This window comes from Pseudomonas sp., assembly GCF_035512415.1.
In the GTDB taxonomy this organism is placed as follows: domain Bacteria; phylum Pseudomonadota; class Gammaproteobacteria; order Pseudomonadales; family Pseudomonadaceae; genus Aquipseudomonas.
Genome location: NZ_DATKDZ010000029.1, coordinates 1 through 164121 on the forward strand (window position 1 = coordinate 1; position 164121 = coordinate 164121).

General features: G+C 62.7%; 132 protein-coding genes, 1 rRNA gene and 4 pseudogenes. 64 read left to right on the plus strand and 73 right to left on the minus strand.

The window, feature by feature from the left end; genetic code table 11:
- Nucleotides 1-564 (minus strand): annotated as a pseudogene (locus VMP31_RS15070) (IS1182-like element ISCfr1 family transposase); the annotation flags it as partial.
- Between the two features lie 283 nt (nucleotides 565-847).
- Between VMP31_RS15070 and VMP31_RS15075 the strand changes: the two are divergent.
- Together VMP31_RS15075 and VMP31_RS15080 are read left to right on the plus strand one after the other, a co-directional pair.
- Entirely contained in the window at nucleotides 848-1543 is a 696-nt protein-coding gene (locus VMP31_RS15075) for a tRNA (adenine(22)-N(1))-methyltransferase (protein ID WP_325508466.1), read from the plus strand.
- A 153-nt stretch (nucleotides 1544-1696) separates the two neighbouring features.
- Nucleotides 1697-2779 (plus strand): annotated as a pseudogene (locus VMP31_RS15080) (hypothetical protein); the annotation flags it as partial.
- A gap of 55 nt (nucleotides 2780-2834) precedes the next feature.
- On the opposite strand, the gene VMP31_RS15085 reads toward VMP31_RS15080, so the two are convergent.
- The 4 genes from VMP31_RS15085 to VMP31_RS15100 form a co-directional block, all read right to left on the minus strand.
- The gene (locus VMP31_RS15085; protein ID WP_325508467.1) at nucleotides 2835-4355 is read right to left on the minus strand and encodes a tripartite tricarboxylate transporter permease; all 1521 of its coding nucleotides are present in this window, start codon (nucleotides 4353-4355) and stop codon (nucleotides 2835-2837) included.
- Nucleotides 4356-4367: 12 nt separating this feature from the next.
- A complete protein-coding gene (locus VMP31_RS15090) occupies nucleotides 4368-4862 on the minus strand; it encodes a tripartite tricarboxylate transporter TctB family protein (protein ID WP_325508469.1) in 495 nt (164 codons plus the stop codon).
- A 64-nt stretch (nucleotides 4863-4926) separates the two neighbouring features.
- The gene (locus VMP31_RS15095; protein ID WP_325508471.1) at nucleotides 4927-5907 is read right to left on the minus strand and encodes a tripartite tricarboxylate transporter substrate binding protein; all 981 of its coding nucleotides are present in this window, start codon (nucleotides 5905-5907) and stop codon (nucleotides 4927-4929) included.
- Nucleotides 5908-5947: 40 nt separating this feature from the next.
- Nucleotides 5948-7351 carry an enolase C-terminal domain-like protein gene (locus VMP31_RS15100; RefSeq protein ID WP_325508473.1) on the minus strand — a complete coding sequence of 468 codons (1404 nt, stop codon included), beginning with the start codon at nucleotides 7349-7351 and terminating at the stop codon, nucleotides 5948-5950.
- 634 nt (nucleotides 7352-7985) lie between these two features.
- Between VMP31_RS15100 and kdgD the strand changes: the two genes are divergently transcribed.
- From kdgD to VMP31_RS15135, 7 genes are all read left to right on the plus strand, one after another.
- On the plus strand, nucleotides 7986-8897 hold the full coding sequence (kdgD, locus tag VMP31_RS15105; RefSeq protein ID WP_325508475.1) for a 5-dehydro-4-deoxyglucarate dehydratase: 912 nt from the start codon (nucleotides 7986-7988) through the stop codon (nucleotides 8895-8897).
- Nucleotides 8898-8991: 94 nt separating this feature from the next.
- A complete protein-coding gene (locus VMP31_RS15110) occupies nucleotides 8992-10428 on the plus strand; it encodes an aldehyde dehydrogenase family protein (protein ID WP_325508476.1) in 1437 nt (478 codons plus the stop codon).
- Nucleotides 10429-10577: 149 nt separating this feature from the next.
- Nucleotides 10578-11933 carry a glucarate dehydratase gene (gudD, locus tag VMP31_RS15115; protein WP_325508478.1) on the plus strand — a complete coding sequence of 452 codons (1356 nt, stop codon included), beginning with the start codon at nucleotides 10578-10580 and terminating at the stop codon, nucleotides 11931-11933.
- Between the two features lie 73 nt (nucleotides 11934-12006).
- Nucleotides 12007-13344 (plus strand): MFS transporter, encoded by a 1338-nt coding sequence (locus VMP31_RS15120; RefSeq protein WP_325508480.1) that lies wholly within the window; start codon nucleotides 12007-12009, stop codon nucleotides 13342-13344.
- A 24-nt stretch (nucleotides 13345-13368) separates the two neighbouring features.
- A complete protein-coding gene (garD, locus tag VMP31_RS15125) occupies nucleotides 13369-14925 on the plus strand; it encodes a galactarate dehydratase (RefSeq protein ID WP_325508482.1) in 1557 nt (518 codons plus the stop codon).
- Between the two features lies 1 nt (nucleotide 14926).
- A complete protein-coding gene (locus VMP31_RS15130) occupies nucleotides 14927-16345 on the plus strand; it encodes an FAD-binding oxidoreductase (protein WP_325508484.1) in 1419 nt (472 codons plus the stop codon).
- A gap of 26 nt (nucleotides 16346-16371) precedes the next feature.
- Nucleotides 16372-17310 carry a 2-hydroxyacid dehydrogenase gene (locus VMP31_RS15135; protein ID WP_325508486.1) on the plus strand — a complete coding sequence of 313 codons (939 nt, stop codon included), beginning with the start codon at nucleotides 16372-16374 and terminating at the stop codon, nucleotides 17308-17310.
- Nucleotides 17311-17743: 433 nt separating this feature from the next.
- On the opposite strand, the gene VMP31_RS15140 is transcribed toward VMP31_RS15135, so the two are convergent.
- Nucleotides 17744-18289: a tetratricopeptide repeat protein gene (locus VMP31_RS15140; RefSeq protein ID WP_325508488.1), complete on the minus strand. Its 546-nt coding sequence runs from the start codon at nucleotides 18287-18289 to the stop codon at nucleotides 17744-17746.
- 261 nt (nucleotides 18290-18550) lie between these two features.
- Here VMP31_RS15140 and VMP31_RS15145 point away from each other — a divergent pair, with 261 nt between their 5' ends.
- Nucleotides 18551-19681, plus strand: coding sequence for a M14 family metallopeptidase (locus tag VMP31_RS15145; protein ID WP_325508490.1), 1131 nt, complete (start codon nucleotides 18551-18553; stop codon nucleotides 19679-19681).
- A gap of 261 nt (nucleotides 19682-19942) precedes the next feature.
- Here VMP31_RS15145 and VMP31_RS15150 read toward each other — a convergent pair whose 3' ends face one another.
- Nucleotides 19943-21187 (minus strand): OprD family porin, encoded by a 1245-nt coding sequence (locus VMP31_RS15150; protein ID WP_325508492.1) that lies wholly within the window; start codon nucleotides 21185-21187, stop codon nucleotides 19943-19945.
- Between the two features lie 609 nt (nucleotides 21188-21796).
- Here VMP31_RS15150 and VMP31_RS15155 point away from each other — a divergent pair.
- Nucleotides 21797-22153 carry a 5-carboxymethyl-2-hydroxymuconate Delta-isomerase gene (locus VMP31_RS15155; protein WP_325508493.1) on the plus strand — a complete coding sequence of 119 codons (357 nt, stop codon included), beginning with the start codon at nucleotides 21797-21799 and terminating at the stop codon, nucleotides 22151-22153.
- A gap of 26 nt (nucleotides 22154-22179) precedes the next feature.
- Nucleotides 22180-22581, plus strand: a complete 402-nt coding sequence (locus tag VMP31_RS15160; RefSeq protein ID WP_325508646.1) for a glyoxalase superfamily protein — start codon at nucleotides 22180-22182, stop codon at nucleotides 22579-22581.
- A 51-nt stretch (nucleotides 22582-22632) separates the two neighbouring features.
- On the opposite strand, the gene gcvT is transcribed toward VMP31_RS15160, so the two are convergent.
- The 5 genes from gcvT to gcvH all read right to left on the minus strand — a co-directional run bounded on the left by gcvT (nucleotide 22633) and on the right by gcvH (nucleotide 29841).
- Nucleotides 22633-23754 carry a glycine cleavage system aminomethyltransferase GcvT gene (gene gcvT / locus VMP31_RS15165; protein WP_325508495.1) on the minus strand — a complete coding sequence of 374 codons (1122 nt, stop codon included), beginning with the start codon at nucleotides 23752-23754 and terminating at the stop codon, nucleotides 22633-22635.
- Nucleotides 23755-23886: 132 nt separating this feature from the next.
- Nucleotides 23887-25263, minus strand: coding sequence for an L-serine ammonia-lyase (locus VMP31_RS15170; RefSeq protein ID WP_325508497.1), 1377 nt, complete (start codon nucleotides 25261-25263; stop codon nucleotides 23887-23889).
- Between the two features lie 69 nt (nucleotides 25264-25332).
- Nucleotides 25333-26358 (minus strand): serine hydroxymethyltransferase, encoded by a 1026-nt coding sequence (gene glyA, locus VMP31_RS15175; protein WP_325508499.1) that lies wholly within the window; start codon nucleotides 26356-26358, stop codon nucleotides 25333-25335.
- Between the two features lie 237 nt (nucleotides 26359-26595).
- On the minus strand, nucleotides 26596-29448 hold the full coding sequence (gcvP, locus tag VMP31_RS15180) for an aminomethyl-transferring glycine dehydrogenase (protein ID WP_325508501.1): 2853 nt from the start codon (nucleotides 29446-29448) through the stop codon (nucleotides 26596-26598).
- Nucleotides 29449-29457: 9 nt separating this feature from the next.
- Nucleotides 29458-29841 (minus strand): glycine cleavage system protein GcvH, encoded by a 384-nt coding sequence (gcvH, locus tag VMP31_RS15185; RefSeq protein WP_090248917.1) that lies wholly within the window; start codon nucleotides 29839-29841, stop codon nucleotides 29458-29460.
- Nucleotides 29842-30412: 571 nt separating this feature from the next.
- Here gcvH and VMP31_RS15190 point away from each other — a divergent pair.
- The 4 genes and pseudogenes from VMP31_RS15190 to VMP31_RS23420 form a co-directional block, all read left to right on the plus strand.
- Nucleotides 30413-32167 (plus strand): DUF1302 domain-containing protein, encoded by a 1755-nt coding sequence (locus tag VMP31_RS15190; protein WP_325508503.1) that lies wholly within the window; start codon nucleotides 30413-30415, stop codon nucleotides 32165-32167.
- A gap of 28 nt (nucleotides 32168-32195) precedes the next feature.
- The gene (locus VMP31_RS15195) at nucleotides 32196-33566 is read left to right on the plus strand and encodes a DUF1329 domain-containing protein (RefSeq protein WP_325508505.1); all 1371 of its coding nucleotides are present in this window, start codon (nucleotides 32196-32198) and stop codon (nucleotides 33564-33566) included.
- Nucleotides 33567-34581: 1015 nt separating this feature from the next.
- Nucleotides 34582-35898, plus strand: a pseudogene (locus tag VMP31_RS23415) (helix-turn-helix transcriptional regulator); the annotation flags it as partial.
- Between the two features lie 168 nt (nucleotides 35899-36066).
- Nucleotides 36067-36270, plus strand: a pseudogene (locus tag VMP31_RS23420) (response regulator transcription factor); the annotation flags it as partial.
- 158 nt (nucleotides 36271-36428) lie between these two features.
- Here the strand turns inward: VMP31_RS23420 and VMP31_RS15205 are convergent.
- Entirely contained in the window at nucleotides 36429-37232 is an 804-nt protein-coding gene (locus VMP31_RS15205; RefSeq protein ID WP_325508509.1) for a transglutaminase family protein, read from the minus strand.
- A gap of 174 nt (nucleotides 37233-37406) precedes the next feature.
- Between VMP31_RS15205 and VMP31_RS15210 the strand changes: the two genes are divergently transcribed.
- The 4 genes from VMP31_RS15210 (at nucleotide 37407) to VMP31_RS15225 (ending at nucleotide 41847) form a co-directional block, all read left to right on the plus strand.
- Nucleotides 37407-38429 carry a Leu/Phe/Val dehydrogenase gene (locus tag VMP31_RS15210; protein ID WP_325508511.1) on the plus strand — a complete coding sequence of 341 codons (1023 nt, stop codon included), beginning with the start codon at nucleotides 37407-37409 and terminating at the stop codon, nucleotides 38427-38429.
- A 78-nt stretch (nucleotides 38430-38507) separates the two neighbouring features.
- Nucleotides 38508-39620 carry a pyruvate dehydrogenase (acetyl-transferring) E1 component subunit alpha gene (gene pdhA / locus VMP31_RS15215; RefSeq protein WP_325508513.1) on the plus strand — a complete coding sequence of 371 codons (1113 nt, stop codon included), beginning with the start codon at nucleotides 38508-38510 and terminating at the stop codon, nucleotides 39618-39620.
- On the plus strand, nucleotides 39610-40596 hold the full coding sequence (locus VMP31_RS15220) for an alpha-ketoacid dehydrogenase subunit beta (RefSeq protein ID WP_325508515.1): 987 nt from the start codon (nucleotides 39610-39612) through the stop codon (nucleotides 40594-40596). The genes pdhA and VMP31_RS15220 overlap by 11 nt, the downstream gene beginning before the upstream one ends.
- A gap of 141 nt (nucleotides 40597-40737) precedes the next feature.
- Nucleotides 40738-41847, plus strand: coding sequence for a dihydrolipoamide acetyltransferase family protein (locus VMP31_RS15225; protein WP_325508517.1), 1110 nt, complete (start codon nucleotides 40738-40740; stop codon nucleotides 41845-41847).
- 250 nt (nucleotides 41848-42097) lie between these two features.
- On the opposite strand, the gene VMP31_RS15230 is transcribed toward VMP31_RS15225, so the two are convergent.
- Complete coding sequence (locus VMP31_RS15230; protein WP_325508519.1) at nucleotides 42098-42358, minus strand: YebG family protein; 261 nt, start codon at nucleotides 42356-42358, stop codon at nucleotides 42098-42100.
- Between the two features lie 272 nt (nucleotides 42359-42630).
- Between VMP31_RS15230 and VMP31_RS15235 the strand changes: the two genes are divergently transcribed.
- Nucleotides 42631-43137, plus strand: coding sequence for a phosphate-starvation-inducible protein PsiE (locus VMP31_RS15235; protein WP_325508521.1), 507 nt, complete (start codon nucleotides 42631-42633; stop codon nucleotides 43135-43137).
- Between the two features lie 7 nt (nucleotides 43138-43144).
- Here the strand turns inward: VMP31_RS15235 and VMP31_RS15240 are convergent, their stop codons facing one another.
- The 3 genes from VMP31_RS15240 to arsB form a co-directional block, all read right to left on the minus strand.
- Nucleotides 43145-45781: a DEAD/DEAH box helicase gene (locus tag VMP31_RS15240; protein ID WP_325508523.1), complete on the minus strand. Its 2637-nt coding sequence runs from the start codon at nucleotides 45779-45781 to the stop codon at nucleotides 43145-43147.
- Nucleotides 45782-45957: 176 nt separating this feature from the next.
- Entirely contained in the window at nucleotides 45958-46836 is an 879-nt protein-coding gene (locus tag VMP31_RS15245) for an AraC family transcriptional regulator (protein WP_325508525.1), read from the minus strand.
- Between the two features lie 97 nt (nucleotides 46837-46933).
- On the minus strand, nucleotides 46934-48001 hold the full coding sequence (gene arsB / locus VMP31_RS15250) for an ACR3 family arsenite efflux transporter (protein ID WP_325508527.1): 1068 nt from the start codon (nucleotides 47999-48001) through the stop codon (nucleotides 46934-46936).
- A gap of 150 nt (nucleotides 48002-48151) precedes the next feature.
- On the opposite strand from arsB, the gene VMP31_RS15255 reads away from it, so the two are divergent.
- The 6 genes from VMP31_RS15255 to arsJ all read left to right on the plus strand — a co-directional run bounded on the left by VMP31_RS15255 (nucleotide 48152) and on the right by arsJ (nucleotide 53008).
- The gene (locus tag VMP31_RS15255) at nucleotides 48152-48925 is read left to right on the plus strand and encodes a metalloregulator ArsR/SmtB family transcription factor (protein ID WP_325508529.1); all 774 of its coding nucleotides are present in this window, start codon (nucleotides 48152-48154) and stop codon (nucleotides 48923-48925) included.
- A 16-nt stretch (nucleotides 48926-48941) separates the two neighbouring features.
- Nucleotides 48942-49652: an arsenical resistance protein ArsH gene (gene arsH / locus VMP31_RS15260; RefSeq protein WP_325508531.1), complete on the plus strand. Its 711-nt coding sequence runs from the start codon at nucleotides 48942-48944 to the stop codon at nucleotides 49650-49652.
- 18 nt (nucleotides 49653-49670) lie between these two features.
- The gene (locus VMP31_RS15265) at nucleotides 49671-50165 is read left to right on the plus strand and encodes a tyrosine-protein phosphatase (RefSeq protein ID WP_325508533.1); all 495 of its coding nucleotides are present in this window, start codon (nucleotides 49671-49673) and stop codon (nucleotides 50163-50165) included.
- A 1-nt stretch (nucleotide 50166) separates the two neighbouring features.
- On the plus strand, nucleotides 50167-50499 hold the full coding sequence (locus VMP31_RS15270) for a YnfA family protein (RefSeq protein WP_325508535.1): 333 nt from the start codon (nucleotides 50167-50169) through the stop codon (nucleotides 50497-50499).
- Between the two features lie 24 nt (nucleotides 50500-50523).
- Nucleotides 50524-51528 carry an ArsJ-associated glyceraldehyde-3-phosphate dehydrogenase gene (locus VMP31_RS15275; protein WP_325508537.1) on the plus strand — a complete coding sequence of 335 codons (1005 nt, stop codon included), beginning with the start codon at nucleotides 50524-50526 and terminating at the stop codon, nucleotides 51526-51528.
- A 250-nt stretch (nucleotides 51529-51778) separates the two neighbouring features.
- On the plus strand, nucleotides 51779-53008 hold the full coding sequence (arsJ, locus tag VMP31_RS15280) for an organoarsenical effux MFS transporter ArsJ (protein WP_325508539.1): 1230 nt from the start codon (nucleotides 51779-51781) through the stop codon (nucleotides 53006-53008).
- On the opposite strand, the gene VMP31_RS15285 is transcribed toward arsJ, so the two are convergent.
- A complete protein-coding gene (locus VMP31_RS15285) occupies nucleotides 53009-54367 on the minus strand; it encodes a hypothetical protein (protein ID WP_325508541.1) in 1359 nt (452 codons plus the stop codon). It abuts the gene before it with no gap.
- Between the two features lie 181 nt (nucleotides 54368-54548).
- Between VMP31_RS15285 and VMP31_RS15290 the strand changes: the two genes are divergently transcribed.
- Complete coding sequence (locus VMP31_RS15290; protein WP_325508543.1) at nucleotides 54549-55454, plus strand: DMT family transporter; 906 nt, start codon at nucleotides 54549-54551, stop codon at nucleotides 55452-55454.
- Here the strand turns inward: VMP31_RS15290 and VMP31_RS15295 are convergent.
- Together VMP31_RS15295 and VMP31_RS15300 are read right to left on the minus strand one after the other, a co-directional pair.
- On the minus strand, nucleotides 55451-56632 hold the full coding sequence (locus tag VMP31_RS15295; protein ID WP_325508545.1) for an AAA family ATPase: 1182 nt from the start codon (nucleotides 56630-56632) through the stop codon (nucleotides 55451-55453). The genes VMP31_RS15290 and VMP31_RS15295 overlap by 4 nt on opposite strands.
- 39 nt (nucleotides 56633-56671) lie before the next feature.
- Complete coding sequence (locus VMP31_RS15300) at nucleotides 56672-59041, minus strand: DNA polymerase II (protein ID WP_325508547.1); 2370 nt, start codon at nucleotides 59039-59041, stop codon at nucleotides 56672-56674.
- A gap of 224 nt (nucleotides 59042-59265) precedes the next feature.
- On the opposite strand from VMP31_RS15300, the gene VMP31_RS15305 reads away from it, so the two are divergent.
- From VMP31_RS15305 to VMP31_RS15315, 3 genes are all read left to right on the plus strand, one after another.
- Nucleotides 59266-61263 (plus strand): U32 family peptidase, encoded by a 1998-nt coding sequence (locus VMP31_RS15305; protein ID WP_325508549.1) that lies wholly within the window; start codon nucleotides 59266-59268, stop codon nucleotides 61261-61263.
- A gap of 269 nt (nucleotides 61264-61532) precedes the next feature.
- On the plus strand, nucleotides 61533-61784 hold the full coding sequence (locus tag VMP31_RS15310) for a type II toxin-antitoxin system prevent-host-death family antitoxin (protein WP_325508551.1): 252 nt from the start codon (nucleotides 61533-61535) through the stop codon (nucleotides 61782-61784).
- On the plus strand, nucleotides 61781-62035 hold the full coding sequence (locus VMP31_RS15315) for a Txe/YoeB family addiction module toxin (protein ID WP_325508553.1): 255 nt from the start codon (nucleotides 61781-61783) through the stop codon (nucleotides 62033-62035). The genes VMP31_RS15310 and VMP31_RS15315 overlap by 4 nt, the downstream gene beginning before the upstream one ends.
- Before the next feature lie 381 nt (nucleotides 62036-62416).
- Here the strand turns inward: VMP31_RS15315 and VMP31_RS15320 are convergent, their stop codons facing one another.
- Both VMP31_RS15320 and VMP31_RS15325 read right to left on the minus strand, forming a co-directional pair.
- Complete coding sequence (locus tag VMP31_RS15320) at nucleotides 62417-63277, minus strand: DMT family transporter (protein WP_325508555.1); 861 nt, start codon at nucleotides 63275-63277, stop codon at nucleotides 62417-62419.
- A 117-nt stretch (nucleotides 63278-63394) separates the two neighbouring features.
- On the minus strand, nucleotides 63395-64312 hold the full coding sequence (locus VMP31_RS15325) for a LysR family transcriptional regulator (RefSeq protein ID WP_325508557.1): 918 nt from the start codon (nucleotides 64310-64312) through the stop codon (nucleotides 63395-63397).
- A gap of 223 nt (nucleotides 64313-64535) precedes the next feature.
- Between VMP31_RS15325 and VMP31_RS15330 the strand changes: the two genes are divergently transcribed.
- The 6 genes from VMP31_RS15330 to VMP31_RS15355 are packed head-to-tail and all read left to right on the plus strand — an operon-like array spanning nucleotide 64536 to nucleotide 70952.
- Nucleotides 64536-65618 (plus strand): 4-oxalomesaconate tautomerase, encoded by a 1083-nt coding sequence (locus VMP31_RS15330; protein ID WP_325508559.1) that lies wholly within the window; start codon nucleotides 64536-64538, stop codon nucleotides 65616-65618.
- 33 nt (nucleotides 65619-65651) lie between these two features.
- Nucleotides 65652-66911 (plus strand): OprD family porin, encoded by a 1260-nt coding sequence (locus VMP31_RS15335; protein WP_414705464.1) that lies wholly within the window; start codon nucleotides 65652-65654, stop codon nucleotides 66909-66911.
- Nucleotides 66912-66956: 45 nt separating this feature from the next.
- Entirely contained in the window at nucleotides 66957-67937 is a 981-nt protein-coding gene (locus VMP31_RS15340; RefSeq protein WP_325508561.1) for a Bug family tripartite tricarboxylate transporter substrate binding protein, read from the plus strand.
- A 50-nt stretch (nucleotides 67938-67987) separates the two neighbouring features.
- Nucleotides 67988-68443, plus strand: coding sequence for a tripartite tricarboxylate transporter TctB family protein (locus VMP31_RS15345; RefSeq protein ID WP_325508563.1), 456 nt, complete (start codon nucleotides 67988-67990; stop codon nucleotides 68441-68443).
- Between the two features lie 3 nt (nucleotides 68444-68446).
- Nucleotides 68447-69958, plus strand: coding sequence for a tripartite tricarboxylate transporter permease (locus VMP31_RS15350; protein WP_325508565.1), 1512 nt, complete (start codon nucleotides 68447-68449; stop codon nucleotides 69956-69958).
- Nucleotides 69959-69989: 31 nt separating this feature from the next.
- The gene (locus tag VMP31_RS15355) at nucleotides 69990-70952 is read left to right on the plus strand and encodes a D-2-hydroxyacid dehydrogenase family protein (RefSeq protein ID WP_325508567.1); all 963 of its coding nucleotides are present in this window, start codon (nucleotides 69990-69992) and stop codon (nucleotides 70950-70952) included.
- Nucleotides 70953-71176: 224 nt separating this feature from the next.
- On the opposite strand, the gene VMP31_RS15360 is transcribed toward VMP31_RS15355, so the two are convergent.
- The gene (locus VMP31_RS15360; RefSeq protein ID WP_325508569.1) at nucleotides 71177-72199 is read right to left on the minus strand and encodes an alpha/beta hydrolase; all 1023 of its coding nucleotides are present in this window, start codon (nucleotides 72197-72199) and stop codon (nucleotides 71177-71179) included.
- A 65-nt stretch (nucleotides 72200-72264) separates the two neighbouring features.
- Between VMP31_RS15360 and VMP31_RS15365 the strand changes: the two genes are divergently transcribed.
- A complete protein-coding gene (locus tag VMP31_RS15365; RefSeq protein ID WP_325508571.1) occupies nucleotides 72265-72801 on the plus strand; it encodes a helix-turn-helix domain-containing protein in 537 nt (178 codons plus the stop codon).
- A gap of 280 nt (nucleotides 72802-73081) precedes the next feature.
- Here VMP31_RS15365 and VMP31_RS15370 read toward each other — a convergent pair whose 3' ends face one another.
- From VMP31_RS15370 to yaaA, 16 genes are all read right to left on the minus strand, one after another.
- Nucleotides 73082-73459, minus strand: a complete 378-nt coding sequence (locus tag VMP31_RS15370) for a hypothetical protein (protein WP_325508573.1) — start codon at nucleotides 73457-73459, stop codon at nucleotides 73082-73084.
- A gap of 11 nt (nucleotides 73460-73470) precedes the next feature.
- Nucleotides 73471-74301, minus strand: a complete 831-nt coding sequence (locus VMP31_RS15375; RefSeq protein WP_325508575.1) for an SDR family oxidoreductase — start codon at nucleotides 74299-74301, stop codon at nucleotides 73471-73473.
- A gap of 34 nt (nucleotides 74302-74335) precedes the next feature.
- Complete coding sequence (locus VMP31_RS15380; RefSeq protein ID WP_325508577.1) at nucleotides 74336-74800, minus strand: multidrug transporter; 465 nt, start codon at nucleotides 74798-74800, stop codon at nucleotides 74336-74338.
- Between the two features lie 137 nt (nucleotides 74801-74937).
- Nucleotides 74938-76380 carry a mannose-1-phosphate guanylyltransferase/mannose-6-phosphate isomerase gene (locus VMP31_RS15385; RefSeq protein ID WP_325508578.1) on the minus strand — a complete coding sequence of 481 codons (1443 nt, stop codon included), beginning with the start codon at nucleotides 76378-76380 and terminating at the stop codon, nucleotides 74938-74940.
- Nucleotides 76381-76556: 176 nt separating this feature from the next.
- On the minus strand, nucleotides 76557-77204 hold the full coding sequence (locus VMP31_RS15390) for an alginate O-acetyltransferase AlgF (RefSeq protein ID WP_325508579.1): 648 nt from the start codon (nucleotides 77202-77204) through the stop codon (nucleotides 76557-76559).
- Between the two features lie 77 nt (nucleotides 77205-77281).
- Complete coding sequence (locus VMP31_RS15395) at nucleotides 77282-78421, minus strand: alginate O-acetyltransferase (protein WP_325508580.1); 1140 nt, start codon at nucleotides 78419-78421, stop codon at nucleotides 77282-77284.
- Nucleotides 78422-78433: 12 nt separating this feature from the next.
- A complete protein-coding gene (locus VMP31_RS15400) occupies nucleotides 78434-79978 on the minus strand; it encodes an MBOAT family protein (protein WP_325508581.1) in 1545 nt (514 codons plus the stop codon).
- A 96-nt stretch (nucleotides 79979-80074) separates the two neighbouring features.
- On the minus strand, nucleotides 80075-81184 hold the full coding sequence (locus VMP31_RS15405) for a mannuronate-specific alginate lyase (RefSeq protein WP_325508582.1): 1110 nt from the start codon (nucleotides 81182-81184) through the stop codon (nucleotides 80075-80077).
- 13 nt (nucleotides 81185-81197) lie between these two features.
- Nucleotides 81198-82622, minus strand: a complete 1425-nt coding sequence (locus tag VMP31_RS15410; RefSeq protein ID WP_325508583.1) for an alginate O-acetyltransferase — start codon at nucleotides 82620-82622, stop codon at nucleotides 81198-81200.
- Nucleotides 82619-84238 carry a mannuronan 5-epimerase AlgG gene (algG, locus tag VMP31_RS15415; RefSeq protein WP_325508584.1) on the minus strand — a complete coding sequence of 540 codons (1620 nt, stop codon included), beginning with the start codon at nucleotides 84236-84238 and terminating at the stop codon, nucleotides 82619-82621. The genes VMP31_RS15410 and algG overlap by 4 nt, the downstream gene beginning before the upstream one ends.
- 23 nt (nucleotides 84239-84261) lie before the next feature.
- On the minus strand, nucleotides 84262-85746 hold the full coding sequence (locus VMP31_RS15420) for an alginate export family protein (protein WP_325508585.1): 1485 nt from the start codon (nucleotides 85744-85746) through the stop codon (nucleotides 84262-84264).
- Entirely contained in the window at nucleotides 85743-87152 is a 1410-nt protein-coding gene (gene algK, locus VMP31_RS15425; RefSeq protein ID WP_325508586.1) for an alginate biosynthesis TPR repeat lipoprotein AlgK, read from the minus strand. Before algK ends, VMP31_RS15420 begins: the two co-directional genes overlap by 4 nt.
- A gap of 6 nt (nucleotides 87153-87158) precedes the next feature.
- Nucleotides 87159-88325, minus strand: a complete 1167-nt coding sequence (locus VMP31_RS15430) for an alginate biosynthesis protein Alg44 (protein WP_325508587.1) — start codon at nucleotides 88323-88325, stop codon at nucleotides 87159-87161.
- A gap of 43 nt (nucleotides 88326-88368) precedes the next feature.
- Nucleotides 88369-89850, minus strand: coding sequence for a mannuronan synthase (gene alg8 / locus VMP31_RS15435; RefSeq protein ID WP_325508588.1), 1482 nt, complete (start codon nucleotides 89848-89850; stop codon nucleotides 88369-88371).
- An 88-nt stretch (nucleotides 89851-89938) separates the two neighbouring features.
- Entirely contained in the window at nucleotides 89939-91249 is a 1311-nt protein-coding gene (gene algD / locus VMP31_RS15440; protein WP_325508589.1) for a GDP-mannose 6-dehydrogenase, read from the minus strand.
- A 631-nt stretch (nucleotides 91250-91880) separates the two neighbouring features.
- Entirely contained in the window at nucleotides 91881-92660 is a 780-nt protein-coding gene (gene yaaA / locus VMP31_RS15445; protein WP_325508590.1) for a peroxide stress protein YaaA, read from the minus strand.
- Nucleotides 92661-92800: 140 nt separating this feature from the next.
- Between yaaA and dmeF the strand changes: the two genes are divergently transcribed.
- The 5 genes from dmeF (at nucleotide 92801) to moaE (ending at nucleotide 96804) form a co-directional block, all read left to right on the plus strand.
- On the plus strand, nucleotides 92801-93787 hold the full coding sequence (dmeF, locus tag VMP31_RS15450) for a CDF family Co(II)/Ni(II) efflux transporter DmeF (RefSeq protein ID WP_325508591.1): 987 nt from the start codon (nucleotides 92801-92803) through the stop codon (nucleotides 93785-93787).
- Nucleotides 93788-94088: 301 nt separating this feature from the next.
- On the plus strand, nucleotides 94089-95480 hold the full coding sequence (locus VMP31_RS15455) for a PhoH family protein (RefSeq protein WP_325508592.1): 1392 nt from the start codon (nucleotides 94089-94091) through the stop codon (nucleotides 95478-95480).
- A 147-nt stretch (nucleotides 95481-95627) separates the two neighbouring features.
- A complete protein-coding gene (gene moaC / locus VMP31_RS15460) occupies nucleotides 95628-96104 on the plus strand; it encodes a cyclic pyranopterin monophosphate synthase MoaC (protein ID WP_325508593.1) in 477 nt (158 codons plus the stop codon).
- Entirely contained in the window at nucleotides 96101-96343 is a 243-nt protein-coding gene (locus VMP31_RS15465; protein WP_325508594.1) for a MoaD/ThiS family protein, read from the plus strand. Before moaC ends, VMP31_RS15465 begins: the two co-directional genes overlap by 4 nt.
- A 2-nt stretch (nucleotides 96344-96345) precedes the next feature.
- Nucleotides 96346-96804 (plus strand): molybdopterin synthase catalytic subunit MoaE, encoded by a 459-nt coding sequence (moaE, locus tag VMP31_RS15470; protein ID WP_325508595.1) that lies wholly within the window; start codon nucleotides 96346-96348, stop codon nucleotides 96802-96804.
- Here moaE and VMP31_RS15475 read toward each other — a convergent pair.
- The 6 genes from VMP31_RS15475 to VMP31_RS15500 form a co-directional block, all read right to left on the minus strand.
- Entirely contained in the window at nucleotides 96796-100035 is a 3240-nt protein-coding gene (locus VMP31_RS15475) for an EAL domain-containing protein (protein WP_325508596.1), read from the minus strand. The genes moaE and VMP31_RS15475 overlap by 9 nt on opposite strands.
- The gene (locus VMP31_RS15480; protein WP_325508597.1) at nucleotides 100028-100489 is read right to left on the minus strand and encodes a response regulator; all 462 of its coding nucleotides are present in this window, start codon (nucleotides 100487-100489) and stop codon (nucleotides 100028-100030) included. The genes VMP31_RS15475 and VMP31_RS15480 overlap by 8 nt, the downstream gene beginning before the upstream one ends.
- Nucleotides 100486-104256 carry a PAS domain S-box protein gene (locus VMP31_RS15485; RefSeq protein WP_325508598.1) on the minus strand — a complete coding sequence of 1257 codons (3771 nt, stop codon included), beginning with the start codon at nucleotides 104254-104256 and terminating at the stop codon, nucleotides 100486-100488. Before VMP31_RS15485 ends, VMP31_RS15480 begins: the two co-directional genes overlap by 4 nt.
- 81 nt (nucleotides 104257-104337) lie before the next feature.
- Entirely contained in the window at nucleotides 104338-104895 is a 558-nt protein-coding gene (locus tag VMP31_RS15490) for a response regulator (RefSeq protein ID WP_325508599.1), read from the minus strand.
- Nucleotides 104892-106241: an HD domain-containing phosphohydrolase gene (locus VMP31_RS15495; RefSeq protein WP_325508600.1), complete on the minus strand. Its 1350-nt coding sequence runs from the start codon at nucleotides 106239-106241 to the stop codon at nucleotides 104892-104894. Before VMP31_RS15495 ends, VMP31_RS15490 begins: the two co-directional genes overlap by 4 nt.
- Nucleotides 106238-107521 (minus strand): ATP-binding protein, encoded by a 1284-nt coding sequence (locus VMP31_RS15500; protein ID WP_325508601.1) that lies wholly within the window; start codon nucleotides 107519-107521, stop codon nucleotides 106238-106240. The genes VMP31_RS15495 and VMP31_RS15500 overlap by 4 nt, the downstream gene beginning before the upstream one ends.
- Before the next feature lie 149 nt (nucleotides 107522-107670).
- On the opposite strand from VMP31_RS15500, the gene VMP31_RS15505 reads away from it, so the two are divergent.
- Complete coding sequence (locus tag VMP31_RS15505; protein ID WP_325508602.1) at nucleotides 107671-108375, plus strand: DUF6901 family protein; 705 nt, start codon at nucleotides 107671-107673, stop codon at nucleotides 108373-108375.
- Nucleotides 108376-108475: 100 nt separating this feature from the next.
- On the opposite strand, the gene VMP31_RS15510 is transcribed toward VMP31_RS15505, so the two are convergent.
- The 12 genes from VMP31_RS15510 to VMP31_RS15565 form a co-directional block, all read right to left on the minus strand.
- On the minus strand, nucleotides 108476-109645 hold the full coding sequence (locus VMP31_RS15510; RefSeq protein ID WP_325508603.1) for a GGDEF domain-containing protein: 1170 nt from the start codon (nucleotides 109643-109645) through the stop codon (nucleotides 108476-108478).
- Between the two features lie 357 nt (nucleotides 109646-110002).
- Nucleotides 110003-111181 (minus strand): acetyl-CoA C-acetyltransferase, encoded by a 1179-nt coding sequence (locus tag VMP31_RS15515; RefSeq protein WP_325508604.1) that lies wholly within the window; start codon nucleotides 111179-111181, stop codon nucleotides 110003-110005.
- A gap of 104 nt (nucleotides 111182-111285) precedes the next feature.
- Nucleotides 111286-112164 (minus strand): oxygenase MpaB family protein, encoded by an 879-nt coding sequence (locus VMP31_RS15520; RefSeq protein ID WP_325508605.1) that lies wholly within the window; start codon nucleotides 112162-112164, stop codon nucleotides 111286-111288.
- Between the two features lie 135 nt (nucleotides 112165-112299).
- On the minus strand, nucleotides 112300-114237 hold the full coding sequence (gene acs, locus VMP31_RS15525; protein WP_325508606.1) for an acetate--CoA ligase: 1938 nt from the start codon (nucleotides 114235-114237) through the stop codon (nucleotides 112300-112302).
- 112 nt (nucleotides 114238-114349) lie between these two features.
- Nucleotides 114350-116014, minus strand: coding sequence for a glucose-6-phosphate isomerase (pgi, locus tag VMP31_RS15530; RefSeq protein ID WP_325508607.1), 1665 nt, complete (start codon nucleotides 116012-116014; stop codon nucleotides 114350-114352).
- 127 nt (nucleotides 116015-116141) lie between these two features.
- Nucleotides 116142-117002 carry a pantoate--beta-alanine ligase gene (gene panC, locus VMP31_RS15535; RefSeq protein ID WP_325508608.1) on the minus strand — a complete coding sequence of 287 codons (861 nt, stop codon included), beginning with the start codon at nucleotides 117000-117002 and terminating at the stop codon, nucleotides 116142-116144.
- Nucleotides 116999-117799 (minus strand): 3-methyl-2-oxobutanoate hydroxymethyltransferase, encoded by an 801-nt coding sequence (gene panB / locus VMP31_RS15540; protein WP_325508609.1) that lies wholly within the window; start codon nucleotides 117797-117799, stop codon nucleotides 116999-117001. Before panB ends, panC begins: the two co-directional genes overlap by 4 nt.
- A 367-nt stretch (nucleotides 117800-118166) precedes the next feature.
- On the minus strand, nucleotides 118167-118652 hold the full coding sequence (folK, locus tag VMP31_RS15545; protein ID WP_325508610.1) for a 2-amino-4-hydroxy-6-hydroxymethyldihydropteridine diphosphokinase: 486 nt from the start codon (nucleotides 118650-118652) through the stop codon (nucleotides 118167-118169).
- Nucleotides 118649-120055, minus strand: coding sequence for a polynucleotide adenylyltransferase PcnB (locus tag VMP31_RS15550; protein WP_325508611.1), 1407 nt, complete (start codon nucleotides 120053-120055; stop codon nucleotides 118649-118651). Before VMP31_RS15550 ends, folK begins: the two co-directional genes overlap by 4 nt.
- Nucleotides 120056-120768: 713 nt before the next feature.
- Nucleotides 120769-122196: a sigma-54 dependent transcriptional regulator gene (locus VMP31_RS15555; RefSeq protein WP_325508612.1), complete on the minus strand. Its 1428-nt coding sequence runs from the start codon at nucleotides 122194-122196 to the stop codon at nucleotides 120769-120771.
- A gap of 76 nt (nucleotides 122197-122272) precedes the next feature.
- The gene (locus VMP31_RS15560) at nucleotides 122273-125227 is read right to left on the minus strand and encodes a sensor histidine kinase (protein WP_325508613.1); all 2955 of its coding nucleotides are present in this window, start codon (nucleotides 125225-125227) and stop codon (nucleotides 122273-122275) included.
- Nucleotides 125228-125359: 132 nt separating this feature from the next.
- The gene (locus tag VMP31_RS15565; RefSeq protein ID WP_003244646.1) at nucleotides 125360-125536 is read right to left on the minus strand and encodes a hypothetical protein; all 177 of its coding nucleotides are present in this window, start codon (nucleotides 125534-125536) and stop codon (nucleotides 125360-125362) included.
- Between the two features lie 149 nt (nucleotides 125537-125685).
- Between VMP31_RS15565 and VMP31_RS15570 the strand changes: the two genes are divergently transcribed.
- The 5 genes from VMP31_RS15570 to VMP31_RS15590 all read left to right on the plus strand — a co-directional run bounded on the left by VMP31_RS15570 (nucleotide 125686) and on the right by VMP31_RS15590 (nucleotide 134958).
- Complete coding sequence (locus tag VMP31_RS15570; RefSeq protein WP_325508614.1) at nucleotides 125686-126924, plus strand: parallel beta-helix domain-containing protein; 1239 nt, start codon at nucleotides 125686-125688, stop codon at nucleotides 126922-126924.
- Complete coding sequence (locus tag VMP31_RS15575) at nucleotides 126924-128036, plus strand: SO2930 family diheme c-type cytochrome (protein ID WP_325508615.1); 1113 nt, start codon at nucleotides 126924-126926, stop codon at nucleotides 128034-128036. Before VMP31_RS15570 ends, VMP31_RS15575 begins: the two co-directional genes overlap by 1 nt.
- A 168-nt stretch (nucleotides 128037-128204) precedes the next feature.
- Nucleotides 128205-131495, plus strand: coding sequence for a transglutaminase family protein (locus VMP31_RS15580; protein ID WP_325508616.1), 3291 nt, complete (start codon nucleotides 128205-128207; stop codon nucleotides 131493-131495).
- Between the two features lie 74 nt (nucleotides 131496-131569).
- A complete protein-coding gene (locus tag VMP31_RS15585; protein WP_325508617.1) occupies nucleotides 131570-134065 on the plus strand; it encodes a circularly permuted type 2 ATP-grasp protein in 2496 nt (831 codons plus the stop codon).
- Nucleotides 134062-134958 carry a transglutaminase family protein gene (locus VMP31_RS15590; RefSeq protein WP_325508618.1) on the plus strand — a complete coding sequence of 299 codons (897 nt, stop codon included), beginning with the start codon at nucleotides 134062-134064 and terminating at the stop codon, nucleotides 134956-134958. The genes VMP31_RS15585 and VMP31_RS15590 overlap by 4 nt, the downstream gene beginning before the upstream one ends.
- 103 nt (nucleotides 134959-135061) lie before the next feature.
- On the opposite strand, the gene VMP31_RS15595 is transcribed toward VMP31_RS15590, so the two are convergent.
- From VMP31_RS15595 to VMP31_RS15625, 7 genes are all read right to left on the minus strand, one after another.
- Nucleotides 135062-136003 (minus strand): DUF808 domain-containing protein, encoded by a 942-nt coding sequence (locus VMP31_RS15595; protein WP_325508619.1) that lies wholly within the window; start codon nucleotides 136001-136003, stop codon nucleotides 135062-135064.
- A gap of 840 nt (nucleotides 136004-136843) precedes the next feature.
- Nucleotides 136844-137755 carry a glycerophosphodiester phosphodiesterase gene (locus VMP31_RS15600; RefSeq protein ID WP_325508620.1) on the minus strand — a complete coding sequence of 304 codons (912 nt, stop codon included), beginning with the start codon at nucleotides 137753-137755 and terminating at the stop codon, nucleotides 136844-136846.
- Nucleotides 137756-138005: 250 nt separating this feature from the next.
- Complete coding sequence (locus VMP31_RS15605; protein WP_325508621.1) at nucleotides 138006-138578, minus strand: HupE/UreJ family protein; 573 nt, start codon at nucleotides 138576-138578, stop codon at nucleotides 138006-138008.
- Nucleotides 138579-138662: 84 nt separating this feature from the next.
- Complete coding sequence (gene ureG / locus VMP31_RS15610) at nucleotides 138663-139277, minus strand: urease accessory protein UreG (RefSeq protein ID WP_296222197.1); 615 nt, start codon at nucleotides 139275-139277, stop codon at nucleotides 138663-138665.
- A 19-nt stretch (nucleotides 139278-139296) separates the two neighbouring features.
- The gene (locus VMP31_RS15615) at nucleotides 139297-139971 is read right to left on the minus strand and encodes an urease accessory protein UreF (protein WP_325508622.1); all 675 of its coding nucleotides are present in this window, start codon (nucleotides 139969-139971) and stop codon (nucleotides 139297-139299) included.
- A gap of 108 nt (nucleotides 139972-140079) precedes the next feature.
- Entirely contained in the window at nucleotides 140080-140580 is a 501-nt protein-coding gene (gene ureE / locus VMP31_RS15620; protein WP_325508623.1) for an urease accessory protein UreE, read from the minus strand.
- A gap of 177 nt (nucleotides 140581-140757) precedes the next feature.
- Nucleotides 140758-141348, minus strand: a complete 591-nt coding sequence (locus VMP31_RS15625; RefSeq protein WP_325508648.1) for a TetR family transcriptional regulator — start codon at nucleotides 141346-141348, stop codon at nucleotides 140758-140760.
- 212 nt (nucleotides 141349-141560) lie between these two features.
- Here VMP31_RS15625 and VMP31_RS15630 point away from each other — a divergent pair, with 212 nt between their 5' ends.
- Together VMP31_RS15630 and VMP31_RS15635 are read left to right on the plus strand one after the other, a co-directional pair.
- A complete protein-coding gene (locus VMP31_RS15630; protein ID WP_325508624.1) occupies nucleotides 141561-142676 on the plus strand; it encodes an iron-sulfur cluster-binding domain-containing protein in 1116 nt (371 codons plus the stop codon).
- A 17-nt stretch (nucleotides 142677-142693) separates the two neighbouring features.
- A complete protein-coding gene (locus VMP31_RS15635; protein WP_325508625.1) occupies nucleotides 142694-143782 on the plus strand; it encodes a fatty acid desaturase in 1089 nt (362 codons plus the stop codon).
- A gap of 64 nt (nucleotides 143783-143846) precedes the next feature.
- Here VMP31_RS15635 and VMP31_RS15640 read toward each other — a convergent pair whose 3' ends face one another.
- Nucleotides 143847-144575, minus strand: a complete 729-nt coding sequence (locus VMP31_RS15640) for a class I SAM-dependent methyltransferase (protein ID WP_325508626.1) — start codon at nucleotides 144573-144575, stop codon at nucleotides 143847-143849.
- Nucleotides 144576-144717: 142 nt separating this feature from the next.
- On the opposite strand from VMP31_RS15640, the gene VMP31_RS15645 reads away from it, so the two are divergent.
- Entirely contained in the window at nucleotides 144718-145608 is an 891-nt protein-coding gene (locus VMP31_RS15645) for a triacylglycerol lipase (RefSeq protein ID WP_325508627.1), read from the plus strand.
- Here VMP31_RS15645 and VMP31_RS15650 read toward each other — a convergent pair.
- Entirely contained in the window at nucleotides 145605-145931 is a 327-nt protein-coding gene (locus VMP31_RS15650; RefSeq protein ID WP_325508628.1) for a Rieske (2Fe-2S) protein, read from the minus strand. The genes VMP31_RS15645 and VMP31_RS15650 overlap by 4 nt on opposite strands.
- Before the next feature lie 196 nt (nucleotides 145932-146127).
- Here VMP31_RS15650 and VMP31_RS15655 point away from each other — a divergent pair, with 196 nt between their 5' ends.
- The 4 genes from VMP31_RS15655 to VMP31_RS15670 are packed head-to-tail and all read left to right on the plus strand — an operon-like array spanning nucleotide 146128 to nucleotide 149286.
- On the plus strand, nucleotides 146128-147165 hold the full coding sequence (locus VMP31_RS15655) for an iron ABC transporter permease (protein ID WP_325508629.1): 1038 nt from the start codon (nucleotides 146128-146130) through the stop codon (nucleotides 147163-147165).
- A complete protein-coding gene (locus tag VMP31_RS15660; RefSeq protein ID WP_325508630.1) occupies nucleotides 147165-147932 on the plus strand; it encodes a heme ABC transporter ATP-binding protein in 768 nt (255 codons plus the stop codon). The genes VMP31_RS15655 and VMP31_RS15660 overlap by 1 nt, the downstream gene beginning before the upstream one ends.
- Nucleotides 147933-147942: 10 nt before the next feature.
- Complete coding sequence (locus tag VMP31_RS15665; protein ID WP_325508631.1) at nucleotides 147943-148824, plus strand: ChaN family lipoprotein; 882 nt, start codon at nucleotides 147943-147945, stop codon at nucleotides 148822-148824.
- A gap of 54 nt (nucleotides 148825-148878) precedes the next feature.
- Nucleotides 148879-149286, plus strand: a complete 408-nt coding sequence (locus tag VMP31_RS15670) for a nuclear transport factor 2 family protein (protein WP_325508632.1) — start codon at nucleotides 148879-148881, stop codon at nucleotides 149284-149286.
- A gap of 362 nt (nucleotides 149287-149648) precedes the next feature.
- On the opposite strand, the gene VMP31_RS15675 is transcribed toward VMP31_RS15670, so the two are convergent.
- The 5 genes from VMP31_RS15675 to VMP31_RS15695 all read right to left on the minus strand — a co-directional run bounded on the left by VMP31_RS15675 (nucleotide 149649) and on the right by VMP31_RS15695 (nucleotide 153614).
- Nucleotides 149649-150449, minus strand: coding sequence for a cyclic nucleotide-binding domain-containing protein (locus tag VMP31_RS15675; RefSeq protein WP_325508633.1), 801 nt, complete (start codon nucleotides 150447-150449; stop codon nucleotides 149649-149651).
- 106 nt (nucleotides 150450-150555) lie between these two features.
- Nucleotides 150556-150828, minus strand: a complete 273-nt coding sequence (locus VMP31_RS15680; protein WP_325508634.1) for a TfoX/Sxy family protein — start codon at nucleotides 150826-150828, stop codon at nucleotides 150556-150558.
- A gap of 37 nt (nucleotides 150829-150865) precedes the next feature.
- Nucleotides 150866-151615 carry a class I SAM-dependent methyltransferase gene (locus VMP31_RS15685; protein WP_325508635.1) on the minus strand — a complete coding sequence of 250 codons (750 nt, stop codon included), beginning with the start codon at nucleotides 151613-151615 and terminating at the stop codon, nucleotides 150866-150868.
- Complete coding sequence (locus VMP31_RS15690) at nucleotides 151612-151962, minus strand: pentapeptide repeat-containing protein (RefSeq protein ID WP_325508636.1); 351 nt, start codon at nucleotides 151960-151962, stop codon at nucleotides 151612-151614. Before VMP31_RS15690 ends, VMP31_RS15685 begins: the two co-directional genes overlap by 4 nt.
- A gap of 89 nt (nucleotides 151963-152051) precedes the next feature.
- Complete coding sequence (locus tag VMP31_RS15695; protein WP_325508637.1) at nucleotides 152052-153614, minus strand: AAA family ATPase; 1563 nt, start codon at nucleotides 153612-153614, stop codon at nucleotides 152052-152054.
- 117 nt (nucleotides 153615-153731) lie between these two features.
- Here VMP31_RS15695 and mrcB point away from each other — a divergent pair, with 117 nt between their 5' ends.
- Genes mrcB through VMP31_RS15710 form a run of 3 tightly spaced genes read left to right on the plus strand, consistent with a single transcriptional unit; the run spans nucleotide 153732 to nucleotide 157090 of the window.
- Nucleotides 153732-156050 (plus strand): penicillin-binding protein 1B, encoded by a 2319-nt coding sequence (gene mrcB / locus VMP31_RS15700; protein ID WP_325508638.1) that lies wholly within the window; start codon nucleotides 153732-153734, stop codon nucleotides 156048-156050.
- A gap of 15 nt (nucleotides 156051-156065) precedes the next feature.
- The gene (locus VMP31_RS15705) at nucleotides 156066-156758 is read left to right on the plus strand and encodes a tetratricopeptide repeat protein (RefSeq protein ID WP_325508639.1); all 693 of its coding nucleotides are present in this window, start codon (nucleotides 156066-156068) and stop codon (nucleotides 156756-156758) included.
- Complete coding sequence (locus tag VMP31_RS15710) at nucleotides 156758-157090, plus strand: YqcC family protein (RefSeq protein WP_325508640.1); 333 nt, start codon at nucleotides 156758-156760, stop codon at nucleotides 157088-157090. The genes VMP31_RS15705 and VMP31_RS15710 overlap by 1 nt, the downstream gene beginning before the upstream one ends.
- 21 nt (nucleotides 157091-157111) lie before the next feature.
- Here the strand turns inward: VMP31_RS15710 and VMP31_RS15715 are convergent, their stop codons facing one another.
- Complete coding sequence (locus tag VMP31_RS15715) at nucleotides 157112-157558, minus strand: DUF4124 domain-containing protein (protein WP_325508641.1); 447 nt, start codon at nucleotides 157556-157558, stop codon at nucleotides 157112-157114.
- A 422-nt stretch (nucleotides 157559-157980) separates the two neighbouring features.
- Here VMP31_RS15715 and VMP31_RS15720 point away from each other — a divergent pair, with 422 nt between their 5' ends.
- Nucleotides 157981-159705 (plus strand): acetolactate synthase 3 large subunit, encoded by a 1725-nt coding sequence (locus tag VMP31_RS15720; RefSeq protein ID WP_325508642.1) that lies wholly within the window; start codon nucleotides 157981-157983, stop codon nucleotides 159703-159705.
- A 2-nt stretch (nucleotides 159706-159707) separates the two neighbouring features.
- A complete protein-coding gene (gene ilvN, locus VMP31_RS15725) occupies nucleotides 159708-160199 on the plus strand; it encodes an acetolactate synthase small subunit (protein WP_298116935.1) in 492 nt (163 codons plus the stop codon).
- A 107-nt stretch (nucleotides 160200-160306) separates the two neighbouring features.
- Here the strand turns inward: ilvN and ilvY are convergent, their stop codons facing one another.
- Entirely contained in the window at nucleotides 160307-161188 is an 882-nt protein-coding gene (gene ilvY, locus VMP31_RS15730; protein ID WP_325508643.1) for an HTH-type transcriptional activator IlvY, read from the minus strand.
- A gap of 125 nt (nucleotides 161189-161313) precedes the next feature.
- On the opposite strand from ilvY, the gene ilvC reads away from it, so the two are divergent.
- The 3 genes from ilvC to VMP31_RS15745 form a co-directional block, all read left to right on the plus strand.
- Entirely contained in the window at nucleotides 161314-162330 is a 1017-nt protein-coding gene (gene ilvC / locus VMP31_RS15735; protein ID WP_325508644.1) for a ketol-acid reductoisomerase, read from the plus strand.
- A 154-nt stretch (nucleotides 162331-162484) separates the two neighbouring features.
- Nucleotides 162485-163300 carry a CDP-diacylglycerol--serine O-phosphatidyltransferase gene (gene pssA, locus VMP31_RS15740; RefSeq protein ID WP_325508645.1) on the plus strand — a complete coding sequence of 272 codons (816 nt, stop codon included), beginning with the start codon at nucleotides 162485-162487 and terminating at the stop codon, nucleotides 163298-163300.
- Nucleotides 163301-163977: 677 nt separating this feature from the next.
- Nucleotides 163978-164121: ribosomal RNA gene (locus tag VMP31_RS15745) — 16S ribosomal RNA — on the plus strand; the annotation flags it as partial.

Genomic DNA, 164121 nt, shown 5'->3' on the forward strand with positions numbered 1-164121 from the left:
CGCCTCTTCATCAAGGGCTTCGAGGTACTCGCGCACTGCGCGGCTGCTGAGCTTTGGATCGTTCCAATCGACCGCATCTCCCGCTACCCCACGTTGCCGGCTGGCATCCGCCTTGATGATGCTGGCGTCGACGGCGAAACCTTCACCCTTGACTAGGCCGGCTGCCATGCAGCGCCGCAGCACCTCATTGAATAACCAGCGGAATAGATCGCTGTCACGAAAACGCCCATGGCGATTCTTCGAGAAGGTCGAGTGATTGGGGACTTCGTCTTCCAGGCCCAGCCGGCAGAACCAGCGATAGGCCAGGTTCAGGTGCACCTCTTCGCACAATCGCCGCTCGGAACGAATGCCATAGCAGTAGCCGACGACCAGCATGCGCACCATCAACTCCGGGTCAATCGAGGGACGCCCGATGGGGCTATAGAAATCCGCCAGGTAGGCACGCAGATCACTGAGATCCAGGCACCGGTCGATGCTGCGCAGGAGATGTTGGGCCGGGACGTGGTCTTCCAGATTGAACGAGTAGAACAGGCGCTGCTGTCCTCCCGGTAACTGTCCCATCATGCTGTTCGCCCCCACGCTCGCTGACAGAGCAATTTTGCCAACAGCATGGGGAAGCAGCTACTTTTTCAACAGAATCGGCCGATTGCTGCCTGTCACGCCCACGGCTTTTCGGTGCGCAAGCAACCCATCACCAAAGTCTGTCTGTAGCGCGCCTACCCCGGAGCCAGACATCGGTCGAGTCGCAGCGCGGTACGCAACCATTTGCCATCCCCCACACTGCCCGGCAGAATCGCCCGCCGATCTGGCCTTCCGTGCCGGACGCCGGTGATAACAGAGGCTGAAGTTGAACGAACGGGCATTGTCCATGCGCCTGGAGCGCGTAGCCGCGCATGTACCGGCAGGTGCGCGGTTGGCCGATATCGGCTCCGATCACTGCTACCTACCGGTGGCGTTGATGTGCCGCGGCGTGATCACTGCGGCGGTGGCCGGTGAGGTGGCGTTGACGCCGTTTCACGCGGCTGAGCGTACCGTGCGCGAGAACGAGCTGAGCCAGCGCATCACTGTGCGCCTCGCTAATGGCCTGGCGGCAATCGAGCCGAGCGACGGGATCACCGCGGTCAGCCTCTGTGGCATGGGCGGCGAGCGAATCCGCGACATCCTCGACAGCGGCAAGGCCCGCCTGAGCGGTGATGAGCGCCTGATCCTCCAACCCAATGGCGGCGAGCAGCCACTGCGCCAATGGCTGATGGACAATGGCTACAGCATCCTCTGTGAGGAAGTGCTGCGGGAAAACCGCTTCTACTACGAAATCATCGTTGCCGAGCGCATGGGGCCGGTGATGTACAGCGCTGAGGAGCTGTACTTCGGCCCGCTGCAACTTCAGCAACGCAGCCCGGCGTTCCTCGCCAAGTGGCAGCGAATCTTGCGCTTGAAGCAGCGCACCCTGGCCGACTTCGCCCAGGCGCGGCAGGCCGTGCCCGAGGCGAAGGTGCAGGAGCTGGCGCAACAGGTGCACTGGATTACCGCGATGCTGGCTTAAGCGTGGCCAAGGGGCGGAGCCAATTAGGACGGAGTGGTCTACTTTAATCACGCCGACCCTTCTAGTTCTGCACCTCAGTCTTAGGTCTGGAGCTGGACGAGGAGTAGGCCCCCCTCAATCAAGGAGTCACTTATGCTGAGCCGCAAAGGATTTATGCTCGTCGCAGTCGCCTGGCTTTCGGCCGGTCACGCTCAAGCCGCGGATGTCACGGTCAAGCTGGGCAGCACGGAGCGCGTCACCCGTTTGTTTGCGTACCCCAATAACTGCAATGTGATCTGCTATCGCGATTGGACACTGGAGCAGACCGCCGAGCACTACCTGAGCCAGAGCTTGCAGCGAGATGGTTACGACACCGCCAAGGTTACCGTGCACCGCGAGCAGCAAGACCTCTACGCCAAATTCACCGAGGTGCCCGAAGGCTACGGTAAACCCCTCGAGCAATTACTGAAGACCGGCGAGCTGGCCTACGCGGGTGCCAAATTGCTTAACAAGGATGGCAAGTGGCAATACAACTGGTCGTTGTTTCTGCCGCTGGGCATGGCACTCGATAACCGCAAGAGCGTTGAACTGCTGCATTTCCCACCGGATTACTCCCTGACCCAGGCGCAGGACTATCTAGAGTCGAGCACCACAAACCGCTGGGCTGACCTGCTTACTCAGAACGGCATCAGTGCCACGCAGACGCCTGCCTTCCAGACCATCATCGACATAGCCCCCATTGCCGCACCCGCCAACGCGGGTAGCGCGCTTGAGGGTGTTTACAGCTATTTCAACGCCTACCAGACGCAGATGGTTATGCAGTTGACCGCCGGCGAAGGCGGCCAAACGCTGCCAATGGTGGCCTTTGGAAGCCCGGTGCGCAGCTGGGTTAATCAGCAGTATGGGGTTTCTGTCGATGTACTGGGTCTTGCGCAGATCAGCCCGGCTGCTGGGCAGCAAGTTGCCGTGCTTGGAGCCAACCACCCCAGCTACATCTGGTATGCCGCTGACCCGGAAAACTACAATGGCGATCAGCAGAAAGCCGATGCGGCCGGCCTCAAAGTCATGGGGCAGGATCTTAGCGCCGCCTGCTGGCAGGCACGTATGGGCGAGCAACCCAATCAGGACGCGAGCCCGGTGCTGAGCGCCTGCAGCGAGAAATGGCAGGTCACTGAAAAACTACAAACCTGCGAACTGTTCTACACCTCGGTGCGCAACCTGACTCCCGAAGCGGCGCAGGCCAAGTGCACCTCCAGCTAAAGAAGCTGAACGGGTGTCAGCCCCTCTCCGGCTGGAGAGGGGCGACTCAGCCTTAGGTACGCAGTATCTCGTTCACCAGGCTTTTCTTGGTGCGCAGTGAGCTGACGACTTGCCAGAGGATAAAGACCAGGGCCAGGGCGAGGAATGCCGCGGCGATGGGGTTGCTGAGAAATGCGCCGAAGTTGCCGTCGGAGAGCATCAGGCCGCGGCGCAGGTTGGTTTCCGCCATGGGCCCGAGGATAAAGCCGATGATAAAGGGGGCCGCGGGCATCCCGGCTTTGACGAAGAGGTAACCGAGCATGCCGAACAGCAGGATCGACCAGACGTCGAACAACCGGCTGCTCAGGCCGAAGGCACCGACCACGCAGAGCACCAGGATAATCGGCAGCAGGATGTGTTTGGGCACGTCGAGCAGCTTGATAAACAGGCGCAGGCCGTAGAACTCCATAAACAGCATCAGCACGGTGGCGACGATCAGCGCGGCGAAGATGGTGTACACCAGCGGGCCCTGGCTGATAAACAGCAGCGGGCCGGGCTGGATGCCGTGGATCAGAAAGCCGCCGAGCAGGATCGCGGTGACGGTGTCGCCCGGAATACCCAGGGTCATCAGTGGCAGCATGGCCCCGCCGATGCCGGCGTTGTTGGCCGTTTCGCTGGCGACGATGCCACCGATATTGCCCTTGCCGTAGGTCTCGGGATTCTTCGCGCGCTTCTTCGAGATGATGTAGGCGACCAGGTTGGAAGTGCCGGCACCGATGCCCGGGAGGATGCCGATACCCAGGCCGATCAGGCCGGAGCGCCCGGCGTTGGGCAGCTGCTCACGAAACTCCTTGAGCGAGAAGCCGAAGCCCTTGATGTGCTTGAGGCTGACCGACTTGGCCTTGTCCTGATGGGCGCGGCGGCCCGTTTCGGCCAGCTTGATGATCTCGGCCACGGCGAACATGCCGACCATCACCGTGAGCATGGCGAAGCCGCCATTGAGCTCGGCGACGCCGAAGGTGAAGCGGCGGATCGCCTCCACCGGGGCGATGCCCACGGTGGACACGGCAAAGCCCAGGGCCCCGGCGAACAGGCCCTTGATCATGGAGCCAGCGGACAGGGTGGCGATCAGGGTCAGGGAGAACACCGCGATGGCGAAGTACTCATGGGGACCGAAACGCAGGGCGACCTTGGCCAGCTGTGGGGCGATAAACATCAGCGCCGCGATGCTGAAAATGGTGCCGAGAAAGGAGAACACGATGCCGACGCCGAGGGCCTTGACCCCATGGCCCTGTTCCATCAGCGGGCCGCCGTCGAACACCGTGGCGATGGAGGAGGGCGTACCGGGGATCTTCAGCAGGATGGCCGAGATCAGCCCGCCCGAGGTGGCCCCGATAAACAGCGCGACCAGCAGCGACAGACCGGCTTGCGGGCCCATGGTAAAGGTCAGCGGCAGGCACAGGGCCACCGCCATGGTCGCCGACAGGCCGGGCACCGCGCCGAAGACGATGCCGACGGCAACGCCGATCACCATCAGCAGCATGATATGGAGCGAGAAGACGGCACCGAAGCCTTGCTGCAGTAATTCGAGCATGGTCGATCCTCCTTAGAACGGCAGCAGCCCGGAAGGCAGCATCAGATCGAAGGCCTCGCGGAACAGTAGATAGGTGATGGCCGACGTGACCAAGGCGATCAGGGCATAGACGAGGTGGTTGACCCGATGATCGAGCGGGGTCAACACGATGAACTGCAGGTACAGGTAGATCGCGGCCATGATCGGAAAGCCGACCGGGTTGAGCAGGGCGATATAGCCGACGATCAACGCCAGGGTCTTGACCACCGTTTTGATATCGCTGCTAGCCGGGGCTTGGCCCTCGACCTCGCCTTCGACCTCACCCTCAGCCACGGCCTTGGAGAGGCCGCGCACACTCAGCAATTGCAGAAAGCCGAGCAGGCAGAGCATCGCCGACAGCAGGCTGGGTACAAAGGCCGCATCAATACCGTCGTGGCGCGGCAGCTGGGTGGTCATTAACAGGTAGCCGAGACCGGTGCCGAGCATGGCAACGCCGATCAGCAGCTCCTTTTTCTTGCTGGTAGCCATCGGGACACCTCAGGAGATGGGGCCGGGACCGGCCAGCAATCATGCCGGCCGGTATCACAGAACCTTACTTGTTGCGCAGAACATCCTTGTACTGCATGAAGTCTTCGCGAGTCTTGCTCAGTACGGCGATGGCTTCTTCGGTGCCATGGTAGGCCACCGGCTGCTTGAAGGACTTCTTCAGCTCATCGGCGTACTCGGGCAGCTCGGTGATCTGCTTCATGATGCCGGCCATCTTGGCCACGATGGCTGGGTCGGTGCCTTTCGGGAATGCGACCACATAGGGCTTGTCGATGGTGAAGTCGACACCTTGCTCCTTGAAGGTCGGCACGTCGCCGAGCAGTGCGTTGCGCTCGCTGTTGGGCTGGCCGAGGGCGAACATCTGGCCGCCGGTGACGTAGTCCTGCACCGAACCGTAGCTGATTGCGCCCAGATCGATACGACCGCCCAGCAGGGCGACGACCTTCTCCGACACGGTACCGGCGTCGACCATCTTCAGTTTCACCCCGGCCAGTTGTTCGAACATCAGCCCCTGGATATGCGAGAAGCTGCCCATCTCGGTGCCGTAGCTGACGCTGTTGGGGTTGGCCTTGGCCTTGTCGATCAGTTCCTTCAGGGTTTTGACCCCGGCGCTCTCGCTGGAAACGAAGATCGCGCCCTTGTCCACGCCGGCGATGCAGGCAATATCGAAGGCCTCGAAGCTGTCATCCGACAGGCCGGCCACTTCGTTGACGATCAGCTGGCCGGTGTGGGTAAAGAGGATGGTGTTGCCGTCTGCCGCAGCGCCTTTGACCTGCTCGGCGGCCAGGGTGCCACCACCGCCGGCGACGTTGGTAACCACCATGTTCTTGCCGGTGATCTTGTTGAAGTACTTGGCCATCATGCGCGCGTTGAAGTCGGTATCACCGCCGGGGTTGGCAATGACCACCACCTGCACCGGGCGGGTCGGCCAGTTGACGTCGTCGGCGGCGAAGGCGGTCGACTGGGCGGCGATGGCACCCATGCCGACCAGGGCAGAGAGGAGGGAGGCGCGGATTGTTTTTTTCATTGGAGTTCTCCGGTGGGTGGGCTTGCGGCAAAGCGATTAGTTAGGCCGGCGTGCGGCCGAGGCTCGGTTGCTTGGGGTGGTACTGCCAACCGGGCACCAGGTACTGCATGGCCATGGCGTCGTCGCGGGCAGCACCGGCGACCTGTTTGTAGAGTTCGTGGGCGAGCATGATGCGGTCCATGTCCGGCTCGATGCCCAGCCCCGATTTCTGCGGCACTTGCACCTGACCGCCGATGATCTGCAGGGGTTCACGGGTCAGGCGTTCCTGGCCTTCCTGCCAGATCCAGTGGGTGTCGATGGCGGTGATGCGCCCCGGTGCGGCAGCGGTCGCGTGGGTGAACATGGCCAGGGAGATATCGAAATGGTTGTTGGAGTGCGAGCCCCAGGTCAGGCCGAACTCCTCGCACATCTGCGCCAGGCGTACCGAGCCCTGCATGGTCCAGAAGTGCGGGTCGGCTAGGGGGATATCGACCGCTTCCAGGCGCAGCGAGTGACCCATCTGCCGCCAGTCGGTGGCGACCATGTTGGTGGCGGTGGGGATGCCGGTGGCGCGTTTGAACTCGGCCATGATCTCCCGGCCGGAGTAACCGTTTTCCGGGCCGCAGGGATCTTCGGCATAAGCCAGCAGATGGCCCTTGCCCTTGCACAGCTCGATGGCCTCATTCAGTGACCAGGCCCCGTTGGGGTCGAGGGTCACGCGGGCTTCGGGGAAGCAGGCCTTGATCGCTGCCACTGCCTGCATTTCCTCGGCACCGCGCATTACGCCGCCCTTGAGCTTGAAGTCGCTAAAGCCGTAACGGGCGTTGGCCGCCTGGGCCAGGCGCGCGATGGCCTCTGGGGTGACGGCTGGTTGATGGCGCAGGTGGTACCAGTCCTCGCCCGAGCCCTGGCCGGCCAGATAGGGCAGGTCGCTACGCTGACGGTCACCTATATAGAAGAGGTAGGCGAGCATCGGCACGCTGTCACGTTGCTGGCCGTTGCCGAGCAGCTCGGCCACCGGCACGTCAAGGTGCTGGCCGAGCAGGTCGAGCAGCGCGGCCTCGACTGCGGTGATCACGTTATCCAGACGCAGGTTGATCTCGTGGGGCTGCTTGAGTACGGCGGCCTCGGCTGCGGACGTTACCTGATGCACAGTGGCCTGGGGCCCGCCGCCGTCGCGCCCGGCGATGGCCTGGCGCAGGCTATTGAGCACACGGTTATAGCGGCCGACCGGCTGACCGATAACCAGCCCCTTGCTGCGCTCCAGGGCCTGGCGAATGCCTTCACCGCCGGGTACTTCGCCGACGCCGCTGCGCCCGGCGCTGTCTTTCAGCAGCACCAGGTTGCGGGTGAAGTAGGGCGCATGGGCACCGCACAGGTTGAGCAGCATGCTGTCGTGACCGGCTACCGGAATCACCTGCATCTCCACCACTCGCGGGGTGTGCGTATGGGCCTGTTCAAGCATGGGCAGGGTTCTCCAGGGGCAGATCGGCATAGCGGCGAAGCCGCTCGTGGGTAGAGCGAAGGCTCGGCGTTGCAGGCATAGCGCGATGCAGGGGGCGCAAGCAGGAATGAGGGAGGCGCTTCGGTGCGGCGCGGTGCCGCAGATGCAGAGCGTGCCCAAGTGCGCGTTGCACAAGGCGGCTGGGCCGTCGGGGGTGACAGCTGTCGGGCAGGTGAAGGGCACTTGGGCCTGGGTTTTCATAATCATGGCTGGGCCTGATTTTTTGTTGTTAGAAGTGTCATACGTTGTCGTATGACTTGGCCGGATTATCAACAGCGTCTGACGAACTTGTCAACGCGCTGTTGCGCGAAAAGTGCCGGCGGCGACCATCGGTTATGGGCGCGGCGTGGGTTTGCCAGACTAACCGCCGCAGTCTCTACTGGCTCTGTAATGGCGTCGCGCAGGCTTCTAGCGCCGAGTTTGGCGCGCAGCTGCCCGGCCACTGGAGTGGCAGCAGGTGAGGGAGAGGGGTGACGGCGCGGGCGATAGCCGGTCGAGAAAAGTGATGGTATTGACCATTGTTGTACGATAACGTATCTCTACAGTCTCGACTGATGCTCCTCTCCACCATTTCGCTCTACAGGGTGTTCGCACAATGAATCCACAAGAACTGAAGTCCATCCTCTCTTCCGGTCTGCTGTCTTTTCCCGTGACCGACTTTGATGCTGCCGGCGATTTCCGCCCCGATACCTATGCGCGCCGCCTGGAATGGCTGGCCCCCTATGGTGCTTCGGCGCTGTTCGCCGCCGGTGGTACGGGGGAGTTTTTCTCCCTGACCGGCAAAGAGTATTCGGCGGTGATCAAGACCGCGGTCGACACCTGCGCGGGCAGCGTGCCGATCCTCGCCGGCGTCGGTGGCCCAACCCGTCAGGCCATCGAAATGGCTCAGGAAGCCGAGCGTCTGGGCGCCAAGGGCCTGCTGTTGTTGCCGCACTACCTGACCGAAGCCAGCCAGGAAGGCGTGGCGCTGCACGTTGAAGCCGTGTGCAAGTCGGTGAAGATCGGCGTGGTGGTCTATAACCGCAGCGTCTGCCGCCTGACCGCGCCTCTGCTGGAGCAGGTGGCCGAGCGCTGCCCGAACCTGATCGGCTACAAGGACGGCATCGGCGATATCGAGCTGATGGTGTCCATCCGCCGTCGCATGGGGGATCGCCTGAGCTACCTCGGCGGCCTGCAGACCGCCGAAGTCTACGCCGCTGCTTATAAAGCCCTGGGCGTGCCGGTGTACTCCTCGGCGGTGTTCAACTTTATCCCCAAGACCGCGATGAATTTCTACCACGCCATGGCCCGTGACGATCACGCCACCGTCGGCAAGATCATCGATGACTTCTTCCTGCCGTACCTGGCCATCCGCAATCGCTGCGCCGGTTATGGCGTCAGCATCATCAAGGCCGGTGCCAAGATTGTCGGCCATGACGCCGGCCCCGTGCGCACCCCGCTGACTGATCTGCTGCCGGAAGAGTACGAGATGCTCGCCGCACTGATCGACACCCAAGGCGCGCAATAAAGCGTTGCCGTAGGGTGCGCCGCGCGCACCAGCCGTTCGTCGTTGCCATTGGTGTGCGCGACGGGCGATAGCCATAGATAGCTAGGAGGGTCATATGACTCAGCGTTACGACAACTATATTGGCGGCCAATGGGTCGCCGGCAGCGACTACTCGCGCAATATCAACCCGTCCGACCTGGCCGATGTGGTCGGCGAATACGCCCAGGCCGATGCCGCTCAGGTTGACCAGGCCATCGCCGCCGCCCGCGCCGCTTTTCCGGCCTGGTCGACTTCCGGGATCCAGGCGCGCAGCGATGCGCTGGATAAGGTCGGCAGCGAGATCCTCGCGCGCCGCGAAGAGCTTGGTGCGCTGTTGGCCCGGGAAGAGGGCAAGACCCTGCCCGAGGCTATTGGCGAAGTGACTCGCGCCGGCAATATCTTCAAGTTCTACGCCGGCGAATGCCTGCGTCAGGCCGGTGAAGTGCTGGCTTCGGTGCGCCCTGGCGTATCGGTGGAAGTCACCCGCGAGCCGCTGGGCGTGATCGGTCTGATCACTCCGTGGAACTTCCCCATTGCCATTCCCGCCTGGAAAGTCGCCCCGGCCCTGGCCTACGGCAACTGCGTGGTGTTGAAACCAGCCGATCTGGTACCGGGCTGCGCCTGGGCGATTGCCGAAATTATCTCCCGCGCCGGTTTCCCTGCCGGGGTGTTCAACCTGGTGATGGGCAGCGGCCGGGTGGTCGGTGAAACCATCGTCCAGCACCCGCAGGTCGATGGCATCAGCTTTACCGGCTCGGTCGGCGTCGGCCGCAACATCGCTGCCAGTTGTGTGGCGCGTGGTGCCAAGGTGCAGCTGGAGATGGGCGGCAAAAACCCGCAAGTGATCCTCGATGACGCGGACCTGAAAACCGCCGTCGAGCTGTCGGTGCAAAGCGCCTTCTACTCCACCGGCCAGCGTTGCACCGCCTCCAGCCGTTTGATCGTTACCGCCGGTATCTACGACCAGTTTGTTGCGGCCATGGCCGAGCGGATGAAGTCGATCAAGGTTGGCAATGCCCTGGAGAAGGGCACCGATATCGGTCCCGTGGTATCCCAGGCTCAGCTGGATCAGGACCTGCGTTATATCGAGATCGGCAAGCAGGAAGGCGCACGCCTGGTCTGCGGCGGCGAGCGGGTTTCCTGCGAGCAGGACGGCTACTACCTGGGCCCGACCCTGTTTGCCGATTGCACGGCGGACATGCGTATCAGCCGCGAAGAGATCTTCGGCCCGGTGGCCAATATCATCCGCGTGGCCGATTACGATGAAGCGCTGGCCATGGCCAACGACACCGAGTTCGGTCTGTCCGCCGGTATCTGCACCACCTCGCTGAAATACGCCAACCACTTCAAGCGCCACGCCCAGGCCGGCATGGTCATGGTCAACCTACCCACTGCCGGGGTGGATTACCACGTGCCGTTCGGCGGCCGTAAAGGTTCGTCCTACGGCAGCCGCGAGCAGGGCAAATACGCCCAGGAGTTTTATACGACGGTGAAGACCACTTACGTCGGTTGACACTGTAATCAATGCCCTGTGGGAGGGGCTTTAGCCGCGACAGCTGTTCAGCTGTCGCGGCCTTTCGCGGCTAAAGCGGATCGCCGCCCGGCCCTCCCACATGATCTCCGCAATGCCTAAGCCCGTTTAACAACAATAAGGGAACGGTCATGAGTACAGCTAACACTGCCGGCACCTTCTCCGGTGCCCCGATTATCACCGAGCTGCAGGTTGTGCCGGTTGCCGGCCACGACAGCATGCTGCTCAATCTGAGTGGTGCCCACGGCCCATTCTTTACCCGCAATATCCTGATTCTCAAGGACAACGCCGGGCGCATTGGCGTCGGCGAGGTTCCCGGTGGCGAAGCCATCCGCCAGACCCTGGAAGATGCCCGCAGCTTGCTGGTGGGCCAGCCCATCGGCAACTACAACGGCCTGCTTAATCAGGTGCGCAAGGCCTTTGCCGACCGCGACTCCGGCGGCCGCGGCCTGCAGACCTTCGACCTGCGTATCACCATCCACGCGGTTACTGCCCTGGAAGCGGCGCTGCTCGACCTACTCGGTCAGCACCTCGGCGTACCGGTCGCGGCCCTGCTTGGCGAAGGCCAGCAGCGCGACGCGGTGGAGATGCTCGGTTACCTGTTCTTTATCGGCGACCGCGAGAAAACCGACCTGGGCTACCGCAACGAAGCGGATGCGGACGACGCCTGGTTCCGCGTGCGCAACCAGGAGGCGCTAAGCCCCGAGACTATCGTTCGCCAGGCCGAGGCGGCCCATGCGCGCTATGGCTTCAATGACTTCAAGCTCAAGGGTGGCGTGCTGCGCGGCGGCGCAGAGGTCGAGGCGATTCGTGCCCTGGCCGAGCGCTTCCCGGATGCGCGGGTGACCCTCGACCCCAATGGCGGCTGGTCCCTGGCTGAAGCCATCGAGCTGTGCCGCGATCTGCATGGCGTGCTGGCCTATGCCGAAGACCCTTGCGGTGCGGAAAACGGCTATTCCGGCCGCGAAGTGATGGCCGAGTTTCGCCGCGCCACCGGCCTGCCGACCGCGACCAATATGATCGCCACCGACTGGCGGCAGATGGGCCACTGCATCCAGTTGCAGTCGGTGGATATTCCGCTGGCCGACCCGCACTTCTGGACCATGCAGGGTTCGGTGCGGGTGGCGCAGATGTGCAACGAGTGGGGCCTGACCTGGGGCTCGCATTCCAACAACCACTTCGATATTTCCCTGGCGATGTTCACCCATGTGGCCGCCGCCGCGCCGGGCAAGGTCACCGCCATCGACACCCACTGGATCTGGCAGGACGGCCAGCACCTGACTCACAACCCGCTGCAGATCGAAGGTGGCCTGGTGCAGGTGCCCAAGACTCCGGGGCTGGGCGTGGAGCTGGATTGGGATGCATTGGCCAAAGCCCACGAGCTGTACAAGGGCATGGGCCTGGGCGCGCGCAACGATGCCGTGGCCATGCAGTACCTGATCCCCAACTGGCAGTTCGATAACAAGCGCCCCTGCCTGGTGCGTTGAACCTGCGGTCTGGCGGCCCGGTGTCCAACAACACCGGGCCCGTTCCACGCGAATTTCTCGATGAGTTGGCCAGATGCAAGCAGTCAAACCAGGCCGGGTGCGTTACTCCATCCTGCTGATGCTGTTCCTCGTCACCACGGTCACCTTTGCCGACCGCTCCAGCCTGTCGATTGCCGGTGCCGCGCTGCAGGCGGACCTGGGCATCGATGCGGTGATGCTCGGCTATATTTTTTCGGCGTTCGGCTGGGCCTATGTGATCGGGCAGATTCCCGGTGGTTGGCTGTTTGATCGCTTCGGGGCCAAGCGCGTCTATTTCATCACCCTGTTGTGCTGGTCGCTGTTCACCCTGTTGCAGGGCTTTGTCGACATGCTGCCGCTGGCCTGGTCAATCGTCAGCCTGTTTCTTCTGCGCCTGGCGGTAGGCTTTGCCGGGGCACCGTGCTTTCCCGGCAATGCACGGATCATCGCCGCCTGGTTTCCCACCCGCGAGCGGGCCACCGCCACCGCCATGTCGACGTCGGCGCAATATGCCGCCACTGCGGTATTCGCCCCGCTGATGGGCTGGGTGGTTCAGGACATGGGCTGGCAGTATGTGTTTTTTGTGTTGGGCGGCCTGGGCCTGCTGCTCTGTGGCGTGTGGCTCAAGCTGATGCATGGCCCGCGTGAGCATCCACAGCTGGGTGAGGCCGAGTTCGCCTATATCGAAGCCGGTGGTGCGCTGATCGACCTGGCCCCACGGCCTGCCGGCGCGGGTGGTTCACAGTGGCGCTACCTCAAGTTGCTGCTGACCCAGCGCACGCTGGTCGGCCTGTACCTGGGCCAGTACTGCAACAACGCCATTACCTATTTCTTCCTCACCTGGTTTCCCGTGTATCTGGTGCAGGCGCGCGGTATGACCATTCTCGCCGCCGGCTTTGCCGCCTCGCTGCCGGCGATCAGTGGTTTTGTCGGCGGCGTGCTCGGTGGGCTGGTCTCGGACGGTCTGCTGCGCCGCGGCTATTCCCTGACCCTGGCGCGCAAGTTGCCCATCGTCGTCGGCATGCTGCTGGCCAGCTGCATCGTGCTGAGCATTCATGTTGAAAGTGATAGTGCAGTGATCGCCCTGATGGCCCTGGCGTTCTTTGGCAAAGGCTTCGGTTCCCTCGGCTGGACCCTGGTGGCCGACACCTCGCCGCGGCAGATCGTCGGCCTGTCCGGCGGGCTGTTCAATACCTTCGGCAACCTGGCCGCGATCACCACGCCTATTGTGGTTGGTTACCTGGTCAGCCTCACCGGTTCGTTTGACGCGGCGCTTGTCTATGTGGGTGCCAACGCTTTGCTGGCGGTAATCAGTTATCTGTTTATCGTCGGTCGTATTCACAGGATCGAGCTGGACGAGCCGCCAGGCCCTGCGTCCAGTTCGCACGCCTGATCCGTACTAGAGGAGTAGATGTCCATGCAGTTGATTCCCCATCAGGATTCGCCGCGCTATATCCGCCTGCACCCAGCCGACAACGTCGGTGTGGTGGTCAATGAGCAGGGCGTGGCCAAGGGCGGCCGCTTTGCCGATGGCCTGGAGGCCGTCGAGGGTATTCCGCAGAGCCATAAGGTGGCCTTGCAGGACATCGCCGTGGGCGGCGACGTGGTGCGTTACGGCGAGGTGATCGGGTACGCCCTGGAACCCATCGCCGCCGGGCGCTGGGTGACCGAAGCGCAACTGCGCATGCCGGAGCCGCCGGCCCTGGATAACCTGCCCAAGGCGACCTTGCCGGCTGCACCGGTCGAACCTCTTACGGGTTACACCTTCGAGGGTTTCCGCAACCTGGACGGCAGCGTCGGCACGCGCAATATCCTTGGCGTGACCACCACGGTGCAGTGCGTGGTCGGGGTACTTGGCCACTGTGTCGAGCGGGTGCGCAAGGAGCTGCTGCCCAAGTACCCGTATGTCGATGACGTGGTCGCGCTGTCGCACAGCTATGGCTGCGGCGTGGCGATCAATGCGCCTGATGCGGTGGTGCCGATTCGCACGCTGTACAACATCAGCCGCAATCCCAACCTCGGCGGCCAGGCGCTGGTGATCAGCCTCGGCTGCGAGAAGCTGCAGGCCAGCCAGTTGATGGATGGCGACCAGTTAACCAATGGCATGGACGAGGAGGAGTGGCTGTTCCGCCTGCAGGATTCCAGCAACGGCTTTGCCGGCATGGTCGAGCAGATCATGGCGATGATCGAGGCTCGCCTGCAGGTGCTTAACCAGCGCCGCCGCGAGACAGTGCCGGCGTCTGAATTGTCTGTGGGGATGCAGTGTGGCGGCAGCGATGCGTTTTCCGGCATCACCGCCAACCCGGCCCTCGGTGTGGCCGCCGATCTGCTGGTGCGCGCCGGTGCCACGGTGATGTTCTCCGAGAACACCGAGGTGCGTGACGGCATCCACCTGCTTACTCCGCGCGCGGCTTCTGTGGAAATCGCCGATGCACTGATCCGCGAGATGGACTGGTACGACCGCTACCTGCAGCGCGGCATGGCCGATCGCAGCGCCAACACCACGCCGGGCAACAAGAAGGGCGGGCTGAACAATATCGTGGAAAAGGCCATGGGCTCGATTGCCAAGTCCGGCTCCAGCCCCATCGCCGGGGTGGTCTCGCCGGGCGAGCGCGTACGCGGCAAAGGCCTGTGGTTCTGCGCCACGCCGGCCAGCGACTTTATCTGCGGCACCCTGCAAATCGCCGCAGGGATGAATCTGCATATCTTCACCACCGGTCGCGGCACGCCCTACGGCCTGGCCATGGTGCCGGTGATCAAGGTCGCCACCCGCACCCAGCTGGCCGAGCGCTGGCCGGACCTGATCGATGTGGATTCCGGGCAGATCACCTCGGGGCGCATGACTCTGGACGAGATGGGTTGGCATATCTTCCAGCTGTACCTGGATGTCGCCAGCGGCAAGCAACAAACCTGGGCCGAAAAGCACAGGCTGCACAACGATCTGACCCTGTTCAATCCGGCTCCGGTGACTTGAGATGAGCGGATTATCCGCAGCGCTGTTGCAGGCCCTGCACGCGGTGGTGGGCGATGCTGGCCTGATCACCGATGCCGAGCGCATGCGCAGCTACCTCAGCGACTGGCGCAACGCTTACCAGGGGCGGGCCGCGATGGTGCTGCGCCCGGCGAGCAGCGAGGAGGTTGCCGCGGTGGTGCGCCTGTGCCACGAGGCCGGCGTCGCGATCGTGCCGCAGGGTGGCAATACCGGCCTGTGTGGCGGCTCGATTCCCGATGCTTCGGGCACCCAGGTGGTGCTGTCGCTAACCCGCATGGCACGTATCCGCGCCGTCGATATTGGCAACGAAACCATTACCGTCGAGGCTGGGGTAATCCTCCAGCGTCTGCAGGAGGCGGCCGCCGAGGTCGGCAGGTTGTTCCCCCTGTCGCTCGGTGCCGAAGGCAGTTGCACCGTGGGCGGCAATCTGGCGACCAACGCCGGCGGTACCGCCGTGCTGCGTTACGGCAATATGCGCGACCTGGTGCTGGGCCTCGAAGTGGTATTGCCCGACGGGCGCATCTGGAACGGCCTGCGTGGCCTGCGCAAGGACAACACCGGCTACGACCTCAAGCAGCTGTTTATTGGTGCCGAGGGCACCCTGGGGATCATCACCGCCGCCGTGCTCAAGCTGTTTCCCGCCGTGCGTAGCCTGACCACTGCCTGGGTGGCGCTGCCTAGCCCGCAGGCGGCGGTTGAACTGATCGGGCAGATGCGCGGTTTGTGTGGCGACCGCCTCAGCGGCTTCGAGCTGATGTCGCGGCAGAGCCTGGAGTTTGTCCTACGGCATGTGGTCGGTTGCAGTGACCCTTGCGCCGAGGAACATCCCTGGTATGTGCTGATCGAACTTAGCGATACCCAGGTCGACGCGCCCTTGAGCGCGTTGCTGGAGCAGGGGCTTGGCGAGGCCCTCGAACATGGGCTGATCCTTGATGCCGTGATTGCCAGCAGCGAGGCGCAAGTCGCCGCGCTATGGGCGCTGCGTGAAGGCATCTCGGAGGCGCAGAACCATGAAGGGCCGAGCCTCAAACACGATATCAGTGTGCCGGTCAGCAGCATTCCGGCCTTTATCGACGCCACCGACCGGCGTCTGCTGGAAGACTTTCCCGGTGTACGCATCGTGGCCTATGGGCATGTCGGTGACGGCAACCTGCATTACAACATCAGCAAACCGCTGGGGACTGAGGACGCCGTGTTCAAGGCGCAGAGCGAGGCGATCATGCGGCTTATCTACGACTCGACCGCCGCCTTCGACGGCAGTATCAGCGCCGAACATGGCCTGGGCCAGGCCAAGCGTGAGGCGGCCAGACGCTACAAGGACCCGCTGGAACTGGAGCTGATGCGCAGCATAAAGCAAACCCTGGACCCGGCCGGGCTGATGAACCCCGGCAAGCTGCTGTGAACCCCGCAATCGAGGCAAGAGCCCCCATGGTTAAACCCCAAGTGTTACAGATCGGCCCGCTAAGCGAACGCTTCAACCGTGCGTTGGCCGATCATTACGAGGTGACTGCGCTATGGCGGCAGGCCGAGCCCCTGGCCTTTCTGCGCGAGCAGGGCGAACAGTTCGAGTTGCTGGTCTCTTCGGCCCGCTTCGGCTGCAGCGCCGAGCAGCTGCAGTGCCTGCCGAACCTGCGGGCCATCTGCAGCTTTGGCGTGGGTTACGACCCCTATCCGCTGGAGCTGTTGCGTGATCGCGGCATCGTCATCAGCACCACCCCGGATGTGCTCAACGATTGCGTGGCTGACCTGGCCATGGGCCTGATTATCGACACGGCGCGGCGTATGTCGGAAAGCGACCGCTTTGTCCGCGCCGGTAACTGGGTCGATGGTGCTTTTCCGCTGGCGCGCAAAGTCAGCGGCAAGCGTTTGGGTATCGTCGGCCTTGGCCGGATTGGTGAGGCCGTGGTGCAGCGCGCCAGTGGCTTTGCCATGGCGGTGCGTTACCACAACCGCAAGCCGCTTGCCGATTGCCCCCATGCTTATGAGGCCAATCTGATCGAATTGGCGCGCTGGGCAGATTTTCTTGTGCTGACATGCCCAGGTGGTGCGTCTACCCAGCACCTGATCGGCCGCGAGGTGCTCGAGGCTCTGGGGCCGGACGGCATTTTGATCAATGTCGCGCGCGGTTCGGTGGTCGATGAGCCGGCGCTAATCGCCGCCCTGCGCAGCGGGGCCCTCGGCGCTGTCGGGCTGGATGTGTACGCGGCCGAACCGCAGGTACCGCTGGCGCTGCGCGAGCTGGATAACGTGGTGCTGCTGCCGCATATCGGTAGCGGCAGCGAAGAAACCCGGTTGCAGATGGAAGAGCTGGTGCTGGCCAATCTGCAGGCCTTTCTCGAACACGGCGAGCTGCTCACGCCCCTGTGAGCAGCTGCTGTAGCCCATATGCGTTTCGGCTGTCGCCGCCTCGCCTATAACCCGGTTGGGCCACAAGCCTGCGCCGGGTCTCTCCAAAAGTCGTTCTCGACACCCCCGCAACGGCGCGCCACAAGCGCGCCGTTTTTTGGTTATGCGCCCGTTAACTGTTGCACGATTTTCTGGCTTACGCCGATTAGTCCCCTCGCCCCTTCGGGGAGAGGGTTAGGGTGAGGGGCCGTGCTATCCGAGCCTGCACAACTGGCGGTTTTACCCCCTAGTTTCTTAGTTCGGAGGGTGCTAGTACATTTCGGCAAAACTGCCTGAATTAGGCCGGTTTGCTCCTCTACAAGCCCTCATCCGAACGCGGCCCACCCCAGACCCTCTCCCGGAGGGCGAGGGGAGCAAGTCGCGCCTTGGGTACATAGCCTTTTGAGCGGGTTGCTTAGGGCAGCTTCTCCAGGGCCGTGCAGCTGGCCGGGTAGTTCTGCTGGCAGGCGCTCTGGAACAGGCGGCGGGCCTGGGCGGGGTCGTGTGCAACGCCTTGTTCGCCACGCAGGTAGAGGTTGCCGAGGATATGCTGGGCCATCGGGTTGCCACCGGCGGCAGACTGGTTGAGGTACTTGAGCATCTGCGTCGGGTTGTTGAAATCCGGGTTGTCGCGGCCGGTATAGAGGTAGGCCAGGCTGACCGCCGCCATGGCGTGGCCCTTGTCGGCGGCGAGCTTCCACCAGTACTCGGCTTGCTTGAGGTCCTTTTGCGGTTTGCCGACAAAATACAGGCTGCCGAGCTGGAACTGGCTGTCGAGATCGCCGCGATTGGCCTGTGCCAGCAGCCGCGCCTGGTCGCTGGTATCAACACTGGCGGGTTGTTGTGTCTGGCCTGTCTCGGGGGCTTGCGGGGCGGTGGTCTGGCTGGCGCAGCCGGCCACTAGCAGGGCGGCGCAGAGCAGGGCGAAGGGCAGCGGGCGGACCCAGAGGGCGCGTGTCATGGGCATTCCTTGTGCAGGTTGGCGGGTGTAGGGTTGTGCACCTGTCGTCTGGCGGCGCTGTGGGCAGTATCGGGCAAAAGACCTCGGCTGCGGGCGCAAGTTGCGTCGTCGGCCGTTGGCTGCTGCTGGAGCGGGTTCGCCAGCGCCATGGGCGGTAGGCAGAATTCATCTCAGTTTGTCGCCTCAGGCGTTTCCCTGGCTGCGCGGAGCTGCGATTCTTGGCGGACAGGTGCGGTGCGCCAACAGCTTTCCGAGGTATTTATGCAGATCAGTTCCGACTTCGACAGCGGCAATATCGAGGTTATCGACGCCAGCAACCCGCAGCAGGTGCGGTTGGCCATTCGTCCCGATCTCAACAGCGGGCATTTCCAGTGGTTCCACTTCAAGGTCGAGGGCCTGCAGCCCGGTCAGCGTTACGGCTTCAGCCTGGGCAATGCCGGGCAGTCGTCCTATCCCCGCGCCTGGGACGGCTATCACGCCGTGGCTTCCTACGATCAGCTCAACTGGTTTCGCGTGCCCAGCCGCTTTGAAGACGGTGCGCTGAATTTCGACATCGAGCCGCAGCACGGGCAGATCTGGTTCGCCTACTTCGAACCCTACAGCCGCGAGCGCCATGGCCGGCTGATCGAGCAGGCGTTGAGCCAGGCCGGTGCCGAGCTGTTCGCCACCGGTAAAAGCATTGAGGGGCGCGATATCCAGGTGCTGCGCATCAGCCGCAACCCCGCGGCCCAGCGGCGGATCTGGGTCATCGCCCAGCAGCACCCCGGCGAGCATATGGCCGAGTGGTTTATCCAGGGGCTGATCGAGCGTCTACAGCGGCGCGACGATGCCGAGCTGAATAGCTTGCTGGCGCAGGCCGATCTGTATCTGGTGCCGAATATGAATCCCGACGGTGCCTTTCGCGGCCATCTGCGCACCAATGCCGCCGGTTGCGACCTCAATCGCGCCTGGCAGTCAGCCTGCACAGCGCAAAGCCCCGAGGTGTTCTTCGTTCAGCAACTGATGCGCCAGGTCGGCGTCGACCTGTTTCTGGATATCCACGGCGACGAGGAAATCCCCCATGTGTTTGTCGCCGGCTGCGCAGGCAACCCCGGCTTTAGCCCGCGCCTGGCACTGCTCGAGGATGATTTCCGCCACCGCCTGCTGGCGCAGGGAGCCGAATTCCAGACCACCTTCGGCTACACCCCCAACCAGTTTGGCCAGGCCAATACCAGCCTGGCCTGCAATGCGGTGGGGATGGAGTTCGATTGCCTGGCCTTCACCATCGAAATGCCGTTCAAGGATCACGACGACAACCCCAACCCGCAGACCGGCTGGAACGGTGAACGCTCCATGCGTTTGGGCCAGGATGTACTCAGTGTGGCGGCGGCGATGGTGGGTGGGTTGCGCTGAGACAACAGACAAAACGCTATGCCCCGCACTGTGCGGTGTTCAGGCCCCTCACGTCGTAGGGTGACGCGGGGCCGCCCAGGCCGTGCGCACCGAGGCTGGCTGCAGATTCCTGGTGCGCACAGCACACCCTACTTATGCGTGCTCTCCAGCAGTGTCACTCTTCCCCAGGCGTTCCATGTGACGCGTATAAAAAAGCCCGTCGCAAGGACGGGCTGAAGGTTACACACACAAGGAGTAATCAGACGCGGGTACAGCGGTGAATCAGAGGATCGACAGCGGGTAGTTGAAGATCAGACGGTTCTCGTCGAACTCGGTGGTGCTGTAGTCGCGACGGATGCTGGCGTTGCGCCATTTCATGTTGAGGTTCTTCAAAGTACCGCTCGGCACGGTGTAGGCCAGCTCGGTTTCGCGGCCCCATTCCTTGCCGTCGTTGGTGCTCGCGGTGTGCACGTTGTCGCCGCTGATATAGCGGTTCATCAGGGTCAGGCCGGGGATGCCGGCTGCGCTGAAGTTGTAGTCGTGGCGCACCTGCCAGGAGCGTTCCTTGGCGTTGTCGTAGCTGGAGTTGAAGCTGTCGTTGGCCAGGGTGCCGCCGCTGGTGCCATTGACGCGCATCCAGCCGGTGTCGCCGCTGACTTTCTGCAGGCCGACATAGAAGGTGTTGCTGCCGATCTTGGCCGAGAACAGCCCGGAGTAGGTCTTGTTGTCCAGCTCGCCGGCGCGCTCGCTGCCGTCTTCAGTGCCCTGGAAGTAGCCGAGGTTGGCCCCGAAGGTCCAGTCGCCGACCGGTTGGCTGTGCATCAGTTGCAGGTACTGCTGGTTGTAAACGTCCTTCAGCTCGGCATTCCACAGGCCGATCAGGGTGCGGTCCTGGTTGAACTTGTATTCGCCGCCGGCGAAGTTAAAGCGATCCGACAATCCGCCGCCGTAGCTCATGTCTTCCATGCTGGCGTTGTTGCGTTCGCTGTTCTGGCGGAACTGGCCACCGTAGAGGGTCAGGCCGGCGATCTCGTTGGAGGTCAGCTGGGCACCCTGGAAGGTTTGTGGCAGCGAGCGGCCGTCGTCTGAACGCAGAATTGGCAGCACCGCCATCCATTCGCCGACCTTCAGCTCGGTCTTCGACAGCTTGGCTTTGCCGGCCAGGGCCAGGCGGCCGTAGCTGTCTGCCGGGCGACCTTCGTCATGCACCGGCAGCAGGCCGGTGTTGCGCGTGCCGCGGCCGCCATCAAGCTTGATGGCGCCCATGGCCAGTGCATCCAGGCCGAAACCCACGGTGCCCTGGGTAAAGCCGGAGCGCGCGTCGAGGATCATGCTCTGGGTCCACTCTTCGGCTTTGCTCTGTGAGTGGGCCGGGTCGACGAAGTTGCGGTTGATATAGAAGTTGCGCAGGCCGAGGGTGACTTTGGCATCGTCGGTGAAGCCGGCAGCCTGGCTGCTGAGTGGCAGGGCGAGGGCCATGCTGCCTGCGCTGAGCAGGGCGAGCGAGAGGGCATTGCGTGCAATCATTGTTATTGTGCTCCCATTTTTGAACAAGCCGTCCCCTGCCTGCCTTGAATAGCCAGCGGCGAGCGAAAGGAACGAGTGAGTTGCCCCATGCCAGGGCGACAGGCGTGTCCGCGGTCGGAACACACCTCTGCTTCGGGCTTAGCCGTCGGCGAATGCGGGGTATCTGTGCGGGTGTCGCTGGGGCGTTTTGCGGGCGCGCCGCAAAGCGGGGCCGGCCGGGAGGGGCGAGAAGCGAGCCGATGCAGCGAGGGCAACAGTCGTCATGGTAGGGCCTTGTTTTTGTTTTTATGATTAGTCATATGTTGTCGTACAACTTTGGCTGGATTATCGACAGCCTTACCAGGCTTTGTCAACGCGTCCCTAGACGAAAGTTTAATAAGAAAAATCTCTGGCAGTTCACCTTGTTCGCTGCGTTGTATGCGTATTTAGCGGGTTATAGCGATGATTTATACGACCTTCGCGGTTACTGCAGGCGTTGCAGAAGGCCGCCGGCAGTGTTGACGGCAGGTGCTCTTTTGCGCGGAACAGGCTGTTATTGCTGGATTTGTTGTGCGATAACGTACGACAAAATTGAGCAGTTTATGTTCGACAGACCTATGGGAGACGCCTATGCCGCACTGCCTTATCGAGGGCTCGCAAAGCCTGACGCAACTGATCACACCGGCCGAACTGCTCGGTGTTGTCGAGGACGCGGCGGCCGCCACCCAGTTGTTCCAGCCGGGGGAGGTCAAGCTGCGTCTGAGCCTGTATGAGCATTTCAGTGTGGGCGGCACTCAGGAGGATTTTGTTCACCTGATTTTCTACATCCTTGCCGGGCGCACGGATGAGCAGAAGCGCCTGCTGTCACGGCAGATCGTGCGGGCGCTGGTCGAGCGCTTGCCGAGCGTCAATGCGGTGTCGCTGGATGTGCGTGATATCGATCGCGAGGTGTTCAGCAATCGGCGCAGTTGTCTGCTGCCGGACTGAGCCGGTGACATTCGCCTGGGGCTGAAATAGAGTGCCGGGCACATACTCAGGCAGAGGTCTTTATGCAGCTGGCGGCCCCGATTCCCATTCTGCGCAGCTTCGATGAAGCCAAGGCGCGGGCGTTTTACTGCGAGTTTCTGGGCTTTAGCGAGGATTGGGCGCATCGCTTCGAGGCGGGCTTGCCGCTTTATCTGCAAGTGTCCAGGGCGGGGTGCGTGCTGCATCTGTCCGAACACCACGGCGATTGCTGCCCAGGTGCGGCGCTGCGGATCAGCGTCGATGATCTGGATGCCCTGCACGCCGAGCTGGCGGCGCGGGTGTATGGCAATGCGCGGCCCGGTATCACCAACCAGCCCTGGGGGCGTGATATGACGGTGACCGATCCGTTTGGTAATCGGCTGATTTTTACTGATATTCGCGCGGCTTAACCGCGCGAATCAGGCTGCGCCAACCGGCTGGTCGGCGCTGCACTGGCTACTTCAGCCGCGGTAGTAGCGCTGCGGCACAAACGGGGTTTTGGCCACTTTCATCGCCACGCGCTTGCCGCGCACCATGGCCCATACCTCGGTATCCACGGCGATATGGCTGCTCTGCAGATAACCCATGGCCACCGGGGCAGCCAGGGTTGGGCCGAAGCCACCGCTGCAGACGGTACCGATCACCGTGCCGTCGGCATTAACAATTTCCGCGCCTTCACGTACCGGTACACGTTCCTGCGGCAGCAGGCCGACGCGCTTGCTGGCAACGCCTTGCTGTTGCTGGGCGAAGATCCTCTCGGCACCGGGGAAGCCGCCAGCACGTGCGCCATCGGCGCGGCGTGGCTTGGACATGGCCCACAGCAGGCTGGCCTCGATCGGTGTGGTGCTGCTGCTCATATCGTGGCCATACAGGCACAGACCGGCTTCCAGGCGCAGCGAGTCGCGGGCACCAAGGCCGATGGCGGCCACTTCCGGTTCGGCCAGCAGGCTGCGCGCCAGGGTTTCGGCGTGGGCGGCCGGCAGCGAGATTTCAAAGCCGTCTTCGCCGGTGTAGCCGGAGCGGCTGACGTAGCAGTCGACACCCAGCAGACGCACTGGGGCGAATTGCATAAAGGTCATCTTGGCTACTTCTGGGGCCAGGCGTGCGAGTACGTCGACGGCTTTTGGGCCTTGCAGGGCGAGCAGGGCGCGGTCGAAACAGGCTTCGATCTGGCACTGGCTGGAGATCTGCAGTTGCAGGTGCATCAAGTCCTTGTGCTTGCAGGCCGCGTTGACCACCAGAAACAGGGTGTCGTTACCCAGGTTGGCGACCATCAGGTCGTCGAGGATGCCGCCCTGGTCATCGGTGAACATGGCGTAACGCTGCATGCCCACGGGCAGGTCGATGATGTCCACTGGCACCAGGCGCTCCAGGGCCTGCGCCGCCTGCGGGCCGCGCAGAATGATCTGACCCATATGCGAGACGTCGAACAGGCCGGCGGCTTCGCGGGTGTGCAGGTGTTCCTTCATCACCCCGAGCGGGTACTGCACCGGCATGTCGTAGCCGGCGAACGGCACCATGCGCGCGCCCAGTTCGAGATGCAGGGCATGTAGCGGGGTTTTCGCCAGGGTTTCAGTGGTCATGCGGTTCTCCATAAATGTTGTGGGTGGGGTCTATATCGACCCCTCTCCCTAGCCCTCTCCCCAGAGGGGCGAGGGGATGGTTTCAGGGGTGTGGCGTAGGGCGGCGGCAATCTGCGAGCCCGCAATTGCGAATCAGCACTCGACAATATTTACGGCCAGGCCGCCGCGGGCGGTTTCCTTGTACTTGTTGTTCATGTCGGCACCGGTCTGGCGCATGGTGCGGATCACTTTATCCAGCGAAACGAAGTGTTGACCGTCACCGCGCAGGGCCATGCGTGCGGCGTTGATCGCCTTCACCGAGCCCATGGCGTTGCGCTCGATACACGGCACCTGAACCAGGCCGCCAATGGGGTCGCAGGTCAGTCCGAGGTTGTGCTCCATGCCGATCTCGGCGGCGTTTTCCACCTGATTGACGCTGCCGCCGAGCACTTCGCACAAGGCACCGGCAGCCATCGAACAGGCCACGCCGACCTCGCCCTGGCAGCCCACTTCGGCACCGGAGATCGAAGCGTTTTCTTTGTAGAGGATGCCGATGGCGGCGGCGGTGAGCAGAAAGCGCACCACGCCGTCGTCGTTGGAACTGGGGATAAAGCGGCTGTAGTAATGCAGCACCGCCGGCACGATACCGGCCGCGCCATTGGTGGGTGCAGTGACCACGCGACCGCCGCTGGCGTTTTCCTCATTCACCGCGAGGGCGTAGAGGTTGACCCAGTCGAGCACGCTCAGGGCATCGCGTAGGCTGGCTTCCGGGTGTTTGCACAGTTGGCGGTGCAGGTCGGCGGCGCGGCGTTTGACCTTGAGGCCGCCGGGCATGATGCCTTCGTTGCGACAACCGGCCTCGACGCAATCCTGCATCACCTGCCAGATATGCAGCAGGCGCGCGCGGGTTTCGGCTTCCGGACGCCAGGCGGCTTCGTTGGCCAGCATCACCTGGCTGATCGACAGCTTGTGCTCGGCGCAGTGGGCCAGCAGCTGTTTGCCGGTGGTAAAGGGGTATTGCAGCACGGTGCTGTCTTCGACGATGCGGTCGGCACCGGCGGCTTGTTCATCGACGACAAAACCGCCGCCGACTGAGTAGTACTCGCGCGAGCGGATCTGCAAGCCGGCGGCGTCAAAGGCGCGGAAGATCATGCCATTGGGGTGAAAGGGCAGCGGCTTGCGGATCATCGCCAGGTGCTGTTTTTCGACAAAACGGATGGGCTTTTCGCCGAGCAGATTGAGTTCACCGCTGCTGCGAATCGCCGCCAGGCGGGCGTCGACGGTATTGGTGTCGACGCTGTCCGGCTGTTCGCCTTCCAGGCCGAGCAGCACGGCTTTATCGCTGCCATGGCCCTTGCCGGTAGCGCCGAGGGAGCCGTACAGCTCGACTTTTACCGAGTCGGTGGCGGCCAGTAAGTCATCGCGGCGCAGGCCTTCGGCAAAGCGCAGGGCGGCCAGCATCGGGCCGACCGTGTGCGAGCTGGAAGGGCCGATGCCGATCTTGAATAGGTCAAAAACGCTTAGTGCCATGGTTAACTCCAGGGTGCGTCAGGCTTTCCCCGAGGGGAGAGGGGGCAAGAGCGGTGGCGCAGGCGTTATCTAGTTAGCGTAGACCGGGAAGCTGGCGCATAAGTCCGCAACCTGACCACGAACGCGTTCGATCACGGCCGGGTTTTCCAAGTCGTCGAGGATGTCGCAGATCCAGCCGGCCAGGGTGCGGCACTCGCTCTGCTTGAAACCGCGGGTGGTGACTGCCGGGGTGCCGATGCGGATGCCGGAGGTGACAAACGGCGACTGCGGGTCGTTCGGCACGGCGTTTTTGTTTACCGTGATATGCGCTGCGCCCAGGGCTGCGTCGGCGGCCTTGCCAGTGAGGCCCTGCTTGATCAGGCTGACCAGCATCAGGTGGTTGTCGGTGCCGCCGGAGACCACGTCATAGTCGCGCGCAACGAAGACCTCGGCCATTGTCCGGGCGTTGTTGATCACCTGCTGCTGGTAGGCCTTGAAGCCTGGCTCCAGCGCTTCCTTGAAGCACACGGCCTTGGCCGCAATCACATGCATCAGCGGGCCGCCCTGGCTGCCGGGGAAGACGGCGGAGTTGAGCTTCTTCTCGATCTCTTCATTGGCCTTGGCCAGGATCAAGCCGCCACGCGGGCCGCGCAGGGTTTTGTGGGTGGTGGTGGTCACCACATCGGCAAACGGCAGCGGATTCGGATACAGGCCGGCTGCCACCAGGCCAGCAACGTGGGCCATATCGACAAACAGCAGGGCCCCTACCTGGTCGGCGATGGCGCGGAAACGGGCGAAGTCCAGGGTGCGCGAATAGGCGCTGAAACCGGCGACGATCATCTTCGGTTTGTGCTCGACGGCCAGGCGCTCGACCTCGGCGTAATCGATCAGACCCTGTTCGTCGATGCCGTACTGCACGGCGTTGTACAGCTTGCCGGAGGACGACACCTTGGCACCGTGGGTCAGGCCGCTGCCCTGGGCCTGCATGACGCGCTGGCTGCAATAGTTTTCCGAGGCAATCAGCTCGATATGGTCTTCCTGGCGCTGCTCTTCGGCGTTGATCGCGGCGAGCAGGGCGTCATCGTAGCCTTGCAGTTGGTCGTGCTTGCTAAACATGGTGAGGCCCTCTGGTTTTTATATGAGGTGCAGCTAACCCGCCTCGGGTAGAGGTGAGTCGAAATTCTTGGGTAAACAAAACCGTAGGATGGGTCGGGCCGCGCAGGTTGAGCGCAGCGATACCCATCATTGCATCGCGTATGCCATTGATGGGTTACGCGGTGCGCGTAGATGGGTGTTAGCAATGCGAGAGGTGTCCCGCACCGCTAACCCATCCTACGGGTGTAGGTTGCAGCCTTAGGCTTCCTGATACGCCTCGATGGACGGGCAGGCGCAGATCAGGTTGCGGTCGCCGAACACGTTGTCCACGCGGCCGACCGGCGGCCAGTACTTGGCTTCGATCAGGCTGGCCACCGGGTACACGGCCTGCTCGCGGCTGTAAGCGTGGGTCCACTCGCCGACCAGTTCCAGGGCGGTGTGCGGGGCGTTTTTCAGCGGGTTGTCGTTGGCATCCAGCTGGCCAGCTTCCACCGCACGAATCTCGTTGCGGATGGCGATCATGGCGTCGCAGAAGCGGTCCAGTTCTTCTTTGGATTCGCTTTCAGTCGGCTCGATCATCAAGGTGCCAGCCACCGGGAAGGACATGGTCGGGGCGTGGAAGCCGAAGTCGATCAGGCGCTTGGCCACGTCATCAACGCTGATGCCGCTGCTGTCCTTGATCGGACGGATATCCAGAATGCACTCATGCGCTACCAGGCCGTTGCTGCCCGAATACAGCACGGGATAGTGCTCTTCCAGGCGGCGGGCGATGTAGTTGGCGTTGAGAATGGCCATCTGCGAAGCGCGCTTGAGGCCTTCACCGCCCATCATGCTGATATACATCCAGGTGATCGGCAGGATGCTGGCGCTGCCGAACGGCGCGGCGCTGACGGCACCTTCCTTACGGGCCATATGGCCATGGCCGGGCAGGAACGGAATCAGGTGCTCTTTCACGCCAATCGGGCCAACACCTGGGCCGCCACCGCCGTGGGGGATGCAGAAGGTCTTGTGCAGGTTCAGGTGCGACACGTCGCCGCCGAACTTGCCCGGGGCGCAGAGGCCGACCATGGCGTTCATGTTGGCGCCGTCGATATACACCTGACCGCCGTTGTCGTGGACGATCTGGGCGATCTCGCGGATGCCTTCCTCGAACACGCCGTGGGTCGACGGGTAGGTGATCATGATCGCGGCCAGACGCTCTTTATGCTCTTCGGCCTTGGCCTTGAGGTCGGCGATGTCGACGTTGCCGCTGCTGTCGCAGGCGGTCACCACCACGCGCATACCGGCCATGCTGGCGGTCGCCGGGTTGGTGCCGTGGGCCGATTGCGGGATCAGGCAGATATCGCGCTGATCATCGCCGCGACTCAGGTGATAAGCACGAATGGCCAAGAGACCGGCGTACTCGCCCTGGGAGCCGGCGTTCGGCTGCAGGGAGATGCCGTCGTAACCGGTGGCCGCGCAGAGCATGGCTTCCAGTTCGGTGGTCAGCTGGGTGTAACCCAGGCTCTGTTCGGCCGGAGCGAAGGGGTGCAGGTTGCCGAACTCGGCCCAGGTCACCGGGATCATTTCGCTGGCGGCGTTGAGCTTCATGGTGCAAGAGCCCAGCGGAATCATGCTGCGGTCCAGCGCCAGGTCCTTGTCGGCCAGTTTGCGCAGATAGCGCATCAGCTCGGTTTCCGAGTGGTAGCGATTGAACACTGGGTGAGTGAGGATTTCGCTTTCGCGCAGCAGGCCTTTTGGCAGCTGGGCGATTACGCCGGCCGCCAGCTCGGCGAATGCCGGAACGGCCTTGCCTTCGGCAAATACCGCGAGCAGCGCTTCGACTGCGGCCTGGTCGCTGGTTTCGTCCAGGGACAGACCCAGACGCTCGCCGTCGACTTCACGCAGGTTGATCCCGGCCTTGCGCGCAGCAGCGTGCAGGGCAGCGGTTTTGCCGCCGGTGGCCAGGGTCAGGGTGTCGAAGAAGAATTCCTGCTCAACGCTGTAACCCAGGGCGCGCAGGCCCTTGGCCAGAATGGCGGTGAACTGGTGCACGCGCTGGGCGATCTGCGTCAGGCCTTTCGGGCCGTGGTACACGGCGTACATGCTGGCGATGTTGGCCAGCAGCACCTGAGCGGTACAGATGTTACTGGTGGCCTTCTCGCGGCGGATATGTTGCTCGCGGGTCTGCATGGCCAGGCGCAGGGCCGGCTTGCCGAAACGGTCGATCGACATGCCGACCAGACGGCCTGGCATATCGCGCTTGAACGCATCGCGGGTGGCGAAGTAGGCGGCGTGCGGGCCACCGAAACCCAGCGGCACACCAAAACGCTGGGCGCTGCCCAGGGCCACGTCGGCACCGAACTCGCCCGGCGGAGTGAGCAGGGTCAGGGCCAGCAGGTCAGCGGCGACGGCGACCAGGGCATTGGCGGCGTGGAAGCGCTCGACCAGTTCGCGGTAGTCGAAAATGTCGCCATTGCTCGCCGGGTACTGCAGCAGCGCGCCGAAGTAGGCGCTGGCATCGGTAATCGCGGTTTCGTCGCCGATCACCACTTCAATGCCCAGCGGCTCGGCGCGGGTGCGCAGCACGTCGAGGGTCTGCGGGTGGCAATGCTGGGAGGCGAAGAAGGCGTTGCTGGCCTTGTTCTTCGACAGACGCTTGCAGAAGGTCATGGCCTCAGCAGCGGCGGTGGCTTCATCGAGCAGGGAGGCGTTGGCGATCTGCATACCGGTAAGGTCGCTGATCAGGGTCTGGAAGTTCAGCAAGGATTCCAGGCGGCCTTGGGAAATCTCTGGCTGGTACGGGGTGTAGGCGGTGTACCAGGCCGGGTTTTCCAGCAGGTTGCGCAGGATCGGGCTTGGCGTGTGGGTGCCGTAGTAGCCCTGGCCGATAAAGGTCTTGAGCTGCTGGTTCTTGCCGGCGATGGTCTTGATCTTGGCCAGCGCGTCGGCTTCCGACAGGCCCGGCTGGGCACCCAGCACGCTGGTGCCCTTGATGCTCTCGGGGATGACGTTATCGGTCAGCGCGTCGATGCTGGCGTAGCCGAGCAGTTCGAGCATGGCAGCGGTATCGGCGTCACGTGGGCCGATATGGCGGGCGATAAATTCGTTCTGGGTGGTCAGCTTGGTCATCACAATCTCTCAGGCGTCAGCATTGGCGTTGAGCAGGCGCTCGTAGGCGGCCTGGTCGAGCAGGTCGGCTACCGCGCTGGCATTGGCCGGACGGAAACGGAAGAACCAACCCTTGCCCAGGGGATCTTCGTTGACCAGCTCAGGGCTGGATTCTAGCTCGCCATTGACCTCGACCACCTCACCGTCCAGCGGCATGGCGATATTGCTTGCAGCTTTTACCGATTCCAGCACGGCCACTTCGTCACCCTCGGCGTAGCTCTGGGCTTCCGGCAGCTGAACGAATACCACGTCACCCAGGGCTTCCTGGGCATAGGCGGTGATGCCCACGGTAACCAGACCATCGGCATCCTGACGCAGCCATTCGTGCTCAACGGTAAAACGCAATTCGCTCATGTGAACTCCTCAAGGGTGGTGACTCGCCCTTTCTGCTGGGGGCGATGTGCTGGACGCGCGTGCTGGGCACGAGCGGAAGGTGCAAAGACCATAGCAAGGTAGGTGCCATTATGTTTTTTATCAATAAAAACAACAGCTTAAGATATTTTAAGATAATCGCTTTGATAGCCTGTGTAGTGATTTCGATACATGTGTGGCCGGTTTATCCATAAATAGCCCGGCAAAGGCACTGGCGTCGCGGCCTGAACGCTTTGTGTCGCTTTCATTACGATGTATTTAAATCGATACAGTCGCTGGCCAGGCCCCGCAATTGGCCTCACCGCTGGTGCTGCCACTCGACCTACGCTGCTGCGCCGGTAGCCGCTAATACCGCCAGGGAGCTATTCGCACCATTCACCCACCCTATAAAGCGCCATTGAAATGGTCCATGGGGCACTCGGATAGTGGCTTTTTAGGGGTGTTTTCACTCTTTCGGCTGACAGGGCAAATACCTCTTTCGGGCGCTTATCCACCGGCGGGGGGCTGGGTAGCTTGTGGGCCTCAACACGAAAACGCTTTCCAGGAGAGCCGCATGAGAACAAAAACAAGACATGCAATCTTCCAGCCCTGCGCCTTGGCCTCCGCCATTGCTCTGGGCTGCGTCGCGCCTGTCCAGGCTGTCACTTTCAATATCGGTGAGATCGAAGCGCAGTTCGATTCTCAGCTGTCCGTGGGGGCCAGTTGGTCGGTGCGCGGGGCTGATCCGGCCTTTGTCGGCACCCGCAATGGTGGCGATGCATCATCGCAAACCAACGACGATGGTCGTTTGAATTTCAAGAGGGGTGAAACCTTCTCGAAGATCTTCAAGGGTATTCATGATCTGGAATTGAAGTACCGCGACACCGGCGTCTTTGTGCGCGGCAAGTACTGGTACGACTTCGAAACCAAGGACGAGAGCCGCCTGCTCTATGACATCGATGACCACAAACGCCAGGACGCCGCGCAGGCCTCCGGCGCGCAGATTCTCGATGCCTTCGTCTACCACAACTACACCCTTGGCGATAAGCCGGGCAGTGTGCGGGCCGGTAAGCAGGTGGTCAGCTGGGGCGAAAGCACCTTTATCGGCAACTCGATCAACTCGATCAACCCGGTCGACGCCGCCGCCTTCCGCCGCCCTGGTGCCGAAGTCAAGGAAGGCCTGATTCCGGTCAATATGCTCTATGTTTCCCAGAGTCTCACCGACAACGTCAGCATGGAGGCCTTCTATCAGCTGGAGTGGGATCAGACAGTAATCGACAACTGCGGCACCTTCTTCGCCCCCAGTGACACCGCCGCCGATGGCTGCAATGACCGCCTGGTAGTGGCCGGTGCTGATGTGGCCCCGGGGCTGTCGAACAATACCGGCGCGCCGGGCAACCCCATCTACATCCCCCGGGCCAGTGACCGCGATGCCCGCAACAGTGGTCAGTTCGGGGTGGCGCTGCGCTGGTTTGCCGAGGAGCTGAATAACACCGAGTTCGGCCTTTACGCCATGAACTACCACAGCCGCTCGCCCAGTGGCAGTTTTCAGATCACCCAGAACGGTAGCCCGACCACGGCCCGTTACTTCCTTGAATACCCCGAGGACATTCGTCTCTACGGCCTGAGCATGCAGACCACCCTGGGGGCGACTTCGGTGGCGGGCGAAGTCAGCTACCGGCCCAATATGCCGATGGGCATCAACTCCACCGATCTGACCCTGGGCGCTCTGGGGGTGGGTCTGTCGCCGGTGTTTACCAGTGGTCACGCGGATCCGGTTCTGGGCGGTGATATCCAGGGCTATGTGCGCAAGCCGTTTACCCAGGCTCAGGTCACGGCCACCCACTTCTTCGACCGGGTGCTCGGTGCGAGCCGCCTGACCCTGGTGGGGGAGGTGGGTTACAACCATATCAGCGGCATCAGCAATGACGTCGACGAGTTGCGCTTCGGTCGCGATCCGGTCTTTGGCCTCGGTGAGATCGCCAATAACGCGGTATGCCAGGCCGCTTTCAACGCCGCCAACCCCGACCAGTGCAATAACGATGGCTTCTTTACCAGCAGCTCCTGGGGTTATCGCGTGCGTGCCATCGCCGACTACAGCAACGTGTTCGCCGGCATCAACCTGTCGCCGAATATTGCCTGGTCCCACGATGTGGATGGCTACGGGCCGAACTTCAACGAAGGCAGCAAGGCCATCAGCGTTGGTCTGAATGCCGATTACCAGAACACCTACACCGCCAGTTTGAGCTATACAGATTTCTTCGGTGGCGATTACAACACCAACACCGACCGTGATTTCGTCGCCCTGAGTTTTGGCGTGAACTTCTGATCAACCCTGCGCAAAGGATCCGTAAAGAATGAAAAGTACAAGAATCCTGCAAACCGGAGCGCTGGCACTGAGCCTGTTGGCCTGCAGCGTGATGGCCGCCGTTACTCCGGAGGAGGCGGCGAAACTGGGTACCAGCCTGACCCCGCTGGGTGCGGAAATGGCCGGTAACGCCGACGGCAGCATCCCGGCCTGGACTGGCGGTCTGCCGACCAATGCCGGCGCGGTGGATGGCAAGGGCTTCCTCGCCGATCCGTTTGCCAGCGAGCAGCCGCTGTTCACCATCACCGCAGCCAATGCCGCGCAGTACCAGGACAAACTGTCCGCCGGCCAGATGGCGATGCTCAAGCGTTACCCCGACAGCTACAAGATCCCGGTCTATCCGACCCACCGCAGTGCTGCGGCACCCGATGCCATCTATGCCGCGGCCAAGCAGAGCGCGCTGAATACCAGCGCCATCGATGGCGGCAACGGCCTGCAGAACTTCAGTGACAGCCGCTACTACGCCTTCCCGATTCCCAAGAGCGGCGTTGAGGTGGCGTGGAACCACATCACCCGCTATCGCGGTGGCAACGTGCGGCGCTGGATCACCCAGGCGACGCCGCAGACCAATGGCTCCTACAGCCTGGTCAAGTTCGAGGACGAAATCGCCTTTCCTTCGGATATGCCTGATGTCGACCCGGCCAAGGCGGCCAACGTGCTGCTCTACTTCAAACAGCGGGTTACCGCGCCGTCGCGTCTGGCCGGTAACGTGCTGCTGGTCCACGAGACCATCGACCAGGTCAAGGAGCCGCGTTTGGCGTGGATCTACAACGCCGGTCAGCGCCGTGTGCGCCGTGCCCCGCAGGTGGCCTACGACGGGCCGGGTACCGCCGCCGATGGCATGCGTACCGCCGACAACTTCGACCTGTTCTCCGGTGCGCCAGATCGTTACGACTGGAAACTGGTAGGCAAGAAGGAGATGTATATCCCTTACAACAGCTACAAGCTGGACTCGCCTGCGCTCAAGTACGACGACGTGGTCAAGGCTGGGCATATCAACCAGGACCTGACCCGCTACGAGCTGCACCGGGTGTGGGAAGTGGAGGCCACGCTGAAGTCCGGCGAGCGGCATATCTATGCCAAACGCCATATGTACTTCGACGAGGACAGCTGGCAGCTTGCTCTGGTCGACCACTACGACGGCCGCGGCCAGCTGTGGCGGGTCGCCGAGGGGCATGCGCAGAGCTACTACCACCACAAGATGACCGGTTACACCATGGAAGCCCTGTACGACGTGATCGCCGGTCGCTACCTGGCCCTGGGCATGAAAAACGAGGAGAAGTCCGCCTACAGCTTCGGCTTCCAGGCCAGCGGTGCCGACTACACGCCGGCCGCCCTGCGCAGCGCCGGGGTGCGTTAAAACGCCAAGCATGAACTTGTGATTGTGACTCCATGATTGGGCGGCCTGCGGGCCGCCTTTTTTATCGCCGCGTATCAGCGAGGCAAATACAACTACTGCGGTGGCCGTTATGGGTCTAGCCTCAAGGCTCCCAGCCTGAGCAGTAGCCGCCGATCCTATGACCGCCTACGCGCCATCCCCGCTTATTGCTGCGCCGCCCAATGTTCAGGGCCGGCTGCTGCGCCAACCACCCGGGCATATCCCGCGCGAGGCGCTGTTGCAGCGGCTGCTGGCCTACGACTGCCGGCTGCGCCTGCTGATCGCCCCGGCCGGTTTCGGCAAGAGCGTGCTGCTGGCCGATTGCGCCCGCCAATGCCCGCCGAACCATGAACTGCTCTGGCTCAATTGTGCGGTGCCGGGCCTCGACCCCGGGCAACTCCGCCAACTGCTGTGCCAGGCCCTGGGCTATGCCGCGGACCTGAGCAGCACCGAACTGCTGGCGGCCCTGGCCCAGGAACCGCGACGTCTGTGGCTGGTGCTCAACGACTACCCGGTAGCGCCAGCGGACGAACTGGATGCCTACCTCAATCACCTGCTCAACGCCGCTGCGGCAGGCATCTGCTGGTGGCTGGGCAGCCGGCGGCGGCCGGCGTGCAACCTGCCGCGTCTGCTGCTGGAAGGCGAACTGCTCGAACTGGGGCCCAGCGATCTGCTGTTCAGCGCCGCCGAGGTTTCCGCCTGGCTGGGGCAGTTGCAGCCGCAACGCAGTGCCTGGGCCGAGGCCTTGCACGGAGCGACCCAGGGCTGGCCGGCGGCTTTGCGCCTGCGCATTCTGGCGGCCCAGGGCGAGCCGGATACCCTGGCTGCGCCGCTGGATGAGCAACACGGCGAACTGCTGCGCGATTACCTGACGCGCGAAGTGCTGCAGGAACTGCCCCACGAGCTGCTGCAGACCCTGCAGCAGCTGGCGCAGTTACCGCGCTTCAATTACGACCTGTGCGAACACCTGTTCGGGGTCGGCGAGGGCGGCGAATGGATGCGTCAGCTGGCCGAACGCGGAGCCTTTATCCACGAGCTGGAACAGCACAAGGGCTGGTTCGCCCTGTTCGCCCCGGTGGCGACGCTGCTGCGTCGACCTACCCGGGCGCTGCCGTGCAACAGCCTGCACCTGCATGCCAGCCAGTGGTTCGCCGCCCAGGGCGATATTCGCGCGGCGGTGGAGCATGCGCTGCTCGGTGGGCAGCCGGAGGTGGCCGGCAGCTTTCTCGAACGTTTTACCGAAGAGCAACTGCTGCAGGGCCAGGATCTGGCGCTGATTCTTGGCTGGCGCGCCGAGCTGCCGGATAGCTTGCTGCTGAGCACACCGCGGCTGATTCTGCTGAATGCCTGGGTGCTGCTGCTGGTCGGCCGGCTGGATGAGGCGCTGACCTGCGTCGATCAGCTGGCGCGCTTTCAGCCGCGCGGCGATGGCCCGCGCACCCGCGAACTGTTCGCCCAGTGGCAGGCGATTCAGGGCATTGCCGCCTACGGCCGCGGCTGCGCGATAGACAGCCGCGAACAGCTGCTGGAGGCACTGCCGAACCTGCCGCCAAGCGCCTGGGCGCAGGCCTTGCTGTGCCGCTCGATATTGACCCAGGTGGCGATCGGCGAGGGCGATCTGGAACTGGCCCAGCAGCTTAGCTACACGGCGCTCCGGCAGGCGCGGGCGTGCGGCAGCCTGGTGTTTGAAGCCCTGCTGGAGCTCGATCACGCTCTACTGCTGGAGGCTCGCGGCGAGTTTGCCCGGGCCGAGGCCCTGCTCCAGCGTGTGCTGGCTTCCAGCGATCTCGCCGTTCTGCGCGAGACTCCGGTGCTGGGGCGCGCACAGCTGCGCCTGGGCCGCTTGAGCCTGCGCCAGGGCCGCCGCGAGGAGGCCGCGCAGCTGCTCCAGGCCGGCCTCGACGATGCCTTGCGCTGCGGCGATCCGGGGGCCTTTCATGGTTATCTGGGCCTGGCCGATCTGGCCGCCGGCGAGGGCGATGTGGCCACGGCCTTCGCCCTGTTGGCGCAGGCCGAACGGCTGATGCAGCGGCAGCGGGTCAGCGAAACCCTCTACCGTGGCATCCTGTTGCTGGCCAGCGGTCGCTTGTGGCTGCATCAGGGGCACCGCCAGCGCGCCCGCGAAGCGGCCACACGGGTGCTTGGCTACGCCCGGCGGGTCAAGGCCATGCTGCCGCCGCCGAACTTCCCCGAGATGATTCCGCGGTTTAAATTGCTGCTGCTGCGACTCGACCAGGAGCAGGGCACGGATGTACGCGCGCCGCTGCAGGCGCTGCTCGAACAGACCTTGGCGCAGGGCCGTCAGGCCCTGGCCTGCGAACTCTGGCAGGACTATGCCGAGGCCTGTGCGCAGTGGGATGACGAGGCCGTCGCCAAGCAGGCGCGCCAGGCCGCCCAGGCCCTGCGTCTGCGCCTGGACTACCAGTGCCTGTGGTTTGCCGTGGTCGATCCCGAAAACGGCGCTCAGCCAACCGCTACGCCCGGCAGTGCGGCTATGCAGCTGAGCTGCCGCGAGCTGGCGGTGCTTGGCCTGATCGCCCAGGGCTTGTCCAACCAGGAAGTCGCCGAACAGCTGTTTATCTCCCTGCATACGGTCAAGACCCACGCCCGGCGCATCAACGGCAAGCTCGGCGTGGCACGCCGCACCCAGGCGGTGGCCAAGGCCAAGGCGTTGGGGTTTCTGTAGGTTATGCCCCCATTACGTGTCGCGAGGCGATAAATTGTAGGTTGGTGTTGAGCCCAACAGGTGTAGAGCCAGTTCGATGCGATGCCGTCGTAGGGTGCGCTGTGCGCACCGAAAGAACGCGGCCTGGGTTGGTGCGCATGGATCGCCCTAGCGCCAGTTCAATGCAGCGCCGCTGTGCTCTGCAGCAAACGCAGGCGCTGGCTGAGTTGCAGGCGCTGGGCCGGGTCGTCGCAGAGCATGATGGCGTGCTGCAGGTCGAAGCGCTCGCCTTGCGGGCATTCAAGCAACTGATAGAGCTCGGCGCGGGCCAGGTGGTCGTGCAGGTTGGGCGTACCCAGCTGCAGTACCCGCTCGGCGTCTTTCAGTGCGGCCAGGTAGTCGCCGGCCTCCTGATGCAAGTGCCGCAGGTTGCGCGACAGGCGCTGCAGCATGGTTCGGCCATCGCAGGCCAGCAGGTGGCTGGCGTTGAGTTCGACGGCGGGGCCCAGATGGTTGAGCAGTAGCTCGCGGCATTCGCGGGTATACAGGCGGCGACCGCTGCACGGGTCGAGCAGGTGGTCGGCCCCGGGCACGCGCAGCAGAAAGTGCCCGGGAAAGTTCACCCCCTGCAAGGCAATTTCCAGTCGCCTGGCCAGCTCCAGGGCCAGCAGCGCCAGGCTCAGTGGTTGGCCGCGGCGGCGACGCAATACCTGATCCAGTAGCGCCGCCCGGGGGCGCATGGGCTGCTCGTCTTCCGAGTGAAAATCCAGCTGGCTGAGACGCCGCAGCAGCGCCTGGCCCAGCTCGGGCCCAGGGCCTGCGGGCAGACCCTGGCGGACCTGATGCTGCAGGCTGTCGAGCTCGCGCAGCACCTCGGCCGGTTGCAGGCTCGGCTGGTGTTCGACGGCTATCCACAGCGCCGCCTCGAAGGTGGCGGCAGGTTGTCTGTCCAGGCAGGCAAGGCAGGCGGCGCGTGGATTCATGGCAGTCCCCCGGGCCGGTCGTGGCGAAATGCCAACAGCCCCGGCTTCTGGCTTTGTAGCCAAGAGCCGGGCTCGCGTCCAGTGTTGCGTTGGCGCATGCCGAGCTGACCACCGGAAATGTGCATGGCCAACCGCTGCCTATACTGAGAAGCAAATCAGTACGGGAGCCACTGCATGTTCGCCATGATGGAAACCACCCGGCTGGAGTCGCTGCACTTCGCCCAGGACCCGCAAACCGGGCTCAAGGCCATTATTGCCATTCACAACAGCCGTCTTGGGCCTGCTTTGGGTGGCTGCCGCTACCTGAGCTACATCGACGAGCAGAGCGCCATCGAGGATGTTCTGCGCCTGGCCAAGGGCATGAGCTACAAGGCGGCGCTGGCCGGTGTGGCCCATGGCGGCGGTAAAGCGGTGATCATTCGCCCGGCCCATGTGGAAAACCGTGGCGCACTGTTCGAGGCCTTCGGGCGCTTTATCGAAACCCTGAACGGCCACTACATCACCGCCATGGACAGCGGCACCTCCAGCGCCGATATGGACTGCATCGCCCAGCATACCCAACATGTCACCAGCACCACGGCGGAGGGCGATCCCTCGCCGCATACCGCCATGGGCGTGTTCGCCGGGATTCGCGCCACGGCCATGGCGCGCCTGGGCGGCGACAACCTGGAAGGGCTGCGCGTGGCCATTCAGGGCCTGGGCAATGTCGGCTATGCCCTGGCCGAGCAGCTGCATGCCGCCGGTGCCGAGCTGCTGGTCAGCGATCTGGATATGGGCCGGGTGCAACTGGCGGTGGAGCAACTGGGTGCCCACCCGGTGGCCAGTGAGGCCTTGCTCACCACCCCCTGCGACATTCTCGCGCCCTGTGGTCTGGGCGGCGTGTTGAATCGCGAAACGGCTGGCCATCTGCGTTGCTCAGCGGTGGCCGGGGCGGCCAACAATCAGCTGGCCAGTAGCGACGTGGCCGACACCCTGCAGGCGCGGGGGATTCTCTATGCGCCGGATTATGTGATCAACGCCGGCGGGCTGATCTATGTCGCCCTGCGCCATCGCGGCGAAAGTCTGCTGGCCATAACCAACCACCTGAGCCAGATCAGCCTGCGCCTGACCGAAATCTACGCCCATGCCCAGGCCGATAAGCGGCCGCCTTCGCGGGTGGCCGATGACCTGGCCGAGCGCCTGCTCTACGGGCATTGAGCAGTGCCGCACTGATACGGCTGCGGACCATAAGCCTGCAGCTCGGCAGACATCCATAAGATGTCGAGGAGTACAGCAATGCCTGACAGTCTGAAACTGCCCTATACCCGCATTCTCGATCCCCAAGGCTGCCTGCTTGACGGGCTGCCGGCCTGGGCCGACGACTCCGCGCTGCTGGTGCGCCTGTACCGGCAGATGGTCCTGACCCGCCTGTTTGATCAAAAGGCCGTGGCCCTGCAGCGCACCGGGCGCATCGGCACCTATGCGCCGACCCTGGGCCAGGAGGCCATAGGCGTGGCCATCGGTGCGCTGATGCAGGCCGAGGACGTGCTGGTGCCCTATTACCGCGACACCGCGGTGCAGCTGATGCGCGGGGTGAAGATGGAGGAAATCCTCCTCTACTGGGGTGGCGACGAGCGCGGCAGCGCCTATGCCGACCCGGCGGCGGCCCAGGACTTCCCACTCTGCGTGCCCATCGCCACCCAGGCCCTGCATGCCTGCGGGGTGGCCAGCGCGTTCAAGATCCGCGGCGAACACCGGGTGGCGGTGACCACCTGCGGCGATGGCGCGACCAGCAAGGGCGATTTTCTCGAAGCGCTGAACGTCGCCGGGGCCTGGCAGCTGCCGGTGGTATTTGTGGTCAACAACAACCAGTGGGCCATCTCGGTGCCGCGGAGCATTCAGTGCGGCGCGCCGACCCTGGCGCAGAAAGCCCTGGGGGCCGGCTTCCCCGGCGAGCAGGTGGACGGTAACGATGTGCTGGCGCTCTACGCGCGGATGCAGGCGGCCCTGGAGCGCGCCCGCCACGGCAAGGGCCCGGTGCTGCTGGAGTGCCTGAGCTATCGCCTGGGCGATCACACCACGGCCGACGATGCCACCCGCTACCGCAGCAGTGAGGAGGTCAAGCAGGCCTGGCAGGAAGAGCCGATCAAGCGGCTGCAGCGCTTTATGGTGGCGCAGAAGTTGTGGGACGAGGGCCGCGAGCAGACGTTGATCGGCGAATGCCAGGCTCTGGTGCAGCAAGCGGTGGAGGCCTTCGAGGCGGTTGGCGAACCACCCGCCGAGGCGGCGCTGAAGTATGTCTACGAGCAGTGGCCGGCCGCCCTGGCCGAGCAGCGTGAGATGTTTCTGGAGCGGGCGGCGCGGCGCAGGGTGGCCGCAGAACGGGGAGGGGACGACCATGTCCAGTGACAAAGTCAGCCTGCTTGAGGCCGTCAATCTGGCCTTGCACCGGGCCATGTATGAAGACGAAAACGTGGTCGCGCTGGGCGAGGACATCGGCGTCAACGGCGGTGTGTTTCGCGCTACTGCCGGGCTGCGTGAGGCCTTCGGGATCAAGCGGGTGATCGACACGCCGCTGGCGGAAACCATGATCGCCGGCCTGGCGGTGGGCATGGCCGCCCAGGGCCTGAAACCGGTGATGGAAATCCAGTTTATGGGCTTTATCTACCCGGCGCTGGATCAGATGGTGTCCCATGCCAGCCGCATGCGTAACCGCACCCGCGGGCGCTTGAGTTGCCCCATGGTGTTGCGCACGCCGATGGGGGCCGGCATCCGCGCGCCCGAGCATCACAGCGAAAGCACCGAGGCGCTGTTCGCCCATATCCCCGGCCTGCGCGTGGTCATCCCCTCATCGCCGGCGCGGGCCTATGGCCTGCTGCTGGCGGCCATCGACGACCCCGATCCGGTGATCTTTCTTGAACCGACCCGGCTCTATCGGATGAATCCCCAGGAACTGCATGACGACGGCAAGCGCCTGCCTCTGGACAGCTGCTTTACCCTGCGCGAGGGCAGTGACCTGAGCCTGATCAGCTGGGGCGCGAGCATCCACGAATGCCAGCAGGCCGTCGAGCTGCTGGCCGAGCGCGGGATTTCCGTGGAGCTAATCGATGTGGCTTGTATCAAGCCGCTGGATCTCGACACCCTGGAGGCCTCGGTGCGCAAGACCGGGCGCTGCGTGATCGTGCACGAAGCGCCGAAAAGCTGCGGGGTTGGCGCGGAGATCGCCGCCAGCCTCTACGAGCGTGCCTTGCTCGATCTGCAGGCACCGATCCAGCGGGTGACCGCACCGGATATTCCGCCGCCGCTGTACCGCCTGGAAGGGCTGTATATCCCCGGGATCGACGACATAGTCGCGGCCTGCGAGGCGGTGCTGAATTACGCCTGAGCCCCGAGGGCAATGGTGCGCACGGCGCACCCTACGAGCCGGTCGCTGATCATGTAGGAGCGGGGGGGACGCCTAGTTCCATGCCCGCGAACGATGCGGACAACTCCGCTCCCACCAAGAGCAATGGAACCGGGAGAGACCATGAAATATTTCAAACTGCCCGACCTGGGCGAAGGCCTGCAGGAAGCCGAGATCGTCGAGTGGCACGTCAAGGCCGGCGATACGGTCAAGGCCGATCAGCTGCTGGTCTCGGTGGAAACCGCCAAGGCCATTGTCGATATTCCCGCGCCCTACGACGGGGTGGTGGTGAAAACCTTCGGGGCCGAGGGCGATATCCTGCATGTCGGCGAGCCGCTGCTGGCCTACGAAGGCGAGGCCGATGCCGGCACCGTGGTCGGCCGCCTCGAAGGGGGCGGTGCAGCCCAGGCCGACAGCTTCTTCGTCGGGGCCGCGCCGTCCACCCGCGAACACCTGGCTCCGCGGGCAACGCCTGCGGTGCGCCAGCTGGCGCGGCAACTGGGAGTGGAGCTGGGCCGTCTGGCGGGCAGCGGCACGGATGGCTTGATCACCCGCGCCGATGTCGAGGCCGCGACCCAAACGGCGCGAGACAGGTTCGGTGGCGAGAAGCTGCGCGGGGTGCGGCGCAGCATGGCGATCAATATGGCCCGTGCCCACGCCGAAGTGGTGCCGGTGGTGATAGTCGGCGATGCCGACCTGCACCTCTGGGCCGAGGCCCGCGATCCGCTGGTGCGTCTGGCCCAGGCGATTGCCGCGGCCTGTCGCGCCGAGCCACTGCTCAATAGCTGGTTCGATGGCAAGAACCTGTCGCTCAAACAGCACGAACAACTTGACTTGGGCATCGCCGTGGACAGCCCCGACGGCCTGTTCGTACCGGTACTGCGCAATGTCGGCGCACGCAACGCCGAAGACCTGAAAGCCGGTGCCGCGCGCCTGCGCGCCGACGTCAAGGCGCGCTCCATCCCGCCCCAGGAAATGATGGGTGCGACCCTGACCCTGTCCAACTTCGGCACCCTGTTCGGCCGCTACGCCAACCCCATCGTGATGCCGCCGCAGGTGGCGATCATCGGAGCTGGCGGCATCCGCGACGAGCCGGTGGCAGTCAAGGGCAAGGTCGAGGTCCACCCGATCCTGCCGCTGTCGCTGACTTTCGACCACCGCGCGGTTACCGGCGGCGAGGCCGCGCGTTTTCTCAAGGCATTGGTGCAGGCGCTGGAGCAGCGAGAGGGGTAATAAGTCCCGTAGGCGTGGTGTAGCTGCGTAGGGTGGGTGGCGCTTTATCCACCCACCACATCGTGATGGTGGATGAGAAAGGCGTCATCCACCCTACAAGGCTGAAAAACATCGCGGGCATGGGGTAGGCACCCTCACCGCTCCTACGGGGATCGCGGTTATTCAGGCGCTACGCTGTCCGGTAGCCCGGATAAAGCGCGGTACGCGCTGCAATCCGGGGGCGGAGCGGTGCTGCTCGGGTAGCTGGGGGCTACTCGGTCTGAGGCTCGCCCAGTTCGCTCAGGGCATCCGGCTGGTTCTTGAAGGCCTTGGCGAAGATCTCGCGGTTTTTCGCCATAAAGATCCCCAGCTCCTCACCCTGCTGCTCGTTTAGCGAAGGCACGGCCTTCTGCAGCACATCGGTCAACAGCTCGGCCAGCTCGAGCATTTTGTCATGGCGGTCGGCTTCGGCTTTATCCATAAACAAACGCTCCAAATCTCGGCTGCTGCGGTACACCACTTCGACGGCCATTCATCACCTCTACGCCTTCACGCTGATGGGTTACGGGGAGTTAACTGTTTATCTGTACAGTGGTTGCGAGCATAAAGAACTTGCCTGCATTTGGCCAGCAGCAATTGCCATGCCGGCTAATACCATAGCCGATTCTTAATGGTGCAACAGCCAGCCGCCATGCTGGCGCGGCGGTTGCAGGTGCTTTTTTGTCTGGCGCGAGCTTCTTCTACTGGCACTGTTAGATGAGGCCGCGCGGAGCTGTCGTCATTTTCGATCCTCTAGGAGATTTTATGGGTAAGCCAAATCGGGCCGATCTGGTGCGCGAGCGCATGCATGGACTGGCGGAATCGCTGGGCAATCTGTTGATGGAGGCGTTTCATTACCTGGCGCTGTTCGCCATCGGTGCAGTTACCGCCTGGGCGGCGGTCATGGCTTTTCTCGGCATGCTGGAGAAGGGCCACATCACCGTCGACGACATCCTGCTGCTGTTTATCTACCTGGAATTGGCGGCGATGGTGGGGATCTATTTCAAGACCAACCACATGCCGATCCGCTTCATGATCTATGTGGCGATCACCGCGCTGACCCGCCTGATGATTTCCGACATCTCGCACAACCACAAACCCGACATGGGCGTGGTGATGGTGTCCGGGGCGATTCTGCTGCTGGCGCTGGCGATTTTTGTGGTGCGTTACGCCTCCTCGCGCTATCCCTCGGTGCAGGCCGATGGGCCACGGCGCAAACGCAATTCGGCCGATGATGCGGCCGAGAAAGACGATACGCAGAGTGATGATTGACGGCTGGTCAGTCACTTAGCGGCGCAAACAGCGCCTGCAGGTCTTCTTCGCCAAGTTGCCACTGGGCCTGGCTACCGCCTTCCAGCAGGCCGCGGGCCAGGCTGGCTTTGCTCTGCTGCAGTTGCTGAATCTTTTCCTCGACGCTGCCGCGGGCGATCAGTTTGTAGACGAACACCGGCTTGTCCTGGCCGATGCGGTAGGCGCGGTCGCTGGCCTGGGCTTCGGCGGCCGGGTTCCACCAGGGGTCGAAGTGGATCACGGTATCGGCGGCGGTAAGGTTCAGGCCCGCGCCGCCGGCCTTGAGGCTGATCAGGAAGATCGGCAGTTCGCCGGCCTGGAACTGCTGCACCGGGGTACGCCGGTCCTGGGTGCTGCCGGTGAGCTTGGCGTAGGGGATATGCCGCGCCTGCAGTTCGTTTTCGATCAGCGTCAGCATCGAGGTGAACTGGGAAAACAGCAGCACCCGGCGGCCTTCGGCGAACAGTTCTTCGAGCATTTCCAGCAGCTCGCTCAGCTTGCCCGAGTCGTGGCTGCCCAGTGCCGCGTCGCCGTCCTCGCCGAGTAGGCGCAGGTCGCAGCAGGCCTGGCGCAGGCGCAGCAGGGCTTCCAGAATCACGATCTGGCTACGGGCCAGACCCTGGCGGGCGATCTCGGCGCGGACCTTTTTGTCCATGGCCAGGCGCAGGGTTTCATAGCGGTCGCGCTGCACCGCGGTCAGTTCGACCCAGTGGGTGATCTCGGTCTTGGGCGGCAGCTCGCGGGCCACCTGCTCCTTGCTACGGCGCAGGACGAAGGGTTTGATCCGCCCGGACAGATGCGCCAGGCGCTGGGTGTTGCCCTGTTTCTCGATAGGCGTGCGGTAGTCGCGCACGAAGCTCTTGCTGTCGCCCAGCCAGCCGGGCATGAGGAAGTTGAACAGCGACCACAGCTCGCCCAGATGATTTTCCAGCGGTGTGCCGGTCAGGCACAGGCGCTGCCCGGCCTGTATCTGCGCGGCGGCCAGGGCGGCCTTGCTGCGCGGGTTCTTGATGTTCTGCGCCTCGTCGAGAATCAGCAGGCGGTAGCTGTACGCGTTCAGCGCCTTGAGGTCGCGGGGCAGCAGGGCGTAGGTGGTGAGAATGATGTCGTGCTCGCCGATCTGCTTGAACAGCCCCCGGCGCTTGGGCCCGTGCAGGGCCAGCACCCTGAGCTGCGGGGTGAAGCGCGCGGCTTCGTCCTGCCAGTTGGGGATCAGGCTGGTGGGCATGACGATCAGCGCCGGCTGGCGCAGGCGTCCGGCCTGCTGTTCGCAGAGGATATGGGCGAGGGTCTGCAGGGTCTTGCCCAGGCCCATATCGTCGGCCAGCAGGCCGCCGACTTCCAGCTCGGCCAGGGCCTGCATCCAGGCCAGGCCCTGCAGCTGATAGGCCCGCAGCTCGGCCTGCAGGCCTTGCGGGGCCTGAACCTGCGCGGCATTTAGGCTGTGCAGGCGTTGGGCAAAGTCGCGCAGCTGGCCGCCGCCGTGCCAGTTCAGGGCCGGGCCCTGTGCCAGCTGGTCCAGGCGCGCGGCATCCAGGCGCGACAGGCGCAGACGCTGGCTGGATTCACCCGGCTCGCGGAAGAACAGCTCGCCGAGGGTGGCCAGCAGCGGCTTGAGGCGGGCGAAGGGCAGGGCGACGCGCTTGTGGTTGTGCGGCAGGCTGACCAGCAGCATCTCGCTATCATCGCGCTTGTTCAGCGCCTCGCCATTGAGCAGCCAGGGCGTGCGGCGGATCGCCTGCAACAGGATCGGCAGCAGGCTCAGGCGCTGGCCTTCGACCTCGATACCCAGCTCCAGGTCGAACCAGTTCTGTTCCGGGTCTTCCTCGACCGTGGCGTACCAGTCGTCCACCTGCGCCAGGTTGAACTGGAACTCCGGCTGCATGCGGATTTCCCAGCCTTCTTCACGCAGCCGCGGCAGCTGCTCGCGGACAAACAGCAGCCAGGCCGCCTCATTGGGTTGTTCATAGGCCTCGCCAGCGTGCTCCGGCAGGGCTTCGCTCTGGCGCAGCGCCACCTGCAGGCCGGTCTGCTCCAGGCGCTTGCGCAGCGCGGCTTCCTGAGCGGCGTCGCGGACGATGCGCAGGCTCTGCTGCGGACTCTGTTTAATCAGCAGATCCTTAACCGGCTTGCCCGTGGCCAGATGGCCCTGGTAGTCGAAGGCCAGGGCGGCGCGGTGCTGGGTCTGTTCCTGCATGCGGCCCTTGCGCGCATCGAAATGCACCCGCACCAGGCTGCCCAGGCTGAGCACCGGCGTGGGCTGCACGTCCTGCAGCAGTTGTTCGACCGATTCCGGGCTGGGCACGATCAGGGGCGACAGGTCGACGCCCTGATCCTGCTGGTTCTGCAGGGTCAGCAGGGCGCTGGCCACATGCTTGCAGTTGAAACCCACCGGGCAGCTGCAGCGGCCACTGACACTCCAGCCCTGGCCGTAAGGCTTGATGGTGATGCGCTGGTGGTAGGTCTGTGCGCCCGAGCCGCGGCAGTTGGCCAGCAGCAGGTCGCCCTTGAGGCTGAGCAGGGTGCTGCGGCCCTGGGCGGCGTAGCCCTGGCCGCGCTGCAAATCGCCCACGCCGAATTCCGCGCGCCAGTCTTCCTGGCGAATGCGCAGCAGGTCGAGGGGCATTAGCGCCACCCCAGGGTGGCAAAGGCGATGCGTGGCATGGCGAAGGCGTATCTAAAGGACAGCCGACGATTCTGGCACAGCCCGGGCGGATTAGCAGGCTGTTGTGCGGCCCCGTGTGTCGCCAAGTTGGCGGCGCGGCGCGAGCAGGTCTTGGTTGAGAGGTGTGGCCCCGTGGCTTAGCGCGCGGCGAAGGCCTGGCGGTACTGCCCAGGCGTCGCCCCCAGGGCCTGGCGGAAGCGGTTGCTGAAATGGCTGGCACTGGCAAAACCGCACGCCAGGGCCACCTCGCCCAGGGGCAGCGGGCTGCTGCGCAACAACTGCTGCGCCTGCAGCAGGCGCTGGGCCAGCACATAGCGGTGCGGAGGCAGGCCGAAGCTGAGCTGGAACATCCGCGCGAAGTGGTATTCGGAGAGCGCACACAAACTGGCCAGCTGACCCAGGCTGAGTGCCTCACTGAGGTTGGCCTGGATAAAGTCGCGCACCCGACGGCGCAGACCTGGGGCCAGGCCGCCGGTCAGGCGCAGGCCCTCGCGGCGACCGACCTGGTTCAGCAGGGCGTGGCTGATCAGACCGTGGGCCAGGCTGCTACTCAGCAGGCGTTCGCCCGGCTCGCTCCAGTCCAGGCTGCTGAGCTGGCGAAAGCGCCGGGCCTGCTGCGCATCGTCGAGAAAGGTGCTCTCGCGCAGCTCCAGCTCCCGGGGTTCGCGATCCAGCAGATTGACCGCCGCCAGGGCGAACTGCTCCTGGCTGATATAGAGGTGGGCCAGATGGATTTCACCGTTGATCACCCAGGCCGACTGATGGCCCGCGGGGAGGATGCACAGCTTGTCCGGCGCGCCCTTGCTGTGCGGGCTCTCGCGGCGAAAGGTGCCGGTGCCGCCGGCCAGGTAGCAGGACAGGGTGTGATGGCTGGGGGCTTCATAGTCGCGGGCATCATGACGGTTACTCCACACGGCAGCCGCCAGCCCATCGCCCAACTCGGCGCTGCGATGCAGGCGGGTGTTGGGTGAGCTGTGCATGCTCTGGAAAACCTGTAAGTGCTCAAGTTGCGCCATAAAACCTCCGGTCGCCCCATGCTACGCCGGGCATGCCGGCGTGCCACCCCCCGCGGGCTGAAAAGCGCAAGATTGTGCAAGCACCGTCCAGTTGCCATCAGGCCCGGTGTTCGTACCAGCCCTTGCTGTTATTGACCATGCGCACCAGCCAGAGCATGACCGGCACCTCGATCAGCACGCCGACCACGGTGGCCAATGCGGCACCGGAGTTGAAGCCGTACAGCGCGATGGCCACAGCCACGGCCAGCTCGAAGAAGTTCGACGCACCGATCATCGCTGCGGGCCCGGCGATATCGTGGGGCACCTTGAGTTGGCGGCACATCCAGTAGCCCAGGGCGGCGATAAACAGCGTCTGTAGCAGAATCGGCACCGCCAGCATGGCGATGATCAATGGTTGCGCGACGATGGTCTGGCCCTGGAAGGAGAACAGCAGCACCAGGGTGGCCAGCAGGGCGAGGATGGAGAACGGCCCGATGCGCGTAAGCACCGCCTGCAATGCGGCATCACCCCGGCGCAGCAGGCGTGCGCGGATAAACTGGGCGATGGCCAGCGGGATAACGATATACATCACCACCGACAGCAACAGGGTGTCCCACGGCACCGGGATCGACGACACGCCCAGCAGCAGGGCGACGATGGGGGCGAAGGCGAACACCATCACCAGGTCGTTGATCGCCACCTGGGTCAGGGTGAAGTTGGCGTTGCCCTTACACAGGTTGCTCCAGACAAACACCATGGCGGTGCAGGGCGCGGCACCGAGCAGAATCAGCCCGGCCACGTAGCTGTCGATCTGCTCGGCCGGTAGCCAGCCGGCGAACACATGGCGCAGAAACAGCCAGGCCAGAAAAGCCATGGTGAACGGCTTGATCAGCCAGTTGATGCTCAGGGTTACGCCCAGGCCAGCGCGCTGCTGGTAGACCTCGCCAATGGCGCTGAAGTCGATCTTTATCAGCATGGGGATGATCATCACCCAGATCAGCAGGCCCACCGGGATATTCACCTGGGCGACTTCCAGCGCGCCCACCGCTTGTGCCGCCTCGGGGACGAACAGGCCGAGCAGGGTGCCGCCGATAATGCAGAGCAATACCCAGAGCGTCAGATAACGCTCGAACAGGCCGAGCGGCGAGCGGGTTTGAGGGGCGGAGGATTCTAGGGCGTTGGCCATGCTGGATTCCTTGGGGGAGTGGCGAGTCTAGCCAGTCCCGCTGCGCCCGGTGTTGATCTGGGTCGGCTTGGGCTTGGCTGAATATACGGTTTACAAGATATATGGATATCAATATATTCGCCAAACCGTATTTATATGACACCCATCGCCATGAGCCAAAAGACCCGCGTGTTGTTTCTCTGCGTGGCCAACGCCGCCCGCTCGCAGATGGCTGAAGCGCTGCTACGCCATACCGACCCCGAAGGCTATGAGGTTTTTAGCGCCGGCACCCTGCCTGGTGAGGTCGATCCCCGTGCCCGTCTGGCGCTGGAGCAACTGGGGGTGAGCACCGAGAACCTGCACAGCAAGCCGCTGGAGAGCTTCGACGGCCAGCAGTTCGACTATGTGATTACCCTGTGCGACAAGTCCGCGTTCGAGTGCAGCACCCTGCCCGGGGCCGGCGAATATATCGCCTGGGATTTCCAGGACCCGGCCAGCAGCCAGCAGAAGAATGCCTACAAGCACTGCCTGCAGCAGATCCACGAGCGCATCAAGATGTTCGTGCTGGTCAAGAGCAAAGCCCAGGCTCCGCTGCAGATGCTGGCACCGGTCACCCTGTTCAAATGCCTGGCCGACGACACCCGCGCGCGTATGACCCAACTGATCGTGCAGGAAGGCGAGTTGTGTGTCTGCGAGCTGACCGCCGCCCTGCAGGAAAGCCAGCCGAAGATCTCCCGCCACCTGGCCCAGTTGCGCAGCAGCGGCCTGTTGCAGGACCGCCGCGCTGGGCAGTGGGTCTACTACCGTCTGCACCCGCAACTGCCGGCCTGGGTTGGCCAGATCCTGGCGCAGGTGCTGACAGCGGACGACCCACAACTGGCCGAGGATCGCTTGCGTCTGCACAGCATGCGTGACCGTCCTGATCGCGCCTCACTGTGCGGCTGATTTCCGGAGCAAGACCATGACCTTTGAGTTGCCGAATATCGATCCCGAACTGCTCGATCTGCCGGGCCAGGAGCAATTGGCCAAGCCGGCCCTGCTGCACAAGCCGCGCATTCTGCTGCTGTACGGCTCCAACCGGGCGCGCTCATATAGCCGCCTGCTGACCGAGGAGGCTGCGCGTCTACTTGAACAGTTCGGTGCCGAAGCGCGGATCTTCAACCCCAGCGGCCTGCCGCTGCCGGACGACGCCCCCGAGGATCACCCCAAGGTGCAGGAACTGCGTGAGCTGGTGCTGTGGAGCGAGGGCATGGTCTGGTGCTCGCCGGAGCGTCACGGCGCGATGACCGGGGTGTTCAAGGCACAGATCGACTGGATTCCCCTGAGCATGGGCGCGGTGCGCCCGACCCAGGGCAAGACCCTGGCGCTGATGCAGGTCAGCGGCGGCTCGCAGTCCTTCAATGCGCTGAACCAGATGCGCGTGCTGGGGCGCTGGATGCGCATGTTCACCATCCCCAACCAGTCTTCGGTGGCCAAGGCCTTTCTCGAATTTGACGACGCCGGGCGGATGAAGCCATCGGCTTATTACGACCGGGTGGTCGACGTGATGGAGGAACTGGTCAAGTTCACCCTGCTGCTGCGCGGCCAAACGGACTACCTGGTGGACCGCTATTCCGAGCGCAAGGAGTCGGCCGAGCAGCTGTCCAAACGGGTCAATCAGGCTTCCATTTAACTCTCAGGATCAATCAGCATGTCCCATCCCTTTGATGTTCTCAGCATTCCCAATCGTACTGGCCGGTTGATCTTCACGCCTTGCCCGGGCACCAAGGACAGCAGTATCGACAGCGCCCTGAGCACCCTGAAACAGGCGGGGGCTGATGCTGTGCTGACCCTGATGCCGTCATCGGAGCTCGCACAAAACGTCGCTAGCGAATTGCCCGAACTGTGCGGCGCACAAGGTTTGAGCTGGCTGCATCTGCCGGTGGCCGATGAGCAGGTGCCACAGGCGGATTTCGACGCAGCCTGGCCGGTGGCTATGGCGCAGATTGCTGAGCTGCTGACGGCCGACAAGGCTATCGCCATCCACTGCAAAGGTGGCTCCGGGCGCACCGGGCTGATTGCCGCGCGCATCCTCATCGAGCTGGGTATCGCTCGTGGCGAGGCCATCAGCCTGGTGCAGGCGTTGCGCCCGAAAGCCATTCAGCATCCGGCCCATGCGGGCTGGCTCGCCCAGTTCGGCAACTGAGATGAGCATGCTCAACACCCTGGGCCTGTTCGCCTTGACGGCCCTGGCCGAGATCATCGGCTGCTATCTGCCGTATCTGTGGCTCAAGCAGGGCAAGAGCATCTGGTTGCTGGTGCCGGCCGCTGTGTCGCTGGCGCTGTTCGCCTGGCTGCTGACCCTGCACCCGACCGCCGCCGGACGTGTATATGCCGCGTACGGCGGGGTGTATGTGGCGACGGCAATTATCTGGCTGTGGCTGGTGGACGGTATTCGCCCGACCCATTGGGACCTGCTGGGGGCGGCTGTAGCCGTGCTTGGTATGGCAATCATTATGTTTGCGCCGCGTAGCGCCTAATCACTTTCTAGAGGGAGTTCGTTTATGGCTATCAAGGTAGGTATCAACGGTTTTGGTCGTATCGGTCGTCTGGCGCTGCGTGTTGCCTGGGGCTGGCCGGAATTTGAGTTTGTGCAGATCAACGACCCGGCCGGCGATGCGCCGACCCACGCGCATCTGCTCAACTTTGACTCGGTGCATGGCCGCTGGAATAGCGAGGCGAGCAGCGAGGGTGAGTGCGTGCTGATCAATGGCAAGCGGATCAAGGTCACGGCCAATAAGGCCATCGCTGATACCGACTGGAGCGGCTGCGATCTGGTGATCGAGGCCAGCGGCAAGATAAAAACCGTAGCCCTGTTGCAAGGTTATTTGCAGCAAGGCGTCAAGCGCGTGGTGGTCTGCGCACCGGTGAAAGAGCAGGGCGCGCTGAATATCGTGATGGGCGTCAACCAGCAGCTGTTCGACCCGGCGCAGCACCGTATCGTTACCGCAGCCTCCTGCACCACCAACTGCCTGGCCCCGGTGGTCAAGGTGATCCACGAAAACCTCGGCATCCGCCACGGCTCGATCACCACCATCCACGACTTGACCAATACCCAAAGCATTCTCGACACGCCGCACAAGGACCTGCGCCGCGCGCGGGCTTCGGGCATGAGCCTGATACCCACCAGTACCGGTTCGGCGACGGCGATTGCCGAGATCTTCCCCGAGCTGCGCGGCAAGCTGAACGGCCACGCGGTGCGCGTACCGCTGGCCAACGCCTCGCTGACCGACTGCGTATTCGAAGTGGAACGCGCGACCACGGTGGAAGAGGTCAACGCCCTGCTCAAGGCCGCCGCTGACGGGCCGCTCGCGGGGATTCTTGGGTATGAGGCGCGGCCGCTGGTGTCCATCGACTACCGCACCGATCCGCGCTCCTCGATTATCGATGCGCTGTCGACCATGGTGGTAAACGGCACCCAGGTGAAGTTGTATGCCTGGTACGACAACGAATGGGGCTACGCCAATCGCGCGGTGGAGTTGGCGCGGATGGTGGGTACAGTCGATTGATCAGTAGGGTGGACATGGCGAAGCCTTGTCCACCAGCGGCGACCCTATGGCGGACAAGTCTGTGGCATGTCCGCCCAACAAACTTTGTAGGGTGGATGACACCTTTTTCATCCACCACCGCTGTTCGGTGGATGGATAAAGCGTCATCCACCCTACGGTCGAAGCCGCGTGAAATCCGCTCCCTCGCCCCTTTGGGGAGAGGGCTGGGGTGAGGGGCTAAAGACACCGCGATTGATCAGGAAATCAGCATATGCACGCCTTATCCCGCCTGGCCCCCGAAGTGCGCCAATACCTGCTGGTAACCGGCAACTACTGGGCCTTTACCCTCACCGACGGCGCGCTGCGCATGTTGGTGGTGCTGCATTTTCATAGCCTCGGTTACACGCCGCTGCAGATCGCCGCGCTGTTTCTGTTCTATGAGGTTTTCGGTGTGGTGACCAATCTGGTCGGCGGCTATCTGGGCGCGCGGCTGGGGCTTAATCGGACCATGAATATTGGTCTGGGTCTGCAAGTGGCGGCCTTGCTGATGCTCACCGTGCCGGCGGCCTGGTTGACCATCCCCTGGGTGATGGGCGCGCAGGCGCTGTCGGGGATCGCCAAAGACCTGAACAAAATGAGCGCCAAGAGCTCGATCAAGCTGCTGGTGCCGGACAGTCAGCAGGGCACTTTGTACAAGTGGGTGGCGATTCTTACCGGCTCGAAGAATGCGCTCAAGGGCGTGGGTTTCTTTATGGGCGGCGCGTTGCTGGCCCTGCTCGGTTTCGCCGGCGCGGTGCTGGCCATGGCGGCGGTGTTGGCGCTGATCTGGCTGGCCAGTTTGCTACTGCTGAAAAAGGATCTGGGCAAGGCGAAAGCCAAGCCGAAGTTTCGCGACATTCTGTCCAAGAGCCGGGCGATCAATATTCTGTCGGCGGCGCGCTTGTTCTTATTCGGCGCGCGCGATGTGTGGTTTGTCGTTGCGTTGCCGGTGTATCTGTCCAGTGTATTTGGCTGGGATTTCTGGATGGTCGGCGGCTTTCTCGCTGCCTGGGTGATTGGCTACGGCATTGTGCAGTCCTTTGCCCCGGCCATCACCGGCAAGGCCAGCGGCCAGTTGCCGGATGGCCGCGCGGCATTCGCCTGGGCTGCCGTGCTAGCCGGGTTGCCCGCCGCAATTGCCCTGGGTCTGAACAGTGATTTGCCGGCGCAGTGGGTCTTGCTCGGCGGGCTGATGGTGTTTGGCGCGCTGTTTGCGGTGAACTCCTCGCTGCACAGCTACCTGATCGTCAGCTACGCCAAGGAAGACGGCGTGTCGCTGGATGTCGGCTTCTATTACATGTCCAACGCCCTCGGCCGGCTGATCGGCACGCTGTTGTCGGGCTGGGTCTATCAGGCCTATGGCTTGGAAGCATGCCTGTGGGTGTCCTCGGCCTTTGTCCTGTTGGCGGCGCTGATTTCCATTGGCCTGCCCCGGCATGTCGTGCAGACGCCTGCGGGCTGATTAGCTGCAGCTGGCCCCACAACCACCCTCAGGTCCCGGATAGACCGGGGCAAATCCCCCGCCCGGGGTGCGGAAGTTGGTGGTCTGGCCCTGATACAGACGCGCGGCCAGCCATTGCACCTGGCTGTCGTAGGCATAGGCACGTAGATCGAACTTTAGTGCTGGGGTTTCCGGCGACATGGCGCGCTGCCCTGGCAGCACCAGGGCCTGAGCCACGTAATCGCCGGCGAGAATCTCCTGCCATACGCGCTGAGTCAGCTTGTCGCCACGGTAGGCTGCGCGGCTGCCGTAGCCGGCGCAGGGTTTGAAGAACAGCTGCTTGCGTGTGCGCCACAGGCGTTCGGCATTGGCCGGGTCGACCACTTCGGTATGCGGAATGGCCGCCAGCAGCAGGGCCTGAACATCCTCGGGCACGCCGAGGGCCTGCAGTTGCTCGGCATCGCTGAGCAGCGCCAGGTTGCGCTTGTCGGCATACAGGGCGTGGGCCTGCGGGTGCGGGGTGAGCAGGGTGGCGCGCTCAAGGTAAGCCTGGCGCAGATGGGCATGGGCCGGGTCGTCCAGGGCGAAATCGGTCAGGCGGTTATAGACCAGATCGATGGCCTGCTTGCCATGCCAGAGTTGGCCGTCACGCAAGCTCAACTCGCTGGGATCGGCGATTACCGCCTGCAGGCCGTGGCGTTGGAACAGCTGTTGGAACAGCAGAAACTCCGGGTACAGATACTGCTGCTCGGGTCGCTCGTCGACTATGGCGATGCTGCGCAGCGGCCGCTCGTGCCCGGCCAGGCACCATTCTTCGCGGAACATGGCAATGATATTGGCCTCCAGGCTTTCGGCCCGCAGCGCCGGCGGCAGCAGTTGCTCGATGGCCGGGCAGCAGGCCCGCTGCGCCCGCGCCAGCACGGCGTTAAGCATGGCCCCGCCGGCATTGCTGTTGATCTCGATCAGGCCGAAGCCGTCTTCGGCGATATGGAAGTCATAACCGAAAAACACCCCCTTGGCCCCAGGCTCAAACCGGGCAATGGCCGGCGAACGGGCCAACACCCGTTCGCGATAGGCCGGCAGGGCCACCACCGACTCGATGGCGCGGATTACCTCGGCCATGCGTTCGAGCTGGGCCTTGGCGACGAACACCGGGTGGGCGGCAAATAGGTAGGGGCAGCGCTCGCGCACCAGTTCGAACAGGCCGGGCTGGCCCAGGTTCGACTCCAGGGCATCGCGCAGTGCCGCCTGATCCAGGCTGATGCAGAAGCAACGGTTGTTGAGCGTCTTGATCGACACCTCAGCCAGGGCGGCACCGACGCTGGCCGAAGAGAGGTAGGTGGCGTCCTGTTCGCTCAAGGGGAGCAGCGGCTGGGTCATGGCGGGTTCCGCGTGATTCTGGAGAGATGGGTTAGGGTTGTAGCAGCCGCTGCCCGCGTTGGCCATAGCGCCCAGCTAATACCTCAGACACTGCAGCTCACGGCCAGAAAAAGCGCAACTTTATGCAAGTGGCGGCAGCCTAAGGCGCGCAGACTTCAGGCTTGTTACCGGGAGTCTGTTGATGAACCTGTCGCTCTATCTGTTGACCGTACTGATCTGGGGTACCACCTGGATCGCCCTCAAGCTGCAACTGGGCGAAGTGGCGATTGCCGCGTCCATCGCCTATCGCTTTGCCCTGGCTGCTGCCGTGCTGTTCGCCGTCCTGCTGCTCAGCGGGCGCCTGCAGAAACTCGACAAACGCGGCCAGCTGATCTGCCTGGCGCAGGGGCTGTGCCTGTTCTGCATCAACTTCCTGTGCTTTTACACCGCCAGTCAATGGATCCCCAGCGGCCTGGTGGCGGTGATTTTCTCCACTGCAACGCTATGGAATGCGATCAATGCGCGGCTGTTCTTCAAGCAGAAGATCGCCGCCAATGTGCTGGCCGGTGGCGCGCTGGGGCTGGGCGGCCTGGCGTTGTTGTTCTGGCCGGAACTGGCCGGGCAGGAGGCCAGCCGCGAGACTCTGCTGGGCATTGGCCTGGCGCTGATCGGTACCCTGTGCTTTTCCGCCGGCAATCTGCTCTCCAGCCTGCAACAGAAGGCCGGCCTTAAGCCGCTGACCACCAACGCCTGGGGCATGCTGTATGGCGCGCTGATGCTGGTGGCGATCTGTCTGCTCAGTGGCACGCCGTTCGGCTTCGAGTGGAATACCCGTTACGTCGGCACCTTGCTGTACCTGGCGATTCCCGGTTCGGTGATCGGCTTTACCGCCTACCTGACCCTGGTCGGGCGCATGGGCCCGGAGCGCGCCGCCTACTGCACCGTGCTGTTCCCAGTGGTTGCGCTGAATATCTCGGTGTTTGCCGAGGGCTATCAATGGACCGCCCCGGCGTTGTTCGGCCTGGCGCTGGTGATGCTGGGCAACGTGCTGGTGTTTCGTAAGCCCAAGGCGTTGCAGGCAACGGTTGTACTGGCCTCCAAGGGTTAACTCGGCCACTTCCAAGCAGGTTCATCGAGCATGCCCTGGCCCTGAATCACGGTTTGCCCAAGCTGTTTTTCCAGGACGATGGCATTGCACTCGGGGTGTTGCTCCAGAGTGGCGATCAGGCGGCTGGCGTGGGATACCACCCATACTTGGGTGTGTTGCGAGGCGGCGATAATCAGCCGGCCGAGGGCGGGCAGCAGGTCGGGGTGCAGACTGGTTTCCGGCTCGTTGAGCACCATTAGCGACGGCGGTCTGGGCGTTAACAAGGCGGCTACCAGCAGCAGGTAACGCAGGGTGCCGTCCGACAGTTCGCTGGCCGATAAGGGCCGCAATAATCCCTCCTGTTGCAACTCCACGGCAAAGCGTCCGCCGGCCTGCATATCGATGCGCAGGCGTGCGCCGGGGAAAGCGTCGGTGATGGCCGCATCCAGCGCAGTGGGGTCACCGATTTCGCGAATGGTCTGCAACGCCGCAGCCAGGTCGCGGCCGTCGTGGTGCAGCACCGGGGTGCGGGTGCCCAGTTGCGGCAGGCGTGCCGGCGCTTCGGCATCGCTGCGAAAGTGGTCGTAGAAGCGCCAACGGCGGATATGTTCGCGCAGGTGGGACACTTCCGGGCAGGCGGGGTCATTGCCGATCTGCTCATACAGGCTGTCGAAACTCGGCAGGTGCTGGGCTATAACCTGCCAGTTGCGTCCCTCACGCATGCGCACCATCGCTCCGGCGCGATCCACCAGCAGCGAGGCGGGGCGAAAGCTGCCTCCGGCCCAGATGCATTCGCGTTTGATCTCGGGGTCCAGGGCGAAGGCGCTGGGAATATCGCGGCTTTCGCCGGAGTTGGACTCCGGCAGCCCGAGGGAAATGGCATAGCTGAAATCATCGCCGGCAAAACCCAGGCGCAGGCGCCGGGCCTCCTTGCGCGGGCCGCCCTGCACGGGCACCTCGCCGCTGAGCATGCGCCGGCTGATGGTTTCCGGCCCGGCCCAGAAAGTGGAGTCCAGCCCGCCTTCACGGGCCAATGCATTGACCACACCGCCCTGGGCGGTTTCCGCCAGCAGGCGCAGGGCGCGATAGAGATTCGACTTGCCGCTGCCATTGGCCCCGGTCACCAGATTGAGCCGCCCCAGCGGCAGCACCAGGGTGTTGATCGAGCGGTAGTTGGCGACGGCGAGGGTGTGCAGCATTTGGGGTCTTCCTGACGAGTAATAAGTGAGAGCTGGCGACTAGAACAAGCCCAACTGCCCGCCAATCAGCGTGGCGAAATCGTCGCCAACAAACGGCAGGATGGCATCGGCCACTGGCTGCAGCTGGCGGGTCAGGTAGTGTTCGTAGTCGATGGCGGCGCTGCGCGCTTCCAGCGGTTGTGGGCCGGCTGTGGTGATCACATAGCTGATCCAGCCGCCATTCTGGTACTGCAGTGGGCGGCCGTGCAGGGCGTTGTATTCGTCGGCTAGGCGCGCGGCGCGCACATGCGGCGGCACGTTGCGTTCGTAGTCGGTGAGCTTGCGGCGCAGGCGTTTGCGGTAGATCAGCAGTTCGTCCAGCTCGCCATTCAGGGTGCGTTCGACATAGTCGCGCACGTAGCTCTGATGCGGCTGGCGCAGGAAGATCCGCTCATACAGCTCACGCTGGAACTGCTGGGCCAGTGGCGACCAGTCGCTGCGCACGGTTTCCAGGCCCTTGAAGACCATCTCGTGGCTGCCGTCAGCGTGCGTCACCATCCCGGCATAGCGTTTCTTGCTGCCTTCCTCCGCGCCTCTGATGGTCGGCATCAGAAAGCGCTTGTAGTGGGTTTCGAACTGCAGCTCCAGGGCGCTTTCCAGGCCGTACTCATTGTGCAGATGCTCGCGCCACCAGGCATTGACCTTGGCCACCAGGGCGCGGCCGATCTGCGCGGCATCCTCCTGGGCATGCGGGCGTTTGAGCCAGACAAAGGTGGAATCGGTGTCGCCGTAGATCACCGCATAACCTTCAGCCTCAATTAGCGCGCGAGTGCGGGCCATGATTTCGTGGCCGCGCAGGGTGATTGAGGAGGCCAGGCGCGTATCGAAAAAGCGGCAACCGCTGGAGCCGAGCACGCCATAGAAGGCGTTCATGATGATCTTCAGCGCCTGCGACAGCGGCGCGTTGTGCTCGCGCTTGGCCGCCTCACGGCCCTGCCATACGCGCTCGACTATGGACGGCAGGCAGTGCTGGCTGCGGGAGAAGCGCGCGCCACGAAAGCCCGGCACCGAGTGCGCATCGTCCGGCTGGCGCAGGCCCTCGATCAGCCCCACCGGGTCGATCAGAAAGCTGCGGATAATCGACGGATACAGGCTCTTGTAGTCGAGCACCAGCACCGACTCGTACAGCCCCGGCTGCGACTCCATGACAAAACCGCCGGGGCTGGCTTGCGGTGGGTTGTCGCCCAGATTCGGCGCAACAAAACCGCGGCGGTGCATCAGCGGCATATACAGGTGCTCGAAGGCCGCCACCGAGCCGCCGTTGCGGTCGGCGGGCAGCCCGGTAACCTTGGCGCGCTCCAGCAGAAAGTCGAGGATCGCGGTTTTGCCGAAGATCCGCGTGACCAGCTCACAGTCGCGCAGGTTGTAGCGCGCCAGGGCCGGTTTGTCCTCGCGGAACATGCGGTCGATTTCGTCCATGCGCTGGTAGGGCGTGGAGATGTCCTTGCCCTCGCCGAGCAAGGTTTGCGCGACGTTCTCCAGGCTGAACGAGGGGAAGCTCCAGGTCGCCGAACGCAGCGTCTCTATGCCGTCGATAATCAGCCGGCCGGCAGCATCAGCGAAGAAATGACCGTTGCGGCTGCCATGTTCGCGCCACTGCATCTCGCTGCCATCGCGGCCCAAACGCAGGGGGATGGCCAGGTTGCGTGCATGTTCATGCAGCACGCGCAGGTCGAACTGCACCAGGTTCCAGCCGATGATTGCGTCCGGGTCGTGCTCGGCCATCCACTGATTCAGGCGTTCGAGCAACTGGCCACGGCTGGCGCAGTACTCCAGCTGAAAATCCACCGCCGGCGGCTGTTCGGGTGTGCGGCCGAGCATATACACGTTGCGCTGGCCGCAGCCTTCGATGGCAATCGAGTACAGCTCGCCAAAGGCATTGGTTTCGATATCCAGCGAGGCCAGCTTTAGGCTTGGTCGGTAGTCGCTGCAGGGCTTGATCTGCGCATCCAGCAGCAGGCCATTGCCGCTCGGGTCGGGCGTGCCGGCAAACAGCACCGGCGCGGTGATAAAGCGCTCCATCAGGTAGCGCTCCGGTGGGCGCACATCGGCCTCGTAGACTTCGACGCCGGCGCGGCGCAGCAGCTTGTCGAGGTCCATCAGCTGGCGATGCTGCTGGCAATACAGGCCCAGCACCGGGCGCTGGTGAAAGTCCTTGAGGCCCAACGGGCGCAGCTCGACGCCGCGCTCGTTGTTCAGCAGTGCTTCGGCCTGCTCGCGCTGCACCGCCGGAATAAAGGCCACCGAAGGCTGATAGGGCAGGCGGATATGTCGCGGGCCGTTATCGGTGGCCAGCCAGAACTCCACCTGCGTCCCTGCCGGCGTATCACGCCAGTGCCGGGTCAGCAGAAAGCCCTGTTGTAAGTCCACCGTTATCGCCTCAGCCAGCCTGAATCTGTAGGGTGCGCCGCGCACACCGGTATCCGATTGTTTGCATCGGTGCGCACGGCGCACCCTACCTAATTGCTGGCCAATTCTACGCGGGCTTTTGTCTGTATGCCTATACAGTGTTTGCGCGACTGCCAAGCGGCCACATACAAAACCGGCTTTAGGAGTAAAATGCCCGCCCTGATTGACTGCCCGATACCCAAATCATGTCCCTGCCCAAGCACCACCTCGAACTACTGAGCCCGGCGCGCGATACCGCGATTGCCAAGGAAGCCATCCTGCACGGCGCCGATGCCGTGTATATCGGCGGCCCCGGCTTCGGTGCGCGGCACAACGCCAGCAACAGCGTGGCGGAGATTGCCGAGCTGGTGCAGTTTGCCCACCTGTTCCATGCGCGGGTGTTTGTCACCCTCAACACCATCCTCCATGAGGATGAGCTGGAACCGGCGCGGCAGATGATCTGGCAGCTGTACGAGGCCGGCGTCGATGCGCTGATCGTGCAGGACATGGGTGTGATGGAGATGGATATTCCGCCCATCGAGATCCACGCCAGCACCCAGTGCGATATCCGCACCCTGGAAAAAGCCCGCTTCCTCGATGGCGCCGGCTTCTCCCAACTGGTGCTGGCCCGCGAGCTGAACCTGGAAGAGATCGGCAATATCTGCCGCAACGTCGATTCAGCGGTCGAGTTCTTTATCCATGGCGCGCTGTGCGTGGCGTTCTCCGGGCAGTGCAATATCTCCCACGCGCAGACCGGGCGCAGTGCCAACCGTGGCGACTGCTCCCAGGCTTGCCGCCTGCCGTACACCCTCAAGGATGATCAGGGCCGCGTGGTGGCGTTTGATAAGCACCTGCTGTCGATGAAGGACAACAACCAGACCGACAACCTGATCTATCTGGTAGATGCCGGCGTGCGCTCGTTCAAGATCGAAGGGCGCTACAAAGACATGAGCTACGTGAAGAACATCACCGCGCACTACCGCCGCGAGCTGGATGCGATTATCGAGCAGCGTCCGCACCTGGAACGCGCCTCCAGCGGGCGCACCGAGCACTTCTTCACCCCGGACACCGACAAGACCTTCCACCGCGGCAGCACCGATTATTTCGTCACCGACCGCAAGGTGGACATCGGCGCGTTCGACTCGCCGACCTTTACCGGGCTGACCGTGGGCGTGGTGGAAAAGGTAGGCAAACGCGACCTGATCGCCGTCACCGACACGCCGCTGTCCAACGGCGATGGCCTCAATGTGCTGATCAAACGTGAAGTGGTGGGCTTTCGCGCCAATATCGCGGAGCTTAAAAGCGAGTTCGAGGAAGAGGGCGAGAAGCGCTACCGCTACCGCGTCGAGCCTAATGAAATGCCCGAGGCCATGCACCGCGTGCGTCCGCTGCAGCCGCTGCATCGCAACCTTGACCATAACTGGCAACAGGCGTTGCAGAAGACCTCATCCGAGCGACGCATTGCGGTCAGCTGGCAGCTCAGCCTGCGCGGTGAGCAGCTGAATGTAAGCGTCACCAGCGCTGACGGCATCAGCGCCAGCGTCAGCCTGGCCGGCCCCTTCGCCGCCGCCAAGGATGTCGAGCAGGCCCGCGAACAGCTGGCCGATGGCTTGAGCAAACTGGGCACTACCATCTATTACAGCGCCGGCGCGCAGATCGACTGCGAGGCCGTGCCGTTTATCCCCGGTTCGCAACTCAAGGCCCTGCGCCGCGAAGCCATCGAAGCCCTGACCCAGGCTCGCGTTGCCGCCCATCCGCGTGGCGGGCGCAAACCCGTCAGCGTGCCGGCACCGGTGTACCCGGAATCGCACCTGACCTTCCTCGCCAACGTCTACAACGACAAGGCCCGTATCTTCTACAAACGTTATGGCGTGCAACTGATCGACGCCGCCTACGAGGCCCACGAAGAGTCGGGCGAAGTGCCGGTGATGATCACCAAGCACTGTCTGCGCTTCTCCTTCAACCTCTGCCCGAAACAGGCCAAGGGCGTCACCGGCGTGCGCACCAAAGTATCGGACATGCAGCTGATCCATCAGGATGAAGTGCTGACCCTGAAGTTCGACTGCAAACCCTGCGAGATGCATATCATCGGCAAGATGAAGGGCCATATCCTGCATCAGCCGCAACCGGGCAGCGCCCAGAGCAAGGGCGGCGCGGTGGGTTATATCACCCCGGATGATCTGCTCAAGACTATTAAGCGCTAAAGCAGACTCGAATTTTGTGACGCTTAGGATGGGTTGAGCGCAGCGATACCCATCAGTCTCTAGGGTGAAACCGCAGAGCGTTTTCCACCAGCAGGGTAGCCCGGATGCAATCCGGGACGATTTATCAATTCGCAACCGCCTCCCGGATTTTATCCGGGCTACGCCAGGCACCTGCTTGCAAAGCTGTCAGCTCCGGAAACCAACAAAACCCTAGACAGGCTCCGGCCTATATATGTACGGTATCGCGTACAGATATAGAGGGTATCTTAATGGACGCCATCAGCTACACCACAGTGCGCGCCAATCTGGCTCAGACCATGGATCGCGTATGCGAAGACCACGAACCGCTGATCATCACCCGCAACCGACAGCAATCGGTGGTGATGATCTCGCTTGAGGATTACAAGGCTCTGGAAGAAACCGCTTACCTGCTGCGCGCTCCCAAGAATGCCAAGCGCCTGCTTGAGGCAGTCGCCAGTCTGGAAAGCGGTCAAGGCCAGGAGCGGAGCCTGGCGCAGTGAGGCTGATCTTTGCCGAGCAGGCCTGGGAGGACTACCTCCACTGGCAGGGCAGCGACAAGAAGATCCTCAAACGCATCAACGCACTGATCAAGGAAGCGGCGCGCAGCCCCTTTGCCGGCACCGGCAAACCGGAGGCACTCAAGCACGCCCTTGCGGGCTACTGGTCACGCCGTATCAATGACGAGCATCGGATGGTTTATCGGGTGGAGGGCGATGCGCTTTTGATTGCGCAGCTGCGTTATCACTACTGAGTGCAGAACGCGCCATATCACCGGCTGCAAAACGCGCTATGCGGATGGGTATCGCTGCGCTATCCCGTCCTATTTGTGCGTGTGCACAGCTTGGCGTTGCCCTACAAATAGTCGCCATGCGTAGGGTGGAAAACCGTGAAGCATTTCCCACCAATAGGCTTTGCCGCAATACCTGCAATCAGGTAGGGCGGACATGCCGAAGGTTTGTCCGCCATGGATGGCCAGCGGTGGACAAAGCTTCGCTATGTCCACCCTACAAATAGCCGTCGTGGATATCCGGGTTATGCGCTGATTCTAGGTAGCGGCCGCCGGTGGTGCGCACGGCGCACCCTACTTGATGGCGCAGTCAGGCTCTGTGGCCGTAGCTGCTGGGCTGCGGTGTTAGCGGCTGGCGGGTTTGGTTCGTTGTCCGGTCAGGATCACCAGGGCGATGCCGCCGATTATGGCCAGGGAGGCGAGGAGTAGGCGCAGGCTGAGGGGTTCGGCGAGCAGGGCTACGCCGCCCAGGGCGGCGATCACCGGTACGCTGAGTTGCACGCTGGCGGCGGTGCTGGCTTTCAAAGCCGGCAAGGCGCTGTACCAGACGGCATAGCCCAGCCCGGAGGCCAGCGCGCCCGAGGCGATGGCGTAGGCAATTCCGGCCCAGTGCTGCAGGGCGATATCGCCGAGCGTCGCGGCGCTGAGGATCAGGGCAATGGGCACCGCCCGGAGGAAGTTGCCGGCGGTGACCTGCAGCGGATCGCCTGCACCTTTGCCGCGCAGCGAATAGATGCCCCAGGCTACCCCTGCGCCCAGCATCAACGCCGAGGCCAGTGGCGGCGGGGCGGAGAGGCCCGGCAAAAGCAGGCCAACCAGTCCGCCAATGGCCAGCAACAAGCCGCCGAGCTGGGGCAGCCGCAGGCGTTCGCCCCGGTACAGGCCGTAACCGATCATCGTGCTTTGTACCGCGCCAAACAGCAGCAGGGCTCCGGTGGCCGTCGACAGTTCAAGGTAGGCGAAGGAAAACCCGGCGGCGTAGGCAAACAGGGCCAGTGCCGATAGCCAGTTGCCCTTGCCAACCGCGTTGCCGGCGCGCAGGCGCACGATCAGCCAGAGCACCGCAGCCCCGGCGATCAGGCGAATGCTGGTAAAGCTGGCGGCATCGATGCTGCCGTCGGCAAGCGCTGCCCGGCACAGTAGGGAGTTGGCGGCGAAGGCGATCAAGGCGAGCGCCGTCATGCTGACAAGGCGGGGGTATGACATGGGGTTTCCTTAGCCGATTCCCGGTGGTTGCCGAGATTACCTTGCTCTCGACAGTCGTAGGTGTCTTCCCGCTCCCTCTTTAGTCGCGTGCACCGCAGCCCCTCGCGCTCTGTCTCTTTACTGTTTGTCCTTGCCCAACGAGCGATAGCTTGGCCACTGGCGCAGCAAGGTATCGACGAATTGTTCGGCGGCTGGCGACAACGATGAACCGTGACGGCGCACCAGCCCCAGGGTTCTACTGATAACCGGGTCTACCAGGGGGCGCTGAACCAGTATCGGGTGGTCTTCGGCAGGCATCGCCAGGCTGGGCAAGGCCGCCACTCCTAGCCCCGCCTCGACCATGCCCAGCGAAGTGGATAGATGCTGCACCTCGTAGAACCAGCTGGGCCGCCAATCCAGGTGGGCCAAGCCGTGGTCGAGCAGTACGCGGTTGCCGCTCAGGCGGCCGACGCCAATCAGGCGGTAATCACTAAGTTCGCGCCAGGCCACCTGAGGCTGTGCGGCCAGAGGATGGTCGCGGCGGCAAGCGAGCACGAAAGGTTCCTCAACCAGTGGGGTGAAGTCGATCTCCGCGCTCTGCCCGCTGAGCATATTGATGCCGAAATCGGCCTCGCCGCGTAGCACGGCTTCGAGCCCTTCATGGGCACTCAGATCGAGGATACGGATACGGATCTTCGGATACTGCAGGTTGAATTCGCGGATCACCGTCGGCAGGAAGTAGAACGCCGCTGTGGGGATGCAGGCCAGGGTCACCTGGCCAGACTGGCGCTCGGCCAGTTCGCGAATGCCGAGGATTGAGCGCTCGAAATCGTCCAGCAAGCGCCTGGCCTTGGGCAGAAAGTCCCGGCCCACCGCGGTCAGGCTGACGCGCCGCGTGGTTCGGTCAAGCAACTGGGTACCCAGCCCTTCCTCAAGCTTCTGCATGCGCCGGGTCAAAGCCGGCTGTGACAGGTGGATCGCGTTGGCGGCCTGGTGGAAATTACCGAACTCGGCAATTTTTACGAAGGCCCTGAGGTCCTGCAGCTCGTAATTCATGCGTTTCACCTATTAATCGGCGTAATTCTTACCTTTGGAAAATCGAGTCTAGCCGGCCAATCCCCTGACTCAGCTGTTGCGACCCTTGTGAGGCGGATTGTGCTGCCTGCATTAATGCGTGAAAGGTATTAATAGAGAAAATATATGCATTTTACAGATCAAACAAGGTCGCTCAATAATTCTTCAACGCAACAATAAACATATTTATTGCACCGGAGACATCATGCAGGCAATACCTTGTGTCCTTATGCGCGGCGGCACGTCCCGAGGCCCGGTTTTCCTGGCCAACCACCTGCCCAGCAATCCGGCTCTGCGCGACGAGTTACTGCTCAAGCTCATGGGCTCGGGGCATGAGCTGGAAATCGATGGCATCGGCGGCGGCAGCCCGCAGACCAGCAAGGTGGCGATTGTCAGCGCCTCCAGTCATCCGGACGCCGATGTCGATTACCTGTTCGTACAGGTGATGGTGGCGCAGCGCCGGGTCGATACGGCCCCCAACTGCGGCAATATGCTCTGCGCCATCGGGCCTTTCGCCATCGAGCATGGCCTGGTCAATGCCGCTGCACCGGTCACCCGGGTGCGCATTCGCAACGTCAACACCAATACCCTGATTGACTCCGAGGTACTCACCCCCAACGGCCGCGTGCGCTATGAGGGCGATACCAGCATCGATGGTGTGCCCGGTACGGCCGCACCGATCAAGCTGACCTTCCTCGATGCCGCTGGAGCCAAGACTGGCCGCTTGCTGCCCACCGGCCAGGTGCGCGACCAGTTCGACGGCGTCGCGGTGACCTGCATCGACATGGCCATGCCGATGGTGCTGATGCATGCCGAAGCCCTCGGCAAGAGCGGCTATGAAAGCGCTGCCGAACTGGATGCCGATACGGCCTTGCTTGAGCGTCTGGAAAGCATCCGTCTGCAGGCCGGTCGCGCCATGGGCCTGGGCGACGTCTCGCAGATGGTCATTCCCAAGCCTGTATTGCTCGCGCCAGCCCGGCAGGGCGGCACCCTCAGTACCCGCTATTTCATGCCGCACAACTGCCACCGTTCCCTGGCTGCCACCGGTGCCATTGGCTTGGCCAGCGCCTGCGCGTTGCCCGGCAGCGTGGCCCACGACCTGGCCCCGATCAGCGGCGCGGCCCTGGTCAGCCTGGAGCATCCGGGCGGGCAGATTGCCGTTTCCCTCGAGCCTGGTGACGCCGAGAACCCGGAAAAGATACGCGCCTCACTGATTCGTACCGCCCGCCGCCTGTTCGCCGGCGATGTGTACGTGGCCAGCCCGCGGCGTAGCGCGGCCGAGCACTGATTTACCCGCAACCCACCGACAGAGACTCACACAATGATAAGAAATACCCCTCTGCAAAATGGCCTGCGTCTTGGCGCGCTGTGCCTGCTGCCCATGTCGTTGCCGGCGGCGCATGCCGCAGGCTTTATCGAAGACAGCAAAGCCAGCCTGGAACTGCGCAACTTCTACCTCAACCGTGACCTGCACGACGGTGCCGGGCAGAACAAGCGCGAGGAATGGGCGCAGGGCTTTATCCTGAATATCGAGTCCGGCTACACCCAGGGCACCGTTGGTTTTGGCCTGGATGCGCTGGGTATGCTGGGCGTGAAGCTCGATTCCTCGCCGGATCGCAGCGGCACCGACCTGCTGCCGCGCGACAGTGATAACCGCGCCGAAGACGACTACAGCAAGCTGGGCCTGACCGCCAAGGCGCGCTTTGCCGAGAGCCAGCTCAAGGTCGGTACCCTGTTGCCGAAGATGCCGTATCTGCAGTACAGCAATAGCCGCCTGCTGCCGCAGACGTTCGAGGGCTGGCAGCTGCAGAGCAAGGATATCGACCAACTGACGGCAACCTTCGGCGAGGTGTCCCGCGTCGTGCAGCGCAGCGTGTCCGGCTCCGAGAAATTGCGTCTGAACAACAAGAACGGTCGCTTTGGGGCCAGTCCGGAAAGCGATGAGCTACGTTTCGCCGGTATGGATTTCGCGCTGAGCGCGCAGACGCTGGCCAGCTATCACTATGCCGAGCTCAGCGATGTTTATCGTCAGCACTTCGTGGGGCTGCAGCACACCGCAGCGCTGGGTGCCGGCAAGCTGAAAAGCGATCTGCGTTATTTCAAAAATAGCGAGGCGGGGCAGGAGCGCGTCGGGGCGATCGACAATCAGGCGTTCAACGCCATGTTCACCTATAGCCTCTCGGGGCACGCCCTGGGCGTGGCCTATCAGAAGATGAGCGGCGACGAGGCGTTCACCTATGTCGACGGCGCGACGCCCTACCTGACCAACTTCCTACAGATCAATGATTTTGCCGGCCCCAATGAGCGTTCCTGGCAGCTGCGTTACGACTACGATTTCGCCAATCTGGGGATTCCGGGCCTGACCTTTATGACCCGCTTTGTGAGTGGCGATCAGATCGAGCGCAGCAATGGCCAGCAGGGCGATGAGTGGGAGCGTGATACCGACCTGGCTTACACCTTCAGCCAGGGCAGCTTGAAGAACCTCAAAGTGACCTGGCGCAATGCGACCTACCGCTCCAATTTCAGCCGAGGGCTGGATGAAAACCGTTTGATCCTGAGCTACGTGCAGCCACTTTGGTAAGCAGTGCGTAGCTATAGCCGACAAATCTAATAAGAGGACAACATCATGCGTAACGCCAAATTCAGCAAAATCCTGCCCCTCACCTGTGCCTTGCTACTGGGCAGCTTCAACGCGGCGGCCGACGAACCGGCACGTCCCGAATGCATTGCACCCACCAAGCCCGGCGGTGGTTTCGACCTGACCTGCAAGCTGGCCCAGGCCGGCCTCAAGGACGAAGGGCTGCTCAAGGCCCCGATGCGCGTTACCTATATGCCTGGCGGTATTGGCGCGGTGGCCTACAACTCCATCGCGGCCAATCGGCGTGCCGAAGCAGGCACCATAGTCGCCTTCTCCGGAGCCTCGCTGCTCAATCTGGCTCTGGGCAAATATGGCCGTTATGACGAAGACGCGGTGCAGTGGCTGACCACCATAGGTACCGACTACGGCACCCTGGCCGTCAGCGAAGACTCGCCCTACAAGACCCTCGACGATGTGGTCGCGGCCCTGAAGAAAGACCCGAAAAGCATCTCGGTCGGCGGTGGCGGCAGCATCGGCGGCCAGGGCTGGGTGAAGATCGCCCTGCTGGCCAAGGCGGCAGGCGTCAACCCGCGTGACTTGCGTTACGCCGCCTTCGAGGGTGGGGCCGAGCACTATATGGCGCTGATGGGCAAGCACGTGGATCTGGTCACCGGCAGTGCCAGCGAAATCCGTGCGCAGAAGGCCAACAAGATCCGCACCCTGGCGATCTTCAGCGAAGAGCGCCTGCCGGGCGAACTGGCCGAGATCCCCACCGCCCGCGAGCAGGGTTATGACATTCAGTGGCCATTGATCCGCGGCTACTTTGTCGGTCCCGAGGTCTCCCCCGAAGCCGTGAGCTGGTGGCGCGAAACCTTCGCCAAGTTGCATGCCTCGGCAGAGTTCCAGCAATACCTGAGCGATCGCGACGTGCTGCCGTTGAGTGTCTCCGGCGATGAGCTGAATGCTCTGGTCAAGCAGCAAGTGGCGCAATACCGGGAGCTGGGTCGCGAGTTCGGCCTGGTCGAGTAACCCCACCTGGGCTGAGCCGCGCCATGCCGGCTCAGCCATGGAGCACCCTTATGCACGATCGAATTTTTGCCGGTTCCAACCTGCTGCTTTGCCTGCTTCTGGCAGTTCTGGCCTGGGCCTATCAAGCTCCTTTTACCTATGAGCCGGTCGGCCCGCGAGCCTTCCCGCTGCTGCTGTTGCTACTGATCACGGTGGCCCTGCTGTACCTGCTGTGCAAACCCTTGTCGCGGCAAAAGGTCCAGGAAGAGCCTGCACTGGACCGCCATGTGAGTCGCAAGATCGCGTTGTGCGTCGCTGCGCTGCTGGCCTATTCGGCGATGTTTGAAGTCATGGGTTTCATCCTCAGCAGTGTCTTGTTCGCCGTCGCCATGGCCCGATTGTATGGTGCCTCCTGGCTGCAAAGTGGCGTCGGCGGCGGCTTGATCGCCGTGGGCCTTTACCTGTTATTCGACTACGGCCTCGATGTGCCTCTGCCGCTGGGCATGCTCGCCGCACTGGGGAACTGACTTATGGATACGCTCTATTACCTGGGCATCGGCTTCGGCGTTGCCCTGACCCCCTACAACCTGCTGACGGCGTTCTGCGGCACGTTGATCGGCACCATTGTCGGTCTGCTGCCCGGCCTCGGTCCGGTGAACGGTGTGGCTCTGCTGATCCCGATCGCCTTCGCCCTCGGCCTGCCGCCGGAAACCGCCTTGATTCTGCTCGCCGCGGTGTACCTGGGCTGCGAATACGGCGGGCGGATCTCCTCGATCCTGCTGAACATTCCCGGCGAAGCCTCGGCGGTCATGACCACCCTCGACGGCTACCCCCTGGCTCGCCAGGGCAAGGCGGGTGTGGCGCTGTCGATCTCGGCCTGGAGTTCGTTTATCGGCGGCACCATCGCCACCGTCGGCGTGGTGCTGTTCGCCCCGCTGCTGGCCAAATGGGCGGTGGCCTTCGGCCCGGCCGAGTATTTCGTGCTGATGGTCTTCGCCATCACCTGCCTGGCCGGCATGGCGGACAACAAACCGTTGAAGACCGCAGTGGCGGCGCTGATCGGCCTGTTTCTGTCCTGCGTCGGCATCGATGCCAACAGCGGCGTCTACCGTTTCACCTTCGGCAGCCTGGGCCTGGCCGATGGTATCCAGTTCGTGGTGCTGGTACTGGGGCTGTTCAGCGTCAGTGAAATTCTCGTCCTGCTCGAGCGCACCCACCACGGGCAGAAGGCGGTGAAGGCCTCCGGACGCATGCTGTTCAATATGAAGGAAGGGGCCTCGGTATTCGCCACCAATATGCGCAGCGGCGTGGTCGGCTTCGTCCTCGGCGTACTGCCGGGAGCCGGCGCGACCCTGGCCAGCGCGGTGGCCTATATGTCGGAGAAACGCCTGGCGACCAAGGACAACCAGTTCGGCAAGGGTGACCTGCGGGGCCTGGCCGCACCGGAAACCGCCAACAGCGCTGCGGCCTGCGGCTCCATGGTGCCGATGCTGACCCTCGGCGTGCCCGGCTCGGGTACCACCGCGGTGATGCTCGGCGCACTGACGCTGTACAACATCACCCCCGGGCCGATGCTGTTCCAGAACCAGCCGGACATCGTCTGGGGCCTGATCGCTTCGCTGTTCGTGGCCAACGTCATGCTGCTGATCATGAACGTGCCGATGGTGCGGGTGTTCACTCGCATCCTCGCGGTGCCGACCTGGGCGCTGGTGCCGGCGATTGCCATCATCACCTCGATTGGCGTGTATGCGGTGCACTCGACCACCTTTGATCTATTCCTGATGATCGGCATCGGCGTGTGCGGCTATATCCTGCGCAAACTCGACTATTCGCTGTCGGCGGTGCTGCTCGGTTTTATCCTCGGCGGCATGATGGAAGAGAACCTGCGCCGGGCGCTGTCGTTGTCCAGCGGCGAGTTGGGAATCCTCTGGGGTAGCCCGATTACCATCGCCGTCTGGGCGCTGGTGGCGATGATGGTGGCGCTGCCGATATGGCGTGCCTGGCGCGGGCGCAAACCGGCAGCCGTTGCGCTTACCGAGTGATAGCGCAGCGCCGAGACGTGGGAGGCGTGGCATGCATATCGTGATTCCCGATGACTACCAGTATGCCGTTCGCTCGCTCGACTGCTTCGCGCAGTTGAGCGGCCACCAGGTCAGCCTGTATCACGATGTGCAGAAAGACCCCAGGGTACTGGCGCAACGCTTCGCCGATGCCGACGCGCTGGTACTGACCCGCGAGCGCTGCTTGATCGACGAAGCCCTGCTGGCGCAGTTGCCCCGGCTCAAGTTGATCAGCCAGACCGGCAGGGTCGGCCCTCACCTGGACCTGGACGCCTGTAGTCGTCATGGCGTGGCGGTGATGGAAGGGCGGGGGTCGCCGATTGCCGCCGCCGAGCTGACTTGGGCCCTGATGCTCAATGCCCGCCGGCAACTGCGTACGGCGATCGATGGGCTCTACGCCGGGCACTGGCAGGTCAATCTCGGTGAGCGTTTATGCGGGCAGACGCTGGGCATCTGGGGCTACGGCAAGATCGGCCAGCGCCTGGCGCGCTATGCCCAGGCTTTCGAAATGCCGGTGCTGGTGTGGGGCAGCGAGGCTTCACGCCTGGCGGCGCAGCGTGATGGCCATCGTGCGGTCGAATCGCGCCAGGCATTGTTCCGCGAAGCCGATGTGCTCAGCCTGCATCTGCGCCTGGTCGACAGTACGCGCCACGCGGTAACCCTGGACGATCTGCTGTGCATGAAACCCGGTGCCTTGCTGGTCAATACCAGTCGCGCCGAGCTGATTGCCCCTGGCGCGCTGCTGACGGCCATAAGCCAGGGCCGGCCAGGCTTTGCCGCCCTCGATGTATTCGAGGACGAGCCGCTGCTGGACCCGGCGCACCCGTTGCTGAACCACCCCAGAATTCTCTGCACCCCGCATCTGGGCTATGTCGAGCGGCACAGCTACGAGCTGTATTTCGGCGATGCCTTCGCCAACCTGCTGGCGTACTTCAAGGGTGACAGTTGCACTCTGGTCAATCCCGCGCAGGGCTGAGTCGCGAGATCCGCCCGAGCACAAGCGGGTTTCTTTCTGGATGGCGGCGCTGGCTCTAGACGTCAGGTCAGCCGGCAATAAGGTCATCGATCGGGCTTGGCGAAGACCTTGGCAAAAAACAGCCAGGCAAAGAGTGGGTAGCAGAAGTAATGCAGGGCAAAGATCAGCAGACCCATTGTGCTTTGAGAATTGTTGAGTTGGTATTTGCACTTTTTGAAGTGCGTCTATGCGTGGCTCGGGTTATTGGTTTTTTCTAGTAACGAATGAATAAACTTCAGCTGGTGCTGTAGGTTCTCTGAGAGTATTGGTTCAAAATAGGGATCAAAATGATTGGCATTAATCATCTTGGTCTGTATGAATTCTTTATTTCTGTTTTCAACATTGGCTCTGTTAAATGGTGCTACGGAGTCCCGTGATGCACCAATTAGTAGTGTGGGTATTTTAATCTTTTCTAAACGCTTGAAGGGACGGTATAAGCCAATCCTTAGAAGTGAACGAGCTGCAACGCGGTTGTCGTATTTAATTTTCGCAGCTTCAATGCCGCGACGCATAGCTTCATCTGCACCATCGCGATCCATTGAACCAAATTCGCCAGGTGGCGACACAATAGGAATATAGATAGGGCGGCGGCCCATAAAACAATCTGCGATACCGTAAGCGCCAAAGCGCAGGATATTTAACAGGCTATTGGCTTTCACCGCATCTTGCCCATCTAACATTGGTACTTGTGCAATGGCACCTAACAATTCAGGGTGCTGAGCGGCGGTATCGACCACATGGCCACCGCCAAACGATGTCCCCCAAAGTACGATTTTCGTTGCGTCGATAATTGGTTGTTGTTTTAAGTGAGTCAATGCCGACTCAACGTTACCAATGCGTTTTATCGGGTTAATGCAGTTTCGCGGCAGGCCTTCGCTGCAGCCCCAACCGGGATAGTCAAAAGTCATTACTGCATACCCAGCGTCAGTAAATGCCGCAATGAATGGCCCCGTGAGTGCGCCTTGTACTCCGCCCCAGCCATGAACCATGAGGATTGCAGGAAATCCATCACTGTGGCCTTTTGTCGTCTGGGGTATGAAAAGTGACGCTACGCATTGTACTCCGTCAGAGTAGAAAACAGATTTCATCTCTAATCGTTTGATGCCTTCGGCTGCTGTAAGGGCATTCATGCCTGTTTTCCTCATCTGAAAATGTGGGTGTTCTTGCTCAAGACTTGATCTGTATTTTTTGTCTTGAATGGCGTTCAAGACAAGATCCTAGCGTCCCCCTGTATACTGGTCAAGAAATTTTTATAACGAGAGAGGCCGTTCATATGGCTAAGAACAAACGGCATGTAGACAAAGAACAAAAGGCAGAGGAAATAGAACTGGCTGCGATGCACCTGTTCATTGACGTTGGGTTTGACGCTAGTTCCATGTCGATGATTGCAAAGTCAGCGGACGTCGCGCCGAATACGTTGTATTGGTATTTCAAAGATAAGGACGATTTGCTGATTGCAGTTTTAAATCGATTGCTCAATGCGGGTATGGCCCAATATCCGAGCATGATGAGCAAGCCTTTAGCGGAGCAAGTTATATGGTTATTGGGTCAGCTAAAAGAAACAAAAGGCTTGATTTCAACCGTGCATGCGCGTGTGAAGTACTCGCCTGATATCGCTGTCTGGCATGATAAATTTCATAATATGATTGAGAAAATATTAACCGTACAACTGACTTTAAATGGTGTTGCTAAAGAAAAAATTCCCTTTGTAGTCAAAGCGTTAACCTACCTCGCTGAGGGGCTTCTATCGCACGAAAATACGCAGGAAGACGAAAGGGGAATGATTGATTGGATATTACGTGCCACGTGATGTGGTTGAGTTGGCGTTGCAGTAGCACGGTGGTGAGCAATCTACTTGATAGTGATCGGTGATTTGTTTGTCTTACTTTTTAGGTCGTGCATATCACTTATACCTTTCAGACCGGCGCAGCGCGTACCCTGATGCCGGGGGCTTCCTGTGGCGGTTTTTATTCTGTAGTCGGGGTTTATTTTAAGAACTGTGCGGGGGGCGTAATACTTAATAAACGCTTTGAGCGTTGATAGCATTTTATGGACCGAGGCCAGATTGCTTTCCCATCTGGCTAACCCATTCATTTCTGGCTTCTACGAAGCACCGCCCACGCCATTAGCGGATAACAAAAGTAATGCATGCCAAAGATCAGCAGCCCCATCGGGCTGGGGTCGTCCTGCAGCGCCATCATTGCCAATAGACCCAGATAGAGCAGGGCCAGAACGCCGCCGTAGAGCCACAGCAGGCGGCGGCTCTCACTGCGATGGGGCGGGCGGCGGTTGCGCCAGGCGAACCACAGGTACATGCCGCCGGCAACGGCAGCGGCCACAACCAGGGTGGCGAGCACACCGCCGAGTTTGACGAAGGTGCGCAGCAGCAGGTTGAGCAGGATAACCGCGGCCACGCCGCCGATAGCCAGGTGGGTGACCGGGGCGCTGTTGGGGTTTGGTTCGTGCATTCAGCGCGCTCCTACAGACTGCGATCAAGGCCGAAGCGTCTTTTCAGCACCTTTTCCAGCAGTGCCTTGGGCACCAGGGCGGCCAGTAGCGGCATGCTGCGGCTGCCATTGCCCAGGCGTAGCAGGCGCGGTCGATTCTTTTGCTGGATCGCGGCCAGCAGGTTGCGGGCGAAGTGGCTGGCGGGGGTGGGGTTGTCCTGGGAGGCGTTGGCGCGGGCGCGGATGCCGTCGCGGATCGGCCACCAGGGCGAGGCTTCATCGATCAGCTGTTCGGCCTGCTGGCTGGCGTTGGCCCCGAAGCTGGAGGCAATCGCCCCTGGCTGCACTTCCATCACCTCGATAGCGAAGGGGGCCAGCTCCAGGCGCAGGGCATCGGTCAGGGCATGCACGGCGGCCTTGGAGGCGCAGTAGGCACCGGCAAACGGGGTGACCAGCACGCCGGAGACGCTGCCGATATTCACCACCAGGCCTTTGTTCTGCCGCAGCAGCGGGAATAGTGCGCGGGTTACGCCGACCAGCGCGAACACGTTGGTTTCGAATTGCTTGCGCATAGCTTCGACGCCGCCATCGAGCAGCGGGCCCATGGCGCCGTAGCCAGCGTTATTGATCAGCACGTCGAGGCCGCCGACTTCACCCTTCAGACGTTCGGCCAACTGGCCTAGGGCCAGGCCATCGTTGACGTCCAGCTGCACGGCGCGAAAGCCGGCGGCGCTCAGGGCGGCCAGGTCTTCGGCTTTGCGCGCCGTGGCCCAGACCTGATAACCGGCCTGCTTGAATACCTCGGCCAAGGCGCGACCAATGCCGCTGGAACATCCGGTGATCAGGGCGACGGGCTGGCTCATGCAAGCATCCTTGTTTGGTTGTGGGATTTAAATATCAGCGACTGAAGCTACCGTGCAGCCGCTCGGCGCGAAACTCCAGGGTACTGGCGCGGTAACCGCTGCGCAGGGTTGGCAGGGGCAGGCAGCTTTGCCACTCGGCCTCGGGCAGCAGTTCGCCGGGGCCGCTGTAGCGCGGCGATTCATACAGGCGCTCGGCCAGGTTGACGCTGTCGCCAGGGCGATAGGCGGCGATCTGCCAGCGTAGTTCGAGCAGCGCGGCCTTACTGCCGTTCTTCAGGTTCAGGGCTAACGGGCGGTCCGCCGGGCAGCGGTCCGGGGCGTAGTCGAGGCGTAATTCGAGGTGGGCCAGATGGCGGTTTTCGCGGCTTTCCTGCCAGAGCACCCAACTGGCGACCAGGCCCAGACCGAGCAGTGCAGCCAGGGATACCGGCATGGCTTTGCTCGGGTAGCGGATCAACAGGATCAGCCAGCTCAGTACCAGTATTGCGCCAATCAGCATGGTGGAAGCCTTGGTAGACGAACAGAGCCTTATCCTACACAAGGTTGCCGCGACATGCGCCGTGCTGGCCGCTGGCGGAAAAAGCAACGCCGGCCCTTGTGGGGCCGGCGTCTATTTACAGCGGGTCTAACGACGACTTAGCGGGCAACCACACTCAGCGCTGCTGTGGCTTTGCTGCGGCCGTAGACATCCTCGAGACGTTCGATGTCGTCTTCACCGAGGTAGCTGCCGGACTGCACCTCGATAATCTCCAGGGGGATCTTGCCGGGGTTGCTCAGGCGGTGCACCGAGGTCATGGGGATGTAGGTGGACTGGTTTTCGGTGAGCAGGAACACCTTGTCGTCGCAGGTCACCTCGGCGGTGCCGGAGACCACGATCCAGTGTTCGGCGCGGTGGTGGTGCATCTGCAGAGACAGGGTGGCACCGGGTTTGACCGAGATATGCTTGACCTGGAAACGCCCGCCCATGTCCACCGAGTCATAGGAACCCCAAGGCCGGTAGACCTCGCAGTGGTTCTGGGTTTCGCTGCGGCCCTGGGCATCGAGCTGTTTGACCACGGTCTTGACGTCCTGCACGTGGTCGCGGTGGGCGATCATCATGGCGTCCTTGGTTTCTACCACCACGATGTTGTCCAGGCCGATCACCGAGACCAGCTTGCCATTGCCATGTACCAGGCAGTTGCGGCTGTTGTGCACCATGACATCGCCCTTGGTGACGTTGCCGTTGCTGTCCTTGGCGTGCACGTCCCAGATCGACGACCAGCTACCGACATCGTTCCAGCCAGCATTGAGCGGAACCAGGCAGGCGCTGCTGGTCTTTTCCATCACGGCATAGTCGATGGAGTTATCCGGGCAGCACTCGAAGGTGGCCGCATCGATCATTACCACGTCGTCTTCGATCGTGCTGCGCTCCAGGGCCAGCAGGCAGGTGTCGTAGATATCCGGATCGTGCTGCTTGAGCTCCTCCAGGTAGCGGCTGGCGCGGAACAGGAACATGCCGCTGTTCCAGAAGTAATCGCCGGATTCGACGAAGGCGCGGGCGCGTTCCTCATCGGGTTTCTCGACAAAGCTCTGCACCCGTACCATGCCCCGCGGCAGGCTGTCGTCGGCCATGGCACGGATATAGCCGTAGCCGGTTTCCGGACGGCTGGCGGGAATGCCGAACAGCACCATTTCGCCGTGCTCGGCGGCCTTCTGAGCCAGTTGCAGGGCAGCCTCGAAGGCTGCCTGGTCTTCCAGTACATGGTCGGCGGGGAGGATCAGCAGCAGCTCGTCACGGCCTTCGGCGAGCAGCTTCATGGCGGCGATGGCCACCGCCGGCGCGGTGTTGCGGCCGAAGGGTTCGAGCAGGATGGCCTGGGTTTCCAGCTTCTGATCTTTGAGCTGCTCCTGGACGATAAAACGGTGTTCCTGGTTGCACACCAGCAGCGGCGGCTGCATGCCGGGTATGCGCAGGCGCTTGATGGTTTGCTGGAACAGGGTGTCGTCGCCGGTGAGGGCGAGAAACTGCTTGGGGAACTGCTTGCGCGAAAGCGGCCAGAGGCGCGAGCCACTACCACCGGAAAGAATTACTGGAATCATCTCTGTTACTCCTAAGCATCTATGCATTGGGTTGGGCCTGCCCCGCACGTTTGTGCGGCGGCCCGCTTGCCCAGACTGAAAACAGCGCTGGGGGACCACTCCAGAGCGCCTTCTCGCAGCTGAAGGCGCTATTTACCTATCGGTCTATTGCCGATCTTTAGTTTTGTCTGTGGGCCTCAGTCAGTGCGGGCCGGGCGCTTGACCCAGACCGGGGAGAACTTCCCGTCTGTGCCGGTGATGTACAGGCAGACCACTTCGCCACGGGCCAGGGTGACGGGCTTGAGGTCGGTGATTTTCTTGTCGCCGTCGTACAGCGCCAGGCTGACCTTGACCGGGTTGACTTCGCGCTGGCCGTTATCGTCCGGGCCGACTGCCTCGATCACTGCGGCCTTGCCGTCGGCGGTTTTCAGGCTGAGGCTGCGATCAGTCAGGTTCTGCACCCGCAGCAGGGCTTTGCGCTTGTTGTTGAAGGGGGCTTCTTCCACCAGTTTGGGCGTGCTGCCCGGCTGGTTGACCAGGGTGTAGAAGCGCTCGGCGTCCAGCTTTACTGGCAGGGCACTGCTGCCGACCTGGGCGCTGTAGCTGCCCGGCGGCAGGAAACTGAAGTCGCTGGAGCCCAGGGGCGCGATATCGCGCAGGTCGGTGTTGCCCACGCTGACGCTGATTTCGCTATTGCCGGCGTTATAGGCGCGCACGAAGGATGAGCCCTTGGGCGCGCTCGGGGCGTAGAGTGCGGCTTCGCCGGCCTGGGCCTGGAGGCTGCCGAGGCTCAGGGCGAGGGCGCAGGCGTAGGCTATCCAGCTGTATTGAGTGGGTCTGTTCATGGGTAGTTCTCCATGTGATTGAACAAAATGATCTGTCGATCAAGTGCGTGGTTAAGCCGCTCAGGGGAGCGACTGATTCAATGGCGATTGCTGCTGGCCAGGCGTTGTTTGCTGCTGCTTTTCAGCGTGGCGATCCAGGCCGGGTCGAAGCCTTCCAGGTTGTTGGCCATCGGCAGATAGCGCTCGGGGAACTCCCAGATCACCAGCTGCGGCGGGGTGTTTTCGAAATCGCTGCTCTGCAGGTACTTGAGCATCGGCACGATCGGCCCCTGGCCGTCCTCGGCGTGGTTGCTCAGGTCCCGTTGCAGGTGCTGGCGCAGAGCGCCAGCGAAGTTCCACGCCGGGTTGGCGCTGTAGCTGGTGCCGACCAGAGCCACCGGCAGCTCGACATCGCCGAGCAGCCCGGCGGCGGCGTCCTGCGGTTGGGCGGCGTGGGTTTCCCGTTGCTGCAACTGGTCGGCGGCGGGTAGCAGCTGGCTGAACAGCGGGTCGAGGGGCAGAAAGCTGCTCAGGTCGCCCTGGTAGGCCGCCTGGCCGGTGGCTTCGGTGACGAAGACCTGCGGTTCGCCATCCAGCTTCACGGCCGCTTGCACGCCCTGGCTCAGATGCTGGGCGGCAATCTCGGCCCCCAGCGGGGTCCAATGGGTATCGGTACGCAGGAACAGCTGGCCGCGCTCTTTCCCCGCCTGCAGCGGCTGCAGCAGGTCGGGCGCGGCGATATCGGCGCGGCGCAGCGCGCGGTGGAAGCGCTGGTAGAGGTCCTGACGCAGCGGGCTGATCGGGTGCTCGCCGATATGTTCCGGATACAGGCGCGCCTTGGCCGGTACCACCGCCACTACCAGCAGCACATCGCGCTGCGCCAGGTGCGCCTGCACGCCGCGGATCAGCGCCAGGTTGTCGTGCAACTGCTGCTGGCCGTCGGCCACCGGCTTGAACTCTTCATCGGAGTACAGCCAGTCACGCTCGCCGATCAGCACGCCGGGGCGGCCGGCGTTGAACAGCAGGTAGTCCAGCGCGGCCCAGACATTGGTGCCGACCGTCTTGAGCGGGAAGTGCTTGTCGTAATGGCTCTCGAAGGTCTTCGCCAGGCCGCCGTCGAGCAGGCTGAACTGCTTGGGTAACTGGTAGCTCAGCACCCCGGCCAGGGAGCCGAGCGAGAGCAGGCCCAGCACGCCGATAAACAGGGCGACGTAGAGTTTGCGTAAGGGACGCGTCATGCTCGGCCTCATTCAGAATTGGAAATAAAGAAAGGGGGAGTAGCTCTGCGCCGAGAGCTTCATCAGCGAGGCGCAGAACAGCAGCAGCAACGCAGCACGCACCAGGTAGCGCGGCAGGGCGGCGTTCCAGGTGGCGCGTTGCACCACTACACCGCCGCTGCCGACCACCAGCCCCTGGTCATCACCCGGCACGGCCTTGACCATGCGCGACAGATCGGTCGCCGGCCCATCGGCGCGGGCATCCAGCGCCTTGTGGCGGTAGAACTGGCGCAGGCCGCAAAAGGCCATGACCGCATAGGCCAGGATCAGGGTGGCAATCTGCAGGTCGCTGATGCTGGCGCTGTTGAGTTCGCTGAGCTGCCAGCCCTGGCTGCTGAAGATCGCCGGGCTGAACATGGCGCTGTACATGCGCCAGGCGATGTCCAGGTTCTCGGCACGGAAGATCACCCAGCCGAGCATCACCAGCAGGAAGGTGAACAGCCACTTCAGCGGGTTGATCACCTTGGGCGCGGCGTTCACGCCACAGGCGCGTTCGATGGCCAGCCAGGTGCCGTGCCACGCGCCCCAGATCAGGAAGGTCCAGTTGGCCCCGTGCCACAGGCCGCCCAGCAGCATGGTCAGAAACAGGTTGCGGTAGGTGTTGAAGGTGCCGCCGCGGTTACCGCCCAGGGGCACATACAGATAGTCGCGCAGCCAGGTGGAGAGGCTGATATGCCAGCGCCGCCAGAACTCGGTGATCGACTGGCTGATATAGGGCTGGTTGAAGTTCTCCATAAAGCGGAAGCCCATCATCAGGCCCAGGCCGATGGCCATGTCGCTGTAGCCGGAGAAGTCGAAATACAGCTGCGCGGTGTAGGCGATCATGCCCAGCCAGGCATCGCCGGTGCTGGGGTCTTGCAGGGCGAAGATGTGGTCGACCAGGGGTGCCAGGCTGTCGGCGATAAACACTTTTTTGACGAACCCCTGCATAAAGCGCGTAGCGCCTTCGCTGAACTTGTCGAGGCTGTGGGTGCGGTCGGTGAACTGGTCGGCCAGGTCCTTGTAGCGCAGCACGGGCCCGGCAATCAGCTGCGGGAACAGGGCAATAAAGGCGGCGAAGTTGATCAGATTTTCTGTGGGCTTGGTGTCGCCGCGGTACACGTCGATCAGGTAGCTGAGCGACTGGAAGATATAGAAGGAAATACCGATCGGCAGGATCACATGGGTCAGCAGGAACGGCTCGAAGCCGGCACCCTCGAGCACCTTGTTGATGTTCGCCACCCCGAAGTTGGCGTACTTGAAGTAGCCCAGGGTCGCCAGGTTGCCGACGATCCCCCACAGCACCCAGCGCTGCGCCGCCTTGCTACGTACTCCAGCGGCATGAATGCGCAGGCCGAAGATGTAGTTCCACAGGGTCACCCCGACGAACAGCAGGAGGAAATCCACCCGCCACCAGGCGTAGAAGGCATAGCTGCCGATCAGGATCAGCAGGTTGCGATAGCGATTACTGCTCAGGTAATACAGGCCGAGAAAGATCGGCAGAAACAGGAACAGAAATACGTTGGAGGAGAAGACCATTTAGCGGTGTCCCGTACTTAAATCATTATCAGGCCCACCTGGGGCCTGCCATCTACGCGTGCTGCCTTGTGCTCGGCGCGGCTGCCAAGGCCGTGGTCATTGCTTGTCGGCGTCGCGGCGGGCGAAGACTGCGGTGATATCGCCTCCCAGCCGGTAGGCTTTCAGTGGCTCGAGGGAGTCTTTCCAGGCCTGGGTTTGCGCTGAGCAGGGGTAGAGCGTGCAGTAGGGTTCCAGCCAGATAAATTTGCTCTTGGCCTGCAGGTCTTCGAGGTTCTGCTTGTTGTTCACCTTGCGGGCGAAGCGCTCAGGCTCTTCGATACCTTCCAGCACCCTGCTGGCCAGGCGTTGCAGGGCACCGTCGTTCTCGTCGCGCACGTCGACGTCATTGGCCTGGGCGAAGGCGGCAAGCATGGTCAGCGGCGGCAGGCTGTAGTTGTGGTAGGCCAGGGCGCGCGGCTTGCGCTTGAGCTCGTTGGGCAGGTAGCCCTGGGCATCCACCTGATTGGCGGCGACGCGGAACTGCTCGATGGACCAGTCGAACAGGTCGCGGCGGTCAGTCGCCACGGCGGTTGCCATCACTGACCAGGCGGTCCAGTAGGAGTGGTTGTTGATCTTCTTCAGCGGCAGGTCGCTCCAGTCCTGTACCGCCTGGTCGGCCAGTTTGGCGAGCCAGGCCTCGATCACCTGGGCTTGCTGCGGGTAGGCGGCCAGCGGCTGGGATTCGGAGAACTTCAGCCGCAGGTAGGCACCGGCCATGCTGCCCAGGGCCCATTTGCGCATCGACTTACCGGTGTGGTTGAAGTCGGTCGCTAGCAAGGCATCGGCTTCAGCCCAGGTGGTCATCCAGTTCAGGGCGCATTCGAGCTCTGCCGGGTGGCCGTGGCGCATATAGCGGAAGACCAGATCACTGACGCCTTTTTCCATTTCACGGATATCGCCGGTCATGCGTTTGTAGTGCTTGTCTGCGGCGACATTGAGGGTGGCGCGCGCCGCATCCGAGCCGCTGTATTTGCTCGGGAACACCAGGGTGGCGGTGTAGGGCGCAGGCACAGCGGGGCAGCTTTGTGCTTTGCTGTCGCCTTGCTGCACCGGCAGGTAATAGCCCGCGGGCGGTACCAGGCTGGCGGCGCTCGCGCTGGCGCAGAACGCTGCGGCGGTGAACACCGCAGCGGCGAGCAGGCAGGGTGGCAATGGGTAGCGGCGCATGGCGAACTCCGGATTAATCTGCACGGGCAGTCAGTGAGTTGGTGGCGCGCTTGCACAGCTTGGCTTCGACCGTTAACTCGCCTGCGGGCATGTCTTCGGGGCTCAGCACTTCCAGGGAAAGGAAGGGCAGGTCGGCCCAGTCGCTGCTGTTACGCAGGTGGAAGACGAAGCGCCCGGAATTTTCGATGGCGCTGGATTGCTCCAACTTGACCTGCTCGCGGCGGCCTGTCATGTACCAGAGCACGGCGCGTAATTCATGCACCGAGGGGTCGCTGAAGCGGATATCCAGCTGGTAATCACCGCCGGGTAGCTCCTGCAAGGGTTTGTGCTTGCCGTTGACCAGCACCTCGTTGCTGCCCTGGCGCACCGGTACGCTGTTGCTCAGCGCCACATCGCGGCCTTCGCAGCCGTTGCCCAGTAGTGCGATGGCCTGGCGATAGAACTTTTCCTGGGCCAGGTCGTAGTGCGGCTCGAACTCCCAAACCAGAACCTTCGGTGGCGCACGATGGAAGTCGTCGCTGGCCAGGTACTGCAGCAGCGAGGCATCGTAGCCACCGCCGGTAAGGGACAGGTTGAGCACCTCGGCCCCCAGGTATTCCTGGAGGAAACCGGGGAAGTTGTAGGCATCGCCACTGTTACTGGTGCCGACCAGCACGATCTGCGGATCACTCTGCTCGCCGAGCAAGTCATCGATGCTGGCCTCGCTGTCGAGTGGCTCGGTGACAAAGCGCTCGACGTATTCATCGGCATAGCTGGTGCCGCACAACTGGCCGGCCGCTTTGTGCAGGGTGCCGCGCTTGCCGAGCAGCCCGGTGCGTTCGCTCTTGAACGCCTGGCGCGGTACATCGGCAAAGGCCGGGATCTGTTTGATGGTCTCGGCTACCTGGCGCGCGGTGCGCTCGGCACCATAGGGCGTCCAGTGGTGGTCGCCACGGAAGAAGTAGGGCTGCTCGTTCTGCTCCGCCAGCAAGGTGGTCAGGTCGGGCACCCAGATGCCCTGGTCGCGAAAACGCTGCAGCGCGGTGCCATAGTTGCTGCGGGCGCGCTCGTAGTTGAAGCGCTGGCGGTCCTGCGGACGCAGTTTGTCCGGGTGCACCAGGCCGCGGGTGGGCTGGTAGACGATGACCAGCTCGGTGCCCTTGCTTTGCAGCAACTGGCGCAGCTGTTTGAGTTGCTGATAGCCATAGGGCGCGGGGCCGAATTCGCTGCGCAGGTCGTTCTCGCTGCGAAACAGCCAGTCGTCGTCGGCCTCCACCAGGGTGCTGAAAAAGTCCAGGTATTTGGTGTTGTAGGCCGCAGGGTTCAGGGCCGCCGGGCACAGCTGGCAGCAGGGCTCGGCGGTGTACTCGGAACGGTTTTCTTCAGCCTTGAGCGCGTTGGCACCCAGTAGCATGGCCGCCCCCAGCAGGGGGTAGGCGAGGCGAGGTAGGGCGGTCATTGCAAAAGCTCCTGCTGGGTTTCGACGGGGTCAATCAGCACGGCCTGCTGCTTGCGTACCAACATGTCGAGAATCAGTTCTTGATTGAGGCCGAGTACGCCACCCAAGGTGATGCCGGTACTTTTGGTCGGCGCGAGCATTTCCACGCGGTACATTTCCAGGCTTAGCGGCGAGTCCACAGAGATCGGCCCGGAGCCGTTGCCGGCCAGCTTGCCGCCGACCACCAGCAGGGAAATCTCGGTGTCGAAGGGGTCGAGGTCGATGTCGCGGTCGGTGTCGCTGATGTCCTTGATATGGCCGTAGATGCCGGTCAGCTGGTTGCCGATGGAGAGGTTTTCATACAGCTTGACGTCCACGCTGTTGCGCACGCGGATGCCATGGCGGCGGTTGTTGAAGGCGCGGTTGCCCCAGAACAGATTGGAGCCGCTCTCGTAGACGGTGATGCCGTCGGAGTGGTTCTGGTAGGTCTCGTTGTAGGCGATGACGTTGTTCACGCTGCTACGGTCGATCACGATCCCGGAGAGGGTGTTGTCGTAGCTGCGGTTGTTGAAGATCCAGCTGTCGTTGACTTCGCGGGAAATGATGATGCCGTGCTTCTGCACGGTGCCGTAGGCGGTGTTGTTGGCGATGATCAGCCGCCGCGAGCGGTCGTGGGGGTCGATGCCGTAGACGATATTGTTCTTGTAGGTGTTGCCCAGCAGCACCACGTCGTCGGCTTCGTAGCAGTAGAAGCCGTACCACATGTCATCGAACATCGAATCGATCAGCCAGCCGGTGGGATGGCCGCGTTTCATCTTCGGGGCCATGCTCGGGCTGTACTGGGAGATCGACACGCCATAGGACTTGCTGCCGGAGTAGCCCAGGCTGGTCACGGTGCTGCTGACGATATAGGTCTCGGTGCCGCCCCAGGCGTTGAGGAAGGGGCGGAATTTTCCCGAGTCCTCTTCTTTCCACCAGGCGGGTGCCTGTTGGGTTTCGTTCCAGGCGGTGAGCTTGGAGTCGGTGATAAACAGCTTGCCATCGTTGATCAGGAAGCTGCCGCGCTCCTGGGACAGACGCATATCCTTGACCTGGCCATCGATGTGCAGGCTGGCGTCATTGCCGACGATGATCGGCACACGGGCGACGAACTCCCCGGGCGCGGTTTCCTCGAAGTAGCGCTTGGGCAACTGCTTGGCCATCTCGCGTGGGGTGATATAGCCGCCGTCGATAAAGATTGCCAGGGGCATTTCGCGCTGGCGCTTGACCCACTCGCGCAGGCGGCCGTCGCCCCCGGTGAACTCTTTCAGGGTGTCCTGTTGGAGCATGCGTTGCAGGCCGACGCGGCCGCGTTTTTGCTTGGCGAGTTTGACCTTCTCCTGCACCGCCGCGGCGGTGAAGGGGCTGAGGTCGGGCAGCGCCGGCGGCTCCATATGCAGCGGTGCGATGGGCGCGCTGACGATGGTGTAGTTGTTGGTGGTGCGTAACGCCTGAGTCGGCTTGGTCGCGTCCTCGGCGTGCAGCATGACCGACTCGGCTTCGGCCGCGGCGGTATCCGGCGCAGCCTGGAGCTGGTTGGCTGCCAGCAGCCCGCCGATTAGCAGGCTGCTGATCCATGTGTGGGTTCTTGCGTTCATGTCTTTTCCTGGCCCATGGCCGATCAGAAGCGCCAGATGGCGTCGATGAAGGCGCGGTGCATCAACGAGTCGGTGTCGTTGCCGTAGGCATCGCCGGGTTTGAATACGCCGGCGCGCAGGCGCAGCAGAGCCGAGGGCTCATCGATGGCCTGGCTCAGCGAAGCCGGTAGCAGCCCCTGCTTGAAGTACTTGGTGACCACCAGATCGAGTTCCTGGCCCAGGTCTTTCTCGCCGTCGATCAGGTTCACCTGAGGCACAGTGCCGATGCCGTCATGCAGGGGGGCATCGAGGCGTGCGTTGATGCCGCTGCTGCCGATCTGCTGGTGGTCGTCGACGCGCCAGAACTTGTGGTAGACCAGGCTGGCATCGTACTCATCGGCCAGCTGCCAGCTGCCGAACAGCGTGGCGGCCTGCAGGTTATTCAGTTCGCCGCGAAAGGCTTCGCCGAAGCGGTGCACGCGGGTGCGGGTGCCGGTGTAGTTGGAGCGGTTGCTCTCCAGGCCGGTCTGTCGGTAGTTGTCGCTGCCGCTGCCGTCATCGCCGCCGCCACCGCTGCCGCGGGCATAGGCCGCGCCGACTTGCCAGTTGGGGTCCAGGCGCAGGCGGATGCCCAGGTCGGTAGCCCAGGCGCTGACATCGCTGCTGTCTTTACGCTGGCCGCCATTGACCCGGTCGGGCACCAGGCTGTCACGCTCGCCGCTGAGGTGGCTGAGGCTGGCCCAGTAGTTGATCGGGTTGCTGTTGCGGTGGTTATAGGCATCGCTGTCGGCGTGCAGGCCCAGCCAGGTGAGGTCGCCATTGGCGCGCTTGTCCAGCTCGTCGAGGGGTTCGGCGGGGTTGGCCAGCTTGCCATCGTCGCGCGAGTGGTGCGCACGCACGCCGACCCAGTGGCCTGGTCGCCATTGCGTGGCGATATCGCCGAACAGGTGCAGGCGGTCTTCATCTTCCGGGGCCAGTTCATCGAAATCAGTGCGGTAGTCGCTGAAGCGCTGGGCCACACCCAGGTCGGCGCGCAGCAGGGTGGTGTCGAAGCGCCAGTTCAGGGCTTCGATATTGCTGTCACGCCATTGGCCATCGGCGTTGCGCAAACGCTGGCGACCGAGGCGCAGGCTTTCGCCGGGGTAGGCGGTAAAGCCTGAGTAGTCGACCCAGAATTCGCGCAGGGCCAGGTAGTTCTTGTCGGGCTCACGGGCACCGCCCTGGTTGCTGCTCGTGTCTTCATCGGTTTGCAGGGTGTCGGTCTGAATGGTGTCGCTGGCTACCACCGCCTGGCCCATGGCGAAGGCGCTCCAGCTGCCGCGCTGGACGAATGCCCAGGGCCGCACATCGAGGCCCATGCCCTGTACGTCGCCGCCTTCACGGGTGCCGAGGTCGCGGTCGTCTTCGGACTGCAAGGTGATCTTGAAGTCGACGCCGAAGTTGGCGTCGCTCATCTGTACGGCCCAGGTCGGGCTGGCCGCCAGTAGCGATAGGCTGAGGCTGGTGCCCATCAAATGATTCAGCTTCATAGGTTGTCCTGCCTTGTAAGGTCCTGTGCGGGAGTCGTCAGGGCTGTCGCGTCGCCTTGCTGCCAGGCGCTGTTGCGTTGCTGCAGTTCCCGTTGCACTAGCTGCTGGGCCTGTTGTTTTTCCGCGGCACTGAGTTTCCCTTCGAGGCTGTTTTTCAGCTCGACGGCATGGGGATTTTCCACCTGCATGGCGAGGGTGGCGAAGGCATAGGCGTTGACCCGGTTAGGGCGAATGCCGCGCCCTTGCGAGTAGAGCTGGGCGAGGGCGAAGTCGGCGCTGATCTGGCCGCGGCGTGCGGCGGTAATCAGGTGATCGACGGCCTTCTGCGGATAGACCTGGCCAAGGTAGCCACGGCGATACAGCTGGCCGAGGAAGTAGTGGGCGCTGGTTTCGCTGGTGGCGGCTTTAAGCAGGTGGGTTTCTGCCGCCTTGGGGTCCTGGGGCAGCCATTTGCCTTCGTAATACAGACGCCCCAGAAGCAGGTCGGCACGCGGTTGGGCGGCCTGCTGGCCGCGCTTGAGGTAGTCGAACATCTGCTCGCTGTCGCCTAACGCTGGGTAGTCATAGAGCAGGCGCGCCAGGCTGACCCAGGCCGCTGGGTATTGCTCGGCGATGCTTTCCAGCAGGGCCTGGGCGGTTGCTTCATCGGGCTTGCCGAGTTCGCCATCGGCCAGAACCTGGGCGACCTTGTCCAGGCGCTCGGGCGGCACGCTGCCGGCCCGCTGGGCGCTGCGCAATTGCTCGATCAGCGCCTGTTGCTGTTCGGCCTGGCCGCGCATCTGGTAGACGGTGGCCAGTTCGACGTAGCAGATGTCCATCTGCGACAAACCCTTGCGGCAGATCTGCTCCACTTCATCGAGGTGTTCGGCATAGCTGCCCTGGGTGCGATAGAGCAGGATCTGCGCCAGGTCGGCCTGGGCATGGCCCTGCCGGCGCCAGGTGTCGATGCGCTGCTGAGCATTGACCTGCGGCCAGTACTGCGGGTACTGCAGGTAGAGCATGGCCAGGGGCATCAGCGCGCTGCTTTCGCCATGCTCCAGGGCGTTTTCCAGCAGCTCGGCCGCCTCCCGTCGTTCGGCCTCAGTGGCAGCCGGCTTGCTGGCCAGCAGGCGGCCGAGGCGCGCCTGGGCCCGCGGCGATTGGTCGGCCGCCTGGCGGTAGGTCTGTTCTGCCAGGCGCATTTTCTCGGGGTCGCCGCTGGCCAGTTGGATATCGGCCAGGCCGACGCTGGCATCGCTATAGCCCAGCTCGGCCAGCTGGCGGAAATGCCGCTCGGCGGTGGCGGTGTCGCCCATTGCGTAAGCCTGGCGGGCCAGCTGCTGGTCCGGCAGGCCGGCGCAGCCCGCCAGGCCCAGGGCAATGGCGGCGACGAGGCAGAGAGTAGGTTGGCGAGTGATCACGGCCATGCCTCCTTACAAGCCCGCCGCGACGGCTTTGTCGATCAGCCCGCCGAAGGAAGGACCGCGGTTAACGGTGACTTCAACCGGGCGACCGGCCAGTTCGTTGCTCAGGGTCTGCTCTGGCTTGATCAGCACGCGAATGTCGGTAGACAGGCCGCCTTCCTGCAGGCTGCTGTTGACGATAGTGCCGCGGCGTGGAACGTCTTCACCGGCCACCTGCATGGTCACGCTGGTACCTGGGCGAACATTCTCGAAGTTGCGATAGCGGAAGCGCGCCTCGACGGTGGCGGTGTTGTCACGCGGGGCGAGTTCGAAGATCACCGAGCCCTTGCTGGCAAACTGGCCGTCGGCTACCCGTTGCTGGACCACCGTGCAATCGCAGGGGCTGGTCAGGGTGCCGGTCAGCTGCTTGCCGAAAAACAGTTCTATATTCTCCGCGGTCAACTGCTCGTCGGTCAGGCTGCCTTTGAGCATCTCCAGCATGGTGGCGGAGAAGGTGGCAATGGGCGCGCCTTTGCTGACGACGCCATCGGCAGGGACCAGGCTGGTCACCGTGCCTTCGCGGGGCATGGTCACCTGCATGCTGGGCACGCTGACATGGCCGGCCTCGGCATGGGTGACGAAGTACAGGTCATACAGGGATTTGCTGATCAAACCGAACGCGCCCAGGCCAACCAGCAGGATCGCCAGGCTGGCGGTTACGGCGCGCAGGCGGCCGAAGATGCCCATGCCGCCATTCGCGGCCTTGCCCTTGCGCGCCTTGGTGAAATTGTCGCGCTGCAGGGTGCTCAGCAGGTCGCCGGTGCTGATCAGTTCGCCGCCCAGATAGGCGCTGATCAGATGGCGCAGGGTGGCCTGTTCGCGCGGCTTGAGGTTGTGCAGCTGACAACCGACACGGTCGTTGTCGACGTCCACCGAGCGCACCTGGAATTCGACGTCGATACCCAGGTTGAAGCTGTCCAGCTTGAACTGCAGGCGGCCCTTGTGAAAGTCGCCGATCTGAATTGGCTGCTTGCTGTCGGCGAAGCTGAACCCGCCCGCCGAGATATCGCTGAGCGGTTGCTCGATGCGTTCGCGGTTCTTGTTCAGGTAGTGCAGCACCACCGGGATCTTGACCCGTGCATGCTGACGCTGGGCTTCGGATTCATGGACCACATTGACGTTGACGGCTGTATTCATGGTTGCAAATTCCTGTTTGTAAGGGGTTCTGGCCAAATGCGGGTCACACCAACACCAGAAGCGTGGCGATAAATATGCTGGCGGCAGAGAAGGTCATGGCGCGTGAGGACCAGGTGTTGAACCAGCGCTGAAAGCTCAACAGGCCGCGGTCCAGCTTGGTGTCCTGACGGGTCCAGGACTGTCGGTCGAGGCGGAAGAACACGTAGATCTTCACCAGTGCGCCGACGATCTGGTTGTAATAGAGAATCACCGGGTAGGCCGGGCCGATGTGATGGCCCGAACAGGCCAGCAGCAGGCTGAGTACCAGGCGGGTGAGGCCGATCCACAGCAGGTAAACCATCATGAAGACGATGCCGTACTTGATGCTGGCAATCAGGGCCACGCTCAGGCCGAGCAGGCTGGTCCACATCGACACGCGCTGATCGAACAGCACCAGGCTGGTAAACCAGCCGAGGCGCTTGCGGCCCAGGCCCAAGGCGCGGGCGTTCTGCCGCAGGTTGTTGCCGTACCAGCGGAACATCAGCTTGCGGCTGGCCTTGAGAAAGCTCTTCTCCGGCGGATGCTCGACCGTGTTGATGGTGGCGTCGGGCACGTAGAAGGTGTCGTAGCCCAGGCGCATCAGGCTGAACCAGCTGGACTTGTCATCACCGGTGAGGAACTGGAAACGCCCCAGGCGCCAGTGCTCGAGGTAATCGCTTTCCACATCGGCGATAAAGGCCGGGTCGGTGACCACTTCGGCGCGGAATACCGACATGCGTCCGGTCATGGTCAGCACGCGCTTGTTCAGCGCCATCGAACACATATTGAGGTGGCGCTGGGCGAAGCGCAGCTTGTGCCACTCGCTCATGATGTAGCCGCCGCGCACCTCGCAGAACTCGTTGGTAGTCAGGCCGCCGACATTGGGGAACAGCTGGAAGTAAGGCACGGTTTTACGCACCACCCCGGGGCTGAGCACGGTGTCGCCATCGACCACTGCGACCACGGCGCGGGCGTCCGGCAGGTAGCGGGAAATGGCGCGGAAGCCGTAGGCCAGGCCATCGCGTTTGCCGGTGCCGGGGATGCGTACGAAGCCCAGCTTGACCCGCTCGGGCGGGTTGAGCTTGGCCCAGAGGTTCTTGATCAGCAGTTCGTCGGACAGCTCGACGATGGAGCACACCACCGTGGACGGGTAGTCGCAGTTGATCGCTTCCTCTATCACCGAGCGATACACCTGGGCGGTGGTCAGCGCATCAATGCGGAAACTGGTGACCAGCAGGTAGACGTGCGAGGGATCGGCCGCCGTACCTAGCCGGCGCGCTTTACGCCGGTAATGCGGATACACCAGATAGAGAAACAGCATGCCCCGCACGAAGTGCACGGCACCCATTGAGTAACGCCAGATACCGATGGCACCGATCAGCAGAAGATAGTTTCTCGACTCCGGATCGAATACCGAGCCGGGCAAGGCCAATGCCATTACGCCCAGCAGGCTGAGGTAAAAGACCCAGCCACTGGCTTCGAGAAGGCGGTTTTTTAGCCTGTCCATAGTTTGTTTCCGTCAGCGCTGCAGAACATGGCGCGGCGCACCCCTGTGCGGTTGTGCACGGGGGCGGCCAGGCCAACTCGGTTAAGGGCTACCAGCAGATACCTTCGGAGCCAGCACGCGACGCCGTCGGCATAAAGCCGATCAGGTCAACCACATGCTTGCCGGCGAGGGCCTGCTGGGCCAGGGGCGCAAAGCGCTCGTCGGCATTGCCCAGAACGATGATCTCGGCGTTATCGACCACCGCATCGAAGTCGCTGTTGAGCAGCGAGGACACATGGGGAATCTTCGATTCGATGTATTCCTTGTTGGCCCCGTAGACGCGGGCATATTCGACGTTGCTGTCGTAGATGCTCAGCTCGAAGCCCTTGCCGATCAGCATCTCGGCCAGTTCCACCAGCGGGCTTTCGCGCAGGTCGTCGGTGCCGGCCTTGAAACTCAGGCCGAGCAGGGCGACCTTGCGCTTGTCGTAGCTGGCAATGATGTCGTAGGCGTTCTGCACCTGAACCACGTTGCTGCGCATCAGCGAACCGATCAGCGGCGCTTCGACATCCAGGCTGCTGGCACGGTAGGACAGGGCGCGCACGTCTTTCGGCAGGCAGGAGCCGCCGAAGGCGAAGCCCGGCTTCATGTAGTACTTGGACAGGTTGAGCTTGTGGTCCTGGCAGATCACATCCATCACTTCACGGCCATCGACGCCAACGGCCTTGGCGATATTGCCGATCTCGTTGGCGAAGGTGACCTTGGCCGCATGCCAGACGTTGCAGGTGTACTTGATCATCTCGGCGACATCGATGTCCTTGCGGATGACCGGGGCGTCGAGCTCGCGGTAGATGCTTTCCAGCAGGTCGCCGGAGGCGGTGTCCAGTTCGCCGATCACGGTCATGGGCGGGAAATCGTAGTCCTTGATCGCGGTGCTTTCGCGCAGGAACTCGGGGTTCACTGCCACGCCGAAGTCGACGCCGGCCTTCTTGCCCGAGCAGTCTTCGAGGATCGGAATTACCACGTTCTTCACGGTACCCGGCAGCACGGTGCTGCGTACCACCACGGTGTGGCGTTCAGGCTTGTTGCGCATGGCGAAACCGATTTCGCGGCACACGCCTTCGATGTAATCGAGCTCCAGATCGCCGTTCTTTTTGCTCGGCGTACCGACGCAGATAAACGAGACTTCGGTGTCACGGATTGCGTCGGCCACATCGGTGGTGCCGCGCAGGTGACCGGAGTTCAGACCCTGCTGCAGTAATACTTCCAGACCGGGTTCGACTATTGGCGATTTGCCGCTGTTGATCAGATCGATTTTATGGGCGGAAATATCCACGCCCACTACGTCATGACCGCGCGCCGATAAACAACCGGCACACACGGCACCCACATAACCCAAACCAAAGATACTGATTCGCATAGTATTACCTCGTCCATTTGTTGCGTAGTTGAAGAGTGGCTTTTGGCCAACATTGTTCGTTTAACTCAGTGCGATAAGCAGGCTGAATTAATTTAGGCATTAGGAGTTTCGACAGTCGAAAAAGGCTGTCGGAGCGGGGCTTATAATATAAAGCGTGCCCTGTTTAACTTTTGAGCTGCTGCCTTAGAGGCTCTAGCTCATGGCTTCGAGTGGGTCTTTTGGTCGGCGCAAGTTCTCCTGTCGTCGCTCAGCAACTTTTCTTTGGGTATAACTATCCAGCGGACATGCGTCCGGCAATTAAGGGCAGTTTGGGTTCATGTAGAAAGTTACATGAAGAAATATGTTGCGTGGGTAAGAGTGCGGGATTTTTCCTATAGTTCCTACCGTTCGTCCACTTTCGTGAATTGTGTGTGCTGTTGAAGTGATGGCCACTGATTGCACGTTGATGGCAATTTATAAGCACTATGTAATAGCACTATGAGTACCCGTGCGCGGTGTATAAGGCGGGCGGAAAGTTCAGTTTATTTGTGCGCGAGAATTGTCCCGCAGGGGAATACGGGGCAGATGTGCGCCGTACGGGGCGAGCGGGCCGGGGAGCGGCCCGTTGCGGGGAAGGAGAAGGGGGGCGGAATCAGTCTTGCGGGTGGTCGCGCAGGAATACCAGCTTGTCGGTTTTCGACTGTTCGGCCGAGTAGCGGTAACCCTGATAGGCGAAGTCCTTGAGGCCTTCGGCAGCGTTCAGACGTTCCTTGATCACATAGCGCGCCATCAGCCCACGGGCTTTCTTGGCGTAGAAACTGATGATCTTGTATTGGCCGTTCTTCAGGTCCTTGAACTCGGTGTCGATAATCCGCGCATTCAGCGCCTTGCGTTTCACCGCGCTGAAGTATTCGGTGGACGCCAGGTTGAGCAGCACCTGATCGCCCTGGGCGACCAGAGCATCATTCAGCCAGCCGCTGATGCGCTCACCCCAGAAGTCATAGAGGTTATTGCCGCGGGGGTTGGCCAGCTTGGTGCCCATCTCCAGGCGATAGGGCTGCATCAGGTCGAGGGGACGCAACACGCCATAAAGACCGGAGAGCATGCGCAGGTGGTCCTGGGCAAAGTCGAAATCGGCTTCGCTGAAATCCTCGGCGTTCAGCCCGGTGTAGACGTCGCCCTTGAATGCCAGCAGCGCCTGCTTGGCGTTGGACGGGTTGAACGGCCGCTCCCAGCTGCCGAAGCGCGCGGCATTGAGGCCGGCGAGCTTGTCCGACAGGTGCATCAGCTCGGCGATCTGCGCCGGGCTGAAGTCGCGCAACTGGTTGATCAGGTCCTGGGCGTGGTCGAGGTGTTCAGGCTGGGTAAAACGCGGGGTCGCCGGCGGCGTCTCGTAATCGAGGGTCTTGGCCGGCGAAATCACCATCAACATAGAGTCTGCTCCTGAAAGTCTGGGCGCGATTCTAGAAGCTGGCGGCGGTTGAGACTACCTATAAGGTCGATTGGCGCGCTTGACCCAAGGGCGGCCCCGGGGTTGTAGTCTGCTCTGGTCGAATCCTCCAAGGAGCTGCCATGACCGCCTGTAACCATTCGCGCTGGGAACCTTCCCACGACTACCGCCCGCTGGAAACCACGGCCGAGCGCCAGGCCTGGCGGGTGGCGGCGCTGACCGGGGCGACCATGCTGGTGGAGATTGTCGCCGGCTACGCCTTCAACTCCATGGCCCTGCTGGCCGATGGCTGGCATATGGCCTCGCATATGCTCGCCATCGGCCTGACCGCTCTGGCCTATCTGCTGGCGCGGCGCTATGCCGATGACCCGCGCTTTGCCTTCGGCACCTGGAAGGTCGAGGTGCTGGCCGGCTTTGCCAGTTCGCTGATGTTGCTGGTGGTGGTGGCCATGCTGGCCTTCGAGTCGCTGTGGCGTTTATGGCAGCCCCAGACGATCGCCTTCGACATGGCCTTGTGGGTGGCGGTGGTTGGCCTGCTGGTCAACCTGGCGTCGGCCTGGTTGTTGCGCGACCCGCATCAGCACAGTCACGGCCATGCGCATGGTCATGGCGATCACGACCACGTCCACGACCAGGATCATGCTGCTCCGGCGGCTGGCAAGGACCTTAATCGCCATGCCGCCTTTGTCCATGTGCTGGCCGATGCCCTGACCTCGGTGGCCGCCATCGTCGCGCTGCTGGGCGGTCTGTTGTTTGGCTGGAGTTGGCTCGACCCGCTGATGGGGGTAATCGGTGCCGTGATCATCGCGGTCTGGGCCAAGGGCCTGCTGCTGGAAACCGCCAAGGTGCTGCTCGACCGCGAGATGGACAGCCCCGTTGTCGAGCGCGTGCGCGCTGCCTTGGCCCAGGAAGCGGACACCGAACTGGCGGATCTGCATCTCTGGCGCGTCGGCCGCGCGCAATTCGCCTGCATCGTCAGCGTGGTGACCCATGGCTCGGCTACGGCGGATCGTTACAAGGCGCGGCTGGCGGGGATTAACGAGTTGGTGCATGTGACCGTGGAGGTCAATTGCTGCAGCACTGGGGCGGCGGTAGGGGAGGCTTGTTGAGGTAAATTGCTCGACGGCGCTATCGGCGGTATGACTTCCGACTTTAACGGCGCTTAGGCAGGTCGCCAAGCGCTATTTGTCGCTCCGACAAATAAACCTGTAAATGCTGAAAAATACGTTTTTCTGTCATCTTTTTTGGAGTATCTAAAAGACAAGACCGCCGAACCCTGCAGACAGGTGGCGGCCATTGGCCCTCACCTTACTTGCAGCCTTCTCAGCCTCGGCACTGAGGAGTCGACGGCCCCTCCGCGGCGCAGTCTCGCCCCTGCGTTGCTTGGCTACTACAAGAAGGTGACCGAGTATGGATGACCACGGACGCTCCAAGCCCACCGCCCCAACCCTGTACGCCCTCGACACCAATGTGCTGGTCCACGACCCCAACGCGCTGCTGAATTTTCAGGAGCACCATGTCGCCATTCCGATGACCGTACTGGAGGAGCTGGACAAGCTTAAAACCGGCAAACAGGGAGTAGCCGCCGAATGTCGCCAGGCCATCCGTCTGATCGACAAGATTCTCGGTGTGGCGACCCCGGAAGAAGTGGAACTTGGCGTACCGATCCAGCGCGACAAGAGCGGGCCCTGCGGTTACCTGTCGATCCTGATGAGCAAGAGCGCGTCGCCCATCACCTGGCTACCGGAAGACCTCAACGACAACAAGATCATCAATCAGTTGGTGGAGCTGAAGGCGCGCCGTCCGGGGCTCAACGTGGTGCTGGTGACCAAGGACATCAACATGCGCCTGAAGGCGCGCGCCTGTGGCATCGACTCGGAGGACTACCACACCGACCAGTTGGTCGACGATGTGTCGCTGCTGTCGCAGGGTTACCACAACATGGACGGTTCCTTCTGGGACCGCGTGAACAAGGTGGAAACCCGTCAGGACCACGGCCGTACCTGGCACCGCGTGCAACTGACCGACAACCTGCCGGCGGTGCACGTCAACGAGTTTATCCTCGACGAGCAGGGCTTTGTCGGCTGGATCAAGGGCATCAAACACGGCGAACTGCTGATTCTCGACATGCATCAGGAGCCCCTGATGCACCAGGAAGCCTGGGGCCTGCGCCCGCGCGACGTGTATCAGTCACTGGCGCTGTTTGCCTTGCTTGATCCGGATATTCACCTGGTCAACCTGTCCGGCGCGGCCGGTTCCGGTAAAACCATTCTGGCCCTGGCGGCGGCCATCGAACAGACCATGGTCAGCAAGCGTTACCGGCGCATCATTGCCACCCGCAGCGTGCAGGGGCTGGATCAGGAAATCGGCTTTCTGCCCGGCACCGAAGCCGAAAAGATGGAGCCCTGGCTCGGCGCGATTACCGACAACCTCGAAGCCCTGCATATGGACGACGAGAACACCCACGGCAGCGTCGACTACATCCTGCAAAAGGTCCCGCTGCAGTTCAAATCCCTCAACTACATCCGTGGCCGTAGCTTCCAGCAGAGTCTGATCCTGATCGACGAATGCCAGAACCTCACCCCGCACCAGATGAAAACCATCATCACCCGTGCCGGCAGCGGTTCTAAAGTGGTGTGCCTGGGTAACCTGGCGCAGATCGATACCCCCTACCTGTCGGCCCCCAGCTCGGGCCTGACCTACCTGACGGAGCGCTTCAAGGACTTCGAACATGGCGTGCATATCACCCTGCAGGGTGTGCCACGCTCGATCCTCGCCGAATACGCGGAAACCCATATGTAGCGGCAAGCGACCAGCTTCCAGTAAGAGTGAAACGCGACCCGGGGTCTTTGCCGGCCCCGGGCCTTCGTTTGCACGCCGATCAGCTTGCAGCTGCCATATCCTGACCGTCGGGTTTACAATCGGGCCATCCCTTTCTGGAGTTCGCCCGTGCTTACCCATCTCGATGCCCAGGGCCATGCCCATATGGTCGATGTCACCGACAAGGCCAATACCTTCCGCGAAGCCAGTGCCGAAGCCAGGGTGCGCATGCGTCCGCAGACCCTGCAGATGATCGTCCAGGGCGAACACCCCAAGGGCGATGTATTCGCCGTGGCGCGAATCGCCGGTATCCAGGCGGCGAAGAAAACCAGCGATCTGATTCCGCTGTGTCATCCGCTGATGTTGACCGGGGTCAAGGTCGAATTGACGGCCGAAGGTGAGGATGCCGTGCATATCCGCGCCACCTGCAAACTGGCCGGCCAGACCGGGGTGGAGATGGAAGCCCTGACCGCCGCCAGCGTCGCCGCGCTGACCATTTACGATATGTGCAAGGCTGTGGACCGCGGCATGGTGATCGAGCAGGTGCGCCTGCTGGAGAAACTTGGCGGCAAGAGCGGCCACTACAAGCTGGAGGACCAAGCATGATCCGCGTGCAGTATTTCGCCCGTTATCGCGAGGCCCTGGGCCTGGATGGCGAACAACTCAGTGGCGAGTTTGCCAACCTTGATCAGCTGCGCCAGCACCTGCTGAGCCGCGGCGGGGTGTGGGGTGTGCTGGCCGAGCAGAACCTGATGTGCGCGCGTAACCAGGAACTCTGTGGCCTGGACGAGCCATTGGCGGCGGGCGATGAAGTGGCGTTTTTCCCCACAGTGACCGGCGGCTAAACATGAGCATTCGCGTCCAGTCACAACCCTTCGATCCGGGCAATGAACTCAATGCCCTGCATGCCGCCAATCTGGGCATCGGCGCGGTGGTCAGCTTTGTTGGCTATGTGCGCGATTTCAACGAAGGGCGCGAGGTGGGCGGCATGTTTCTCGAGCACTTTCCCGGTATGACCGAGAAGGCCCTGGGCAAGATTGCCGAGGAAGCCAGGCAGCGCTGGCCGCTGCTGGGTATCGAGATCATCCACCGTGTTGGCCGCTTGGAACCGGGTGAGCCGATCGTGTTTGTCGGCACCACTAGTGCCCACCGGCAGGCGGCATTTGACGCCTGCAACTTCGTGATGGACTACCTCAAGACCCGCGCACCGTTCTGGAAGAAGGAAGACACCGCCGAAGGCCCGCGCTGGGTCGAAGGGCGTTGCTCCGACCAGGCAGCGGCCGAGCGCTGGAAAGCCTCAGAGTGAAGGCAGCCTCGGTGCCCGGCTATCGCGTGCCTTGCCCTTGCTCTGACCGTACTCGCGAAAGGCCTGAGCAATGATCTGGCGCAGCTGTTCGTCGTCCCAGGGCTTGGTCAGAAAGCGGTAGATGGCCCCCTGATTGATCGCATCGGTGACCGATTTCAGGTCGGTATAGCCCGAGAGCACGATACGCATGGTGTCGGGGTGCAGATCCTTGACCCGGCTGAAGAACTCGGTGCCGCTCATCTCCGGCATGCGCTGGTCGGAGAGGATCACCTGCACGTCGTGCTTGGCCAGCAGCTCGAAGGCGTCCTGGGCGCGGGTCGTCATCAGGATCTTGTAGCCATCGCGGCGCAGCAGGCGCGCCAGGGCGCGCAGGATATTTTCCTCATCATCGAGCAGCAGCAGGGTCTGCGCCGGCTCGCTGCCGCTTAGCTGCGGCATGCTTGGGGCTTGGGTCAGCATGCGTTCGCGGAGAAACACCTCAAGCTCGGCGAAGGGCATGGGTTTGGCGAAGTAGTAGCCCTGGAACAGATCGCAGTGGCTCTTCTTCAGAAAGGCGAACTGCGGCTCGGTTTCCACACCCTCGGCGATCACCTTGAGGCGCAGGTGGTGGGCCATGGAAATGATCCCTTGAGTGATGGCAGCGTCGTGCTGGTCGCTGACGATTTCCTCGACAAAAGAGCGGTCGATCTTGACCTTGTCGATAGGCAGGCGTTTGAGGTAATTGAGGCTGGAGAAACCGGTGCCGAAGTCGTCGATGGCGATCTTCACGCCGAGCTTTTTCAGCTGGTGCAGGGTGCTGATTGCCTGCTCGGCATGGTTGAGCAGCACCCCTTCGGTGATCTCCAGCTCCAGCCGTTCGGCATCGAGCTGATGCTTGTGCAGCACCGCCTGGATGCCCTCGACGAAGTTGCTGCGCTGGAAGTGGACCGAGGAGATATTCACCGCCACCGTCGGCCCGCTCATGCCCTGGTCGCAGAGTTGGCGCATCTGCCGGCAGGCGGTGTCCAGCACCCAGACGCTGAGGGGGATGATCTGCCCGGTGTCTTCGGCAACGGGGATAAACAGGGTGGGTGGAATAAAACCTTTTTCGGGGTGCTTCCAGCGTAACAGGGCCTCGATCCCGACCACGCGGCCGCTGCGGCCGTCGATCTGTGGTTGGTAGTAGAGGTCGAAGGCCTGGCTGTCCAGAGCCTTCTGCAGGTCGTTGCGCAGGGTCACCCGTTCGCCGACCCGCTGGTTGAGATCGTTGGTGTACCACTGGTAATTGTTGCGGCCTTCCTGCTTGGCCTTGTACATGGCCAGGTCGGCCTGCTGGATCAACTGCGCCGGCTGCGCCAGTAGGCCGTCGCTGAGGGTGATGCCGATACTGGCGGTGATGTGCAGCTCGACGCCGTCCACCGGATAGGGCCGGGCAATATCGCTGAGCAGGCGCTCGGCCACCAGCAGTACGTCTTCTTCGCGGGCCAGGTCCGGCAGCAGCACCAGGAATTCGTCGCCGCCCATGCGCGCCACGGTATCGCCGGGGCGTACCTGGGCGCACATGCGCCGAGCCACTTCGATCAGGATCTGATCGCCGGAATGGTGGCCGATGGAGTCGTTGATTGGCTTGAAGCCGTCCAGGTCGATAAACATTACCGCCAGGCTGCGCTGGTAGCGTTGGGAGATCTGGCAGCCCTGACGCAGACGGTCTTCCAGCAGGGCACGGTTGGGCAGGCCGGTGAGCACGTCATGGCTGGCATTGAAGCTCAGTTCGGCCTGATAGCGCCGCTCTTCGCTGATGTCGTTCTGCACGCCGATAAAGTGGCTGACCTGGCCGTGCTCGTCGAGCACTGGGGAGATATACAGGTCGTTCCAGAATGGGCTGCCGTCCTTGCGGTAGTTGCGCAGCACCACATGCACTTCCAGCTGCTGCTCCAGGTGGTGGTGGATCAGGGCGAGTGCCGGCTGGTCGCGTTCTTGCGCCTGCAGGAAGCGGCAGTTGCGCCCCAGCACTTCGGCTTCGCTGTAGCCGGTGATGCGCTCGAAGGCCGGGTTGACGTAGATGATCGGGTGGTCGGGAGCCCTGGCATCGGTGATGATCACGCCGTTAAAGCTCGATTCCAGGCCGCGCTTGAGCAGGCGCAGCTGTTTTTCCGCTTCCTTGCGTTCGCTGATATCGCGCAGCGACAGCAAGCGCACCTGACGCCCCTCCCAGTCGGTTTCGGAGAGGTGGATTTCCACTTCCAGGCTCTCGCCGGCCGGGGTGGGCAGGTGCCACTCGAAGAGTTGCTCGGCGTTCAGGGGTAGATCGAAAACCTGTGCTTGCAACTGCGCCTGGTTTGCCTTGAACAGCTGCTCGGCCGCCGGGTTGGCGTAACACAGCTGGCCCTGATCATCGATTACCAGCAGGGCATCGCGGGTGTCGTTGAGCAGCTTGCGGAAGGACTGCTCGCGGCGGGCGGCCTGTTGGTGGGCCTTGTACTTTTCCGTGACATCGATGGCCAGTACCAGGCAGCAGGGCTGCTTGTTGAACTCGAAGTCATGCACCAGCACTTCGGCATACAGCTCGCGGCCGGACTTGTGCAGGTAGGTCCAGACCCCGGCCTGGGGATCGGCAACCGGAACGTCGCGCACTCTAGCGTTGTAGTAGTCGAGAAAGCGCTGCTGCTCGTCCTGGTTGCGGATATCCAGCACGGTCATGTTCTTGAACTCGGCCTGGGAATAGCCGAACAGACGGCTGGCGGCGAGGTTGGTGGCCTGGAAGCACAGGGTTTTTTTGTCGAACACCCACATGGCTTCCGGGTTGGCTTCGAACAGCAGGCGATAGCGGTGTTCGCTGTCGGCCAGCTCGGCACTGCCCAGGCTGCGGTCGATGGCGTAGCGAATGCTGCGCAGCAGTTGCCGATTGTCGAACTGGCCCTTGACCAGGTAATCGGCTGCACCCAGTTCGATGGCGCTGGCATCCAAGTGCGAATCGCCCTGGCCGGTCAGCAGGATGATGGGTTTGACCACGCCCTGCTGCAGGGCGTTGTCGATCAGTTCCAGGCCGGAGTCCGCGCCCAGGCGGTAGTCCACCAGATAGAGGTCGTGTTCCTCGCGCAGCACCAGCTCCAGGCCCTGCTGGAAGTTGTTGCACCACTCCAGCTCGATCGGGGAGTCCGGGTTCTGCCGCAGGATGTCGCGGGTGATGATGAAGTCATCCTCATCGTCGTCGATCAACAGCAGTTTCCAGCCTGGAGCGGTTCTAATCATTGTGGGTTCCGTCCGTGGGCAGCTCGACGATTTCCAGCCAGTAGCGACCAAGGTTTTTCACCACCTCAAGCAGGCCGCTGAAGCTGGACGGCTTGGTGATAAAGGAGTTCACGCCTATAGCGTAGCTGCGCAGGATATCTTCGTCTGCCGAGGAGGTGCTGAGGATCACCACGGGAATGCTGCCCAGCAGGCTGTCGCTCTTGATCTCCAGCAGCGCTTCGCGGCCGTCCATGCGCGGCATGTTGAGGTCGAGCAGGATCAGCCCCGGCAGTGGATAACGTGCTTCATCCTCGTAGGGCGGGCGGTGCTTGAGGTAGTTCATCAGCTCTTCGCCGTCATGGACGAAATGCAGGGGGTTTGGGATGTGGCATTCCCTGAAGGCCTCGCGGGCCATCATGCAGTCGTCCTGATCATCGTCGGCGATCAGGATCTGCACCAGTGGAGCAGTGGTCATAGGCTGGCCCTGTCTAGAGTGGGAAAGGTGATCCGGAATACGCTGCCCTGGCCGGGGACGCTACTGGCCGTAATGCGTGCGCTGTGGCGCTCGGCGATCTTTTTGACGATGGCCAGGCCGATGCCGGTGCCGGCATAGGCCTCACGACCGTGCAGGCGCTGGAAGGGGTTGAAAATGCGGTCGAGGTACTTCTCGTCGAAGCCGATGCCGTTGTCGGCGATGCACAGGGTCCAGTGTGTGGCGTTCTGCGCCTCCACATACAGGCGGATCAGCGGGCGGTTGCCGGGGGCCTGGAATTTCAGGGCATTGCTCAGCAGGTTCTGCAGCAGTTGGCGCAACTGGCTAGGGTCGCCCAGTACTTTGGGTAGTGGCGGGTAGTCGATGCGCGCCTGGCTCTGTTCGATGGCGGCTTCCATGTCCCCGAGTACTTCGCCGAGCACCTGGTTGAGGTCCAGCGGTTGCAGGGGCTGGCCGCGGGTATTGACCCGCGAGTAGTTGAGCAGGTCGATTATCAGCGCCTGCATGCGTGCCGCGGCCGAGGTCATGCGCTGCAGGTAGTCGCGGCTGTCTTCATCCAGCGCCGTGCTGCGGCTGACCAGGCGTTCGGAGAAGGCCTGGATCTTGCGCAATGGCTCCTGCAGATCGTGGGAGGCGACAAAGGCGAATTCCTGCAGCTCCTTGTTGCTGCGCTCCAGTTCGAGCAGGGTCGCCTGCAGCTCCTGCTGAGTCCGACGGCGTTCGCTGATGTTCTGGAAGTAAACCGCCAGGCCCTCTTCGGAGGGGTAGACATGCAGCTCGAACCAGCCGTTCAGGGGCGCGTAGAAGCTCTCGAAGTGGCGCGGCTGACCGCTGCTCATGGCCTGGCGGTAGTGCTCGCCGATTTCGCTGTCGTAGGAGCCCGGGAAGGCCAGCCACAGTTGCTGGCCGAGCAGGCCGGGGGCGCTGGCCTGCAACAGTCGCTCGGCTTCGTGGTTGGTGTAGGTGAAGCGCCAGTCGGTGTCGAGGGTGTAGAAGGCATCGCTGATACTTTCCAGGGTGTTGCGCAGGCGCTCGGCCAGGGCCTGGGCCTCGGCCAGCGCCTGCTTGTAGCCGCTGACATTCTTGGCGATGCCGAATACCCCGACGATCTGCGCATCGACCATGATCGGCAGATTGGTCACGTCCAGAGTCAGGGCCTTGTGCTGGCGATCCTGCAGGCGCGTTTCATAGTGCTGGGGGGTGCCTGCGCTGGCCGCCTTGAGGTGCTCGCGGATCTGCGCCTGCTGGTCGCTGGCGATCAGCCCGGTGAAGTGTTTGCCGATGATCTCGGCTTCGCTGAGCCCCAGCAGCTGCTGGCCAGCATCGTTGATGCTGAGAAAATGGCCGTGCAGGTCAAAGGAGAAGACCGGGTCCGGGTTGAAGGCGAACAACGAGCGGAAGCGTTGCTGGCTTTCCTGCAGATGGCGACGGTCGGCCGCCCGGGCGATGCCAATGGCCGCCAGCTGGGCAGCGGTGGCCAGGTGCTGGATCTGCTCGTCGTCCGGTGTCTGGGGCTGGCGGTGATAGACGCCAAAGGTGCCCAGGCCCTTGCCGTCGTGGGAAATCAGCGGAAACGACCAGCAGGCCTTGAGGCCGTGGGCCTGGGCCAGGTCGCGGTAGTCCTGCCAAAGCGGGTCGCTGCGGATGTCTTCGCTGATCACCAGTTTCAGCAGGAAAGCCGCCGTGCCGCAGCTGCCGACGCGGGGACCGATGGTCAGGCCGTCGAGGGCCTGGCTATAGGCTGGCGGCAGGTTGGGTGCCGCCCCGGTGTGCAGGTGCTGGCCACTGGCGTCGAGCAGCAGCACCGAGCACAGGGCTCCGGGTTGCTGGGCCTCGATCATCAGGCAGAGGGCTTCGAGGGTTTCGCCCAGCGGTCGGTCGTTGGAAATCATGCTGAGGATCTCCCGCTGGCTTTCGGCGTAGGCCTCGTTCACGACCAGGGGGGTGATGTCATGGGCGACGGCAAACAGGGTCTGCGCCTGTTCGGACCAGTCGACTGTCCAGAGGATATGCAGGATGCGTCCATCCTGGTGCCGGCAGCGGTTGCGCAGGGTGTGGCTGGCGCGAGCGCGCATGCAGGCAACTATTTCCTCCTGGGTCTGCTGGCGGTCTTCGGCCAGCACCAGGTCGATAGAGGCCTGGCCGATCAGGGTCTGGGCCGGGTAACCGAAGAGTTTCTCGCAGGACGGGCTGAGTTCGTGGAAGCGTCCATGGCGGTCGATCGAGCAGAGCACATCATGGGTGAACTGCATGATCCGCTGGTTGAGGTTCTGCGTGCGCAGCTGCAGGGCCAGGCTTTGCTGCAGGTCCTGGTTGGCGCTTTGCAGTTGCTGTGAATGTTCGGTTGCCAGCCAGGCCAGGCGCTGGCTGAGTAGCAGGAAGAAGCTCAGGGCCAGGCCAAACAGTAGGGTCAGGGTGGCCAGGTGGGTGTCGGCATTCAGCGCATGGGGGTTGTGCACGTAGGCGCTCAGCTGCCAGGTCTGGCCATAGGGCAGCAGCAGGCTGCGCTGGCTGACCGGGATGGCGTATTGAATGGGGTCGCTGGTCGAGTCGTACAGCAGCTGATCGCCTTCGCTGGCGTGCACGATAAAACCCTTCAGGTCGCGGTCCCGCAGGTTATCTAGAATGCCGGGCACGTTGAGGCTGGCAACCAGCAATAGTGGCGGCTGGCCGGGCAGGTGCAGCGGGCTGGCGATCAGCGTATTGCGCACGCGGGCATCGCCGTAATCGCGGGTCTGGCCAATCTGTGGGTGCTTGCCGTCTCGCACCTCTTGCAGCCAGCTGCGTTGGTCGGCGTCAGCAACCAGCTGCCGCAGCCAGGCAGCCTGGGCCGGGTTGCGGGCTTCAAGCCGGCGAGGGTCGAGGTCGTGATCAAGCAGCGCCAGCAGTTTCAGATTGGGGAAGTCGCGCAGGGAACTGTGTGCTTCCTGCTGCCAGAGGCTGGGGCTAGGCATAAGCCCGACTATCTGCCAGCGATCGGTCATGCGCTGTATCAGTGTCAGGTGGCTCTGCAGATCCTCGGTGGCGGCGCTTGCCATCTTCGTGAGCAGCATGTCGCCTTCACGGCTGATGATGTGGATCGCCTGTGTGCTTAGCAGGTACCAGCTGGAGCAGGCGAGCAGAGTGCCGAAGATACCAGCGCTGAGGGTGCGCGGGTCGAGCCGGTCATGCTCTGCGCGCGGGTGCAGGCTCAGCATAATGATGCTCAGGCCCAGGCACAGAACGAAGAGGTTGGCCACATGGGTTGCGTCGTACTTGAAGCCCAGGCGGATCATTTCGAGCGGCGGCCAGCTGTCGGCCAGCTGCGAAAGTATGGCCAGGATCATCAGTGCGCCGCCGGCCAGGCAGGCGACGCGTCTGGCCAGCCGTGCGCCGCCGCTCAGGTACAACGCCAGGGTGGCCAGCAGCATGCTCACGGCCAGGCCGCTGCGCATGCGCAGAAAGCCGCTGAGCCAGGACTGGCCGATATTCTCACCGCCCGCGAGCAGGTTGTGCAGCAGGCTGTAGAGGGTCAGCGCGACCAGCAGGGCGGCCAGCAGTTGGCGCGCCGCCATGGCTTGCCGGGTTGCGGCGAGAATAAGGCCGCCCATCAGGACCGACATCAGGGCGCTGTCGGGTAGCAGCACCACGTTGTGGCGGGTCGGTTGTTCGAGCAGCAGATAACCGATCAGGCTGATCGCGCCCAAGCCGAGCATGGCGAACGCCAGCACGTGCAGGTAGGCGGCGACGATCAGGTGGCGGGTATGCATGAATATTCCTTTAATAGCTGGGCAAACCCGCTTGAGCCGCTGCGCTTGCCCTTGCCTGTGGGGGGCTATGCACGGTGGCTGCTAGTAGTTGCTGGGTTCGCTTTCATCCGGTTCGTCGAGGTCGAGCAAGACCACGCCCTGGGCGTCGCGCCTGACTCGGGTGATGCCTGGGTGTTCGTCTTCCAGGCGCTGCAGTTCCTGTTCCTGGCGGTCGATGGCCGATTGCTGGCTGCGTACCTGGGCCAGCAGGCGCTGGTTTTCGAAGCGCAGCAGGTAGAGGTCGATGGCCGACTTGATCGCGGCCTCGAGTTCGTAGTCGTCCCAGGGCTTGGAGAGGAAGCGATAGATCTCCGCGCGGTTGATCGCCTGCATCATCGACTGGCGATCGCCGTGGGCGCTGAGCATCATGCGGATGGCATGGGGCTGGCGCTGCTTGGCGAACTGCAGGTAGGTGATGCCATCGAGGTTGGGCATCTGGTAATCGGAAATGATCACCGCGAACTCGTGTTCGGTGAGCGCTTCCAGTGCCGCCTGGCCATCGCTGAAGCTGTGCACCTCCCAGCGATGCGGGTGCAGCACCCGCTGCAGGGCGCTGAGGATGTGCGGGTCGTCATCGAGCAGTTGGATCTTGATCATCATGGCTCTCCGTCGGGTGTCGCCGCGGTGTCTTCGGGCTTGCGTACGAACAGGGTGTAGTGCCCCCCTTCGGTGGCTTCGAAGGCGATCAGCTTGTCGATCAGCGCGCGGGTCAGGGGTTTGCCCTGGTTGAGCAGGAGCATGCCGTTTTCCGCGTGGAGGTTGCGCGCCAGCACCATGCCCGGCTCCAGGCGGCGGGTGTCCAGGGCGAGAATGCTGGCGTCGGCCAGGGCCAGGTCGGGGGCCAGGGTGGTGCACAGGGTGACAAAGTCTTTGCACAGCTGTGGGTCGTAGAGGCGCCCGGCGTATTTCTGCATCAGCAGCAGGGCTTCGTCGCGGTTTAACCGGCGCTCCAGCACCAGGCCGCGCTGCAGTTCGATAAAGTCCACCGCCAGCTTGAGAATACGCGAGCCGAGGGGGATCGCCGTGCCGGCCAGGTGGTCGGGGTAGCCCTGGCCATCCCAGCGCTCCTGGTGATGGCGGATCAGGCGGCCGGCATCCTGCACCGGCTCCAGGGTCATCAGCAGGCTTTCGCCGACCACCGGGTATTGCCGGTAGCGTGCCCGCTCCTCCTTGTACAGCAGATCGGCGGGGCGCTGCAGCAGCTGGTCGTCCCAGGCCAGCTTGCCGATGTTGTACATGGCCGCCGCCATGGCCAGGTTGTTGCTGCTGCTCTCGTCGAGTTGCTGGAAGTCGGCAAAAGCCTTGGCCAGGGCGATGACCTGGGTGTTGGTCTGTTGCTCCTTGCCCAGGCGCTGGCCGACCAGGTTGGCGAACACTTCGGTGGCGGTGACATAGCTCCTGCGCAGCTCGGAGTAGGCCAGGTCGAGCATATCGGCGGTTTGCTCAAGCTCGGAGGTGCGGTCGCGTACGCGCTGCTCAAGGCTGGCGTTGAGTTCCTGCAGGCGCTGGTTCTGCTCGCGGGTCAGGTCTTCCAGGCGCATCCGCTCGTGTTCGGAGTGCTGGAAGGCCAGGGCCTGGTGGATGATCAGGCGCAGCTCGTTATCGTCCCAGGGTTTGCTGATATAGCGGTAGATCTGCCCTTCGTTGATCGCCTTGACCGTGGTGGTCAGGTCGGCATAGCCGGTCAGCAGGATGCGCAGGCAGTTCGGCCAGCGCTGCTGCACTTGGGCCAGCAGCGCCGCACCGTCCATCCCGGGCATGCGTGCGTCGGATATCACCAGGTCGATAGGCTGCTCGGCGAACAGCTGCAGGGCCGCCTCGCCGCTGTTGCAGGTCAGAAGCTTATAGGGTTCATTGCGCAGCACCCGGCGCAGGCTGTTGAGGATGTTCTCTTCGTCGTCGACCAGCAGCAGGGTGGCCAGCGTCGGATTCTCGGCTGCATTCATGGCTGGGGGGCGTCCGCTTGTGGTCGGGCATTGGCCTGGCGAAGCGGCAGGTTGATGCGAAAGCGGGTGCCGACATCCGGTTCGCTGTGCACCTCGATGCTGCCGCTGTGTTTCTGCACGATGTTGTAGGACAGCGCCAGACCCAGGCCCGTGCCTTTGCCGACCGGCTTGGTGGTGAAAAAGGGTTCGAAGATGCGGTTGAGCAGTTTGGGGTCAATACCCTTGCCGTTGTCTTCGACCTCGATCCAGGCCCAGTCGTCATCGCAGCCGGTACGCAGGGTGATGCGGCCGAACTGCTCGATGGCGTGGGCGGCATTGACCAGCAGGTTCATCACCACCTGGTTGATCTGCGACAGGATGCACTCGACCTCGGGCAGTTTGCCGTATTCCTTGATCACCTCGGCCTTGTACTTGAGCTCGTTGTTGACCACGTTGAGGGTGGTGTCCAGGCCGCGGTGCAGGTCGGCCGGGCGGAATTCGTCTTCCTCGATATGGGAGAAGTCCTTGAGTGCGCTGATGATCCGGGTGACCCGGTCGATGCCGTCTTCCGACTCGCTGATCAAGGCCGCCACATCGCCGCGGATATAGTCGTACTCCAGCTGGCGCTTGAGCTGGCGCAGCTCATCCAGGTCGCCGGCAGAATCCACCGCATCGGCGATCTTCAGCAGGTCGCGGACATAGCCGTCGAGGGTCTTGAGGTTGGAAAACACATAGCCGATGGGGTTGTTGATTTCATGGGCCACCCCGGCGGCCAACTGACCAATGGCCGCCATTTTTTCCGATTGCAGCAGCTGGCTATTGGCGGTTTCCAGCTTGCGCAACAGCTGATCCTGCTCGGCCTGCTTAGTGCCCAGGGCCTTGAGCGCGGCGCGCAGCTGCTCATTGCCCTGGGCCACGGCGCTGGTGTCATACACCACCAGGCCAAAATGGGTGGCCGCGTCCGGGGTGCTGAAGGGAAACAACAGGGTGCTCTGCAGGGCCAGCAGGCTGGACTCGCTGCTCACGGGCTGCAGCTGCAGCGGTGGTATCTCCAGCCAGTGGCTGTAGACATGCCGGCCCTGGTCACGGGCCAGTTCGATGCTACGGTTGAAATCGGCCGAGATGGCTTGCGGAAAAACCTCCGCCAACAGCTGTCCACAGGCCTGTTCGAGGGGCGTGGCGCAACGCTCGGCGACAAAGCTATTCCAGTACTGAATCCGCATGTCTGCATCCAGTACGATGATGCCAAGGTGGATATTGCCGATTAGGGCGTGGAGCAGTTGAGCCGTGAATCCTTCCATTGCAAGCTCCTTCTAACGGCATGACTGGACTCTTGGGCTAGAGTATTAATCGAATAACCCAGGGTAGCCAGAATTAAGACGCCATAAATATGACATTCATGGCCAGGTGCTACCATCTGCGCTGCTTAGTCAATAAGTCAGGTTAGACCATGCCTCATGCCGAGAGTGAAAGACTGATTGCCTACCGTTTCACCTTCGCAGACGGGCAAACGCTGGAGCACAGCGTCGATCTGCAGGGGGAATCCGCTTCGGCCGCGGCGGCGGCCTGGGCTCGCCTGGATTTTCAGCAGTGCCCGCATTGCCCCCTGTCCGTCAAGGATAGTGCGCTCTGTCCTTTTGCGGCGGCCCTGCAGCAACCGGTCAGCATGTTGGCCAGCCATGCCTCGTTCGAGCCGGTGGAAGTGCTGGTGCGTTGGCGCGACCGGGAAATCCGCCAGCACACCACCTTGCAGCGTGCGGCAGGCTCGCTGCTGGGGGCCATTGGCGCGGCCAGCGGTTGCCCGCATACCCGGCTGCTCAAGGCCATGGCCTGGTTTCACCAGCCGTTCAGCGGCAGCGACGAGACCCTGTACCGGGTGTTGGGCAGCTACCTGCTGGGCCAGTATCTGCGCACTCAACATGGCTTGACCGCGGACTGGGACCTGGAAGGGCTGCGCACGGTCTACCGCAACCTGCGCCAGGTCAATCTGGGCATGGCCCAGCGGTTGCGCTCCGCCGCCGAGGAGGACTCCAGCATCAATGGCCTGATCCTGCTCGACCTGCTGGCCGCCGACACCCTGTATAGCCTCGACCGTTATGACGGCGAGCTGGACCGCTTCTTTGCCGAGTACCTGGAAGGCCCTGAGGGCGGCTGAGTACGGTGGCCTAGCGACGCAGTACCACGGGCGTGAGCCAAAGACGATTGTGCCGCGCCTTCTCCAGGCGAGATTTCGGGCTGCTTCGCTGCTGGGTTGATTAGTCCAGCAACGCCCCTTCCACCCGGTTACGGCCATTGTGCTTGGCCTGGTACAGCGCTCGGTCGCTGGCGGCGTACAGGCGTTCATAGCTGCACGCCTGGCCGACCGGGACAGCCACCAGGCCGATGCTCACGGTCAGCGCCAGTTCCTGGCCCTCGAACTGCCGCAGTTGCTGTTCCACGCTCTGGCGCAGCAGCTCGGCGATTTGCAGGCCCTGCTGTAGGTCGCACTCGGGCAGCAACAGGACAAACTCCTCACCACCAATACGCGCCAGGCTGTCGCTGGCCCGCACCTGGCTGGCCAGCAGGGTGGCGGTCTGACGGATCACCCGGTCGCCCAGCGGATGACCGTACTGGTCGTTGATCTGCTTGAAGTGATCGAGATCGAGCATCAGCAGGCACAGCGGCTGCTGGTTGCGTTCGGCGCGCAGCAGTTCGTGGGCGACGATCTCGCCGAAGGCGCGGCGGTTTAGCAGGCCGCTCAGCGGGTCGTGTTCGGCCAGGTAGCTGAGGCGGGCGTTCTGTTGTTCCAGCAACTGTTGCTGGGCCTCCAGGCGTTGTTGCTGGGTGTGGATTTGCACGAAGTGGTGCCACTGCGACCAAGCCAGGGCCAGGGCAATGGCGCAGATGGACAGGCCGTTGACCCGGTTGCTGAGCAGCAGGGCGGGGTCGCTCTGGGTTTGCCCTATGGCCCAGATAAACAGGCCCAGGGTCGTGGAAAATAGCAGCAGGGCGGGTAGCGGGCGATGCAGAAACACCAGTGCCACCAGGGTGCAACCTACCAGCAGCGGGGTGATATTGCTGGTCACCAGTTGGTCGATGCTGCTGATCAGCGCGGCAAAACCCAGGGTGCCGAGGATGCCGACAGTGATGCAGGCCTGGCGCAGCCGCGCCAGGTGCGGGTGGCGATTGAGCCACCAAGTGGCCAGGGCCAGTAGGCCGAAAAACAGCAGCATGGCGGCATGGGCGAAGATGATGCCCTGCACCCACAGCGCCTCGTTGGCCGACTGCGCCGGGCGGCCCCAGAACATCCAGATATGCAGCAGGTTGACCGGCGGTGCGATGGGCGCAGCCAGCTTCAGGCGGTGTAGATTCTGTTCCAGCTGCAGGGCGCTCCATTGCCGCTGAGTCCGTTGCAGGGCCTGCCAGTCGATACCGCCGATATGCAACGCGTGTGCTCCGTTTTACTCAGGTGTGGGGTCGCATCGGCGCTCCGGGATGGCGCGTAAGTTACAGGGCTTTTATCGCCAAGGCGATGCGAGCAGAGTCTGTATGCCGCCAGGCAGCGGGCGAAGGGGCCTGCTCCGTAGGGTGCGCCGGTGCGCACCAGCGTCAGCTGCAGAACCTTGGTGCGCGGTGCGGCCTATCCATTGCGGCTTCTACGGCAAGTTACCCCTGCAACACGTAACGGCTACATCACCAAGAAAAATGCCGATTCCCGTTATTTCCGGGAACCGGCGTTTAGCGATCAGGGCTTCTTTTCCAGTGCCCGCTGGCGCTGCCAATGCGGGTAATGGGCGTGCAGCCTAGCGTTCGATGGCCAGCGCCACGCCTTGACCGCCGCCGATGCACAGGGTGGCCAGGCCCTTTTTGGCGTCGCGCTTGATCATCTCGTGCAGCAGGGTCACCAGAATCCGGCAACCGGAGCCGCCAATCGGGTGGCCGAGGGCGATGGCACCGCCGTTGACGTTGACCTTGCTGGCGTCCCAGCCCAGTTCTTTGCCGACGGCCAGGGCCTGGGCGGCGAAGGCCTCGTTGGCTTCGATCAGGTCCAGCTCGTCGAGCTGCCAGCCGGCCTTGGCCAAGCAACGCTGGGTGGCGCTGACCGGGCCGATGCCCATGATCGCCGGGTCGACGCCGGCGTTGGCGTAAGCCGCGATCTTCGCCAATACCGGCAGGCCTAGGGCCTCGGCTTTGGCGGCGCTCATCAGCAGCACCGCGGCGGCCCCATCGTTAAGGCTGGAGGCGTTGCCGGCGGTGACGCTGCCGTCTTTCTTGAATGCGGGCTTCAGCTTGCCTAACGACTCGGCCGTAGTGCCGGCGCGGGGTTGTTCGTCAGTGGCGAAGGCGATGGGGTCGCCCTTGCGCTGGGGAATCAGGATCGGGGTGATTTCATCCACGAAGCGCCCGGACTCGATGGCGGCGCAGGCTTTCTGCTGGGAAGCGGCGGCGAAGGCGTCCTGCTCTTCGCGGCTGATGGCGTATTTGTCCACCAGGTTCTCGGCGGTGATGCCCATATGGTAGTCGTTGAAGGCGTCCCACAGGCCGTCGACGATCATTGTGTCGAGCATCTGCGCATGGCCCATGCGCAGGCCGGTGCGGGCCTTGGGCAGGACATAGGGCGACAGGCTCATATTCTCCATGCCGCCGGCGATCATCACCTCGGCATCGCCGCAGCGGATTGCCTGGGCGGCCAGATGCAGGGCTTTCAGGCCCGAACCGCAGACCTTGTTCAGGGTCAGGGCCGGTACAGCATGGGGCAGGCCGGCGAGAATCACCGCCTGGCGCGCCGGGTTCTGCCCACTGCCAGCGGTCAGCACCTGGCCGAGGATCACTTCGTCGACCTGCGCGCCGTCCAGGCCGGTTTGCGCCAGCAGCTGGCGGATCACCGCTGCGCCCAGTTCGGGGGCGGGGATGCTGGCCAGGGCACCCTGGAAGCTGCCGGTGGCGGTACGGGTGGCGGCGACTATGACGACGTCTTGCATAGGGCGATCCTCATCTTGGGGCGCGGCAGGCCGCGAAAGGCCGCTATGTTGGCACAGAGGCTTTGCTGCCGGCCAGTACGCGAACCGGCCGGTCAGCCGTCCGCTTAGCCGCCTGGCGGCAGCTGCAGGCGTTTGCGCGCGCGGTGGATGGCACCGCTGCGCACGGCCCAGCGCAGCACCGGAGCCAGGCTGTGTACGCCGCCCTGAATCAGGCGACTGCGCAGCGGGCTGATCTGCTGGCCGAGCATAGCCTGGGCCCAGGTCGGCAGCAGGTCGGTGCCGGCCTGCAGCAACAGCCTGGCCGCTGGTGCCGCCAGGGCGCTGGGGGCCGGGGCGCCCCGCAGGATGCGCAGAATTTCCAGGGAGCGCTCATCGCAGAGCAGCTCAGGGCGCACCGCCGTCAGGTAGGCAGCGACTTCGACCCGTGAGCGCGGCACCTGAGTAGCGCCCAGGCGTTCGGCGATCAGGGCGATTTCCCCGTAGTAGCGGTCCTGATCCGCGCCGGATAGCTGCGGGTTGCGGTAGCGCAGATGGGCCTGGAGAAAACTGTGCACCTCGGCCACATGCACCCAGGTCAGCAGCGCCGGGTCGCTAGCGGCATAGGCGCGGCCATCGGGGGCGGTGCCGCTGACCTTGAGGTGGATGGTCTTGACCCGTTCGATCAGCCAGTCGGCATCGGCGCGCGCGCCGTAGGTGGTGCCGGAAATAAATTGTCCGGTGCGGCGCAGGCGACCGAGCAGGTCCTCACGAAAGTTGGAGTGGTCCCACACCCCGGCCAGGGCCAGTGGGTGCAGGGCTTGCAGGAGCAGGGCGCTGATGCCGCCGATCAGCATGCTGGTGAAGTCACCATGCACCTGCCAGCTCACCGAATCGGGGCCGAATAGACCGGGGTCGTCCTGGGGCTTTTCGAAGTCGATCTGGCCGAGGGCGATACCGCTCAGGCTGAGTACCTGGCTTTCGATCTGGCGGCGAAGAAATTCCATGGGGGGGCAGAAGCTCGGCAAATGGGTAGGTTGGGGCGGGCGGCGTTCCGCTGAGCGCAGCGAAGCCCAACGAGCGGATTGCCAGGCGATGTTGCCGTCCAGCTAAGCCACTCGTTGGGCTTGGGTGCTAGCGGCCTACCGGTTCAGCCGCTGCTCAATCAGGCTGTCTACCACGCTGGGGTCGGCCAGGGTCGAGATATCGCCAAGGGTATCCAGCTCGTTGCAGGCGATCTTGCGCAGAATACGCCGCATGATCTTGCCCGAACGGGTTTTCGGCAGGCCCGGTGCCCACTGGATCAGCTCGGGTCTGGCGAAGCCGCCGATCTCCTTGCCGACCAAGGCCAGCAGCTCTTTCTTCAGCTTCTCGTCGATCTCCACACCGTTCATCGGGGTGACAAAGGCATAGATGCCCTGGCCCTTGAGGTCATGCGGGTAGCCGACCACCGCGGCTTCAGCGACCGCGTCGTGTAGCACCAGGGCGCTTTCCACTTCGGCGGTGCCGATGCGGTGGCCGGAGACGTTGATCACGTCGTCCACCCGCCCAGTGATCCAGTAGTAACCGTCCTCGTCGCGGCGTGCGCCGTCGCCGCTGAAGTAGTAGCCGGGGTAGGGCTTGAGGTAGGTGTCGATCATCCGCAGATGGTCGCCGTAGACGCTGCGGATCTGGCTCGGCCAGCTGTCCTTGATCGCCAGTACGCCTGAGCCAGGACCGTCGATTTCCTTGCCCTGTTCGTCCAGCAGCACCGGCTGCACGCCGAAGAAGGGGCGGGTCGCCGAGCCGGGTTTGAGGTCGGTGGCGCCGGGCAGCGGGGTGATCAGGATGGCGCCGGTTTCGGTCTGCCACCAGGTGTCGACGATGGGGCAGCGGCGTTCGCCGACCACGTTGTAATACCACTCCCAGGCTTCCGGATTGATCGGTTCGCCCACCGAGCCGAGCAGGCGCAGGCTGGCCCGCGAGGTGGTCTTGACCGGGCCCTCACCCTCGCGCATCAGTGCACGCAGGGCGGTGGGGGCGGTGTAGAAGATATTCACTTGGTGTTTGTCGATCACCTGCCAGAAGCGCGAGGCGTCCGGGTAGTTCGGCACGCCTTCGAACATCAGGCTGGTGGCCCCGTTGGCCAGCGGGCCGTAGACGATATAGCTGTGGCCGGTGACCCAGCCGACATCGGCGGTGCACCAGTAGATATCGCCTTCGTGGTAGTCGAACACGTACTTATGAGTCATGGCGGCCATCAGCAGATAGCCGCCGGTGCTGTGCAGCACGCCCTTGGGTTTGCCGGTGGAGCCCGAGGTGTAGAGGATAAACAGCGGGTCCTCGGCGTCCATGGGTTCGGCAGGGCAGTCGCTGGAGGCCTCGTGCAGGGCCTTGTGGTACCAGATATCGCGGCCTTCCACCCAGTCGATCTCGCCCTGGGTGCGCTCGACCACCACCACGGTGCTGACATCCGGGCAGCTCTGCAGGGCCTTGTCGACGTTGGTCTTGAGCGCCACGTATTTACCGCCGCGCACGCCTTCATCGGCGGTAATCACCGTGCGGCAGTCGGCATCCAGAATGCGGTCGCGCAGGGCGTCCGGGGAGAAGCCGCCGAACACCACCGAATGCACTGCGCCGATGCGCGTGCAGGCCAGCATGGCGTAGGTGGCCTCGGGGATCATCGGCATATAGATGCACACTCGATCGCCTTTCTTCACCCCACGGCTTTTCAGCACGTTGGCCAGGCGGCAGACGTGGCTGTGCAGCTTGTTGTAGGTGATATTGGCCGATTCGGCGGGGTTGTCGCCTTCCCAGATCAGGGCGATCTGCTCGCCGCGGGTGGCCAGGTGGCGGTCGATGCAGTTGTAGCTGACATTCAGTTGCCCGCCCTTGAACCAGCTGCCCTGGCCGCTGAGCAGGTCGCCTTGCTGGATGCTGTCCCAGGGTTTGAACCAGTCGAGGAAGCTTTTCGCCTGCTCGGCCCAGAAGAGATCCGGTTGTTCGACCGACTGCCGGTACAAGCGCTGGTAATCGTCGTCGTTGATATGGGCACGCTGGCGCATGGCGTCTGTGACGGGATGACGGGTGATCTCGAACATGGCGGGTCCTTGTTGTTGTGTTCCGCGATACCCCCAAGGGTGCACCCAAGCGGGTGCTTGGTTCAAGTGCTGGTGCCGTGCCCCGCCAAGGCCCGGCACCGGAGTGCAGCCGTCAGCCGCGATGACGCTCGCGGAAGTGACGGATCAGACCCTGAGTCGAGGCGTCGCTGGCGGGATCGTCGAGCTGGCCGATGAGGCGCTGGTAGACCCCCAGGCCGAGTTCCTTGCCCAGTTCGACGCCCCACTGGTCGAAGGCGTTGGTGCCCCAGATGGCGCTCTGCACATACACCTTGTGCTCGTACAGGGCGATCAGCGCCCCCAGGTTATAAGGGGCCACGCGGGTCAGCACGAGGATATTGCTCGGGCGGTTGCCGGAAATTTCCTTGTGCGGGGCCAGGCGCTGCACTTCGTCCTCGTCCAGGCCCTTGGCGCGCAGTTCAGCCTCGGCCTCGGCGCGGGTCTTGCCGTGCATCAGGGCCTGGGCCTGGGACAGGCAGTTGGCGAACAGCCACTGGTGGTGGTCGGCCAGGGGGCTGAAGCTGTTTACCGGGACGATAAAGTCGGCCGGGATCAGCTGGGTGCCCTGGTGCAGCAGCTGGTGGTAGGCGTGCTGACCGTTACAGCCGACCCCGCCCCAGATCACCGGCCCGGTGCTGAAGTTCACCGCGCTGCCGTCCTGACGCACCGACTTGCCGTTGGATTCCATGTCCAGCTGCTGCAGGTGCTTGGTGAAGTTACGCAGGTAGTGGTCGTAGGGCAGGATGGCCTGGCTGGTGGCATCCCAGAAATTGCCGTACCAGATGCCCAGCAGGGCCATCAGCACTGGCATGTTCTGCGCCAGCGGGGCCTGGGCGAAATGCTGATCCATGGCGTAGGCCCCGGCCAGCAGTTCCTTGAAGTTGGAAATGCCGATGGCCAGGGCGATGGGCAGGCCGATGGCCGACCACAAGGAATAGCGGCCGCCGACCCAGTCCCACATCGGGAAGATGTTCTCAGCCTTGATACCGAACTCGATGGCGGCCTGCTGGTTGCTGGTTACCGCGATAAAGTGCTTGTGCAGCTCGGCTTCCGGGCCGCCCATGGCCAGGTACCAGTCGCGCGCCGCCAGGGTGTTTTTCAGGGTCTCGAGGGTGCCGAAGGACTTGGACGAGACGATAAACAGGGTGGTTTCCGGGTTCAGCCGGGCGGTCAGGTCGCGGAATTCGCTGCCGTCGATATTGGCCAGATAATGGCAGCGCACGCCGCGCTGGGTGAACGGGCGCAGCGCTTCGGAAACCAGCTGCGGGCCGAGGAAGGAGCCGCCGATGCCGATATTCACCACTTCGGTGATGGGTTTTTCGCTATAGCCGCGCCACAGGCCGCTGTGGATACGGCTGACCAGTTCGGTCATCTGGTTGAGTACCCGGTGCACCTGCGGGATCAGGTCGACCCCGTCCAGCTCCAGGCGCTTGCCGATGGGGCTGCGCAGGGCTGTGTGCAGAGCCGCGCGGCCTTCCGAGGCATTGACTCGCTCACCGTTGAACTGGGCCTTGATCGACTCGCCCAGACCGGCCTGCTCGGCCAGTTGCACCAGCAGTTCCAGGGTTTTCTCGTTGGCCAGGTTCTTCGAGTAATCCAGCAGCAGGCCACAGCTGCTCAGGGAAAAACGCTCAAAACGCTGTGGGTCGCTGGCAAAGGCCTCGCGCATGCTGAAGTCGTTCATCTGCTCGCGGTGCTGGCGCAGCGCCTGCCAGGCGGGAAGCTGAGTGACGTCATGCGGGTGCTGGTAATAGGCCATTGGTGAAGGGTTCCTTGTCGTGGACTGTCGCGAAAAAGCAAAAGGCCCGGAACAATCCGGGCCTCGAGTGTAACTGGCGGGGGCGGGGAGCAGGCAACCGTCAGGCGCGTGGTTTACCCGGCCAGGCTCAGGCGCTGGGGTCCAGCTCGAGGGTCAGGTTGTCGATCAGCCGGGTGCTGCCGATAAACGCCGCGACCAGGATCACCAACTGTCGGTCTTCGGCGCTGGCCGGGCGCAGGTTGTTCGACTCGCGGATTTCCAGGTAGTCGGGGCGGAAACCGGCCGCGCTCTGCAGTTGCTGAGCCTGGGCGATCAACCTGGGGTAGTCGCGCTCGCCGGCCTGGATGGCGCTGGCGATCTGCTCCAGGCTGCGATACAGGGTGGGGGCTGCGGCGCGCTGTTCGGCATTGAGATAACCGTTGCGCGACGACAGCGCCAGGCCATCCTCGGCGCGCACCGTGGCTTCGCCGATGATCTGGATCGGCATATTGAGGTCGCGCACCAGGGTGCGGATCACCGCCAGTTGCTGGAAGTCTTTCTGGCCGAACACGGCCAGGTCCGGCTGGACCATATTGAACAGCTTGGTCACCACCGTGGACACGCCTTCGAAATGCCCAGGGCGGCTGGCCCCGCACAGCCCTTCGGAGACACCAGCAACGCTGACCCGGGTCTGGCCGGCCAGGCCGTGGGGGTACATCTCCTCGACATCCGGGGTAAACAGCAGGTTGCAGCCGGCTTCAAAGAGCTTTTCCTGGTCGGCGACCAGAGTCCGCGGGTACTTGTCCAGATCTTCGCTGGGGCCGAACTGCAGCGGGTTGACGAAGATGCTGGCGACCACGAAGTCGGCGCGCTGGGCGGCTTTGGCCACCAGGGCGGCATGGCCGGCGTGCAGGTTACCCATGGTCGGCACGAAACCGATCTGTTTGCCCTCACTGCGGGCCTGGGCAATGGCGGCGCGCAACTCGCGCACGCTTTTAACTGTGTTCATGCAGAAAACCCGTGTTCGGCTGCTGGGAAACTTTGGTCCTTGACCGCTTTGACATAGGCGCTGAGGGCATGCTGGATGCTGCTCTGGCCGGCCATAAAGTTCTTCACGAACTTCGGCGTGCGGCCGCTCAGGGACAGCCCGAGCATATCGTGCAGCACTAGTACCTGGCCGTCTGTTGCGCCGCCGGCACCGATGCCGATCACCGGAATCTTCACCGCCTGACTGATTTCCGCGGCCAGTTCGCTGGGCACGCATTCGAGCAGCAGCATGGCTGCGCCGGCCTGCTCCAGAGCCATGGCGTCGGCGCGCATCTGCCGCGCCTGGGATTCCTGACGGCCCTGGACCTTGTAACCACCGAGGATATTCACCGCCTGCGGCGTCAGCCCCAGGTGCGCGCACACCGGCACGCCGCGTTCGGCCAGCTGGCGAATCGGTTCGGCCAGCCAGGCCGCGCCTTCGAGCTTGACCATATGCGCGCCGGCCTGCATCAGTGCTGCGCAGTTGTTGAGGGTTTGCTCAATGGTGGCATAGGCCATAAAGGGCAGGTCGGCGAGGATCAGTGCACCCCGGTTGCCGCGTTTGACGCAGGCGGTGTGGTAGGCCATATCGCTCACGCTGACCGGCAGGGTGCTGTCATGGCCCTGCAGGACCATACCCAGGGAGTCGCCCACCAGCAGTACATCGACCCCGGCCTCACAGGCGGCCTGGGCGAAGGTGGCGTCATAGCAGGTCAGCATGGCGATTTTCTCGCCGCTCTGCTTGAGGCTGTGCAGGGTGGTCAGGGTTACATCAGGCATGAAAACTGTCCTCACTCAGGCGTTCAGTCGGCAGTCGTACTGCCTCAAGTTGGCCTGCATTGGCCTCGAATTGCACCGGTGCGGGGCAACGGGACGCCTATAGTCCTGATGGGGCGGCTGGAAGTCAATTGCAGGTGTTACCGGCCTGTTACTGGCGTTACCGCCAATAAAGCACGTCGAGGGCCATGGCAGGTGCTTGTCAGCGGCTCGGTTCAGGTGTTGCAGATTCGCATAGGGGCAGGCAGCGAGTAGGTCGTAGGATGGGTGATAACCCATCGGGCGATTGATGGGTTATCACCCATCCTACGGTAGTCAATGAGCCCGGCAGCATGGATACCACTGCGCGGCCGAGCTCTGAGCTCTCCCGCTAGGAGAGCCGCTCGAGGCCTTCGAAGGGGCAGGCGGCGAGCAGTTCGCCAAGGGTGCGGCCGTCCGGCAGGCGCAGCTGTGGGGCGATTTCCGCCAGGGGGTAGAGGACGAAGGCGCGGGCGTGCATATGGTAGTGGGGCACGGTCAGGCGCGGTTCATCCAGCTGGCGTTCGCCGAATAGCAGGATATCCAGATCCAGGGTGCGTGGGCCCCAGCGTTCGGCCTTGCGCATGCGACCCTGTTCCAGCTCGATGGTTTGCAGAGCGTCGAGCAGTTCCAGGGGGCTGAGATCGGTGTCCAGTGCGGCCACCGCATTTACGTAGCGCGGCTGGTCTGCCGGGCCCAGCGGGTCGCTGGCATAAAAGCAGGACTGCGTCGCCAGGCTCGTCTGCGGCAGGGCCGCCAGCGCTGCCAGGGCGCTACGCAGTTGGGCGAGTGGATCGGCCAGGTTGCTGCCCAGGCCGATATAGACTCGTTCCATCATTCGCCAGCGCTGGGGCTGCTGCCGTCCGCCGCCGGGCTGCGTTTGCGCTTGCTACTGCTGCGCTTGCGCTTGCGCGGTGTACCGGGGCCATCGTCCTTGCTGCTGAGGTCGCGGATCATGCCGCGGCGCTCGCTGTCGCTGGCGTCCTGGTAGAGGGTCCACCATTCGCCCAGGCCATCGGTTTCTTCGCCGGCGCTTTCGCGCAGCAGGAGGAAATCGTAGCCGGCGCGGAAGCGTGGGTTTTCCAGCAGCATGTCAGCGCGCTTGCCGCTGCGGCGTGGCAGACGCTCCTGCATATCCCAAATCTCGCGGATCGGCAGGGTAAAGCGCTTGGGCACGGCGATGCGCAGGCACTGTTCGCTGATCAGTTCGTGAGCGGCTTCCTGCATGGCCGGGATCGGCGGCATGCCGCGATCCTGCAGCTTGATTACCCGGGCCGGCAGCGCAGGCCAGAGTAGGGCGGCAAAGAGGAAGGCCGGGGTGACGGTCTTGCCTTGCTGGATGCGCAGGTCGGTGTTGCTCAGGGCGTTGCGGATCAGCTGGTCGGTGTAATCCGGGTTGTGCTTGAGGGCTGCGGCACTGGCCGGGAACAGCTCGCCAAACAGGCCGTAGTCCACCAGCAGTTCATAGGTGTAGACCGCGTAACCGGCGAGGAACAGCTTGAGCACTTCCTCGAACAGGCGTGCGGCGGGGATTTCCCGCAGCATCGGGGCCAGCTTGTAGATCGGCGCGGCGCTGTGTTTCTCGATATCGAAATCCAGCTTGGCGGCAAAGCGCACCGCCCGCAGCATGCGCACCGGGTCTTCCTGGTAGCGCTTGGTCGGATCGCCGATCAGGCGGATCAGGTGGTTGCGGATATCGTGCACGCCATTGGCGTAATCGAGAATGCGCTCGGTGCTGGGATCGTAATACAGCGCATTGATGGTGAAGTCGCGGCGCTGGGCGTCGTCTTCCAGGCTGCCGTAAATATTGTCGCGCAGGATGCGGCCGCTTTCGTTGCGCGAAGACAGATTGCTGTTCTCTTCTTCATCGCCTTCGGGATGATTGGCGCGGAAGGTGGCCACTTCGATGATCTCGCGGCCGAAGTGCACGTGCACCAGCTTGAAACGCCGGCCGATCACCCGTGCGTTACGGAACTCGGCGCGTACCTGCTCGGGCGTGGCGCTGGTGGCGACGTCGAAATCCTTGGGATCGATATCCAGCAGCAGGTCACGTACGCAGCCACCGACCAGATAGGCCTGATAGCCGGCCTGTTGCAGGCGTTCGACCACGCTAGTGGCATAGCGACTGATTTCCCTGCGCTCGATCGGGTGCTGGCTGCTGCTTAGCACTTCGGGGGTGCTATGCGAGTGTTTGCCGCGGCGCAGGGGGGAACGAAAGGACTTGAACAGCTTTTTCAGCATGGGAGGCACTGTTTGACTAAATGACTGGCCAGAGTATATGCCGGCCGCAGGAATGGCGCGGATTCTAGCATTGAGTCGGGGGAGGGTGTAGGAGAGTCGAGGGATTGCTGCAGGAAAGGCGGTGAGCTTGGCAAAACGCGGAAGCTACTGGGGGAGCCGAAGCTCCCCCCCAAATTGGTGCGTGCTCTATTTTTATTATTATGGCGGGCTAGTTGTTTTTGTTGGTTTACCCGTTCCATCCAGTCAGTGACTTTTGGAAAACCTCCCAGGCTGGGAGTCAAGAGCAAACGGATTTCTTTGGATGCTGACGCTACCCTGATCACATCGTGATCTAACCAGTTCAGGCACTGCCTTATGACAGTTTTATTGTTCTCGGCCTGGTTATGGGGCAAGCCCCAAAGGCAATTCCTTTCCAAAAGAATCAGTTAGCTGCGCCTCCGCGTTGTTGTTCTTATTGTGCTGGAGTCGATATGTCTTATTTTTATTAGGGTGGTGCGTGCTTGTTATTGTTCTTGTACTAGCAATAAAGCAGAACCCGTGCCAGTTTTTGAAATCCCTTTAAAAACAAGGCGTTGCGATTTCTGTGTGTGATGCGATGGGCTAAAAAAGCCGGGTTCTCGTTACCGTAAGACCCGGCTTTTGTTACTAGGTGTTGAAGGGGTAACAAGCTGGGGAACCTCGCGCAGGGTGATTTGTCACCCTGCGCGCGCTGTTTAGCCCGCGGCGGCACCCGAGGATTTGCGCCGGGGGATGCCTAGGCGCTGGCGGCGTTCCCACAGGCACTTGCGGCTGATACCGAGCTTGCGTGCCAGTTCGGTCTCGGTCATGTGGTCCTGGTGTTCGAGGACAAAGTGCTGGAAGTAGTCTTCCAGGGACAGGTCTTCGGTCGGCTCGCTGGGCTCGTGACCCAGGCCGCTGGCCTGGGCGGGCAGGCCGGTGAAGTCGTCTTCCAGGTCGTCGAGCTCGATATCGATGCCCAGCAGCTCCGCCGAGATGCTGCTGCCCTCGCAGAGAATCACCGCGCGTTCAATGGCATTTTCCAGTTCACGCACGTTGCCCGGCCAGGGGTAGTGACGGATTGCCTGTTCGGCATCGATGGCAAAGCTCAGGTCGTTGCGGCCCTGGCGGTTGCACTGGCGGATCAGGAAGGCCCGGGCGATCTCGATCACGTCGGTCCCGCGCTCGCGCAGGGGCGGCAGCTTGAGGGCGATCACGTGCAGGCGGTAATACAGGTCTTCGCGGAACTGGCCGATCTTGGCCAGGCTCTTGAGGTCGCGGTGGGTCGCGGCGATCAGGCGCACATCAACCTTCTGCGACTGCACCGAGCCGACCCGGCGAATCTCGCCTTCCTGCAGCACGCGCAGCAGGCGGGCCTGGGCTTCCAGGGGCAGTTCGCCGATTTCGTCGAGGAACAGGGTGCCGCCGTCGGCGGCTTCCACCAGACCGGCACGGCCGGCGCTGGCTCCGGTAAAGGCCCCTTTCTCATGGCCGAACAATTCCGACTCGATCAGGGTTTCCGGGATGGCGGCGCAGTTCACCGAGATCAGCGGGGCCTTGGCGCGCCGCGAGAGGTTGTGCAGGGCGCGGGCTACCAGCTCTTTACCGGTGCCGGACTCGCCCTGGATCAGCACGTTGGAGTCGGTCGGCGCGACCTTGCGGATCTTGCTGTACATCTCCTGCATGGCCGGGCAGGAGCCGATAATGCCGATTTCGCCGTTGCTATTGTCCACCGCCTTGTCGGCGCTGGCCCGTGGGCTGGCAGCGGGGGTGCTGGGGGCGTTCTTGGCCTGCTGGTGATCGCGCAGGATGCGCGCCACGGCCTGGAGCATTTCGTCGTGGTCGAAGGGCTTGGCGATATAGTCCACCGCGCCCATCTTCATTGAATCGACCGCCGAACGCAGGCTGGCATAGCTGGTCATGATCAGCACCGGGGTGCCCTGGCTGAGCTTGATCAGCTCGGTGCCGGGCGCGCCGGGCAGGCGCAGGTCGCTGACGATCAGGTCGAAGCTGGGAATGCTGAAGCGTTCCTGCGCCTCTTGCACCGAACCGGCTTCGCTGACCTGGTATTGGTTTCGTTCCAGCAGGCGGCGCAAGGCAGAGCGGATAATGGTTTCGTCTTCGACGATCAAAATATGAGGCATCAATTCGGTCTCTCGACGGTCTCGGAGCCGGTAGACAGAGCATGCGGCTGCGCCTACCGGGGTTCCAGTAGCTGGTTTAGGTCGCTATGGACGTCGTCTCGACATGCCGCGGCAGGCTGACCCGGATACGGGTGCCACGTTGTTGCTCGGGGTCGGCCGGGCTGTCGATTGTTATTTGTCCATAATGCTCTTCCACGATCGAATAGACCAGTGCAAGGCCCAGGCCCGTACCTTCGCCCGGGTCCTTGGTGGTGAAGAAGGGCTCGAACAGACGGTCCATGATCGCCTTGGGAATGCCGCTGCCTTCGTCCTCGACGATCAGGTCGACGGTGTGCTCGAAAGCTTCGCTCCTGACCCGGATCGCGCTGCCGGGCGGCGAGGCGTCGCGGGCGTTGGACAGCAGGTTGATCAGCACCTGGGCCAGACGCTGGGAATCGCCGCAGGCCCAGTGCTCGGGATCGCAGAGGTTGAAAAACTGCACCTCGATGCTGCGCTTGTTCAGCGACAGCAGGGCAATGGCGTCGCGCGCCACGTCAGCCAGGCACACCGGTTCTTCACTGTTCTGGTGGCTGCCGGAGTGGGCGAAGCTCATCAGCGACTGGACGATGCGTGACACACGCTTGGTCTGTTCGATGATCTGCTGGCTGATCTCGGTCAGTTCGCCGTCGCCCTCGCGTTCCTCGCGCAGGTTCTGCGCCAGGCAGGCGATGCCGGTGATCGGGTTGCCGATTTCGTGGGCCACCCCGGCGGCCAGGCGACCGATGCTGGCCAGGCGCTCGGAGTGCACCAGTTTGTCTTCCAGCAGCTGGGTTTCGGTGAGGTCCTCGACCAGCAGCACCAGGCCGCTGTTGCCCTGCGCCAGGGGTTCGGCGATGGCCGCCTTGTGCAGGTTGAGCCAGCGGGTCTGGCCGTCGAGAGCCAGGCGCTGTTTGTGCAAGTGTTCGTCCGGCAGCTCGATAAAGCTCTGCAGCAGCTCGCGCCAGGGCTCGCCCAGGGTGCTCAGGCGCGAGCCAACCACGCGCTGGGCGGGGATTTCGGTGAGCTCTTCCATGGCCTTGTTCCACATCAGGATCTCCTGGTCCTTGGCCAGGGAGCAGACGCCCATGGGCAGTTCCTGCAGGGTCTGACGGTGGTAGCGGCGCAGGGTGTCGAGTTCGGCGGCCAGGCCCGTGAGGCGCGAGTGGTAATCCTCCAGGCGGCTCTCGATAAAGTGGATGTCCTCGGTGACATAGGTTTCGCTGCCTGCCTTATAAGGCAGAAAGGTTTCGACGATGTCCTGGGCCACGCTGGGGCCCATCAGCCCGGACAGGTTGGCCTCGAGGCGGTCGCGCAGGCGGCGCAGGGCATAGGGGCGGCCTTCATCGAAGGGCAGATGCAGATCGCGCAGGGCCTGTTCCACTTCCCGCTGCGCGGTCTTCGCCCCCAGGGGTTTGGCCAGCTGGGCGGCGAATTCCTGCGGCGAGGCGGCCAGCAGCTCACGCCGTTGCGGGCGGCGCACGTTGTCCACCGCGCAGGCTTCGGCGGCGCTCTTTTCCTCGTCGCTGGCCTCGCTGAACAGCGACACCAGGGTGAACACCAATACGTTGGCCGCCAGCGAGGCGATGGCCGCCAGGTGCCAGCTGCTGTCGTCCAGCACATAGATGACGTTGAACCAGGGCAGGTAGAAGCCCTGCAGATTGCCCAGCATCGGCAGCAGCATGCTTACCAGCCACACGCCGATACCGGCCAGCAGCCCGGCGATAAAGCCGCGGCGGTTGGCGGTGGGCCAGTACAGCACCGAGAGCACGCCGGGGAGGAACTGCAGGGTGGCGACGAAGGCGACGATGCCGAGGTTGGCCAGGTCCTGTTCGGCCCCCAGTAATAGATAGAAGCCGTAGCCGGCCATGATGATCATCAGAATCAGCGCGCGGCGGGTCCACTTCAGCCAGCGGTAGATATTGCCTTCGGCCGGCGGCTGATACAGCGGCAGCACCACGTGGTTGAGAACCATGCCCGAGAGCGCCAGGGTGGTGACGATGATCAGCCCGCTGGAGGCCGACAGACCGCCGACATAGGCGATCAGCGCCAGGGTCTGGCTGTTGACCGCGATGCCCACGCCAAGGGTGAAGTATTCCGGATTGGTGGTGGCCCCCAGCTTGAGCCCGGCCCAGAGAATCAGCGGCACCGCCAGGCTCATCAACAGCAGAAACAGCGGCAGGCCCCAGCTGGCGCTGACCATCGCCCGCGGGTTGAGGTTCTCGGTAAAGGTCATGTGGTACATGTGCGGCATAACGATGGCCGAGGCGAAGAACACCAGCAACAGGGTGCGCCAGGGGCCTTCCTGCAGCGGTGTATGCAAGCTGGTCAGCGAGGCCTGGTTCTGCACCAGCCAGGACTGCAGGTCCTGCGGGCCGTCGAATACGCCATACAGGGCATACAGGCCGATGATGCTGATGGCGGTGAGCTTGACCACCGACTCGAAGGCGATGGCGAACACCAGGCCTTCGTGTTTCTCGCGGGTGGCGATATGCCGTGCGCCGAACAGGATGGTGAACAGGATGATCAGCCCGCAATAGGCCATGGCCACCCGCTCCTGCACCGGCTCGCGGGTGAGGATGCCGATGGAATCGGCTACCGCCTGGATCTGCAGGGCCAGCAGCGGCAGCACGCCGATCAGCATAAATACCGTGGTCAGCGCGCCGGCCCAGGTGCTGCGAAAGCGGAAGGCGAACAGGTCGGCCAATGATGACAGCTGGTAGGTGCGGGTGATGCGCAGAATCGGATAGAGCAGCACCGGGGCCAGCAGAAAGGCCCCGGACACCCCCAGGTAGCTAGCGAGAAAGCCATAGCCGTACTGGTAGGCCAGGCCCACCGTACCGTAGAAGGCCCAGGCGCTGGCATAGACGCCGAGGGAGAGGATATAGGTCAGCGGGTGGCGGATGATCCAGCGCGGGATCAGACCGTGTTCGCTGACCCAGGCCACGCCGAACAGGACCAGCAGATAGGCGGCGCTGATCAGGATCAGCTGGCTCAGGCTAAAGCTCGTCAGCATCAGGTGGGCTCTGCAAATAAAGGTGAAAGGCGGTCACGCATGTGGCACCGCAGCAGCTCAGAGTTCATCGGCATCGTGCTGGCTCTGCGGCTTAAAGGTAAAGGGCGGTCACGCATGTTGCGTCGCAGCCGTTCAGAGTTCATCGGCATCGCGCTGACTCTGCAGAATAAAGGTCACGACTATAAGAATCAGCCACAGCAGATAGGGCCGGTACCAGGCTCCATTGGGGTCGATCCACCAGTCCATGATGGCCGGGGAAAACAGGTAGATCCCCACCACCAGGATCAGCACCAATCGGTAGATATACATGCTGCATCTCGTCTCGGAAGTGCGCCGATGGTAACGGATGCGCGCGCCTCTGCGTAGGCGGCCGATGGTTTGGCGGCAGGCTAGGCTTGGTTTTTTATATCTAGTTGGTACTATGGTTCCACTTTAATAAGAAGAAAGCGGAGAACCCCATGCGCCTTGCCCCGTTTGCAGCCCTTGTTCTGCCGCTGCTGCTCGCCGCCTGTAGCGAAGAGCCGGCTCCGCTGACCGATCTGGATTTCCAGAAAGCGTTGCAGACCCAGCTGATCAAGGCCAAGCCCGGCAGCGTGATCGAGATTCCCGCCGGCACCTACCAGCTCGACCGCAGCCTGAGCCTCAAGGTCAGCGGTGTGACCATCAGGGGCGCGGGTATGGATCAGACCATCCTCAGCTTCAAAGGGCAGAAGTCAGGTGCCGAAGGTCTGCTGGTGGATGCCTCGGATTTCACCATTGAAGATATCGCCCTGGAGGACAGCAAGGGCGATGCGCTCAAGGTGGTGGGCGGCAAGAACATCATCATCCGCCGCGTGCGCACCGAATGGACCAATGGCCCGGCCACCGAGAACGGTGCCTATGGCATCTATCCGGTGCAGACCGAAAACACCCTGATCGACGGCGCGGTGGCCATCGGTGCCTCGGACGCCGGCATCTATGTCGGCCAGTCGCGCAATGTGGTGGTGCGCAACAGCCGTGCCGAACGCAATGTGGCCGGTATCGAGATCGAAAACACCGTGGATGCCGACGTCTATGACAACGTCGCCACCGGCAACACCGGCGGTATTCTGGTATTCAATATGCCCAACCTGCCGCAGGCCGGACGGGTGACGCGGGTGTTTCGTAACAGGATCGAAGGTAACAACCACAAGAACTTTGGTCACAAGGGCACACCGGTGGCCAGTGTGCCGGCCGGCTCCGGGGTGGTGATCAACTCCAATGATGATGTCGAGGTGTTCGACAACGATATCGGTGAGCACAAGACCGCCAATATCATTATCAGCAGCTACTTCAGCACCGGTTACACCGACCTCTCCACCGCCGAGAACTTCGACCCCTATCCAGAGGGCATCCATATTCACGGCAACCGTTTCGGCCCAGGTGGCGATAGCCCGGACCATCTGGAGCTGAAGGCGCTTAAGGTCAGCCAGTTCGGCTTGAATGGACGTCTGCCGGACATTCTCTGGGACGGCTACGTCAACCAGGGCATCCTGGTCGACGGCAAACTGCCGGCTGATCGGGCGATCTGCATCAATAACGGCTCTGCCTCGATGATCAACGTCGACGGGCCGAACAACTTCAAGAACATCAGCACCGATATGGCCGACTACCGTTGCAGCTTGCCGCCGCTGCCGGCGGTCAAACTGGCCTCGGCCGAAGCCGGCCAGGGGGCCTGATGCGCAGGCTGCTGCTGGGCGTGTTGTTGCTTCTGGCCGGCTGTGAGCAGCAGTCGGCACCGCTGTACCTGCCGCAAGGTGACAACTACCCGGAAACACTCAGCGAGTGGGGCATGCTGCAACGCACCGACGGCTTTATCGCGCCGATTGCCGAGGCGCTGCCCTATGACCTGAATACCCCGCTGTTTACCGACTATGCGCACAAGCTGCGCAGCCTGTGGATGCCGGCGGGTACAGCGGCCAGCTATGGCGACGCGCATTTCGATTACCCGGTTGGCACGGTGCTGAGCAAGACCTTCTACTACCCCAAGGATGCCCAGGGCCGCCTGCTGCTTAACGAGGAGGATGATCGCGATCCGCAGCGCGGTCTGCAGCTGGCGCGGGTGCAGCTGATCGAGACGCGCATCCTGCTCAAGCAGCAGGACGGCTGGGTGGCGCTGCCCTATGTGTGGGATGAACAGCAGCAGGAGGCGCATCTACAGTGGGCCGGCGACAGCCGCGAGCTAAGCCTGCTGAATGCCCAGGGCAAGACCCAACCGGTGGCCTATCAGGTGCCGGACGCCAACCAGTGTGCCGGCTGCCATGAGGAAACCGCCGGGCAGGGTAATAACCCACTGGGCCCCAAGGCACGCCATCTAAACAAAACCTTCGCCTACGCCGATGGCACGCACAATCAGTTGCAGCACTGGCAGCAGCAGGGCCGTCTACAGGGCGTACCGGCCGACTTACAGGGCGTGCCGCAAAACGCTTTATGGCCAACGCCGCGCAGTGGCGAAAGTCTGGAACAGCAGGCGCGCAGTTATCTGGATGCCAACTGCAGCCACTGCCACAACCCCAAGGGGCCTGGGCGTACCTCGGGGCTGCTGCTCGATCCGGCCACGGCCATCGGCATCAGCTATGGCCTGTGCAAGCAGCCTGTCGCCGCAGGCAAAGGTTCGGGTGACCGCCTGGTGGATATCCACCCCGGCCAGCCGGATAAGTCGGTGCTGCTGTTTCGCATGGAAAGTGTCGACCCCAGCATTATGATGCCGGAGCTGGGCCGTTCCACCGTGCATGCCGAGGGGGTGGACGTACTGCAGCGTTGGATTGCCAGCCTGCAAGGGGACTGTTGAAAGTCGCGACCTATTTTTGTGCATCGTGACAAGCATGGGGCATGACTAGCCCTGTTATGGTGCGCAGGCGTTGCGCGGGGTCGCGGCAAGCCCCGCAGCATGCGGTCTGGGGCGCTGGCATAAGTCTTGCGCAGACTGCATATCGCCCAGGCTTGCAGGAGGCCCACTGTGTCGATCCATATCGCCTTGCACCATGTCAGCCACTACCGCTACGACCGCGCGGTCAATCTTGGCCCGCAAGTTGTGCGCCTGCGCCCGGCACCGCACAGCCGTACCCGGGTGCTGTCCTACGCCTTGAAGGTCGAACCGGGCGAGCACTTTATCAACTGGCAGCAGGACCCCCAGGGCAACTACCTGGCGCGCCTGGTGTTCCCGGAAAAGACCCGCGAGCTGAAGATCGAGGTCGATCTGGTCGCCGAAATGGCGGTGTTCAACCCCTTTGATTTCTTCCTCGAACCTTACGCCGAGAAAATCCCCTTCGCCTATACCGAGGGCGAGCAGCTGGAGTTGGCTCCTTATCTGGTCAAACTGCCGGCAGGCAAGCTGTTTGCCGAGTACCTGGCCAGCATCGAGCTGACGCCACTGCCCAGCGTGGACTTTCTGGTGGCGCTGAACCAGCGCCTGTCCACCGATATCAGTTACCTGATCCGCCTGGAGCCGGGCGTGCAGGCCCCGGAAGAAAGCCTGCAGAAAGGCTCTGGTTCCTGCCGCGACTCGGCCTGGCTGCTGGTGCAGCTGTTCCGCCACCTGGGCCTGGCGGCGCGCTTTGTTTCCGGCTACCTGATTCAGCTGAAAGCGGATGTGAAATCCCTCGACGGCCCATCCGGCACCGAGGTGGATTTCACCGACCTGCATGCCTGGTGCGAGGTCTACCTGCCCGGTGCCGGCTGGATTGGCCTGGACCCCACCAGCGGCCTGTTCGCCGGTGAAGGTCATATCCCGCTGGCCTGCAGCCCCGAGCCGTCTTCGGCCGCGCCGATCAGCGGCGGCGTGGATGAGAGCGAGTGCGAGTTCAGCCACGAAATGTGGGTCGAGCGCATCTGGGAAGCGCCGCGGGTGACCAAGCCCTACAGCGACAGCCAGTGGCAGGCGATTGTCGCCCTCGGGCAGAAGATCGATGGCGACCTGCAGGAGCAGGACGTGCGTCTGACCATGGGCGGCGAGCCGACCTTTGTCGCCCTCGATTACCCCGACGATGCGGAATGGAACACCGCCGCCCTGGGGCCGAACAAGCGCCGCCTAGCCACCGACCTGTTCCACCGCCTGCGCGAACACTACGCACCGCAAGCGCTGGTGCATTTCGGCCAGGGCAAGTGGTACCCCGGCGAGCAGCTGCCGCGTTGGTCGCTAAATGCCTACTGGCGTCGCGACGGCGAACCGCTGTGGCAGAACCCGGCGCTGTATGCCGACGAGCAGCAGGACTATGGCGTCGATGCGACCAAGGCCGCCGATTTTCTTCGTCTGCTGGCCGAGCGCCTGGGGGTGGATAGCCAATACTGCATGCCGGCCTATGAGGACCGCTTCTATTACCTGTGGCGCGAGCGCAAGCTGCCGATCAACGTCACCGCCGAAGACCCGCGCCTGGCCGACGCGCTGGAGCGCGAGCGCCTGCGCAAGGTGTTCGAGCAGGGGCTGGACAAGGTGGTCGGGCATATCCTGCCGCTGGCCCGGCATGCCAAGCAGCTGGGTTGGCAGAGCGGCAGCTGGTTCTTGCGTGACCAGCATTGCCGGCTGATACCGGGCGATTCGGCGATGGGCTACCGGCTGCCGCTGGACTCGCAGCCCTGGGTCAGCGAGGCCGATTACCCCTACGTCACCCCGGAAGACCCGAGCCAGGTGTTCGCCCCGCTACCGGCTGCGGCGCAGATCAAGCCGCAGCTGCGCGGCGTCTGGCCGGGCAGCCAGAACGGCGCGGGCAAGCGCCCCCTGCTAGGCCAGTCGGCCGCCGCGGTGGTGCGCACAGCCCTGTGCGCCGAACCGCGTGACGGCAAACTCTATCTGTTTATGCCGCCGCTGGTGCGTCTGGAGGATTACCTGGAATTGGTGGCCGCCATCGAAGCCACCGCCGCCGAGCTGAAATGCCCGGTGCTGCTGGAGGGTTATGAGCCGCCGCAGGACCCGCGCCTGCAGTTCTTCCGGGTGACCCCGGACCCCGGTGTGATCGAAGTGAATATCCACCCGGCCGCCAGTTGGGATGAATTGGTCGAGCGCACCGAATTTCTCTATGAGCAGGCCCGCGAGTGTCGCCTGAGTAGCGAGAAATTTATGATCGACGGCCGCCATACCGGTACCGGCGGCGGCAACCACTTCGTCCTCGGCGGCGCGACGCCGGCGGATTCGCCCTTTCTGCGTCGCCCGGATCTGCTGCGCAGCCTGATCAGCTATTGGCACAACCATCCGTCGCTGTCCTACCTGTTCAGCGGTCTGTTTATCGGCCCAACGTCCCAGGCGCCGCGTATCGATGAGGCGCGCAACGATGCGCTGTACGAGCTGGAAATCGCCTTCGCGCAGATGCCCGAAGTGGGCCGCGACTGCCAGCCCTGGCTGGTCGACCGCCTGCTGCGCAACCTGCTGGTGGACGTGACCGGTAATACCCATCGCTCCGAATTCTGCATCGACAAACTGTATTCGCCGGACTCGGCCTCCGGGCGCCTCGGCCTGCTGGAGCTGCGCGCCTTTGAGATGCCGCCCCATGCGCAGATGAGCCTGGCCCAGCAACTGCTGATCCGCGCGCTGATCGCACGCTTCTGGCGCGAACCCTACAAGCCGGCGCGACTGGTGCGCTGGGGCACCGAGCTGCATGACCGCTACCTGTTGCCGCACTTTATCGAGCAGGACTTTGCCGACGTGCTGCAGGAGCTGGACGGCTGCGGCTACCGCCTGCACAGCGAATGGTTCGCCCCGCACTTCGAGTTCCGCTTCCCCAAGTCTGGCGACTTCAACGTCAAGGGCATCGAACTGGAACTGCGTCAGGCTCTGGAACCCTGGCACGTGTTGGGCGAGGAGGGCGGTGGCGGCGGTACGGTGCGCTATGTGGATTCTTCGCTGGAGCGCATGCAGGTCAAGCTCAGTGGCCTGCCGAGTGATCGTTATGTACTGACTTGTAATGGCGTGCCGGTACCCTTGCGACCTACCGGCAAGGTTGGCGAGTTTGTCGGCGGCGTGCGTTTCCGCGCCTGGCAGCCGGCCAACTGCCTGCACCCGACCATCGAAGTGCATGCGCCGCTGGTATTTGACCTTATAGATAGCTGGATGAGTCGCTCTCTGGGCGGTTGCCAGTATCATGTCGCCCATCCGGGCGGGCGCAATTACGACAGCCTGCCGGTAAACGCCTACGAGGCCGAGAGTCGGCGTCTGGCGCGCTTCTTCCGTCTGGGCCACAGCCCAGGCAAGCGCCCGGCGCTGGCTGCGATCAATAATAATGAAATGCCCATGACCCTGGATCTGCGCCTGACCTAGCCTGGGTCTATTGCAGGAGCCGGTGTTTCGGCTCCTGCAATAGCGCAACACCAGAACCCTTTATCGAGCCTGCCATGCCCGACCTGCTTGCCGACTACCCCCAGACGTCCGGGGCTTATCACGAACTGCTCGACGCCGACGGTCAGGTGCGCCCGCACTGGCGGCTGCTGCTGGAGCGTCTGCAGCGCAGCAGCCCGGCGCAGCTGGCCCAACGCCAGGCTCTGCTGGCGCGGCAGATCCAGGAAAACGGCGTGACCTACAACGTCTATGCCGACCCCGACGGTGCCGACCGGCCGTGGGAGCTGGACCTGCTACCCAACCTGATTCCGGCCGAAGAATGGCAGCAGATCGCCGCCGGCGTGGCCCAGCGTGCCGGTTTACTGAATGCCGTGCTGGCCGATTTGTATGGCCCGCAGCAGTTGCTGGCCGAGGGGCTATTGCCGGCCGAGCTGGTGTTTGGCCACAACAATTACCTGTGGCCCTGCCAGGGTGTGCAGACGCCCGGCGGCACTTACTTGCACCTGTATGCGGTGGATCTGGCCCGCGCCCCGGATGGCCGTTGGTGGGTCACCGCCGACCGCACCCAGGCCCCCTCCGGTGCGGGCTATACCCTGGAAAACCGGCAGATCGTCTCCCGCGCCTTTCCCGAGCTGTACCGCGACCTGCGCGTGCAGTACCTGGCCGGCTTCTTCCGCACGTTGCAGGAAACCCTGGCGCGCCTCGCCCCGGCCGGCGGCGAGACGCCGTTGGTGGTGCTGCTGACCCCGGGGCGTTTCAACGAGAGTTATTTCGAGCACCTGTACCTGGCGCGCCAACTGGGTTATCCGCTGGTGGAAGGCAGCGATCTGACCGTGCGCGACGCCAAGGTCTACCTCAAGACTCTGGCCGGCCTGCGCCCGGTGCATGCGGTGCTGCGCCGCCTGGATGACGACTTCTGCGACCCGCTGGAGCTACGCACCGACTCCGCCCTCGGCGTGCCCGGCCTGCTTGAGGCGGTGCGCCAGGGCAATGTGCTGGTGGCCAATGCCCTGGGCAGCGGCGTGCTGGAGTCCCCAGGCCTGCCGGGCTTTCTCCCGGCCATTGCGGAAAAATTATTGGGCGAAGAGCTGCTGCTGCCGAGCATCGCCAGTTGGTGGTGCGGCGAACCGCCGGTGCTGGACGAGGCCCTGGACAAGCTCGACGAACTGCTGGTGCGCGCCAGTTTTCCCTCGCAGAGTTTTACCCCGGTATTCGGCCGCGAGCTGGATGACAAACAGCGCACCGCCCTGGCCGAACGCCTCAAGGCGCGGCCTTACGCCTATGTCGCCCAGGCCCTGGCGCAGTTGTCCCAGGCACCGGTCTGGCAGCCTGAAGAAGGTCAGTTGGCCCCGCGCGCCATTGGCATGCGGGTATTTGCCGTGGCCAGCGCCGATGGCGGCTACCGGGTGATGCCCGGCGGTCTGACCCGGGTGGCCGGTGAGGCCGATGCCGAAGTGGTGTCGATGCAACGCGGTGGTGCCAGCAAGGACACCTGGGTGCTCGGCGAGCGTCACGGTGGCGGCGAGCCCTGGCAATGGCTGCGCCCGCTGGGGGTGGCCGATCTGGTGCGCAGCGACCCTTATCTGCCGTCACGGGTGGTGGAGAACCTGTTCTGGTTCGGCCGCTACAGCGAACGCTGCGAAGACAATGCGCGGCTGCTACGCATCATGCTGGCGCGCTATGTCGATGACGATGATGACCCCCAGGCGCTGCAGACTGCGCTGGAACTGGGCGAGAGCCTGGGCCTGCTGCCGGATGCCGACAGCGGCGAGCTGCAAGAGCGCTTGCTTGAAGCGCTGCTCGGCGAAGACTGGCCGGACAGCCTGCGCGCCAACCTGCAGCGCCTGCAGTGGGTGGCCGGCAGTGTGCGCGGCAAGCTGTCCCAGGCCAACTGGCAGGCCCTGCTCGAATTGCAGCGCGAAGCCCAGAACCTCAACGCCGAACAAGCCGATTTCGGCGAGCTGCTGGACTTTCTCGAGCGCCTGCTGATGTCGCTGGCCGCGCTGTCGGGCTTTGCCCTGGACGATATGACCCGCGACGATGGCTGGCGCTTTCTGATGATTGGCCGCTGTATCGAGCGCCTGCAGTTTCTCTGCGACAGCCTGGCAAATTTCCTCCGTAGTAGCGCCGTGGACGATCAGTCTGCGCTGGAATGGCTGCTGGAGCTGGGCAACAGCAGCATCACCTATCGCACTCGCTACCTGGCCTCCGCGCAGCTGATCCCGGTGCTCGACCTGTTGCTGCTGGACGAACAGAACCCGCATGCCGTGCTGTTCCAGATTCGCACCCTGCTGCGCTCCCTGGAGCGCCTGGGCGAACGCTTCGAGCTACCGGCCGAGCGCCGCTTGCAGCATCTGGAAGGGCAACTGGCGCGCTTTAGCCTGGCCAGCCTGGAGAACTCGCTGTTCGGTACGTCCAGTGTGCAGGACGTGCTGGAGGGCCTGGCCGACCTGCTGACGAGCATCAGCGCTGCCGCGGCCGACGTGTCCGATCGTTTAGGCTTGCGCTTTTTCGTGCATGTCGACGCCAGCCAGCGGACCCAATCCTCATGAGCAGCGCCCGCTACCAGATTCTTCACGACACCCATTATCGCTACGCCAGCCCGGTGTCCCTGGCCCAGCAACTGGCCCATCTGTGGCCGCGCACCTGCCCCTGGCAGCGCAATCACGCGCAGCAGTTGCTGGTCAGCCCGCAGCCGTGCCAGCGCATGGATGGCCTGGACGTATTTGGCAACCCGCTGACCCGCCTGGTGTTCGAGCGGCCCCACGCCGAGCTCAAGGTCAGCGCCCGCCTGCGGGTCGAGGTGCTGACGCGACCGGCGCTGGACCTGCAGGCGTCGCCGGCCTGGGAACAGGCCCGTGCGGCCCTCAGTTACAGCGGCCAGGCGATGAGTGCGGACCTGCTGCAGGCGGCGCGCTTTCGCTTCGAGTCGCCCTATGTGCGCCTCAAGCAGGCCTTTGTCGACTACGCCGCGGAGTGTTTCAGCCCGGGTCGGCCGCTACTGGCGGGAGTGGATGGGCTGATGCAGAAGATCTTTACCGAGTTCAGCTTCGATGCCGCTGCCACCCAGGTGGCCACGCCGCTGCTGCAGGTGCTGGAAGAGCGCCGCGGCGTGTGTCAGGACTTCGCCCACCTGATGCTCGCCTGTCTGCGCTCCATGGGCCTGTCGGCGCGCTATGTCAGCGGCTACCTGCTGACCCAGCCACCGCCCGGCCAGCCGCGGCTGATCGGTGCCGATGCCTCGCATGCCTGGGTTTCGGTGTACTGCCCGCAGCAGGGCTGGGTGGATTTCGATCCGACCAACAATATCCGCCCGGCGCTGGAACATATCACCCTGGCCTGGGGCCGCGATTTTGCTGATGTCTCGCCGCTGCGCGGAGTGATTCTCGGCGGCGGCAGCCATGACCCCGAGGTGCAGGTGACGGTGTTGCCGTTGGCGGGTTAATCGATTGTGGCTAAAGGCACGACTCGCTATGCCCTACCCGTAGGGTGCGCTGTGCGCACCACCAGCCCCGCGGTTAGGCGGATGAGCAGCATATCCTACGGGGCTAGCCTTTGATGGCTTTCCAGGCGCGGGTTGCCAGGCTGACCAGCAGCAGGGCCACGGCCCCGGCGATAATCCCGGCGATGGCATTGAGCAGGGTGGGCAGCAAGGCCGCGAGCAGGCCGTTGCTGGCTGCCACGCTCTGCGCCAACTGGTCGATCCATTCCTGGGCGGCATGTACGCCGTGGGTGAGGATGCCGCCGCCGACCATAAACATCGCCGCGGTGCCGAGAATCGACAGGCCCTTCATCATATAAGGCGCGGTAAACAGGATGCCTCGGCCAAAGCTGCGCTGCATGCGGCCGCCCAGGCTTTCACCGCCGCGCTGGCTGAGGTACAGGCCGGCGTCGTCGAGCTTGACGATACCTGCCACCAGACCATAGACCCCGACCGTCATCAGCAGGGCGATGCCCGAGAGCACCGCGACCTGCTTGCCGAAACTGGCCAGGGCCACGGTGCCGAGGGTGATGGCGATGATTTCCGCCGAGAGAATAAAGTCGGTGCGGATCGCGCCTTTGATCTTGTCCTTCTCGAACGCCAGTAGGTCCACCTCGGGGTCGGCCACGGCGTGCAGCAACTCCTGGTGCTGAGCCTGGTCCTCGGCCTTGCTGTGGAGGAACTTGTGCGCGAGCTTCTCGAAGCCCTCGTAGCAGAGGAAGGCCCCGCCAAACATCAGCAGTGGCGTCACCGCCCAGGGTGCCAATGCACTGATCAGCAGGGCCGCGGGTACCAGGATCAGCTTGTTCTTCAGTGAGCCCATGGCCACCGCCCACACCACCGGCAGCTCACGCTCGGCGCGCACACCGCTGACCTGCTGGGCATTCAGCGCCAGGTCGTCACCCAGTACTCCGGCGGTTTTCTTGGCGGCGACTTTGGTCATCAGCGCCACATCGTCGAGGACGGCGGCGATGTCGTCGAGCAGGGTTAACAGGCTGGCACCGGCCATGCAGAAGCTTCCTTTCTATGGGCTGTAAACAGGGGCGCGCCACTGCGCAAGACAGTGGCGGTTGGCGCAGATTTATACGTGAGTCGGCCTGTAACAGCTATAGCTGGCGGGTGCCGGTTGTCAGCGCACCGCTAAAGGCCGCAGTTCAGTCGCTACTGCTGCCACTGGCTCCACCGGCATAGGCGGCGAGCAGGCTGCGTAACAGGTCATTAAGTGGCGTGTTATTGAGTGGCATGGCAGATCTCCTCGGTTGATGTAGCGAGGTTATGCCTGAATACCGCAGCTGGCCGGTTGATTGTCTCGATAGGCACCATAGCCAAGTACTTATGCACAACCCTCGGCGCGGTGCTCGGCAAGTTGTGCACAAAGACTGTGGAACGAACTGTGGATAAGGTGGGTGCAGGCGATTGCAGCCTTAGTCCTGCGGCTTTTTAGATGATCTGTACGTTTTTTGATCAGTGTGTTTTTTAGTGTGTAAACAGCAAGTTAGGCTGGTTATTCAGGCGCAGACAGGGTAGCGATTAAGTTGTCCACGACTACTGTGGGTAGAGCTGTTGATAACTCTGGTATGCCTTCCCGCAGGCCTTTTACAGCCTGGTCTTGACGGATTTGATGGATTTTTGATCAACGTGTTGGGTGGCTTCTATGCGGCATGTCGCCCTCTTCGGGTCAAGAAATAATCAAGGTATTTCAAGGGTTTGCCCATAGGTGTCGGGGCGCGGAAATACTTATCCCGGTTTGCTGTGGAACGATCTGTGGATAAGCTGCGCACGCTTGCGTTCAGGCCACAGCCGGTGCGGCCTGAACGCGGTAGGTTGTTTTTTATACAGAACTGGGTGTTTAGTCTTCTAGGGCGCTGAGCTGGGTCGAACGGCCGAGCACCTGCAGGGCGCGGTCCGGGTAGTCGGTAATCAGCGCATGGGCACCCAGGTCGAGCAGGCGGCGCATGTCCGCTTGCTCGTTGATGGTCCACAGTTGCACGTTTAGGCCGCGTGCCTGGGCGTTCTGCAGCAGCCGGGGGCTGGCGACATGCATGCCGTTGTGGCGTTCGGGAATCTGCAGCACCTGGTAACTGGGCGACAGCAGGCTGGCCAGGCCCGTCCAGTTGAGTGCCACTAGCATGCGTACCGAGCCGGGCCCGGCGGAGGTGGCAACGCCGGGGCACTGCTCGCGGAACAGTTGCAGGCTGCGGTCATAGAAGCTGCCGACAATCACCAAGTCGCGTTGCTGGTGCGCTTCAAGGGCATCACACAGCAGCGCTTCCATGCCGACATCCGCCACCTTGATTTCAATCACCTTGGGCATATCGGGAAAGCCGTCGAGCACCTCGGCAAAGCGTGGGATGCGAATGCCCTGGTCACGGTAGGGGTAACTCTGGCCACCATCGGCGCTCCAGCGGTAACCGGCGTCCAGCGCTTGCAACTGCGCCAGGCTAAGCGCGGCAACCGGGCCTGCGCCATCGGTGGTGCGCTCCAGGGTGCTGTCGTGGATGACCACCAGCTCGCCATCACTGGACAGGTGCAGGTCCATTTCCAACATGTCCACGCCCAGTGCGCTGGCGCGCTCGAAGGCAAACAGGCTGTTCTCCGGCCATAGGCCTTTGCCGCCACGGTGGGCGATCACCAATGGTTGGTCGGCAAAACTGCTGAGCACCGCCGCCGGTTGGGCCGGTTTGCTGGTCAGTGCCAGTACGCCGAGAGCGATGGCAAGCAACAGCAGTGGAGCAGATAGAAAGCGGGCAACGCGCAGCATGGTCAGGGTCCGGGGCAGGCAAATGGTGGGGGTTGTTGATACGCCTCGACTATGACAAAGGCGCTGCCACTGAGCGAGAGGCAAAATGCGCCAGCCCTGGGGCCATCTACGCCAGGTGAAAAGCACTTTTTAGTAGGCCGGATGAAATCCGGGAGCAGATCTGACTTCGGCAAACCAGCCCCGGATTGCATCCGGGCTACACGATATTGCGTTCAGCGGTGGACGAGTGTGCTGTCCACCCACCCACCTGTCAGCCAGCCAGCAACCAGGCACCGGTCACTGCCGAGGCGGCACCGAGTACCCGCACCACCGGCGCGACAGCTTGTGGCAGCAGGCGCACCAGGGCGTAACCGCTGGCGTGCAGGGCGGCGGTGGCGACCACAAAACCTGCGGCATAGCCCCATGGGCTGGCCAGTGCCGGCAGTTCCAGGCCGTGGGCGACGCCGTGGGTCAGGGCGAACAGCGCGGTCAAGGCGATGGCGACGATTATCGGCAGGCGAATGGCTACGGCTACCAGCAGGCCGAAAGCTAATACCGAGGCGGCAATACCGGTTTCCATCAGCGGAATCTGCAGGCCGTTAAAGCCCAGCAGGCCGCCAATCAGCATGCTGCCGACAAAGGTCAGCGGCAGCGCCCAGCGCGCCGCGCCGGATTGCTGCGCGGCCCACAGGCCGACGGCGAGCATGGCCAGCAAGTGGTCGAGGCCGAATACCGGGTGCGCCAGGCCAGCCATCAACCCGGAGTGGTCGTGGCCAGCGTGGGCGAAGGCCACGGCGGGGCTGAGGAACAGGGCAATGGCGAACAGGGATTTGCGCAGGTTCATGGCGTGATGCTCCTTTGATAAATGGTGGGGTGGATCGCCCCTCACCCCCGGCTCCTCTCCCGGAGGGAGAGGGGAGGCGTTGGTTCAGGCCGCGGTGAGCATGCCGTGGCGCTCGATAAAGGCGATGATCTGCTCCAGGCCCTGGCCGATTTTCTGGTTGCTGAAGACGAATGGCTTGTCGCCGCGCATTTTCAGGGTGTCGCGCTCCATCACTTCCAGCGATGCGCCGACCAGCGGGGCCAGGTCGACCTTGTTGATCACCAACAGGTCGGACTTGCAGATGCCCGGGCCGCCCTTGCGTGGCAGCTTGTCGCCGGCCGACACGTCGATCACATAGATGGTCAGGTCCGACAGCTCCGGGCTGAAGGTGGCCGAGAGGTTGTCGCCGCCGGACTCGACGATGATCAGGTCCAGTCCCGGAAAGCGCCGGTTGAGCTGGTCGACCGCTTCCAGATTGATCGAGGCGTCTTCGCGGATCGCCGTGTGCGGGCAGCCGCCGGTTTCCACACCGATGATCCGCTCCGGGGCCAGGGCCTCGTTGCGCACCAGAAACTGCGCGTCTTCCTGGGTGTAGATATCGTTGGTCACCACCGCCAGGTTGTAGCGCTCGCGCAGGGCCAGGCACAGGGCCAGGGTCAGGGCGGTCTTGCCGGAGCCGACCGGGCCACCGATGCCGATACGCAGGGGTTGGCTGTTCATGGTTGAGTCTTCCTTATCATCAAGAACGGAATAAACGGCTGTACTGGCGCTCGTGCGCCATGCTCGCCAGGGTCAGGCCGAAGGCGGCGCTGCCCCAGTGTTGCGGTTGCAGTTCACTGGCCTGACGCTGCGCCTGATCGAGCAGCGGCAGCAGTTGCGAGGTCAGACGCTGGGCGGCTTGTTGGCCCAGCGGCAGGGTTTTCATCAGCACCGCCAGCTGGTTTTCCAGCCATCCCCAGAGCCAGGCGGCGAGGGCATCCTCTGGCTCGATCTGCCAGGCCCGCGCCGCCAGCGCCCAGCCGACGGCCAGGCCGGGTTCATCTAGCTCCTCGAATAGCTGCTGCGCCGGTTGATCCAGCTCCGGCAAACCGCTCAGCAGTTGCTGCAGGGAGTAACCCATCTGCCGGCTCTCCAGGCGCAGTTCACGGGTTTCGCGGCTGGCGCGCTGTTGTTCGGAGAGATGGCGCAGCTGCGCCCAGTCCTCGCTCGCGGCGGCCTGGCAATGGGCGAGCAGCAACGGCGCTTCAAAACGCGCGAGATTGAGCAGCAGCTGATCGGCAATCCAGCGTTCGGCGCTTTCTGCGTTATCGACCAGGCCCTGTTCCACCGCCATTTCCAGACCTTGGGAATAGCTATAACCGCCAATAGGTAATTGGGGGCTCGCCAGTCTCAGTAGCGCCCAGGCCTTATTCATCGGGATGTACCAAGCCGCGACTGATAGGCCCTGTTGCCGAGTGCGCTGTAACCGGCTGGCTATACGGCAGCTGCGGGCTGGCCAGTCTGGGCAACTGCCAGGCGCGATTCACTTGCGCGCACCGAATTGATGCAGGCGCGGCGCATAGCTGAATTCCGCATCGCCGGCATGGGAGTGGTGATGACCGCCGCCGTAAGCGCCCTGTTCAGGTTGGTAGGGCGCTTTGATCAGCTGCACCGTCGCGCCAAGCTGTTCGAGCATGGCCTTGAGCACGTAGTCATCCGGCAGGCGCAGCCAGCCATCGCCGAGTTGCAGGGCGACATGGCGGTTACCCAGGTGATAGGCCGCGCGCATCAGTTCGAAGGAGTTGGCGCAGGTGACATGCAGCAGCGGCTCGGGGCGGGCGATCACGCGGACGATGCGGCCATCTTCGGCTTGCAGGTATTCGCCGTCGTGCAGGGCGGGTTGGCCGCGTTCGAGGAACAGGCCGACATCCTCGCCGCTGCGGCTGAAACAGCGCAGGCGGCTTTTGCTGCGGGCCTCGAAGCTCAGTTCGAGTTCGGCATCCCAGCGCGGCTGGGCGGCAATACGGCGGTGGATCACCAACATGGGGCAGTTTCCGGCAGGGCAATGCCGGTTATAGAGCAAGTGCCTTGCCAAGCTGCGGTTGCGCCACGCAGAGCGGGCCGCGCGGGGAGGGCGTGGAAGAAATTGGCGCGCGGCGAGGTGGAGTTTGGTGCGCGCGCTGGATTTGTGCGCGTTTTTGGTGCGTTATGCGGCCGGCGATCAGCCGCGGGTCTGGCCCAGACCTTGCCAATGCTTGGCACCGATAAAGATAAAGCGCAGCTGCTCGATCATCTTGACCTCGGGCGAGGCGTGCATCGGCAGGGTCGCTGCGGGTGGGTCGATCAGTTCGGGCAGGGTGGCGAATACGGTTTTTACCACCAGGTCGGCAATCATGTTCTGCGCCGGGGCATCGAAGTGCTGCAGCTTCGGCATGGCCGCGAGATCCGCCACCAGGTCGGCGGTAATGCGTTCGCGCAGTGTGCCCACGGCCTGGCGTACCAGAAGCGAGCCGCCGTACTGCTCGCGGGCGAGGAACAGAAACTGCGAGCGGTTGGCCGCCACCGCGTCGAGGAAGATGCGCACCGAAGCATCGATTACGCCGCCCAGTTCGAACTCGTGGTGGCGTACCTGGCGGATGGTTTCGCGAAAGGTTTCGCCGACTTCGGCCACCAGTGCTAGGCCCAGGGCATCCATATCGTCGAAGTGCCGGTAGAAACCGGTTGGCACGATACCGGCGCAACGCGCCACCTCGCGCAGGCTCAGGCTGCCAAAGCCGCGGCCGCTGTCCATCAGGCTGCGCGCTGCGTCCATCAAGGCGTGGCGGGTTTGCAGTTTTTGTTCGGCGCGCGGTTGTAGTGGTTTCAAACTTCCTGGCTCTGCATCAATCAATTAGCGCCGCACTCTAGCAAATGCGCTTCGCTTGCGTCGAACCGCGGTTGCTCAGCTGACTTTGAGTGCACGAGTGTTGACTGAGTAAATATGCTCTGCCAGTCTAGTGAACAATTGTTCACTGGAGTCGTGTCATGGCCCTTCTTCCTTTTGCCTGGGTACGCAGGCTCGCAGGCCTGCTCTATCCGCTGCGCGCGCTGGTCGCCCATGGCTGGTTGCGTGAAAGTGATGTCGATGCAGGGTTGGCGCTGCTGCATCCAGCGCTGCGCCTGAACCGCGTGTTTACGCGGGTCACCCAGCGTCAGTGGGTTGCCGATGACATGCTCGAATTGACTCTGCAGGCCAATGGCAACTGGGGCGGTGCGCAGCCGGGGCAGCATCTGCAGCTTTATCTCGAACGTGATGGCGTACGCCTGAGCCGCAGTTACAGCCTGACCGATGTGCAGCCGGATGGTCGCCTGCAGATCGCGATCAAGCAGCAGGCCGCTGGCCGCGTTTCTCCCTATCTGCTGGAACATTTGACGGTGGACGATGTGCTGGAGCTGGGCCCGGTGTATGGCGAGCTAAGTTGGCCCGAGGCACAACAGGGTGTGTTGCTGCTTGCCGCTGGCAGTGGCATCACGCCGTTGCTGGGGCTGCTGCGCGCCGCCCTGGCTCAGGGCTTCAGCGCGCCGATCACGCTGCTGCATTACGTCCGCGAGCAGGGCCAGCGTGGCTTTGTCGCCGAGTTGCAGGCCTTGCAGGCGCAGCACAGCAATCTGCAGGTGCGCTGGTCTTTGACTGCTGCCGGTGCTGAGTCGGGAGTCCTAAATGGGCGTTTTGCTGTCGAGCATCTGGCCGAGGTAACGCAGTTGGATCAGCGCCGCGTGCTGGCCTGCGGGCCGGCGGGGTTTGTCGCCCAGGTGCAACAGTGGTGGCAGGCCGCCGGGTTGCCTGGGGCGTTGCAAGTCGAGGCTTTCACTGCGCCCGTGCTGCGCGCCGATGTCAGCCTGCGCCAGGTGCGCCTGGGTTTTGCCCGCAGCCATCAGCAGGCGATTGCCAATAATCAGCACAGCCTGTTGGAACAGGCTGAGGCCCACGGCCTGCAGCCTGCCCATGGCTGTCGCCAGGGCATCTGCGCCAGCTGCACCTGCACCTTGCTGAGTGGCACGGTGCGCGATTTGCGCAGTGGTCTGTTGTTTAGCGAGCCGGGTCAGCCGATCCGCCTATGCGTTAGCGCGCCGCACACTGATGTTGAGATTGATCTTTAACTTGCGAGGGAATCCCCATGCGTCGTGATCGCGAACTCTCCACGGATGAAATGAACGCCTTCGGCAACGAGCTGGACGCCCTGCGCCAACGCACCCTGGCCGATCTGGGCGAGGTGGATGCACGTTATATCCGCCGCATTCGAGCGGCGGTGCGCTTCTGTTGCTGGGGCGGGCGCGGCCTGCTGATGCTCGGCTGGTTTCCGCCGACCTGGCTGCTGGGCACGCTGCTGCTGGGCCTGGGCAAGATCCTCGAGAATATGGAACTTGGCCATAACGTCATGCACGGCCAATACGACTGGATGAATGACCCCGAGTTTGCCGGGCGCAGCTATGAGTGGGATATCGCCGGGCCGAGTGATTTCTGGCGGCACACCCACAACCATGTGCACCACACCTGGACCAATGTGCTGGGCATGGACGATGACGTCGGTTACGGCGTGGTGCGGCTGTTTCCCGAACAGCGCTGGAAGCCGTTCTATCGTTGGCAGCCGCTGTGGGTAACGATCCAGGCGGTGCTGTTCCAGTACTCGGTGGCGATCCAGCATTTGCGCCTGGACAAGGTCTACAAGGGCAAGCTGAGCAAGGCCGAGGTGCGCCCGCTGATCAAACAGTTCAACGCCAAGATCCTCCGTCAGTGGGGCAAGGATTATCTGTTCTTCCCGCTGCTGGCGCTGCTGCTCGGTGCCAATGCCATGGCGGTGCTGGCCGGTAATGTGCTGGCCAATCTAATCCGCAATCTGTGGACCTTCACGGTGATCTTCTGCGGTCACTTTACCGAGCAGGCGGCGGTGTTCAGTAAGGAGTCGGTGGTCGGCGAGAGCCGCGGTCACTGGTACCTGCGCCAGTTGCGCGGTTCCAGCAACCTTAATGGCGGGCCGCTGTTTCATATCCTCACCGGCAATCTTAGCCACCAGATCGAACACCACCTGTTCCCGGATCTGCCGGCGCGGCGCTATGCGGTGCTGGCGGTGGAAGTACGCGAGATCGCCGAGCGTTACGGTCAGGTCTACAACAACGGCAGCCTGTGGGGCCAATTCTCGACGGTGCTTAAGCGGATCTGGATCTACCGCCAGCCACCAGCAGAGCATCTACCAGCCAACGCCTGAGAGCATTGCGTATCCCGGATGCAATCCGGGGCGCTGTGCGGGTATTCCCGGATACAGGGAAAGATCAGCGCGTAAACACGCAGGTCAGATAACGGTTACTAAAGCCATAGCGCAGCATCGAATACAGCCGGCTGAACAGGTACAGCGGGCGCTTGCGGTAATACAGCAGCACAGCATTGCCGACCCCTTCGCTGCGGTGCTGTTTGTGCTCATCGACTTGTTTCGAGAATAAACCTTTGAACTGCCACCACTGAATCTGCTCCAAGTGCTGGTGGGCATGCAGCCCCTGCTGGCGGAACAGCGCATAAAAGCTGCGTTTGCTGAAGTCATGCAGGTGGTGGGGGTTGCCGTCCAGGGTTGGCGTGATTGGCACCGAGGCGATGACTTTGCCGCCCTCGGCCAATAAACGTGCATAGTTGGCCAGCAGTTGTTGCGGGCGCGGCAGATGCTCGATGGTTTCCAGGCTGACGATACAATCGAAACCCTGGTCGCTGCTGAACTGCTCGGCATCGGCGCATTCATAACGCAGGTTGGCCAGCTGGTAATGCGCGCGGGCGTAGGCGATGGCCGCCGGGTCGATATCCACGCCGGTAACCTGCTTGTCCGGGTTGCGCTCGGCCAGTAGCGCCGTGCCATAGCCGCAGCCGCAGGCCATATCCAGCACTCGCTGGCCGTTGAGGTGCGCGGCGGCGAACTCATAGCGCTGCATATGAATCTGCAGGCTGGCCTGGTCATCCGGGTTGAGCGGGTTGAGATCCTTCGGGTAAATCCGTTCGATGGTATGCATGGTCATGGCAGCGCAAAGAGAAGCCGGGACTATATGACAGGCGGCCTGCGCTGCCCACTCCTCACATTGCCTTCTGTATGACTTGCCCTGGCATGCTTTGTGGTTCTGCACTTTCTTTCTCGGCGGTATGACACAAGGATGGTTTGCGATGTCGACATCTTCTGCACCCCGTTATCCCCTGGTTCTAGTGCCAGGTTTGCTCGGCTTTATCAGCCTGCTCGGCTACCCCTACTGGTACGGCATCGTCACGGCGCTGCGCCGCATCGGTGCAAAAGTCTTCCCGGTGTTGGTGTCCTCGGTGCACTCCACCGAGGTGCGCGGCGAGCAACTGTTGCTGCGCATCGCTGATGTGCTGCAGGAGACCGGCGCAGAAAAGGTGCACCTGATCGGCCATAGCCAGGGCGCGCTGACGGCGCGCTATGCGGCCGCACTAAAACCCGAGTGGGTGGCGTCCGTCACCTCGGTGGCCGGGCCCAACCATGGCTCGGAACTGGCGGATTTTCTTAAGCGCAAAGCCCCCCACGGCAGCTGGCGCGAGCGTCTGTTGACGCGCCTGCTGCGTGGCGTGGCTCGCTGCATGGCCTGGCTGGAGCGCGGTTATAAAGGCGAACCACTGCCGATGGATGTGGCAGCGGCGCAACAATCGCTGACCAGTGAAGGCGTGGCGGCCTTCAATGTGCAGTATCCCCAGGGCCTGCCTGAAGTCTGGGGCGGTGAGGGCGCAGCCGAGGTCAATGGCGTGCGCTACTACTCCTGGTCCGGCACCATCCAGCCGGGTATCACCGATAAAGGCGGCAATCGCTTTGATGGGCCAAATGTCGCCTGCCGGATGTTTGCCAAAACCTTTCAGCGTGAGGTTGGGCAATGCGATGGCATGGTCGGGCGCTACAGCTCACACCTGGGTACGGTGATCGGTGATCAGTACCCGCTGGATCACTTCGACATCATCAATCAGACCTTTGGCCTGGTCGGCAAAGGCGCTGAGCCGGTAAAGCTGTTTGTTGAGCACGCGCAGCGGCTGCAGGCTGCAGGCCTTTAGAGTTCGTTTAGCTCGACCCAGATGGCTTGATCATCCTCACGGATGACAAGCTCCTGCAGCGACTGCCCGGCGCAGGGGCCTGCGACGCATTCGCCTGATTCGATCAGAAACAGCGCGCCGTGGGTCGCGCACTGGATCAGGCTGGCGCTGACATCGAGGAATTGGTCGGGCAGCCATTCCAGCGGGATGCCACGGTGCGGGCAGCGATTGCGATAGGCATACAGCTGGCCGTCCTTGCGCACGGCAAACAGCTTCTCTCCAGTTATCTCAAAGCCCCGGCTCTGGCCTTCGGCCAACTCATCCGGTGCACATAAACGCAACATAGGAACCTCCCCAACAGGCCGGCATTATGCCGCCCTGGCGTGGAAGTGGAAGGGCGGCTCTACCCGTGGTGGTCGTTTTGCTTGGGCGCGGATGATCGGCCGTCGGCTGATCCAGCCAGTGCGTTGGGCTGGCGGCCTGGTCCGCAGCCTTTTATCCTGCCAGCCAATCTCTGGTCGCCGAAGCCAAGCCCACGCCATGAATCCTGTTATTCGTCCGCGCTCACTGTTTATCGCTCTGAGCCTGCTGCTGGCGCTTGCGCTCTGGTTATCCCTGGCCTTGGGGCCGGTCAGCCTGCCGCTGCTGGATACCCTCAAGGCGGCGCTGCGCCTGCTTGGGCTGGCGCAGCCGGGTGATGATCTGGCCCAGGCCGAACTGATCCTGGGGCAGATTCGTCTGCCGCGAACTCTGCTCGGGCTGTTGGTCGGCGCAGTGCTGGCGCTCTGCGGGGTGGCGATGCAGGGGCTGTTTCGTAACCCGTTGGCCGATCCCGGACTGATCGGTGTCTCCAGCGGTGCGGCCCTCGGCGCGGCAGTGGCGATTGTCGGTGGCGCGGCCCTTGGCGGTTTGCCGGAAGCCTTTGCACCATATCTGTTGTCGTTGTTCGCCTTTATCGGTGGCCTTGGGGTGACGGCGCTGGTCTATCGCCTGGGCCGCCGTGATGGCGAAACCAATGTGGCGACCATGCTGCTGGCCGGTATCGCCCTGACGGCACTGGCCGGCGCGGCAATCGGCCTGTTCACCTACCTGGCCGATGACGCCACCCTGCGTACCCTGACCTTCTGGAACCTGGGCAGCCTCAATGGCGCGAGTTATAACCGCTTGTGGCCGCTGCTGCTGGTGACGGCGGCGGTGGCGCTGTGGTTACCGCGGCGGGCCAAGGCGTTGAATGCGATGCTGCTGGGCGAGTCCGAGGCGCGCCATCTGGGCTTTGCCGTGGAGCGGGTCAAGGCCGAGCTGGTGTTCTGCACTGCCCTCGGCGTGGGCGCAGCCGTGGCAGCAGCGGGAATGATCGGCTTTATCGGCCTGGTGGTGCCGCATCTGGTGCGTCTGCTGGTGGGGCCGGATCATCGCGTGCTGTTGCCGGCTTCGGCCCTGGCCGGGGCCAGCCTGTTGTTGCTGGCGGATCTGGTGGCGCGGCTGGCGTTGGCCCCGGCCGAATTGCCGATTGGTATTGTCACGGCGCTGATTGGCGCGCCGTTCTTCCTTTATCTGTTGCTGCGGGGGCGTACCTGATGCTGCGCGCGGAAAATCTGGCGGTACAGCGCGGCCCGTGCACGGTATTGGCGGATATCAACCTGGAGCTGCGTCCTGGCGAAGTGCTCGGCGTGCTGGGGCCCAATGGCGCTGGCAAGAGCACCTTGCTGGGTGCCTTGTGCGGCGAACTGCAACCGAGCCACGGCGATGTCTGGCTGGATCAACGGCGTTTACAGGACTGGCCCGGCAGCGAGCGTGCGCAGCGTTTGGCGGTACTGCCGCAGACCTCGACGCTGAACTTCGCTTTTCGTGTGGAAGAAGTGGTCGGCATGGGCCGTTTACCACACGCCAGCGGCCGGCTGCGCGATGCGCAGATCATCAAGCAGGCGCTGGAGGCGGCCGATGCGTTGCACCTGGCTGGGCGCAGCTACCTGGCGTTATCCGGCGGCGAGCGCCAGCGCGTGCACCTGGCGCGGGTGCTGGCGCAGCTGTGGCCCGGTGGGGAAGGGCAGATGCTGCTGCTCGATGAACCCACTTCGATGCTCGATCCACTGCATCAGCACACTACATTGCAGGCCACCCGCGTTTTTGTTGAACAGGGCGCAGCGGTGCTGGTAATCCTCCACGACCTCAATCTGGCGGCGCGTTACTGCGACCGCTTGTTGCTGCTCAATGGCGGTCGTCCCCATGCGCTCGGTAGCCCTGAGGAAGTCTTGCGCGCGGAGCCTTTGCAGGCTGTGTTCGGTCTCGAAGTGCTGGTGCAGCAGCATCCGGAACGGGGTCATCCTTTAATTGTTGCTCGCTAAGGTTCTGTCTATGCGTATTGCATTACTGCTGCTGGTGGCGTTGTTGAGTGCCTGTCAGGCCTCGTTACCCGCGTTGCCTGCCTGGCAGAGCCCGCAAGGTTTGCAGCATCCTGAGTTGGGGCAGATTGTCGAGTTGCGCACTGGTGCGCTGCTGACGCCTGAGCAACTGCTGGAGCGCCTGGCCGCAGCGCCCAAGGTGCTGGTCGGCGAACGGCATGACAATCCCGATCATCACGCGTTGCAGCTCTGGTTGCTGCGGGCGCTGGCGGCGCAGCGGCCGCAGGGCAGTCTGCTGCTGGAAATGCTGACGCCGGATCAGCAGGTCAAGGTTGAACAGGTACGGGCTGCCATCGCCGCCGGGCAGGCACCGCAGGACATGCTTAGTGCCCTGGCCTGGCAGCCTGGCTGGGCCTGGTCGCTGTATGGGCCGTTGGTGCAGCATGCCCTGCGTCAGCCTTATCCGCTGCTGGCGGCCAACCTCGAGCGCCGCGAAATCATGCAGATCTATGCTCAGGTGCCGCAGCTGCAAGGCCCGGCTGCCACGGCGCAGCCAGTACGTGAGGCGTTGCTGGAGCAGATTCGCCAGTCGCACTGCAACCTGCTGCCGGAAAGCCAATTGCCAGCCATGCTCGCCGTGCAGCAACAGCGTGACCGGCGTATGGCCGACGCGCTGTTGATTGCGCCGGAGCCGAGCCTGCTGTTTGCCGGCGCGTTCCATGTGCGCCGCGAGCTGGGTGTGCCGCTGCATCTGCAGGATCTAGGCGCTGCTGAGGGTGTGCAGGTGCTGATTCTGGCGGAGGTCGGCAGCCAGGTGGCCGCCGAGTCGGCCGATTACGTCTGGTATACGCCGGCGCAGCCGGAGCAGGATCACTGCGCAAAACTGCGACCCTAGCCCGATTTGTCTGCGGCTGAGCAGGTAGTCTGCGGTTTTCGCCGGAGACCGCTTATGCCAGCCGCTGCCCACGCCTTGCTTACCCGCTACTTCAATGCCCTCAACGAGCGCGACAGCCGCGCCTGCCTGGCTCTGCTCAGCGCCGATGTGCTACTGGATATCAACCAGGGCCCGCGTGAGCAGGGCGTCCAAGCCTTTGCTGATTACCTGGAGCGCATGCAGCGCTGCTATCGCGAAAGCATCGATAATTTGCAGATACTCACGGAGCCAAGCGGGCAGCGCGCGGCCTGTGAGTTCACCTTGAGCGGTGAATACCTGAGCACCGATGATGGCCTGCCGGACGCCTATGGCCAAAGCTATCAGCTGACGGCCGCGACTTTCTTCGAGATTCGCGACGGCAAGATCTGCCGGGTAAGCCAGCATTTCAATCTGCCGGAATGGCTGGCGCAGGTTGATTACTGATCGGCTCGAGCGTTGGGGGTACTAAGTTAGAGATGCGGGCAAAAAATCGCCGGGAGCGATTTTTGACATTGCGCAGCGATGGCCCCGAAGGGGTGACCGCCATGGATGGCAGGGCACAAAAAAAGACCCGGCAAGAGCCGGGTCAATAACCGTGATTAGCCTGATGAGGAGATAATCTGAAGAGGCCGACTTTGGTCTCTTAAGCTTATCGGCTGATCTCGCGACCAGTTGTGATAATAATAACAATTCTCATTTCGATGTCAACGGTCTTTTTCAAACTTTTATGCGCGTTGGCAAAATACCCGCAGCCTGGATAAAACAAACCCGACGCAGGGTCGGGTTGTTGTATTGCCGAGTGGTTGTCAGATGGCGCTGGCGGGCAGGCGCAGCTGGGTGACTTCCTTGTTCAGCAGGTCAATGCGCTTGGCCATGCTCTCGATCAGGCTGTGGGCAATCCGTGGATTGCTCTGCATTAGGCTGAGGAACTGCTCCTTGGGAATCACCATCACCGTGCAGGGCTCGCTGGCCAGTACGGTGGCGCTGCGGCGCTCGCGGGTGAATACGGCCATGGCCCCGAATATCTCGTCTTTCTGTACGTCGCCGACCTTGTGGCCATCAACATAGGCTTCGGCGTGGCCTTCGATGATGATAAATACGTGATCGGCGGTGTCGCCCTGATGGATCAGCTCTTCGCCGGCGGCAAAGTGCTGAAAGCCGGTTGATGGTCGGATATCGGGCTGCTTGAGGCGTGCCAGGGCATCGGAGAGCAGGGCGGTATGGCCGATCAGGTACTGGATAAACAGTTCCTGACGCTGCTCGCTGGCATAGATGTGTTTGAACACATCGCTGCGTGAATAGGGGATCAGGCTCAGTTGTTCTTCGCTGCTGTAACGGCAGCTGGGCATGTCCAGGCCCTGGCGCAGGCCGACCAGATCGCCTTCCTGCAGGTAGAACAGCGGGCGTTCATCGACTGCGGCGTGCAGCAGGCCGTTTTCGATGATGAACAGCTGATTACCCGGCACTACGGCCGCCAGATCTTCGGCCCGTTCCAGCTGCAAGGGCGAGCCAATGGGGGCGAGCCCTTCGAGCAGCTGGGTGGGGATGCTTTGCAGTCGGTTGATCAGCTGATCGGCGTAAGCCGGTTGCTCCCCGAGTAGATACATGAGCGAATTTCCTTGAACTGGCCGGGCATACTAAAGCCCACGAACGTCCCTAAAACAATAGGCTGCTGCGCCCCTCAGGTAAATCATTGTCGCCGGAGGTTGTGAGCTAGCTCTTGTTGCGTTGCGTAGATTCATCGAGCTGGCCATTGAGCTCGGCCTTATGGGCCGGCGGCAGATCATTCCAGTGTACATCCAGCAGTGCCCCCTCGATGGCGTAGAGCAATACCTTGGAGGCCCTGAAACCGCGGGCGCGCACTGCCCGATAGGCACCGACGGCCCCTAGCCGGCGCAGATCATTGGCACTGTGGATACCGACGGCATGCAGCCACTGCGCCGAGGTCTTGCCGAGGTTTTTCAAATGTTGCAGTTCGTCGTTCATCAAGCCTCCGTGCGCGGCTGAGGGGACTGTAGCGGCGTCAATTGGCGATACCTGCGAGAAAGTGTAGCGGCCAGCGCACAAAACGTGGCTGATTGGCATCACCCCAGGCCTGACGCAGGGCCGGTTCCAGTTGCTGTAGCGGATCGAGGCCATTGCTCTGCTCATAACGCTGGGTGGCTGACCAGGTGCGCAGGTAGTCCAGCAGCTGTTCCAGTCGCCAGTTTGCCTCGATAGCCGCGGGCGGTGGGCTGAGTGGACTGAAGGGATTGTGGATATCGCTGTAGCCGGCATCGACACTGGCGCGGCCTTGCGGCCAGTAGCCCTGCAGGGTGTTCCAGTAGAAGTCTTCGATCAATTCGTCCAGCCGCGGGTTGATGCTCATCAGGCTGTAGCACCAGGCGCAGAACACGCCCCCCGGCCTTAGCAGGCGGCGTACTTCGTGGAAAAACGCCGGTGTGGCGAACCAGTGTAGAGCCTGAGCGACCTGGATCAGATCGAAGCTGTGGCTGAGCAGCGGCTGGCTCTGGGCCTCGGCGGCAAACAGTTCGAGGCCCTGGGGATCGGGGCAGGCACGTAGCTGCTCGACGCTGGCATCGCAGGCCAGCACCTGGGCGAAGTGCTGGCGCAACGGTTGGCTGGCCTGGCCGTTGCCGCAGGCAATATCCAGCGCACGCTGGCGTTGCGGGCATTGTGCCGCGAGCCAGGTGAACAGGCTGTCCGGGTAGCGCGGGCGAAAATTTGCGTAGTCCTGAGCGTGTGCGCCAAAGAGGGCCGTGACGTCACTCATGGCGCGCGGGTTCTATAGCGCAGACGGGTGCCGAAGTTGAGTGACATAAGGATTTCGTCGGCGCTTAGCTCCGCCGGGAAATAGGTGCCGGAAATCTGCGCATGCGCCAGGCTTGCGCCTTCAAGTCGGGTATCACGCAGGTCGAGGCCGCGCAGGTCGGCACCGCGAAAGTAGGCATTGGTGAAGTTGATGCCTTGGGCATCCAGAGCGCGCAGATCAAGGCCGCGAAAGTCGCCGTCACTTAGATCGACTTCGCTGCCCGGGGGCTTCTGGCTATTGAATGCAGCGATATTTTCGCTGTGTATCAGGCGGTAGAGCGGGCTATCGAGTTGCCGCGGCTGGCTCATACAGGGCTATCCAATGAGGAGGATAACGCCAGTATAGAAGCCGCGGCGGGTATTGCCCGCGGCTTGGCCCGATAGCCCGGGGTAGTCTGTTAGAGACCAGGCAGGCGCTGGCGAATACGCATAATCAGGCTGTCCAGGCTGGCGCTTTCATTGGTGTCCACGCGCTTGCTCTGAATCAGTTCGGCCTCGGTCAGGGGTTCGCGGCTGGCTTGTTGGGCGCGCACCACCTCCATACTGGCGTCGGAGGGGTCGCTGCCGGCGGCCTTGCGTTGCTCCAGCCAGCTGGCAATGACTTCCTCGGGGGCGGCGCAGTCGAGAATCAGAAAGGGCGCGCCGCAGGCTTCGGCCACCGCGCAGGCCGCCTGGCGCTGGGCCTGCTTGAGGTAGGTGGCGTCGATTACCACCGGGAAGCCGGCATGCAAGGCTGCATCCGCCAGCTGGTGCAGGTGGGCGTAAGTGGCGCTACTGGCATCCTGGGTGTAGATGCCCGCACTGAGCTTGCCCTGATCGGCCTCTTGCTGCTCGCCGAACAGGCGCTTGCGCTCCACATCCGAGCGCAGGCGAATCGCCCCCAGGGCTTCGACCAGGCGCATGGCCACGTGGCTTTTGCCGACGGCGGAAACGCCGTGGGTGATTGCCAGGAAGCGCGAGGGGATGGCGCTGTAGCTCTCCGCCAGGTTGGCGTAGTTGCGGTATTGGCGCAGGGTCACGGCTTTTTGCACGGCGTCGGCCTGGTGAGCCAGGCTGAACAGCGCGACCTTGGCCCGTACCAGGGCGCGGTAGGCCTTGTAGAAATTGAGCAGTTCGAGGGCCGCGTAATCGCCGCTGTGTTCCAGCCAGGCATTGACGAAACGCCGGGCGTGGACCTTGAGGCCGCGGTCTTCCAGGTCCATGGCGAGGAAGGCGGTGTCCGAGGCGGTATCAATCAGGCGGAACGGTTCGTTGAATTCGATGCAGTCAAACAGCACGACCTCGCCGGCAATCAGGGTGGCGTTGCCCAGGTGGATATCGCCGTGGCATTCGCGGATCGAGCCATTGCCGGCGCGCTCGGCCAGCAGCGGCTCCAGGCGAGTAAAGTTGGCTTCGGTCCAGGCTTCGAGAGCCTCGAGTTGTTGCAGGTCGGCTTTGTCGCTCAGAAGTGGGCGGATCTGTTCGAAGTTCTGCCGCATCGGCGCGACGATGGCGGCGGGGGAGCACAGTTCATGACTGCTCGGCACAGCTGGGGTCTGGGCGTGAAAATCGGCGATCTGCTTGGCCAGTGCATCGATATGCACCTCGCTCAATTCGCCGCGCGCCTGGATGTCGCTGAGTAGCTGGCTTTGCGGGAACTGGCGCATTTTCAGGGCGTACTCGATAGCCGGGCCGCTGCCGTCGAGTTGCGGGGCATCGACACTGCCGCTGATCGGCAGTACTTCAAGGTACAGATCTTGGGTCAGGCGCTGATTGAGGCGCAGTTCTTCCTGGCAGAAGTGCTCGCGGGCGCTCAGTTCGGTGAAGTTGAGAAAGCCGAAATCCACCGGTTTCTTGATCTTGTAAGCGTAAGGGCCGGTGAGTATCACCCAGGAAATATGCGTTTCGATAACCTGGAACTCGTCCACCGGGTGAGGGTAGAGGGCCGGGTTCTGCAATGCGGCGATCAGGGCTTGGCTCACGGGCGATCCTTGGCTTTCGTACTAAAAATAAGAGCGCCATTATGGCCGCTTGGGGTCCGTCTGCAAACCGCTGCTCGGGCCTGCTGGGCGCAGACAAAGTGCGTATAATGCCGCGCCATGACTCGTACCCGATCTTCTCGCCCCCGTTCAACGCGCCGCCCAGGCGCTACACGCCCCTGGTTGGGCTGGATCCTTAAGCTTGGCCTGGTAGGCCTGGTGGTTCTGGCCGTTTTCGCGGTTTACCTCGATGCCATCGTGCAGGAGAAATTCTCCGGCAAGCGCTGGACAGTGCCGGCCAAGGTTTACGCCAGGCCTCTGGAGCTGTTTGTCGGACAGAAACTGACCAAGGACGACTTCCTCAAGGAACTCGATGCCTTGGGCTACCGCCGCGAAAGCGCGGTGGCAGGCCCCGGCGGCGTATCGGTTGCCGGCAATAACATTGAGCTGCATTCGCGCGGGTTTCAATTCTATGAAAGCACTGAGCCGGCGCAGCGGGTGCGCGTGCGTTTCTCCGGTGACTACGTTGCAGGTCTGACTCAGGCCGGTGGCGGTAACCTGGCCGTGGCACGGCTCGAACCGCTGCTGATTGGCGGGCTTTACCCCGCGCACCAGGAAGACCGGGTGCTGATCAAGCTGGATCAGGTGCCGCCTTATCTGGTGGAAACCCTGGTGGCGGTCGAAGATCGCGAGTTCTTCAATCACTTCGGCGTATCGCCCAAGGGCATTGCCCGCGCGGTATGGATCAACGCCACCGCCGGCCAGCTGCGTCAGGGCGGCAGTACCCTGACCCAGCAGTTGGTGAAGAACTTCTACCTGACCAATGAGCGCACCCTGGTCCGTAAAGCCACCGAAGCCATGATGGCGGTGCTGCTGGAGCTGCATTACGAGAAGACGGACATTCTCGAGGCCTACCTCAATGAGGTCTTCCTCGGTCAGGACGGTCAGCGTGCGGTGCACGGTTTCGGCCTGGCCAGCCAGTATTTCTTCAGCCAGCCACTGTCCGAGTTGAAGATTGATCAGGTCGCGCTGCTGGTGGGCATGGTCAAGGGCCCGACCTTCTATAACCCGCGGCGCAATCCCGAGCGCGCCCTGGAGCGGCGTAACCTGGTTCTTGATGTGCTGGCCGAACAAGGCGTTGCCAGCCCCGAGATCGTTGCCGCGGCCAAGCAGAAGCCGCTGGGCGTGACCCAGCGCGGCAGCATGGCCGACAGCTCGTTCCCGGCCTTTCTCGATCTGGTCAAACGTCAGCTGCGCGAGGACTATCAGGAGCAGGACCTGACCGAAGAAGGGCTGCGCATCTTCACCAGCTTCGACCCGATTCTGCAGCTCAAGGCGGAAACGGCCCTGGCCGACTCGCTCAAACGCTTGTCCGGGCGCAAAGGTGTGGATGAGGTCGAGGCCGGCATGGTCGTCACCAATCCGGAAAGCGGCGAAGTACAGGCGCTGATCGGCAGTCGTCAGCCGCGGTTTGCCGGCTTTAACCGAGCGCTGGATGCGGTGCGGCCGATTGGCTCGCTGATCAAACCGGCGATCTACCTGGCCGCTCTGGAGCGCCCAAGCCAATACACCCTGACCAGCCTGATCGAGGATAAGCCCTTCTCGATCAAGGGACAGGATGGCCAGGTGTGGAGCCCGCAGAACTACGATCGCAAGGCCCACGGGACGATTTATCTGTACCAGGGTCTGGCCAACTCCTACAACCTGTCCTCGGCCAAGCTGGGGCTGGAGGTCGGGGTGCCTACCGTGCTGCAGACCCTCGAGCGCCTGGGTGTCGAGCACAAGTGGCCTGCTTATCCGTCGATGCTGCTTGGTGCTGGCGGGCTGAGCCCGATAAACGTGGCAAATATGTACCAGACCCTGGCCAATGGCGGCTTCAATACGCCGCTGCGGGGTATTCGCAACGTTCTGACAGCGGATGGCGAGCCGCTCAAACGCTACCCGTATCAGATTCAGCAGCGCTTCGACAGCGGTGCCATCTACCTGCTGCAGAACGCCATGCAGCGCACGATGTCTGAAGGTACCGGGCGCTCGGTCTACAGCCAGCTGCCGCGTTCCCTGGCGCTGGCCGGCAAGACCGGTACCAGCAACGATTCGCGCGACAGCTGGTTTGCCGGCTTTAGCCAGGATCTGTTGGCGGTGGTCTGGCTCGGCCGCGACGACAATGGTCCGACACCCTTGACCGGTGCGAGCGGGGCTCTGCAGGTGTGGACCGAATTTATGCGCAAGGCCGATCCGCTGCCGCTGGATATGCCGTTGCCCGATAACGTCGTGCAAGCCTGGGTCAATGCCAATACCGGGTTGGGTTCCGATCCGAGTTGTCCGAATGTGGTACAGATGCCTTATATTCGCGGCAGTCAGCCGGCGGCCGGTCCTGCCTGTGGTATCAGGGCACCGGTCAATGAAGTGATGGATTGGGTACGTGGCTGGTTGGATTAAGTGAGAGGGTGTGCAGTGAATAAGTGGTTGATTCCAGTGTTAACGGTTTCGGTTGTGCTTGGCGGCTGCGCCAGCGTGCCCCGGGGCTCGATCCCCGTGGTGGACTCCGGCTCCTCGGCCTCGCCGCAGTCGGGCGGTTACAACCTGCCGCCGGCACAGCCGCAGAGCCTGCCGGAAGACTCCGGCGTAGTGGTCATGGTGCCGGGTGCCGGTGCCAGCAACGCCCCTATCCAGGCCTTTCCAGCCGGTAGTGCGCCGATCGAAAGCACCATCAGTAACCAACCCTGGAGCAGCAATGCGCCAGGTACCGTGACCTCCGGCAGCCCCGCGCCCGCTGCGCCCAGTGGTATTCCGAGCGGTGGTGGCCTGTCTGTCGACGAGCAGCTCGATGGGCCGGTGCTGGCGTTGCTGACGACGGCTCAGCAGCAGCAGGGTGGCGGCGATCTCAACGGTGCGGCTTCCAGCCTTGAGCGCGCCCAGCGCATAGCGCCGCGTGAGCCGCAGGTGCTCTATCGTCTCGCCGAGGTGCGTCTGGCGCAGGGTGATGCGGCCCAGGCCGAGCAGTTCGCTCGGCGCGGCCTCAGCTACGCCAGTGGCCGCCCCGCGTTGCAGGCCAGCCTGTGGAACCTGATTGCCAACGCCCGCGAGCGTCAGGGTGACCCGGCGGGTGCCGCTCAGGCCCGCGAACGTGCCCGGGTAAGCCTCTGATGGACCCACGGCTGGTCACGGTGGCCGAGCAATTGCTGCTGATCGAGCGGGAATTGCGTGTGCAGGGCTGGTGGGAAATGCAGCCCCCCAGTGCCGAGGCGCTGGCCAGCCAGGAGCCTTTCTGCGTGGATACCCTGGCGTTCGAGCAGTGGCTGCAGTGGATCTTTCTGCCGCGCATGAAGCAGCTGCTAGAGGCCGGTGCCGCGCTGCCGAGCGTTTCGGGTATTCAGCCCATGGCCGAGCAGGTCTATGGGGTAGGGCAGGCCGAGAAGGCCAGGGGGCTGATCCGCTTGCTGGGGGAATTCGATCGTCTGATCGTGGGCGCGACCTGAGTCGCGCCTAGCCAGGGCCGATTACTGGCAGTTATCGGCGATTGCCTTCTGTGCGGCGCTGATACGCTCCTGGCGCTCTTCTTCGTTAATACGGCGCACTTCACCGTCGACCTCCATGCGTAGGCGCGGATTGTTCTGCAACTGTGCCAGGTTGGTGCGAACGTCCTCGCAGTACTTCTTGCGCTCGGCTTCCTTGGCCGCCACCTCTTGCCTGACCTTCTTGTCGATGGCCGCCTGCTCGGGATCGGAAATGCTTTCGAAGGTCGGTATGACGTCCGGCTCTGCCGCCTCGACAGGTTTCGCAGGGGGCGGCGCGGCAGTATTGATGCTGGTAGCTTGCTGGCCTCGCGGCGGCTGTGAACTGAAATGGGTAACGCCTTGGGCATCGACCCATTTGTACACCTGGCTGGCCATGGCGGTTGCGCTCAGGGCGAGCAGCAAGCTGCTGGTAATGATCATACGGCGCATGCTGATTCCTTTTTTTAGGCTGCCAAATTATGAGCTGCAAAACCTGCCAGTTACTATAACCAAAACCGCCGAATCGTCATCCTGCCCCCTATTGGCGCAGAAGATTGCAGAATCCGTCACGGATTGCTTGACTTGCCTGCGCTGAATCCGAACAATTCCACGTTCGCTGTAGTGGAGTCCGCCGCAAGCAGGCTTTAGCTCAGCAGACATGAGGCGCACACCCGCGCCGACCTGTTTCACCCGCAACGCGTTACCTCGCGCTGGGTGGGAAAGTCCCGCAACACTCTGGGGCGTTCCCAATACTTGCTCAGTTGTAGCTGACGTAGTCGGCGACCACCGTCGCTCATGCTCTGCTGACAGTAAACCTATCTTAGGCCGTCCCCAATGTTGGGCGGTTTTCTGGCGTTTTAGAGGTGAACAACGTGGAGCTTTTATCCGGCGCTGAAATGGTCGTCCGCTTTTTGCGTGACGAAGGCGTTAAGAACATCTATGGGTACCCAGGCGGTGCTCTGCTGCATATCTACGATGCCCTGTTCAAGGAACCGGAAGTCAATCACATCCTGGTTCGCCACGAGCAAGCGGCTACCCATATGGCTGACGGCTATGCCCGCGCCACCGGCAAGGCCGGTGTAGTGCTGGTAACGTCCGGCCCTGGCGCAACCAATGCCATCACCGGTATCGCCACCGCCTATATGGACTCCATCCCGATGGTGGTGTTGTCCGGCCAGGTGCCGAGCAATATGGTCGGTACCGATGCCTTCCAGGAAACCGACATGATCGGTATCTCGCGGCCTATCGTGAAGCATAGCTTTATGATCAAGCACGCCTCGGAAATCCCGGAAGTCCTGAAGAAAGCCTTTTACCTGGCGCAGTCCGGCCGTCCTGGCCCGGTGGTGGTGGATATCCCCAAGGATATGACCAACCCGGCCGAGAAGTTCGAGTACGTCTATCCGAAGAAGGTCAAGCTGCGCTCCTACAGCCCAGCCCTGCGTGGCCACTCCGGGCAGATTCGCAAGGCTGCCGAGCTGCTGCTCAGCGCCAAGCGCCCCATCGTCTACTCCGGTGGTGGTGTGATCATGGGTGGCGCTGCAGCGCCGCTGACCGAGCTGGCGCAGATGCTCAATCTGCCAGTGACCAATACCCTGATGGGCTTGGGCGGCTTTCCGGGTACCGATCGCCAGTTCCTCGGCATGCTCGGTATGCACGGCAGCTACACCGCCAACCTGGCAATGCACCACGCCGATGTGATTCTGGCGGTTGGTGCGCGCTTCGATGACCGGGTGATCAACGGTGCGAGCAAGTTCTGTCCGAACGCCAAGATCATTCATATCGATATCGACCCGGCATCCATTTCCAAGACCATCAAGGCCGACATCCCGATTGTCGGTCCGGTCGAGAGCGTGATGACCGAGATGGTTGCGATCCTCAAGGAGATCGGCGAGAACCTCAACAAAGAGGCGCTGTCGAGCTGGTGGAAGCAGATTGAGGAATGGCGCGGCGGTCGCATCATGTTCCCGTACGATCGGGGCGACGGCAGCATCATCAAACCGCAGACCGTGATCGAAACCCTGTCCGAAGTCACCGGTGGCGACGCCTTCGTGACTTCCGACGTGGGCCAGCACCAGATGTTCGCGGCTCAGTACTACCGCTTCAACAAACCCAATCGTTGGATCAACTCCGGCGGCCTGGGCACCATGGGCTTCGGTTTTCCGGCGGCCATGGGCGTCAAACTGAGCTTCCCGGATGCCGACGTGGCGTGCGTGACCGGCGAGGGCAGCATCCAGATGAATATTCAGGAGCTGTCGACCTGCCTGCAGTACGACCTGCCGGTGAAAATCGTCAACCTGAACAATGGTGCCCTCGGCATGGTGCGCCAGTGGCAGGACATGAACTACGGTAGCCGTCACTCGCACTCCTATATGGAGTCGTTGCCGGACTTCGTCAAACTGGCCGAAGCCTATAGCCATGTCGGCATGCGTATCACCGACCTGAAAGACCTGAAGCCGAAGATGGAAGAGGCGTTTGCCATGAAGGATCGCCTGGTGTTCCTCGATATCCAGGTCGATACCAGCGAGCACGTCTACCCGATGCAAATCAAAGACGGTGCGATGCGCGATATGTGGCTGAGCAAGACGGAGCGGACCTAATCATGCGACACATTATTTCCCTGCTGCTGGAAAACGAGCCTGGCGCATTGTCCCGCGTGGTCGGTCTGTTCTCGCAACGCAACTACAACATCGAAAGCCTCACCGTGGCTCCGACTGAAGACCCGACCCTGTCGCGTCTGACCCTGACCACTGTGGGCCATGATGAAGTGATCGAGCAGATCACCAAGAACCTCAACAAGCTGGTCGAGGTGGTCAAGCTGGTTGACCTGTCGGAAAGCGCTCACGTTGAACGCGAACTGATGCTGGTCAAGGTCAAGGCCACCGGTGCCCAGCGCGCCGAGGTCAAGCGCACCACCGATATCTTCCGTGGGCAGATCGTCGATGTGAACACCAGCGTCTACACCATTCAGCTGGCCGGCACGAGCGACAAGCTGGACAGCTTTATCCAGGCCATTGGCACCGCGTCGATCCTGGAAACCGTACGCAGTGGCGTTACTGGCATTGCCCGCGGCGACAAGGTGTTGAGTATCTGATCCCGTCGTACTAATAAAGCGAAAAGCCCTCGGGGGAAATATCTCCTGAGGGCTTTTTGCTTTTCGGGCTAAGCGCCTCGCACGCGGCGGAGCGTTGCTGCCGGCATTTAGCGTTGGCGACTCCAGAAGGCGTTGATCAGCGGATCCTTAAGGCGCTTCTCCAGCGCAAATAGGCCAATGTCGTAGGCTGTTAACGGTGGCTGAGTATCGTAGATACGGATGCGTGCGGTCAGTGGGCTGTTGTCGAGTACGATTTGCGGGACCACGCCAATGCCAAAACCCAGGCTCACCATGCTGACGATGGCTTCGTTACCGCTCACCTGCGCATAAATTCGCGGTTTGATGTTGTGGCTTTTCAGCCACAGGTCGGTTCGGGTGCGAGCGAGGCCTTCTTCCGAGAGGATCATTGGCACGTCCCGCCAGCTCTCTGCTGTGGGATGCCTAAGCTGTTCTTCGCTCAATAGCTGAGGTGACTGCGGGCCGATAAAACACAGCTCTGAACGGGCTATCGGTTGAAATTCGACGCCGGCCGGCAAGCTGTCGGGGCGGGCACCGATGGCAAGGTCTTCCAGTCCTTCCTGCACGCGCTCCACGGCTTTGGCTGGGTCGCCGGTGTGCAGCTTCATTTCAATGCGCGGATAATCCTGGCGAAAGCTGCTCAAGATGTCATAGAGGAAGCTGTAGCTGGCCGTTACCGAGCAATACAGGGAGAGCTCCCCGTGCAGGATTAACTGATCCTGCTTGAAGGTCTGGCGGATGGCTTGCCAGCCGTTTATGACCTCGCTCGCATACTCGCGGAACAGTTGCCCCTCGCGGGTCAGGCGAACTGAGCGGTTGTCGCGCAGAAACAGCTGCGCGCCGAGTTCGTCCTCAAGTTGTTTGATGCTGCGGCTGAGCGCCGAAGGGCTGACGTGCTGCTCACGGCTGGTTTTGCCGAAGTGCAGGTTGTCGGCCAGGGCGAGAAAGAGTCTGAGTGCGTGACTATCCATGATTGTTTCAAATATCGGCATGTTGTGTTGCAAATATATCATTTTACGCAACGGGGCGGATCACTTAAGGTGTCTTCGTCGCGGTGCATGCACCCCATCCCTTTCCGCTTAAAAGAGCCAAGAACATGAAAGTTTATTACGACAAAGACTGTGACCTCTCGATCATCCAGGGCAAGAAAGTTGCCATCATCGGTTACGGTTCCCAGGGCCACGCCCAAGCGTGCAACCTGAAAGATTCCGGTGTCGACGTTACTGTTGGCCTGCGTAAAGGCTCGGCCACCGTTGCCAAGGCAGAAGCCCATGGACTGAAAGTGGCTGACGTTGCCACTGCCGTTGCCGGTGCCGACCTGGTCATGATCCTGACCCCGGACGAGTTCCAGTCCCAGCTGTACAAGAACGAAATCGAGCCGAATATCAAGAAGGGCGCAACCCTGGCCTTCTCCCACGGCTTCGCGATCCACTACAATCAGGTTGTGCCGCGTAGCGACCTCGACGTGATCATGATCGCGCCTAAGGCTCCAGGCCACACCGTGCGTTCCGAGTTCGTCAAAGGCGGCGGTATCCCTGACCTGATCGCGATCTATCAGGACGCTTCCGGCAATGCCAAGAACGTTGCCTTGTCCTACGCTTCGGGCGTTGGCGGCGGCCGTACCGGCATCATCGAAACCACCTTCAAGGATGAGACTGAAACCGACCTGTTCGGCGAGCAGGCTGTTCTCTGTGGTGGTTGCGTTGAGCTGGTCAAAGCTGGCTTCGAAACTCTGGTCGACGCTGGCTACGCGCCGGAAATGGCCTACTTCGAGTGCCTGCACGAGCTGAAGCTGATCGTTGACCTCATGTACGAAGGCGGTATCGCCAACATGAACTACTCGATCTCCAACAACGCCGAGTACGGCGAGTACGTGACTGGCCCGGAAGTCATCAACGCCGAGTCCCGCGCTGCCATGCGTAATGCTCTGAAGCGCATTCAGGACGGCGAATACGCCAAGATGTTTATCCAGGAAGGTGCGGCCAACTACCCATCGATGACTGCCTACCGTCGCAACAACGCGGCGCATGGTATCGAAGTGGTTGGTGAGCAGCTGCGTTCGATGATGCCGTGGATCTCGGCTAACAAAATCGTCGACAAAGCCAAGAACTAAGGCTTGTTGATGTGAAAAAACGCGGCCATGGCCGCGTTTTTTCATTGTGCGCCAAGGCTTCTGGTATAAAGCCTGAGTACTGAATGGGTGGTGCCGACGAACCCTTGTCGATACGGCCTGTCGAAATTTCCAAATCCGTTGCAAGGTATTGTTCATGAACGAACGTCCAGATGAACCCCAGTCGCCCCCTGAAACAGAAAGCTTGTTGCCCATTGACGAGCATATAGAAGAGGGGCACGACGACGAGGGGCGCAAGGTTCGTCATCGCGGCATTTATCTGCTGCCAAACCTGTTTACCACGGCCAATCTGTTTGCTGGCTTCTACGCCATCATCAATGCCATGAACGGTAACTTCTATGTGGCGGCGGCGGCGGTGTTCGTCGCCATGGTGCTCGATGGTCTGGATGGCCGTGTTGCACGCCTGACCAATACCCAGAGTGCCTTCGGTGCCGAGTATGACTCGCTGTCCGATATGGTCGCCTTTGGTGTGGCGCCGGCCTTGCTGGCATTCGAGTGGGCGCTGGGTAGCATGGGCAAGGTAGGCTGGATGGTGGCCTTCATCTATGTCGCCGGCGCAGCCTTGCGTCTGGCGCGCTTCAATACACAGATAGGTAGTGTCGATAAGCGCTACTTTATTGGTCTGGCCAGTCCGGCAGCTGCCGGTGTGGTAGCGGGTACGGTCTGGGCCTTTAGCGATTTCGGCATCAAGGGTTCGAATATGGCCTTTGCCGTGGCGATCCTGGTGGCGGCCGCGGGTGTGCTGATGGTCAGCAACATCAAGTACCACAGCTTCAAGGATCTCGACTTGAAGGGGCGCGTGCCCTTTGTGGCGATTCTGGCGGTGGTGCTGGTCTTCGCCGTAGTCTTCAGTGATCCGCCGCGTATCTTGCTGATTATCTTCCTGGCATATGCCGCATCAGGGCCTATCCAGTATCTGCTGCAGTTACGGCGTCGTAAAACGACTGAGTAATGGGTCTGCCACCGAAGCCGTTGATGTTCGCATCAACGGCTTCGGTGTTTCTGCGTTGGTCGTGTCCTTGCCTTATACCGCCGTTCTTAAGGGTGTGCGGGTAGTGGGCTGCCATAAAAGCGTAATAATGCCTTGACCTGGCTCCGCTTGCCCCTATAATGCGCACCTCTTCCGGTGCAGATCTCTCGGAAAACTTATTCTAAAACAATAAGTTAGCCTTAAAAGAGAGATTGCAAAGCAGCGCAAGCTGTGTAGAATGCGCCGGGCTGGCAGGGTGGCGGTTTGATCCTGTTGGTGGCTTCGATCAGGTAGATCGGCAGCGGTTGAAGAGGTGGTTGACAGCGGTTTGAAACGCTGTAGAATTCGCCTCCCGCTAACGAGAAGCTGGATGTTGGTCGGGGGGTGCAAGTGGTTGAGTAGAAAGAACTTCTTCGGAAAGAACTTCGAAAAACAACTTGACGCAAGATGAGGCTGCTGTAGAATGCGCGCCTCGGTTGAGGCGAAAGACTTAACCACCCGCTCTTTAACAACTGAATCAAGCAATTCGTGTGGGTGCTTGTGAGGTAAGACTGCTAGTCGCAAGATTGTCAGCATCACAAGTTACTCCGCGAGAAATCAAAGATGTAACCAACGATTGCTGAGCTAAGTTTAGGGTTTTCACAAACCCAAGCAGTATTGAGCTGAAGAGTTTGATCATGGCTCAGATTGAACGCTGGCGGCAGGCCTAACACATGCAAGTCGAGCGGTAGAGAGAAGCTTGCTTCTCTTGAGAGCGGCGGACGGGTGAGTAATGCCTAGGAATCTGCCTAGTGGTGGGGGAT

Coding starts and splice junctions, on each gene's coding strand:
- VMP31_RS15085 (WP_325508467.1), bottom strand. CDS start 4,355: ATGCTCGAATTACTGCAGCAAGGCTTCGGTGCCGTCTTCTCGCTCCAT.
- VMP31_RS15090 (WP_325508469.1), bottom strand. CDS start 4,862: ATGGCTACCAGCAAGAAAAAGGAGCTGCTGATCGGCGTTGCCATGCTC.
- VMP31_RS15095 (WP_325508471.1), bottom strand. CDS start 5,907: ATGAAAAAAACAATCCGCGCCTCCCTCCTCTCTGCCCTGGTCGGCATG.
- VMP31_RS15100 (WP_325508473.1), bottom strand. CDS start 7,351: ATGCTTGAACAGGCCCATACGCACACCCCGCGAGTGGTGGAGATGCAG.
- kdgD (WP_325508475.1), top strand. CDS start 7,986: ATGAATCCACAAGAACTGAAGTCCATCCTCTCTTCCGGTCTGCTGTCT.
- VMP31_RS15110 (WP_325508476.1), top strand. CDS start 8,992: ATGACTCAGCGTTACGACAACTATATTGGCGGCCAATGGGTCGCCGGC.
- gudD (WP_325508478.1), top strand. CDS start 10,578: ATGAGTACAGCTAACACTGCCGGCACCTTCTCCGGTGCCCCGATTATC.
- VMP31_RS15120 (WP_325508480.1), top strand. CDS start 12,007: ATGCAAGCAGTCAAACCAGGCCGGGTGCGTTACTCCATCCTGCTGATG.
- garD (WP_325508482.1), top strand. CDS start 13,369: ATGCAGTTGATTCCCCATCAGGATTCGCCGCGCTATATCCGCCTGCAC.
- VMP31_RS15130 (WP_325508484.1), top strand. CDS start 14,927: ATGAGCGGATTATCCGCAGCGCTGTTGCAGGCCCTGCACGCGGTGGTG.
- VMP31_RS15135 (WP_325508486.1), top strand. CDS start 16,372: ATGGTTAAACCCCAAGTGTTACAGATCGGCCCGCTAAGCGAACGCTTC.
- VMP31_RS15140 (WP_325508488.1), bottom strand. CDS start 18,289: ATGACACGCGCCCTCTGGGTCCGCCCGCTGCCCTTCGCCCTGCTCTGC.
- VMP31_RS15145 (WP_325508490.1), top strand. CDS start 18,551: ATGCAGATCAGTTCCGACTTCGACAGCGGCAATATCGAGGTTATCGAC.
- VMP31_RS15150 (WP_325508492.1), bottom strand. CDS start 21,187: ATGATTGCACGCAATGCCCTCTCGCTCGCCCTGCTCAGCGCAGGCAGC.
- VMP31_RS15155 (WP_325508493.1), top strand. CDS start 21,797: ATGCCGCACTGCCTTATCGAGGGCTCGCAAAGCCTGACGCAACTGATC.
- gcvT (WP_325508495.1), bottom strand. CDS start 23,754: ATGACCACTGAAACCCTGGCGAAAACCCCGCTACATGCCCTGCATCTC.
- VMP31_RS15170 (WP_325508497.1), bottom strand. CDS start 25,263: ATGGCACTAAGCGTTTTTGACCTATTCAAGATCGGCATCGGCCCTTCC.
- glyA (WP_325508499.1), bottom strand. CDS start 26,358: ATGTTTAGCAAGCACGACCAACTGCAAGGCTACGATGACGCCCTGCTC.
- gcvP (WP_325508501.1), bottom strand. CDS start 29,448: ATGACCAAGCTGACCACCCAGAACGAATTTATCGCCCGCCATATCGGC.
- gcvH (WP_090248917.1), bottom strand. CDS start 29,841: ATGAGCGAATTGCGTTTTACCGTTGAGCACGAATGGCTGCGTCAGGAT.
- VMP31_RS15190 (WP_325508503.1), top strand. CDS start 30,413: ATGAGAACAAAAACAAGACATGCAATCTTCCAGCCCTGCGCCTTGGCC.
- VMP31_RS15195 (WP_325508505.1), top strand. CDS start 32,196: ATGAAAAGTACAAGAATCCTGCAAACCGGAGCGCTGGCACTGAGCCTG.
- VMP31_RS15205 (WP_325508509.1), bottom strand. CDS start 37,232: ATGAATCCACGCGCCGCCTGCCTTGCCTGCCTGGACAGACAACCTGCC.
- VMP31_RS15210 (WP_325508511.1), top strand. CDS start 37,407: ATGTTCGCCATGATGGAAACCACCCGGCTGGAGTCGCTGCACTTCGCC.
- pdhA (WP_325508513.1), top strand. CDS start 38,508: ATGCCTGACAGTCTGAAACTGCCCTATACCCGCATTCTCGATCCCCAA.
- VMP31_RS15220 (WP_325508515.1), top strand. CDS start 39,610: ATGTCCAGTGACAAAGTCAGCCTGCTTGAGGCCGTCAATCTGGCCTTG.
- VMP31_RS15225 (WP_325508517.1), top strand. CDS start 40,738: ATGAAATATTTCAAACTGCCCGACCTGGGCGAAGGCCTGCAGGAAGCC.
- VMP31_RS15230 (WP_325508519.1), bottom strand. CDS start 42,358: ATGGCCGTCGAAGTGGTGTACCGCAGCAGCCGAGATTTGGAGCGTTTG.
- VMP31_RS15235 (WP_325508521.1), top strand. CDS start 42,631: ATGGGTAAGCCAAATCGGGCCGATCTGGTGCGCGAGCGCATGCATGGA.
- VMP31_RS15240 (WP_325508523.1), bottom strand. CDS start 45,781: ATGCCCCTCGACCTGCTGCGCATTCGCCAGGAAGACTGGCGCGCGGAA.
- VMP31_RS15245 (WP_325508525.1), bottom strand. CDS start 46,836: ATGGCGCAACTTGAGCACTTACAGGTTTTCCAGAGCATGCACAGCTCA.
- arsB (WP_325508527.1), bottom strand. CDS start 48,001: ATGGCCAACGCCCTAGAATCCTCCGCCCCTCAAACCCGCTCGCCGCTC.
- VMP31_RS15255 (WP_325508529.1), top strand. CDS start 48,152: ATGAGCCAAAAGACCCGCGTGTTGTTTCTCTGCGTGGCCAACGCCGCC.
- arsH (WP_325508531.1), top strand. CDS start 48,942: ATGACCTTTGAGTTGCCGAATATCGATCCCGAACTGCTCGATCTGCCG.
- VMP31_RS15265 (WP_325508533.1), top strand. CDS start 49,671: ATGTCCCATCCCTTTGATGTTCTCAGCATTCCCAATCGTACTGGCCGG.
- VMP31_RS15270 (WP_325508535.1), top strand. CDS start 50,167: ATGAGCATGCTCAACACCCTGGGCCTGTTCGCCTTGACGGCCCTGGCC.
- VMP31_RS15275 (WP_325508537.1), top strand. CDS start 50,524: ATGGCTATCAAGGTAGGTATCAACGGTTTTGGTCGTATCGGTCGTCTG.
- arsJ (WP_325508539.1), top strand. CDS start 51,779: ATGCACGCCTTATCCCGCCTGGCCCCCGAAGTGCGCCAATACCTGCTG.
- VMP31_RS15285 (WP_325508541.1), bottom strand. CDS start 54,367: ATGACCCAGCCGCTGCTCCCCTTGAGCGAACAGGACGCCACCTACCTC.
- VMP31_RS15290 (WP_325508543.1), top strand. CDS start 54,549: ATGAACCTGTCGCTCTATCTGTTGACCGTACTGATCTGGGGTACCACC.
- VMP31_RS15295 (WP_325508545.1), bottom strand. CDS start 56,632: ATGCTGCACACCCTCGCCGTCGCCAACTACCGCTCGATCAACACCCTG.
- VMP31_RS15305 (WP_325508549.1), top strand. CDS start 59,266: ATGTCCCTGCCCAAGCACCACCTCGAACTACTGAGCCCGGCGCGCGAT.
- VMP31_RS15310 (WP_325508551.1), top strand. CDS start 61,533: ATGGACGCCATCAGCTACACCACAGTGCGCGCCAATCTGGCTCAGACC.
- VMP31_RS15320 (WP_325508555.1), bottom strand. CDS start 63,277: ATGTCATACCCCCGCCTTGTCAGCATGACGGCGCTCGCCTTGATCGCC.
- VMP31_RS15325 (WP_325508557.1), bottom strand. CDS start 64,312: ATGAATTACGAGCTGCAGGACCTCAGGGCCTTCGTAAAAATTGCCGAG.
- VMP31_RS15330 (WP_325508559.1), top strand. CDS start 64,536: ATGCAGGCAATACCTTGTGTCCTTATGCGCGGCGGCACGTCCCGAGGC.
- VMP31_RS15335 (WP_414705464.1), top strand. CDS start 65,652: ATGATAAGAAATACCCCTCTGCAAAATGGCCTGCGTCTTGGCGCGCTG.
- VMP31_RS15340 (WP_325508561.1), top strand. CDS start 66,957: ATGCGTAACGCCAAATTCAGCAAAATCCTGCCCCTCACCTGTGCCTTG.
- VMP31_RS15345 (WP_325508563.1), top strand. CDS start 67,988: ATGCACGATCGAATTTTTGCCGGTTCCAACCTGCTGCTTTGCCTGCTT.
- VMP31_RS15350 (WP_325508565.1), top strand. CDS start 68,447: ATGGATACGCTCTATTACCTGGGCATCGGCTTCGGCGTTGCCCTGACC.
- VMP31_RS15355 (WP_325508567.1), top strand. CDS start 69,990: ATGCATATCGTGATTCCCGATGACTACCAGTATGCCGTTCGCTCGCTC.
- VMP31_RS15365 (WP_325508571.1), top strand. CDS start 72,265: ATGGCTAAGAACAAACGGCATGTAGACAAAGAACAAAAGGCAGAGGAA.
- VMP31_RS15370 (WP_325508573.1), bottom strand. CDS start 73,459: ATGCACGAACCAAACCCCAACAGCGCCCCGGTCACCCACCTGGCTATC.
- VMP31_RS15375 (WP_325508575.1), bottom strand. CDS start 74,301: ATGAGCCAGCCCGTCGCCCTGATCACCGGATGTTCCAGCGGCATTGGT.
- VMP31_RS15380 (WP_325508577.1), bottom strand. CDS start 74,800: ATGCTGATTGGCGCAATACTGGTACTGAGCTGGCTGATCCTGTTGATC.
- VMP31_RS15385 (WP_325508578.1), bottom strand. CDS start 76,380: ATGATTCCAGTAATTCTTTCCGGTGGTAGTGGCTCGCGCCTCTGGCCG.
- VMP31_RS15390 (WP_325508579.1), bottom strand. CDS start 77,204: ATGAACAGACCCACTCAATACAGCTGGATAGCCTACGCCTGCGCCCTC.
- VMP31_RS15395 (WP_325508580.1), bottom strand. CDS start 78,421: ATGACGCGTCCCTTACGCAAACTCTACGTCGCCCTGTTTATCGGCGTG.
- VMP31_RS15400 (WP_325508581.1), bottom strand. CDS start 79,978: ATGGTCTTCTCCTCCAACGTATTTCTGTTCCTGTTTCTGCCGATCTTT.
- VMP31_RS15405 (WP_325508582.1), bottom strand. CDS start 81,184: ATGCGCCGCTACCCATTGCCACCCTGCCTGCTCGCCGCTGCGGTGTTC.
- VMP31_RS15410 (WP_325508583.1), bottom strand. CDS start 82,622: ATGACCGCCCTACCTCGCCTCGCCTACCCCCTGCTGGGGGCGGCCATG.
- algG (WP_325508584.1), bottom strand. CDS start 84,238: ATGAACGCAAGAACCCACACATGGATCAGCAGCCTGCTAATCGGCGGG.
- VMP31_RS15420 (WP_325508585.1), bottom strand. CDS start 85,746: ATGAAGCTGAATCATTTGATGGGCACCAGCCTCAGCCTATCGCTACTG.
- algK (WP_325508586.1), bottom strand. CDS start 87,152: ATGGCCGTGATCACTCGCCAACCTACTCTCTGCCTCGTCGCCGCCATT.
- VMP31_RS15430 (WP_325508587.1), bottom strand. CDS start 88,325: ATGAATACAGCCGTCAACGTCAATGTGGTCCATGAATCCGAAGCCCAG.
- alg8 (WP_325508588.1), bottom strand. CDS start 89,850: ATGGACAGGCTAAAAAACCGCCTTCTCGAAGCCAGTGGCTGGGTCTTT.
- algD (WP_325508589.1), bottom strand. CDS start 91,249: ATGCGAATCAGTATCTTTGGTTTGGGTTATGTGGGTGCCGTGTGTGCC.
- yaaA (WP_325508590.1), bottom strand. CDS start 92,660: ATGTTGATGGTGATTTCGCCGGCCAAGACCCTCGATTACGAGACGCCG.
- dmeF (WP_325508591.1), top strand. CDS start 92,801: ATGACCGCCTGTAACCATTCGCGCTGGGAACCTTCCCACGACTACCGC.
- VMP31_RS15455 (WP_325508592.1), top strand. CDS start 94,089: ATGGATGACCACGGACGCTCCAAGCCCACCGCCCCAACCCTGTACGCC.
- VMP31_RS15465 (WP_325508594.1), top strand. CDS start 96,101: ATGATCCGCGTGCAGTATTTCGCCCGTTATCGCGAGGCCCTGGGCCTG.
- moaE (WP_325508595.1), top strand. CDS start 96,346: ATGAGCATTCGCGTCCAGTCACAACCCTTCGATCCGGGCAATGAACTC.
- VMP31_RS15475 (WP_325508596.1), bottom strand. CDS start 100,035: ATGATTAGAACCGCTCCAGGCTGGAAACTGCTGTTGATCGACGACGAT.
- VMP31_RS15480 (WP_325508597.1), bottom strand. CDS start 100,489: ATGACCACTGCTCCACTGGTGCAGATCCTGATCGCCGACGATGATCAG.
- VMP31_RS15485 (WP_325508598.1), bottom strand. CDS start 104,256: ATGCATACCCGCCACCTGATCGTCGCCGCCTACCTGCACGTGCTGGCG.
- VMP31_RS15490 (WP_325508599.1), bottom strand. CDS start 104,895: ATGATGATCAAGATCCAACTGCTCGATGACGACCCGCACATCCTCAGC.
- VMP31_RS15495 (WP_325508600.1), bottom strand. CDS start 106,241: ATGAATGCAGCCGAGAATCCGACGCTGGCCACCCTGCTGCTGGTCGAC.
- VMP31_RS15500 (WP_325508601.1), bottom strand. CDS start 107,521: ATGGAAGGATTCACGGCTCAACTGCTCCACGCCCTAATCGGCAATATC.
- VMP31_RS15505 (WP_325508602.1), top strand. CDS start 107,671: ATGCCTCATGCCGAGAGTGAAAGACTGATTGCCTACCGTTTCACCTTC.
- VMP31_RS15515 (WP_325508604.1), bottom strand. CDS start 111,181: ATGCAAGACGTCGTCATAGTCGCCGCCACCCGTACCGCCACCGGCAGC.
- VMP31_RS15520 (WP_325508605.1), bottom strand. CDS start 112,164: ATGGAATTTCTTCGCCGCCAGATCGAAAGCCAGGTACTCAGCCTGAGC.
- acs (WP_325508606.1), bottom strand. CDS start 114,237: ATGTTCGAGATCACCCGTCATCCCGTCACAGACGCCATGCGCCAGCGT.
- pgi (WP_325508607.1), bottom strand. CDS start 116,014: ATGGCCTATTACCAGCACCCGCATGACGTCACTCAGCTTCCCGCCTGG.
- panC (WP_325508608.1), bottom strand. CDS start 117,002: ATGAACACAGTTAAAAGCGTGCGCGAGTTGCGCGCCGCCATTGCCCAG.
- panB (WP_325508609.1), bottom strand. CDS start 117,799: ATGCCTGATGTAACCCTGACCACCCTGCACAGCCTCAAGCAGAGCGGC.
- folK (WP_325508610.1), bottom strand. CDS start 118,652: ATGATGGAACGAGTCTATATCGGCCTGGGCAGCAACCTGGCCGATCCA.
- VMP31_RS15550 (WP_325508611.1), bottom strand. CDS start 120,055: ATGCTGAAAAAGCTGTTCAAGTCCTTTCGTTCCCCCCTGCGCCGCGGC.
- VMP31_RS15555 (WP_325508612.1), bottom strand. CDS start 122,196: ATGCCTCATATTTTGATCGTCGAAGACGAAACCATTATCCGCTCTGCC.
- VMP31_RS15560 (WP_325508613.1), bottom strand. CDS start 125,227: ATGCTGACGAGCTTTAGCCTGAGCCAGCTGATCCTGATCAGCGCCGCC.
- VMP31_RS15565 (WP_003244646.1), bottom strand. CDS start 125,536: ATGTATATCTACCGATTGGTGCTGATCCTGGTGGTGGGGATCTACCTG.
- VMP31_RS15570 (WP_325508614.1), top strand. CDS start 125,686: ATGCGCCTTGCCCCGTTTGCAGCCCTTGTTCTGCCGCTGCTGCTCGCC.
- VMP31_RS15575 (WP_325508615.1), top strand. CDS start 126,924: ATGCGCAGGCTGCTGCTGGGCGTGTTGTTGCTTCTGGCCGGCTGTGAG.
- VMP31_RS15585 (WP_325508617.1), top strand. CDS start 131,570: ATGCCCGACCTGCTTGCCGACTACCCCCAGACGTCCGGGGCTTATCAC.
- VMP31_RS15590 (WP_325508618.1), top strand. CDS start 134,062: ATGAGCAGCGCCCGCTACCAGATTCTTCACGACACCCATTATCGCTAC.
- VMP31_RS15595 (WP_325508619.1), bottom strand. CDS start 136,003: ATGGCCGGTGCCAGCCTGTTAACCCTGCTCGACGACATCGCCGCCGTC.
- VMP31_RS15600 (WP_325508620.1), bottom strand. CDS start 137,755: ATGCTGCGCGTTGCCCGCTTTCTATCTGCTCCACTGCTGTTGCTTGCC.
- VMP31_RS15605 (WP_325508621.1), bottom strand. CDS start 138,578: ATGAACCTGCGCAAATCCCTGTTCGCCATTGCCCTGTTCCTCAGCCCC.
- ureG (WP_296222197.1), bottom strand. CDS start 139,277: ATGAACAGCCAACCCCTGCGTATCGGCATCGGTGGCCCGGTCGGCTCC.
- VMP31_RS15615 (WP_325508622.1), bottom strand. CDS start 139,971: ATGAATAAGGCCTGGGCGCTACTGAGACTGGCGAGCCCCCAATTACCT.
- ureE (WP_325508623.1), bottom strand. CDS start 140,580: ATGTTGGTGATCCACCGCCGTATTGCCGCCCAGCCGCGCTGGGATGCC.
- VMP31_RS15625 (WP_325508648.1), bottom strand. CDS start 141,348: ATGGACGCAGCGCGCAGCCTGATGGACAGCGGCCGCGGCTTTGGCAGC.
- VMP31_RS15630 (WP_325508624.1), top strand. CDS start 141,561: ATGGCCCTTCTTCCTTTTGCCTGGGTACGCAGGCTCGCAGGCCTGCTC.
- VMP31_RS15635 (WP_325508625.1), top strand. CDS start 142,694: ATGCGTCGTGATCGCGAACTCTCCACGGATGAAATGAACGCCTTCGGC.
- VMP31_RS15640 (WP_325508626.1), bottom strand. CDS start 144,575: ATGACCATGCATACCATCGAACGGATTTACCCGAAGGATCTCAACCCG.
- VMP31_RS15645 (WP_325508627.1), top strand. CDS start 144,718: ATGTCGACATCTTCTGCACCCCGTTATCCCCTGGTTCTAGTGCCAGGT.
- VMP31_RS15650 (WP_325508628.1), bottom strand. CDS start 145,931: ATGTTGCGTTTATGTGCACCGGATGAGTTGGCCGAAGGCCAGAGCCGG.
- VMP31_RS15655 (WP_325508629.1), top strand. CDS start 146,128: ATGAATCCTGTTATTCGTCCGCGCTCACTGTTTATCGCTCTGAGCCTG.
- VMP31_RS15660 (WP_325508630.1), top strand. CDS start 147,165: ATGCTGCGCGCGGAAAATCTGGCGGTACAGCGCGGCCCGTGCACGGTA.
- VMP31_RS15665 (WP_325508631.1), top strand. CDS start 147,943: ATGCGTATTGCATTACTGCTGCTGGTGGCGTTGTTGAGTGCCTGTCAG.
- VMP31_RS15670 (WP_325508632.1), top strand. CDS start 148,879: ATGCCAGCCGCTGCCCACGCCTTGCTTACCCGCTACTTCAATGCCCTC.
- VMP31_RS15675 (WP_325508633.1), bottom strand. CDS start 150,449: ATGTATCTACTCGGGGAGCAACCGGCTTACGCCGATCAGCTGATCAAC.
- VMP31_RS15680 (WP_325508634.1), bottom strand. CDS start 150,828: ATGAACGACGAACTGCAACATTTGAAAAACCTCGGCAAGACCTCGGCG.
- VMP31_RS15685 (WP_325508635.1), bottom strand. CDS start 151,615: ATGAGTGACGTCACGGCCCTCTTTGGCGCACACGCTCAGGACTACGCA.
- VMP31_RS15690 (WP_325508636.1), bottom strand. CDS start 151,962: ATGAGCCAGCCGCGGCAACTCGATAGCCCGCTCTACCGCCTGATACAC.
- mrcB (WP_325508638.1), top strand. CDS start 153,732: ATGACTCGTACCCGATCTTCTCGCCCCCGTTCAACGCGCCGCCCAGGC.
- VMP31_RS15710 (WP_325508640.1), top strand. CDS start 156,758: ATGGACCCACGGCTGGTCACGGTGGCCGAGCAATTGCTGCTGATCGAG.
- VMP31_RS15715 (WP_325508641.1), bottom strand. CDS start 157,558: ATGCGCCGTATGATCATTACCAGCAGCTTGCTGCTCGCCCTGAGCGCA.
- ilvN (WP_298116935.1), top strand. CDS start 159,708: ATGCGACACATTATTTCCCTGCTGCTGGAAAACGAGCCTGGCGCATTG.
- ilvY (WP_325508643.1), bottom strand. CDS start 161,188: ATGGATAGTCACGCACTCAGACTCTTTCTCGCCCTGGCCGACAACCTG.
- ilvC (WP_325508644.1), top strand. CDS start 161,314: ATGAAAGTTTATTACGACAAAGACTGTGACCTCTCGATCATCCAGGGC.
- pssA (WP_325508645.1), top strand. CDS start 162,485: ATGAACGAACGTCCAGATGAACCCCAGTCGCCCCCTGAAACAGAAAGC.